This is a genomic window from Nonomuraea sp. NPDC000554 (assembly GCF_040300065.1).
Classification (GTDB): Bacteria; Actinomycetota; Actinomycetes; order Streptosporangiales; family Streptosporangiaceae; genus Nonomuraea.
In genome coordinates this window covers 1-222,279 of the sequence record NZ_JBEPDC010000018.1, presented here as the reverse complement: position 1 = coordinate 222,279, position 222,279 = coordinate 1, and the positions used below count along the sequence as shown (strand labels likewise).

Genomic DNA, 222,279 nt, shown 5'->3' with positions numbered 1-222,279 from the left:
CAGACCGACAACGGGGCGGAGTTCCAATCGGCCTTCCACTGGCACGTCCTGGACAAGGGCATCAACCACGTCTACATCAAGCCCCGCACCCCGCGGCTGAACGGCAAGGTCGAGCGCTCACACCGCATCGACGCCGAGGAGTTCTACCGGATGCTGGACGGGGTGGTGATCGACGACGCCGAGGTGTTCAACGACAAGCTGCGCGAGTGGGAGGACTACTACAACTACCATCGACCCCACGGCGGCCTCGGCGGCCAGACCCCCTACGAACGCCTCAAGCAGAAGACTCAGACCCAGGCGTAAACGATCATCGTCGGCTGCACAAGTCTCGTGAGCATCTCACGACAAGATCGTGATGCGACGAAGCAGCGAGGCTCCGCGGGCCTTCCCCACGGGAAAGCATTGGGAAGGATCAGCCGCAGTCAACCGATCACACTCGGACGCAGCCGGACACTGAGACATGATCGAAGATGCGAAAAAGCCCTGGTTGTCATGCCGATGACCAGGGCTTCCGCGTTGCGCGGCCGGAGGTACTCGAAACCCCAACCTTCTGATCCGTAGTCAGATGCTCTATCCATTGAGCTACGGCCGCTCGCTGCGTAAGCAAGCATAGCGGGTTCTGGGCGATGCCTCGAACCAGTTTGGGCAATCACGATCAACTTGACTCGATCTTGCGGGGCCAGAGGGTGTAGCCGAGTGGCCAGAGGAGGGCGATCAAGGGGACCTTGAGCAGGCCGAACATGAAGGTGATCAAGGGTTCCGTACGTGTTGGGGCGTTTACCAGCCAGACCAGAGCCAAGACGATCAAAAAGGCTATTCCGTACGCAAGGACGATACGGAGCCACATGCCCCATTCGTAGCGAGCCCTGGGCATCCCGCCCGCCGGGGGCTTCCAGGGGGGCGGGCCGTCTGCGAAGCGGTGGTGGAACTTGGCGTCAGCCCATCGAACGGTGCGGTGGCCGAAGACGATCGAGTACGCCAGGTACGCGGCCGCCAGGCCGTGGCGGAAGTCGGCTGTCGCGCCTCCTCTCATGTCGATGACGGCCGCGACCAGCAGGATCACGTCCAGGAGCGGCACGCTGAGGAGGAGGGCGGTGCTGAGTTTGCGGCGGTTCCACAGGTAGCGGCTGGCCAGGCCGAGTCCGAGTAGCAGCCAGAAGCCGACTTCGCAGCCGATCAGGATGGCGACAATCACGCTGTCTATGGTCCGGGTTGGCCAGACCTTTCACATCATCTGCGGATACGAACCTGTGGATACATCGAAGGATGTATCCACAGGCAATCCTTCGAAGGATGGAAGCAGTTGCCGTGGGTGGTGGGATGGGGGCATGAAGCGCGAGGTGGTTGCGGGGGCTCTGGCCTTCTGCGTGGGGTCGATCCTGATCGTGGGTGGTGCCTACAACCATCGCGGGACGTCCCAGTGGCTGCTTGTCGTGCCGCTCGCGCTCACCTGTGCGGGGGTTCTGGTACGGCGGCGTGCTCCCTTGTGGTCTCTCGGGCTGGGCACCGTGGGCATCGCGATCGACATGGCCATGGGGCCCTCGCTCAGCACGATGTTGGTGTACACCGACAATCTCTATAGCGCGGCGCTCTACGGGCCTGCCCGGTTGGGGCGGTGGTTACTGGGTGCCACGACGGTGATGGCGGTGCTGGCCGGCGCGGTGGCGGGCTTCCTGACCCGCGACTGGGTGGCGCTGGCGGTGATCGGGATTCAGGCGGGGCTGATCCTGGTGACGCCCCTGACCACCGCGATGGTGCTGCGGCAGCATCGCGATCAGGCCGCCGCCGATCGGGCCAGGGCCGAGCAGGTGGCGCGACTGGCCGAGCTCGACCGGCAGGCGGCGATCACGGCCGAGCGTACGCAGATGGCCCGTGAGCTGCATGACATGATCGCCAACCACTTCAGCGCGATCGCCATCCAGTCGACTGCAGCGCTGTCCAGGAAGGATCTCGATCAGGCGACCATCCGCAAGATCATGGAGTCTGTCAGGGAGAACAGCGTGAAGGGGCTGGCCGAGATGCGGACCATGATCGGGCTGCTGCGCCAGGAGGGCGACGAGCCCGAGGCGACCAGGCTGCGGTTGGCCGACGCGGAGAGCCTGGTGGACCGGTCTCGGCGGGCGGGGATGGCGATCAACATGCGTGTCGAGGGAGAGCCGCAGGAGTTGCCTGTTCCGATCGATCTGGCCGCCTATCGGATCCTGCAGGAGGCGTTGACGAACGCGCTCAAGCACGGCGAGCAGCCTGCGACGGTCGGGATCGCGTACGAGTCCGAGCGGGTGACCGTGACCGTCGACAATCCGGTGAACGGGCGCAGAGCGCGGTTGCCTGGGGCTGGGGCCGGGCTGGTCGGGATGAAGGAGCGTGCCGGGTTGGTGGGGGGCACGTTCGAGGCGGGCGCGGGCGAGGGGGTCTGGCGGGTGGTGGCGGTCCTTCCGACCTCGGCGGAGATCGCGTGAGGAGTCTCAGAGGCTGGGTTGGCGCTCTGGCCTGGCCGTCAATGGTGGGCTCGGGGACGTGGTGGGTCCGGGGATAGAGCGGCTCGGGGACAGGGCGAGCTCAGGGACAGGACGAGCTCAGGGACAGGGCGGTGGAGGTGCGATGGCGGTCAAGGTGTTGGTTGCGGACGATCACGCGGCGGTTCGGGCGGGGATCGTGCTGATCCTCGATGGCGCCGAGGACATCGAGGTGGTGGGCGAGGCCGGGGATGGGGAGGAAGCTGTTGCTCTGGCGCGGGAGATGCGTCCCGACGTGGTGTTGATGGACGTGCACATGCCGCGGCTTGATGGGATCTCCGCCACTCGCGAGTTGGCGGGGGTGACGGACGTGTTGATTCTGACCACGTTCGACGTGGACGAGTATGTCTTTGGGGCGCTGCGTGCGGGGGCCGCTGGGTTCCTGTTGAAGAACACGGATGCTGAGGCGTTGGTTCAGGCGGTGCGGCTCGTGGCGAGGGGGGACGGGCTGATCTCGCCGTCCGTGACGCGGCGGTTGATCTCCGCCTTCGCCGAGCAGGCACCACGTCGGGAGCAGGGTGGAGATACGGGTGCGTTGACGCCGCGCGAACGGGAGGTCCTGGCCTGCGTGGCTCGTGGGCTGTCCAATGCCGAGATCGCCAAGGAGCTCGACATGGCTGAGGCCACGACCAAGACGCACGTGAGCAGGGTGCTGGGCAAGCTGGGGTTGAAGAGCAGGGTTCAAGCAGCGATCTACTATTCAGAGGGGGTATAGGGCCGTAGTCTGAACGCCGTGTACCCGCCACCGCCGCCGCCCCAGCCTCCGCAGCGTCCGACGGGGCTGATCGTGGGCCTGGCGTTCGCCGGCGCCTTTGCCTACCTGGTTCTGAACCTCTTTGTGGGGCTCGCCGTGGTGAGCGCACAGGGACGGGTCGCCATCGGGGTCGCTGCCGCGTTCCTGGCCGCCGTCGGGCTCGGGTTGGGGCTGGTGCTCGTGCTGGTGCGTAAGCCCTGGTCTCAGGGGCTGGGTATGGGGTTGATGATCGGCTGGGCACTCGCCTCGATCGTCTCGGTGGGCTACTGCACGGGGCTCAATCCCGGGCTGTACGGCTAGATGAGCACGCCCTGTGCCACGAGGCCGCGAGAGGTGGGTGCCGCCCGTGTGGGTGGCCGAATTCAGTGAGCGCCTCCTCCGGAAAGCCGTGCCCAGTGAACCTCTGCGTGGAAGCACCAGGTCGGGCGAACTTCTGCGTGGATTCGGGCAGGGTGGGCCTCTGGGCCGGAGCTCGCGCCAGATGAACGCGCCAGCGTCGCAAGCCGCACCGGGCGAGCGCTCGTGGTCGAAGGTCACCCCCGGACGAGCGTCTGGGCCCCGCAAAGCAGGTCAGACGAGTTGTCGTCCTGGAAGGCCGCGTCGGATGGGTGCGTCTGGGGTCGAAGGCCGTGCACGTCCTGATGGTGGGCTGGTGGCTGGTGTCAGGTTGGCGCCTGCCAACGGGCAGGGGTCTGATGTCGGGCTGGAGGCCGATATCCGGTTGAGGGTTGGGGTTGTGCGGTTGCGATGCCGTTTCATGAGGTTTTCGTAGGGCTGGGGGTGCTGGTCGCCTCCGTGGTGTTCGTGTTGGAGGCCCGGCGCCGTGGTGCGCTCAATGAGCAGTCCTTGGCCGCCGTCACCGGAGCGCTGGTAGGCGGGGCTATCGGCATGAGGCTGGCCGGGTGGTTGGAGACGCTGGATCTGGAGGAACTCTGGCTGTACGGGTCGCGGAGCATTCTCGGCGGCCTGACCGGCGCGTACGTGGGCGTGCTGATCGCCAAGAGGATCATCGGCTTCAAGGAGAGGACGGGAGACCTGTTCGCGCCCGCCGTGGCGCTCGGGATGGCCGTCGGGCGGATCGGCTGCCATCTGACCGAGGCGCCGGGGCGTCCCACTGATCTGCCGTGGGGGGTGCACGCGCCGCCCTCCACGCCCGAGTGCCCGGGGTGTCTGACGGGGCAGGCGATGCATCCGTCCTTCATCTACGAGGTCGTTTTCCAGCTTGTCGCGTACGGCGCGCTGGTGTGGGCGCGCAGGCGGATCACCCAGCCGGGCGAGCTGTTCACGCTCTACCTCGCGGCGTATGCGGCTTTCCGTTTCGTCGTGGAGTTCACGCGGGCGAACGAGACGGTCTGGCTCGATCTCACCAGGCCGCAGTGGTTCCTGATCCCGAGCTTGGCGCTGCTGGCACTCAGGCTGGCGTACGGGTGGCGGCGCGGCCACTACGATCCACTTTTCCGGCGGAAGGTCATGACATGAGCACAGGGATGGGTCTGCGGGGCGACCGCATCCTCCGGTACGTCAACGCGTTCTGCCCGCGTTGCCACGGCCAAGATCTGGACCAGGTGGAACGGCTCAGCGGCTACCTGGCCATTCGCGACGGCCGGGTGTGGTTGGAGCGCGGCTGCCGCGAGCACGGGCTGGTCCGTACGCTGTACGACGAGGACCCGGAGATCCTGGCGTATCTGGAGGAATGGACCGCTCCCACCAAGCAGCACGTGCCGGACCTCGCGGGGAACTTCGCGCCCGTCCCCGCCGCCTACCTGCACGGGCTCCCCGAGATGCAGACCCAGCACACCTGCATCCTCCTGGAGGACATCGCCGAGGCCTGCAACCTGCGCTGCCCCACCTGCTTCGCCGACAGCTCCCCCGACCTGGCGGGCGTGGTCCCGGTGGCGGAGGTGCTGGCCAACGTCGACCAGCGGCTGGCCCGCGAGAACGGCAGGCTGGACGTCCTCATGCTGAGCGGCGGCGAGCCCACCCTGCACCCCGAGCTCGCGACGCTGCTCGCGGAGCTCGAACAACGGCCGATCACCCGAATCCTGATCAACACCAACGGCGTCCTCATCGCCAGGGACGACGCCCTGCTCGACCTGCTGACCGAGCATCGCGAGCGCGTCGAGGTCTACCTGCAGTACGACGGGAGCTCGGGCGCGGCGTCCGTCCATCACCGGGGTGGCGACCTGCGGCGGTTCAAGGCGCGGGCGGTGGAACGGCTCTCCGCGCGGGAGATCTTCACGACCTTGGTGATGACGGCGGCGCTGGGCGTCAACGACGGCGAGATCGGCGACGTGGTACGGCTCGCGCTCGACACGCCGTTCGTGGGCGGGGTGTCGCTGCAGCCGCAGTTCGGCTCGGGGAGGTCCGGGCCGATCGACCCGATGGACCGGCTCACGCACACCGGCGTGCTCAAGCGGCTCGGGCCGCAGACCGGCGGCCTGGTGACGTGGCGCGACCTGACCGCGCTGCCGTGCTCGCACCCGCACTGCTGCTCGGTCGGCTACCTGATCCGCGACGACGCGCGTGAATGGCGCTCGCTGGTCGCGCTGATCGGCCACGACCGGCTCAAGGAGAACCTGGGGCTGGTCTCCAACCGCATCGCCGACACCGAACTCCCCCGCGAGCTGCGGTCGGCCGTCCAGGAGTCGCTGCTGGGGCTGCTGTCGGAGCAGTCGTCGCTGTCGCACCCGCAGATCGGCGACCTGTGGCGCAACATCTGCGAGAACTGCGACCTCGGCGTGTCGACGCTGCTGGCCCTGGCCTCGTCGGCGCTGCCCGGCAGGCGGAAGAAGCTGCGCCGGATGCTGGGTGAGCGGGTGGTGCGGGTGACGGTCAAGCCGTTCATGGACGTCTCGACGATGATCGAGGAGCGGCTCACTCAGTGCTGCGTGCACGTCGGCACGCGGTCCGACCAGGACCAGTGTGCGCCGTTCTGCGCCGTGCAGGCGTGGCCCCAGCTGTCGCGGCAGCGTCTGTCGGCGGTGGCCTCGCAGGCCGTGCTCGAACAGGTGATTATGTGAAGGCCGAGCCGTACGATCCGCTCCGGTTGTGCGTGTACGCGACCGTGGCGCTGCTGGCCTGGCTGCTCGGGCCGTGGGCGGTGCTGGGGTTCGCGGGCCTGGGTTTCGCGGGGTACTGGAAGGCGCGGCGAGCCGGGCTGACGCGGAGCAAGTGCCTGCTCAGGGACACCCGGCTGGTGCTGGCCTATCTCGGGCTGCTGGCGCTGGTCGCGGTGGCGGCGATCGTCCGCCCGCTGTGGTGAGGCGTGCTCCACGATCACGGCGACGTGGAGCACGGGGAAGGCGGCTATTCGGCGGCTGGGACGAACAGGCTGAGAGTCTCGGCGATGCAGGCCGGACGCTTCTCGCCCTCGACCTCGATCGTCACCTTCACGTTGGACAGGTATCCGGCGGGGGTGCCCTTGACGTCGCTCACCTCGGCCGTGGCCCTGACACGCGCGCCGACCGGCACCGGCCTGGGGAAACGGACCTTGTTCAGCCCGTAGTTGATCCCCATCGCGACGCCCTCGACCGTCATCAGCTCGTCCATGAGCGACGGCAGCAGCGACAGGCTCAGGTAGCCGTGGGCGATCGTGCCGCCGAACGGGCCGGCCTTGGCCCGCTCGACGTCCACGTGGATCCACTGGTGGTCGTCGGTGGCGTCGGCGAAGAGGTTGACCTGTTCCTGGGTGACGGTGCGCCACTCGGTCGGGCCGAACTTCTCGCCGACGGCCGCCTTGAGTTCCTGTACGTTCGCGAAGGTCCGCATGGTTGCGAACGCTATTGCTCCGACGGGACGGCTGCCAAGTTCAGCACCCAGTAGTTGGCGGGCTTGTCGCCATTTCGCGCCGTGGTAGATGATCGTGCTCGGCTCCGACGACGTGCCCACCCCCCGCTCCGGTCCCCGCCTCCTGCCGTAGCACCAGAGCGCGCCGCAACGCAGGCCCTGCACCCCTTCCGGCGAGTTGACCTGCCGGACCTCCACCTTGGTCTGGTCACGGCCGACGTCGCTGGCCCACGGCCGATCGGCCCGATCGCTATCTGGGGTTGTCAAGCGAACTTGCTGGTCAGCGGCGTGAAGGCGGTGAAGCCACGTCAGGCAAGTAGACCCCAGCATGCCGAGCATGGCCCGGGTCGAAGGTATTCGAACGCGTGGGAAGCGATTGATCAGTGATGGATCGTTGCGGTGAGGCGTCGCAGTGCCGCGTGGGCGGGTGGACCCCATGTGGCCTTGCCGCCTCGGCGGCCGCGGACGCCGGCTTCGCCGATGAGGATGCCGACGAGGGCGCGTCCCACCGCCCATCCGCGGGCGCGGCGCAAGGTTGCGGCGTCCGGGGCCGGCTGGTAAGCGGCATGGAAGCGGTCGGCGGTGCCGTCCGGCAGCAGAATCCAAGCGGCAGCGAGGTCGCAAGCCGGATCGCCCGCGAAGAGATCGCCGAAATCGATCACGCCGCAGATGGTGCCGTCAGCAGTGAGGACGTTGGCCGGATGCAGGTCGCCGTGGAGCCATAGCGCCGGGCCGGCCCAGTCGGGCGCGGCGGCGGCGTCTTCCCAGACCGCGTGGACGGCGTCCGGGTCGGGGATCAGTCCCATCTCAGTGGCCTCGGCGAGCTGTTTGGCGAAACCCTCGGAGTAGTCGGCCAGCGGCCCTCTGCGGCCCCGGCCGGCGGGCGCCTGTTCGGGGGCGGGTTGGTGCAGAGCGGTCAGGAAGGCGGCCAGGGCGTCGGCCGCCTCCGCGCCGCGCGTGACGGGGGCGCGGTCGGCGGGCTCGCCTGGAACCCAGGTGGTGACGATCCAGGGCCGCGGAAACCGCGGCGAGGGCTCGCCGAGGCGTTGCGGAACCGGAACCGGCAAAGGAAGGCGCGGGGCGAGGGCGGGCAGCCAGGTGTGCTCCTTGAGCAGCAGCGCGTCCGCGGTCTCCCCCATCCAGGGCAACCGGACGGCGAGGTCGTCGCCGAGCCGCCAGAGCTGGTTGGCCCAGCCCCGCGCGCCGAGCCTCACCGGGTAGTCGGCCAGGTCGGGGTGCTGGTCGCGCAGCAGATCCCGCACCAACTCCGCGGTGATCTCGATCTCGGTGTGCGTCATGTGGAGCAACCGTAGCCCGTTGTCGGCGTACAGCTTCCTGTGCAGAGCCGCGTACGGGTAGACATGCGGAGCTTGAGAGGCAGGGAACCCTGACGAAAGTAAGGGCACGGACCTGGCTTTCGGGAATGTCGAGCACGGCGGGGCCCCTCCTACCGTGCTGCTCATGATCAGAACTCGCCGCAACGCCGCTGTGGCCCTCCTCACCGTGACCCTGCCTCTGTCCGTCGCGACGGCGGCCTCGATGTCGTTCCCGGCAGCCGCGACCTCCACTGCGGACGCTTCCGACGTGCGCCCCGCGATCCCGCACCCCACCGGTCCGTACCAGGTCGGGCGCGACATCCTGCATCTCGTCGACGGCAAGCGCCGCGACCCGTGGATGCCTGCAGCGAACGTGCGTGAGCTGATGGTGTCGATGTACTACCCGGCCCGTGTCGGCGGGAGCGCCGCTCCCTACATGACCACCGACGAGGCCCGTCTCCTCCTCAAAGGGAAGAAGCTCGACAGCCTCTTCAAGGCCGAACAACTCGCCGGCGTTCGGACGAACGCACGCGTCGGTGCCCGTCCCGTCGGCGGCAGGCACCCCTTGGTGGTGCTGTCTCCGGGTTTCACCCTCAGCCGCGCCACGCTGACCACGCTCGCCGAGGAGCTCGCTTCCAAGGGCTACGTCGTCGCACTTGTGGACCACGCCTACGAGTCGTTCGGCACCACGTTCCCGGGCGGTCGCACCCTGACCTGCGTCGCATGCGAGACGGTGGAGAAGGCTCCCTCCGATGAGGCGGAGAAGAAGCTGCTGGGCGATGCCGTGGCCGGCCGGGCAGCCGACATCTCCTTCGTCATCGACCAGCTGACCTACACGGCCGGGCATGCCCCCGTCTGGAAGCGCTGGAAGATGATCGACCCACGACGGATCGGCGCCGCCGGTCACTCGCTCGGTGGCAATGCCGCGGCGAGCGTCATGGCCACCGACCGCCGCGTGCGCGCCGGGGTGAACATGGACGGCACGTTCTTCGCACCGGTCCCGGCTTCCGGCCTCGGCGAACGGCCGTTCCTCATGCTCGGCACCAAGGCCCAGCACTCGCCCGACGCCGCCGACACAACCTGGGCGCGCGACTGGAGACGCCTGGACGGCTGGAAGCGCTGGCTGACCGTGGCCGACTCCGGCCACTTCACCTTCATCGACCTGCCCATCCTGGGCGAGCAGGCCGGGATCACCGACCCCTCCGCGCCGCTTTCCGGAAAGCGGTCCGGCGAGATCACCACGGCGTACGTGGGCGCCTTCTTCGACCAGCACCTACGCGGCGAACACCAGCCGCTGCTGGACGGTCCGTCCCCCGCCAACCCCGAAGTCACCTTCCAGAATCCTTGACCGGGTCGCAGACATCGGCCGCCGATCCGCGCGCGCCGGCGCCGGTGGCCTGCACCCGGCCGGACGCCCGACGGCGCCCCTCGCCCGGACGGCATCCTCGAACTCCACATCACCGAGACGCACGGGCCTCTCGCCCTGTTGCAAAGATCTTTACCTGAAACCATCGCGCACCTGTTCGAGTCCGCGCTACAGTTTCATCCACCGAATCGAACATGGGTTCGGCCAGGTGAGAGGGGGTGTGTTCGATGACCGTACTGGCGACCGGGTCCCCGCGGACACGCCGTAGCGCTTTCTGCCCAAATCTAAGACGGCCGCTATATCCCGCAATAAAGTCCGAGAGCGTGGACCCTGTGCGCAATCCCTACGCCCCCGGAGCCGGGCAGCGTCCGCCGGAACTGGCCGGGCGCGACCGCGAGTTGCAGCAGTTCGAGGTCGTGCTTGAGCGGGTGGCCCGCGGCCGTCCCGAGCGCAGCATGGTCGTCACCGGCCTGCGCGGCGTCGGCAAGACCGTGCTCCTCAACACCTTCAAGTCCATGGCGATGCAGCGGCTGTGGGGAACGGGCAAGATCGAGGCCCGTCCCGACCAGTCGATCCGCCGTCCCGTCGCCGCCGCCCTGCACATGGCGATCCGCGAGCTGGCCCCGCGGCACCGCGCGCCCGAGCGCATCGAGGAGTTCCTCGGCGTGCTCAAGGCGTTCGCCATGCGCGATCCGGGCGCGGCGAAGGGCACCTCGCACTGGTCGCCCGGCATCGAGGTGCCCGCCAGCCGGGGCCGCGCCGACTCCGGCGACCTCGAGATCGACCTGACCGAGCTGTTCGTCGACGCGGCGAGCGTGGCCACCGACCTCGGCGTCGGCATCGCGCTCTTCATCGACGAGATGCAGGACGTCCAGCCCGCCGACGTGTCCGCGCTCTGCGCCGCCTGTCACGAGCTGTCGCAGTCGGGCGGGCCGCTGATCGTGGTCGGAGCGGGGCTGCCGCACCTGCCGAGTGTGCTGTCGGCCAGCAAGAGCTACTCCGAGCGGCTCTTCCGGTACGCGCGCATCGACAAGCTCGACCGTGACGCCGCCGATCTCGCGCTGATCCTGCCGGCGCGCGAGGAGGAGGTCGAGTTCACCCAGGACGCCCTCGACGCGCTCTACGAAGCGGCCGACGGCTACCCCTACTTCGTCCAGGCGTACGGCAAGGTGGCCTGGGATCTCGCGCCGCACAGCCCGATCACCCTCGACGACGTCAAGGTGTCGGCGCCCGAGGCCGAGGAGGAGCTGGCGGTGGGCTTCTTCGGCAGCCGCTACGAGCGCGCCACCCCCGCCGAGCGCGACTACATGCACGCCATGGCCCAGATCGGCGACGAGCCGGTCGCCACCGCCGAGGTGGCCGACGCCCTCGGCCGCAAGCCGTCCAGCCTGTCCCCTGCCCGCGACAGCCTCATCAAGAAGGGGCTCATCTACAGCGCTGAACGCGGCCTGATCGCGTTCACGGTGCCGCATTTCGGGAGGTTCCTGCGTGCGCAACCGATCTGACCGGCACTCCTAGACCTCTATTGGGCTGTCTAGTGGGGAAGCTAGATAGCCCAATAGAGCTATACCGTCATGCCTGTCGAGGGAAATCTATGGCTCTCTAGTGTCAGGCCGATACTGGGCTATATTCCGGAAGAGACTCCGGGCTGACGACGGCGACCCTGACGGCGGGGCGGCGTCCGCTGAGGTAGACCGCGAACACGACGTCCGCCTTGTCCTGGTTCTGGAAGACGAAGAACCTCCAGCACAGCTCCCGCCAGCTGTCGTACGGCTCGGCCGAGGCGAGCTGGTCGCGGTGCGCGCGCCAGGTGCTGCTCGTCCGGAGCCTGGAGAGGGTGATCTGCTCGGCGGGCGCCCTGCGCTGCTCGCAGGGTGCGCGGTATCTGACCCTGTCGATCAGCTCCTCGATCTCCGGCGACAGCAGCGCGAGGACGACCACACCCGCCGCCGACAGCCACGAGCTCTGGCTGAAGGCCATCCAGCCGGGCACGTCCGCCCATACCGACACCAGCGCCATCGCGGTGAGCACCACGGTCCTGCCGATCGAGCGGCGCCCCACGGGCACCGAGCTGACCTCGCCGAAGCAGCCGCAGCCCGCGTCGGGCCGCCGACGGCGCAGCTCCAGCAGCACGTACGAGGAGAGCGCGAAGAACGCGACGGTCGCCCACCTGAAGATCGGGGACATGCTGAACGTGACGCCCACGGCCAGGACCAGCTCCCCCGCGGCGCACGCGAGCAGCACCGGAACCTGCATCCGCCCGGACACCAGGACGGCGGGGCCGAACCGGGTGAGCGCTCGCGCCTCCCCGCCGGAGCGCGCCGTGACGACCTTGGCGACCGCGCCCATGACGAGCAGCACGATCAGAACCGGCAGCTGCGATGCCAGCACGTGCGTCACCCCAATCCGATCTGAGCGTTGAAGCACCCCTTGACCAGGTCGCCGCCCAGCTCCACGAAGGTGGGCGCCGACAGCTCGGCGATCCGTCCGCGCGGCGAGGTGCCGCATTCCACGCAACGGTCGCAGAAACGTCCGGCCAGGCAGCCGCAGGCCACGATCTGCACGCTAGCGGACCGCTCCGCGCAGACGTTCCTGACTTGCAGCAGCGAGCCGATCGCGAGGTACGGCAGGCCCACGCAGGACACCTCGGCGTCCGGGCATCCGGTGTCGGAGCGCTCGACCATCGGGTACGCGAGCCCGCGCTCCTCCTCGTCGAAGGCGTCCGACCAGGTGGCGGTGCCGGAGATGCGTGAGTGCGTCCCCCCATAGGCGGGCGGCGGGGCGGGGACGGCCCGCGCGGGGTAGGCGGGCTGCGAGGTGGCAGGCAGCAGCGCGAGGACGGCGCCGTCACGCCTGACGCCGATCGCGTCGAAGAGGTAGCCGGGTTCGAACTGCGGATGGCGGACGCGGAGGCGTCCGGTGGCGCGGTACGGGATGACGACGGTGCGGCGCCCGCGGTGCGAGCCGCAGTCGAGCTCGACCGTCACGTCCCTGCGTCCCTCGACCGACAGGATCGTGCCCGTGACGCGGGTCGTGTCGGCCCAGATCCGCTCGACGACCCTGCCCTCGCGCAGCATGCGCATCATGACCGATGAGCCGACCGGCAGGTCCGCGGGGGCGCTGTCGGCGCCGTGCCAGGCGGTCGCCCACGGCGCGATGACGAGCCGCTCCTCCTCACCACCGGCCGTCTCGACGGTGACGAGGTGCGGACTGATGTCGAGGATCTTCCCGGCGACCGCGCGTAACGGGTCACCGCCCGCCGGATCGGGGCCGGGGACTCCGGATTCGCGGCCCAACGCGGCTGCCGCCAGCACCCGGCGGCGTTCGACGCTCGGATACGCCATCAACACCCCTCCTTCTTCGCCATATCAGACTCACATGACTCCCCGGACGGCTCACGTGGTACGGCTCAGAGGAGAGCAAAATACGCAACCCTCAGGGAAGGTGTTGACACCCGGCGTCGAAGAATCCGCCACCGACCTTGACCTACCTTTATCGTTGGCGGGCCGAATCCTGAATTGCGGTTCAGCCTCAACATGACATCCGGCTGCGATTCTGGCCACGATGCAGACCACGCAATGGGAAGAGGAGTTCCGCGAGTACGTCCAGGCCCGCGGTCCTGCTCTGCTGCGCACGGCCCACCAGCTCACCGGACACCCGCTGGACGCGGAGGATCTGCTCCAGAACGCGCTGACCAAGACCTACCTGGCCTGGGACCGGATTCAGGACCGGGGGGCGCTCGACGGCTACGTCCGGCGGGCGATGGTCAACATCAACATCTCGCAGTGGCGGCGGCGGAAACTGCAGGAGTACCCGTCGGACGAGCTGCCCGAGGCCGCGTCCGACGGGGAGGTCAGCGGTGACGGGCACGAGCTCCTGGAGCAGGCGCTGGACCGGCTGCCCGCGCGGATGCGAGCCGCGATCGTGCTGCGTTACTACGAGGACATGACCGAACCGGAGATCGCCAGGACGCTCGGCATCAGCCTCGGGACGGTCAAGAGCACGGTGTCGCGGGCCATGGCCAAGCTCAGGGCGGATCTGGGCATGCGCCCTCCACAGCCCCAGCCGTAGCGCAGGGACGCACGACGTCCCTGATCGTGCGGAGCGTCTGGAGGAAGCGGTCGAGTTCGTCCGCGCCGAGCAGGCCCGTGAAGGACTGCTCGATGTCCTTCAGGTGCAGCGGCAGCACCGCCTCCAGCCGCTCACCGCCCAGGGGGGTGAGCGTGGCGTAGGAGGCGCGCCTGTCGGTGGCGCAGGCGACCCTGGTGACCAGCCCCTCACGTTCCAGCCGGTCGACCACTCGGGTCACGCCGCTGGTGGACAGGCCGGTCTGCGCCGCCAGGTCGCTCATCCGCAGGCTCTCGCGCGGTGAGCGGGCCAGCCTGATCAGCGTCTCGAAGTCGATATCCGACAACCCGGCGGCCTGCAGCACTGGCTGCATCCGCGCGGCGAGGCCGGCGTAGACCTCGGCGAGCAGGCCCATGGCCGTCAGTCGGGGGTCGTCAGTTGGGATCACACTCATAGCCTAACCGATGATAGTTGACGTGAGGAATATTCCTCCTGTAGACATTTGTTGCCGCAGACATCCGCACCGCAACCTCTCTCTCGTCAAGGAGAACCCCCATGACCACTCGCACCTGGGAAGGCCTGACCATCCCCGCCGTCGGCACGTACAACCTCGACGTCGCCCACACGCGCGTCGGCTTCATCGTCAAGCACATGATGGTCAGCAAGGTCCGCGGCAGTTTCGGCCACTTCAGCGGCTCGGTCACGATCGCCGAGAACCCGCTCGAGTCGTCCGCCGAACTCACCATCAAGACCGAGTCCATCAGCACCGGGGTCGCCGACCGCGACGGCCACCTCCGCAGCGACGACTTCCTGTCGGTCGAGAAGTTCCCGGAGATCACCTTCAAGAGCACCCGGGTGACCGGCCACTCCGGCGACGAGTTCACGGTCGTCGGCGACCTCACGATCCGCGACGTCACCAGGGAGGTCGAGCTCACCGTCGAGTACGGCGGCACCGGCACCAACCCCTGGGGGCAGGCGGTATGGGGCTTCTCCATCAGCACCGAGTTCGACCGCGAGGACTTCGGCCTGACCTGGAACCAGGCGCTGGAGACCGGCGGTGTGCTGGTGGGCAAGAAGATCAAGGTCGAGGTCGAGGGCGAGGCCAACCCCGCCGCCTGAACCACCTGCCGAAAGCCCGCCTCACGCGCCGGGGCGGGCTTCGTCCACAGGCGGTTATTCACAGGCGGTGGATAACCTTGGGACGTCCCGTGGACAACCCCGACCGGCCCTGGCTCCGTCCCCGCGCGGTCCTCGTACGGCCCTCGTTGGACGGCCGCTCAGACGCCTGTCCGATAGGCTAACGGCGGCTGAACGACGGTCGGATGACGGTTGGACGGCGACGCGGCCGGGAACCGCTTTGCCGCCTCGCCAGAAGGCCGGTACGCTGTCCTGAGCCAGGTGGCTACCGGGAGGATTCGCCTAGTCAGGTCTATGGCGCCGCACTGCTAATGCGGTTTGGTGGCAACACCATCCGGGGTTCAAATCCCCGATCCTCCGCACGTGAAAGGCCCTCGCCCCAGATTCGGGGAGAGGGCCTTTCGATCTTTGAGGGCGTCGTAGTTGCAGTGCTAGTTGCAACAGCTCGTGCTGTGGCCGGTCGGCTGAGTCGTGGACTGCAGAAATGCGATGGCCCGAGTTGTCTCCATTGGGTGATGCTGTACCGGTGTCGTCGTTGCTGACCGCGGTGGAGTACGAACGTACGGCTGCCATGTTGCGAGGCAGGCGTATCCGGAGGGTCGTCTACTACCCCTTGATGGGCGGGGACGACGGTTGCGACGTCGAGGAGTGGGACTTCGGGACGTGGCACCAGCCCACCATGGGGGTGGAACTGTTCACCGACGATGGCGCTTGTTTCTCGGCTGTGTGGGGCAGCAGCTTCGACTGTTACGGGCTTGAAGTCTTCCCTGAGCCGATGACCGCTCACCTGCGGATGATTGGGGAGCCAGGCGGGTCGGCGGCGGTGGACGTGACCGACCACCCGCGCTGACCGACCAGGAGGGCCAGCAGTTACAACGGATCGTGCGCCGGGGCAGCACCAACACAGTGCGCTATCGACGGGCGATGATGCTGCTGGCCTCGGCCGGCGGCAACCGAGTTCCAGTGATCGCCCAGTTGGTGCAGGCCGACGAGGACACGGTGCGGGACGTGATCCACCGGTTCAACCAGATCGGCCCGGCCTGCCTGGACCCTCGGTGGGCGGGAGGCCGTCCCCGCCTGCTCAGCCCTGACGGCGAGGACTTCGTCGTCCAGACGGCCACCACCCGCCGGAAGGGCACCGCGAACACCCTCGCCGCACTACGTTCGATCCGCGCCGCCCGCCCCGACGGCACCCCGGTCTACGTGTCGCCGTACTCCTCCGAGTGCTCCACGAAGTACAGAGTTACGTGCACCGGTCTTGTGGGACTGCGGAGGGTTCGGTTGAGGTGGGGCCGGGCTGGCAGGCTGCACTCGTGGTCCTCAACGATGCCTGGCAGCAGGATGGCCGATCGCCACGGGCACCGTGGAAGGCGCCTGCCGCCACCTGATCGGCGACCGCCTGGACATCACCGGAGCCCGATGGTCACTGGCCGGCGCCGAAGCCGTCCTGAGACTCCGCGCCCTGCTCGCCAACGGCGACTTCGACCGTTACTGGACCTTCCACCTCGACCAAGAACACCAGCGCAACCACCGGGCCCGCTACCGACTCGCTGCTTGATCTATGAGGTCAGTCTCAGCAATCTGCACCCGCCGCGCACTGTCCCCAGTCGAGCGCGAGCCGCTCGCAGGTGTGCCTTTCGCCCTTGAACAGCAGGCCCGCAGCCTGCCCGCAGCCGCGCGATGTCCGCAACCCCGGGCCCAGTGGCGCCCGCAGGAGCGCGCGCACAACCGACAGATGCGGCACAAGTGCGCGTTTTACGCGTTCGGGTCCCAGTCTGCGAGCTGCTCCATCGGCTCGGTGTCGCCGGTGGTCTCCAGGCCGTCGAGCGGGACGCGCTCGTAGAAGTAGAGGACCAGTTCGCTCGCTGCGCCTCGCATCGCCATGTCGCCCGGCTCCGCGTCGGCGGCGAGGTCGTCGCAGCGGACGCCGTCGGCGTTGAGGGTCAGGCGCCAGGAGCGGCCCTCGGTCGTGTGCAGGTCGATGGTCGCCGGCTTGAACGGCCAGGGGACGGTCGTCGCCGCGACGGTCGTCAGGAACTCGTCGACGCCCTCGACCGCGACGTCCGTCGGCAGCGGCTGTGCGGCCCCCTGGGTGAGCTGGGCGTCGTAGGTGTGGACGGCGATCTCCTGGATCTGGTGCCGGGCCACGGCTCCGCTGGTCTCCGGGGCCTGCGAGCGGCCCCACCAGGTCCAGCAGCCGCGGTCCGGGCCGGCCTCGCGCATCGCGTCGAGCATGAGCTCGGTCGACTCGGCGAGCCAGGCGTCCAGGGCTTCGCGGTCGCGGGGCGCGGTCGGGGCGCCCTTCGGGTCCGTCCTCGCCGGGGGCTCAGCGCCCGGGCCCGCCGCGACGATGGCGGCCTGGCGGCGGCGGCCGTCGCCGAGGTGCTGCGCCAGTTCGCGCAGCGTCCAGCCCGGGCAGGTCGGGACCTGGACGTCAAGGTCGGGGGCGGACGCGATCGCGGCACGGAACGCGGCCGAGCGGTCTTCGATCAGCCGCAGGACCTCGGGGAACTCCAAAATGTTTTGCACCTCGGTTGTGTATCACGGCGCTCCGGCCGCCGGGTAACGCATTTGTCGGACGAACGCGTCGACGGCCGGGCGGAGCGCCGGCGCCGAAGCCGTCCTGAAACTCCGCGCACTGCTCGCCAACGGCGACTTCGACCGCTACTGGACCTACCATCTGGGCCAAGAGCACCAGCGCAACCACCAGGCCCGCTACCAACTCGCTGCTTGACCTACGAAGTCACTCCCAGCAATCCGCATCCCTGGCCGATGTCAGCGGCCTGAGTAGTGTGCGGCCCGGCGGCGCCAGCGCCAGAGCTAGTGCTCTGACCGGGAATGTTCACCGGATGGGCCCGGGGTAGCCTGCGCCCGTGAAGGTCTATCCCCTCTGGCACATCAGCCACCAGAACGAAGCCGGCCCCAACGACGAGACGATTCACCTCGACGACGAGGGCGTGTTCATCAACGAGCAGGACGGCGACGACGTCAAGCTGCTCGGCATCTACTCCTCCGAGGCCGTGGCCGAAGAGCGGATCCGCCGCGCGCGTCTTCTACCGGGCTTCGCCGACGAGCCAGACTGCTTCCAGATCGGAGAGTACGACCTCGATGAGGACCACTGGACTGAGGGCTTCGTCCGTGTGCCGGTCTAGGCCTTCGGGTGAGCGACCCTGCAGAGGCAGGCCGTTCACGCCGCTTCGGTGAATGTCCTTCTCCCCAGCGAAAGCCCTTTTCGCTGCGGATGCGCGCGCGTTCCTTGCGTTGGGCGGCCAGGACGCCGGGATGGCGGGCGTTCACGTTGCGCCAGCGCACGATCCGTTGTAACTGCTGGCCCTCCTGGTCGGTCAGCACCTCCTGATCTTGACCAGCTCCGCCACCACGCCCCCAAACCCGTCGGATGTCCGTCTCATCCAACCGGTTCCGGCCCCGCCGCCGCCAACCCGGTAAACGTTCCCGGTCAGACTCCGGCGACCGTGGACTGGCAGACCGTGGGAGTCGTCAAGCCACCGTCGGCCGATGCCGACGGTATGTCCCACATTCGGCCGTTGGTGGCTTGGTCAAGCGCCTCTCGGGCTGTTAATCTGCGCGCATGTCGGATCTGGGACCCGTGGCCTGGCCGCCTGAGCCGATCAAGACCGAACGGCTCGTGCTCCGTGAGTCCGAGGCCCGCGACCGTGCGGCGTTCATTGAGCTGCTGGCATCGCCTGAGGTGCATACCTACCTCGGCGGCCCCCGTCCGCGTGACGATCTTGAGCGCGAACTGCCCGAGGTGCCCGAGCGGTGGCCTGGGAGTTTCGTGGTTGATCTCGACGGGGCAATGATCGGCCAGGTCCTGCTCAGGAGAGCAATGCACCGCCGCCCGGCTGCCGCAGGCAAAACCGATCTCGGTTACCTGTTCCTGCCGCAAGCCTGGGGATTCGGGTACGCCGCCGAGGCGTGCGCGGCGGCACTCGACTGGTTAGCCGGCGTCCTTCCCGGCGAGCCGGTGGTCCTCACCACCCAGAGCGCCAACGTCAGCTCGATGCGTCTCGCGGCAAAGCTGGGGTTCACCGAGGTGGAGCGCTTCCATGCCTGGGACGCTGAGCAGTGGCTCGGCCTGCGCTCCCCGGTCACGCCGTCCGCCTGAGCCAAGGTCGCCAGGGCGGGTACCCAAAGATTGTCCAGGTGGTCGGTGCCCAATGGAGTGAGTCAAGGAGTCATCTGATCCAACGGAGGCCTCATAGCGCCCCTCATCCAAGAGGTAGACCACGCCACAATCTTCCACATACACATCCATCCGCCTGGTGTGTACGACAGGAGTCCCATCTCTGCTCATGGGCGGGAAGCATAGAGTCCCACCACGACGACCTACCAGCGCAGGTGATCAAAATTGGACGTGAGTCATCGTGTACCAGGTCGGAGCGAATACCAGCAGGGCCAGTGCGACCAGGACCGCGAACGACTTGAGTACGCGTGAGGTGGTGATGATCGCGGGTGCGATGGGCCTCAGCTTCCATCGTCCGACCGCGATGAAAGCCGCGACGCCTCCCAGCAAGAGATTCGCAGGGATCAATTCGTATTCGCCGCGCATGATATGAAAACCAGCCGCGAGGATCATTGTCAGCGTCAGGCCAACGGCGGCGAGTGGCGCCAGCTTCGGTTTGACTCCCGTCATCGCCGGCAGGATCAGGCCGACGCCGCCAAGTACCTCAAGGACCCCGATGAAGACGATCAGGGACTGCGGCACCGCAGCGTACCAAGCCACGGCCTGGGGTGCTGCCGCATACAGAGCTTCGTCGTACAACAGCACTTTGCCGAAACCGCTCCCAGCAAAGAAGAAGCCCCACAACGCTTGAAGTGACCAAAGTGCGCCGTTGAGCGTGAACCTCGTTCCGCGCCCCTTGGGCTGCTGCTCGATGTCCTTGACGCCGAGGAGGTTCTCGCTGATGTGCTGCTTCATGTCCTGTCACTACCTTTTCTTATCGGGTTGGCCGGGGAACTCGCCGGCTTTGTTTGTTCCTTCGTCAGCACGTGGTGAGCGGTACGTGGTGACAGAACTCATCGGACCACGGCAGCGAGGTCGCGCGCACCGTCCGTGGGACAGGGTGGGACACACGAGGCGCGGTCTAGCTGCGAAAACAGGAGTTTTACCGCAACTGCGGGCTGGGACGGTTCCCGCGGTGGGGGTATCGAGCGTCCAAGATCAGGTGCCCGTGAGACTCATCCGCTCCCCCAGTTGCAATTCAGCTCCGCCCATGCCGTTCCGGATAGACGCCCGTTGGTCCAGGTTGAATTACTCTGACCAGCAAGGTCCGAGCTGATAACGCGGTTTGGTGGCAACACCATCCGGGGTTCACATCCCCGATCCTCCGCACGCCGGAAGGCCCTTCCCTGTTCGAGGGAAGGACCTTTAAGACAGGTGTTTCCCTGGACACCGGCGTGCAAGATCAGATAGGGAGAAACAGCCTTCCTTCTCCCCGATCGGAATCACGCGTGCCCACATCACCTCGATCCTCGCTGTCACGCCCGGAAGCCGCTCCCGCCGCGACCCGGACGTACCGCGCCGTCCGTGCGGTGACAGCGGTCGCGGCCTCGGCGCTCCTCCTCGTCACGACCGCCAAGGACCAGGCACCGGAGAAGGTCACATCGGCCGCGTCGAAGGAGTGCGCGCCGTGGAGGATGTCGGTGTACATGAACAAGCAGCCCGCACCCGGGGAGCGGGAGACCGCGTTCGTCTGCGCGAACAGGCAGCGCTTGACCTTCAACGGCCGCTACGCCCACATACCTGACGTGCATCTGGTCAAGATCGGCCGGCGCCTGTGCGAGGTGTCGTTGCGTAACGACTCGCGGGAGATGCAGACCGTCATGGAGACCCGCGGTTTCGTGGTCAACACGGAGGAGAACACCAAGGCGCTCGGATACCTGTGTCCAGCACTCAACCGGCGCCGGTTCGCCGAGGAGGAGGCGCAGCGGAAGCGGGAACAGAACGTCATCGCGACCGCCGAGCGACGGTGCGCCTCTCTTCTCGACCACCGGCCGCCGACGCGCCCCTTACTGCGGGCCAGGGCCACAGTATGGGTGGCGGCGTCGGGCATGCTCAATGTCTTCGAGGAAGGATCGGACACCGTCTATCCGTCCTCTCTGGACCGGGCGTCCGCCAACAAGGTGGTCGGCGCCACACCCGGTGATCTCACTATTCTCACCGCCGACACCGACACGCACGTCTGCGTCGCCGTCGAGGCGTACGACAAGCGCCCTCCGGTGGAGGTCGAAGGCTGGGAGAAGCTCGTCGAGGTCGGATACCAGAGCACCAGTGGAGAAATGGTGTTCACCGACGATGAGGGTGAGGTGGAGAAGGGACTACCCGATCTCGCGATCCACGACGCCGGTCGATACCGGGTACGGGTGCACATGCGGGGGGCGAAAGCGGCCCTGGCCGACGACGGAGACGCCAGGCAGGCATTCCTCATCATCGTCTATCCCGGGGCGTCCAGGCGCACCCAGGTGCTCAGGTAGCCACACTCCGTCCGGCACGCGGGACGGAATACGGCGGCCCTAGTAGATTTTGCGGTGGCGGGTCGCCTCGCTGGCGGTAATGGCTGATCAGGGCGCGGGTTTGGTGCTCCTGCCGTGACGCCCACGGCCATGAGATGCGGCCCCAGCTGACAGCGTGGATTCGGTCCCAGCCGTCCGTGCGCCTTCTGCTCCTTCCACCTCGTCACGCCTCAGAGCTTGATGCAGGTGTAGGTGCCGAATACGGAGCCGTGAAACGACGACTGTACGATCCGGAAACCAGCCGCAGTGATCATCGGTTCAAGGAGCCAGCGGAAGGTGCTGAACTCTGTGCGTACGTGTTCGGCGTATTCTTCGACGGTGTATCCCTCAGCTGGGTTCGTGGTCGCCCACGCGAACCAGCGGTCGAAGACCGCTTCTGCCTCGGTCGGCTGAAAATCGTAGATCAGATCACGGAGACGCAGGACTCCACCCGGTCGCAGCAGACCGGAAATGCGGTCCAATGCGATCGCTTTGAAGAAGTCGGGCAGCTGGTGAAGAGCGTTGCGGGTGTAGACGGCGTCGACTGGCGGGCCAACGTGCTCATAGGACAGGAACCCTGCCCGGACGAAGTCGATGTTCGACAGGCCCGCATCGGCGGCACGTCCCTGTAGGAAGCCCTGCATGGCGGGAGAGACGTCCACCGCCACCACGCGCCGGAACCGCCTCGCAGCGGCCAGTGTGAACTGCCCCGTCCCCGCGGCCAGGTCCACCACGACGGCACTGTCATCGACACCGTGCTCGCCGAGCACAGTCAGATCCTCACTGGGGTCGGGATACCCCTGCTTGCGGTCGTATCTGGCGACGAAAGACGGATCAAGGTGTTCTGGCCCCGCGTACGCCAGCTCATCGATCATCCACGGCTTGAACACTCTCTGATCATGACGAATGAGAGAGCGCCTGGCAGCTGATTTTCGGGACGTGCGCGCTTGGGGCACCACGCCGGACAGCCTCGCGGACGGGCGTGCCTGCCTGCCGGGGTTTGTCGCAGCTCCATCCAGCCTCCGGCGGGGGCGCTCAGGCTTCGGGATGATCACGAAGGGACCGTTGTCGCTGACGGTCCCTTAGTGGCTGAAGTAGAGGGCCTGATCACCCGCACGTGTGTACAGCGCTGCTCCAGCCTGCGTTCCAGGGGGCCGGTCGGCTGGTGCGGCGCTAGGGTGGGCCCGTTAAGAGGAGGGAAACAATACGTGACAAGACCACCTCGCTCGTCCCCCGGCAGGTGGCACCGCTCCTCCGCGTCGAGGGTTACGTCCGCTCGGGAGACACGATGACCAGCTCTAAGCCCACCATCGACGTGGTGGTCCTCACCATGAACGATCGGCCTGACGCCTTCCCGCAGGCAATGGCGTCCCTCCTTGCCCAGCGCGATGTCGGGCTGCGCGTGGTCATCGTGGGCAACGGAGTCGAGCCCGATCCCGACCAGGTGCCCGCTGGTGTGCGCACCGTGACTCTGCCGGTCAACGAAGGCATTCCCGCCGGTCGTAATGCGGGGGCTGACGCCCTGGCCGGGCCTGGCTGCGGCGAGTTCATCTTCTTCTTCGACAACGACGCCGTCCTCCCGGCCCCCGACGTTCTTGCACGGCTCGTCGCGGAGGCTCGCCGCCATCCCGAAGCCGCCTACATCCAGCCCCGCATCGCCGACCCCGACACCGGCGTGACCATGCGCCGCTGGGTCCCGCGCCTACGCGCGGGCGACGCTCGCCGGGCCGGCACCATCACCATCATGGCGGAAGGCGTGGTCCTCATCCGCCGCGCCGACTACGAGCAGGCCGGCGGCTGGCCTGGACACTTCTTCCTCTTCCACGAGGGCATCGACTTGAGCTGGAGACTGTGGGACCTCGGCCGCACCGGCTGGTACACGCCCAGCGTCGTCATTCACCACCCGGCCACGAACCCCGCCCGGCACGCCAATTTCCACCGGCTCGTGGCGCGCAACCGCGCCTGGCTCGCCTACCGCCGCCTCCCGGCGCCCCTGATCCCGATCTACCTGGCGACCTGGACGCTGCTCAGCATTGTCCGGATCCGATCCCGGGCCAGCCTCAGCACCTGGTTCTCCGGTCTGCGGGAAGGGCTGAAGGGTGGGCATGGGCAACGCCGACCGATGTCCTGGGCGACCGTACTGCGACTCACTCGTGCTGGACGCCCCCCGATTATCTGAGCAGTTCGGACATCCGAGCCACAGCGTCGTCTCCGGCGGCTGTGCCGCCTCGATCCCTCGCGTCTTTCACCGTCGCAAGACGGCGACCAGGCGGCCAATTCCATCGGCCGCCTGGTCGCACGACGGCGCCTGTCCAGGCTGAGGGGTGACAAGGGATCGCCGTGAACGTCGAAAGCCCTTACCCCTCGTCGAGGAGGTCGAGCGTCTCCAGCTTCTTGAAGAGGCGCAGGTTGTCCTCCTCGTCATCGTCGTCGTCCCCAAAGTCGTCGTCGTCGAACACGCTGGCCAGGGCGATCGAGCCCTGGTCGTCCTGGCCGGAAGCGGTGGCGGCCTGTGCGGTAGCGGCTCCGCTCACCCACATCAGACCTGCGGCGGCAACGGCGAGGAGGGAAACGAGCATGGATACGAGCCAACGCATGATGACTCCTTTCAGTGATGGTTCGACTACTCTCTGTAGTCATACCTGCTCATCCCCCGCCAATGGCACCTCAAACTGTAGGAAACGTTCAGCCCGTGCGATAAACACATAGATCATCTCAACCGGTTCAACCGGACGCTCGGCTCACACAGCGGGGTGACACCCGGCGGGCCCGAGTGCCTGGAACACCGCGCGAGCCACCCGGGCGTCGTCCACGCTCCGGTTGACGCGCGCGTACCGACAGCGCCAGCCGCTCGTGCAGCCGGTGTCCGGCGGTGCGGGCCGTGGCCAGGTCCAGGGCCAGGGCCGCCGTCGTCGCGCTCCACCACGGCGAGGTTACGCACGGTGCACCTCCCGGTGCAGGGCGAGCGCGGCCGGCAGGGTGTCGCGGGCCTCCCCAGGGCGTGCAGGAATGATCGCCAGCGGCAACTGCTGGGCGTGGTGGTCCGCCACCCGCCACAGACTCCGCCCCGGCCCCCCGCCGGACGGTGAGGAAAGGAGAACGGAATGGTCCAGCGGAGCTGAGCTTCAGCCGCCAACGTCACAGGCGTCGGCCGATGGTGAGGACGGCCGACCAGTGGCGGGTGAGTCGTCCGTCCGGGCGTGCGGCGAGGCGGCGGCGTATCTCCTGGTAGAGGTGTTCGCGCTTGGCCGGCTCCATGGCGATGTGGCCGGAGAACGTATCGAGCAGAGCGATGTATTCGTCTACCGTGTAGGGCAAGGCCCATACGTAGAGCTTCGTCCCGACCACCGTGAAATGTCCGGAGGCATCGAACTCGGCGGCGGTGGGGTCGGGCTTGTCCTCGGGCGGTGACGGCGGCCACGGGTCGTCATGGTCTTCGCCGATCTCCTCATAGACCTTCTGGATCTCGGTGAAGAACGGGTCGAAGCCGGCCGGAAACGCGTGGCCGGCGTTCCATACGGCCAAGTGGCCGCCCTGGGTGAGGAGGGCGGCCGCCTTCGCGTACTTGACCTCCGGGTCCACCCACTTCCACGCCGTGGCCGCGAAGACGAGATCGAAGCGAACCCCTGTCGGCGGCTCCCAGCCTTCGAATGACGACGTGATCACCGAGACGTCGACGAACTCGGCGAGTCGGTGCCGCGCCTCCGCCGCCAGGGCTTCGCCGAGTTCTATCGCCGTGATCCGGAAGCCCGTCCGCGCCAAGGGCAGCGTGGCTTTCCCCGGGCCGCATCCGACTTCGAGCAGGTGCGCGGGTGGCGTGATCGCCGTGGCCGCGAGCAGGTCGGAATACAGCTCGGCCGGGTAGTCGGGACGCGCGTCTTGATAGAAGGCAGCCGCTCTGTCGAAGGTGGCTCGCAGCCGAAGATCGCGGGACATGCTCCAATCCTGACCGTGCCGCAACACCGCTGTCGCCCGCAGGTGGCCGTCGGCATCCGATGGGCGAGAAACCGAGGTCGAGGCACTGCTGCGCTACTACCGCCTCGCCGTCGGCTCTGCCCTCGACATGCGTGTGGACGGTGCCCTGCTGGGGTCAGCTGATGATCTGCGTGATCTCGTTGCGGTGCCGGGTGTACACCACCTTGCAGCGAGCGCCGTTGACCAGGGGCAGGAACGGCGGCACATGGCCACACTCGACGTCGGCGATGATCGGTACAGCGAGGCTGTGCAGGGCGTCGAGCACCGCCTCATGTTGGGTGAACGAGCCGGTGCCCGGTGCCCGGGTGCGACCGACGAGCACCGCGTTCGCGCTGGTGAAGAACCCGGCGAGCCGCATCCCATGCAGGTTGCGGCAGATCGTCGCCGCGTCGTGTCCGAACGCCTCGACGTAGACCACGAGCCCCTCAGGCGCCATGGCCCGGGCGAAGGACGCGACGTCGCCATAGGGGGTCCCGGTGAGGTTGCACAGGGTTTCGATGCAGCCTCCGATGAGGCGGCCCTCGACCTGCACGTCGCCGTCGGCGTCCAGGCGTGTCCAACGTCCGGGGGTGTCGAGCGTGAACTCGTGCGCTTCCGGAGTGGTCTCGTAGTCGTCCCATCCTTGCGCCCGGTAGCGGTTCGGCGGAGTCTGTGTGAACACCGTCCCCGGCTGCATCGTGGCGATGTCCAGCCAGCTGAGCAGCCCTTCGGGGGTGCGGTACGGCGTGTCCAGAAGGTTGTTGCCATGGATGGTCGCCGTCCCCGTGAGCAGGGTGAGTGGCGTGATGATCGTCGACATGTCGGAGTAGCCCACCATCCAGGTGGGATCGGCTTCACGTAGTGCGTCCCAGTCGAGGAGCGGCAGGAGGTCGATCGCGGTCTCCCCGCCCCACGGCGGCACGACGGCCCTGATCTGCGGGTCGGTGAGCATCCTCATCAGTTCGCCTGCTCGTTCGGCTGCCGGAGCGCTGATGTGCCTGGTGCCGTCCATGCAGTTCCCGACGACTACCTGATATCCGTGGGCCTCCACCGTGCGTATGGCTACCTGGAGGCGATCTCGCATGCTGTCGTCCAGACCGCTGGAGGGGGCGGTGACACCGACACGATCACCGGGACGTAAGGGGGCGGGGAAGCGCATATCCATACCCATGATCTTGGCGAGCCCTCTGCCGGATAGCGAGCTCATTTCACCGGCCGGCTCCCAGGACGTGAAGCACGACGCCGGTGCTGACCTCGTGACCACATCCGCAGGTCCGCGCGCGCGGGTGTGCGGGGCTCCTGATCAGGACCTGACCACCGCCGACGGCCGGGATGTCGCTGCTGGCGGCCCACACGCCGACTGGCTCTTTGCGGTGACGACCGCCGCGCTTGAGGCTAGATCGCTAGCTTGCTAGCATGACGTTGTGGGAGACGAGGAAGTGAAGCAGTTCAACGTGTACCTGCCCATCGGGTTGATCAAGCAGGTCAAGTACCGCGCCATCGAGTCGGAGCTGTCGCTGTCGGCGCTGGTCGCCGAGGCACTGCGCGCCTACCTCGATGATCCCCATCCGAAGCACGAACGACCGTCTGACAAGGAGACCTGACATGACGACCGAAGGCATCGAGGCCGTGTTCATGGAGACCCACAACTGGGGCAAGGCTGCGAAGTTCTTCCAGGCACTGGGTTATGAGCTGGAGTTCGCCACAGACCACAACTCCGGCCAGCTGCGCAACGGCGACGGCCCCTCCCTCTTCATCGCCGAGGTCCCCGAAGACCGGGAACCCCAGCTGCAGCTGGTGCTGAAGGTGCCAGATGCCGATGCGTTCCGCCCCGCCCCCGAGATGGAGATAGTCACCCCGTTCGAGGACACCCACTTCGGGACCAGGCTGATGACCGTCCGCGACCCCGACGGGCGGCTTTGGAGCCTTCAGGCCCCGGCCAAGAGCCGGCCGCAGGGAGACGGGGCGGACCATGAGTAACGAGCAGATCCCGGCTCAGAAAGGCACGGCGCTGCGGGTCGGCGTATCACGGGCCTGGGGAAGGTCGCCTGCGCGGGCTGAGCCCGATCGCCGCGATCGGCAACGCGCGAGAGGCGCCTTCGCCGTATCGCGGGCTTTGATGATCAGGCCACCAGCGACTGCTCGGCCAGTTCGGTCAGCGTCACGGTGCACAGGCCGCCGCGCTCGGTCTTCACGTCGGTCACCTGGAGTTGCGTGCCGGGGGCGAGGATGAACTCCTCCTCGCCGGTGAACGCGGAGAAGCTGCGGATGCCCACGGCCCGCTCGGGGATCACCTCGAAGAGCGTCCGCTTGCCGCGGCGGCCGAGGAACGCCTGGGCCACGCTCAGCTTCGACGTGCACGAGGACACGCCCCACCATGTCACGGTTCGGCCGAGCGGGTACTGCCCCCGCAGGTCCAGCGATACCCCGCGCCACAGCGGCTCCTTGCGGGCCGGCAGACGCGACACGGCCGAGAACAGGAGCCGCAGATACGGGAGGTAGGGGACGATCTGGGTGCGGTCCGGGTTGCGCAGGGTGGCGTTGATCTGCCGGTAGAAGGCCGACTCGCAGGTGTAGAGGTAGAGGGCCGCGACCTCGTCGGACGAGAGGGCGTTGACCGCGCCGTCCGTCTGCTTCTTGCCGAACTGGTGCGACTGCTCCACGTGCCAGTCGAGACCCGACAGCAGCTTGGCCACCGGGGTGACGGCCTCGCGGAAGTCCATGAGCGGGGTGTCGAACACGCCGGTGATCGCGGGGAGGACCAGCCCCTCGTCCTTGACGCTGGCGAGTCGTTCGAGGTAGAGCTGGTGCAGCTCCATCGTGGAGGCGATGAACGCCCCCATACGGTCGGCCGTGTCGTCGGCTTGCGCGGTGTTCCACCCCTTGCTGGGCAGCCAGTCGATCTCGTCGGCCCCGAGCGCCTTGAGCTCCGTGTTCACCGCGGCGAAGTGGTTCCCGTCGCAGAAGATGTCGCCCTGTGCCGCGGGGTTGGGGTGGTCGATGTGCCGGACCTGCACCTCGGGGTACTTCTTCTGCAGCCGGAGCACGACCTCTTTCAGGCTGCGGGCGTGCGCCCCCCACCACGCGAACACGACGCCCCGGTCCTTCTCGTCGGCGTCCTGCTTGGCCTTGAGGATCTCTTCGACGAGCTTCTCGACGGCCGGTCGCCAGAACGCGGTGTGCCGGTCGGTGGCCATCGCCCCGTCGCTGCTGGCGGTGAGTGCCGCGTTCAAGAGCAACACGCCCTGCGTGAGCATCGCCTGGAACCACTCCGGCGGCTGCACGGTGTCGTGCTCCTTCAGGAGTGCCCGGATGTCGGCGATCGGCGTCTTCTTGGGGATGCCGTGCTTCCACATCGCCGCCGCCTTGATGATGCAGCGGATGGTGATGACCTTGCCGAACTGGCTGTCCTTCCAGTCATGGAAGGTGTTGTCGAACATGGCGATGCCGGTGGCGCTCTCGGCCCGCGGGTACGGGTTCTGGCCGAAGACGACGACCTTCCACTTGTGCGGCGGGTTGGGCTTGAGCGCCTGGAAGGTCAGCTCCCGGACGGGCACGACGTTCGGGCCGCGGTCCGGGCCGATGAACGTGGCCGCGGCCGGCTGCGCCTCGATGACCGGCTTCAGGAGTGGCAGCCACGGCTCGCCGCCGTCCTTGAAGAGTTCGGCGAGGGCCAGCGGGTCGTTCGGGTCGGGCGGGGTGGGGGCGCTGGTGTCGCGCATCGGGGGCTCCCGGAGTGGCGAGCCGTGCCGGTGACGGCACGGGTGATCGGGGTGGGGAACGGTGCCGCGCGAAGACCCCGGAGCCGGAGAACCAGAAAGCCCACGGCTCTTCTCAGTTGTGTCAAGGCCATGATCCGCGGAAGGCTCACGGCAGGCTAACCCCGGGTCGGTACGTTGGCAAACGCCAAGATCGCCCCCGATCTCCAACCAAGATCTCGTCCGCCCGCGTGGCGCGGTATCGTCGTGGACGCCGGAAATCCCCTCCCCGCAACCGGAGTGAGCCATGACCGTCGAACGCGTGCAGCCGCCGCTCAAGGTAGTGCTGGCGGACGTCAACGCGAAGGTCGTGGAGTCGTGGCGGGCGGCGTTCGCCGACACCCCCGCGATCGAGATCCACCAGGGGTCGCTCCTCGACCAGCACGTCGACGCCTGGGTCAACCCGACCAACTCCCGCGGGCGGATGGACGGCGGGGTCGACGCGGTCATCAAGAAACACCTCGGGGCGGGGATCCAGCTGCGCGTCCAGCGGGCGATCCGCGATCAGTTCGACGGGTCGCTGCCGGTGGGAAGCGCCGTGTGCGTACCGTCCGGGGCGGTCAACCCGAAGTTCCTGATCTCGACGCCGACGATGGTGCAGTCGGTGCAGAACGTGAGCGAGACGCTGAACGTGGCTCTGGCGTGCGCCGCCGCGTTCCAGGCCATCCACATGCAGAACGAGAAGGAGCCGGGCAGCATCGAGTCGGTGGCGCTGGTCGGCATGGGCGCGGCGACGGGCCGGGTGCCGCCGCAGGTGTGCGCCAACCTGATGTGGACGGGCTACACCCTGTTCAACGACTACTACTTCCGCGACTACGACGACCTGCGGAAGACGATCCGCGAGCAACTCGACGACCTCGAGAGCCGCCCTGAGGAGGAGCGGGTGCGGATCAAGCCGCCGCGGACGTGATGACTGGGCGGGCGAGGAATCGGCCCGACCGGATGAGTCGCAGACGTTCGTGGCGACCCGGTGCGACCAGGAGCGCGACCGCCGGAACTCATCGCCGCATGACTCTAGAATTCAGGGTGTGACCGCCAACAACTCCCCGGTCGTCGGCGCGCAGACCCTCGACAGGGGGATCCGGCTGCTCTGGCATCTGGCCGAGCGCCCAGGCGGAGCGACGATGATGGAGATCGCGCGAGCCCTGGAGCTGAACCGTACGGCCGTGCACCGCATGCTGGAGACTCTGACCACCCACAACCTGGTCCACCGCACCGGCGACAAGCGCTTCCACCTCTCCTACGGCCTGGTCGAGCTGGCCTCCGCGGTCGACAGCGACCTGCGCGGGATCGCCTACCCGGTGATGGCCGAGCTGGCCGACGCGACCGGCGCGACGGCCAACCTGATGGTGCCGATCAGCGACACCGAGGTGCAGGCGGTGCTCGTGGTGGAGCCGCGGCTGGCGGCCGTCCACCTGGCCTTCAGGTCCGGCAACCGGCACCAGATCGACCGCGGCTCGGGCGGCATCGCGATCCTCGCGGGCCGCCCGCCCAAGCCGGACGACCCGGAGGACGTGGTCAGGGCGCGGTCACTCGGCTACGCGATCACCAAGGGCCACGTGCTGCCCGGCATCACCGGCATCTCGGTGCCCGTGCTGACCCCGTCCACGATGCCCGAGACCAGCCTGGGAGTGTCGCTGGTCGATGAGGCCGCGGTTCCGGACGTCGCCCCGCGTGTGGTGAAGGCGGGGGCCGAGCTGAGCGCTCAGCTGTTCACGGTGGGCCCGCGCTGAGAACGCACCCAGCCGGGTGAGAGCTCGTCGGTGACGCGCTGCCGCAGGTACTCGTCGAAGACGACGGTACGGCCGGCGATGCCCCAGCGACCCTCCCGCCGTTCGAACCGGTCGAGGTAGCGGCAGCGGATCACGGCCAGTTCCTGGTCGCTCTCCCCGCCCTTCCTGGCCTGGCGCAGGTAGCACAGGCAGTAGGACTCGACGTCGGCGCTGTCGGGTCCGGTGAGGTCCACCAGCACGTTGGTGATGAAGTGCTGGGACGAGTCGATGGTGCGGTGCCGCCCGCGGATGTCCTCGAGCAGCCCGTCGATCGGACCGTGGTACCCGCCGTGGTCGTCGATCGCGTCGGGCCAGTAGCAGGCCCTGATGCCGTCGAGGTCGAGCCGGTCCACCGCCCGGGCGTAGCGGTAGAGGACGTCGGCGATGTCCAGCCGGTCGTTCATCGGAGCGCCTCCCGTCCCGCGATCCTGCCGAAGACCAGCGCGTGGGCGATGGAGTTGCCGCCGCCCACGTAGCGCTCGCCGAGTACGCCGCCCGCCGCCTCGCCTGCGGCGTACAGGCCGGGCACCGCGCGCCCCTCGGTGGTGTGGACCCGCGCCCGGCCGTCGATCCGCAGGCCCGTGTGGGTGCAGACGAGCTCGGCCGGCAGCATGCGCACCGCGTAGAAGGGCGGGTCGGCGATCGGGGCCAGGCGCGGGTCGACGTTCTTGGCGGCCAGCGACTCGTGCCGCAGGAAGTCCGCGTCGTGGCCGGCGGTCATGAGGCGGTTGAAGCGGCTCACGCTCTCGGCCAGGACGTGCCCGGGAACGTCCATCTCGACGGCCAGCTCCGCCAGCGTGGTGGCCCGCCGTACCGTCTTCTCCTCCAGGACCCGGGCGGGGGTCCAGTCGGCGTAGCCGTCGGGCAGGCCGAGGCGGGCGGCCTCGTCGAAGACGGCCCACACCCAGCCGCCGTGGTCCTTGAGGATGCCGGGGCTGACGGCGTAGGGGGCGTCCTCGTCCATGCAGCGCAGGCCGGCGCGGTTGACGTGGATGCGCGAGGGCGGGGGGAAGCCGCTCTGCCAGTGGTGGAAGCGCTGGAACTCGGCGGTGACCAGCAGCAGCCCCCAGCCCTGGCCGAACAGGTCGAGGCCGTGGCGTTCGGCGAGGGAGACGTGGTCGCCCCGGCTGCCGGGGGCGGCCACCACGAAGTACTCCTCCCCGGCCTCGGGAAAGTACCTGCGGACCAGGGCGGGGTCCCGGGCCAGGCCGCCGCTGGCGATGACGACCGAGCGGGCGGTGACGCCGTCCTCGCCGACCCGCACGCCGGTGACGGCGCCGGTGCGAGCAGGGCCCTCCCGCAGCAGGTCGGTGACCCGGCTGCCGAGGGCCAGCTCGACGCCCAGGCTTCTGCGGGCCCGCTCGAGCGTCTGGATCAGCCCGTATCCCTGGTCCTTGGGGACGTGGCCGCGCCAGACGTCCTCCACCCCGGCCCTGGTCAGGCCAGGCATGTGCGCGTTGCGCGAGACCTGGGCGGGGATCTCCACGTCCAGCTCGACCAACCAGTCGATGAGCGAGGCGGACTCCTGGCAGAACACGCGCGTCGGGCCGGGCAGCACCCGCCACTGGTTGAGGTCCATGTAGTGCTGGAACATCCGCTCGGGGGTGTCGTCCACGCCCAGCGCGCGCTGCACGCTCGTGCCCGCGGCGGTCAGCATCCCGGCCGACAGCTGGGTGGAGCCGCCGATCTCCGCCTCCGACTCGATGATCAGGACGCTTCCGCCCTGCTGGGCGGCCGAAACCGCGGCCGCCAGGCCCGCGCCGCCGGCGCCCACCACGACCACGTCGTAGTCCGTCATACGTGCTGCGACCCCCCATCGACCGGGAGGACCGCGCCCGTGACGTACCTGGCGCTGTCGGACAGCAGGAAGTACAGGGCGCCAAACACCTCGACGGGCGCGCCGATCCTGCGCAACGGGACCGTGGTCAGCGCCCGCTCCAGCGCGACCGGGTCCTCCTGGACCCATCGGGTCATCTCGGTGTCGATGAAGCCGGGCGCGATGGCGTTGACCCGAATGCCGTACGGCCCCAGCTCCACGGCCATGCAGGAGGTCAGGTGGCGCACGGCGGCCTTGGAGGAGTTGTAGGCGGCCCTGGTCACCCTGACCCGGACGCCGGCGACCGAGGCCATGTTGACGATCACACCTCCGCCGTGGTCGCGCATGTGGCGGGCCGCCGTCTGCCCGCCGTACGCGACGCCGTTGACGTTGACCTGATAGGTGGAGGTGAGCTGGTCCGGCGGGATCTCGGTGAACTCGGCCTGGGGGAAGACCCCGGCGTTGTTGATCCAGAAGTCGACCCGGCCGTACGCGTCCAGGGCGCGGGCCAGCAGGGCGTCGTGATCGGCCGGATCGGTGACGTCCATCCGCATCCCGACGCCCTCGACCTTCTCCGCGACCGCGGCCATGCGGTCGCCGTCGAGGTCGCCGCCGACCACGTGGATGTCGCGGCGGGCCAGCTCCTCCATGAAGACCGCGCCCATGCCCTGGGCGGCGCCGGTCACGACGGCGACCCGGCCGGCCAGCTCGGGGTTGAGCGCGGGGATGGGGCTGGTGTCTGTTCTCATCAATGCTGCTCCTTGGTGGGCTGCTCCTTGGCGGCTGCTTCTTGGCGGAGGGTGACGACTCGTTCGGCGATCAGCCGGCGCCCGTCCCGCTCGACGAGCCGATCGCGCAGCTCGGTCACCCGGACGATCCGCGTGCCGTCGAGGACGAGCAGGACCGACCTGGCGTACGGGCCGTCGAGCCAGACGTTGGTGATCACGTGTCGTCCGGCCGGATTGTCGCGGGCGAAGGCCGCGGCGAACTCGGCGAGCGCCCGGCGGCCTCGGACGGGCGCCGGATAGGTCGGCGAGCTGAACACGCCGTCCTCGGTGAAGGTCTCGGCCCACTCCTGCGCGCGGCCGGTGTCGATCGCGTGCGCCTGCCGCGCGAGCAGGTGCAGGATCTCGGTGTACGGCGGGCTCATTCGCTCAGGTCCGTGGTGAGGCGGTGGTAGATGCCGCCGGAGACCAGGCCGCCGTCGACGACCAACTCCGTGCCGCTGACGTAGGACGCCTCGTCGGAGAGCAGGAAGAGCACGGCGGCCGCCACCTCCTGCGGCGCGGCCACCCGCCGGCTGGGGACCGCGCGCAGGCTCTCGGTCACGAACCTGTCCTCTCCCGAGCGCAGCAGCGGCGTGTCGACCAGTCCCGGATGGACCGAGTTCACCCGGATGCCGTCCCCGGCGAACTCCAGCGCGCCGACCTTGGTCAGCCCGCGGACGCCCCACTTGCTGGTGCCGTACGCCGCGGAGAAGTAGCCCAGCATCCCGGCGATGGACGAGACGTTCACGATCGCCGCGTTCCCGGCCCTGGCCAGCGCCGGGGCGAGGAACTTCATGCCGTAGAACACGCTGGACAGGTTGACGTCCATCACCCGGCGCCAGTCCTCGACCCCGGTGGCGGCGATGCCGTGGCGGAAGGAGATCCCGGCGTTGTTGACCAGCCCGTGCAGCACGTCCAACGCCTCGGCGAGCCGCTGCCACTCCTCCGGCTCGGCCACGTTCATCGGGTACGGCGTGGCCGCGCCGCCTCGCCGGACGATCTCGTCGGAAACCGTGCGGGCGGAATCGCCGTTGAGGTCGGCCACCCACACCTCGGCCCCCTCGGCGGCCAGGGCGAGTGCCTCGGCGCGGCCCATGCCGCTGCCCGCGCCGGTCACCACGACGGTCCTGTCGGTGAAGCGGGCGGTCACAGGCTCAGCTCCGTCCCCTTGGTCTCCTTGAGGGCGAAGGAGGCGCCCAGGCTGATCACCGCGCAGAGCACGAAGTATCCGGCGGGAGCCAGCGTGTTGCCGCTCACGCTCACCAGCAGCGTCGCGATGAACGGCGCCGTGCCGCCGAGCACCATGTTGGTCAGGTTGTTGCTCAGCGCGATGCCGCTGTAGCGCACACGGGCGCGCAGCATCTCGGCGTAGGCGGCGAAGGAGACGCCGTTGACCACCGACACGCACATGAACAGCACCGACTGGGCCACCACCGCCCAGCCGGGCGCGCCGTCCGCCATCAGCATGAACATCGGCACCCCGAGCAGCGCGGCCGCGGCGGAGCCCGCCAGGCAAACCGGCTTCCTGCCGTATCTGTCGCCCAGGTAGCCGGAGATCGGCAGGGTGATCACGCCGACGACCATCGCCACGCAGGTGGAGGCGAAGGCGAGCTGCGGGGAGCGGCCTCCGGCGGTCTGCAGGTAGGTGGCGGCGTAGACGGAGGCGATGTAGTAACCGCCGGTGATGACCGCGCCGAGCAGGACGATCGTGACGATCTGCCGCCAGGAGGTCTGGATCAGCGCGAGGAACGGCACCTTGACCACGTCCTGCCGCTCCTCCAGGGCCTCGAACTGCGGGGTGTCCTGCATGGAGTTGCGGATCCACAGCCCGACCAGGCCGATGACCAGGCTGAGCAGGAACGGGATCCGCCAGGCCCACTCCGCGATCTGCTCCTTGCTCATGGTCGAGCTGAGCAGCAACGCCATCAGCGAGGCGAACAGCGAGCCGAGGTAGGTGCCCGAGTTGACCATCGAGGTCTGGAAGGCCCTCCAGCGCGCGGGCGCGTGCTCGGAGACGAAGGAGTTGGCCCCGCCCAGCTCGCCCCCGGCCGCGAAGCCTTGCAGGCAGCGGCAGAGCACCAGCAACGTGGTGGCCCACACGCCGAGGGTGGCGTACGTGGGCAGCAGCCCCATGATCGTGGTGGCGATCGCCATCAGGAGGATCGTCCAGGTCAGCGCCTTCTTACGGCCGTACTTGTCGCCGATGTGGCCGAAGAGGATGCCACCGGGCACGCGGAGGAAGAAGGCGACGGCGAAGGTGGCGAACGTACCCAGGATGGCGGCCGTCGGGTCGTCCTTCACGAAGAAGTGGGCGCTGATCATGGTGGCCATGTAGCCGTAGATGCCGAAGTCGTAGTACTCGACGACGGTGCCCAGGATGGCGGCGCGGATTACTTTGGCGGTGGATTGGACGGGTTTCTGGTGGATGCCAAGCGTGTTCGCCATGGGACGTCCTCTGGGGGATGCGTTCAATTAACGAACGCTATGTTCGTTAATTGGGGAGTCTAAACACGCTCACCGCGCATTGGCAACGGTCTGTGAGGACGGCCGGCGTTCGCCGCCGACGACGTACCGGCAGCATGGGCGGTGCACAACCGCGCCTGGAGAGCGCGCGCAGGCGCTGGGCCGACAGCCGCGCTGGTCGGACTCGTCAGGGGTCTACACACCAGCCGCGCGAACAAGGGAGAATCTCGACGATGAGCATAACTCCCGCCCAGTTACGCGACCTCGCCAGTCGTGCCGACGCGCTCTGCGCCGAGGCCCGCGCCCTGTACGCCGGCCTGCCCGCCGAATCGCCCGAACGCGCCCACCTCCAGGCGGCGCACCATGCGGCGGAATGGCTGAAGAGAGCGGGCGAGGACCTGCTGCGGGCGGCCGGAGACCTGGCTCAGTTCCGATCCCTGTCCGAGCAGGAGTGCGGCTTCCCGTGGGGCGTCTGCCCCGAGCACGGCAACACGCTCTCCTCCATGGCCAACGTGACCACCTGCCGGGTGTGCCGCCGCACCTGGAACTACGACCGGCGCGGCCAGAAGTGCCGCGAGCCGGTGACGTGGAAGGTGACCGACCAGGTTGGAGCGGAGAGCCTGATGTGCGACGGGCACGTCCTCGGCGCTCGCGCGGCCATGCACGGCGCCACCTTCATGCGCCTCGACGTCGTCCAGGAGCCTGACGACCTCAGCGGAGGGCTGTAGGCAGGCTGGCGCCCTGGTTCTTCCTGAGCTCCTCGACCAGCTTGAGGAACTCGGACTGGGAGGCGGCGAACTTCATGGTGGTCTTCTTCGGGTCGGTCGCGACGAAGTAGAGCCAGGAGCCTTCGGCCGGCCTCAGTGCCGCTTTGATGGCGTCTTCACCCGGATTGTCGATGGGGCCGGGCGGCAGGCCGAACCGCTTGTAGGTGTTGTACCGCGAGCGGCTCCTGAGATCGTCGTTCGAGGCCTTGACGCCGTATTTGTTCAGGTCGTACAGGAGCGGGCTGTCCAGTTGCAGCCTCATCTCGGGCTTGTGGTCGAGCCGGTTGTAGATGACCCGCGCGATCTTGGGCATGTCGCGGACGTCGCCCGCCTCGGCCTGGACGATGCTGGCGATGATCACGATCTCCAGTGGCGTCCGGCCGGCACGCCGGGCACCGTCCACGAGGTCGTTGTCGTCAGCGAAGCGATTGAAACGGGCCACCATCGCGGCGAGGAGCTCGTCGGGAGTCGACGTGGACGAGACCTCGTACGTGGCGGGAAAGGCGAAGCCTTCCAGCTCGCCCTTGGCGTAGGCCGGAAGGCCGAGCGCCTCGCCCTTCTCGGCGGCCCTGACGAACTCCGCCAGCGGCCTGCCGGTGGCGGCCGACAGCTGCCGCAGGGTGTCCGAGAGTCGCAGCCCCGCCTTCACCGTCAGGACGTGTGCGGCCCGCGCCGTGGAGCCGGGCCCGGTGGAGGGCGCTCCCGGCCGGGAGGACAGGCCGTCGACCACGAGCGTGGAGCCGAGGGCCAGCACGGCGACCGCTGCCGCCGCCGCGAGGGCGAGGCCGCGTCGGCGCGGTCGGACCTGGAGGAACCGGCCCGGTGGGGGCGGCGGTTCCTCGTCAGCCATCTCGGAGAGGGTCTGGCGGAGCAGGTCCTCGACGTTCATCGAAACTCCCTCACGGTGGTCAGTTCGGGCGCGGCCTTTTTCAGACGCTCCAGGGACCGGTAGATCTGGCTGCGTACCGACCCCACCCCGACGCCGAGCAGCTGCGCGATCTCGGTCTCGGACAGGTCTTCGAAGTAGCGCAGCACGAGCACGGTCCGCTGCCGGGGCGTCAGGCGGGCCAGAGCCGCGCGCATCACCAGGCGAAGATCGGCGGCCTCGGCGTGCCCGTCGCCGATCTGGTCGGGCAGCCATCCGGTGGGCACCTCGGTGACGCGGGAACGGCGCCGCCACCAGCTCACCCGTTCGTGGTACATGGCTCGGCGGACGTACCCCTCGATGGCGGCCGGGTCGCGCAGGCCGCGCCACTTGGCGGCCGTCTTGGCCAGCGCCGACTGCACCAGGTCCTCGGCGGCGTGCCGGTCACCGGTCAGCAGGTACGCGGTACGGAACAGCGCGGCCGACCGATCGACGACGAACTCCCGGAGTGCCGTCTCAAATCCTGGATCCACCCGTCCTCCTCGCGATGTCACCAAGCAAGGACGCGGGCAGAACACCGATCTATGCCGGTGTCACCGAACTTGCCCCTGCCCGCCGTACCGGGTCGCCTAGCATGTCGGGGATGAGGCTGATCGGCACGCTGCTCGTCGCACTCGCCGTGGCCGTGGCGGGGTGCGCGTCCGACGGTGCCGGGGAGGTGGCCACAACGAAGAGCGGCCGGCCCACGGCGTCCACGTCCGAAGGCGAGACGCCCACGCCGGGGCCGGTCGTCACGCCCACAGCCGACGGCTCGGGCTGGCGGTACGTCTACGTCAGCGAGCAGCCCGACTCCGAACTGCTGGACGCCGCCGCCGCCGGGCCGAGGGAGGCGTGGGCTGTCGGAACCGCGTCCGGGAAGGTCCTGCTGCTGCGCTACGACGGCTCCAACTGGCGGCAGGTCGAGCCGCCGGCGGGTCTGGGCGCGGTGCCGGCGGGGTCCCAGGTGCGCGTGGCCGCCTCGGCGCCCGACAACGTCTGGCTGCTCGCGCCGAAGCGCGTGACCGGTGACCAGGTCGACAGCATGGCGGCGTTCCGCTGGGACGGGTCACGCTGGCAGGAGGTCGGGGCCGAGCTCGACACCGGGGACGTCGCCGACTTCGCGGTGCTCGGCCCCGGCGACGCCTGGACCGTCCACGGCGTCGGGCAGCCGTACGCCAGGCACTGGGACGGTCAGGCCTGGCGCAAGGTACGGCTCCCGGCCGACGCGCAGTCGCTCAGCGGCACCGGCCCCGGTGATCTGTGGGCCGTGGGCGCCCGCCACGAGGGGCCGGCGATCACGAACGACGAGATGTCCCAGCCCGCCGCGATGCACTGGGACGGCCAGACCTGGCGGCTGGTGCCGACGCCGACGTACGCGTTCGCCGAGCCGAAACCGCCGGAAGGGAGCGCCGGCCTGGACGCGGTGGCCGCCCTGTCCGGCGACAACGTGTGGGCCGTCGGCGAGCACACCTTCAACCACGGCGAGGCGGACGACGAGCCGGACGACCCGCCGCCGATCCTCCTGCACTGGGACGGCCGCCAGTGGACCAAGCGCTCGGCCCCCGAGTCCCGGTACTGCTGTCCGAAGCTGGCCGGGGACGGCTCCGGCGGCGTCCTGCTCGCGGCGGGAGGCCCCTGGTTCCAGGACACCTGGCGCCTGGACGCCGCCGGTCGGCGGACTCACCTGCCGCGTCTGCCGGCCGTACCGGAGCTGAAGCGCTCGCAGTTCTTCGGCCTGGAGGCGCTGGCCGACGTACCGCGCACCGGCACGGTCTGGGCCGTCGGCCGGCTCGAGGCCGACGGCGGCTTCTGGCGCCGCGCGGTCATCGCCCAGTACCACTAGTGGGCCTGGACGACGAGCGGCCCCTCGCTCGCCTGGACGAGGACGAACCCCTGCCCCTGGAAGGGGAACTGCATGGCCCCTTTCCGGCTGACGTGCTCGACACGGTGGTGACGAACGGCCAACGCTCCAGGTTCCCTACGTGCCGGTGTCGGGCCTGCTCCTGCGGTAGTCGCCGGGAGTGGTGCCGTACCACTGGCGGAAGGCCAGGTGGAAGCCGACGGGCGAGCGGTAGCCGACGCGTTCGGAGATCCGGCCGTGCGGCAGCGCCGTCTCGGCGAGCAGCCGGGCGGCCTCCTGCATCCTGCGCGCGGTCAGGTGCCGCATGGGCGCCTCGCCGACCAGCTCGCGGAAGGTCGCGGCGAACGCCGAGCGTGACAGCCCGGCCTCGGCGGCCAGCGTCTCCACCGTCCACGGCTCGGCGAACCTGGTGTGGACGGCGAGCAGCGCCTGGCTGATCGCCGGATGGCGGAGGGCGCGCAGCACCGGCTCGTCCGCGGCGAGGTTGCCGAGCGCGGCGCGCAGGGCGAGCACGAAGGTCAGCTCGAACGCGCGCAGGGCGACGAGCTGGGCGCCGGGCTCGGCCGTGTCCCATTCGCCGGCGAGCCGGGCGAGGGTGTCGGCGAGCAGCGGCTGACCGCTCATCATGGCGCTGTCGAGGACGAGCACCCGGGGCAGCGCCCGGTACAGCGGGGCGGCGGCCGCGGCGTCATAGTGCAGGCCGCCGCAGAGCATGGTCGTCTCCGGGCCCGGCCCGTCGATCCACACGGTGCGCACGGCTCCGGGGGTCCGCTGCGGCAGCAGGTGGGCCAGCGGCACGGTCGGCCTGCCGGGGGCGTCAGCCAGGTGATGCGCGCTCCCGCGCGGGAAGACGGCCAGGTCGCCGGCGCGCAGCTGGATCGGCCTGGTTTCGGGGAGTTCGACGGTGCACGTGCCTTTCTGCACGTAGTGGAGGATCGCGCAGTCGTCCCGATCGCCTGCCACGCCCCACGGGGCGCGCGCCGACCAGCGGCTGTAGAAGACGCCGTGCAGGCGGAGCGGGGCGAGCAGCTCGCTGAGCAGGTCGCCGTCCATGGACGATCCTTAAAGTTCTGGGGAGCTGGGTTTATGGAGAGTATCGCAGCGGCTGGACAGACTGTCGCCCATGACATTTCTCGTGATCGGCGCGACAGGCGCCCAGGGCGGCGCGGTCGCCCGCGAACTCGTGGCATCGGGGCAGCGCGTACGCGGGCTGGCCCGCTCGGACCGGATGCCCGACGGCGTCCAGCCCTTCGTCGGCGACCTGGGCGACGCGGCTCTGGTCAAGGCGGCGTTCACCGGGGTGAGCCGCGCGTCGGTACTGCTGCCGATGGTGTACGAGCCGGAGCTGGTGGCCGCCTACGTGCGCAACGTGATCGACGCCGCGCTGGCCGCCGGGGTGGAGCGGCTGGTGTTCAACACGGGCAACCGGACTCCCTCGGAGGCCACGGGCGTCGCGGCGTTCGAGACGCGGCGGGCCGCGGTGGCGTCCCTGCTGGAGTCCGGGGTGCCCACGGTGGTGCTACGCCCGCCGGTCTACCTCGACAACCTGCTCGCGCCGTGGGTGGCGGGCCCGCTGGCGCACGAGGGCGTGCTGCGCTATCCGCTGCCGGCGGGGCTGCCCGTGGCCTGGCTCAGCCACGCCGACCTGGCCACCATCACGGTCGCCGCGCTCACCCGTGACGGGCTGGACGGCGCCGTCCTGGACGTGGGCGGCCCCGACACGGTGACCGGCACCGAGCTGGCGGCGGCGTTCGGGCCGGGGGTGCGCTACGCGGAGCAGGACGTGGACGAGTTCGAGCACGCCCTGGCCCGCGCCCTGGGCGAGCCGACCGCCGCCGGGGTCGCCGCCACCTACCGCTGGCTCGCGACCACCGCGGGCGCCGTCGACCCCGTCGATCCGGACCTGGAGGAACGGCTGGGCGTCCGCCTGACACCGCTGCGCGAGTGGATCGCGGCCCAGCCGTGGCCATGGGCGTGACGCGTTCGCTCGTCGAGATCCGGGATGTGCGGGTGGTGGCGGACTCGCCGGAGCTGGTGGTCGCGACCTACACGGAGTGGCAGCACGAGAGGGGACGCCGGGCGACGGTGGTGCTCCGCCGCCAGGGGGACGGGCTGGGCTGGCTGCACCTGCACGAGACCTGGATGGTCAACAGTGACGACAACCTCGAGCAGGCGGGCGGCATCTAACGACGTAGTCCGTCGGAGATGCGGAGTGATGAGATGGCGTCGGCCCTGCTTCCTGGAGACCCTCCCCGGTTAGGGGATTTCTGGCTCGCCGGGCGGCTCGGGGCCGGAGGGCAGGGGGTGGTGTACGAGGCGTACGACCCCCAGGGCGTCCGGGTGGCCGTCAAGGTGCTGCACGGCGACGCGGCCGGCGACCCGGGCCTGCGGTCGCGGTTCGGCAAGGAGGCCGCCGCCGCCCAGCGGGTGGCCGCGTTCTGCACCGCCCGGGTGCTGGCGGCCGAGCTGGACGCGCCCAAGCCGTACATCGTCAGCGAGTACGTCGAGGGGCCGAGCCTGCGCGAGGCGGTCACCGGCGGGCGCCGCTTCACCGGCGACGACCTGCACCGCCTGGCCACGGCGGTGGCCACCGCGCTGGCCGCCATCCACGACGCCGGCGTCGTCCACCGCGACCTCAAACCCGACAACGTGCTGCTGGGCCCCGACGGTCCGCGCGTGATCGACTTCGGGGTGGCGCGGACCCTGGAGATGTCGCTGACCGCCACCGGCCAGGTGGCCGGCACCCCGACCTACATGGCTCCGGAGGTGTTCACCGGTCAGCGGGCCGGCGCGCCCGCCGACGTGTTCTCCTGGGGCGCGATCGTGCTCTACGCCGCCAACGGCGACGACCCCTTCCGGGCCGAGAGTCTGGGCGCGGTCATGCACCGGGTCCTGTCGGCCGACCCGGACCTCGCCCCGCTGCCGGGCTCGCTGCGTCCCCTGGTCTCGGCGGCTCTCGCGAAGGATCCGCTCGCCAGGCCCACCGCGCGCGAGCTGCTGCTCGGCCTGGTCAGCGGCGCGCAGGGCGGCCAGGCCGAGCTGCTCACCATCGGCAGCGCCGAAGCCGGGCTGCTCGGCCGGGGCGCCGCGGCCGACCCCGCGCTCGGCACGCTGGCCGAGGACGCCTACGGGTTCCTCAACCCGTCGGTGCGGGACCTGGTTCCCAACCTGTTCCTGCGCCTGGTGACGCTCACGGACGCGGGCGAGCTGGCCGTCCGTGCCGCGTCCCGCGCGGAGCTGGCCGGGACGCCGCAGGAGCGGGCCGCCTTCGACCGGATCCTGGACGTCTTCTCGTACCTGCTCACCGTCCGGGGCGACGACATCGCCCTGACCCGGCCGGCCCTGGTGCAGGCCTGGCCACGCCTGCGGTCCTGGGTCGGCGACGAGCGCGACGGCCTGCCCACCCACGACACGATCCGCTCGGCCGCGCGCCACTGGGACGCCCACGGACGCCGCGAAGGCGACGTCTTCCAGGGCAGCCGCCTGGAAACGGCGGTGCGCTGGGCCGCCACCGGACGCCGCCATCTCACTCTCAGCCGGCTCGAACGCGACTTCCTGGACGCCTGCGACACCGCCACCCGCCACCGGGTCAGGCGTCGCCGCCTCCTCACCGTCGCCCTGGCCGCCCTGCTCGTCCTCGCCCTGGCCGGCGGCGCGGTCTCGGTGTGGCAGAGCCGCGTGGTCTCCGAGCAGAGCCAGGTCGTCGCCGCGCAGCGGGACGAGGCGCTGGCGGGCAAGGTCGCGGCGCAGGCCGACACGATGCGCGCGTCCGACCCGGTGCGGGCGATGCTGCTCAGCGTCGCCGCCTGGCGGCTGGCCCCCGTCTCCGCGACGCGGGCGACGCTGGCGAACGCGTGGGCGCAGCGCGAGCGCGCGGCGTTCGCCGACCCGGATTCCGGCGGTGAGACCGTTCGGCAGATCACCGGGGACGGGCGCACCTTCGTCAGCGTGTCCCCGCAAGGGGTGCGGATCTACGACGTGCGCACCGGGAAGCGGATCGGCGGGTGGAACGACCTGAAGATCGGCGCGGACCGGTTCCTGGGAGCCGACCTCAGCCCCAGCGGCAGGCTGCTGGCTGTGGCCGCGGGCCATGCCATCACCGTCTGGGACACCAGGACCGGCAGGCAGACCGGAGCCAGATGGAGGATCAGCGAGCCGGGGTTCTTCAACGGTGTCGAGTTCCAGACCGGCGACCGGTACGTCTACGTGCAGGGGAGCCAGGGCGGCGGCCTGTGGGACACGCGAACCGACGCGACCGTCTCCACCAAGGCGGGCATGCTGGAGCCGTCCGTCACGCCGGCCAACGACCTGGTCGCGAACACCGACCTCGAAGGTCATTTCGAGTTGCGGAGGCTGCCGAGCGGGAAGCCGGCGGCGCGCTGGCACGACTCCGACACCTGCGTCAAGGACGCCCGGGCGGCGGCCATCAGCCCCGACGGTCACACGGTCGCGTGCGGCACCGAGTCGGACATCTCCCTCGTCGACCTGCGTACCGGGCGCTCACTCCAGCACCAGCCGTCCACCGGGTGGGACTCCAACGGCGGCCGGATCTGGTTCAGCCCCGACGGCCGCTACCTCGTGGCCGGCGGCGACGACGGTTTCGAGCTCATCCGCGTCTCCGACGGCAACACCCTGCTCGACTACCAGGGCGGGGTGCAGAACGTGGCCTTCGACGGCACGACCCTGCGCTACCTCGCCGACGAGACTGTGGTGAGTCTCGACATCTCCGACCTGGTCAACCCCGTGCGGCTGCCCGGCCGCGTCCCGGAGACCGCCGTATTCAGCCCCGACGGGCGGTTCCTGGCCACGCACCAGAAGGCCGAATCGCGGGAGCTGGTGCTCTGGGACGCCGCGCGGCGCCGCCCGATCGGCTCGCCGCTGCGGGTCAGTGCCGGGGACAGCGACATGAACCTCGCCTTCAGTGGCGACGGGCGACTGCTCGCGTCCGCCAGCAGCGTGGGAGTGTCACTGAGGATGTGGGACACCTCCCAGCCGTCGCGGGTGACCACGGCCCGGCTGCCGGGCATCTGGTCGGTGTCCTCGTTGGCCGTGAACGGGGACGGGACGCTCGTCGCGGTCTGCGCCAGCGACACCTACGACGACATCGAGGGCAAGAGCCGCAGCCGCGTGTTCATCTGGGACGTGCCGCACCACGCCTGGCTGCGTCCCGTCGAGACCGGAGACCTGTCGGAGGCCGTGTTCCGGCCGGGCAGCAGGATGATCCTCCCGGTGACCAAATCGGCGAACCACCTGATCGATCTCGCCACCGGACAGCCGGTGGGCCCCGGTTTCGGCGCGGGAGGCCTCTACGGCGGGCTGCGGACGATCGCCTTCAGCCCTGATGGAGCGACGCTCGCCACCGGCGACTTCCTGGGCAGGCTCGCGTTCTGGGACGTGCGCACCGGCGGCAGGCGCGGCCCGATGTTCCGGGCGCACAACAACGACGGCGTCGGGGTCGTCCAGATCGTCTTCTCCCCCAAGGGCGACGTGGCCGCGTCCGTCGGCGCGGGGGAGGTCCAGCTGTGGGATCCCGCCACGCCGCGCAAGCTCGGGCCGTCGATGTCGTCGGCGCAGGAGGACCTCGTGTCGGTCGCGTTCGGTTCCGGTGGCGCGGTGCTGCGCATTCTCGACGGCAAGGGGGTGCTGCGCGACATGTCCGTGGACCCCGGGCGGTCGGCCGCCACGATCTGCGCCCGCGCCGGGCGGACGCTGACGCGGGCCGAGTGGCAGCAGTACTTGCCCGGCGTCCCGTACCGGCAGATCTGCCCGTAACGCCCTGACCTCCGGCTATCGGCGGGCGAGGAGTCGCCGCGGAGGGTCCAGAAGGCGATCGCCATCAGCCCCGACGCCGGCCGCCTAGATAGGATACAGAGCTGTGTTGTATCGTAAATAGCGCACACCGGAGCGGTACCTGCCAGCGGCGGTACTCGGGGAAGAGGAGATCGGGATGACTGAGACCACGCCCGTCGAGGGGCTACGCCCCATGGAGCGCGCCGAGGGCTGCCCCTTCGACCCACCGGAGAGACTGGCAGCGCTCCGGGACGAGCAACCCCTCGTTCCGATGGCCTACCCCGACGACCACATCGGCTGGCTCGCGACCAGCCACGAGATGGTCCGCGCCGTCCTGGCCGACGATCGGCTCAGCCACCGCGCCGAGCTGAACCACAGCCCGGTGGCCATGACGACCGTGACCGACAAGCCGCAACCGGCACCACCGGGCTCCTTCACCGTCATGGACCCGCCCGAGCACACCCGCTACCGCCAGTTGCTCACCGGTCAGTTCACCGTCCGCCGGATGCGCCAGCTCACCGACAGGGTCCACGAGCTCGTCACCGAGCACCTGGACGCGATGGAGAAGCACGGCCCGCCGGTCGACCTGTGCGAGGCGCTGACGGTGCCCATCCCGGGCCTGATCATCTGCGAGCTGCTCGGGGTGGCGGCCGGCGAGCGGGTCGGGTTCCAGCGTGACCTCACCGTGCTGATGACCCTGAACGCGTCGCGGGAGGACAAGATCGCCGCCTCCGCCAGGCTGGGGCAGTTCCTGCGCGACCTGGTGCTGGCCAAGCGCGCCGAGCCCGCCGACGACCTGCTCAGCGGCCTGGTCGCCAACGACGACCTGACCGAGGAAGAGCTGATCAACATCTCCGGCATCGTGCTGGGCGCCGGATTCGACACCACCGCGAACATGCTCGCCATGAGCGCCTACGCGCTGATGAGCAACCCCGACCAGGTCGACATCCTGCTCTCCGAGCCGGAGAACACCGACAAGGCCGTCGAGGAGTTGCTGCGCTACCTGAGCGTCACCGGCGGCACGATGCGGACCGCGCTGGAGGACATCGAGCTCGGCGGGCAGCCGATCAAGGCCGGCCAGACGATCACCGTGTCGCTCCCGACGGCCAACCGCGACCCGAAGCGCTTCCCCGACAACCCCGACTCGCTCGACCTGCACCGGTCGGCCACCGGGCACCTGGCCTTCGGCCACGGCATCCACCAGTGCCTGGGCCAGCAGCTGGCCCGCGTCGAGATACGGGTCACCATCCCCGAGCTGTTCAGGCGCTTCCCGACGCTGCGTCTGGCCGTCACGCCCGAAGAGGTGCCCATGCGCACCGACATGATGATCTACGGCGCGCACCGCCTGCCGGTGACCTGGGACACGGTGTAGCAACTGCCGCTCCTGCTCACCTCGACCTGAACGACGGCGTAAGGAAGCCGTACCGGGTGAGACATCACCTTTGTACTCTCACGAAGGGAGACATCCCATGGCAGCCAAGATCTGCCTCATCACCGGCGCCTCATCCGGAATCGGCAACGCCACCGCCCTGGAGCTCATGCGCGCCGGCCACACGGTGTACGGCGCCGCACGGCGCATGGCCAAGATGGACGCCCTCCGCGGGGCCGGCGGCCACGTCCTCCCGATGGACGTCACGAACGAGGCCGACCTCGAACGGGTCGTCCACACGGTGCTCGACGAGCAGGGCAGGATCGACGTGCTCGTGAACAACGCCGGGATCGGCGTCTACGGCGCCGCCGAGGACGTGCCGATGGAGCAGGCGCGCAACCAGTTCGAGGTCAACGTCTTCGGGCCCGCCCGGCTGATCCAGCTGGTCCTGCCGCACATGCGCCGGCAGGGGTCGGGCACGATCGTCAACGTCTCGTCCATCGCCGGCGAGATCGCCCTGCCGCTCGGCGCCTGGTACTACGCCTCGAAGCACGCGCTGGAGGCGTACTCGGACACGCTGCGGCAGGAGGTCAAGCGGTTCGGCGTCAACGTCGTGATCATCCAGCCGGGCATCGTCAAGACCGAGTTCGACTCCGGGACAACCCAGGGACTGCGGGAGAACTCCGGCAAGGGGGCGTACCGGGACGTCGCCGAGGCGATGGCGAGGAAGGCCGAGACGGCGATGGGCGGGGGCAGCAAGGCGTCCGACCCCCGCGTGGTCGCCCAGGCCATCAGGAAGGCCGTCGAGTCGGTCTCGCCGAAGCCTCGCTACCCCGTGGGGTACATGGCCGGAACGCTGCTCCGGCTCAACAAGCTCCTGCCCGACCGCGCCTTCGACAGCCTGGTGTCCAGGCCGCCCAAGTAGCGGGGCGCCCGCCCACCGGGTCCGAAACATCCGCGCGCCCACCGCCTGACCCCGGGCGCGCGTCCCTCACCCGCGCGCCGCCGCCCGAGGCTGCGCGTCCCTCACCCGCGCGCCGCCTGTGCCGGCGCACCCGTCCCACTTGCGTGGTGCGCCCGTTCGGCGTGCCGCCCGAAAGGATCGCCATCCCATGAGAGTGACCGTCGACCAGGAGAAGTGCGTCGGTGGAGGCCAGTGCGTCCTCGTCGCGCCCGACGTGTTCGACCAGCGCGACGAGGACGGCATCGTGGTCCTCCTCGACCCGGACCCCGCCGCCGACCTGCACGAGGCCGTCGCGGAGGCCGCCCTGGTCTGCCCCGCCGCGGCCATCCTCCTGGAGCAGGAGCAGTGAAGGGCCCCGCGGACGTGCTCGTCGTCGGCGCCTCGGTCGGCGGCCTGACCGTGGCCGAGGCGCTGCGCGGCAGGGGGTACACCGGCCGGATCCGGCTGGTCGGCGAGGAGCCGCACCCGCCCTACGACCGGCCGCCCCTGTCGAAGGAGGTCCTGGCCGGAATCTGGCCCCCGGAGCGCGCCTTCCTCCCCGACCGGGCCAGACTCGACGCGTTCATCCCCGGCCACCGCGCGGTGCGGCTCGACACGGAGGCCCGCACCGTGCAGCTCGACGACGGGCGGACGCTCTCCTACGACGCGCTCGTCATCGCCACCGGGCTGACCCCGCGACGGCTGGCGTTCCAGGGCGAGCCGGCCGGCGTGCACACCCTGCGCACCCTCGACGACGCCCTCGCCCTGCGCGCGGCGCTGAAGCGGGAGGCGCGGGTCGCGGTCATCGGGGCCGGCGTGCTCGGCTGCGAGATCGCCGCCACCGCCCGCCTCCTCGGCGCGCGCGTCACCCTCGTGGACCCCGTCCCGGTGGCCATGGCCCGGCTGATCGGCGACGAACTCGGTGCCCTGGTGGCCGCGCTGCACCAGAGGCACGGAGTCGACGTCCGCACCGGCGTCGGCGTCGCCGGGCTGAGCGAGGACGCCGGGCACGTCACAGCCGTCGAACTGACCGACGGCGAGCGCGTCGCCGCCGACCTGGTGGTGGTGGCCATCGGATCCGTCCCGGCCACCGGCTGGCTGACCGGCAGCGGCCTGACCCTCAACGACGGCGTCGAGTGCGACTCCCACTGCCGGGCCGCCCCGGGCGTCCACGCCGTCGGCGACGTGGCCCGCTGGTACCACCGGACCCTCGGCAGAACCATCCGGCTGGAGAACCGCACCAACGCCACCCAGCAAGCCGTCGCCGTGGCCGACGACATCCTGGGCCACGGCTCGCCGTACGTCCCGATCCCCTACTTCTGGACCGACCAGTACGACGTCAAGCTGCAGGTCCACGGCGTCATCCCGCCAGGCGCGCGCATCCGCCCGCTCGACGGCGAGCCCGGCGCCGGCCGCTTCACCGCCCTGGCCGAAGTGGACGGCATCCCCACCGCCGCCATCGGCTGGAACCACCCGCGCGGTGTCAGGACGGCCCGCCAGCACGTCTCCGACGCCCTCCGTACGGCGTCCGCAGCGGGCGTCACCGGGGTCTAACCTGCGGATAGTTACAATACGGGCGTGTACTTAATCGCGGTCACCGCGACGAGTCCCTGATGCCGAGCCGACAGAGTGTGGGAGCCACCGCCATGACCAGCACCACACCGCGCGCCCCCGGCCGGCCACGCAGCCAGGAACTCGACGCGGCCATCCTCGGCGCCGCGCTCGAGCTGCTGATCGAGTACGGCGCCGGCCAGACCAGCATCGAGCAGGTCGCGCAGCGCGCGGGCGTCACCCGGGCCACCGTCTACCGGAGGTTCGCCGACAAGACGGCCCTGCTGGTCCACGCGATCGAGTCGGTGCACAGCGACCACGCCCCCGGCGCGCTCTTCTGGCCCGACGTCGACCGGATGCTGGACGACTGGGCCGAGTACCTGAGCCATCCGAGGAGCCGGCGCATGCTCCGCCGCCTCTACGCCACCGTGGACGACTATCCCGAGCTGCTCCAGGCGTACCGGAACGCCAACGGGGGGCGGCGCGCGGCGGCGGTGCGCGACACGCTGACGCGGGCCAGGGCCGACGGCCGGCTCCCGGAGTCGGTCGACGTGGAGGTGCTCCAGCAGATCCTCAACGGCGCGATACTCCACCATCTCGGCACCTACCCCGACAGCGACGGCGTCCGCGAGATCAGGACCTACCTCGCGGGAGTGCTCCAGCACCTCGGCTACCGCCCCTGACCCGAGCCCGACGCCAGCCAGAGGGCCACGAGGACGTACGGCACGACCAGCAGCGCGAAGCTGACGCCGTGCGAGACGAACGACGAGGTCAGCCCGTACACCGCGTAGACGAGCAGGCCCACCACGTTCGTGCCCAGGCCCGCCACCGAGGTCACGGTGGCCCGGCTGGAGCCGGTGATCCGGTCCTGCAGCCTCGCGTCGACCACCACCTCGGCCATGTGGAAGGCCCCGAAGGCCACCGCGACGAGCAGGAACCCGGCCGGATGCCCGGTGAGCGCCCCGCCCGCCATGGCCGTCGCCGCCGCCGCGATCACCGCGGCCAGCCCGCGGACCGGCAGGCGCTGGGCGCGTCCCGCCAGCAGGCCGCCGGCCGTGGCCCCCACCCACACCAGCAGGATCAGCAACGGGACGGTGGACGCGGACACGCCCGCTTCCAACCCCAGAAACGGGACGTACTCCTCCAGAGCCCCCCACACCGCCGTCACCACGGGAACCAGCAGCAGGGCCTTCAGGACGCGCCGATCACCGCGCGCCTCCGCGAGCCCGGCCTTCAGAGTGGCCAGGTAGCCGTCGCCGGCCTCGGGTTCGACGCCGGAGCGGTGCTCGCGGAACGCCAGGGCCATCGCGGCGCAGACGAGGCCGACCACCACGCTGGCGGCGCCCACGACGGGATAGCCGCCGACCGCGAACACCGGCACGGCCAGGCCGATCGCCGCCGCGTCGGCGCACAGCCCGACGGAACGGGCCCTGCCCATGACGGTCGCGTACCGGCCGGACTCCCCGAGGCGCTCCAGTTCCTCGTACACGAGCGCTTCGAGGGACCCGGACACGAGGGCCTCCTTCGCCCCCCAAAGGACAAACCCCAGCGCGAACGCCCAATAGGACGGAAACAGAGTCCAGAGCCCGAACCCCGCCGCGCCGAGCAGCGGCCCCAGGCACAGCAGCAGCCGCCGGGAGAAGGCGTCGGCCCAGGCCCCGGAGGGCACCTCCAGCACCATGCCGGTGACGGACCAGATGACGAACAACGACGACGTTTCTGCGACCGACAGCCCTGCATCGGTGAACAACAACGTGTACACCGGATAGAGCAAGACGAACTCGCTCAGGAACAGGTAGCCGTAGAGCGTGCCCACCAGCTTGCGGGAAGCACGCGGCGGAGAAGAGATCATGAGGCCTTCCAGGGGAAACGATCAGGGACTCCGGGTGCGCTCGCACCCTGGAGGCCCGCGTTGCCCGCGTCGGCCTCTGGCCGTGGATCAATGTCGCCAGGTCATGTGGCAGATTTTAGCGCAGCACGCCCGGCCTGACCCGATTCGAGCAGGACGACATCCAGAGAGGCGGGGCGGTGCGAGGTAGCGCAGATGGACACCCGGGGCTGCTGATGGCCGTGGCCGCGCCGGTCGCGGGGCTGGGGCTGGCGGTCGTGACGAAGATCGTGGCGGCCGACCCTCCGGGCTGGCTCGACAACTGGGCGGGCGGCCTCCTCCAGGTGGTCGCCATGCTGGCCGCGCTGGCGCTCGCCCTGTTCACCGGCCTGTACTTCCACCAAGTGATCATCTTCCTGGGGTCGTCGATCGCGCTCAGCATCGCCCTGTTCGCCGCCACGGACGCCGTCGACGCGTGGGTGCTCACCGAGCGCGGGCAGACGACGCCGTGCACGATCGTCCGCGTCGACATGCGGCAGGAGACCCACACGACCACCAACGCCGACGGCACGACGAGCACGACCACCTCCACCTCCTACGACCACACGCTGACCTGCGCGCAGCGGCAGGTCACCGCCATGACCACCGACTCCCCGGCGGGGAAGGCGGGCGAGCGGATCGCGGTCGCCTTCGACCCGCAAGGGCGGATCAACCCCAAGCCCGCCGACAGCGCCTACGACTTCACCGGCGCGCTCTGGAGATGCTGCGTGGGGGCCGTGGTGGGCATCGGGCTGCGGGTGTTCTACGTCGCCCGGCGGACGCGCCGCCTGCGTGGGGCCAACCGGCCCGGTTGAGGGTCAGTCGCCCGGGTCTTCGGCCAGGCACGCCTCGAACACGGCGGTCAGGCGCCGCACGTCCGCGGGGGTGGCCTCCATCGGGCCGATGAGGCGGCGCATCAGGCCGACGCCCAGGAACACGGCCGTCGCCATCCGGGCGCGGGCCGCCACGTCGGGCCCGTCGAGCTGCTCTGACAGCCTCGCCACCACGGTGCTGTGCAGGCGCTCGCGCACCAGCGCCCGGATCTCCGGGTCGCCCGCCGAACGTTCGACGGAGCGCAGGATCGGACTCTCCGGGTCGGCGTGCATGCGGGCCGCCGCGTACTCGGCGAGCCTGCGCACCAGCCCTTCCGGGTCGCCGTCGATCACCTGGAGGACGGTGGGCTCACCTTCCAGGACGGCGCCGAACAGCCCGGCCTTCGAGCCGAAATAGCGCCCCACCAGGGCGATGTTGGCGTCGGCCGCCGCCGCGATCTGCCGGACCGTCACCTGCTCGTAGCCGTGCTCGGCGAACAGGGCGCGGGCCGCCGACAGCAGGCGCTGCCGGGTGGCTTCACGGTCGCGCGGGCGCGCGTCCTTCACCGGGGCTTCCATGTCTCGCATGGTACTCAGCGAGACCCACTTGCCGCGCGGCTAGTAAACAGGCGTATACTCGTCCGAGATAGACGCGTATGAAAGGGATGTGGTGTCTTGGTAGCCCAGACACAGGCCGCACCCCCCACGAAGCGGACCTACACCCACCGCGAAATCCTCGAGGTCATGTCCGGGCTGATGCTCGCCATGCTGACCTCGATGATCTCGACCTCCGTGGTGGGAACTGCGCTGCCGACGATCGTGGGAGAACTCGGCGGTCAGGACCAGTACTCCTGGGTGGCCTCGGCCACTATGTTGACCATGACGGTGTCGACACCGTTGTGGGGCAAGCTCTCCGACGTCTTCGGCCGGAAGCTGCTCTTCCAGACCGCCCTCGGGCTGTTCGTCGCCGCCTCGCTCGTCGCCGGCCTCTCGCAGGACATGGGGCAGCTCATCGCGGCGCGCGCCGTGCAGGGTCTGGGCGTCGGCGGCCTGTCGGCCCTCGCCCAGGTGATCCTCGGCGACATCGTCTCCCCCAGGGAGCGGGGCCGCTACTCCGGATACATGGGCGCGGTCTTCGGCATCTCCACCGTAGCCGGGCCGCTGCTCGGCGGCTTCATCGTCGACACCGACTGGCTCGGCTGGCGCTGGTGCTTCTACGTGGTCGTGCCGTTCGCGGTGATCTCGTTCGTGGTGATCCAGAAGGTGCTGAAGCTGCCCAAGGTCAAGCGCAGCACCTCGATCGACATCTGGGGCGCGACGACCATCACGGCCAGCGCGAGCGCCCTGATGCTGCTGCTGACGCTGGGCGGCACGGAGTTCGAGTGGAACTCCTTCTGGACGTACGCGCTGGGCGCGCTCACCCTGCTCATGCTGGCCCTGGCCGTGCTCGCGGAGCGCACCGCGCGCAACCCGATCCTGCCGCCCCGGCTGTTCAGGAACCGCACGTTCGTGCTCACCGGCCTCGCCTCGCTCTTCGTCGGCATGGCGATGTTCGGCGCGATGATCTACCTGCCGCAGTACCTGCAGATCGTCAAGGGGCTGAGCCCGACCCTGTCGGGACTCATGACCCTGCCGATGGTGGTCGCGCTGTTCCTGGCGGGCGTGATCTCCGGGAAGATCGTCACGAACACCGGCAAGTGGAAGATCTTCCCCGTCGCGGGCCTGCTGATCGTGGCCGTCGGGCTGTTCCTGCTGTCGCGGCTGCACGTCGACTCCAGCGAGTGGCTCATCGGGTTCGACGTAGCCGTGCTGGGCGTCGGGCTCGGCCTGTGCATGCAGATGCTGATCCTCGCCGCGCAGAACGGGTCCGAACTGCGCGACATGGCGTCCACCACGTCCGGCGTCTCCTTCTTCCGGTCGCTGGGCGGCGCCGTCGGCGTGGCCGCGTTCGGCGCGATCCTCACCAACCGCCTCAAGGACGAGATGGCCTCGATGATGGCGGCCGCGCACATCGCGCTGCCCGGCGGCTCGTCCCCCAAGCTGGGCAGCCCCGACGCGATCCAGCATCTCCCCGCGCCCATCAAGCACATCGTGCTCGAGTCCTTCACCCGGGGACTGGAGACGGTCTTCCTGGTCGGCGTGCCGATCGCGCTGCTCGGATTCGTCGCGACGCTGTTCCTCAAGGAGCTTCCGCTGCGCGGGTCCGCGCCCGCCCCGGCCGACTCGAAGCCGCTCAGCAAGGACGACGTCGTCCTGGCCGGGCTGCTGCTCGAACTCATCGCGCAACGCGTCGAGCGGGCCAACGGCCAGCCGTCCGCGCTGCTCACCGCGGTCGCCAGGATGGCCCCGCCGGACGACCGGTCCGAGCGGGAGCGAGCCAGGTCGGTCGCGAGGACCGTGCTGCGTCCCACCTCGCGGGCCCTGATCGCCCAGGCCACACCAGCACAGAAAGACCTCGTAACAGGAGGAGTCTCCCGATGATTCGCAAGTTCGTGGGCACCGTCGCGGCCGCGCTCGCGCTGATAGCCGGGCTGTGGCTGATGATCGCCCCGTTCGCCCTGGGCACCCAGCCCGAGAACGCCGACTGGACGGACCCCACCCTCTCCGAGTTCTTCACCGGGCTCGGCGTCGCCGTCGTCGGCCTCGTCGGCGTGGCCGCCTTCGTCGCCGCCATCCACGAAGAACTCGTCACGCGGGGCCTCGTCACCGTCCGGGAGCGCCGTCCCGAGCCGGAGCCCGAGCCCGCTCCCGCCGCGCCGCAGGTGTCGTCCGCCGAGCTGGCCGGCCTGCTCGCCCCGCTCGTCGAGGCGCTGCGCGAGGACCTGAACAACAACCCCAGCCGGACAGGCGAGCACCGCCAGAACGGCCTCGTGCGAGTGGAGGAGAACCGTTGAAGGCCAAGCTGGGCGTCTCAGCCCTCGTCCTGCTGTTCCTCGGCGGCCTGTGGCTGGTCGCGGCGCCGTTCGCGGTCGGCTACCAGCCCCGCGGCGCGGCGTACGCCGACGCGACCGTCAACGACCTGTGGGTCGGCGGCGGGCTCGCCGCCGTCTCGTTCGCGGCACTCGTGGCCTACGCGGCCGACGCGCTTCGTGAGCTCGCCGGTCGCGGTAAGCACTCCGACAGCTGACCCGCGAGACATGCCGTGTTCAGCGGTAGCACCGACCCCAGGTGGGAACCACTGGCAGTTCCCAGCGGGCAGTTCGAGATCGGCAAGGACGGCGCCGGCCTCCTAGTGGTCGGCTACGACGGATCGGACCCGAGCCGCAACGCCCTCGCGTACGCGGCCGGGCTCGCCCGCCGCGACAACGCCTCCCTGCTCGTCGCCTTCGTCGAGACGCTCACCAGCGCCACGCTCTGGTTCTACGCCGGGTCGCCGATCATCCCCGACTCGGGCGCCGACCTGTCGGACGACCTGCGAACCGAGCTGAGCGGGGTGGGCGTGCCGTGGCGGTTCGTCAGCGTGCGCGGCGACACCGCGAGAGAGCTCGAAACGCTCGCCGCCGCCACCAGGGCCGACGCCATCGTGGTCGGCAGATCACGCTCCCTGTGGCGGACGTTCGGCGGCTCGGTGGCCGTCGGCCTGGCCAAGCGCGCCCGGCGAACCGTCCTGATAGTGCCCTGACCCGCCCGGCCACGCCCACCCAACCAAACCGAAACCACCCCGACCCGCCCGGCCACGCCCACCCAACCAAACCGAAAGCGACCCGACCTGCCCGGCCACGCCCACCGAACCAAGCCGAAAGCGCCCTGACCTGGCGAGATGTCGCATATGGTGGCGAGATGAAGCTTGCTGCCATCTTCGCCATGATGGCGCTCGCGCCGATCGCGTGCGCCGAGCAGGGACCGGTCGCGCAGTCGGCGCAGAGCCCGACCCCTCCGCCGACCACCGCCCCGGCCACCCCTGCCGCCACCCCCTCACCGACGAGGACGGAGCCGCCCAAGTTCACCGCCAAGGTCACCCGGATCTCCCGTGACCGCCTGCCCTACTCGTGGCGTCCGGGCTGCCCGGTCTCGTACCGGGACCTGCGGCTGGTCACCATGACGTACTGGGGCTTCGACAACAAGGCGCACACCGGCGAGTTGGTCGTCAACAAGGCGGTCACCGACGACATCGTGACGGCCTTCGGCAAGCTGTACGCCCAGCGCTACCCCATCAAGCAGATGCGGCTCGTGGACGTCTACAAGGGCGACGACTACGACTCCATCGACGTCGACAACACCTCGGCCTTCAACTGCCGCCAGGCGACCGGGTCCAGCCACTGGTCGAACCACGCGTACGGGAAGGCGGTGGACATCAACCCGCTGGAGAACCCCTACGTCACCGCGGACGGCGGCACCGCGCACGCGAACGCCAAGAAGTTCACGAAACGGCCCATGAAGGGCAAGGCCGTGATCAACCCCGGCGACAAGGTCGTCCGCACGTTCGCCCAGGTCGGCTGGGAGTGGGGCGGCGCCTGGGCCGGCACCAAAGATTTCCAGCACTTCAGCAAGGGCGGCGGCTGAGACCTGGGCCGATGCCGCGGGACTAGCGGCTTACGGCGTCTAGATGCTTGATTCCAAGGGGTATGGGATCAGACGCCGACAAGGTGCGTCCTGTTCCGTGCTCTACTCGGCCGCGCAGGGCGTTACCAGCACCTGAAAGAAGGTGCTCCGGCAGTCCCTCGGTCAGCGCGGGCGTGCCCAGAACGCTGCGCAACAGCCACACTCCAGCCTGAAGGGAAAGCATCAGTTCCGCTCGTGTGACCCACCTCATTCGACAAGATCTATACGCACCCGTATATGCGAGTTTACCCTCGATGTATACGCCAGCGTATACGGATGGGCCTCAAGGAGGAGATCATGTCGACACGACTCCCACTCGCTGAGCACACCTCACGCCCGTGGCGGATCCACGAACTCACACCAGGCTTCCGGGTGGAGGACGTGTGGCGTTATCGCACTCCCGGCGCGGGCCCGGACGACTTCCCGGTCATGCTCGACGCGCTCGAGGCGTTCGCTGGGCCCGCGAACTCGGGCCTTGCGGTGCGGTTCCTGTTCGCGGCCCGCTGGAAGCTCGGCGCCCTGTTCGGCTGGGACAAGCCTAAGGCGAGCCTGGGTGCGCGGGTCCGCTCGCTGCGGGAGGTCTTGCCGCCGGACATTTCCGCAGCCGCAGACGGCCAGGCCGTCCCCGGCACTCCGTTCACACGGCTGTACGTGCTCGACGACGAGTACGCCATGGAGCTGGCGAACAAGACCGTGCACACGGTGTGCCACCTGGGATGGGTGCCCGCCGGCAACGGCGACTACGAGCTTCACATGGCCGCGCTCGTCAAGCCCAACGGAACGTTCGGGCGCCTGTACATGGCCTTCATCAAGCCGTTCCGGTACCTGATCGTCTACCCCGAGATGACCCGGCAGTGGGAACGTGCGTGGCGCGACCGCTACCGCCTCGTCTCGCGCATCGACGACCACACAGCCCGACGCTGAGGAGAACCGCGATGCCTCACGCACGCATCACACGCGGCAGCATCGATGTGGTCGGGCGCCGTCGCAGTTACACGCTGGTCGCGCCTCCCGACGTCCGCCCCGGCGGCAGACTCATCCTCGTCTTCCCTGGCTCCAAGCAGAGCGGCGGGACGTTCCGCGCCCTCACTGGCGGTTCCTTCGACTCCCTGGCCACTGGAGCAGCGGCGGTGGTCGCCTACCTCGACGGTTACAAGGGCCAGTGGAACGACGCGTGCGCCGACAGCAGTGTCGCCGCACGCGTCGAGGATGTTGACGACGTGGCCTTCGCCACGGCCATGGTCGGCGCGCTGGAAGGCAGTCATCGCATCGACCGCTCGAAGGTCTACGCGGCCGGGTTCTCCAGCGGCGGGGGGATGGTGATCCGGCTCGTCCACCAAGTGCCCGGCCTGCTGGCCGGCGCGACCGTCATCGCCGCCACCCAGCCGGCGCCGGAGAACTTCCTGCTCGGCGCCACGCCCGCCGTCCCGATCCCGATGCTGCTGATCCATGGGACACGCGACCGGCTCGTTCCATACGACGGCGGAATGATCGGTGGAAGGATGCATCGATTGGCCCGGTGGATGTTCCACAGCGGCGGACTGTTCCTGTCGGCACCGCAGACCGCGGCCTACTTCGCGGCCCGCAACTCCATCGACCAGCCGCCCGGATCGCTGAACAGTGTCGAATCCCACGCCGGATCGGGAACCACCTCGGTCACCGCCACGGACTACCGGCAGGCTGACAGGCCGCCGGTCACGCTGTACACGGTGCACGGTGGGGGCCACACGGTCCCCGGCCCACGCCACGCCCCGCGCGTCATGGGCCGAACCTGCGCTGACCTGAACACCGCCGAGGCGATCGGCGAGTTCTTCGGCCTCACGCGCCCATGACGGCCCAGGGGTCGGCGTCACCACAAGCAAAGCAGCGGTGTGGTAGATCACGGTTGCGGTTCGTGATCTACCACACCGCTGCTTTGGGGCCTGGTCACCTTCGAGAGGAGGACGCCGACAACGCAGGTAGAGCTCAGATAGCTGAGGATCGGGGTGGAGACGTTCTCGATCGCCGTGGCCAGGGCCCGCCAGGACTGGGTCCTGATGACACTTCGCGTGCACCAGTCTCCACCACCGGAGCCCCTTGCCGAGGCCGACCATGTGGTGGAGGCCGACCTCGACCTGCCAACCGGACGGCTCAGCCTCTACGGCTGCGCCCAAGAGCCGGGAACCGAAGAAGTGATCGCGCTCCCACCGAGCAGGTACCGGGCACGAATCTCGTACCTGTCGACAGAGGTTGTCCCCCCGCACACCAACGACGACGAGCCGGGAGACCACTTCGAGCACTGGGTCGAGATGTGGGCCACCGCGCAAGCAACCAGCATCCGTGTTCTGAAGCAGGGGCCCACATCTCGACCCGGTGCTCGCGCACAGGTTCTGGGCGCGTTGTACGCCGCAGCCGCACGCGGCCTGCCCACCCTCGCCGACAGCGGCTACGACGGCGCCGGAATCGGCACTATGGCGAACTACGCGATTGGCCCGAGCGCCAATCGCTCTCGTTCGTACGCAGCGGCGCTGTCCGCGGCCGGGCGAGTTACCTGACAGGCCGAGGAACGTTGTCCCTGAAGTGGGCCCCGTCGTTCCCGAGGAGGTTGCCAGGCGGGTTGTACAGGCACACGACGTACGTACTGGACCGGCCAGATGTCTGGCTGGTGGCCCGTGCGCAACCCAGCTGGGTCGAGGACTTCCACACCACCTGCGTGAACCAGCCTGTATCCCAGGAGTACCCAGGGTGGTTGAAGTCGTAGTGGTTGATCCCGTCGTGGCGATCGGATGGTCCCACTAGCCGGTCGGTGACATGCACCTTTCCACGCCGAAGGCGATCGCCGTCCGCGCCCCTGGCCGACGCTCGGCGCTCGCAAGCTTCGGGACCTGTCTGTAGAGGACGTTGCCCGTTGGCTGTCGAGCAAGACCGGGGTTCTGGGTGGCACGGGTGCTGGTCACATAAGAGTGGCCCCGCACCTCGAGTCATGGGTACGGGGCCGAATGGCTTGGATTCACGCCCTTGTGGGCTTCTTGGCGCGTGGTGTGGCTTTTGTAGCCGGCGCCTTGCGCTCCTTCGAGGCAGGCTCAGGCTTGGCCGTCTCGGAAACTTCTCTGAGCTCCTGCGCGGCCTCGTGGCTCACGCTGGTGACCATCTTGCGACCGCGGACGGCGAGATCGTCGTAGAGCCTGCTCGCCTGGGTCGCTGTGGTGTCCGCGTACTTGCGGACCCTCGCGGGCAGGCTCTTGACAACGGTTTCGCGCGCCTTGCCCGGCAGTTCCTTGGCAGTCTCGCGGACCTCGACTCGGCGGGCTCCCAGCTGTTTCCTCAGCCGATGACGCAGCGTGCGCAGGTTGTCGACGGCGACGCCGCCCGCGCCCGCGACTGCGTAAAACGGCTTGGACTCGGCGATCTTCTTGATCTGATCGGTGAGCGTCATAGGTGCTCCCCGGCAATCTCTTCTAGGAGTCGGGCCGTTGAGGCCCGTTTGTGATCGTTTGCTGCGCTGCCAGCCGGTGCGTGCACCACGAGCTGACGCTGCGCACTGCCACTACCCAATCCGCGGCACCCATACGTGCAGGCTGCTGCGTAATGGCAGGCAAAGTGTCACCCGTGACGCGGGCGGGCCTCCAGGGCGGGCGAGGCCAAGATTTTCCCGAGCACCCTGCCCCAAAGGTAAAAATTTCGCCCGTTGCGATGACATGACTCGTTTTGATGTTCATGCGCAGATAAGGTTGCCGGACTTTGGTGTCCCTATGACCGAAGTAGGGAGGGATGGGCGAATGCCCGCCATGATGTGGAACGTTCCTTTGTTGTCCTCAGTGACATCTGCTTTCACTCCCATCACTCATCTTGGGGGCGGTCTGCTCCGGGCAGGGTCGCAGGCCGTCGGAAAGGTCTGCGACTGGGCCGGCGAACTGTCAGCTGCGGCGCTGGCAACACCCACACCGCTGGTCAACAATGACAGGACCATTCCCTCCGTCATGGGGACGTTTGTGAACGTACGCCCGCCGGGTCTGGCCCCGATGACCGTGGCGTACGAGCGGCGCGGAACCGGCGAGCCGGTGGTCCTGCTGCACGGCATCGGGGCGAACCGGCAGGCGTGGGACGCCGTGATGCCGTCGCTGACAGCCGAGCACGAGGTGATCACAGTAGATCTGCCGGGCTTCGGGGAATCCCCTGATCTGCCCGACGGTCTGCCCCACGACCTGCCCACCGTGGTGGCGGGACTGGGCGCGGTGTTCGCCGCGCTCGGGCTGGAGCGGCCGCACGTGGTCGGCCATTCCCTGGGCGGGCTGATCGCGTTGCGGCTGGGTCAGGCCGGTCTCGCCCGCAGCGTGACCGCGGTGGCACCGGCCGGATTCTGGAGCCATGCCGAGCAGTGGTACGCCTTTACCGTCCTGAACGCGGCCCGTCAGATCGCGCGCCTGCCGGAGCCGATCACGGCATGGCTCTCGCAGACGATCCTGGGGCATGCGGCCTTGACCGGCACCCTGTACATGCGCGCTGACCTGTCCACGCCGGAGGCAGTGGTGGCGTCGCTGCGTGCACTGCGCCAGGCGGTCGGGTTCCAGGCCACCATGCGAGCGGGGCGCGCACGGGACCTGTTCGTCGGGGACATCCCCGGCCTCCCGGTGACGTTTGCCTGGGGCACAGGCGACCGTGTCCTGCCGGCGTGGCAGGCGGCACGCGCGGCTGCCATGCTCCCCATGGCGCGGATGGTGTGGCTGCCTGGATGCGGCCATGTGCCGATGAACGACGCACCCCAGCTGGTCGCGCAGGTCATCCTGCAAGCCACCGCCCCAAGCTCCACCACCGAGGGACGTCTACGCCTGGGTGCGTGAGCAGCCATGACGGTCTACGACAGATGACACAAGCCCAGGTCGCACCCTGGAGCCCCCAAGCGCGCGCCTTCGTCTGACCACGGCAAGACGCGACAGGGTGCGGCCTTGGACCTCATGCCGTCGAGCGACGATCGCACCCGCAAGGCCGTCGATCGTGTCTTCGGGGCACGAGCGCAGGAGTCATGTGCCCTCGATGTGCCCGCTGGGGGCACATAACCAATCCAGCCGCAGGTCAGGCACCAGCACTTCTCGGAAGGCGGCGGCTGAGAGCTGGGCCGATGTCGGGCCGCCCAGCCGCGGCCTTGCTCGCGGCGCCTTGGCGAAGCCCGTACGCAGGTCCGTCCCGCCGCCGCCCACCAGCGTGATTCCCTCGGCGCGGCACAGCGGTTGCACGACCCTAGCCACCGCATCGCACGACAGCACGCTGACCAGCAATCATGGAGGGCGGCACGGCGAACTCACGCACGCGCAGCCAGAAGGACGGGAATCCCCGTTCGCAGCCGAGTGACGTATCAGCACTCACCTTGTGCGAACAGGACCCCCAATCTGCTGAATGAGGTATTCATCTTGATCAGCTACAACTGCACGCAGTGGATCTGCCGCGCAGTTTCGTTGTGGCCCCGGGTGCTGACGATCGCGGGACTACCTGGATTCACCGGGTGGTCGAACACGTCCGGCACCGCACGGCGTAGCGCCTTGCAGCCGTCCAGCACGACCAGGATCGGGCGGGTGACGTCCAGGCCGCGCTCACGCAAGGACACGATCAACTCCGTGGCCAGGGTTGCCTTCTCGGTGGAGCGCCGAAGTACGTGATCGTCACGACACCGGTTACGTAGTCGTCATAGATCCCATGACGGGGTTCCCGCCTGCTTACGATCTCGTCACCAAGACGTACGACCGGCCGATCAGCAAGGACCTGCTTGACCGCTGCGAGCGGCTGTCGATCCGCCCATCATGCAAACAGAAAATTACTGTAAATCCTGATATGGCTTGACGCTATCAGGGATAGCGATACAGTGCCGCGAAACCCCTGAGCTAAATTGGAGTGCCAGCATGGCTAAGCAGATTCAAGAGATCTTCATCGACGACATCGACGGTAGCGAGGCGACTGGAACCACGAAGTTCACGCTCGACGGCACCAGCTACGAGATCGACCTGTCGGACGCCCATCGCGACCAGCTTGAGAAGGCGCTTGCCCCCTTCATCACCAAGGCTCGCGCTGTTCGGGCTGAGCGTGGTGGCCGTGGCCGCCGTGGAGCTGGTGGCGCCACTCGCGCCCTGAGCCGTGAGAAGTCTGCCGAGATCCGGCAGTGGGCCAAGGCTCACGGCCTGCCTGTGAGCGAGCGAGGCCGCATCGCCTCCACGGTCGTCGAGAAGTACGAGGCCGCGCACTAGCGCCGCCATACGGCTGATCGGTAGCAATGAGCCCCCAGATTCTCTCTTGGGGGCTCATTGCGGTTTTGAACAGCTGCGCTACTTGTTGTCGATATCGGCATTTCCGGCGTTCAGCGTACCGAGGCAGCTTATTGCCCCACTCGATCGATATTCTGAACTTATCCCGCGTGGCAACGATCAGAAGAACGACTACCGCCGTAATCGCGGCGATGCCTCCGGCACTCGCGCACATGGCGGCCCGGCCGGTCACGGCCGCGCGTCCGTCCTCAGCGTCAGGACGGCGGCCGGCATGGGAGATTCGGTTCGTTGATCGGGTAGCGGCAGCAGGGGCTTAAGGTGTCGCAGCATGACATCCCCGCAGCAAACCCAGGAACCGCAGCGACTGGCCTTACTGCGTCCGAAATTGGCGACCGCGTCGCCCGCGCGAGCGTGGAAGGCCGTCCGAGAGCTCGCCCTCTACCCGCCCCCCGGAGAGAGCGTGCGCCAGGCACTCGAACTGGCCACCCAGTTCGCCGAGATCGCTCTGGCCTCCACCGACAAGCTCCTCAGGCTCTGGCCGCAGGCCGCCGACCTGGACGGCTTCGCCGAAGTCGTCCTCGCCCCCGCCTTCGCTCGCGAGGGCCGTACCGAGCTGGTGCTGTCCAAGGTCACATCGCTCATCGGCCTGCGGCACCTGACCACCCTGCGCAGCCTGCGACTGAACCGCTGTAAGAGCCTTTCGGACATCTCCGAGCTCGCCGGGCTGACCGGCCTAACTGACCTCGACCTCAGTGGCTGCGCCGCAGTCACCGACCTGAAGCCGCTCTCTCAGCTCGCCGCGCTGAGAAGCGTCAACCTGGACGGCTGCCGCCAGGTCTCCGACATATCCCCGCTGATGACGGCGCACGGGCTGCGCCACCTGGACCTCCAGATGACAGCGGTGGCGCACCTCGACGGCATCGCCGAGGCCCTCCCCGAGCTGGAATACCTCAACCTGCAGTACTGCCGGTCACTCCACAGTGTCAGCCCCCTGTCAGGGCTCAGCCGGCTGACCGAGCTGTGGCTCAGCGGCTGCACGAACCTGAAGGACCTCGGCGGTCTCGGCCACCACCCCCACCTCACCAACCTCGGCCTCCCGCCCTGCCCGCTACCCGACCTGCGCCCCCTGTCTCGGCTGCCCGCACTGACCGACGTCATCATCACCAAGTCCAACCGGCTCACCAGGCTGGACGGGCTTGAGGGGCATCCTTCGCTGAAGGAGATCACCCTGTTCTCCACTCATGGCATACAGGACTTCTCCGCCCTGGCCCAGATGCCTGCGCTGCGCGAACTGACCCTCCACGGGCTCGACCAGCTCACCGACCTCACGCTCTTGTCCGGCCTGCCGCACGTCGAGAGGCTGGTCATATGGGGCTGCGTGAATCTGCGGACTCTCGGCGCGCCCGACCTGCCCTCGTTGCGGTCCCTGAGCCTTTACCACTGCCCGTCCCTGATCGATCTCGGCGAGGTCCCCGACCTTCCCGCATGTGCGGAGGTGTTGATGCATGAGTGCCCGGGGCTCCCGGACGCCACCAGCGCCGAACTCCGCGCACGGGGCATCACGGTTAAATAGCGATCAACAAGCGCATGGCCCTGCCTGTCTCAGCGGTGCGTTGACGTGATCGCCTTTCACGGCTTCAGCGGCCTCGGGTGGCCAGCCATCACCCTGGATCGGTATCGAGGAAGGGCATCATGACAGTTGAGGTCGAGCGGCTGATCCAGGAGGCGGGAACGACTGGAGCGGCCGTCCTCAACCTGTCCCGCCGCGGGCTCCGTCGGCTACCGGCGTCGATCCGTGAGCTCACCGGGCTGACCGAACTCGATCTGTCCTTCAACGACCTGGCGGAGCTGCCGAACTGGGTTGGTGACCTGACCGCTCTCACCGAGATCGACCTGTCCGGCAACAGGCTGAGAAGGCTGCCGGAGTCGATGGCCGGCCTCTCCGCTCTCACCCACCTGTATCTGAGCTGTTGCAGGCAGCTGGAGGAACTGCCCGGCTGGATGGCCCAGCTACCGTCGCTGACCTGGCTCAACCTGCTCTACACCGATGGCGACCTCATCGGATCATGGTCGATTGACGGCCTCGGTGCTCTCACCCATCTCAACCTCGACGGCTGCGGGCTGCGCGTCCTGCCGAACTGGGTGGCAGGTTGCACCGCACTCACCGACCTGTCGCTTCGCGACAACGGACTCCGGTCGTTGACCGGACTCGGCAGGCTGAACAACCTGACCTGGCTCGACCTGAGCGGCAACGGCCTGCCCTTCCTGCCGGACGAAGCGCGAGATCTCACCGTCCTCGAACAGCTGAGCCTGTTCGGGAACGCGCTGACGGAGCTGCCGGACTGGCTGGCCGAGCTCACCACCCTGACGTACCTGAATCTGGGGTGTAACAGGCTCGCGACCGTTCCCGACTGGATCGGCGACCTCACGGCTTTGCAGTCACTGCTCCTCTTCGAGAACCAGCTCGTGTCGCTGCCGGATTCGATCGGCGCCCTCACCGCCCTGCAGCAGCTACATCTGCGCAGCAACAGGCTGACCGCGTTGCCGTCCTCGCTCGGCAATCTCACGGCCTTGACCCAGCTCGCCGCTGGCTTCAACCAGTTGACCGCCGTCCCGTCCTCGTTGGGAAACCTCGCCGCCTTGACGCACCTGGAACTGCACGACAACCCCATGACCAGTGCCCACGACCCGCATGATCCAGACACCCGCTGACGACGCCCGTCTCGGCGGTGAGCGGGCCGGTCACGGTCGCGCGTCCGTCCTCAGTGTCAGGACGGCGGCCGGCAACCCCCGCAAACCCTCAGGAATGACGATATTTCCGGAACCGTCGATCTCTGCCGGTCCGTCCCCCCACGAAGCGGTCGCCCGAGCGGGCTCGAGCAGGTCCTCGGCCAGCCGGAGCCGACCTGCCGCCGGGTCCAGCGCGATCACGTGGAGCGTTCCCTCCGGGCCGGTCGTGTAACGGACGGGCTCCCCGGTGGGCTCCGCGTGCCGTATCCACGGCCTGGTCCCGTAGATCGCTCCACCGTGCGCGTCGAGCCAGGCGCCCAGGTAGCGCAGCCGCTCCACCTGCGACTCAGGCAGCGAGCCGTCGGCGCGCGGCCCGATGTTGAGCAACAGGTTGCCGTTCTTGGCGACCGTGTCGACCAGCAGGTGCACCAGCTCGGCCCGGCCGATGAGGTGCCGGTCGTCCTCGGCCCTGTTGTAGCCGAACGACCGGCCGAGCCCGCGCGTCGCCTCCCACACCCACGGTGAGGTCCGCTCCTCCAGCACGTACTCCCTGGTGCGGGCGCCCAGGTGCGGGACGCCCCACCGGTCGTTGACCACCCCGCCGGGCACCCGCCCGTAGTAGCGCTCGAAGAGCGCCTGCAGGCTGTACGGCCCGACGGCCTTGGCCGAGTCGGGCCAGTCGATGTCGTTCCACAGGACGTCGGGCTCGTGCGCGTCGATCAGCTCGGCGAGCTGGTCGAAGCTGTACCTGGCGAACGCCTCGTCGTTGCGGCGCAGCGTGAACAGCTCCGTCATCGACTGGATCGGCGGGAAGTCGGAGACGTGCCAGTCGAGCGCGCCCGAGTAGTACAGCCCGAACCTCAGCCCGCTCTCGCGCGCGGCCCCTGCCAGCTCGGCGATCAGGTCACGGCGCGGCCCGCGGTGGACGCTGCTGAAGGAGGTGGTGGCGGTGTCCCACAGGCAGAACCCGTCGTGGTGCTTGGCTGTCGGCACGACGTAGCGCGCCCCGCACGCGGCGAACAGCCGCATCCAGGCGTGCGGGTCGTACGCCTGGACGGTCCAGGAGTCGGCCAGGTCCTCGTAGGTGGTGCCCACGCCGTACTCGCGCTCGTGGAAGTCCCGCGCGGGCGAGCCGGGGATGCGAACGGTGTTGGCGTACCACTCGGCGTACTGGTGGTGGCTGAACTCCAGCTCCACCGGCACGTGCTCGCCGGGCAGCCGGGAGGTCGCCCAGCCGGGCACCGAGTACAGGCCCCAGTGCACGAACACGCCGAACTTGGCGTCCCGGTACCACTCGGGCACCTCCCGCGACGGGTAGTCCGCACCCAGGTCGGGCCCGACGCGGCGGTCGAAATGCAGCACTGCGATCCTTTCAGCGGCCGGCCAGACCGGCGGTGGCGATGCCCTTGACGAGGTGCTTCTGCAGCGCGATGAGCAGCAACAGCGTCGGCAGGATGGATACGACGGAGGCGGCCATCACCAGATGCCACTGGTTGCCGTTCTGGCCGAAGAACAGTTGCAGGCCGAGCGGCACCGTGCCGCGCGCGCTCACGTCGTTGATCATGATGAGCGGCCACAGGAAGCTGTTCCAGTAGTTGATGAAGGTGAAGACGGCCAGCACCCCGAGCGCGGGCCTGGCCAGCGGCAGCATGATCCGGGCGAAGATCCGCAGCTCGCCCGCTCCGTCGATGCGCGCCGCCTCCTGCATCTCGCGTGGCACCGACCGGAAGAACTGCCGCAGCAGGAACGCGCCGAACGCGGTGAACGCCCACGGGAAGATCAGCGACTGGTACGTGTCCACCCAGCCGAACGCCTGCATGAGGATGAACATGGGCACGACCAGCACCTCCTGCGGCACCATCAGCGTCGCCAGGAACAGCAGGAAGACACCGTCGCGGCCGCGCCAGCGCAGCGAGGCGAAGGCGTAGGCCGACAGCGCGGAGGCGGCCAGCACCACGAGCGTGCCGACGCCGGCCACCAGCACGCCGTTGAGTATGTAGCGCTGGAACGGCACGTACTGGAAGACGTCGGCGAAGTTCCGCCAGCGGATCTCGGAACCGACCAGCGAGCCGGGGTCGGCGAACGTCTCCCCCGCCGGTTTCAGCGCGGTGGCCACCGCGAAGACCAGCGGGTAGAGGAAGACCAGCGTGACCGCGCCCAGCAGCACGTGGGAGACGACGCTTCTAGCTCTCATAGTGCACCCACCGCTTCTGGCCGAGGAACTGCCCCGCCGTCACAAGCAGGATGATCGCGAACAGCACCCACGCGGCGGCGGCCGCCAGGCCCAGGTCGCGCGACTGGAAACCGGCCTGGTAGACGTTCATGACGAGCGTCTCCGTGGCGTTGCCAGGCCCTCCGGCCGTGAGGATGTACGGCTGGGTGAACACCTGCAGCGCGTTGATCACCGTCATCGTGGTGGCGAAGAACAGCGCGGGCGAGATGAGCGGCAGTTGCACGCTGAACAGCCTGCGCGCGCCCGTCGCCCCGTCGAGCGAGGCCGCCTCCAGCACGGACGGCGACATCTCGTTGATCGCCGCGGAGAAGACGATCAGGTTGTAGCCGAAGCCCTGCCAGACGCTCATCGCCACCACCGACAGCAGCGCGGTGCGGCCGTCGGCGAGCAGGTTCGGCTCGGTGCCGACGAGCTGGAACAGCAGCTTCCAGATCACCGCGTTGGCCACCATCGGGGTGATCGCCGGGATGAAGAACAGCACCCGCCACAGGTTCTGCCAGCGCGAGTTGCTGATCCAGAACGCCAGGCCGAGCGCCACGATGATGTTGAGCGGCACGTACAGCCCGGTGAAGACGAACGTGTTGCGCAGCGAGGCCAGGAAGTCGGGGTCCTCCCCGAACAGGTAGCGGAAGTTCTCCAGCCCGACGAACTCGCTGTCGCCCAGCATCGGCCAGTCGAAGAAGCTCATCACCACGGCCATGCCGACCGGGAACAGGGTGAACAGACCGAGGCCGAGCACGCTCGGGGTGGCGAACCCGAGCGCGCTCCACTCTTCCCTTGATCTCACTGCCCGCGCGCGCCCTGCTGCTGGATGGTGGTCAGGGCGTCCTTGGGGCTCTGCGCGCCCGTGTAGACCTGGAGCAGATACTGGGCCATCGTCTTGGTGACGTCGTCCCAGTTCTTGGTGGTGAACAGGGGCACGCCGCCGTCGAGGCCCTGCTTGACGGCGGCCATCGCCGCCTGCACGTCGGCGCTCTTGTCCTGGTTCTGCTTGACCAGGAAGTCCTCGTACGCCGCCTGCTGCTCGGTCCGCGCGGGGAAGCCGCGCCCCGCGCCGGCGAGGTAGGCCTGCGCCTCCTTGCCGCTGAGCACGGACACCGCCTTGATCGCCTCGTCCTTGTAGGCGCAGCCCTTGGCCACCCCGAAACCGGAGTTCGCGACGTAGGTCTTCGATCCGGACGTCCCGGCGGGCAGCGGCGCGAGGCCGACCTTGAACTTGGCGTCCTTGATGGTAGAGCCGACGTTCCACGAGCCGTCGATCGCCATCATGGCGTTGCCGTTGACGAACTGCGTCTCGCCCCAGCCGGCCTCGGCCGAGCCCGCCGGAACGCTGCCCACCTTGCCCTTGGCCAGACCCGCGTACCAGGTGAGCGCGTCCACCATGGGCGGGCTGTCCATCTGCAGTTTCACGTCGTCGGTAACCGGCTTGGCGCCGTTGTAGGACAGCAGCAGCGACAGCGTGTGCAGGTCGGAGAAGGACATGCCGAACCCGGACTTGCCGCCGGTGGTCAGCGTCTTGGCGGCCTTCTCGAAGTCCGCGACGGTCCAGCCCGCCTTCGGCTCGGGAAGCCCCGCCTTCACGAAGGCGTCCTTGTTGTAGTACAGGAGCATCGGAGACAGGTCGTAGGGCAGGGCGAGCTGCTTGCCGTCCATCTTCAACGCCTCCAGCGAGGCCGGCGCGAAACCCTCGGGAGCGGTCAGCGGCTCCAGCAGGTCGGCGTAGGCGCCCAGGCGCAGGCTCTGCATGGAGACGATGCACGCCTGCTTGCCGGCCGCGAACTCGGTCTGCAGCTTGGTGAAGTAGGCGTTGAACGGCGCGGTCCGCAGCTTGATCCGGATCTTCGGGTTCTGCTGGGTGACGAGTTGCGCCAGGTGGTCGAGCTGAGCTTTCTCCTCTTCGCTGCCGGCCCACATCTCCCAGTCGAGGGTGACTGTGCCGTCGTCCTGTCGGGCGCCGCCCGCCGTACCCGATCCGCCGCCACCGCACGCGGTGGCTCCGGCCAGGAGCACAAGTCCCGCCGCCAGCATGGCTTTCATTTGCAGACCTCCGTCACGAATAGTAATTTCGTGGACGAAATTAATGTGTTCCGGGACCCTAAACTTGATCGCCGGGAACGTCAAGGGGGAGGACCATTGCGCGAGGACCTGATCAGGGCGGAGATCCTCGCCACGCTCGCGTCCGAACCGCTCAACCGATCGCAGGTCGCGGCCAGACTCGGGCTCGGCGTGGCGACGGTGAGCGAGCACACGCGGCGGCTCATCGAGCTGGGCTACCTACGCGAGCTGCCGCCGCAGGTGGCGGGCCCGGGCCGGCCGAGAGTGCCGCTGGAGGTGGTGCCGGACGCGGCCTACACGCTCGGCCTGCGCGTGCACCATACGCACCTGGTCGGGGTGCTGATGCGGACCAACGGCAGCGAGGTGAGCCGCTTCACGCTGCCCTTCGACCCGCACGCCGACCCGGCCGGGCAGCTGGCGAAGGCGTGCCTGGAGGTGCTCGCCGACCCGGAAACCGGCGACCGGGTGCGCGGCATCGGCCTGGCCGTGCCCGGCGTGATAGACCCGGCCAAGGGCGTGGTGCGCATGTCGCCGCACCTGGGCTGGTCGGACCTGCCGCTGCGGCCCCTCCTGGCGGACCGCCTGCCGGTTCCCGTGCTGATCGACAACGACACCCGGGCCAGCACCACCGCCGAACTGCTGTTCGGCACCGGCCGCGACCATGACGACTTCCTGGTGCTGGCCGTGGGCGGCGGCGTGGGCATGGGCATCGTGCTCGGCCGGCGGCTGCACAGAGGGCCCGACGGGGTGGCGGGCGAGTTCGGCCACGTGCCGGTCGACCCCTCGGGGCCGCCGTGCGTGTGCGGCCGGCGCGGCTGCCTGGAAACGTACGCGGCCGACTACGCCCTGGCCGAGCGCGCCCACGAGCGCGGGCTGACCCCGGCCGTCGTGCCGGTGGCCGAGCTGCACCGGCTGGCGAGCGCGGACGCGCCCGGCGTCCGCGCCCTGATGGCGGAGGCGGGCGCCACCCTCGGACGCGCGGCGGCCGGCGTGGTCAACGTCCTGGCCGTACGGGCGTTGACGCTGATCGGCGAGAGCCACGTGCTCTGGCCCTATTTCGAGCCCGGCTTCCGCCCCGCGGTCGAGGGAGGCGTGCTGTCCGGGCTGGAGATCACCGTCCGCCAGTGGGACGACAGCGCGCACGCCCGAGGAGCCGCCAGCCTCGTCCTGGCCACCACGCTCGCCTCCCGCTGAACCGGACGGCGGCCTCCGGTCAGGGAATCCTGGACAGGTCGATCACGTACCTGCCGCTCTCGGTCCGGTACGTCATCATCCGTCCGGCCCGGTCGGCGACCGGGACCTCGCCGGTCCGCCCGGCCATGTCCCCGATGCCCAGGTCCGCCAGCGTTCCGGTCTTCAGGTCGTAGAGCCCGAGCCCCGGGGCGTCGCTCCTGAGGGTGCGCACGTAGAAGCGGCTCTGGCTGGGCGGCTCCGGGATCTGGAAGCCGGTCGGCACCTCCTGCTGTTCCGAGCCGTCACGCTGCCGGGTGAACGCCCTGGCGCCGCCGGACGCCGTCGCGATGCAGGACTGGACGCCGCAGGCGAGCAACTGCTCTCCCTGACGGGCCGGAGCCGCGTCGCTGGTCTGCCCGGTCTCCAGGTTGACCAGGTGCGTGAACGGCGCCCCGTCCTTGGGGCTCCACGTGCCCGGCGAGCCCGCCCATGGCCAGGACAACAGGTGCAGCCCGGTTCCGCGGTCGATGGGTGTCACCGGGCCCCCGTTCACGGGAACGCTGAACACCCCACCCTTCTGCATGGAGAACACGATCGCGCCGTTCGCCACGGCGAGGCCGCCGACAAAGTCGCCTCCGGTCTTGTGCTCGGCCACCTGCCGGGCCTCGCCGCCGGTCAGCGGCACGGCCCAGAGGCGGACGGAGGTCTTCGTCCACGTCCACCACGCCACCACGCCCTCACCCATGCTGATGTTCGAGGCTCCCGCCCCGCCCTTCTTCGACGCGGGCACGTCCGCGATCTTCCGCAGGTCCCCTCCGGCCGGGTCGTAGAGGTAGAGCACCTCGGGCCGCAAGCTCTTGCGCCACGCCTGGACCAGCAGCTTCCCGTCGTCGGTCAGCGCGACGGGGTGCAGTTCCCTGCCCTCGGAGTCCTTGACGGGCACCTTCCACACGGCCTGCGGCCACACCTTCTCGACGGGTTGCGCGGTGGCGGCGCTGATCACCACGGACGGCGCCCCCGATGGGCCGTCCGCGGGCAGCGCCTTCCCGTCGCCGCCCGTCCGCAGGCCCACGACCACCCCGCCGGCGACCACCACCACGGCCGCCGCCGCGAGCAGCGCCTGGGACCTGTTCCTGCGCCGCCGGTAGCCGGTCTCCAGCCGTTCCGCCGCCGGTGCGGCCAGCCGTGGCGCCCGTTCGGCCGCGTGTCCCAGGGTCCTGCTCAACCGCTCTTCGATACCGCTCATCGCCGCTCCCCGCGATCCGACCCGACGCCTTCCTCGATGTGCTCGCCCACCGCGAAACGGAGCTTGCCGAGCGCCCGCGACGCCTGGCTCCGCACGGTTCCTCGAGAGATCCCCAGGGCCGCCGCGATCTCCTCGTCGCTCAGCCCCTCGTAGTAGCGCAACACCAGTACCGCCCGCTGCTTGCGTGGCAATCCGGCCAGCACCTCCCACATCGCCTGCTCGTCCTCGCTGGGCAGCGCGTCGTGGTAGCCGTGCTCCGGCGGGTCCCAGGCGAGCAGCTCGCGCCGCCGTAACCGCCAGGCAGCCGTGTGCAGCCTGGCCATGGTGGTACGCACGTAACTTTCCGGATTGTCCTTGGCGCGCAGTCTCGGCCAGGAGGCGCGTAGCTTCAGCAGCGCCTCCTGCACCAGGTCGGCCGCGTCGTGCGGGTTCCCGGCCAGGACGTAGCCGTAACGCAACAGCGCATCGCCGCGCTCGGCTACGAACCCGGCGAACCGGGGATCTGCTTCCAACTGCCTTCGCCTTTCGTCGTCCGTGTCACCTCCCAGATGGACTTGCCTGGCGAACTGTTGCATCTGCCCTGCGGAAAGGTGCGGGGAGTCCTACCACGACCGGAACCGGCGGTGGATGGTGGACCACGAACCGTACTCCTTCAGGTTGGCCGATTTCTTCAGAAGTAAGGATCTGCGCGGTTTACGACCGACTGCATGCGGTTCGCTTTTCCGGAACTACAGGAGCCCGGCAGGAAACACGACGGCACGCAACTTCTACCGGCAGTTGTACAAGGAGTTCCCGTTCCTCCTGCACTTCCTATTTTCAGCGCGGTGAGCAGCTGATGCAGCACCGTACGCCGCAGGTCACGGGGACGACCGGCTCAGCATGATCGACTGCGGACGCTTCTCCGGAAAACCGGAAAATCAGCAAAGCGAAACTCCAGCCGTACGAAGCAATGTCTGCGCAAGGAATGATCAATCCTGTGGCGGCGAACACGTTCGCGAGCGACCCGACCATGATTTGCTTTCGCCGAATCAGTCAGGTGTGCAGTGAACGGCATGGCGGCCTGTACGCCTGTCGACCGCTGCCTGCGAACAATCGACAAGGAAGGTCACTATGTTCAGGAGACCAGTGCGTTCCCTGCCCACAGCTCTGGCGGCGGGTGCGCTGCTGGCCGCCATGGCCCTGTCAGTCCCGGCATCCGCGTCCGCCTCCCCGGCCGACGCTCGCGCGACCGTCGTCACCGCGCTCGACTACAACAGCACGGGCTGGCGATACCGGCAGGTGCCCCCCGGAACCGACGACCCCGCCTTCTACGAGCGGGGCTTCGACGACAGCGACTGGCCGTCCGGGCAGGAGGGCTTCGGCACGACCGGGGGCGTGTGCTCCTGGAACAACCCCGCCCTGGTCAAGACCCGCTGGGACGTCAACACCGACCTCCTGGTGCGTCACTGGCTGCACATTCCGCGCGACGCGCAGGAGGTCCGCATCCAGGGGACGGTGGACAACGACGCGCAGGTCTATATGAACGGCAAGCTCGTGCAGACCGCCGTGAGCGGCAACTGCAACGCCGGCGCGATCGACGTGGTCGTCCCGGCGAGGTACCTGGAGTGCTGCAACGTGCTCGCCATCCGCGGCCATGACCGCGGCGTGGCGAGCTACCTGAACGTCAGGGTCACCTACGTCAAGCCGGCCACCAGCAGCGCCTGAGCCGCCTTCGGCACCCGGCCGGGCCGGGTGCCGAGTGCGCGTTCCAGCGAGGCGGGACTGACCTGCCGGACCGGGGGATGCCTGCCTCGCAGGGGCGTTTCAGGCACGAGGCGGGCCTACTGGGTGGCGCAGTCGGCGTCAGGGTCGCGGAGGGCCTCGGCGTCCAGGGGCAGCTCCGTCACCGTGATCGTGGCCTTGCCCGGTTCGTCGAGAACTCCGCCGGTCACGTGGTAGGAGTCGGGGACCGAGTCCTTCGTCTCGGTGCCCTCGGGGCCCTCGACGTTGAACGCGGTGATGCTCACCCCGCGCTCCTCCAGGATCGGCCGCAGCTCGGCGACCGTCTTGTTGAGGTACGGCACGCAGTGCATGGGCTCGCCCTTGGCGTCGAACGAGGTGGTCCCCTCGTACTGCTCGCCCGGCTCGGCCTTGCGGCCGATGCTGATCTCAGCCGTGCCCTTGAACGTGGTCGGGATCTTCACCCCGATGGCGCAGCCGTCCAGCTTGTCGCACTCGCCCGGCGGGTAGATGCCCTTGATCTCTTCGATGTACTGGTGGTCGGGCGTGGTGGGGAACACCTGGCCTTCGAAGGCCGGGCCGACCGGCCGCACCTCCAGCGAGATGTCGAGGCCGGCGGCCCGCAGCTGGTCCTGGTAGAGCTTGGGGTTGGCGTACAGGTCGTTGATCTTGATGACGTAGTAGCCGTCTTCCTGGTCGATGTCGAGAGCCTGCGCCGCCGTGGGTCCGAAGCCGGTTTCCAGGGGCAGCGCCCAGGTCAGCCCCACCACGGCGGCGGCGACCAGGGCCGTCGCCGGGACGGCCAGCCTCCAGGTCAGCCGCCTGCGGGCCGGTAGCGGCACGGGCGCGGGCTCGCACGCCGTGATCTCGTGCATCAGCTCGCGCGCTCCGTCGCTCACCTCCGTCACGGGCTCGGCGGCGAACTGCGCGACGATGTCGTCGATGTCGGTCTTCATGACTGCCTTTCCGCGAGTGCCACGGCCCTCGGGCCGTATGAGGTGAGGTCGAGCCGGGCGTCGGCCAGTTCCCTGGCGAGCCGCTTGCGGGCGCGGTGCAGGCGGAGCCGTACGGCTCCGCGCGAGCAGCCCAGCACCTTGGCGATCTCAGGGCCGCTGAGCCCTTCCCAGGCGACCAGCGCGAGCAGCTCCCTGTCGTCGTCGGACAGCCGCCTGAACGCCTGGTACGCGGCCCCCGAGTCGCGTACCGGCGTGGGCTCCGCCCTGATCGTGAACTCTTCGCGCAGCCGCTGGGCCAGCGCGGTGCGGCGGTCCTGGGCGCGGAAGTGGTTGGCGAGCACGCGCCTGGCCACCCCGTACAGCCAGAGCCTGGTCTCGCTCCCCTCCGGCACGTCGTGGATGCGCCGCCAGGCGGTGGTGAACGTCTCGGCGATCACGTCCGCGATGTCATCGGGCGAGTCAGTTCTTCGCCTGATATAGGTGGCGACGGCCGGATAATGCGCCGCATAGATCTCCTCGAAGCGCTCTTTGGGCTCTGATGGCCCCATATGGCGTTCCTTCCGGTGGGTGAACACACGTGAGGAGATGTCCGGTCCAGCCGAAGTGTTTCAGCGAGCCCGCCCGAGGCAGCTCGGTGCCACCTACTCGCGTGCGCCGAGCGCGTCGGCCGGGCGGCCGGTGAGGGCGGCACGGGCAGGCAGGACGGTGGCGAGCAGGGCGAGCGCGGACGCGGCGACGACCACCGCGAGGTAGCCGAGCGGCGGGATGTGCGGCACAGGCGAGCCCGTCATGCCCACGCTGAACGCCGACAGGGTGAGCAGCGCGATGCCCGTCCCGATGACCACGGCGATCGCGACCGCCGCCAGGGTCTCCAGCCGCAGCATCCGCAGCACCTGCCGCCGCGTGGTGCCGACCAGGCGCAGCAGGGCGAGCTCCCGCGACCTCGCCGACGTCGACATGGCCAGGGTGTTGACCACGGCGATCGCGGTGAACGCGATGATCAGGCCCATCGCCACGTAGGAGACCTCCGCGTTGGACGTGCCCGCCTCGGCACCCGGGGACGCGTCCCCGATCCCCGGCACCGCCCGTTCCAGGTCCGCCCGCGTCACCGTGGGGGCCGCGACCAGCGCCGTCCCGAGCGGGTCGTCCACGTGCGGAGCCACCAGCGCGTGGGAGAGCGTGAGGTCGCCGAACCCGAGCCCGCGGGCGTAGACGGCGATGACGCGCAGCTCGGCGGGCGTCCCGTCACCGAGGGTCAGCCGGATCTTCTCGCCCACCGTGACGCCGAGCCGCTCGGCGGCCGTCCGGCTGACCGCGACGGAGCCGTCGTCGAGGTCGTCGAGCGAGCCGGAGAGCACGCCCAGGTCCATGGTGCTGCCGAGCCCGTCGGGGGTCACGGCCTGCGCGCCGTACTTGTCGAGGCCGACCCGCACCGAGGTGTGCAGCACCTCGGTGACCGCCTCGACCCCTGGGACCTTCCGCACGGCCGCCGCCACGCCGGACGGGACGTGCGGCCCGAGGACGTGCCCCGCCCTGGTGCCCGCAGCCGCCTGCTCCTGCGCCGCGTGCCCCATGGTGGTCTGCACGAACAGGATCACGCAGGTCATCGCCACCATCAGGGTGAGCGGCGTGATGACGGAGGCCAGCCGCTTGACCCCGGCCCTGAGGTTGGCGGCGGCCAGGTACCCGCCCACCCGGGACGTGCGCAGCGCCACCGCGAGCACGGCCGTCGCCACGTCCGCGATCAGCGGGCCGAGCAGGGCCACGGCGACCGTCCACACCAGCGCGGTGAGCATGGTGACCGGGCTCGCCGCCGCCTCTGCCGACAGGGACGACAGCACCACCGTCAGCACGACGCCGCCCCCGGCGCACAGCAGCCCCGCGACCAGCCTGCCCCGAGGGATCCGCGCGGCGGGAAGGGCCGCCTCCCCGAGCGCCTCGACCGGACGGATCCGCACCGCGCGGCGGGCTGAGAGGCGAGCCGCCGCCCACGCCGCCGCCACGGTGGCCGCCAGCGCGGCGAGCACCGGGAACGGGCCGACCACCAGTTGCAGGTTCTCCGGCATCGCGTCCAGCGCGACGAACCTGGACCGCAACCAGAACCCCAGGCCGACTCCGGCCGCCGAGCCGAGAACACCGGCCACCACGCTGACCAGCAGCGCCTCGCCGCCGAGCATCCGGCGGACCTGGCGCGGGGTGGCCGCGACGGCCCTGAGCAGCGCGATCTCTCGCTGGCGCTGCTGGATGGAGAGCGCGAACGTGCCGACCACGACGAGGATCGCCACCAGCAGCGAGGTGCCGCCGAGGGCGCCGCCCAGGCTGATCAGCTTCACCCGGGCCTTCTCGGCGTCAGGGAACTCGACGGTCCCGCGTTCGTCCCCGGTGTAGGCGAGGGCCGTCGTGCCGTGCAGCGCTCCGGACACGTCCACTGCGGGGAAGACGCCGACCGCGCTGACCTGCCCCTGCCGTCCTGCCAGGCGCCGGGCCTCGGCGGTGGCGAAGAACAGGGAGTCCTGGCCGGGCAGGTCCTGGGACGTGACGCCGGTGACCAGGTAGGTCCCGGTGCCCGCCGACGTCCTCAGGGGCAGGCGCGCGCCCACGGAGATTCCCGTCCCGGCCTCCACGACGACCTCGCCCTCCGTCCTCGGCTCGCGTCCCGTGCGCAGCGTGAACGGGGTGAGCGGCGCAGACTCCCAGCCGTGCCCCTGGAAGGGGCGGCCCGCGAGGTAGGCGGGGAAGGTCACCTCGGTCACCACCCGCGAGACGCCGGGGACCCGGCGCAGCCGTTCGGCCAGGGACGCGGGAACCCAGGCCCGCTCCGACACCGGCTTGGCCTTCGTCTTGGTCTTCTTCGGCTCGCGGATCGTCTGGCGGACGAACCGGTCGCCGGTGACGATCATCGGAGTGCCCGCGTAGCGCTCGGGGGCGACGCCTCCGCGCAGTCCCGTCTCCAGCAGCATGCCGCAGGCGCAGACCAGCGCGGCGGCGCAGAGCAGCGCGACGAACGCGCCGGCGAACGCGGCCACGCGGTGCCGCAGCGTCCTCACAGCCAGGGAGATCAACGGACCCACGCTCCCAGCCTGGTCATCCGCTCGGCGACCTGCTCCGAGGTGGGAGCCGTCACGGAGTCCACGATCCTGCCGTCGGCCAGGAACAGCGCCACGTCGGCGTAGGACGCGGCCACCGGGTCGTGGGTGACCATCACCACCGTCTGCCCCGTCGTGTCCACGATCTCCCGGAGCAGCGTCAGCACGTCGCGGGCGGTCATCGTGTCGAGCGCGCCGGTGGGCTCGTCGCCGAACACCACCTCGGGCCTGGTCACCAGCGCCCTCGCGATGGCCACCCGCTGCTGCTGGCCGCCCGACAGCTGGGCGGGACGGTGGCCGGCCCGCCCCTCCAGGCCCACCCTGGACACCACCTCGTCCAGCCAGGCCCGGTCCGGCCGGACGCCCGCCAGCCGCAGGGGCAGCGTGATGTTCTCGATCACGGTGAGCGCCGCGACCAGGTTGAACGCCTGGAACACGAAGCCGACGCGCTGCCTGCGCAGCTCGGTCAGCGCCGTCTCGTCCATCCCGGCCAGTTCGGTGCCGCCGAGCCGGACCGAGCCCGAGGACGGCACGTCCAGGCCCGCCGCGCAGTGCAGGAACGTACTCTTGCCCGACCCCGACGGGCCCATGACCGCGGTGAAGCTCCCGCGGGGAATGCCCACCGACACCTCGCGCAGAGCCGCGACCGCGCCCTGGCCCTTCCCGTACACCTTGCTCACGGCGTCCAAACGCACCACATCTGTCATGCTTCGACCCTCCTGGACGGGGGCGGCGCGGCCCAGAGAGGCGGTCACGCGTACGCCATGACCTCGTCATGATCCGGACACTGGTAGACATATCCCTGTGATTCGTGTGCTGCTGGCGGAGGACCAGCACGTCATCAGAGGCGCCCTGGTCGCGCTGCTCGGCCTCGAACCGGATCTGGAGATCGTGGCCGCGGTCGAGTCGGGCGACGCCGCCGTCCCCTCGGCCCTGGTGCATCTGCCGGACGTCGCGGTGCTCGACGTCGACATGCCCGGCACGCTCGACGGCCTGGCCGCCGCGGCCGAGCTGCGCGCGAAGCTGCCGTCGTGCCGGACGCTCATGCTGACCGGGCACGGCAAGCCGGGCCACCTGCGCCGCGCGCTCGGCGCGCAGGTGGACGGATTCCTGCTGAAGACCGCGCCGCCCGAGGACCTGGTCGCGGCGATCCGCAAGGTCGCGGCGGGAGGACGGGTGCTCGACCCCTCGCTCGCGGTCACCGCCTGGGACCTGGCCGACAACCCGCTCACGCCCCGGGAGGCCGACGTGCTGCGCCTGGTCGCGGGCGGCGCCGACGCGACGGAGATAGCGGCCCAGCTCTTCCTCGGCGCGGGGACGGTACGCAACTACCTGACGGCCATCGTCGCCAAGCTGAACGCCCGCAACCGCACGGACGCCGTCCGCATCGCCACCGAGGCGGGCTGGATCTAACCCGCCGGCACCGGGGTCGGCGCCTCGGCCGTCAGCTCGAACCAGCCGTCCGCACAGGCCGTGCCGAGCCGCCCGTCCAGCGCCGCCAGGCGGGTGGTCAGGTTGCCGATCCCGGACGAGCCGGGCCGCCCTCCGGCGGAGCGGACACCGTCGTTGCGCACGGCCAGCCGTACCGTGCCCTCCCCCGCCGCCGTCGTGATCGCGCAGTGCCGGGCCGAGCTGTGCCTGAGCACGTTGGTCACCGCCTCGCGCAGCACCGTGGCCAGGACGTTCTCCACCTCGGCGGGCAGCTCGTCGTGCGCCAGGTCCAGCTCCACCCGGATGTCCGCGGCGACCAGCACCGACCGTGCCGACTCGGCCTCGGCCGCCAGCGACAGCGCCTGCTGCCCTCCGGAGACGACCCGCAGGTCGGCCTCCGCCTTCCCGGCCATGGCGAGCACGTCCTCCAGCTCGGCCCTGGCCCGTACCGGGTCGAGGCGTCTGGCCAGCTCGCACTTGAGCAGGATGGCGGCCAGGCTGTGCCCGAGCAGGTCGTGCAGGTCCCGGGCGGCGCGCAGGCGTTCCTCGACCACGGCCGACCGGGCCAGCGCCTCCCTGGCCTCCTGCAACTCCTTCACCAGCTGGGCGAGCTCGAGCAGCCCGTACACGACCAGCCCTGTCACCAGCGTGCTCACGGTGTAGTTGACCGTCACCGGGAGCGGCAGGCCGAGCAGCACCGAGCTCACCGTCACGCTCGTCATCACGGCCGCCACCAGCGGCCAGGCCACCGTCCACCGGAACGCGAGCAGCACCGGGCCGGCGAGAAACCCGGCCACGCCCAGCCACGCCTTCCCGAACACGGGTATCGGCAGGTAGGTGAGCAGCGCCATCAGCGCGAGCGCGCGCATGTACCGCCCGTTGATCACCCGGATCTGCATGGCGACGATCAGCACCTGGCAGGCCGCCGCGGGCACCACCAGGCTCTCCGGGACGATCAGCAGCCCCTTGACCACGAACCCGGCCAGCACGGCGGCCAGCAGCGCGACGGACAGCCGATAGGCGCCCGGGTCGTCGGTGCTCTCCACCGGCCCTTCGGGCAGCGCCGCCTCGACGGTCAGCCAGCCCTCGGCGGACAAACCCGTGACCAGGCCGCCGCCTGCCTGCTCCAACTGCCGGGCCAGGTCGGCCAGGTAACCGTCCTCGGCCGTGGGGGCGCCGTCGTGCGTGACGCGCAGCCGTACCATCCCGCCCGGCTCGACCGCGTCGGCGGTGGTCTCGATCACGCACGTCCTGGCCGTGTTCCGCCGCACGGCCTCGGTCACCGTCTCCCGCAGCACCGCCGCGAGCAGCGCGCCCGCGGGGCCCAGCGGCTCGCGGTGCCCGGCACGGATCTCCGTCGTGACTCCGGCGGCGGTCAGCATCGCCCGAGCGGTCGTCATCTCGGGCGTCAGGGACGAGGCGCGGTAGCCCGCGGCGGCGCCCCTGGCGTCCGCGAGGGACCGGCGAGCCGTGCTGACGACCTCACCGAGCACCTCCGCCGCGCGTTCCGGCTGCCCCAGGACGGCCCGGACGCCGGTCGAGATCGCCGCCAGCCCGCTGCCGAAGCCGTCGCTCAGCTCGGTGGCGATCCGCAGCCGCTCCTCGGCCGCCGCCGCCATCGCCAGGGCCAGCCGGGCGGCGTGCACCTCGTCCACCCGTTCGGTGAGCCGGGTGAGCCCGTAGACCACCAGCGCGACGAGCACCATGCTGATCGCGGGGTCCACCGGGCCGATCACCGCGGCGCTGACGGCCACCAGCGGGGCCAGCGGCCAGGCAGGGGTCAGCAGCAGCGACCCGCCGAGGAAACCGAGCAGCCCGACGGAGGTGTCGAACCCGAGCGTGGCCGCGTACCCGACGATCGCCTGCACGACCAGCAGCCACGGCCGCCTGAACCGGCGCAGGGGCCGCAGCACGTAGACGAGCTGGAGGCCGAACGCCACGATCGCGAGCGCCGAGCCCGCGAGCACGTAGACGGACGTGAACCCGGCGAGCACCACGACCACGATCGCCCGCGCCAGCCGAGGCACCGGAACCTGCGACACCCCGCTCCCCCCGCGTCAGACCGAGGCAAGACTACGGGGGAGGCGGGGAAGGCGGTCCTGCCGGGGTCAGTCGCAGAGCACATCGCGGGGGAGGCGGGGAAGGCCGGCCTGCCGGGGTCAGTCGCAGAGCACGTCGCGGGCCGGGCGCCGGCCGCTGACCAGGAACTCGGTCACGGTCCTGTCGCCGCAGGCGTTGCCGTTGGCGAGGTAGGAGCCGTGGCCGCCCGAGTCCACGCTGACCATGCGCGCCCGCTGGCCGAACGCCTCGCGCATCCGCAGCGCGCCGCTGTGCGGGGTGGAGGGGTCACGCAGGTTCTGGACGAGCAGGACGTTGGACGGGCCGCGCGAGGTGACCCGCACGGGCCGCTCGGCGGGCCGGTAGGGCCAGAAGGCGCACGGCCCCATGTTGACCGGCATGCCCGCGGTGAGCGGGTAGGCGGCCCGGTTGCGGGTGACCAGCCGCTGGTGCGTGCCGACCGAGTCGGGCCACTCCACGTCGTTGCACATGGTCGCGCCGGCGGTGGCGGCGATGGTCTGCATGACCGCGTCCGGCGGGGTGTTGGGTGCGGGCAGCGGCCCCGAGGCCAGCGCCGCCTTCATCAGCCCGGCCAGTGCGGGGAAGTTCGCGTCGGAGTAGAAGGCGTTGAGCATCGTCTCCCGCAGCACGTTGCCGTTCAGCTCGGACGGGTTGCCGCCCTGCCAGGGCAGGGGGTCCCGGTCCAGCCGGGCGGCGAGCCCGATCACGGTGCTGCGGACCGCGGCCGGGTCGGCGCCCAGGCCGTACTCGCCGTCGCGGGCCGCCGCCCACGCGGCGAAGTCGGGAAAGCGGTCCTCGACGCCCACCGCGTAGTTCGACAGCCAGGTGCGGGCCACCCGGTGCGGGTCGGGGTCGTCGTTGCTGTCGAGCACGACCCGGTCGGTACGGTCGGGGAACATCGTGGCGTAGACGGCGCCGGCGTAGGTCCCGTAGGAGACGCCCCAGTACGACAGGCGCTGCTCGCCCAGGGCGGCGCGGATGCGGTCGAGATCCCTCGCCTCGTCGCGGGTGCTGATGTGGCGCAGGAGCGGCCCGGCGTTGCGGGCGCACGCCTCGGCGATCCTGCGCGACCAGTTCACGTTCTCGGTGATGTCGCCGTCCGCCGAGGGCCAGGGCTTGAGCCGGGTCGGGGCGAGGTCGTCGTGGTCGAGGCCGCAGCTGACGGGCGTGCTCTGGCCGACGCCGCGCGGGTCGAAGCCGACGAGGTCGTAACGGTCGAGCACGTCCTGGGGCAGGCGGCCCGCCAGCGTGCTGGGACGGTTCAGGCCGGGGCTGCCCGGCCCGCCGGGGATGATGACCAGGACGCCCCTGCGCAGGCCCGGCTTGGCCGTCCGGATCCTGGAGACGGCCAGCGAGATCGTCTCGCCGGCCGGCGCGCTGTAGTCGAGCGGCACCTGGAGGGTCGTGCACTCCTGCCGTTGGTCGACGGCGGCGGGGCACGCGTCCCAGGTGGGCGAGGCGATCTGGGCGGCCGGAACAGTGGGGGCGACGGCCAGGGCGACCAGCGCGGCGGCGATGGGGTTCATGGCGACAATCCTGCTGGTCACGGGCTCGGAGCCCCAGGGATGCGATCACCGATCGACCATGACGTCATCACAAGCCGGACATATCGCCCTTGCGGGCGCTGTCCCAGGTCGCGCTGTTGAGGAAGTAGGTGTCGTAGAGCTCCTGGACCTCGAGCAGGCTCTCGGGCGGCACCTTTCCGTACGCGACGCGCTCCAGGTGGCGGAAGTACTCGAACCGCTCGACGCCCGGCGTGATGACGATGAGGATGTCGGCGTCCTCGCCCGGCGCGGCGGCGAAGGCGTGCGGGAGACCAGGGGGCACGATCACCAGGTCGCCGCGTTCCGCGGTCACGACCTGCTCCCCGGACAGCAGCTGGGCGGTGCCGTCCAGCATGTAGAACAGCTCGGCGGAGTTGGCGTGGTGGTGCGGCTTGGCTCCGTCGGCGCCGCCGGTCAGGCTGACCCGCTGGGTCGACAGCGCGCCGCCGGTCGAGCTGCTGTCGGCCAGCAGCCGGATGGTGGTGGGGGCCTGTCCGATCACTTCGGCCTCAGCGGATCGGACGACGACGGACTCGTTGAAGTTCGGCACGATCAGCGACATCGGTGTGACTCCTTGCTCGGGTGCGGGTTTTCAGACGGCGAACAGCAGGGCGGCGCTGATGAGGACGGTCACGGCGGTGGCGAAGTGGATGCCGAAGGCGGCCGCCTTGGTGCCGCCGTGGCGCAGGACGATGAGCGTGTCGCCGAGAGGGGCGAGGGCGACGGCGACCATGAACCAGGCCTCGGCGCGGGCGCCCGCGAAGGCGAGCAGGGCGAGACCGACGACGCCGAAGGTGACGTCGCGCACGCCCTTGATGGTCAGGTAGGCGGCGTCTCCGTCCGGCTTGGCGGCGACTCCGTAGCCGGCCGCCGCGGCCTGCGGCACCACGAGGAAGCGGCAGCCGATGAAGAGGATCAGGAGGTCGAGGGCGATGGCCAGTCCGTAGGCGGCGGTGGTGAGCATGACGTTCTCCGTTTGCTAGCAGCGCTAGATGCAAGAGCGAAACTAGCATAACCTCGACAGGAACGCTAGCGGTGCTAGGATGACTGTCATGTCGATTCAGAGTCGCCGGGAGCGCGAGCGAGCAGAGCGGGAACGGTTGATCGTCACGGCCGCGCGGGAACTGGCCGAATCAGAAGGCTGGGACGCGGTGACCACGCGGCGGCTCGCCGAGGAGATCGAGTACAGCCAGCCGGTCCTCTACAGCCACTTCAAGGGCAAGACCGCCATCATGACGGCGGTCGCGCTGGAGGGCTTCGCCGACCTCGCCGCCGAACTGCACGCGGCCCGCACGGCGGCGAGCCCGCAGCAGACGCTCGCCGCCGTCGGCGCTGCGTACGCGGCGTTCGCCGAGCAACGACCCGCGCTCTACGACGCGATGTTCGCGCACGCCGTCGACCTGCCGTTCGCCACCCCCCAGGCGCCTGCCGCCCTACAGGCCAGCTTCGGCGAGCTGCGCGAGAGCCTGCGCCCGCTGGCGAAGGACGACAACCTGGAGGTGCTGACCGAGACCTTCTGGAGCGGGCTGCACGGGCTCATCACGCTCATGCGCAACGGCAGGCTCCGCCGCGAGGACCACGAACGCCGGCTGGCGCTCCTGATCACACGATTCTCACGCTGATCAGCGAGGCCGCTCCGCGCTCCTGATCACGCGCTTCTCCCGCTGATCAGCGAGGCGGCTCGGCAGTCCTGATCACGAGCGCTTCCGGGTCGGCTGGCACGACCGGCCTCACCGGTTGTGCAGGTGCGCGGCCAGGACCTTCGCGTACTTCACTGTTGCCCGCTCGTCGTCCACGGCCTGCAGGCTGACAACGAGCCGGCCCACCACGACCAGGGCCAGGTCCTGGTGACCGTGACCGTTCTCGTGCGCCCGCAGGTACGCTCCCCCGCCGAGCGCTCGCAGGCCGTGCTCGGCGGGATCGTTCTGCTCGTCGTCGAAACGCGCGGCAGCAAGGAGACGGCCGGCGAACCCAGGCGTGTCCGCCATCCACGCGATGGCGACCCGCAGGACGGGATCGTGCTCGTCGGACGGGATCAACGTGCAGACGGCGGGTCTCCCGAACTCCGTCTCCGGCCGGTGGTCGTACCCCTTGCCGCCGGCGGGCAGCGTGTCTGGGGGGAGGAGCGAGCACGGGTCCGGCCAGGCGGCGAAGCGCGTTCCGTGCACCTCGATCGACTCTCCCGCCTGATCCGCCCCTTCCAGGCGGAACACGGTCACCGCGGGCCCGTCCGCCCCGGTCGCCCTGATGACCACGGAGTTCCCCGAGACGCCCAGGATGCTGGCGCCCAGCCCGTGGAGCGGAAGCGGAAAGATCGCTCGTCGCCCGTCCGCTAACGACCGCACGTCGAGGAACACCAGCGCGTCGCCCTCGTCGGCCTTCGGGTTCAGCAGCGAGTAAGCGAACCGGCGATCGGCGCTCACGAGTGGTTCCCTCTCTGGGCCCCACACGTCAGGCAGGCCGGGCCGCTTCCACAGCAGGTGCGCCGCCTCGTCGTAGGCCATCGCCGACCGCCCGCCGTCGGCCGACGCGATGACCATGCCGCTGCCCCGCGGCCCCTGGATCACCTGCTCCACCTCGATGCCGGATCCCGGGACGCGGTGACGCACGGCACCGCCCGCCCCGACATACTCCAGTCCTCCGGGGGACTCCCGCAGGACCAGCTCTCCGAGCGCCGCCCGCAAGGAGGGGTCCTTCCCGTCCGCGACGCGCTCGTCCAGCACCTGCGCACCGCTGCTCGCGTCGAGGACGAGGCTCCGGCTGCCGGGCTCGTTCGTGCACATCTCGGACAGCGTGACGAGCCGTCCCCACGAGTCGGCGGCGTAGTAGCAGTCGCGCCGCAGCGTCTTCTCCCAGGCCACGGCCCCGCTGTCCGGCAGCAGCGCCAGCACCGTCGGACCGACCACAAGGATCGCCTTGCGGTCGGCGACCACCATCCCGTCGGCGTGCTCCGCCAGCTCCCGTGTCCAGAGATGCCGGTCCTTTCCCAGTTCGAACCCGGTCACGACGCCGGGCCCGCCCCGATTTCCCGCCGAGACGAGGATGTCGCCCACCACCACGGAGACGTCGTCGCCGAGCAGGAAGTCCTCGCGCCACAACCGCGTCCGGCCCGTGCTCACGTCGTGCACCTCCAGGTCGCCGGAGAGCGACGGCGTGGGGCCGCTCGGAAGGATCACCTCCGCCCCCACCACCATCGCGGGACGCGCGTCCATGCTCCGGCCGAGCCCCTTCGAGGCGAACGACCACGCCTCGCTGATCCCGGTGGGCAGCGCCGACGCCGGCCGGTGCGCGGGAACCGGCGCCGAGTCCGCCACGAGCGCGAGCGCCGCTACCAGCAACGCGGTCGGCAGGAAGCGCCGGACGCTCAGCATCCCCTGACGCCCCGATTCCGGAAGTAGGCTTCGACCTCCGTCTTGCGCAGCGCGTGATAGCTCTCCGCGGTCGTCGTGGGCTGGTACACCACGCCGTACCTTCCGGGCGCGACGGCGCTCGTCACCCGGAACGGCCTGCCGTCGGCGTCGAAGACCTCCTGGGTCTCCGTTCTGCCGTCGTACTGATAGTCGATCATGATGGTGAAGTCGTAGACGCCTCGTCCCGGCATCACCGTCATGTCGAGTGTCACCTGCTCGTCCCGCTTCAGGGAGATGGTCCTTGACTCGAAGTACGGACGCTTGCTCGGCGGCTTGCCCAGGAACGCCGGTGACACCGGGTCGAGGCGGGCCACCATCTCGACCGTGTTCTCCTCTCCCGCCGTCTCGCAGGCGAGCAGGGCGGCCGTCAGCGGTGCGCCCACCTTCTTCACGACCGGACGAGCGCCGACGACACGCACCGACTTGCGCCCGCCGGTCAGCTCCACCCGCACGACCGCCTTGCCGACCGCTGCGCCCTGACGGCGCCTGACCAGGTCGAGCAACTGCCCCTGCGCCGTCTCTCCGCCGAGGAGGACGCTCTTGTCGGCCCCCTTCGGACGCTCCCTGAGCGCCGTGGCGGTCAACTGCCCGCGCTGCTGGACGACGCTCACGCGAAGCGCCGGCCGCCCCAGGGTGTCCTGGACGACATCCGCAGCCTCACCCGAGTCGGCGACCACGCCGAACAGGCCTGTGAACCAGGCTCCACCCACCGCGATCAATATCGCGGAACACAACCCCGCCAACCACACGATCCGCTTGGCCCGCCCCGAGCCGGATGCCTCGCCGGAACCACCTTCCGGTGAAACGCTCACCTCACCATCATGCAGCCGCGCTGATCAAATAGCACGGGTCCCCGGGACGTGAAACGGGCTAGCTCTTCGCCGCGGTGAGCCGGGCCTGGAGGCCGTCGAGGACCCGGTCGAGCCCGTAGCCGAAGTTGTCGACGCGCACCCTCTCCGGGTTGCTGAAGGGGTCGGTCGTGTACAGCGCGTGCAGCCGCGGGTACGGCCGGGCGGCCTCCTCGGCGCTCGCCGAGATGCTCTCCACCCACTCCTGCTCGGTGCGGCCACTGCCGGCGAGCCTGGTCAGCATCGCGGCCTCGCTGGCCGCCATCCCCAGGACGTACGCGATGAGCGTCTTCATGGCCTGGTCGGCCTCCACCAGGTCGAAGCCCCCGGCGGTGAAGATGCCGAGCATGCGGTCGGAGGCCCGCATGAGGTTCGGCCCGAGGTAACACAGCGCCACCTCGTCGATCACGGAGACGATCCACGGGTGGCGCAGGATCATCGAGCGCAGGCTGCGCGCGGTCGCGGCCGCCGCCTCGCGCCAGGCTGCCGGATCGTCGACCTCCGGCACCTCCACCTCGCCGTAGATCTCGTCGATGACCAGTTCGATCAGCTCGTCCTTGTTGGCCACGTGCCAGTAGACGGCGGTGGCGACGGCGCCGAGCCGGTTGCCGAGGCGTCGCATGCTCAGGGCGTCGATGCCCTCGCTGTCGAGGAGCTGAAGGGCCTCGGACACGATCTGCTCCTGGCTCAGCGCCGGTTGCTCGCGCCGCCGCCGTCGCGGGCGGGCCCACACCGAGGGGAACGACTGCTCTTCGGCTGGCATGCGGCCTCCTTGCTCTCCCGGCCCAGGATACCGGTCAGTTGTACACCGTGCGAGTCACTGTACAGCTTCAAGGAACTCGAACACTGTCCATGACTTGAACACCGTGCAGTTGTGATGCACACTGTGCAGCAGCTGCACATCGTTCAAGGAGGTTGTGATGGATCGCCATCCCCGGCGCTGGCTCATCCTGGTCGTGCTCTGTCTCAGCACGTGGGTTCTCGTGGTCGACAACGGCGTGCTCACCGTGGCGATCCCGCCGCTGACGAACGACCTCGGGGCGAGCACCCAGGACATCCAGTGGATCATCGACGGCTACATCCTGGTCTTCGCCGGCCTGCTCCTCACCGCCGGCAGCCTGTCGGACCGGTACGGCCGGCGCCGCATAATGATCATCGGCCTGCTGGTCTTCGGGGCCGCCTCACTCGTGGCCACCTACGCCGCGAGCCCGGAACAGCTGATCGCCGGCCGCGTCCTGATGGGAGTCGGCGGCGCGCTGGTCATGCCGAGCACGCTGTCGATCCTCATCACCGTGTTCGACGACACCGAGCGGCGCAAGGCGATGTCGATCTGGAGCTCGGTGCTCATGGTCGGCATGGTCGGCGGCCCGGTCGTGGGCGGAGCCCTGATCGCCAGGTTCTGGTGGGGCTCGGTCTTCCTGATCAACGTCCCCGTCGTGGTGCTGGCGATCGTCGCGGCCCTGGCGTGGATGCCGGAGTCCAGAGGGCCGTGGCGCAAGCCCGACCCTCTCGGCGCGGTCCTGTCCGCGACCGGCATGACCGCCCTGGTCTGGGTGATCATCGCACTGCCGCAGCACGGACTCGCCCACCCGGGCACCCTCGCCGCGCTCGCCGTCGCCGTGTTCAGCCTGGTGGGGTTCGTGATCTGGGAGATCCGCACGCCGTACCCGATGGTGCCGCTGGAGCTGTTCCGCGACCGCAACTTCAGCGGCGGCAGCCTCTCCCTCGTGCTGGTGCAGGTCGGCAACGGCGGGCTGCTGCTGGCGCTGACCCAGTACCTGCAGTTCGTGCTCGGCTACTCGCCCACGCAGGCCGGCCTGGCCCTCGCCCCGATGGCGCTGGCCGTGATCGTGGTCAACGGCGTCGGCGCCACCCTGGGCCAGAAGATCGGCAACCGGCCCCTGGCCGTCGCCGGGCTGGTCGTGCTGGCGGCCGGGTTCGGCGTGCTGGCGACCCTCTCGGCCGACGACGGCTTCCCGATGGTGGCCGCGGCCCTGGTCCTGTTCGGCATCGGAGCCGGCCTGGCGCAGCCGGCAGCCATCGCGGCGCTGATGGGAGCCGTGCCGCCCGAGCACGCCGGGGTCGGGTCCGCGCTCAACGACACCGTCCAGCAGGCCGGTGCCGCGCTCGGGGTCGCCGCCCTGGGCAGCGTCCTGGCCGGCACCTTCACCGGCGCCATGCCCGCCTCGGCGCCCGAGGCGGCCCGCCACTCGATCGCCGACGCGCTCGGCGTGGCCGCCCGCACCGGAGACGCCGGGCTGGCGGCGGCCGCCCGCGACGCCTTCACCAGCGCGATGTCCGTCGCCTTCGTGGCCGGCGCCTGCGGCGTGCTCGCCTCCGCCGTCCTGGCCCTCCTCCTGCTGCGCGACCGTAAGGCCGGTCCGGTCGAGGAACCGGACGCGAGCGCGCCACTCGTCCGCAACCACTGACCCCACCGAAACGGAAGGAAGATCATCCATGGAGACGACCCGGCTCGACGTCTCGGCCTACCAGACCGCCGAGCAGCTGATGCGGCACAACCGGTCCAAGCTCGTCCACGGCGGCAAGATCAGGCCGCAGTGGATCGACGGCGGCGCCCGCTTCTGGTACGCGGTGCGCACGTCCGAGGGGAGGAGGTTCGTCCTCGTCGACCCGAAGGCGGGCACCCGCGAACCGGCGTTCGACCACGAGAAGCTGGCGTCCGCGCTGTCAGCGGCGTCGGGGCACGACGTGGACGCGGCGGCGCTGCCGTTCGACGCCATCGAGCTCACCGCCGGCGCGGTCGAGTTCGACGCGTTCGACGCGCACTGGCGGTGCCCGCTGGACGGCTACGCGTGCGAGAAGGTGGCGGGCCACCAGCCGGGCGGCTTCCTCGACGTCACCTCGCCGGACCAGCGGCACGCGGTCTTCCCGCGCGACCACGACCTGTGGGTGCGCTCGCTGCGGGACGGCCAGGAGCGGCCCCTGACCTCCGACGGCGACGTCGACCACGAGTACGGGGCGAGCCCGTTCACGCCGTCCGTCCTGCTGAACAAGATCGGGCTGCCTCGCCTGCCTCCCGCCGTGGCGTGGTCGCCCGACTCGACGCGCGTCCTGACACACCAGACCGATCAGCGCGCGGTCCGCACGACGCACCTGGTGGAGTCCATGCCGGACGACGGCGGCGCGCCCAGGCTGCTGACCCAGCGGTACGCCTTCCCCGGCGACGAAGCGCTGCCCGTGGGCGAGCTCGTCGTGCTCGACCTCGCGACCGGCGCCTCCGTCCGGGCGCGGACCGAACCGCTGCCGATCCCGCTCATGTCGCCGATCAGCACCGGATGGGCCTGGTGGGCGGAGGACGGCTCCGCGGTGTACTACCTGCAGCAGTCCCGAGACGTGCGCACCCTCCAGCTGCGCCGGCTCGACCCCGAAACCGGGGAGGTGACGACCGTGCTGACCGAGACGGGCGACACCCGGGTGGAGCCGGCCCAGCAACTCGGGCAGGCGCCCATGGTCAGGGTCCTGTCGAGCGGGGAGGAGGTGCTGTGGTACTCCCAGCGCGACGGGTGGGGCCACCTCTACCTGTACGACACCCGCTCCGGACGGCTGCGCGCGCAGGTGACGTCCGGGCAGTGGGCGGTGCAGGAGATCCTGCACGTGGACGAGGCCGAGCGGGTGGTCTCCTTCGTCGCCTCCGGCCTGGTCGCCTCCGACCCCTACCGCCGGACGGTGTGCCGGGCCGGCCTGGACGGCTCCGGCTTCGCCCGGGTCACCGAAGACGACCTGGACCACGTCGTCACCGTCCCCGACAGCAAGGACTACTTCCTCGACTCGGCGTCCACCACGGATGCTCCCCCGGTCATCAGCGTCCGCGGATGGGACGGACGGGTGATCGTCGAGCTGGAGCGGGCCGACATCACCCGGCTCACCGCGACCGGCTGGACCCCTCCCGAGCGGTTCCGCGTCAAGGCCGCCGACGGCCGCACCGACATCTACGGCGTGCTGTACAAACCGCACGGCTTCGACCCTGACCGGAGCTACCCGGTCGTCGACCACCCCTATCCCGGCCCGCACATCAACCGGGTGGGCCCGTCCTTCGACCCCGGGATCTTCGGCTGCGACGCCGAGGCGGTGGCCGCGCTCGGGTTCGTCGTGGTGGCCGTGGACGGGCGCGGCACCCCCGGACGCGACAAGGCCTTCCACGACGCCTCCTACGGCCGGTACGAGACCGCGGGCCACCTGGACGACCACGTCGCGGCGCTGCGCCAACTGGCCGAGACCCGGCCCTGGATGGACCTCGACCGGGTGGGGATCTTCGGCCTGTCCGGCGGCGGGTTCGCCACCGTCCGCGCCATGGCCGAGTTTCCGGACGTCTACAAAGTCGGGGTCTCGGAGGCCGGAAACCACGACAACCGGTACTACCACCTGTGGTGGGCCGAGACCTACGACGGCCCCGCGGCCGAGGCGGACTACGCCCGCTCGTCCAACGTCGAGATCGCCGACAGGATCGAGGGGAAGCTGCTGCTGATCCACGGCGGCCTGGACGACAACGTCCACCCCCACCTCACGCTGCGGCTCGTCGACCGCCTCATCGCCGCCGACAAGGACTTCGACCTGCTCATCGTCCCCCGCGCGGAACACGCGTTCTTCGGCTACGAGCACTACGTCAGCCGGCGCAGGTGGGACTTCCTGGTCCGCCACCTCATGGGGATCGAGCCGCCGGAGGGCTACCGCCTCACCCCGGCCGCGATCGACGCGGAACTGATCGCGGACATGCTCGGCTGACAGCCTCACGCAGGCGCGGCCTTCCTGTCGCGGCGTCCGGGTTTCCCGCACAATCGAGGTATGGCGGCTAAGGACGGCGACGGATGGGCGCAGTGCTCGCGAGGTCACCGGCACTGGGGGGTGCACGGCGCGTCCGGGCTGCTCGCCGTGCACCACGACGAGCAGGGCGTCCCGCACGTGCTGATGCAGAAGCGGTCCTGGTGGAGCCACCACGGCGGCACGTGGGGACTGCCGGGCGGAGCCCTCGACAGCCACGAGGACGCCGTCGCCGGGGCGCTGCGGGAGGCGTACGAAGAGGCCGCGCTGAGCGGCGACTTGCTGCGCGTGAAGGGCGTCTACCTCGACGACCACGGCGGGTGGGCGTTCGAGACGGTGATCGCCGAGTCACCGGAGCTGCTGGCCGTGGCGCCCGCGAACAGCGAGAGCACCGAGCTGCGCTGGCTGCCGCTCGCGCAGATCGCCTCCAGGAAGCTGCACCCCGGCTTCGCGGAGACGTGGGCGACCATCCAGCCGACGCTCGCCCCCGACCTGCTCGTGCTGGACGTGGCGAACATCGTCGGCGCGCGGGCCGAGCACGGATGGTGGCGCGACCGGCTCGGCGCCGCCCAGCGGCTGATCGCCGACGTCGCCGCGGCCCAGCTGAGCCACCCGGTGCTCGCGCGGTGGTTCCCGAGCATCCTGGCGGTCGTCGAAGGCGCCGCGCGCGGCGCCGCGCCGGTCGGCGGGGTCCAGGTGGTGGCGGCAACCGGCAGCGGCGACGACGCCGTCGTGGACGTCGTCCGGAAGGCCAGGCCGTGGGAGCGGGTGCTCGTCGTCACCGCCGACCGGGCGTTGAAGGAGCGTGTCAGCGAGCTCGGCGCCGAGATCGTCGGGCCGAAGTGGCTGCTGTCACAGCTGGGCGGGTAGCGCGACGTCGAAGGCGGCTCTCAGGCCCGTCACGTCCAGGACGCGCAGCAGCACCCCGTGCACGCCGGTCAGCCTGAGCCTGCCCTGGCGGGCGTCGACCCTGCGCTGGTGCTCGACCAGCACCCACAGACCGCTCGAATCGCAGAACGACAGCCGCGCCGCGTCGATGACGAACTCGACCTCGCCCTCCCGGACCAGCCCGGACAGGCAGTCGCCGAGCCGTGGCGCGGTGAGCTTGTCAAGATCTCCGCCGAGGCGCACGACCACGACACCGCCAGTACGCTCCACCTCAACGCTGAGATCCGCCACCTCCTGAACGTACACCGCTGCCACGACAGCCGCTATCGTGGTGTGCGCACTGGAGGGTTCGCATAGTGGACGAGTGCAGCCGCCTTGAAAGCGGCCAGGTCAGCGATGGCCTCGTGGGTTCGAATCCCACACCCTCCGCTCTAGTCGTGGGCCCCCGCGAAGCCGTCACCGACGCTCGCCGCCAGCTGGAGGTACGCGTCCCTGGTCGGCTCCTGCAGCCGGTCGAGGTCGATCTCCGCCCCCTCCTCCAGATGCGGGTCGTAGGGGACGCGGATCACCGCCCGGCACCTGGCCGCGAAATGGGCCTCCAGCTTCTGGATGTCGACCGCCGACTTCGACCGCGGCCTGACGCTGCACAGCACCACCGTCGCCTCCCTGACCAGGTCGCCGTAGTGGTGCGCCTCCAGCCAGTCGAGGGTCGCCGACGCCGCCCTGGCGCCGTCCACAGACGGGGAGCTGACCAGCACGATCTGGTCGGCGAGGCCGAGCACGCCGCCCATCGCCGAATGCAGCAGCCCGGTGCCGCAGTCGGTGATGCAGATCGAGTAGAAGTTCTCCAGCACCTGCGAGACCGCCTGGTAGTCGGCGCCGCTGAACGCCTCCGACACCGACGGGTCGCGGTCGGAGGCCAGCACCTCCAGGCGCGAGGGGGCCTGGGAGGTGAACGCCCTGATGTCGACGTACCGCTTGACCTGGTCGCGCTCGTTCAGCAGGTCGCGGACCGTGGCCGAGGTCTCCAGCTCCACCTTGTCGGAGAGGGTCCCGCGGTCGGGGTTCGCGTCGACGGCGATCACGCGGTCGCCGCGCACCTGGGCCAGCGTCGCGCCCAGGCCGACCGTGGTCGTGGTCTTGCCGACGCCGCCCTTCAGGCTCAGCACCGCCACCCGGTGGTGCCCGGTGGCGACCTGGGTGCGGGCCCTGGTCAGCAGCTCGCGGCGGCGGCGGATCTCCGGCGGCTCGCCCGGCTTGATCCAGCCGCCGGACGCCTTGTAGACCAGGCGGCGCCAGCCCTTGGACGGCGCGTTGCGCCTGCCACGCAGCAGGCTCTCGGGGTCGAGGCTGTCGGCGTTCGGCCTGCCGGTGGCCGGGGGGCGCGGCGGGGCGGTGAAGACCGGGATCGGCGCGGGACGGCGCCGGGCCGGACGCGGCTCCTCTGACGGCGGCTCGAACGCGCCCGGCTGCTCGAACGGCCGTGCACGCTCGACAGGACGCGCCTCCTCGAACGCACGCGGCTCCTCGAACGCCCGCGGCCTGTCGAGACCACGCGGCTCCTCGAAGGGGCGAGGCTCGTCGAAGGGGCGAGGCTCGTCGGAGAGGGGCGGTTTGTCCGCCTGGCGCGGTCCGCTGGAGGCGAGGGGCTCGTCCGGAGTGCGTGGCTCGTCCGGGGTGCGTGGTTCGTCCGGGGTGCGCGGTTCGTCGAAGGTGGGCCGGTCGCCCTCGGTGGACGTCTTGTCCGTGGCGCTCGGCTCGCCGGCTGGGGCGGGCTCGTCGAAGGCGAGCGGCGACTCCTTGGCCTCCTGCTTGGCGGTGCTCTCGAACGTCCCGCGCGGCTCCGGCTCATCAGAGGTCTCAGGCGTCGTCGTCCACGACGGCGGTTTGGGCCAGGAGGTCTCTTCCTCGCGCGTCTGGTCGGCGGGCTCCTCGGTCTCCGTGAACGACAGCGCGTACGTGTCGGTGTCGTCAGGACGCGGCAGCGGCTTCAGCGGAGCGAGGAAGGCGTCGTCGTCCTGCCTGCCCAGGCTGACAGGGGGCACGACCGGCTCGTCCTTGGCGTCGTCCGTCTTGGAGGCCGTCTCCAGCCACTCGGCGGCCTCGCTCTCCCCTTGCGGCAGCTCCTCGGCGGCGGCCGGCCCGTATACGGTGTCGACGGCGGCGCGGAACAGCGGCGGGGTGGGCGTGTCGTGCGTCGGCACGAGCTGCCAGGGGTCAGGGGGGTACGGCGACGTAACCGGCTCGTCGACGGGGGCGTTCGCAGCGCTGACCCTGACCGGCGCCTCTTCCGTCTCTTTGATCGCGTCAAGCCAGGCCAGCTGTTCCTCGAGAGATTCCTCTCGATCGTGTCTTGCCACCGTGTTCCCCCTCGGGTGGGTCTAAAGGGGCAGCAAATACCTTGCAGAGTAACGCCACGCGTTCCCATGAACACAGGCAACCCACAACTTCCTTGCCCCGCTACCGTGGTTGACATGCGAGCCGTTGTGATAACCGAGTTCGGCGGGCCCGAGGTACTGCGCTGGCAGGAGGTGCCCGATCCGCGTCCCGACCAGGACGAAGTCGTCATCGAGGTGGCGGCCTCCGCGGTCAACCGGGCCGACGTGCTCCAGCGCCGCGGGTTCTACGAGCCGCCGCCGGGCGCGCCGCCGTACCCGGGCCTGGAGGTGTCGGGCACCGTGGTGGAGGTCGGCACGGACGTCGAGCAGTTCACGCCCGGTGACGAGGTGTGCGCTCTGCTGGCGGGCGGCGGGTACGCGGAGAAGGTGGCCGTGCCGTGGCAGCAGGTCATGCCGATGCCCGAGGGGGTGCCGCTGCTGCCGGCGGCCGGGCTGCCCGAGGTGGCGTGCACGGTGTGGTCCAACGTGTTCATGCTGGCCAGGCTGCGCAAGGGTGAGACGCTGCTGGTCCACGGCGGGGCCAGCGGCATCGGCACGTTCGCCGTCCAGCTCGCCAAGGCGCTCGGCTCGCGGGTGGTCACGACGGTCGGGTCCGCGGAGAAGGCGCGGCGGCTCATGGAGCTGGGAGCCGACGAGGTCATCGACTACCGCGAGGAAGATTTTGCGGAAAAAGTGCAGGCCGATGTGATCCTCGACATCATCGGCGCCAGCTACCTGTCCAGAAATATCCAGACACTGCGCACCGGCGGACGGCTGGTGATCATCGGGCTTCAAGGCGGCGGCAAAGCCGAGATCGACCTCGGCGCCCTGCTCGCCAAACGCGCGTCTGTACACGGCACCGCGCTGCGCTCGCGTCCCGTCGAGGAGAAGGGGGTGATCGTGCGCAGCGTCGTCCAGAACGTGTGGCCGCTGGTCAGCGCGGGCGCGGTCCGTCCGGTCGTGTACGCCGAGGTGCCGATGGAGCAGGCCGCGGAAGCTCATCGAATGCTGGAATCTGGGGAGCACGTCGGGAAGATCCTGCTAGTACGGTGAGTCTTATGAATGCTGAGGACAACAACACCCCCCACATCGTGGTGGTCGGCCCGGATTTCCAAGGCCAGGGCGATAACGGCGAGGACGAACGATCGGTCACGAACCTGGTCGAGCAGCCCGCCAAGGTGATGCGCATCGGCAGCATGATCAGGCAGCTTCTGGAGGAGGTCCGCGCGGCCCCGCTCGACGAGGCCAGCCGCAAGCGTTTGAAGGAGATCCACGAGTCGTCCATCAAGGAGCTCGAGGACGGCCTCGCGCCCGAGCTGGTCGACGAGCTGGAGCGGCTGTCGCTGCCCTTCACCGAGGAGAACGGCGCGCCCCCCAGCGATGCCGAGCTGCGCATCGCGCACGCCCAGCTCGTCGGGTGGCTCGAAGGCTTGTTCCACGGCATCCAGACCACGCTGTTCGCGCAGCAGATGGCCGCCCGCGCCCAGCTTGAGCAGATGCGCAGGGCGCTGCCCGGGGTGCCGGGCGACGAGCAGCAGCGGCCGCACGGCGGGACGGGGCCCTACCTGTAGAGCCCTTCGAGCACCCGGGCCACGCCGTCGTCGTCGTTGGCGGCCGTCACGTCGTCGACCGCCGCCAGCACGTCGGGGTGCGCGTTCGCGACCGCGTACGAACGCCCTGCCCAGGCCAGCATGGGCAGGTCGTTGGGCATGTCGCCGAACGCCACGACCTGCGACGGCGTGATCGCGTGCGTCGCGGCCAGCGCGGCGAGCGCCGTGGCCTTGGTCACGCCGCGCGCGCTCATCTCGATCAGCCCCCTGCCGCTGGAGTGCGTGGGGGTCACCAGATGGCCCACCAGATCGTGGACGGTGGCGTGCAGGCGGTCGGGGTCCATTTCCGGGTGCAGGGCCAGCAGCTTGGCGCACGGGCGGGCCGACAGCGTGGACGTGACCACCACCTCGTGGGGCGCCTTGCTGTCCAAGCCGCCGAGCCGGTATTCCGACTCGTGCACAAAACCACCTTCGTACTCGACCGAAAATGCGAGTTCGGGGACGTTCGCTCGAAGCTGAGCGATGACCTCCTCGAGCACCTCGACCTCGATCAGGTGAGATTCAACTATCTGTTCGGTATGCAGATCGTAGATCAGCGCGCCGTTGGCACAGATGGCCACGCCACGGTGCCGTACGGCACGTACCACGCTGCCCATCCAGCGAGGTGGGCGGCCTGTGACGAAGACGAGCATCGCTCCGGATTCCTCGACTTTCGCGAAGGCGGCAGCGGTGCGTGGAGATACGGTTCCGTCTGTCCGCAGCGCGGTACCGTCGAGGTCGGTGGCCACAAGGCGTGGCGAGGGAAGGCTGTGCATAACAGGTTCCAGTTTGCCCGGTCATGCCGACGCTCAGAAAACTTCGCACCGACGGGAACACCAACGCGCCAGAATGGTGTTAGATGTGATGGCGTTGTATTAGCTGATCCCGTAGTGAAAACCAGCATGACTTTGTCTGAGCCACCCCGGGTGCTTGCTGTACGACACACCGGGACCCACGAGGTGTGGGTCCCATAGATTCACATCCTGAGGGAGAGCTTTTATGGCTCAGGGAACCGTCAAGTGGTTCAACGCTGAGAAGGGCTTCGGCTTCATCGCCCCGGACGGCGGTGCGCCGGACGTGTTCGTGCACTTCTCCGAGATCGTCGGCAACGGCTACCGCAGCCTTGAAGACGGGCAGCGGGTCGAGTTCGAGATCACGCAGGGCCAGAAGGGGCCGCAGGCCTCGCAGGTCCGGGCTATCTGACGTAGCAGCGAGACAGACCGGGGTTCGCTTCCAGCGGACTCCGGTCTTTCGTGTCTCCGGCCGTACAGCGCCCGTGACACACGGTGAACCATTGCGCGAACAACACGTAACCATCTCGCTACCCACTTCTGGAGAAATGTCGGACCGGTCACAGATGTGACTCGACTCACACGTCCTGGCGAACACTCCCTCTTTCTTAAGCATCGCCTCATATATGAGGTACGCATGGTTATGTCACCCGGCGACCGTGGTCGCGGTGATAGTGCTGCTGCTCAACGACCACCTGCTCAAACAGGCCTGGCCCGGGTTCGTCACGGGCAAGCTGAGCGACGTGGCCGGGCTCGTCGTGGCGCCGCCCCTGGTCGCGCTCCTCTTCCGGCGCCGCGCCGACGCGGTGGCCGTCCTGCTGACGGGTGCGCTCTTCGCGCTCGTCAAATCCACGGAGACGGGCGCTGACGCCGCCTCCCAGGTATGGAGCCTGCTGGCGGGTCCCTCGCGCGTCCTGGCCGATTTCACGGACCTGCTCGCGCTGCCCGCGCTCGCGCTGGCGTGGTGGGTCCGGCAGCGGACTCTGGGCGAGGACTCCCCGCGCCGGCGGGTGCTGGTCACGATGCCGCTGGCCGTCCTGGCCGTGACCGCCACGTCCGGTTCCGTGCCACCACCCGGGGCGTACGCGGTGGAGACGGGCGGCGACCGGATCACGGTCTTCCTGGCGCTCAACCCCGGGCCCGAGGCGGTGACGTCCCAGGACGGCGGCCGTACCTGGACCACGTGGGAGGGCGCGCCCGAGCGGGCGCCGCAGAGCGCCGCCTGCGTGCCCCGCCTGCCGCAGCGGTGCTACCGGATCCTGGAAGGCGGGCGGGGCGTGGCCGAGTCCGACGACTACGGCCGCACCTGGCGCGGCTCCTGGGAGCAGCCCGAGTACAGGCGCGAGCTGCTGGCCAGGCGGTACGGCGACGCGCCCGGCGTGCGCCTGCGGGCGCTGGCCGTGCAGGCGAGGGCCGGTGGGCACGTGGTCGTGGTCGCCGGCGGGCTCGACGGGATCGTGGTGCGGGAGACGTCCGGCGAGTGGCGGCGGGTGGGGTGGCCGGGGCCGCTCGCGTCCACCGAGGACGACGACGACGGCGTCCTCGACCCGGAGCGCGACGTCGCGATCGTCCTCGCCGTGGCCATGCTGCTGGCGTCCGTCGCCACCGGGCTACGCCGGTACTACCCCGCTTTCACGGTGTTCGCGGCGCTGGGGTGTTTCGGGCTCTACGTCCTGCTGGAGACCCCGGACGAGCACACCGTCTTGGGGGTCGATCCGGCCAAGCTGGCCGCCGGTCTGGGCCTGACCGTGGTCTCAGCGGTGGTCTGCGGCCTCCTGGCCATCGACGGACGCGCCCGGCCCAGCCGGGTCGCGATCGGGCTCGGCACCGCGCCGCTGGTCTACGCGGGCGTGTACCTGCCCTTCCTGGGCTGGTCGGTGGGAGTGCCGCCGTCGTACGCCGCCGCCGTCGCGGTGGCCGTCGTGCTCGCCTCGGGCGCGATAGCCGGGGGCGTCGCGCTCATCAGGCGCGACGCCCGCCGCACGCCCGACTACTTGGCCGGCTCCAGGACATCGAGCCCCACGTAGGGACGCAGCGCCTCGGGAACCACCACGGACCCGTCGGCCTGCTGGTGGTTCTCCAGGATCGCGACGATCCAGCGGGTGGTGGCCAGCGTGCCGTTGAGCGTGGCCAGGTGCTGCGGCTTGCCGTCCTTGTCGCGGAAGCGCACCGCCAGCCTGCGGGCCTGGAACTCCGTGCAGTTGGACGTCGAGGTCAGCTCGCGGTAGCGGCCCTGGCTCGGGATCCAGCCCTCGCAGTCGAACTTGCGGGCGGCCGACATGCCGAGATCACCCGCCGCCGTGTCGATGATGCGATACGGGACCTCGATCCGCCGCAGCATCTCCTTCTCCCAGCCGAGCAGCCGCTGGTGCTCCTCGCTCGCGTCCTCCGGGCGGACGTAGGAGAACATCTCCACCTTGTCGAACTGGTGGACGCGGATGATGCCGCGCGTGTCCTTGCCGTACGAGCCCGCCTCGCGGCGGAAGCACGACGACCAGCCCGCGTAACGCAACGGCAGCTCGTCGCCGTTGAGGATCTCGTGGGCGTGGTAGCCCGCCATCGGCACCTCGGACGTGCCGACCAGGTACAGGTCGTCTTCGGGCAGCCGGTAGATCTCCTTGTCGTGGGCGACGTGGAAACCGGTTCCCTGCATGGTCTCGGGCTTCACCAGCACCGGAGTGATCATGGGGACGAACCCGTACTCGATCGCCTGCTGCATGGCCATGTTGAGCAGCCCGAGCTGCAGGCGCGCGCCGACGCCCTTGAGGAAGAAGAACCGCGAGCCCGAGACCTTCGCCCCGCGCTCCATGTCGATGGCGTCGAGCCGCTCGCCCAGCTCCAGGTGGTCTTTCGGCTCGAAGTCGAACACGCGCGGCTCGCCGTGGGTCTCGAGCACGACGTAGTCGTCCTCGCCGCCGTGCGGCGCGCCCTCCTCGACGAGGTTCGGCACCGTCTGCAGGACGTCGTCGAGCTCGCCCGCCAGCTTCTCCGCCTCGGCCTCCGCGGACTTGACCTGGGCCGCGAGATCCTTGGCCCGCTGGAGCAGCGCGGCCTTCTCCTCGCCCTGCGCCTTGGAGACCGACTTGCCGAAACTCTTCTGCTCGGCGCGCAGAGACTCGAACGAGGTCAGCGCGGCGCGGCGGCGCTCGTCCAGGTCGAGCAGCGTGTCGACGACGGAGTCGTCCTCGCCGCGGGCACGCTGCGAAGCCCGTAGCCGGTCGGGATCCTCACGAAGGGTACGCAGGTCAATCACAAGGAAAGGCTACCGGCGCGGAACCGTCGAACGCCCCTCGTTTAGATCCGGCCGTCGCGGACGCGCGCCAGCCAGTCGCCCGCCTCGGCGAACTCGGCGTCGGCCGTACCCCGCTTGATCTGGGGAGCGACGCCGTCGGCACGCGGGTAGCTGCCGAGGAAACGCACCTCACCGCAGATGCGGTGCAGCCCCGAGAGGGCCTCTCCGACACGGGCGTCGGCCACGTGGCCCTCGAAGTCGAAATGGAAGAAATAGCGGCCGATGCCGTCGCCCGTGGGCCGCGACTCGATGCGGGTCAGGTTGACGCCGCGCACCGAGAACTCCGTCAGCATCTCCAGCAGCGCGCCCGGGCGGTCGTCGGCCAGGAAGACCACCAGCGTGGTGCGGTCGGACCCGGTCGGCTCGGGCAGCGCGCCCGGCCTGCTCACCCTGATGAACCTGGTGACGGTGTCGGCGCGGTCGCCGATGTTCCTGGCCAGCTCCACCAGCCCGTAGCGCTCGCCCGCGATGCGCGCGGCGATGGCCGCGTCGTACGGCGACCCGGGCAGCGACACCTCCTGCGCCGCGGCGGCCGTCGAGGGCGCGGCCACCACGACCGCGTCGGGCAGCTCGCGCGCGACATAGGCGCGGCACTGGGTGATCGCCGCGGGATGCGTGTAGACCCGCTTGATGTGCCCGATCTCGGTGTCGGGACGGGCCAGCAGCGAGAACTGCACCGGCAGCAGCAGCTCCGCGGTGATCAGCAGCGGCTCGCCCCAGGCGAACTCGTCCAGCGTCGAGGTGATCCCGCCTTCCAGAGAGTTCTCCAGCGGGACGACGGCGCCCTCAGCCTCACCGCTCCGCACGGCGTTCAGCGCCGCGCTGACCGTGGCGCACGGCAGCCGCTCGGCCTCCGGCTCCAAAAGCCGCAGGGCCTCTTCGGTGAAGGTCGCCTCAGGTCCGAGATAGGCGAGTCTGGGCATGCGTACAGAGTATCCGCAGGTTGGCGCGTCGCGCGAAACTTTCAGCGCTTTATCGACTGCGGGGTGAAATGCGGCCCGAGCCCCAGCCTGGCTGCGCGAACCGCCTCCTCCTCTTCGGGCGACAACGGCTGCACCCCCTTGCCGCTCACCACCGACCGCACGTACGTGCGGGTCTCAGAACTCCCGTTGATCGAGGTCAGGACGATGCCGTCGCCCAACGCGTTGATCATCGCCACCGAGAACGAGAGCCTGCCCGTCATCTCCGCCAGCGCGTCGTAGCGGTAGACGGCCACGTCGCGGATGGCCTTCAGGTCGCTCCTGCCCTCGCTCGACTCCGTGGTGAGCAGCTGCCGGCACTCCTCGACCGTGGCCCTCGCCCCTCGCAGCGCCTGGTGGCCGATGACCACGCCGGTGACCCCGGCGACGACCCCCACGACGACCCATACGGTAACCAGCACGTCACAGAGGGTAACGTCTCGGCTAAAGTCTTCCCCGCCGTTTCGGCAACCACGCTCCCAGCAGCCAGACCAGGCCGAGCGCCCCCAGCCCGAACCCGTCCTGGACGATCTTGCCGAGAACCGGGCTCAGCACCGGGATGTCCGCCGCCTTCAGCGAAACCCCCCACCACGGGATCGGCACCACGAAGAACAGCCACACCCCCGCGGCCACCCGCAATCTGACCGGATCGCGGCCGTCGCCCACGATGGCCCCCAGCACCACGACCACCCAGGCCAGATGGTGGATCCACCCCACCGGCGACAGCAGCGCGGCCATCAGCCCGACCAGCGCGACCGCGGTGACCGGATCGTCCGCCCGGTAGGCGTCGCGCGCCGCGCGGAACCCGAACCAGCCCACCACGGCCACCAGCACCACCCACAGACCCACCGTGAGCCCGTCGGGCAGGTACAGCCGGATCAGCATGCCCCGGATCGACTGGTTCGTCGTCGCCGCGTTCGCCCCCAGCCGCTCCGGATCGAACAGCGCGGAGAACCAGAAGTCGGCGGCGTCCTGCGGGACGACGGCGAACGGCAGCAACGTCAGCAGGGCGGCGACGAACGACGCCATGAAGAACGTCCGCCACTGCCGCGTCACCAGCAGGTAGATGAGGAAGACGCCCGGCGTCAGCTTGATCGCCGTGGCCAGACCGATCAGGAACCCGCGCGGCCACCACGGCCGCCTGGCCACGCAGTCGGCCAGGCAGAGCGCGACCAGCAGGATGTCGATCTGGCCGAACCGCACCTGGTCCCTGATCGGCATCAGGTACGCGCACGCGACCATCAGGAAGGCGAACAACCAGGGTGCGTACCTGCCGAGCGCGTCCCTGCCCGGCACCTGCCTGCCCAGGACCTCCCTGAACGAGAATCCGACGACCACGCCCAGCGCCACGAAGACGCCCGCCGTCCAGACCCACTGGGCCGTCACCCACGGCATCTCCGCCAGCAGCACGGCCAGCAGCGCCGCGATCGGCGGGTATGTGAAGGGCAGCAGCTGCGGGGCCGGGGTGAAGAACTCGTAGACGGGGCGGCCTTCGAGGATCATCTGGCCGCCGGTCCGGTACACGTCGAGGTCGACGAGCCGCTGGTCGTCCGGGTTCGTCAGCCACTCCCGCACCAGCGGGACGACCGCGACCACGATGACCAGGACCGCGACCGCCCACGCCCACCACTGCCGCCGGATCGTCCGCACCTCGACACTTGTCACGGTGTGGCAGGCTACCGTGGCTGTTGTTTGTCGAGGACGCACATGCGGGGGTTCGGACATGCCAGGGGTCACCGTCGGCGAGCCCGCAAACCCGCCCGCTCGCCCCTCACGTCCCGCCTTCCGCTCTCTTCCCCGACGTCTCACCGCGCGCTACGCGCCCTCGCCTCTCACCCCGCACTCTCTGCCCTCGCCTCTCGCCTCGCACGAAGGCCACGCACAGCCAGCACCCGCGCGAGAGCGGCTGGCCACGCGGGGGCGGCTGGCCGGGCGGGGGCGGCTGGCCGGGCGGGGGCGGCTGGCCGGGCGGGCGATGGCCGCGCTGGCGCTGGGCCTCGGCCTGGTGACGCTCACCGGCACGCTCCCAGCCAGCGCGGCGACGGCTGGGCACGCCCACACGGCCACCGAGACCGGCAGGCACACCGGCCCGACCGGAACCACCACGTCGGGCGACCACACCACACCGATCACCCTCCTCAGCACGGCGACGGGCGGCCGCGTCACTCCGGTCGCCTCCCTCGGGCAGGGTGCCCGGGTCGGGGCGACCGCGCGGGGACGTGTCGCGCTGATCGGTGTCCCGGGGCTGGAGTGGAGCGACCTGGACCGGTCGCGCACCCCGAACCTGTGGAAGCTCGTCACCGGGGGCGCGTCCGCCTCCCTCTCGACCAGGGCCGTGCCGCCCCCCGACCGGAGCGTCACCTGCCCCGTGGCCGGTTGGCTCACAGTGTCGGCGGGCCAGCGAGCCGGCACGGCGGGCAGAGGCTGCCCCTCTGCCCCCACTCCCCAGCCGAACGGCGAGGGCGCGGCCGTTCCCGGCTGGGCCCAGCTGGCCGCGTACCAGGGCGGCACCGGCTACGACGCCCAGCTCGGCACCCTCGGCCAGCTCGTGACGGACGCGGGCGGCAAGGTGGCCGCGATCGGCCCCGGTGCCGCGCTCGCCGCCGCCGACAAGGCCGGAAATATCGCCAAATACGCCGACAGCCCAGACTCCCTGACCGACCTCACCCCCTACAACCTGATCGTCCTGGACGCGGGCGACCTCGCCACCGCCTGGTCCCGCCAGCCGCTCGACGAGTACGGTGTCCCGACCTCTCTCTCGCCATCCACCAGGCAGGCAGCCGCCGCCCAAGCGGACCGCCGCGTCGGCGCCCTCCTCGGCAAACTGCCGTCAGACACCACGATCCTGGTGGCCGGAGTCTCGGACATCACCCCGGCCGCGCACCTGCACGTCGCGATCGCCACCGGCCCCTCCCCAGCGGGCGGACCGTATTGGCACGGCTACCTCACCGCCACCTCCACCCGCCAGGACGCGCTCGTCACGATCACCGACCTGACCGCCACCACGATCCAGCTCCTGGGCCTGGACGCTCCCCGTGCCGTGGTCGGCCGCGCCTGGCTCAACGACGGCTCGGCCCCGGCCACCCCCGCCGACACGGTGACGGAACTGTCGGACATGGACCTCGCCAGCCAGGTCCTCCGCGACGTCCGCGGCCCGTTCTTCGCCGTCTTCGTGACGGTCCAGCTCCTCTTCTACGCCTTCGCCGCCCTGGCCCTCCGCCGCCGCCGCTCCACGTCAGCCAACACCCCCGCCGAAGGCTCCACCACATCCACACCCCAAGCCCCCACGCCTGACGGGGAAGCAGCCCCGTCGCCCTCCTCGGCGACGGAAGCTCCCGCCAGTAGCCCAGCCGCCTCCACGGAGAGGACCGCCGGGACCTCGCTCCTGGGCTCCTCGGCAGGCTCCGGCGCCGATACGGACGGGGGCAAGCTGGCGAGCGCGTCCGGGCTGCTGGTCGCCGTGCAGGTCGTGGCCGTGCTCAGCGGCGCCATCGCGATCTCCACGTTCCTCGCGCAGTTGGTGCCCTGGTGGAGCCTGCCCGCGCCGATGCTCGCCGTGATCGTGACGATTCTCGGCACCGCCGGACTGATCACCGCCCTGGCGTTCGCGGGCCCGTGGCGGGCGCACGTGCTCGGACCGCTCACCGTGGTAGCGCTCATCACCTCGTTCGCCCTGCTCGTCGACGTGATGACCGGCTCGACGCTCCAGGTGAACGCCGTCACCGGGTACGAGCCCGTCACCGGTGGACGGTTCTACGGCTTCAGCAACATCGCCTTCGCCATCTACGCGACCGGCACCGTCCTCGGCCTGGCGGGAGTGGCCCAGTGGCTGCTCGGTAAGGGCACGTCGCGGCTCCTCGTGCTGCTGGTGTGCACCTTGTACGGCGGCCTGGCGGTGTTCGCCGACGGATGGCCGTCGTGGGGCGCGGACTTCGGCGGCGTTCCGGCCTTCGTGGTCGGCTTGGCGGTGTTCCTCATCCTGCTCTCCGGTCGTCGGGTCTCGGTGGTGAAGCTGCTGCTGGTGGCGGTGGCGGGCGCCGTGCTGATCGGCGCGATCGCGGTGTTCGACTGGCTGCGTCCGGACACGCAACGCACCCACCTCGGCACCTTCGTGCAGCAGATCATCGACGGCCAGGCCTGGACCGTCGTCGGCCGCAAGTTCAGCGCCATGGTCGGCGTCACCATCGGGAACTGGTCGCTGACCCTCCTCTCTCTGGTGGCGCTGGCCTTCCTCTTCCTGGTGCTGGACCGCCCTTCGCGCTGGGGGGCGTCGGCGCTCGGGCAGGCCTACAAGCTCGCCCCAGCGCTGCGCGCGGGCCTGTTCGGCGCCCTCACCAGCGCCTTCATCGGATTCCTCATCAACGACTCGGGCATCGCCATCCCCGCCATGGCGCTCACCGTGGCGGTGCCGCTCACGCTCGCTGCCTGTGTACGCGCCCTCCAGCTCTCCAGGCCCACCACACCAGAGCCACGGTCAGCGCCAGCAGCGTCCACGGAACGACCTGAGACCTGACGACGGTCGTGAGCCACCCGAGGTCCTCCGGCAGCACGCGGACTCGCGCCGGGAGGTAGCCGAGCGACAGCACGAGCAGGTGCAGCACGACAAACCGGTCGAGCATGGACAGCGTGGACCGGTTGAGCCCGGAGGCCGCCACGAGCGGCAGCACCCCGAACGCCAGCCCGTCGTACCAGGGCAGTGCGTACGGCGTCGCGAAGAGATACGCGACGACCAGCACAGCCGCGACGAGCGGCGCATCGAGCTCGGCGCGAGCCGTGGCGGCAGCAGTCGCACGTGAGGCGAGGCGGAACAGGACCCAGGCCACCAGGACCAGGACGAGCAGGGAGCCGATCTGGATCTCCGCCCGGTAGGCACTGCCCTTGCCGACGATCGACTGCAGCCAGCCCTGGACCAGCCTCCAGAACGAGGCGAGCGAGATCGACTTGCTGGTGCGGCTCACGGGGCCGATCGCCTCCGGACCGGCGATCGCGTAGCCGACGACCACCACCGCCAGGGCGGTGCCTGCCATCAGGGCCAGGCGGCCTGGTCGCCGCCGCAGCTCCCAGGCCGGCCCCAGCGCGACGATTCCGGCGTTGATCTTTATCGCGACGCCCAGGCCGAGCAGGGCGCCGGATCGGATCGGACGCGCCCTGGCCACGAGGGCCGCCACCATACAGGCGATGGTCAGGGTGTCGACGTGCATTCCCGCGACCAGCTGGTAGAGCAGGAGCGGGTTGGCGGTCCACAGCAGCGCGGCCCTCAGGCGGTTCGCGGGATCGTCTCTGGTGAAACGGTCGATCAGCAGACCCGTGGCGATGAAGGCGGCGGCGTTGACCAGGGCGAGCACGAAGATGGTCAGCCGGAGCGAGTCGCCGCCGACCCAGCTGGCCAGGGCTTGCACGGCCGTCGCCACGGGGCCGTAGACGGTCGGCTCTTCACGCCATGGGGCTTCCACCGCGTCGGCGATGGGATCGCCCGGCATGTCGGCCGCGCCGGTGGTGTACGGGTTGAGGCCGAGCGTCACCATGCGACCGTAGGCGGCGTAGTTGAGGTGATCGCCGGAGCCCGAGGGGGGCAGGAAGGCGAGCACACCTGCTGCAACGCATCCGATGAGCACGAGGACCCGGGCGCTCGGCCGCCAAGGGCCGCTCCGGGCCCGCTCGCGCCGCTGTGACACCACTGGTGTGCGGCCGGCGCCGGACGGACCATGCGCCGTCGCCTTCGACGTGAGGTCGATCTGGGCGCCATCGGAGGCGGGCACCGACGCACTGGTCGCCGCCAGGGCGGCGAGCAGGCCGAAGGCGCCGATGATGATCGCGGCCGCGGCGAGCGCGACGACCAGGTGCGGGGCCGCGTGTGCGGTCAGGGAGTACGGCGGTTGCCAGGCTGGGCCGCTCAGCGCGGGGACCGCGGCCGACGGGCCGAGGAGGCCGATCGTGATGGTCAGCAGGATCGAGACGCCGATCGCTGCCACTGCCGCCCTGGCGAGCCAGTCGGGCGCCCCTCCGTGCCGCTTCTCCGAAGTCACCCGCAAATTCCAGCACACTCAGCTGCTCGTCAAACCTCAGCAGGGGGGCCTGTGGATAACGAGCGCCCCTCGGCCAAGGGGGTCGCTCCCGGGGCCAGGGGCGGTCGCGAGGAGGCGCCGCGACGTGGTGGGTGGGGGTTGTTCGGGAGGTGGGCAGGCTTCGAGAGAGTGCCGTGGCCAAGCTGGTTTGTGGGGCGATCGTTGGTGGGGGGTGTTGGTGGGGTTTGGGTTGAAGAAGGAGGGGTGTTACTTGGGCCGCGACTGGCTACCGATTGGGGCGGAGTTTGTTGAGGTTTTGGGTGATTAGGGGCTCGCGGGTCGCCAGAGCGAGGGCCACGTCCCGCAACTGTCTGGCGCGGTGCAGTTGGGCGCGCCAGTCGGTTCCGGTGGCCCTGTGGGCCATCTCCACCTCGACCTCCACCACTCGGAACCCCTTGCGCAGCAGGTCGATCGTCAGACCGGTCTCCACGCCGAAGCCGTGCGCGAGCGGGCGGGCCGCCTCGAAGGCGTCGCGTGTCAGGCAGCGCTGGCCGTTCAGGGGCTGGGACGCGGTGAAGCCCGTAGCCCGGCGGATGCCGTCCCTGGAGAGGCGGACGACCATGCCGTGGCCCCCCAGCTTCACCCGGGTCGCGAACAGCGCGATGGACATGTCGGCCGCACCGGAGCGGATCGGCTCGATGAGGGCGGCTGCCGCCTTGGCCGTCTCGCCCAGGTCGGCGTCGAGGAAGAGCAGGTGGCGGGGGGTGTCGGGATCGAGGAGTCGGACGGCTTCCGCGCCGCTCTCCATGGCGGCCGCCTTGCCTCTGTTGCGGCTGTGGCGTACCACCCTGGCGCCCGCGGCCCTCGCGACCCTGCCCGTCTGGTCCGTCGAGCCGTCATCGACGACCACGACGAGGTCCACGCCGGGCAGGGCGAGGGCGCTGGTCACGGTGGGGCCGATGCGATCGGCCTCGTCCTTGGCGGGGATGATGACCGCTACATCGCTCACCGTTGCTCGCCTGTTCCGCGAACGGCCTTGGCTGTCGGCCGTTCGCTGCTTCGGATAGGTGGTGTCATGACTTGTCGGAGATAAGGAACTCCTGCGGCACCTCGTCGTGCACGGTGAACACCGAGTCCAGCCCGGTGACCTGCAGGATCTTGCGTACGGCGGGGCGGGGCGCGGCCATGTCGAGGACGCCGCCCTGCTCCTTGATCCGTTTGAGTGCTGAGAGCAGCACGTTCATCCCCGTGGAGTCACAGAAATCCACGGCGGACATGTCGATGACCACGCGGCTGGGCCCGTCCTGCAACAGCCGAGTGAACTCCGCCTGCAGATGGGGTGCCGTATAGAGGTCGATTTCACCGGCGATCGCAACGAGTGCATGGCCGGCATGTGATCGAGTCGAGACCTTGAGCTCCACATGGGCAGGCTAGCGGCGCGACGGCCTCCGGTCACGTTCTCTCGCCGATAGGCGAAGGTCAGGTTTTTGTCCCCCGTTTAGGCTCCACGGAAACGGAGAGTACGCGAAGCTTGACAGCGTGACACCGGCCAGGCCGGCAAGGGGGAGGCCCGGAAACCTCCGCACCCGGTCGCCACTTCATCCAGAGGGAGGGGCGGGGCGAGAGCACGGGCCCGCGCATCGATGAACAGAGAACACCCTGAAGATCCCCAGCGTCAGCAGCTCCGCGAGAGGCTGGAGGCCATTCTCATCCGCACGGGGAAGGCCGCCTCGTGGCACGACGAGGCCGGGCGGCTTCGCGAGCTGGTGAACCACGAGGGCTACGTTCCCGTCCACACCCGGCTGGCCAGGGAGGACCTCGACTTCCTCGCCGGCGCCCGCGACGACCTGCTGACGTTCGCCGAGCTCGGGTTGCGGCTGCTCGACCTCCACCAGCCCCGCGACGCCGGCGGCATCACCAGCGACTCCGCGCATCCGATCCTGCGGTGCCGGAGCTGCATGTGGCGGTGGCCGTGCCCGACATTTCGTGCGATGTCGGAGTCGTTCAGCACCGCCCGCGACACCTCCCTCTCGGAGTCGCTCTGACTGGACGGCTGAGCGCCCTCGCGCGGCCAGGTGAGGGGGCCACGCGCGGCTGCGCCGGAAGCCGCGTCAAACTGGGCACGCGTCCTCACGTGGCCGAGTGGGACGGCGTCGAGCCGGGCGGGCGTCCTCGCGCAGCCGGGCGGGACGGCGTCGAGCCGGGCGGGCCTCCTTGCGCGGCCGGGTGAGGAGCGGCGGCGTGGTCGGGCTGGGGCCACGTGGCACGGCGGGACGTCAGGTCACCAAGGGGAGGCGGATTTCGAAGCGGCAACCGGGGCCGTCATTGACCACGCCGATGACGCCGTCATGCGCCTCGACGATGCCCTGGGCGATGGCCAGGCCGAGGCCGGCGCCGCCGTCCGGGGTGGGGGTGCGGGCCGTTTCACCCCTGAAGGCGACGTCGAACACCCGGGGAAGGTCCTCTTCGGGGATCCCTCCACAGCAGTCGGTGACCGACAGGCAGGCCATGCCCGCGTCCACCGCCGCCCGGAGGACGACGGTCCGGTCCGAGGGCGTGTGCCTGATGGCGTTGACGACGAGATTCCCGAGGGCACGGCTCAGGGCGCCCGCGTCGGCCGTGACGGGAACCGCCTCGGCCGCCTCCGCCGAGAGGCGCACGCCCTTGGCGCGGGCCAGCGGCTCGGCCCCCGCGAGGGTGTCGGCGACCAGGTCCGCCAGGCCGATCTTGGCCGGGGAGAGACGGAGGGCGCCCGCGTGGATCCTGGAGAGCTCGAACAGGTCGTCCACCATGGCCGACAGGCGTTCCACCTCCAGCTTGATCTGGGCGTGGTAGCGGGCGACGGTGTGCGGGTCGGCGACGACGCCGTCTTCGAGCGCCTCGGCCATGGCCCGCATCCCGGCGAGCGGGGTGCGCAGGTCGTGGCTGACCCAGGCGACGAGCTCACGGCGGGCGCCTTCCAGGGCGCGTTCCCTGGCGTACGCCTCCTCCAAGGTGTTGGCGATCGTCTGGAGCTCGGCGGGCAGGCCGCGTGGCGCGGTGAAGGGCAGGTCGCGCACCGCGGCGACGAGCCGCCTGCTCTCCCCCACCACCCGTCTGGCCAGGACGTACGCGACCCCGAGCCCGACCAGGCCGCCGACGGCGACCACGCTGAGCACGATGTCCCGCACGGGGCCGTCGATGATCATCTTCAGCGTGATCGCCACCACCCCCGCGAGCGTCGCGGCGATCGCCACCACCATGACGATCGCGAGCATGACCCCGATGGACCGGGTGCGGAGCCACCACATCACCGCCACGCCCAGGATCGCCACGACCAGCCCCAGGCCCGCGGTGACCGCGATGATCATCCCGAGGTCGTCCATCGCGGCGCGCGCGGCCACACCTCCGTCTCCGGCGGACGCGAACCCACCCAAAGCGAACCCACCCCAAGCGGCCCCGTCCCCAGCGGGAGCGAACCCAGCGATCGCGAACCCAGCGGTCCCGAACCCAGCGGTCCCGAACCCAGCAGACATGAATCCAGCAGCCGCGAGTCCGGCCACGGCGGTCATGGCTCTGTATCCAGCGGCTCGTACCGGTACCCGACCCCCCAGACCGTGACGATCCGCCGCGGTTCGGTCGGGTCCGGTTCGATCTTCTCCCGCAGCCGCCTGACGTGCACGGTCACGGTGGACGAGTCGCCGAACGACCACCCCCACACCTGGTTCAGCAGCGCCGACCGGCTGAAGGCCTGCCTGGGGTTGCGCATCAGGTAGGCGAGCAGGTCGAACTCGCGGGCGGTCAGCATCACCTCGCCGTCGCGCAGCCGTACCTCGTGCGCGCCCACGTCCACCACCAGGTCGCCGTCGCGCAGCACGCCCGTGCCGCCCGTCACCGACGCGCCCCTGGCGCGGCGCAGCACGGACTGGACCCGCAGCGCCAGCTCGCGCGGGCTGAACGGCTTGGTCACGTAGTCGTCGGCGCCGGTCTCCAGGCCGACCACGCGGTCGATCTCCTCGCCGAGCGCCGTCAGCATGATCACCGGCACCGGCCAGCGTTCCCTGAGCTTCTTGCACACCTGGAGGCCGTCGATCTTCGGCAGCATCAGGTCGAGCACCATCAGGTCGGGCGGCCGGGCCAGCGCGCGGCGCAGCGCCTCGGCGCCGTCGCCCACGCACTCGACCTCGTGTCCGTCGCGTTCCAGGTACCGCGCGACGACCTCCGCCACGGTCGGATCGTCGTCGACCACCAGGATGCGGGTGTTCACCTTCTCACCGTACGGCGGGCCCTGACGGGGGAAGCGAAACCGACACCGACGTCATTGGTTCGTAAGCCTCGCGGATCATGTCCGCAGGACGTACGGTGGGCACATGGGTCGAGTAGTCATGCTCGTTATCGGCGCCCTTCTGGCGCTGTTCGTGTTGTTCAACTTCATCCTCCCCATGGTCGTGGGGCTGTTGAAGATCGCACTGGTCATCGGAGTGGTCGCGCTGCTCGTGTTCATCGCGGTCACCGTGGTCGGTAAGTCGTCCTCGTCGCAGTGACGACGCTGTTCCTGTTCGACCCGTGGCTGGTGGGCGTCACCATGGTGGCGATCCTGCTGCTGGCCACGTGGGCCGCGACCTTGCTGCCTGTGAGCGGCTCGGCGCGGCCCGGTTTTCCGCTGGTCTACGCCAGGCGTACGGCGTTCCAGCGTCAGCGTGACCCCGACGCGGCCGGGAGGCCGCGTCCGAGAGCCCCGTCACCGCGCCCCGCTTCCGGCTGAAGCGGGGCTCCGCGCACGAGCCCCGATCCCATCTCCTGATCGAAGGGCTCATGATCGATTCTCTCGTCACGTTCGTCATCGGCATGTCGGGCGGCAACGCCGCCCTCGGCATCGTGCTGTTCACCCTGACCGTCCGGGTCCTGCTGCTGCCGCTCGGCGTCAGGCAGGCGCGTGCCGCCCGCGTCAAGGAGCGGCTGGCTCCCAAGTTGCGAGAGCTGCAGAAGCGGTACGGACGCAATCCGGAGCGGCTGTCCAAGGAGATGTCGGCGCTCTACGCGAAGGAGGGCAGTTCGCCCTTCGCCGGGATCCTTCCCGGGCTGGCGCAGGCGCCGTTCATGTGGCTGATCTTCCGGGTGGCCACGCATCCCACGGCGCTGGCCGGGCACCAGCTCTTCGGCGCTCCGCTCGGCCAGCAGGTCGCGGGCGTCGTCGCTAATTTCGGTCTGGTCAGCTGGCCGGTTTTGGTCTTCGCGGTGGTCATCGCGCTGATCGCGGTCGTGGCCTGGCTCGCGTCCCGCAGGATCAAGGTTTCCGAGGAGCAGCCGGAGCTCGTGCGGAGGCTGCTGCCGCTGGCTCCGTTCGGTGCCGTGCTGGCCGCGACGGTGCTCCCGCTGGCGGCCGCGCTCTACCTGCTGGTCTCCACGGCGTGGACGGCCGGGGAGCGGGCCGTACTCGCCGCCCGGCCACTCTGAGACCGTCGGCTACCCGGCCTCTCTCAGGGCGTGGACCTGCCCGTTCATCTTTCCGTTGGGGGCGGGCAGGATCGCCCACACCGTGGTGGTGTCGCCTTCGTGGCGGACTCCCCAGCTCTCCGCGACGTACTCGACGATGCCCAGCCCTCGTCCGCCGAGGGAGGACAGAGTGGGGCGGGACGCGCGCGGCTCGGTCGCCGCACCGCCATCGCTCACCGCCACCTCTACATGATCTTCGCTTCGCAGCCAGGCCACCCTGACCATCCCCGAGGGCAGCGGATGCGCGTGCCTCAGGGCGTTGCTCAGCAGCTCGCTCACCACGAGGACGGCATCGTCGATCGCTGAGGCGAAAACCCCGCAATCCTGCAGGTCAGTACTTAGACGCTGGCGGGCGACGGCGACACTGGACGGCGCGTACGGCAGCAGCACCACGCTTGACACACCCACCTCCCCGCTCCCAGTGCCCCCCGTGGGAACACACCCCGGTACGACCGAAATGCCCCGTTACTCAATCCCAGAAACCGCATCTCGATCACAGCTTGTACACATTGGACGATAGATCAGCGCATCCGTGACCACCTCGTTACCGCATCGGTGTGTCGGATCCGATAGTGGGAGCACGGCCCATGACGAGCCTCATCCTGGTGCCCCCTCCGGGGCGCGGATGCGCGCTCACGTCCCCGCCCTGGGCCCTGGCGAGGCTGCGCACGATGTAGAGGCCGAGCCCGACGCCGCCGAACCTCCTGCGGTCGCCGCTGTCGGCCTGGACGAACCGATCGAAGATCCGCTCACGGTCGCGCGCGGCGATGCCGACGCCCTCGTCGTCGACCACCACGATCACCGTGCCGTCCTCCGCCCACGCCTGGACGCCGATCAGCCCGCCCTCAGGCGAGTACTTGAACGCGTTCTCCAGGAGCTGCCCGAGGACGATGTCGGTCGCCAGCGCGTCGCCCCGCACGAGCGGCAGGCCGTCGGGGACCCGCACCTCCACCCGGTGCCTGTCGGACAGCACGGGCAGGCCGAGCGTGGCCGCGCTGATCCGCTCCGCCAGGTCGAACGTCTCCACCCGCACGGCCGGCTCCTCCGCACCCGCGCGGGCGCCGAGCAGCAGGTGGTCCATGAGCTGCGCGAGCGACCTGGACCGCTCGGCGATCGTGTGGACGGCCGAGCGCCGCTCGTCGTCGCTCAGCTTGTCCCAGCGCGAGGCGAGCGTGCTCGCGAACCCGCGCACGATCGTGATCGGGGTCCGCAGCTCGTGGCTGGTGGTGGCCAGGAACAGGTCCTTGGCCTCCTCCAGCGCCTTGGCCGTGGACACGTCCCGGAAGTCGACGACGAGCTCGCCCGTCTCCTCGATGCGCGCGCTGACGACGTCCAGCCAGCGGCCGGTGTCGAGCTGGAAGGTCAGCTTCTCGCCCGGGTCCGGCACGGGGAAGGGCGGGCGCCCGCCGATCACGGAGTCGGCGGACATGGCGGTGATCTCGGCCGCGGCGGGGTTCCAGCGCAGCACCCGCCCGGCTCCGTCGAGCACGGCGATGCCGTCGGCGCTGGCGTCGAAGATCGCCCGCTCGTGTGCGCGCTGCCGGACCGCGTCCTGGTAGGCCATCGCGTTGCCGACGGCGATGCCCGCATGCCCGGCGAGCAGCTCCAGCAGTTCCAGCTCCACGTGGCCCGGTTTGCGCCTGGCGAACAGCGCGTACAGCGCCCCGTAGGGTCGGCCGCCGACGGCGGCCAGGCCGAGCGCGATCGTGTGCAGGCCGCTCAGCTCGGCCCACACCAGCTCGTCGAGCCCCTGCGACTCCAGCATGACGGTCTTGCCCGTGCGTAAGAGCTTGCCGACCAGGCTCGTGTGCAGGTCCGTGACGGTGCCTCTGAGAGAGTCGGGCAGCTGGTACGTGCTGACCAGCCGGAGCAGGTCGCCCTCGATGAGCACGAAGCCGCCCGCGTCGGCGCCGGTCAGCTCGGTCAGGCTGGCGGAGATGCGGTCGAGAACCGCCGGCAGCTCCAGCTCGGCGTTGATGTCGCCCACCACGTCCGTGAGCCTGCGCACCAGCCGGGCGCGGCGAGCCATGCGCTGCCCGGCGGCCTCGTCGGCCTCGGCCAGGTGGTGGACGCACACGTACCCCGCCACCGAGCTGCCCTGCCGCAGCGCGCTGATGTCGACCCGCAGGTCGAGCACGGTGCCGTCGCTCCGGACCCGCTTGGTGCGCAGCGACACCTGCCCGCCCGTCCGCACGCGTTCGAGCACCGCGTTGTGCTCCGCCGTCAGCTCGCCCGGGACGATCGGCACCCTGCGGCCGAGCACCTCCTCGGCGGTCCAGCCGAAGAGCCGCTCCGCGGCGAGGTTCCAGACGAGGACGGTCTGGTCCCTGTCGAGCGCGACCACCGCGTTGGGCGAACTGGCGAGTACCGCACTTGCCGTTTCCTGGTCACTACTGGCCCTGTAGTCCCCCACACCTCCATAGTGCCTGTGGCGTCGTGCCGCCGACGGGCGATCCGTCCGATACGCTGCGGTCACGGCTTTCCGAGGAGGGTGAGGGTATGTCGAGCAATGACCTCGATGCCCTGTTGCGGGTTACCTCCTCCACCTATCGCGGAGAGGCGCCACCCGACATCGCGCTCGGCACCTACGACGGCGCCGTCGGCAGGCTGGTGCTGGCCGTGACGGGCAAGGGCCTCGCGGCGTGCAGCTTCGAGCCGGAGGACCGGGTGTTCGAGCAGATCATCCGGCATGTCGGTACGTTCGTCGGCCCCGATCCCGGCAGGCTCGACCCGGTGCGCAGGGAGCTCGACGCGTACTTCTCGGGTCGGCTGCGCACCTTCGCCACGCCGGTCGATCTGGCGCTGGCCACGCCCTTCGCGCGTACGGTCCTGCAGAAGACGATGGCGGTGCCGTACGGCACGACCACGACCCTGGAGGAGATCGGCGAGCGCATCGGCAGGCCGCGCGCGCTGCGCGCGGTCGGCAACGCGCTCGGCGCCAACCCCGTCTGCGTGATCGTGCCGTGCCACCGGGTCGTGCACGCCGACGGCGGGCTCGGCGACTACGCGGGGGGCGTGGCCGCCAAGCAGCACCTGCTCAACGTCGAGCGGCGCGCCTCAGCAGCCCGATGAGCAGCGTCACGAGCGCGGCCACCACCGCCGCGCCGAGCGCCCCGTTCATCCAGGGCTGCCTGGTGAAGCCGATGGCCTCGCGCGCCGACACCCAGAACGCGTCCCACCCCTTCACGGTGGGGGTCGAGGTGGTCAGCCAGTAGGCGACGAAGCCGAGCGCCCAGGGCGCCACCATGGACCACCGCGCAGGGGCGTCCTCGGCGGTGTTCCACCAGGTCGAGCCGCCGAGCAGGAAGTAGTCGACGGCGAGCACCGCGAACATCGGCACGAAGACGGCGCCGATCACGCCCAGGAACGCCCCGTACGAGGTCACGTCCACGACCAGGGCGATGGCGACCGTGATCACGCCGATGGCGGTGGAGAAGATCCGCCGGTCCACCCTGGGCATGAGGTTCTGCAGGGAGATGGTGGTCGAGTAGACGTTGGCGAAGGACTGGTCGGTCTCGCGTAGCACCAGGATGCCGAAGAAGAGCGCGCCGAGCGGCGCCGCGATGAACGGCTCGAAGACGGCGGTGCTGTCCTGGAAGACCGCGCCGGCCCCGGCGATGGCCACCGCGTAGACACCGAGGCCGAGGCAGGCCACCTGGGCCAGGGTGTAGCCGCCGACCACGCCGGTGAACGCGGCGCGGCTGGAGCGGGAGTGCCTGGCGAAGTCGGCCGCCATCGGCACCCACGAGACCGACAGCGCGATCACGTAGTCGACGGCAGGGGCGAAGGCCGTCCAGGACCCGCCGGTCTGCGGCTGCGCCTTGCTCAGGAAGACCACGGCGAACCAGACCAGCGCCACGATCACGCCGGCCGTGACGTACCTACGCAGCAGCCTGATCGCGCCGAGCGGCCAGATCGTCAGCGCGGTGGTCAGCACGCCCGCGGCGATCACCCACACCTGGTAGGGCACGGCGGTCCCGAAGATCGCCGTGGCGGCCTTGGCGATCACCCACAGCTCGAACGCCCCCCAGCCGAGCATCTGGACGATGTTCAGCACGGTCGGGACGTAGGAGATCCGCGTCCCGAACAGGCCGCGGAGCAGCACCATCGCGGGCCGGCCCGTCTGCGTGCCCGGCACCGCCGCCAGGCCCACCATGGCCGTGCCGATCAGGCTGCCGACGACCGTCGCCACGAGCGCCGCGGTGAGGCTGAGCGGCGTGCCCTGGAGCGGGTCGAGCAGGAACAGCGCGCCGGAGAAGCCGAGGAGGCTGACCCCGAGGTTGGCCCAGAGCGCGCCCTGGTCGAGCACGCCGAGAGTCTTCGGGGGAGCCTCGTCGAGGGTCAGCGGAACTTCGTTGACGCCATGCGTCATCGCACACTCCCTACGCCGGCATTACCCGGACAGGTTCATGCGGTCGGCAGCAGCGGTAGCTGCCCTCTCAGCCTGGTTGCCCCAAGCTCCCGCGGGGGTTGGTCGCAAAGCCGGGATCATCCCAGCTCGCGCCCCCATGATGCACTATTCGCCCGCATTCAACTACCCCGCCCCGGCTACTCCCCGGTTGCTCGGTTGGACGTTCGCCGAAGGACACGGTGCTGGGCACGTCGTCGGCCAGTGGGACCAGATGTCGGCATTTTCCGCGATCTCCGAAATGTGACGCCTGATCCGGTTAGGCTCCGATGATCTTCAACAGCCCCAGCCAAGGAGTCGCCCGCGTGACGATCCGAATCCTCGCCACCGCATTGCTCGCCGCCTCGACCACGCTCCTCGCGAGCACCCCCGCCGGCGCGACCGCGGTCGACTACACCGGCAAGGACCCGTACAAGACGGGCTGCGCCCGCTCCTCCCGCGTGATCAAGACAGCGGACCTGCTCACCTACGTCAACAACGAGGACGTCGGCGACGTCACGCTCATGTGGTCGCGCACCTGTAAGGCGGCCTGGGGCGTGATCAAGGTTTCCCCGGAGGCGACCGGCGCCATCCTGCTCGCCACCGATCTCAAGGAGAAGGGGAAGACGTCCTACCGCAGGTATACGGCGGGCAAGGGCGGACGGCACTGGGGGCCGATGTTGGCGGTGGCCTCCGGGAGATGCGTGTACGCCTGGGCCGAGGCGTCAACCGGCCGCACCGTGAAGGACTCCGGGCACGGGAAGACCGCGATGGCGTGCCCCGGGACTGCCCGGTAAGCCCTACCCGGCCTTTCACGCCCGCGGCGGTTCGGGTGGGACCGGCCGCACCGCGGCTACCGTACGGGGACGGCGAGCTCGCGGCCGCGGTAGAAGCCTTCCCGCTCCGCGACGACGTAGGGGGCCATGGCCTCACGTCGACGCGTCTCGGCCTCGGAGGTCCGCCAGGAGTCGCACTCTTCCTTGGTGTCCCACAACGACACCCCGGTGATCTCCTGCTCGTCCTCGGACCAGTACGCGTAGGCGTGGCGCAGACCCTGCGGGTACGGGCTCGGGCGCCACGCCCTTTCGAACTCCTCCAACGTGCCCGGCTTGATGCGGCGCGTCGTCACCCAGACGAAGTGCTCCCTCATCGCAGCCTCCCCCGGAACTCCGATTCGGCTTGATGCGCTCTCTCCATCCACCATAGTTCGCTGCCGGGCCCTCCCCCGGTCCTCGATCGCTCCCGGCCCTGTGGGCACTATTGCCCCGCCGCCCAGAAAGCTGAGGCTCTGCCACAATCCGTCGGCATGAAGATCACGCGTAGCCGAACGGTAGTGATCGCTTGCGTGCTCGGGCTGGCGGCGTGCACGGCCGAACCATCACCGGTGGTCGGCCCGCCGGCTTCAGCAGGCCAACCGAAGACGTCCGCGTCGAGCGCGGCACCGCAGTCGTCCCCGACGGCCTCTCTGGTTTCGACGCCTGAATGGCAGTCGGTGGAGCCGGACGGTGAGCAGTACGCCACCGCTCTGAACGATGTGGCGGCGACGGGTCCAGACACCGCCTGGGCGGTCGGTCATCACGCCGGCGCGGAGGACGAGTCTCCCCGGGGAGTTCTGGTGCGCATGGACGGCCTGCGATGGCGGGCCGAGCAGAACATCTGGGGTCGCATCTCCGGCGCGCTCAGCTCGGAGTTGAGAGCAGTGGACGCCGACGACTCCGGCAACGCCTGGGTCGTCGGCAGCGTCGATGCCATGGGTGAAGACGGCCCGGATCTCAAACGGTTCCCCATGGCCTTGCGCTGGGACGGCCGAAACTGGGAGATACACACGCCCTTCAAAGACGCCTGGGACCTGCACACGTCCTTCAAAGACCGCAAGGATCATTGGCTGACCGACCGACTGACCGACGTCGCCGTGGACGGCCGGCGAGCGGCTCTGATCGGGCTGCGCGGCCTGGAGTCCGCGGGTGCGATCAGCTCGCCCATCCTGTTGACCTGGAACGGCAGGCGTTTCAGCAGACGGGAGTATCGGCGTGGAGGCAGGTTCAACGCCGTGGACGCCGGAGCGGGGCACATCTGGATCGCGGGCATGTCGTCCAGCGGCCGATGCACGGACTCGCACCCGGCGATCTGGCACAGCGCGTCCCCCGGTGGCGCGCCGACGCAGATGAGGCTGCCCTGGCTGGGACGCGGCTCGTTGCGGCATATCTGGCAGAACGGCCCGTCCGACGTGTGGGCGGTGGGCGAGACCGGCACCCGGTGGGCCTGCGACCAGGACGGTCCGGGCGGACCGCTGGTCCTGCACTGGAATGGAACCTCCTGGAAGAAGATCAAGCTGCCCCGGTGGAAGGTGACGCTGCAGAGCGTCACCGCCTTCGCCGCTGACGACGTGTGGGTGGCCGGTGTCGAGTACGGCGGCGACGATGAACCCACGCGGGTCACGTTGCTGCACTACAACGGACGACGATGGACCCGCGACTACCGCGGCGTCGCCGGCGGGGTCTGCGGTGACGGCTTCACGATCACTCGTGTCCCCGCCCCCTCCCGTCTCCTGCTGGCCGGGAGGGCGGGCTGCGGGGACGACGAGAAACCCTCCCTCCACGTCCGCCGTTGATCCCGCCCCGGAGGGTCGAAGCGGAAGGCCGGCCCAGGCCGCTCCTTGATCTGAAGGGGCGACCAAGATCTTCAGGACACCAGAGGCCGGTACATGTACGGGGTGGTGGTGGTCAGCTGCGCGAACCCGAGCCGCAGCAGGATCGGACGGCTCTCGCTGGACGCGTCGACCTGGAGGTAGCGGTAGCCGCGCTCGGCCGCGATGCGGGCACGGTACGCGATCAGCGCCCGGTAGACGCCCCGCCCGCGCCAGGCCGCCACGGTGCCGCCACCCCAGAGCCCGGCGAAGTCGACGCTGGGTTCCAGCTCGACCCTGGCCCCGCTCACCGGCACGTCACCGGCCATCGCGACGACCGCCGCGAGGGACTCCGGCCGCTCGGCGAGCCGGGCGAGCAGCTCCTCCCTGAGCCCCGGGGCCGACTCGCCGAACGCCCGGTCGTGGGCGTCCATCAGCAGATCCACGCCGGCCTCGTCCTCGACGGGACGCAGGTGCACGCCCTCGGGCGGCCGGGCGTCCGTGGGCACGTCGCCGACCCGGGCGACCATCAGGGACTCCTCCGGCTCCGCCGTGAAGCCGGCCGCCAGCAGGCGTTTCGCCAGGTCGTCCGGGCGGTCGTGGGCGTACAGCTTCCACTCGAACGCGCGGTTCAGGGAGGTGAAATGCCGCACCTGTTCCGCTATCGCCGCGTCGGCGGTGGACTCGTCCAGATCAGACCAGAGCACGCCGTTCCAGCCGCCCTCGGCTGCCGCGCGCACCACGCGACCTGCCCGCTCGCCCTGCCCTGCCCGCACCTGGCGGTCGAAGGCCGCCAGCACCTCATCTCGGTTCACCGGCCCACCCCAGCACCGCGTACCGGCGCCGGGCAACCGGTTTTCAGACCGAGGCCGCTACCAGTGGCCACACCCAGCCTCATCATCACGTCGAGCGCTCAAAGGAGTTCCCGAAGCCGCTCAGCCGTGATCCCGGCCTGCCGAACGATGGAGGCTAGCGTGCCCACGGCCATACTGTCGTGAAGCGGCACGATGGCCGTGCGCGTCTCTTACTCGCCGACCTGTCGAAGCTTGCCATGGCTTCCCTTGACGCTGACCACCTCGAAGCCGCATTTCTCCAATGCTCGGACCACCTGAGCCCCCGAGCAGACCGGAAACTGACGAGGGCTCACGCCGACAGCCGGATCTCGATCGGAGCCACGATGGGTTGCTGCTCCGCTTCCGGAATGGGCTCATCCTCGTAGAACAGCTCAAGAGCTTCCCGGAGATTGGCCAGTGCCTCGTCAACGGTTCGGCCCTGGCTGGTGACCTCGACCTGGAGGCACCGAGCGACATACCAGCCCTCGTCATCCGGGGTCACGGTCGCGGTCAACCGCACGGTCTGGCTCATGCGACCAGCCTACGCCAGCGAACCCGAGAGCCCCCCGGAATCCACCAGCGCGCTCCAGCCACGCGGCCCCTGGCTTTCAGGCCACGAACGGGGGCTGGCCGGTCTCGCTGACCATGGGACGCTGCGCGCCCTCCCACGACTGCATGCCGCCCCCGACGTTGACCGCGTCGCGGCCGAGGTGGTTGAGCCACGCGGCCACCTGCTGCGACCTGCCGCCGACCCGGCAGACCACGTAGACGGTCTGGTCGGCGGGGACCTCCTCGACCCGCCCCTGGATCTCCGTCATCGGGATGTGCACCGCCTCGGGAGCGTGCCCTGCCACCCACTCCCCCTGTTCGCGCACGTCCAGCAGGAAGCCGTCGGCGGGGACGTCGCACGCTGCGATCTCGGGAACCGTCATGCCTCCATCATCGCCTGTCGCGCGTGGTGGACGGGACGGGCTGCGGCAATCGGACGGCGCTCCAACCTGCGCTACTTGAGCAGCCGCGACAGCCGGCGGTCCGCGAGGGGCTTGCCGCCCGTCTGGCAGGTGGGGCAGTACTGCAGCGACGAGTCGGCGAAGGAGACCTCGCGGATCGTGTCGCCGCAGACGTCGCACGGCTGGCCGGTGCGGTTGTGGACGCGCAGGCCGGACTTCTTCTCGGCCTTGAGGTCCTTGGCCGCCAGGCCGTGCGCCCGCTCGACCGCCTCGCGCAGCGTGGTGATGATGGCCTCGTGCAGGTCGGCGATCTGCGCGTCGGTCAGCGTGGATGCGATCTTGAACGGCGACATCCTAGCGGCGTGCAGCACCTCGTCGGAGTAGGCGTTGCCGATGCCCGCGATGACCTTCTGGTCGCGCAGCAAGCCCTTGATCTGGGCGCGGTTGCCGCTGACGATGCTCTTGAGCGCCGCCGGGGTGAAGGACTCGTCGAGCGGGTCGGGGCCGAGGGCGGCGATGCCGGGCACCTCATCCGGATTTTTCGTGACGTAGACGGCTAGGCGCTTCTGCGTCCCCGCCTCGGTCAGCTCGAAGCCCGGCGCGCGGCCCTCGTCGTCCGGAGCCAGCCGCACCCTGACCGCGAGCGGCCCCTTGCCCGGACGGACCGGCTTCGCCCCCGACAGGTCCTCGCGCCAGCGCAGCCACCCCGCGCGGGCCAGGTGGATGACCAGGTGCACCCCGTCGCAGTCGAGGTCGAGGAACTTGCCGTGCCTCGACACGCCCGTGACGGTCAGCCCGCCGAGCGCGGTGACCGGCGGGTCGAACGTCTTGAGCGCCTGGATCGCGACCACGTCCACGCCCAGGATGGTGCGGCCCACCGCCTGCTCGCGCAGGAACCCGGTGAGCGATTCCACTTCGGGAAGCTCCGGCATGCCACCAGGGTACGTGGCGCCGTCCACAGCCTGTGGACTGTCAGGGCACGTCCCAGAACGCCAGCTCGTGCGCCATGCCCTCGGTGAACAGCGCCTCCGCCCGCGCCGGGTCGGGGCCGGCCTCGTCGATCATCTCGGCGATCCGGGCGGCGAGGGCGGCGAACCCGGGATCGGCGTAGGTGTCGACCCAGGCCCGGTAGCGCGGCTCGGTGGGCGGGTTCTCCGCCAGCTTCCTGCCGAGCATCGAATACCCCCACATGCAGGGATAGAGGGCCGCCAGCCCCTCCCCGTACGAGGCCGCCGCCTCCAGCAGGAAGGACGTGTACGCCGCGCACGCGGGCCCCTTGGCGGCGCCGTCCAGATCGGCCCCGAACCGGGCCGACAGCGACCTGTGCAGGTCCAGCTCGTCGTGGAAGGTGGTGTGCGCCAGATCGACCAGGTCGCCCAGGTGCGCGTTGGGCGCCTGCCAGGCCAGCCGGGCGAACACCCGCACGTAGTCGTGCAGGAACAGGTAGTCCTGCTCCAGCCACGACCGGAACACCGGCTCCGGCAGATCCCCCCGCCCGATCCCCACCACTGTGGGATGCGCGAGCTGCGCCTCCAGCAGCGGGCGTCCGATCGCGTGCAACCTCTCGGAGATATCCATGGACGGCAGGCTAGTGTCGAAGAATGAGTGTGACGATCGCGGAGGAACTGCTCCTGCTGGCCTACAGCGAGGACGACGGCAAGCAGCTCATCGGCTCCACCCAGCTCGATCCCGCGCTCGGCGGGGCGATCCTGGCGGAACTGGCCGTCAACGACCGGATCCAGCTGACCGACAAGAAGCTCTCCGTCACGGACCCCACCCCGCTCGGCGACGACGAGCTCGACACCGCGCTGGCCCGCATGGCCGCCGACGGCAAGGAGCGCAGGCCCGCGTGGTGGGTGCAGAAACTGCACTCCACCAAGCTCCGCAGACGGCTGCTGACCAGGCTCGCCGACGCGGGCGTGCTGGCGGAGCAGCGCGGCAAGGTGCTCGGCGTCTTCCCCACCTCCCGCTGGCCGGAGGCAGACGGGAGGGTCGAGGCCGAGGTCAGGGAGCGGGTGTCGAGCGTGCTGGCGGGCGCGGACCCCGACGCGCGCACCGCCGTGCTCATCGCGATCGCGTACGCGGCCAAGCTCGACCGCAAGGCGTTCCCGGGAGCGAGCAAGGAGCGCGTCAAGGAGATCGCCGAGGGCGCCTGGGCGGCCGACGCGGTGGCCAAGACCATCGCGGCCATCAACTCGGCCGCCATGATCGCCGTCACCTCGGCCGCGATCGGCGTCGCCGCCTCCTCCAGCGGCTGACCGCCCAAGCCACCACCTCCAGCGGCTGACCGACCAGGCCACCGTCTCCAGCAGCTGACCCGCTCCAAGCCGCCGCGTCAGTTGCCGTCGATGATGTCCTGCGGCACCGGACGGTCCTCCTTGAGGGCGTTGAACAGGGCGAGCGCCTTCTCCCTGTCCCACTTGACCGCGCTGCCGCCGCCCGCGATCTCGTTGCCGCCGAACGGCACCACCGTGGTCACCGGGCTGTCGCCCATGGCCAGGCCCAGCGAGAGCATGTCGAACGCGTTCGTGTCGTCGTCGACGGTGACCGCCTCGGTGGCGCTCATCGCCAGCGGGATCGAGGTGAAGGGGTTGATCAGGACACCCGGGCTGGCCGCCTTCTTCACGACCGCGCCGAGGAACTGCCGCTGCCGCTTGGTCCGCTCGAAGTCGGGCAGCGCCCCGCCCTTGCGGGTACGGACGTAGCCGAGGGCCTGGGCGCCGTTCAGTACCTGCTTGCCCTTCTTGAGCTTGAGCCCGGCCTTGGGGTCGTCGACGGCGGCCCGGACGTCGATCTCCACGCCGCCGACCGCGTCGACGATGCCGACGAACCCGGCGAAGCCGATCTCCATGTAGTCGTCGATCCGGACGCCCGTGACGGTCTCGACGGTCTGCACCAGCAGCTTGGGCCCGCCGATGGCGTAGGCGGCGTTGAGCTTGTTGCGCCCCTTGCCAGGGATGGTGACCGCCGAGTCGCGCGGCAGGCTGACCAGGGTCGGCTTGTCGCTGCCCGCCGGGATGTGGAGCAGCATCATCGAGTCGGTGCGCTGGCCGGCGGCCTTGCCGGTGGCGAGCTTCCTGCGGTCGGCCGCCGACAGGCCCTTGCGGCTGTCAGAGCCGACGAGCAGCCAGTTGGTGCCGGGGGTGTCGGCGATGCGGCCGGGGTAGTCCTCGAGGACGCCCTCGATCCCGGTCAGCTTGGAATTGATCCAGAAGACCAGGCCGACGCTCGCGACCAGCAGCACCGCCACCACACCCGCGATGATCATCAGGATGGTGCGGCCCTTCACCCGCCTGCGCGGCGGTCTGGGCCCCTGGGAGGACGGCTCATCCTCGTCCCGGTGTCTGAGCGGCCTGACCGGGCTGTTGCCCGCGCGCTCTCTGCCGTACACGCGCGAACTGCTCCTCGGCATGTCGGTATCGGCGGCCGGAGCCGCGGCGGGCATCTTCTGCGTCGCTCCCGGGATCTGGTGTGCGGGCGCGCCGGACCCGCCGCGCAACCGCGGCCCGTTGTCGGGCAGCGGGCGGCCGTCGCCTGGCGAGCGCATGGCTCGCGTCCGGTCCTCGTCAGACACTTGGCTCTTCTTTCCCATCGATTGCCATAGACGCTACGTCCAACCCCCTACAAGTGCAGAACTGTCACCAAGGTTTTCCTACGGAAACGTACACAGAACACGCGGAGAGTCACACCGGAAACATTGACGCCATGCTCGGTCGTTAGCGTTGTGGATACATCTAGCGAAAGGACGATCGTGTCCGCTCCGGACCCATGGAGTAGTCGCCCGTGCACGAGCACGGGTTCCTCTGAGAGTTCACCCCGGTGAGCGCTTATCTCGGGCTGCTTGCCCTCTTCCTCCTCACCGCGGCGACCGGCTACTTCGTCGCGCAGGAGTTCGCCTTCGTGGCCGCCGACCGAGGGGTCCTGCGCGAGCAGGCCGCTGCCGGCGACACCTCCGCCGCTAACGCCCTCAAGGTGACAGCTCGCCTCTCCTTCATGCTTTCCGGTGCCCAACTCGGCATCACGGTGACCGCGCTGATGGTGGGCTTCCTGGCCGAACCGGCGATCGCGGCGATCGTACAGCCCTGGCTGGCCGACCTGGGCCTGCCGGACGCGATGATCACCGGGCTGTCGGTGGCCATCGGCATCTTCGTCGCGACGGCCGTGCAGATGGTCCTCGGCGAGCTCGCGCCCAAGAACCTCGGCATCGCCAGGCCAGAGCCGGTGGCCAAGTTCCTGGCCCGCTCGACGCTGGTCTACCTGGCCGTCGTGGGGCCGGTGATCCGCCTGTTCGACTCGGCCGCCACCGGCGTGCTCAGGCTCGTCGGCGTCGAGCCCGTCGAGGAGGTGGAGCACGGCGCGACCCCCGAGGAGCTCTCGCGGATCATCGCCGAGTCCACCCAGGCGGGCGAGCTGCCGCCACGCCTGTCCGAGCTGCTGGAACGGGCGCTGGAGTTCGGCGACCGCACCGCCGAGGAGATCATGGTCCCGCGCCCGCGCGTGGTCGTCCTGCGCGAGTCTCAGTCGATCTCCGACCTGGTCGAGGCCATGCGCGAGTGCGGGCACTCGCGCTACCCGGTGCTGGGCGCCGACGGCGACGTCGTGGGCGTGACGGGCGTGCGTGAGCTGATCTCGTCCGGACGCGACAGCGGCCTGGTCCGCGACATCACCAGGCCCGCGGTGCTGGTGCCCGACTCGGTGCCGCTGCCCGGCGTCCTCGACCGGATGCGCACCGCCGGCGACGACATCGCCTGCGTCATGGACGAGTACGGCGGCCTGGCGGGCGTCGTCACCGTCGAGGACCTGGCGGAGGAGCTGGTCGGCGAGCTGGTCGACGAGAACGACCCCGAGCCGGCGGGCGCCGTGGAGCAGCCCGGCGGCGTATGGGAGGTTCCCGGCTCGCTCAGGCTGGACGAGGTCGAGCGCGCCACCGGCGTCGCGCTGCCGGAGAGCGACGACTACGACACGCTGGCCGGCCTGGTGCTGGCCAAGCTCGGACGGATGCCGGAACCGGGCGACACGATCACCGTGCCCACCCAGCCGGAGACCGACCCGTTCACCGAGGACGACGACGAGCACCTGGCCGAGCTGACCGTGCTGTCGCTCAACCGGCGCGTCCCCGAATGGGTGCGGGTGGCGCCGGCCCAGCACGCGGAGGTGGCCCGATGACGTTGATCCTGCTCAGCCTCGCGCTGCTGGCCTTCAACGCCCTGTTCGTGGCCGCGGAGTTCGCCTTCGTGTCCTCCAAACGGCACCGTCTGGAGGAGATGGCGTCGGGGGGCAACCGTCTCGTCAGGATCGCCGCCAAGTCGGCTGTGGGCGGCGGCAGGCAGCTGTCGCTGATGCTCGCAGGCGCCCAGCTCGGCATCACGCTCTGCACGCTGGGGCTGGGCCTGGTCACCGAGCCCGCGATCGAGGAGTACCTGGAGCCCGTCTTCGCCCTCATCGGCGTGCCGGAGTCGCTGCGGATGCCGATCGCGCTGACCATCGCGCTGGCGCTGGTGACGTTCCTGCACATGGTGGTCGGCGAGATGGCGCCCAAGTCGTGGGCGCTGACCCATCCGGAGCGGGCCGCGATGCTGCTGACGCTGCCCTTCCGCGGCTTCACCTGGCTGATGCGCCCGCTGCTGTCGGCGCTGAACGGGCTGACCAACCTCATCCTGCGCCTGTTCGGCGTGCGTCCGCGCGACGAGCTGGCCACCACCAGGACCCCACGCCAGCTCGCCATGCTGGTGGGCGAGTCCGGACGGATGGGCCTGCTCGACAGGGACGAGCACGACCTGCTGACCAGGGCGCTGCGGCTGGAGGCCGAGGGCATCGAGCGGCTGATGGTGCCGATCGCCCAGGTCGTCTCCGTGCCGCCGTCGGCTGACTCCACCGCGATCAGGGCCGCCGCGGCTCGCAGCGGCCATCTGAGGCTGCTCGTCGGCGCCTCGGGCGACATCAAGGGGGTCCTGCACGCCCGCGACGCGCTGCTCCAGCCAGGGGCCACGGCGGGCCAGCTGGCCAGGCCGGTGCCGAGGCTGGCCTGCGTCACGCAGGTCCCCGAGGCCGTGACGGCCCTCCAGGAGGCCCGCGCCCACCTCGCGCTGGTGACGGGGCAGGGAGGCGCGGTCATCGGCATGGTGAGCCTCACAGACCTCCTCGGGGAGCTTCTCGACACCCGGGCGAAGGCCGCGTAACCCGCTCGTGAGCGGTGCCCGCCCGGTAGCGATCCGCTACCGGGCGGCTTCGCGACGGCCCGCCGCCACGGGTTCTGAGAAGGTGATGCGGTGCGAATTGCGTTGCTCGGACCGGTACGGGCGTACGCCTCGGACGGGGCGCCGATGGAGATCGGGGGTGCGCGGCTGCGCATGCTGCTGGCCCGGCTCGCCCTCGACGCGGGAAGCGCGGTGCCCGCCGGTTCGCTGATCGACGGCCTGTGGGGCGAGCGGCCGCCGGCGGACGCCCCGAACGCGCTGCAGGCGGTGGTGTCCCGGCTGCGCAAGGCGCTGCGCGGTGCCGGGGCACTGGAGTCCGTCGCCGGGGGCTACCGGCTCGCGGTGCGCCCCGAGGACGTCGACGCCCACCGGTTCGAGGACCTGGCCGCGCGAGGCAGGCGGGAGCTGGCGGCCGGGCGGCCGGAGGAGGCGTCCTCGGTGCTCGGCGCGGCGCTCGGGCTGTGGCGGGGCGCGGCGCTGGCCGATCTCCCGGACGTCCCGTTCGCCGTCGCCGCCGCCGCGCGGCTGGACGAGCTGCGCGTGGCCGCCACCGAGGACCGCTTCGAGGCGGAGCTGCGGCTGGGCCGGCACGCCGAGGTCCTGGCCGACCTGGAGGCGGATGGCACGCGGCACCCGCTGCGCGAGCGGCTGGCCGTCCTGCGGATGCGCGCGCTGTACGCGGCGGGACGCCAGTCAGACGCGCTGGCCGTCTACGAGCGCACCCGTGCCGCGTTGGACGAGGAGCTCGGCGTCGACCCCTCGGCCGAGTTGCGGGAGGCCCATCTCGCCGTCCTGCGCGGCGAGCTCGGCAGCCCCCAGACGCGATCGGAGCCCGCGCCCGGCCGCCTCCCCGCGCGGCTGACCAGCTTCGTCGGCCGGGACGACGAGCTGAAGCTGCTCGCCGAGCTGATGGACAGGTCCCGGCTGGTCACCGTCGTCGGCCCCGGCGGCGCGGGCAAGACCAGGCTGGCCGTGGAGGCGGTCACCCGGCACCGGGCCGACCGGCGGGGCCGGGTGTGGTTCGTCCCCCTGGCGGGGGTGAGCACGCCGGATCGGCTGGCCGACGCGGTGCTCGGCGCGCTCAGTTCCTCGAACCTGCGGCCTTCCGACGGGCGATCACCCGGGCCGGAGCCGATCGACTGGGTGGCCGAGCTGCTCAACCTCGGCCAGGCGGTGCTGGTGCTCGACAACTGCGAACACCTGGTGGCGGCCGTCGCGGAGTTCGGCCATGACCTGCTCGACCGGCTGCCGGACCTGCGTATCCTCGCCACCAGCAGGGAACCGCTGGCGATCACCGGGGAGGCGCTGTGCCAGCTCGGCCCGCTCGACCTGCCCGCCGAGATTCCGGAAGCCGCCGTCTCGGCCGCGGTGCGGCTCTTCGTCGACAGGGCCACCGCGGTACGGCCCGGCTTCGCGCTCGACGCCTCCACCACGGGCCCGGTGGTGGACATCTGCCGCCGGCTGGACGGCATGCCGCTCGCCCTGGAGCTGGCCGCCGCCAGGCTGCGCTCGATGAGCGTCGAGCAGATCGCCCGCCGGCTGGACGACCGGTTCCGGTTGCTCACCTCGGGCGACAGGTCCGCGATGCCGCGCCAGCGCACGCTGCTCGCGGTGGTCGAGTGGAGCTGGGACCTGCTGACGGAGCAGGAGCGGGTGCTGGCGCGGCGGTTGTCGGTGTTCCCCGCGGGGGCCGGAGCCGCCGCCGTGGAGGCGGTGTGCTCCGATGAGGCGCTGCCGGCCGAGGACACGATCTACGTGCTCGGCTCGCTGGTCGAGAAGTCCCTCGTGGAGAGGGTGGGCGAGGACGATCCGCGATACCGGATGCTGGAGACCGTGCGCGCGTACGCGGCCGACAGGCTCCTGCGAGCCGGTGAGCGGGAGACCGTCTCGGCCGGGTTCGTCCGCTACTTCGCCGAGCTGGCCGAGGAGCACGAGCCGCGGCTGCTCACGGACAGGCAGCTGGAATCCGTGGCGCTGTTCGACGCCGAGTACGACAACCTGGTGTTCGCGCTGCGCACCGCCATCGACGGCGGCGACGCCGATCCGGCCTGGCGGCTCCTGGGCCCGTTGTACCTGTACTGGCACACCCGGTTCGACGCCCGCTCCGACACCTTCGTGGCCGACGTGCTCCGCTTCGGCGACGCGCTGCCCGACCACGTCCGCGCCGCCTTCACCGCGCTGCACCTGTTCGCCAACAACAGCGGATCGATGATCTCGGACGGCGAGCTGGCCCGCTCGGTGCTCGACGAGTGCGTCCGCACCGGGGCGATGGAGCGCTATCCGCTCCTGGTGGCGGTGATGCTGCTCACGGCCCACTTCTTCGGCTTCGAGGACGTGGTCGAAGGCGAGCTGCGCCGGGCGCGGAGCCGTCCCGACGGGTGGGCGCGGGCCATGGCGTACCTGATGGAGGCGTTCATCCGCGCCGATCGCGGCGACTGGGAGGGCGGCGCGGACACCCTGCGGAAGGCGCTGCGCGGGTTCGAGGAGGCGGGCGAGCGCTACGGGGTGGCGATGACGCTGACGAACGTGGCGCGCAGCCACTCCGTCCGCGGCGAGCACCGGGAGGCGATCGCCGCGTCCGAGCGGGGCGTCGCGCTCGCGTCCGAGCTGGGCCTGGAGGAGGAGATCTACCACCGGACCTGGCTCGCCGCCGAGCGGATGCGCAGCGGCGATCTGGAGGGCGCCTGGCGGGACGTCGACGCGGCCCGGCGACGCGCGCGGGACCGGGGCCGGCACGCGGAGATCGAGCTGCTGGTCTGCGTCGCCGCCCTGCACCGTCGCTCGGGTGAACCGGCGCGGGCCGACCAGGCGCTCGACCGGCTGGAGGCGCTGGCGCGCGAGCTGCTCCCGGAAGGGGTGTCCGTGGGCCAGGTCGCACCGGCCAGGATGGCGAACCTGCTCGCGGCCGGAGCGGCGGCGCGGGCGCGCGAGCTGCTGCCCGCGGCGGTCGGCGCGACGTTCGCCAAGCGCGACAGCGCGCGGGCCGCGGAGCTGCTGGCCGGGCTGCTCCTGCTGGAAGGCGATCCGGCCGGAGCGGCGACCGCGCTCGGGATGAGCCAGGTCATCCGCGGCGTGTTCGACGAGGGCAACCCGGAGCTGCGCGACCTGGTCGCCGAGCTCAGGGCGCGGCTCGGCGACGCGGAGTACGGGGAGGCGTACCGCCGGGGGGCCGAGCTGCCGAGGGACGCCGCGCTGAACCGGCTGACGGAAGCCACCGGCTCGTCGTGACGGCCTCGCGCGGGACCGCCAAGCCCGCGTGAGGACCGGCAGGCCCGCGTGGGAGCGTCAGGCTCCTGACGGCCTCGCGTGGCGGGTGTCAGGTCGTTGTCGGGTGCCTGTCAGCGCGGCCGGACATCGTTGGCGCCATGACCAGCCCCCTCCCCACCGTGGCGCCCACGAGCGCCACCGCTCGATCGCTGGCGCCGGACCTGGCACGCGGCTTCATGCTGCTGCTGATCGCCCTGGCGCACGCGCCCGCGTTCGTCAGCCACTGGGATCTCGGCCCGTCCGCGCTCAACACCGCCGCCGAGTTCGTCAGGTCCCTGCTCGCCGAGAACCAGGCCCGCCCCATGTTCGTCTTCCTCTTCGGCTACGGGCTGGGACAGCTGTACCAGCGCCAGCGCGCGCGGGGCGGCGACTGGACGTCCACCAGGAAGCTGTTGCGCCGCAGGAGTCTCTGGCTGATCGTCATCGGCTTCGCGAACACGGTGGTGCTGGTGCCGTTCGACGTCGTCGCGGTCTACGGGCTGACGCTGCTCGTGCTCGCGCCGCTCGTCCGGGCCCGCGACTCGGTGCTGTGGTGGACGAGCGCCCTGACTCTCGTCCCCGCGACCGCCCTGCTCGCGTGGCAGAGCGTGACGGCCCTGGCCGCCGCCGCCGGCGGCACCTCCATCACGATGGCGCAGTACATGGAGCCCGACCTCGTCGCCCATCTCGTCGCCAGCATCCCGTCCTGGCCGGTGGAGACGGCTGTGTCGACCGTCATGGTGGTGCCGGGCATGCTGCTGGGCGTCTGGGCCTCCAGGCGCCGGATCCTGGACGACCCCGAGCGCCACGCGGCGCTGCTGCGCCGCGTCACTCTGATCTTCGTCGGGGTGTCCGTCATCGGCAGGCTCCCCATGGCCCTGCTGCTGACCGGCGCGTGGACGACCTCCTCCACGCCCGTGGCCTGGGCGGTCGCCGTCGCGCACGATCTGACCGGCTACCTCGGCGGCGTCGGCATGGCCGCCGCCGTCGGCCTCGTCGCGATCAGGCTCGGACGCGGCCACGGCCCCCTCACCACGGCCCTCACGGCGCTGGGCCAGCGGTCGCTGACGTTCTACCTGCTCCAGTCGGTGGTGTGGCTGGCCCTGTTCTACCCGTTCACCCTGGACCTGCGGGACGACATGGGCTCCGCCGCCACCTTCGGGATCGCCGTCGCCCTCTGGGCGGCCTCGGTCCTGCTGGCCGAGTGGATGCGTCGGGCGGGCCACCGCGGCCCGGCCGAGGTGCTGCTGCGACGGCTGTCCTACCGATGACGCGCTGCTGCGAAGATCGGGGGTGCGCGGCTGCGCATGCTGCTCGATCCCGTTGATCTTCATGGTGCTTCCTTCTCGATCACGTACCAGCTCCTGTGGTGAAAGCCGGTCACCCGCGCGCCGTCGTTCAGCAGCCCGCCGACGACCTCGCGCACGGCCAGCCGCCACCGCCGGGCGGTGGCGGGATCGCGTCGTCGCAATCCCTCGATGTCCGCCGGCACCGCGACGAGAACCATCGCGGCGTCGGTCCGACCGGGTACGGGCCAGCCGTCCTGCTCGCCCAGTCCGATGACGACGTCCGCGGGAACCTCCGGCGGCGGCGCCGCCGGCCCGGTCAGCCGCCACACCGTCAGCAGACGGTCGGATTCGTCGCCTTCGTTGACGGCGTCGGCCATGACTCCGTAGAAGGAGGGCAGATACGCCTCCGGCCGCGCTCCGAGCTTGGCGAGATTGAATTGGGCGTTGCGCCGGACCAGCGGATCATAGGTCCACGTGATCCGCGACAGACCGCGCTCCAGCGCCCACTCGCGCTGATGCAGCTTGAGCGCGAGGCCGATACCGCGTCCCCGCTCAGCGCCGGTGACGTGGGAGTGGAGCGCGTCGCCGATCGGAGCCGACAAGAAGCCGACCGAGGCGCCAACCAGGCGTCCGCCTTCGTAGGCGCCGGCGACGTAGTTGCCCGTATGCGTGAGCACGCGCAGCATCTCCAGCGTGATCGGCTCGCCGCCGGGCCGAGGCCGCCAGATGCGGTCGAAGAGCGCGATGACCTGTTCCAGATCTGCCATCTCGTGGAGTTCGCGTAGCGTGACCCGCTGCAGGACCGTCATCGCGTCACCACCGCGATCAGTTGCTCGATCACATGGGCCGTCCCGGCCTGCTGGGGAACAACCAGCGCACGTGCCCTCCAAGGATCTCGGTGATGTCCTCGTGCGAGACGTTAGGTCAGCCCGTCGGCGCGGGGATTCGTACCGGGCTCCGAACCTTCCGGTGTCCTCTTCGTCGATCGGCACGAAGGGTTCCAGCTGGCTATACCACCGTCATCCCGCTGGCTGGATCGCGACGGCGAACAGGTCTGGATAGCCTCCGCGCATTGGAGGCAGCCATGGGGATGAAGATCTCGCTCGATCGGGTGCTCGACGAACTCGGCGTCACGCTCGTGGACCTGATCGCGGGCGATCCCCGCGCGGCCCCCGAGGTGACCGGCGTCGCCATCCTCGACCCGCACGACGATCTGGTGCTGTCCGACGGCACCATGGTCCTGGGCGTCGGCGTCAGGGAGCCGGGGGAGGTCCTCGCCCTGTTTCGCCGTCTCGCGCAGAGCCACGTCTGTGCGTTGGTCCTCCGCGCGCCCGTCCCCCTCACGGCGGACGTTCAGACGGCAGCCGAGGAGTCAGGGGTGCCCTTGCTGAGCCTTACCCGTGGGGCGTCGTGGGTGCAGCTCACCGGTTCGGTGCGCGCTTTGCTGGCACAGGCGGGAGAGGACGAGCTGGTCGGCGTCCGAGCGGGAGACCTGTTCGCCGTCGCCAACGCGGTGAGCGCCCTGCTCGACGCGCCGGTGACGATAGAGGACCGCGGTTCCCGAGTGCTCGCCTTCTCCAACCGGCAGGACGAGGCCGACCAGAGCCGCGTGGAAACCATACTCGGCAGGCGAATGCCCGAGCGCTATCTGCGCCTCCTGGAGGAGCACGGGGTCTTCAGTGAGCTGTACCGCAGTGATCGGCCCCTCCATTTCGACCTCCGGATTCCCGGGCTGTTGCCGCGGGTCGCGCTCGCAGTGCGGGCAGGAGACGAGATCCTCGGCTCGATCTGGGCCACCGTCAGTACTCCGCTGAGCTCGGCCAGGGAGCGGGCCTTCGCCGAGGTCGGGAAGCTGGTGGCGGTGCACCTGCTGCGCCACCGGGCGAGCCTCGACGCCGAGCGGCGGCAGAGATCCGATCTGGTGACCGCGGCCCTGGAGGGCGGGCCGGGCGCGATGGCGGCCATCGAGCAGCTGAGGCTCCATGACCGGCCGACCGTCGTCATGGCGTACGCACTGACGTCGCGATGGGACGCCGGTCAGCCCGCGGACGGGGAGGCGGCCAGGCGCCGTGCCGCCGACGCGTTCGCCGTCCACCTGTCGGCCGCGCATCCCGACGCGGTTCACGCGCTGGTCGGTGATGTCGCGTACGGCGTCGTGCCCGCGCCCTCGCGCGGTGAGGACGGCACTGTCCGCGCGAAACGGATCGCGACCGAGTTCCTGGAACGGATCGGCGAGCGAGGTCGAGGGGTGGTGGGCATCGGGTCCCTGGCGCCCGGCGGGCCGAGCCTCACGGCCTCCCGGGCGGATGCCGACCGGGTGCTGCGTCTACTCCAGGCCGATCCCCGGCTGGGGCCGGTGGCGAGAATCGGCGACGTCTACGTCGAGGTGCTGCTGTCGGAGTTGTGGCAGGTGATGTCGTCGTGGGGGCATCGCCCGGATGGGCCGGTCGACCGGTTGCTCGGCTACGACGCCGCGCATGGCGGCCGGTTGGTCCCCACCCTTCGGGCATGGCTGGACTGCTTCGGCGACGTGCCTTCCGCTTCTGCGGTCGTCCACGTCCACCCCAACACCTTCAGGTACCGGCTCCGCAGGCTGGCCGAGGTCGGCGGGATCGACTTGGACGACCCGGACCAGCGGTTCGCGGCGATGCTGTTCCTGCGTCTCTATGAACGGCGTTCGTGATCCTGGGACCAGTGCCCGCTCCATTCTTCGTCGGCGGGCACGAGGTCACCCGGCAGGCGGCTTCCTACGCTCGCGGATGCGATGCGCCGACCCGCCAGGAAAGGGGAGCCCCTGTGGAGCCGTTCAAGATCAAAGTAGTGGAGCCGCTGGCAATGCTCACGCGTGCGGAGCGGTCCGCCGCACTGCAGGCTGCTCATTACAACCTCTTCCGGCTGCGAGCCGACCAGGTGACGATCGATCTCTTCACCGACTCCGGCACCGGAGCGATGTCCGCCCAGCAGTGGGCGGCCGTGATGCTGGGCGACGAGTCCTACGCCGGCGCACGCTCGTTCTTCCGTTTCGAGCAGGTCGTCCGTGACCTGACCGGTCATCCGCACGTGCTGCCGACCCACCAGGGACGCGCGGCCGAGCGCATCCTGTTCTCCAGCCTGCTGCGCCAAGGGCAGGTCAGCGTGAGCAACACGCACTTCGACACCACCCGCGCCAACGTCGAGCTGGCTGGCGGGCAGGCGCTGGACCTGCCCAGCCCGGCGGCCGCCGAACTCGACAGCAAGGAGCCCTTCAAGGGAGACCTCGACGTGGCGGCGCTCGAATCGCTGCTGGCGCGCGGTGTGGAGGTGGGCTGCGTCATCATGACCGTCACCAACAACGCCGGCGGCGGGCAGCCTGTCTCGATGGCGAACCTCAGATCCGTCCGCGAAATCTGCGAGCGCCACGCCGTGCCGTTCTTCCTGGACGCGGCGCGCTTCGCGGAGAACGCCTACCTGATCACCCAGCGCGAGCCGGGCTACGGCGGGCACACTCCCCGCCAAGTCGCGGAAGAGATGTTCGCCCTGGCCGACGGCAGCGTCGCCAGCTTGAAGAAGGACGGCATCGCCAACATCGGCGGGTTCATCACGCTGCGCGCTGAAGAGCTGGCGGCCCGGTGCCGTGAGCTGCTGATCGCGACCGAGGGCTTCCCCACGTACGGCGGACTGGCCGGGCGCGATCTAGAGGCGCTGGCCCAAGGTCTGATCGAGGTCACCGACCCCGCCTATCTCCGCCACCGTGCCGACACCGCCGCCTGGTTCGCCGACGGGCTGGAAGCAGCCGGCCTCCCCTCCGTGCGGCCGGCGGGCTGCCACGCGGTGTACCTGGATGCGCGGCGCGTCCTCCCGCACATCCCGCCCGCGCTGTTCCCCGCGCACGCTCTCGCATGCCAGCTGTACGTGGAGGGCGGAGTCCGCAGCTTCGAGGTGGGCACGCTGAGCTTCGGCAGGACGGGCGAGGACGGCGAGGAGGAGGCGGCGCCACACGAGCTGCTCCGGCTGGCCCTCCCCCGCCGGGTCTACACCCGCAGCCACCTGGAGCACGTGATCCATTGCGCCGGGGCCGTCGCGGCCCGTGCGGCATCCGTCCGCGGATACCGGATCGCAGAAGCGCCACGCTCGCTGCGCCACTTCACCGCGAAGCTCGTACCGGCATGAACGAGTGGGCAAGGATCCGCACGCCCGCATTGGTGGTGGACCAGGCCACGGTCGAGCACAACATCGACCACGCCATCGCACGCATGGGCTCGCCCGGCAAGTGGCGGGCACACGTGAAGACGGCCCGCGCAGCATGGGCGATCAGCCGCCTGCTGGAGCGCGGCCTGACCAGGCTCAAGGCCTCGACCACGGCCGAGCTGGCCGCCGCCTTGGCCACGGGCGCGCCCGACGTGCTCCTGGCCTTCCCCGCGCTCGGCCCAGCCCGGTCGCGGGCCGCCGAGCTGGCCGCCGCGCACCCGCGAGCGCGAGTATCGGTCCTCGTCGACTCGATCGAGGCGCTGGACGGGTGGACCGGCGGCCCGCTCGGCGCGTTCCTCGACGTGGACCCGGGGATGGGCCGCACCGGGGTGCCCGTGCGCGACCACGCCCGGGCCCTCGACGTGGTGGCGGCGCTCACCTCGCGCGGCATCGAACTCCGGGGCTTGCACACCTACGACGGCCACCTCGCCGACCTGCCCGTCGACGCGCTCGGCGACCAGGTGGCCGAGGGCATGCGCGAGCTCATCGCCCTCGCGCGGGCCCTCGAGTCCGCCGGCCACCCGGTGCGGGAACTGGTGACGGGCAGCACCTCGACCTTCCAGGCCGTGCTGACGCACCCCCTGCCTTGCGGCTGGGCCGAGCGTCTGACCCTGGGGCCGGGCACGCTGGTCTACAGCGACCTGAGGACGGTCGAACGGCTGGGGGATGCCTTCCCGCCCGCGGCCAGAGTGCTCGCCCGGGTGGTGAGCCGGCCGCGTACGGATCTGATCACGCTCGACGCGGGCCTGACGGCCATCGGAGTCGACGCGGGGCACCCCCACGCGGCGATCCTCGGCCATCCAGAGCTCCGCGTCGGACAGCCGTCGCAGGAGCATCTCATCGTCGAGGCACGCGAGGGTGCGGCTCCTGCGGTGGGAGCCCTGCTCTGGCTTGTGCCGCGGCATGTGGACACCACGGTCGCCCAGTTCGACCACATGCACGTGATCGGCAGGACGGGCGATGTGCGGGTCGAGCAGGTCACCGCGCGGCACCACGAATCACCGTGAATCAGCGTAGTGGCACGCCACGTGATGCGGGCGTGCCTGCGCGCCGGCATGGGGATCGGCCACTTCGCAGAGCATCCGCCCTGGCGCGATGAGCGGCCCCGAAGGGCATCGTGTGTGGAATCGGCACCCCGCGGGCGGGTGCCGAGGGTCCGGCATGTCCGCATCGAGGGCGGCCTCATCGTCGGCGTCCAGCCTGTGGGCCGAGTCGAGCAACATCCTGGTGTAGGGGTGTCTGGGCCTTTCGAGCACGTCGTCCGTGGGCGCGCACTCGACGATCCGCCCCAGGTGCATCACCGCGACGAGGTCGCTGACGTACCGCACGACGGCGAGGTCGTGCGAGATGAACACCATGGTCAGCGCCGTGTCGCGCTGCACGGCTCGTACGGTGTTGAGCACAGAGCCCTGGACGGACACGTCCAGGGCCGAGGTGATCTCGTCGGCGATGAGCACGCGCGGCCGGGACGCCAGCGCCCGTGCCAGCGCCACCCGCTGGCGCTGGCCGCCGGACAGCTGAGCCGGCGGGAGATCGGCGATCCGCGGATCCAGGTCCACGAGTTCCAGCACCCGACTGATCTCCGCCGCTCGCCCGGCTCTGCCGGGCACGGCTTCGGCGATCGAGGCCCCGACCGTCATCCGGGGATCGAGGGAGGAGTAGGGATCCTGGAAGACGAGCTGGATTCCGAGCGAGCCGGGCCTGGCGGCGTCCACCCGGATGTCGCCGGAGTGGACCGGGATGAGGCCGGCTGCCGCGCGCGCCAGGGTGGACTTCCCCGAGCCGGACTCTCCGACCAACCCGACCACCTTTCCCGACGGCACCACGAGGTCGACCTCGCTCACCGCGGTGAAGGCACGTCGGCCTTCGCCGACGCGTACGGACACACCGCGAAATTCAAGCGTGCTCATGTTCTTCCTCCGGGGGCTCCGGGTGCCAGCACGCCACCCTGTGGTCGTCCGCCTGCTGGATCAAGGGCGGGCGTTCTGTCGTGCAACGCTCATCGGCGCGGGCGCAGCGTGCGGCGAAGGCACATCCGGCCGGCCGTTCCCCGGGAGATGGCTGCCGGCCGGGGATGGCGGCCAGGGGAAGCTCGCGGTCGGTCGTCATCTTCGGCACCACGGCCAGGAGCGCTCGGGTGTAGGGGTGCCTGGGGGCGGTCGCGAGCCGCTTGGCGGACAGGTCCTCGACGAGGGTGCCGCAGTACATGACCAGAACCCGGTCGCAGGTCTTCTCGACGACGGCCAAGTCGTGGGAGATGAGCAGGAGCGCGGCGCCGGATCGGCCGCTCAGATCGCGGAGCAGCCGCAGGATGCGGCGCTGAACGCTCACGTCGAGGGCGGTCGTGGGTTCGTCGGCGATGATGAGCCGTGGTTCGCCCATCAGTCCCATGGCGATCATGACGCGTTGCCGCATGCCGCCGGAGAGTTCGTGGGCATACTGGCGGACGCGGTGCTCGGCGGCCGGGATGCGGACGTCTCGAAGACGATCCACGGCACGGCCGAGGGCGGTGGCGCGGGAGAGCCCGTGATGGACCCGCGATACCTCGGCGAGTTGCCGTCCGACGCGCAGCGCCGGGTTCAGCGAGGTCATGGGGTCCTGAAAGACCATGGAGATGGAGGCCCCGAGCCGCAGCCGCCGTTCACGGCCCGAGGTCGTCAGCAGGTCGGTGCCGGCGACCACCAGGCGGCTCGCCCGTACCCTGACCGCGGTTCCGGCCAGGCCGGCGATCGCGAGCGCGGTGAGGCTCTTGCCCGAGCCCGACTCTCCGACGAGGCCGACGCGGTCCCCGGCGCCGATGGCGAAACTGACGCCGTCCACCACGGTGGTCACCTGACCGTGCTCGCCGGGCACGTCGAGGGTCAGGTCCGCCACACTGACGACGGAGTCCTGCGCGCCCTCAGCCGAGGCGGGAGGTGGCGCCTCCGCCGACGGCGGCAGGCGCCTGACGCCGCGCCGTACGCCGAACGCCTGCGCCAGCGCCTCGCCCGCCAACGTGAAGGCGACGCCCGCGAAGACGATCGCCCCTGCCGGGGCCAGCGCGGCGGCGGGGTTGATGTAGATGTTGTTCAGGCCCTCGTCGAGGAGTCTCCCCCAGTCGTAGGCCGGTGGCTGCACCCCGATTCCCAGGAACGACAGGCCGGCGAAGGCGAGCAGCGCCTGCCCAGCCCCGATGGTGGCGTTGAGGATGAGCGGTTCGGAGATGTTCGGCAGCACATGACGGACGAGCAGGCGGGTCCGTCCGACGCCGAACAAGCGGGCGGCCGAGACGTAGTCCTTCGCCGCGACCATCGAGGCCAGGTTCGTGGTGAGCCGCGCGAACGAGGGGGCGCCCGCCAGCCCGATCGCCAGGACGGCGCCCGTGGTGCTGGCGCCGAAGACGACGGCCAGCGCGAGCACGAGCAGCAGCCCGGGGAATGTCAGGGCCAGGTCGATCCCGGCGGTCACCACCCGCCCCGCACGCGCCCCGAGCACCGACGGCAGACCGCCGGCCAGCAGCCCCACGACGATGCTGATGAGCGTCGCCGACAGCGCCAGCCCGACCGACAGCCGGGTGGCGACCATGACCCGGGCCAGCACATCCCTGCCCAGGTCGTCGGTCCCGAACATGTGCGCACCGTGCGCCCGCTGGAGGGCGGTGTCCATGTCGACGCGTGCCGCGGCGTCTCCCCACACGAGCGGGCCCAAGATGACCGCGGCGAAGAGCAGGGCGAGGATGATCGTCGCCGTCACGCTGAGCGTCGTGGCGCGCAGCCTTGTCATGTCAGCTCTCCTTGACGGTCGAACTCGGGGAGAGCAGGCCGAGCGCGGTGTCGACGAGGAGGTTGGCCACCAGCACCGCGCTCCCGTAGATCAGCACGACGCCCTGCACGAGCGGGTAGTCCTTCTGCTGGATGGACTGGACGATGGTGGCGCCCAGGCCCGGCCAGGCGAACACCGTCTCCACCAGCACGGTTCCGGCGATCAGGCCGGCGACCAGCATGCCCGCGATGGTCAGCGCGGAGGTGAGCACATTCGGCAGCGCGTGGCGGAGATAGAGCAGGCGGGCGGGCAGTCGTTTGGCGCGTGCCGTACGCATGTAGTCCTGGTCCAGCACTGAGAGGGCCTCCACGCGGACGACGCGGGACAGGCCGGCCAGGGGACCGAGCGCGAGGGCGAGCACCGGCAGCACGTACGAGTCGGGGCCGTCACGGCCGGCGACGGGGAGCCAGCCGAGCGTGACCGCGAAGACGTAGACGAGTCCGACGGCGAGCAGGAACTCGGGGATCACGGCGAATACTCCGGTGGTGCCGGTGAAGGCGATCTCGGCGGCGCGGCGGCGTCCGCCGTGCGTGAGGACCGCCATCGACAGCCCGAGGGGGATCGCGACGGCGAGGGCCAGCGCCGCGGCCGGCAGGGCCAGCGTGAGCGTCCCCGGCAGCCGTTCGGCGATGATCGTGGAAACGGGAAGATCGGAGCCGATGGATCTGCCGAGGTCACCGGTGAACAAGCCCTTCAGGTGGGTGAGAGTCTGCTCCCACAGAGGGCGGTCCAGGCCCAGGGCGCTCCGCCGCGCCTCGACGAGTTCCGCGGGTGCGGTCGTGCCGAGCGCTGCCCGTACGGGGTCGCCTGGCACGAGGTGGATCATCGCGGACGACGCGGACACGAGGATCGCCATGGAGATCATGAAGCGCATGACCCTCCGGAGGAGGAATCTGGCCCAAGGGTTCGGTGCCGATGCCACGTGCCACTACCTGCTCGTCATACGGATGGAATGCGGCGACACCTCGCCGCGGATCAGGTCGAACCGCGCCCCCTTGGCGAAGATCGGGATGGTGTCATCGGCGAACGGCACGACATCGAGCCGCTTGACCAGCGTGCTCTCCGCGGCCAGCCACGTATCGCACGCGCCGGCGCCGGCGCTGGCGGCCTTCTTCACGAGCCTGTCGTAGTCGGCGTTGTCGATGTGCGCGAAGTTGGAGCCGTTGGGCGGCGTCGGGCCGGACATGTACGGCACCAGGTCACTGGGCAGCGACACTCCCAGCGGGAGCAGGGTGACGTCCCATTGGCCAGTGCCGAAAACGATCTGTGCGAACTCTCCGCGAACAGCCTGCTTCACCACGAGCTCGATCCCGAACGGCCGCAGCCGTTGCGCCATCAGCTCTGCCATGGAGGCGGCCCTGGGACCGAGTTCGGAGGTGTAGGCGAGGGTGAGCTTGAGCGGACGGCCGTTCTTGCCCCAGCCCGCCGCCTCCAGGAGCGCTTCAGCCTCCCGGGGGTCATGAGCGGGCAGATTCCCGGTGACGCTGTCGCCCGAGCAGGCCTTGGGATCCACCGCGATCAGGCTGCGGGAGGGCAGACCGGCGCCGCCGGTCAGCGCCTTGGCCAGCTCCGGCAGATCCAGAGCCATGACCAGGGCGCGCCTCACTCTCTCGTCCGCGACTGGACGCCCGTCCGCCTGATTGAAGAACATCTCGCCGAGCACGGTGCGTGTCTGGCGGGTGAACAGCCCTCCCGCCTCCAGCCGCCGCCGGTCGGCGCCTCTGACCGTGGCGGCGTTGATCTGCCCGCTCAGCAGCAGGCTCGCCGCCGTCGTCTCGTTCTTCACGACCTTGAGCACGACCTTGTCCGGCAGGCCGGGCTCTGCGGCGGTCGTTCCTCCGGGACCCCAGCGATAGTCCGTCCGCTTCACCATGGTGTAGTGGTCGTCCGCGACGGCCTCGGTGAGCCGGTACAGCCCCGTCCCGTCGGCCTGGCGTTTGAGCGCGCCGGGGTTCCGGAGGCCGCCGGGGCACACCACCAGGACGTCGGCGATCTTTCGCAGCAGGAACGGGTCCGGCTTGGCGACCGTGAGAGTGAGGGCGCCGGCTTGGTCGTCGGCCCTGGCCCGCAGGTCGGCTGGAACGTCTCCGTCCAGCAGCGGGGACCCGTTGCGCGGGTCGGTGACGAAGGCGAAGTTCGCCGCGATGTCGGAGGCCTTGAGGGGCGACCCGCCGGCGCAGCTGATCCCCGGGGCGAGTGTGAACGTCACGCTGTTCCGGCCCTGTTTCCACGCGGTGGCCAGGCCGGACGCGATCGACCCGTCTGGCTTGAGGCGGACGAGCGAGTCGTAGAGGAAACGGCCGACCGCGGATGTGTAGGCCGACGAGCTGGTCAGCGGGTGAAGGTTGTCGGGATCGGCTGCGATGGCCATGGTGAACGTGCCGCCGCCGGTTGTCTGTTCTCCTGCCTGGCCACCGCCGGTCGCCGAACACGCCGCGACCAACAGCATGACTCCACAGAACGCCGCATGGTGTCTCATAGCGCCTCCTACCAGCGGAACTTCGATGGGGCAGTCTGCGCCATCGATCAGTGCTCCCGCCTCGTGTGGGGGCACGACAAAGGGTGTGGCCGCCTAGTCGGCGGTCACCAATCGATCGGCCGGGTCAGCGCTGTCCTGGTAGACGGCCGCCGCGGCGGCCGCGTCCTGGAATCCGGTGCCTGTCGAGTCGAAGAGCACGACCTCGCCGGGTGAGCGCCGGCCGCGCTCCGGGGACAGGAGGATGGCGCCGAGTTCACCGCGTACGTGCGCCTCCGTCATCAGCCCGGCGGCGACGGCGTGGTGCAGTTCTCCCGCGGTGAGGCACTGTGCGGTGACGTCGGTGATCACGGCGGCCGAGGCCACCAGCGCGGTGTCGAGTTCCCGCTTGACCGGGCCGTCCGCCCCCACGGCGGCGATGAAGGCGCCTGCTGTGACGTCGCCGGGTCCGAGAAGGGGTTCGCCCGCAGCCGTGCACGTGGCCACGACGTCGCTGTCCCTGGCCTCGGCCGGGGTGTCGATGGCGGTGGTGTGAACACCCAGCTCGGCCTGCACGCGAGCCGCCAGACGCCGCGCCTTGTCCTGGTCACGGCCGTAGATCTGGATCCGGGTCAGGGGCAGGACCTCACGCATGGCCCTCGCATGCATCCACGCCTGCACACCAGTGCCGATGATGGTCAGCCTGTCACTGTCCGGCCGCGCGAGCGCCTGTGCGGCCAGGGCGCTGGTGGCCGCAGTGCGCAGAGCGGTCACGGTGGGCGAGTGGACGACGGCGAGCAACTGGCCATCCAGTTGGTCGAAGAGGAGGATTCCGCCCTGGATCGCGGGAAGGGCGGGCGGGTTGGCGAAGAAGCCGCTGTTGGCCTTGACGGCGAAGTAGCGGCGAAAGGCACCCGTCTTGATATGGAATTCGCCATCGTCGGCGTAGTGGTCCAGACGCATCGGCGGGGGCGCCAGGCCGCGGGCGTGGTCCTGGAACGCCTCCCGCATCACGGCGATGGCGCGCGACATGGACAGTGAGCGCTGGACATCGGCGGCGGAGAGCACTCGAACCATCACCGGCTCCTAGGGAAGATACGGCCCAAGGCCGAGGCGTAGGCCGGGCGTCCGTGTTCGTCCGGTTCGAGAAAGTGCACGTACTGGGAGCCGCCCTCCACGGCGAAAGTCCGCGCGCTGAGCGGCGCCAGGCGCAGGTTCTGCGGTGGCGGTGGCGGATCGTCGGCCAGATCGGTGCGTAGCGTGGCCACGAGCCCGTCGCCGTCCGCCGTCACGCCCAGCGTGGCCAGGACGCCGTCGTAGTGACCCGCGTAGGCCGCCAGGTCGAGCCTCGGAGGCTGCCGCGGCCGGTCCACGGGATCGGCCACAACGGCGCCGGTCAGTTCCCAGAGCACGTGATCGACCACCCGCTGCCCGAGCGCGCCGCCGCCGGGGGCGTTGGTCAGGACGACCACGGCCACGCCGGCGTCGGGCACCGCGTCCAGAGCCGACACCTGGCCGACCGTCGCGCCGCCGTGGCCGATGACCTGACGGCCGTCGGTGAGCGCACGCAGCGCCCAGCCCAGACCCCAGCCGTAGGTTCCCTGCATCGGCGGGATGGCGACCTGCCGCTCACGCATCCGCTCAGACCGTTCGGCGTTGCCGAGATGATGCCGGACGAATCGCAGGAGGTCCTCGGCGGTCGATACCGTGATTGATCCGGCGGGAGCGCACCACGGCTGTTCGAGGTAGACGGGAGCGACGCGGAGACGTCCCGTAACCGGATCAGGCAGATGTCCGACGGCCACCCGCCTCTTGATGATCTCTTCAGGGCGGAAGAGCATGCCGGCGGCCCCGGCGGGCTCGGCGATCCGCTCGCGGACGGCCCGGTCGTACGGCTGCCCGGTGAGGCGCTCGATGACCCGGCCGAGCACGACCATGCCGCTGTTGGAATAGGACCACAGCTCGCCCACGGGATGGAGCTGGACGACCTCGACGAGCTGGGCCACATACCGTGCGATGTTGTCCTCTCCCCAGCCGAGGTCGCCGAGCCCCGGGAAGTCGCCGAGGAATCCGCCCTGATGGCACAGCAGGTGTCGGATGGTGACCGCCGAGGCGTCGGCGTGGCGCAACCGGAACTCGGGCACGTACCGGGTCACCGGCGCGTCGAGCTCGACGCGGCCCTCGCCCACGAGTTGCATGATCAGCTCGGCGGTGAGGAGCTTGGTGTTGGAGCCGATCTGGAAGACGGTGTCCGCGGTCACCTCGACCCCGGTGTCCAGATTCGCCACTCCGGCGACGTACGTGGCGATCTCGTCGCCGTCGAGCACGCCGACGCTCACTCCCGGCACTCCGTACTGCACCGCCAGATGCTCCAGATACGTGGCCAGCCCCGGTAGCGGCCGGCGACGACGTGAGACGCCGGTGAAGCGCTGGGACCAGTCCACCACGCGACGGGAGTAGTCAGCGCGATGCGAAGGGCGGCCCTCGTGGAGAAGGAGATGCGAGCCGCCCGGATAGCGGACGAACTCGACGACCTGTTCCCGCTCCCGCAGGGCTGCGAACCACTGCTCGGCCTGGCCGACCGGGCAGACCGTGTCGTCCTCGCCGTGCAGGAGGAGCGTCGGCGTGCTGACATGCTCCACCGCCGACAGGGGCGAGATCACGGCGTAGTGCTCACGCAAGGCGTGGAACGGCCCGCCGAACTCGACGCGGTCCAGCAGCGCCTCGCTGGACGTGCCGCTCTGGCTGGTCAGATCGACCAGCGTGCCGCCGGCTATGGCGGCGGCGAAGCGGTCCGATCGGGCCGTGAGCCAGCATGCCAGGTAACCGCCGTAGCTGTAGCCGTGCACGACGAGCCGTTCGGGATCGGCGACGCCTTCCTCGACGAGCACGTCGAGGGCGCAGTGGAAGTCCTGCTCGTCGGCGATCCCCCAGCACCCGTCCAGCGCGCGGTAGAAGCGTTCGCCGTAGCCGTCGGAGCCGCGGGAGTTGAGCAGGAGCACCGTCCAGCCGGCCGCTGCCAGCGCCTGCTGGTAGGGACGTGTGACATCCGCAGCAGGCCCCCACGCGTTGTGCGGGCCACCGTGAATGTCCAGGAGCAGCGGCCCGGGCCCGCTCTGCCCTTCCTTACGGATGATCCAGCCGTGGATCTCGGTGCCGTCGGGGGCGGTGAATGTCCGCTCGACCGGCTCGTACGGCTCCGCCTCCGGGGACACCGCGACGAGCGTCCGCTCGCCGTCCTCGTCGCTCACACACAACCCGGACGCGGTCACGAAGGCCAGGCGCCCGCGGGCGTGCGACAGGCCCGTCACCACCCTCGCACCGCCGATGACCTTGCCCGGCTCGCCGTCGAGATCGCTGGCATAGGCATGCGTGGCGCCCCGGTCGCGGGCGCAGAAGACGACCCGCCCTGCCCCGATGAAGCGGGGGATCGCCCCCGGGTAGGCGGTTTTGCCGCGCATGACGTTACGGTCGATGGCCGCAACCCGGTATGGCTCGCCGCCGCCACAGTACGGCTCGCCCGGCGTGACCGGGACGGCGTACAGGTGGGTGTGCCCGACGCCGGCGCCGTCCTGGCCCGTGGCCAGCAGCGTCGTGCCGTCCGCGCTCCAGTCGGCGACTTCCAAGGCCAGATCCGGCGGCGTGACGGCGGTCGCACGGCCGCCCTCCGCGGGCACGACGAAGATCTGCGAGGCGATCTCCAGATCACGGCGGGGCCCGACTGAGGCCGAGTAGGCCAGCACGGCCCCGTCGGGCGACCACACCCAGGCACATACGCAGAAGTCGCCCGCGGTGAGCTGGCGAGCCGAGCCTCCCGCGCTGGGGATCAGGAACAGGTGCCGCCGCCGCGTCCCGTCCCGGTGGTCGAGTCTGTCGACCACGACCGGCGCCCATGGGTCGGCCGGTTCGTCGTCCGCCTCGACCACGACGGCCAGCCAGCGGCCGTCAGGTGACCAGACCGGCGCGCTGACGTCGTGGGTGAAGGCGGTGAGCCGCTCGCTGGGGCCCCCCTCGGCAGGCATGACGTGGAGCTGCCCCGCGCGGAGGTACGCCAGCCGGGCTCCGTCGGACGACCAGCGGGGGGCGGTGTCGTCAGGGCCACTCGTGAGCTGCCGCCGCGCGCCGGTGTCGACGTCGCACAGCCAGACGGTCTTGCGGTATCCGTCGGTTTCCCGGTCGGCGACGGTGACGACATAGGCAACCGTGCTTCCGTCAGGAGCGAGTTCTGGCTCGCTGAAGGTCGGCAGCGGGTGGAAAGCGGTCACGAGGTCACCTCGACGTTCTGGGCGGATCGCGCTTTGTCCACACGCTCCTGGGCAGTCAGTCTGGCTGCGGCCAGCGGGGTGAGGCCGTGCGCGTCGGCCACGGCATAGACCGAGCGCAGCGTCTGCCCAATGCCGGCGACCCGCTCCAGCACCTCCTCGCTCGAACGGCCCATCAGGTCCGCCATCGCCGCGTGGATGACACCACCCGCGCCGACCAGGAAGTCCGGGGCCCACACGATGCCACGCGCGGCGAGCCGGTCGGCCACGTCCTCGTTCGCGAGCTGGTTGTTGGCGGGGCCGGCAATGGCCGCGCACCCGAGCGTCGCGACATTGTCCTCGGTGACACAGGCGCCCACAGCGCACGGCACCAGGAGGTCGGCCTCGGTGGCCAGCACGGCCTCACCCGGCTCGGCCCAGTGCGCGCCGAGTTCGGCCGCCACCTCACGCTTGGCGGGGTCGACGTCGGTGACGACGAGGCGGGCCCCTTCGGCGGCGAGCCGCTGAGCGAGCCTGCCGCCCACCTGACCGAGGCCCAGGATCACGATGCGGCGGCCCGCGGGATCGGGCGTGCCGTGCAGCCGTTCCAGCGTCACTCGGATCGCGGCGTGCGCCCCTGCGGCCGTGGGCTCCGACGGCTCCCCGCTCCCTCCGTGAGAGGCGGGGAGACAGAAGACGTGGGGCGTGCGTTCCCTGACCACGAGCATGTCCTCGGCTGAGGTCCCGACGTCCTCGCCCGTGCGATACAGACCTCCGAGGGACTCCACGACGTCGCCGAGATCCAGGAAGACCGCTCGCCGGGCGGCGGGCGTGAGCTCCTCGCCCTCCCGCAGGGCGATCACGGACTTCCCGCCTCCGAGATCGAGCCCGGCCAGAGCGGCCTTCCACGTCATCGCCTGCGAGAGCCGCAGAGCGTCGTCCAGGGCATCGCGCCAGTCCGGGTAGCGCCAGAGTCTGCATCCCCCGGCGGCCGATCCGAGTGCGGTCGAATGCACCGCCACGACGATCGTCCTACCCGACCGTGCTCCCGTACGGACCACGACCTGCTCGTGCTCCAGTACTGTCACCGGCCTCACCTCCACGGCCAGCCTGTACGGCACGAGGCAGGCGGTTCCTGTCTCACCGGCACGAAGCTCACGCGACCCGTTCGTGGGCGCGCACGATGCGCGGCCTCCGGCCGCCCGCGAAGACTCACCGTCATGACCAAGCGTGACCTGGCCCTCGCCTACTACGAGGCCGTGGACGCGGGCGACAACGACCGCCTGCTGTCGATGTTCCATCCCCGGGTGATCTACCGGCGTGGCGGCTACGCGCCGATCGAAGGCGCGGCCGAGCTGCGGCACTTCTACGAGAACGTACGGATCATCGAGCACGGGAGGCACATGGTCGACGCCCTCGTGTGCGAAGGCGATGAGGTGGCGGTGCGCGGCAGATTCGCGGGAGTGTCCCGCGACGGCCGTACGCTCTCGGCCGAGTGGGCGGACTTCCTGAGTTTCGACCGCGACCTGATCCGCCGTCGCGTCACCTACTTCCTCGCGCCGGGGGTGTGAACGTGTTCGACCTCATCGGCGACGGCGGGCACGAGCTGGTCATGTTCTGCAACCACCGCGACAGCGGGCTGCGCGCCGTCATCGCCGTTCACGACACCACGCTCGGGCCGGCGCTCGGGGGAGTGCGCATGCTGCCCTACGCCTCGGACGAGGAGGCCGTGCGGGACGCTTTGCGGCTGGCCAAGGCCATGACCTACAAGGCGTCGCTTGCCGGGCTCAATCTCGGAGGAGGCAAGAGTGTGATCATCGCGGACCCGTCGTGCGACAAGACCGAGGCGCTGTTCCGCACGATGGGCCGGTACGTCCAGACGCTCGGCGGCCGCTACATCCCCGGCGTCGACAGCGGCACGACCCAGGACGACCTGCGCGTGATCGCCCTTGAGGCCGACCATGTGTCGTGCGTCGGCGCCGACCCCTCCCCCTTCACCGCCCACGGCGTCCACGCCGCCATCGGCGCAGCGATGCTCCGCTTGCACGGCAGCTCCGATATGGCCGGTCGCAAGGTCGCCGTGCAGGGAGTCGGTCATGTCGGCGCCGCCCTGGCCGGCCTGCTGGCCCGTGACGGAGTCGAGCTCGTCCTCAGCGACGTGCGCATGGACGCCGCCGAGGCGCTCGCCGGGGAACTGGGCGCCAGCGTGGCCGAGCCCGACCGGATCGCGGCCGTTCCCTGCGACGTCTTCGCACCGTGCGCGCTGGGAGGGGTGATCGACGATCGCAGCCTGGAGACCTTGGACGCCGCGGTGGTGGCCGGTGCCGCCAACAACGTCCTGGCCGAGCCGCGCCACGGCGTGGAGCTGCACCGCCGTGGCGTGCTCTACGCGCCCGACTACTGCGCCAACGCCGGCGGGATCATCTTCCTGGCCGAGGAGATGCTCGGTCACGACGCGCCGGCGGCGGAGCGGCGGGTCCGCGGCATCGCCAGGACACTGGCAACGATCTGGCAGCGCTCATCTGGAGATGATCTGCCGCCGGAGGCGGTCGCCGAACACATGGCCGAGGAGCGGATCGCCGCGATACGGCGGCTGGGACCGCCGCCGCTGCCCTCGCGGCGGACCTACTAGCGCCCTGAGATGAGCCACTCCGTGGCCCTCCGGGCTGCCACGCCCATCGCGCGGTCGATGTCGGGCCTGTTCTCCCGGTGGTCGCGGGCCCTGGTGAAGATCGCCACGGCCGCGTCGCCGCCGTCCGGCAGGGTGACGACTCCGGCTTCGTTGCGTACGGCGGGCAGGGTGCCCGTCTTGCCTGCCCACTCGTATCCGTCGGGAAACCCCGAGGCGATGCGGTGCGGCCAGACCTGAAGGCCCATCACGCGCCGCACCTCGGCGCAAGCGTCGGGTGCGGCCGCGTGATCGGCCCAGATCCCGGCCAGCAACGTGACGACCTCCAATGCGGTGCTGCTGCAGGTCCTGGCCGGATCCAGCGCCGTCAGCCCGTCGACCACCTCGGCGGGCACAGCGGCCAGATCGCCGCCCGCGGCCTCCAGCGCCGGGCCGAGCTCGCTCATCAGTGACTCCACGATCCCGCGGGCCCCGCACGGGATGATCGTCTCCCGCAGTCCGATGGTCTCGATCGCCTCCTGCACGCGTGCGACCCCACCGATCCGCGCCAGCAGGACGTCGGTCGAGGTGTTGTCGCTGACCGTCATCATCTGCAGGGCGAGATCGCGCAGCGAAAGCTCCACCGGATCGGTGAACACCGACAGCCCGGTGGGGCCGGGAACGCGTGCTTCCTCGGTGACCACGACACGTTCGGCCGGGTCCAGTCGCCCGCGCGCGACCTCCTCGGCGTACACGAGCATGATCGGAACCTTGAACACGGAGGCGGTGACCACCCGGCGGTCGGCGTTCGCGCCGAATCCTTCCCCCGTGGCCAGGTCCAGCGCGTACATCGCGACGTCGGCACCGACCCGGTCGAACAGCTCGACGAGTTCGGCGACCGGTTCGGCCCGCATATCAGCTCTCGATCCTGCGCAGCGCGCGGCCGTTGCAGTGCAGGTAGCGGCTCCCGTCGGCGAGCTCCAGGAAGACCACTGCCTGCCAGTCGCCCGCCCCCAGGTGCCTGGCGACGTAGACGTCCCCCGCGGAGTGCGACAGCGGCCCGGTGAACGTCGTTCCGCCCAGGTGCTCGGCTGCCAGGCTGCCCAGGGTCAGGGTAAGGGCCAGCTCGTGCTCATCACCGGGCTCGACCGTCATGCTGACGTTGACGCTGTCGTACCTGCCGATCCACTGCTGGGCGCCGGCGGGCAGCGCTCCGCCCGACGGAGCCGGCCCGGCCGGGACCGTGATCCCGGCCAGGGCGGAGAAGAGCTCGGCGAACAGGGCGTCGCCGACCCTGCCGAAGTCGCCTCCGTTGGCCACGAGGGCGACGGCGAGGTCGGCGTCCGGCGCGAACCGCATCATGGCCCCCTGTCCGACGGTGCTGCCGTCGTGCCCGGCAACGGCCAGGCCGTCCCAGCCGGCGAGCATCAGCCCCAGGCCCCAGTGCTCGGCCAGCGAGGTGTCGGGCACGGCCACCTGCGGGGTGCGCATGAGTCGGGCGCCCTCGGCGGTCAGGATCCGCTCGCCGGACAGCGGCGACACGCCGTCGGCCGCCAGCATCCGGGCGAAGGCCACGACATCCGGCGCGCTGGCCGCGAGCCCGCCCGCGGGCGCCATCGAGCGCCGGTGTTCCCAGCGCGGCGCCAAGGTCGCGGCACCGTCGGGGCCGGGGACGTGCCCGTACGCGGCCCGGTGGCGCAGTACCTCCTCCGGCAGGCTCACGGTGCGCTCCACGCCCAACGGATCAAGCAGGTGCCGCCGCACGGCGACGTCGAACGCGTCACCTGTGACCCTTTCCACGACCCGGCCGGCGATCGCGTACCCGCTGTTGCAGTACGACATGACCGCGCCCAGGGGATGCGCCTGCCGCAGTGCTGCGCATGATTCCACGTACCGTTCCAGGGCGTCGTCCGCTCTGCCGGTGTCCAGGAAGTGATCGCCGTCGATGCCCGAGGTGTGGCTCAGTAGATGGCGCAACGTCACGGTCTTCGTCACCTCGGCGTCGGCCACCCGGAAGCCCGGCAGGTAGGACAGCACGGGCGCGTCGAGGTCGAGCAGCCCCTGCTCAAACAGCCGGACGACGAGCGCCGCCGTGTACGCCTTGCCCACCGAGCCGAGTTGGAAGACCGAGTCGCCGGTCGCGTTCACCTCCGTGTCCAGGTTGAGGACACCCGCCGCGACAGAAACCTGTCCGCCGCGGTGATGAACCGCCAGCGCGGCCCCGGGCACGCCGTGCTCGGCTGTCAGGTGGGCGAGCCGATCCCGCCAATGTCCTTCGTCCAGCGACATGAAGACTCCTCCGTCATGAGCGATGAACGCAGCTTGCTCGGACGGACCCTGCCTTCCCTCGTCGCCTCGCGAGAGAATCGTCGCCAAGTGTCGTGCCCGGCGACCAACCACATCACCTCAGCCACCGCCTGTGTATGCGCGCCCGGCCGGGAGGACGGCGGCGGGGACGGTGACTCAGCTTCCGTAAAACACCGCAATGTGAGCTAAATCACACAAGGCAGCCGCAAGTGATCTGCAAGCGGAGGCGTCTATCGTCCTCCCCGCGGAGAGGGCAGCCGCACCACTTAGGCTGTAAGAAAGAAAGGAGCCCCGGCTCTTGCGAACCGAGGCCTTCGTTCGTCAGTGTGGGTCTGCCGATTTCATCGGTGACCCGAAGTGGGCGAGGAGGGATTTGAACCCTCACGTCCTTTCGGACACACGGACCTGAACCGTGCGCGTCTGCCGTTCCGCCACCCGCCCTTGTGGGTGCTGAGAAACAGTAGCACGGAACAGCCGGTGCTACTGAACCCGGATACGATCGCATAAGACACGGGAGCGGAGGAGCTGGGCGCGACGCCGACGAGCGCCGGAATCGCCGCCGCGTGGTAGAGCGGAAACCAGGCGTCCAGCCTGCCTGGGGCCGCGATCATATGCACGGAGGAAGGGAGGTACCCGGTGGGAGTCCTTCAGCGCTTCGAGCGAAGGCTCGAAGGCTTGGTTGAGGGGGCCTTTGCGCGGGCGTTCAAATCTGACCTTCAACCGGTCGAGGTCGCCAGCGCGGTTCAGCGGGAGATGGACGAGCGTGCGGCGATCGTCGCCCAGGGTCGAACGCTCGTGCCCAACGACTTCGTGGTTGAACTGTCCACGACCGACAGCGAACGGCTTGAGGTCTACACCGACAGCATCAGCCATGAGCTGGCCAACCTCGCCAGGGAGTACGCCAAGGAACAGGGCTACTCCTTCGTGGGACCGGTCCGGGTCCGCTTCGAGACCGCCGCAGACCTGGCTGTGGGCTTGTTCCGCATCCGGTCGGGCGTCATCCGCGGCGCGACGGTCGAGCAGGACGAGATCCGCCAGCCGGCGAGCGACCTGCCCCCGTCACGTCCCAACGCGTTCAACGGGCGGCCCAGGCTGCTCGTATCCACTCAGGACGACCCGCAGGGCGACCGCTCCTACGAGCTCACCACTCCGGTGACGTTGCTCGGCAGGGGCACCGACTGCGATCTTCGTCTCGTCGACCCCGGCGTCTCGCGGCACCACGCGGAGCTGCGCGTCGAGGGTCACCAGGTGGCTCTCGTCGATCTAGGGTCGACGAACGGCACCTTCGTCAACGGCCAGCCGGTACGCAGGATCGAGCTCCAGAACGGCACGCGAGTGACTCTGGGGCGTACGACTCTGGTGTTCCGGCGCGATTAGGGGTAGACAAGCGGTCCATGTCCGAGCTCACGCTGCTGCTGATCCGGCTCGCCTTCCTGGCGGTGCTGTGGTTCTTCGTCATTGCCGCAGTCGGCGTGATCCGGACAGACTTGTTCGGATCACGTACGGCTCCGGCGGGTCCGCGAAAGAGCGCGAAACCCGCCAAACCGGTGGCCAAGCCCAAGAGCAAGAAGGGCGAGCCACGCCAGCTCGTTGTGACAGGTGGCCCGCTGCAGGGCACCACCATTAACCTCACGGAGACGCCCATCACCATTGGCCGGGCGAACAACGCCACGCTGGTAGTCAGCGATGACTACGCTTCCAGCCAGCATGCCCGGCTCTTCCCTCAGGACGGTCAGTGGATCGTGGAAGATCTCGGCTCGACCAACGGCACGTATCTTGACCGCTCGAAAGTCACCCGCCCGACCCCGGTGCCGCTCGGTGTTCCGATCCGCGTCGGCAAGACAGTCATTGAATTGCGCAAATGACCATCGCACTCCACTACGCCGCCCGCTCGGACGTCGGCCTCCTCCGCGAAGGGAACGAGGACTCGGCGTACGCTAGCGGCCGCCTGCTTGCCGTCGCCGACGGCATGGGCGGGCACGCACACGGCGAGGTGGCGAGCTCCGTCGCCATCGCCGCAATGGCCTCTCTGGAAGAGGCCCAGCCGGGGGGTGACCTGCTCAACGCCATCGAGGCAGCGGTACGCGACGCCAACCGCAAGCTGCACGAGATGGTGGGGCGGGATCCCAGCCTCAAAGGCATGGGCACGACACTCACCGCCATGCTCTGGCACGGCACCCAGGTCGCTCTGGTGCACGTCGGCGACTCGCGCGCCTACCTGCTCAGACGCGGGGAGCTGTACCAGATCACCCACGACCACACGCTGGTTCAGCAGCTGGTCGACGACGGGCGCATCACCCCCGAGGAGGCGGCCACCCACCCGCAGCGGTCGATCCTGCTGCGGGCGCTCGACGGCAGCGGTGAGGTCGATCCCGATCTCAGCCTGCGCGAGGCGCAGGTGGGCGACCGCTACCTGCTGTGCTCCGACGGCCTGTCGGGCGTGGTGAGCGCGGAGACGCTGCACGCCACGCTCACCAACATCGACGACCCGGAGGAGGTCGTCCGCCAGCTCATCGACCTGGCCAACAGGGGCGGCGGGCCCGACAACATCACCTGCGTGCTCGCCGACGTGGTGGAGTTGACGGAGGGGCAGCAGTTGCCCACCGAGGCCGCCGTCGTCGGCGCGGCGGGGATGAACCGCCTGCGGGTCGACTCGCCCGACACCTCGCCGGGACGGGCGAGCGCGGTGACCGCGCCCCAGCCGGTGATGGCCGTCGACGACGACTACGACGAGCCGGAGCCGGAGGCGCCCCGGCGGCCGGCCAAGCGTCGCCGGGCCTGGCCCGTGCTGGTCTCCGTCTTCGGCGTGGCCGTCGTCGCGATCGGCGCCGGCTGCTACTTCGGCTGGCAGTGGACCCAGGAGCAGTTCTACGTCGGGGCGAGGGGCGACGAGGTCGTCGTCTTCCAGGGGATCCAGCAGGAGGTCGGGCCCATCCGGTTCTTCTCGGTCGTGCAGAGCACCGGCAAGGCGCTGTCCAAACTCTCGCCCCCCGACCAGGCGCTGATCAAGGACGGCATTCCGGTCACCAACGTCGCCGAAGGCATGACGAGGATCAACAGCTTGAAGTTCTCGACGGAACAGAAGGACACTCCCACGACGACCGCGTCGCCGGATCCCACCGCGACGAAGGCGAAGCCGCAGTAGATGAGTGACCTGGCAGCCCCCTCCGTCGCCATGCCCGCCAAACGGCGCATGGCCCAGTTGGTCATGCTCGGGTTCGCGATCCTGATCGTCATGATCGCCTACGCCAACGTCGGGCTCGCCGTCGACGGCAAGATCCCCTCGGGCATGCTGACCTACGGCCTGGGCCTGGGCGGGTTCATGCTGGCCGCGTACCTGGTGCTGGCCAAGTTCGCGCCGTGGGCCGACCCTCTCCTGCTTCCCCTGGTCACGCTGGTCAACGGCATCGGCCTGGTGATGATCTACCGGCTCGAGGTCGCGGGCGCCGGCGGCGCCTCCGCCACCAACCAGCTCATCATGACCGGCGCGGGCGTGGTTCTGTTCGCCATCACGCTGATCGTGCTGCGCGACCACCGCGTGCTCCAGCGGCTGACGTACACCGCGGGCTTCGCCGGGCTGTTCCTGCTGATCTCGCCGCTGATCCCCGGGCTGGGCAAGAGCGTCAACGGCGCCAGGATCTGGATCGGCTTCGGCGCCGCCAGCATCCAGCCCGCGGAGCTGGCCAAAGTCGCGCTCGTCGTCTTCTTCGCCGGCTACCTCGTGGCCAAGCGCGACGTGCTGGCTCTGGCCGGGCGCCGGCTGCTCTTCATCGACCTGCCCCGCGCCCGCGACCTCGGCCCGGTGCTCATCACCTGGGCGGTCAGCCTGGGCGTGCTCGTGCTGCAGAAGGACCTCGGCTCCTCGCTGCTGCTGTTCGGCACGTTCATCGTGATGCTTTATGTCGCCACCCAGCGCACGTCCTGGGTGCTGATCGGCATCCTGCTGTTCGTCGGCGGCGCGTTCGTCGCCAGCCAGATCTTCGACCACGTGCACGCCCGCATCGAGGTCTGGCTCGACCCCGGCAACCAGAAGTTCTTCGACCGCGAGCTCGGCGGCAGCGCCCAGCTCATGCAGGGCATGTTCGCCATGGGCGCGGGCGGCATCCTCGGCACGGGGCTGGGCCAGGGCCACCCCGTTCTCATCCCGCTGTCGTTCTCCGACTTCATCTTCGCCGCCACCGGCGAGGAGCTCGGCCTGACCGGCCTGATGGCGCTGCTCATGGTGTACGCGCTGATCGTGGAGCGGGGGCTGCGCACCGCGATCGCGGCGCGCGAGCCGTACACCAAACTGCTGGCGGGCGGCCTGTCGTTCATCCTGGCCTGGCAGGTGTTCATCATCGTCGGCGGCGTGACGAACCTCATCCCGCTGACCGGCCTGGTCACCCCGTTCATGTCCCAGGGCGGCTCGGCGTTGCTGGCTAACTGGGTACTTATCGCCCTTTTGGTACGCATGTCCGATGCGGCCAGGCGGCCTCCGCCCCAGGCGATCCAGAACGAGGGAATGACGCAGGTGTTCCAGCGATGAACGGCACTCTGAAGCGCGCGGCCGTGGCCTGCCTGGCCATGTTCGCGCTCCTCATGATCAACGTGAACTACGTTCAGGCCTACAAAGCGGACGAGCTGAGTTCCGACGCGCGCAACAGGCGTAACTTCTACGAGCGCTATGCCGTGGAGCGCGGCCGGATCACCGCGAGCGGCAAGGCGATCCTCGCGCAGTCGGTGGAGACCAAGGACAAGCAGTTCAGGTTCATCAGGGAGTACTCCGACGGCAAGCTGTACGCGCACGTCACCGGCTTCTTCTCGCCGGAGAGCGAGTCCGCCATCGAGCGGTCGGAGAACGCGCTGCTCGACGGGTCCAGCCCCGACCTGCTGCTGAGGCGGAGCATCGACCTGTTCACCGGCGAGCCCACCAAGGGCGCCAACGTCGACCTGACCATCAACCCCAAGGCGCAGAAGGCGGCCTACGACGCGCTGCGCCAGAGCGGCAAGCGCGGCGCGCTCGTCGCACTGAACCCCAAGACGGGCGGCATCCTGGCGATGGTGTCGCTGCCGACGTACGACCCGGCCGAGCTGTCAGGCACCGACAAGGGCAAGGTGTTCCCCCGGTACGACGAGCTGGCCAAGGCCGACGGGCAGCCGCTGCTGAACCGGACTATCGCCCAGACCTACCCGCCCGGCTCCACGTTCAAGGTCGTGACAGCCGCCGCGTACCTGGAGGACGACTCCAGCCGTGGCCCGCAGACGGTCGTCCCCGCGCCACAGCGCCTCCCGCTGCCCGGCACCACCATCAGCCTGCCCAACTACGGCGGCGCGGCCTGCGGCGCCGGGCAGGTGCCGCTGGTGTTCGCGCTGGAGAAGTCCTGCAACACGCCGTTCGGCAAGATCGGCATGGACCTCGGCTACGACAAGATGCGGGAGCAGACCGAGAAGTTCGGCATGGGCCAGCCGATCTCCGTCCCGATGTCGGTGACCAACAGCGACTTCGGGCCCGAGGAGGACAAGGCGGCGCTCGCCATGGCCTCCATCGGCCAGCGCAGCAACCGGATGACGCCGCTGCAGATGGCCATGATCGCCGCGGGCATCGCCAACGACGGCAAGGTGATGAAGCCGTTCCTGGTCAACAAGATCAGCGACGCCAAGGGTGACTCGGTCGACGAGGCCAAGCCCGAGGAGCTGTCGGAGGCGGTCAGCTCCGAGACGGCGGGCAAGCTGCGCGAGATGATGGTCAGCGTCGTCAACAACGGCACCGCCAACCTGGCGCAGGTCCCAGGTGTCCAGGTGGCGGGCAAGACAGGCACCGCGGAGACCAGCGACGGCAAGCCCCCGCACGCCTGGTTCATCTCCTTCGCGCCGGCCAACGACCCGCAGATCGCGCTCGCGGTCATCGTCGAGTCCGGCGCGGCCAACGTCGGCGCGGAGGCGACAGGCGGCCACACGGCCGCTCCGATCGCGAAGGCCGTGATGGAGGCGGTGCTGTCCCGGTGATTGACGATAACGTGCTGGGTCATGCGGCTGAGTAACCGCTACCTCCTGCTCTCCCGCATCGCCTCGGGCGGTATGGGGGACGTCTGGCGTGCCCGTGACGAGCTGCTCGGCCGCGAGGTCGCCGTCAAGGTGCTGCGCAGCCACATGCACGCCGACCACACCTTCCGCGACCGCTTCCGCAACGAGGCCCGCATCACCGCCGCCCTGGCCGACCCGGGCATCGCCCAGATCTTCGACTACGGCGAGCAGAGCGACCTGGCCTACCTGGTGATGGAGCTGGTGCACGGCGAGCCGCTGTCGGCCATCCTGGCGCGCAACGGCTCCCTCGGCCCCGAGGTGACGCTGGACGTCGTCCACCAGACCGCCAAGGCGCTGCACGCCGCGCACGCCGCCGCGGTGATCCACCGCGACATCAAGCCGGGCAACCTGCTCGTCACGCCCGAAGGCGCGATCAAGGTGACCGACTTCGGCATCGCCCGCGCGCTGGAGGCGGCGCCGGTGACGCAGACGGGCACCGTGCTCGGCACCGCCCAGTACGTCAGCCCCGAGCAGGCGCAGGGCCTGCCGCTCACGCCGTCCACCGACCTGTACTCGCTCGGCGTGGTGGCCTACGAGTGCCTGGCCGGGCGCACCCCGTTCAAGGGCGACACCCAGGTGGCGATCGCGCTCCAGCACCTGAACGAGCCGCCGCCACCGCTCGGCGTCGACGTGCCCGCCGCGGTGCGCGAGCTGGTCATGGCGCTGCTGGCGAAGGAGCCGGGGCAGCGTCCGGGCTCCGCCCTGGAGGTCGTCGACCGGGCGTACGTGCTGCGCGATTCGCTGGCCACCGCCGAGCAGGGCGCCGACCTGAGCATGCTCACCGACCCGGGCGGCTTCCGCGTCCGCGAGCGGCACTCCGAGCCGACCACCGACGACCTCGGCGGAGCCGACACCGAGCTGCATGAGCCGCCCACCATGCCGCCCGCCTCATCCCCGCCCCGGCGGTCGAGGGGCAGGCGGACCCTGGCGCTGGTGGCGACGGCGGGCTGCGTGGCGGCGGTGGGGCTCAGCGCCATCACGCTGGCGCAGAGCCGGCTGACGACACCGATGTCGCCGGATGTCGCCGACCCCACCGAGTCTGTACTGTTCACACCGGTGCAGAAGCCGTCACGCACCAAGACACCGCACACGCGCAGACCCCCTGCGGTTCCGGCGAAGTCGAAGCGGCCGGTAACCTCACGGTCGGCTACCGTAAACACGCCGGCTTCTCCAACCAAGAAGCCGACACCCAAACCGACCCCGACCATTCGTACCCCGACCCCAACACCAACCCCAACGCCCACCACCACGCCGACAACACCGACACCGAGCTCCTCACCAGACCCGGGTCACACAGACCCGGTGAACGGCGGGACTTCATGAAACGCGGGGTCGATGATGGATACCGGCGGCCCCCGATCAGGGCCGGATGCCGGAGGCGTACACCGGAGGCGAAAGCCGGAGGCCGGTACTCAAGATGAACGGTAAGGGACAGTGCAGGAAATGACTCAGCCTCGGCGACTCGGAGGCCGGTACGAGCTCGACGGTGTCGTCGGGCGCGGCGGCATGGCCGAGGTGTATCGCGCCCGAGACATCCGACTGGACCGTATAGTCGCGATCAAGACGCTCCGATCGGACCTGGCGCGAGACCACACCTTCCAGGCCCGTTTCCGGCGTGAGGCGCAGTCGGCGGCTTCGCTGAATCACCCGGCCGTCGTCGCGGTGTACGACACCGGCGAGGACGTCACCGACGGCACCCCTGTGCCCTACATCGTGATGGAGTACGTCGACGGGCGCACGCTGCGCGACCTGTTGCGCCAGGACCGGCGGCTGCTGCCCGAGCGCGCCTCCGAGCTGGTCGACGGCATCCTGCGGGCGCTCGACTACAGCCACCGCGGCGGCATCGTGCACCGCGACATCAAGCCCGCGAACGTCATGATCACCCGCAACGGCGACGTCAAGGTGATGGACTTCGGCATCGCCAGGGCGATGGCCGACTCGGCCGCGACGATGACGCAGACGGCGCAGGTGATAGGGACCGCCCAGTACCTGTCGCCCGAGCAGGCCCGCGGCGAGCGCGTCGACGCCCGCAGCGACATCTACTCCACCGGCTGTGTGCTGTACGAGCTGCTCACCGGGCAGCCCCCCTTCACCGGCGACTCCCCCGTGGCGATCGCCTACCAGCACGTCCGCGAAGAGCCGATCCCGCCGTCCCAGATCGACCCGCAGATCCCGCAGTGGGCCGACGCCATCGTGCTCAAGGCCATGGCCAAGGACCCTGCGCACCGCTACCAGAGCGCGGGCGAGATGCGGGCCGACATCCAGCGGGCGATGTCCGGCATGCCGGTCGACGCGCAGACGACGGCGATGACGACCAACTACAACGCCGGCACCCGCATGATGACGGCCACCCAGTCGGCCGCCGGCCCGGCCACCCAGCGCACCGGCGCCGTCCCGCCATACGAGTACGACGACGAGGGCGGCGGCGGCAGACACGGCGGGCGCAGGCGGGCCAGCGGCGGAGGCGGCAACAAGGCGATCAAGACGGCCGCCTGGATCCTCGTCCCGCTGCTGGTCATCGGCGCGTTCATCGGCGTCGGCTACGCGTTCCTCAGCTCCGACGACAACACGGGCGGGCAGCAGATCGCGATCCCTGAGCTGGCCACGCAGGACGCCAAGGCCGCGGCCGCCCAGCTCACCAGCATGAAGCTGAAGCCCGAGATGGTCGAGCAGAACAGCGACGAGGACCCCAAGGGCACGGTGATCAAGACCGATCCCCCTGCGGGCACCAAGGTCGACGAAGGTGCCACGGTCAAGCTGATCGTGTCCAAGGGGCCGGAGAAGAAGAAGGTTCCCGACGGCCTGGTGGGCGTGACCGTCGAAGAGGCCAAGAGCATCCTCGACAAGGAGGGGCTGGTCGGCTCGGTCAAGTTCATGACGTCGAGCAAGCCGCAGGGCAAGGTCATCAAGACCGACCCGCCGGCGGGCGAGTCGCTCGAGAAGGGCGGCACCGTCTCGCTCTACGTGCCCAAGGAGATGACCGAGGTCCCCGACGTGAAGGGACAGACCGAGCAGGACGCCGTCAAGGCCATCAGAGGCGCGGGCTTCCGGCCGCAGGTCCGCAAGATGGCCAGCGACACCGACCCTGAGGGCACGGTGATCCAGCAGAACCCGCCTGGAGGCACCAAGCTCAACCCGGGCACGACCATCACGATCGTGGTCTCCACCGGCCCTGACCAGCAGCAGCCGACGGAGCAGCCCACCGACCAGCCGACGGACCTGCCGACCGAGCAGCCGACCGACACGAACACGGATGAGCCCACCCAGGACACACCGCCTGGCGATGACATCCTGAACGGCGGCTGACAAGCGCGAGAAGGGCCGCCCTCCCCGTGCAGGGCGGCCCTTTCGCATGAAGAAGCGTCCCCGCCGCTCGGGGGCGACGGCGGGGACGCTCATCTGTGTGTCGTTCGCGGGCCCGCCGGCGTTACACGATCCGGCGCAACCAGTTCGCCAAAAGCGTGTGGCCGTGCTCCGACAGCACCGACTCGGGGTGGAACTGCACGCCCTCGACGGGGGCCGTGCGGTGGCGCAGGCCCATGATGACGCCGTCGTCGGTGCGGGCGGTCACGTCCAGCACCTCGGGGACGGTGTCGGGACGCACGGCGAGCGAGTGGTAGCGGGTCATCCGCACCGGGGAGGGCAGCGTGTCGAACACGCCCAGGCCGTCGTGGACGATCGCGCTCGTGCTGCCGTGGACGAGCTCGGGAGCGCGGGACACGGTCGCCCCGAAGGCCACGGCGATCGCCTGGTGGCCCAGGCAGACGCCGAGCAGCGGCCGGCCACTCTCGGCAGCGCGCCGGACGAGCGGGACGCTCACGCCCGCCGCCTCCGGCGTGCCGGGGCCCGGGCTGACGAGGACGCCGTCGAAGCCGTCGGCGTCGCTCACGCGGACCTCGTCGCGGGGGCGCACGTCGCAGGTGGCACCCAGCTCGCGCAGGTACTGCACGATGGTGTGGACGAAGCTGTCGTGGTTGTCCACGACGAGCACGCGGGTCATGTCCTTACGGTCACCTCGTCGAGTGTCACCGCGGGTTCCAGGATCGGGAACACCGCATACCAGAGTACGACGCCGACGACGATGACCAGCACCGCGGCCGTGAGCAGCCGGGTGCCCGTGTTGCCGGGCAGCCTGCGCCAGATCCAGCCGTACATGTCAGTCCTTTCTCGGCTCGGTCTTCTCGAGCACGCCGTAGACGATGAGCCGCTCGGCCGCCGAGTACTCGGGATGGCAGGTGGACAGCGTGATGTAGGCCCTGATCGGCTTGGCGTCCGGCGAGCCGGGGACGGGGGCGATGGCGTCGATCTCGCTGGGATCCACGATGTTCTGCGCGGTGACGCGGTAGGTGTAGCGGGCCTCGCGGGCGTCCACGATGATCTCGTCGTCGCGTTGCAGCTTGTCGATCTCGTTGAAGGGGGCCGCGTAGGTGGTCCGGTGCCCCGAGATGACGAAGTTTCCGATCTGGCCCGGCAGGGCGCTGCCCGGATAGTGGCCGGGGCCTTTCTTGAGGTGCTCGGCGTCGACGCCCTCGACCACGGCGTACTTGTAGTCGCGGCCGAGCCTGGGGATGCGCAGCATGGCCACGGCCTGGCCCAGCTCGATCTTGCGGAGCTTCTGCGCGCCCTGCTCGTCGGCCAGTTCCTTCTGAAGGACGACCTGCTGGCCCTCGGTGTAGACGCCGGTGCCCCACAGCAGGTAGGCGCAGAAGAGCATCAGGATCAGCCCTGCGGTGATGGTCAGCTCGCCTACGGAGCGTAGCAATGTCCTCACTCGATCAGCGTATGTGTGACCTGCTGTGGTGCCTGGGATCGCCATCTCGTGCGCGTGGCGGCTATCCTTGGGCACGCTTCAACTACGCTTAACGCAGAGCCTGCGGACGATCCGGATGCCCAGGCCCTCAGCAGGAGTTATCCAGTGCCCAAGTCGAAGGCTCGCAAGAAAGCGGTCTACACGCCGCCGCAGAGGTCCCAGCAGGTCAAGATCAGCCCTCGTTGGCTGGCGCCGACCATGGTGGTGTCGTGGATCATCGGCATCCTCTGGATCGCCGTGTACTACGTGGCGCCCCAGGCGAAGTTCATCGGGGACCTGCACAACTGGAACCTGCTGATCGGGTTCGTTTTCATCATCTTCGGTGTGGTTCTTTCCACCCGCTGGCGTTAGTTCTTTCCACAGTCTTTTCCACACCCTGTGGAAGCGGCGCGCTCAGCCTGTCAGCCGTAGGCCCATCGGCTGCACGAGGAGCACGATCAGCACCAGTACGGCCAGGATCGCGACCCAGGCCACCAGCTGCGTGACGTTGCGCTGCTTGGCCGGCGCGTACGCGAAGGCGGCGGCCACCGCGGTGCCCGTCACCAGGCCGCCCAGGTGGCCCTGCCAGCTGATGCCGGAGACGACGAAGGTCAGCATGACGTTGATGCCGATCAGCCAGAGCACCCCGCGGGCGTCGAAGCCGAGCCGCCTGCTGACCACGAACAGCGCGCCGAACAGGCCGTAGATCGCGCCTGACGCGCCCACCGCGGTCGCGCCGAAGATGTAGACGGCCACCGAGCCGCCGAGCGCCGAGAGCAGATACAGCGCCAGGAAGCGGAGGTGGCCGAGACGGCTCTCCAGCGCCGGGCCGATCGCGTACAGCGCCCACATGTTGAACAGGATGTGGGTGAGCGCGAAACCGCCCGCCGTGAGCGGCAGGTGGAGGAACGCGCCGGTGATCAACCGCCACCACTGGCCGAAGTAGACGCCGTCGGCCCACATCGCGAAGTGCGACAGCACGTACTCGGGCGCGAGCAGCTCCACGCCGTAGGCCAGCACGTTGACCGCGAGCAGCACCCAGGTGACGATCGGGGTCGCGACGGCCAGGCCGCCGAACGGCGCCTGCGCCTGCCGCACTCCCTTGTTGCCCTCGGCCACGCACTCGGGGCACTGGAAGCCCACGGCTGCATCGCGCATGCAGTCGGGGCAGATGGGCCGTTCGCAGCGCTGGCAGCGGACCCAGGTCTCCCTTCCGGGATGCCGGTAGCACGTCGGCACGGCCTCTGCAGGCTGCTCAGGCTGCGGGGGCGGGCTGGGCGGCAGGCTCGTCATGACCGAAGCCTATGGCCTGCGCGTGCATGCCGCGCCTGCCCGCGCGCCAGTGCGCGCAGGCGCTTGCGCCAGCCCGCGCGCCGGTGTGCGAACGTGCTTGCGCCTGCCCGCACGCCGGTGTGCTCCGGTCTGCGCCTTGGGACGCACACGCATGCGTGTGCGCCTACCTGGCGTGGTTGACCAGCCCGCCCCTGCGGTGCTTCTGACTAGGCGGGCACGCGCTCGATCGTGACCGACTCGATGATGACGTCCTCGACCGGCCGGTCGCGCCTGTCGGTCTGGGTCTTGGCGATGGCGTCGATGACGTCCTGGCCCTCGACGACCTCGCCGAAGATGGAGTGCTTGCCGTTGAGGTGCGGCTGCGGCGAGACCGTGATGAAGAACTGCGAGCCGTTCGTGCCCTTGCCGAAGCGGATGCCGGCGTTGGCCATGGCGAGCAGGTACGGCCGGTTGAAGTACAGATCGGGATGGATCTCGTCGTCGAACTCGTAGCCGGGGCCGCCGATGCCCTGGCCGAGCGGGTCGCCGCCCTGGATCATGAACCCGGAGATCACCCGGTGGAAGATCGTGCCGTCGTAGTACCGGTCGGTGCTCTTCTCACCGGTGCCCGGGTGTGTCCACTCGCGCGTGCCCTCAGCCAGTTCGACGAAGTTCCGAACGGTCTTCGGAGCCTGGTTAGGGAAGAGTTCTACCTTGACGTTTCCGCGATTTGTTTGCAGATTCGCGATCAGCTTCTCAGCCACGAGACAGCTGCCCCCCTCTATGTACAGGGTCGATTCCATGATGTGGTGATGCCTGCGGTCATCAGGCCGTCAAGCTCATCCTCCCACGACCGGCCATGATTGAGCGGCCTCGTACCGGGAAGGTCAGGCTCGGGGCCCCAACGACAGGGGAGGTTGTCGTGTCCCTGACACTGAGAAAACGCCGCGTGACCATTGTGGTGCCGACCACCACGATGCTGGGCCGGATGAAGGCCCAGGCCACGAGAGCCGGCGTACGCATGATGCCGATGGCGGACCAGGCCAAGGTGGTCGCCGCCCAGCGCATCGAGGACGCCCGTTACTGGGCGGCGCCGAAGCTGGAGGAGGCCGCCCTCCGGGTGGAGGACACTCTCGCCCCCAGAGTCAGCTCGATGCTGACAGCGGCTGCCGAGAAGATCGACCCCACACCGACCAGATCGCGTCGGTGGCCGGTGATCATCCTGCTGACCGGGATCGCCATGGGCGCGGCCGGATACATGTACCGCCGCAACGCCCAGCAGTGGACCGAGCACATGAAGGACTCCGCGTCCGACGCGTCCCGCTGGGCCGGCGAGAAGGCCGAGCGGGCTGGTGAGACCGCTCAGGAGGCCACCTCGAAGGTGTCCGACAAGGCGGACGAGGCATCGAGAAAGATGCCATGATCCGAGCACGAAAGTGCGCCCTCGCAGGAACGGGGGCGCACTTTCGTCTTCCCGGGGCCGGTTGACGTCTGACCAAGCGCTTGCTACAACCGGCGACATGACGCTGTCACCGCTCGACGACTACCCCGTCCACCAGGCAGCCCAGGTCATGCGGCACGCGACCACGTCCGACCGCAACTTCTACGACCGCTACTACTTCAACTGCCACGCGGGCACCGACGAGCTGATGCTGATCGTCGGGCTCGGCCAGTACCCCAACCTCGGCGTCACCGACGCCTTCGCCTGCGTGCGCCACCGGGAGCTGCACCGGGTCGTGCGCGCCTCGCGCGAGCTGGGCGCCGACCGGATGGACACCGGGATCGGCCCGTTCCGGGTGGAGGTCCTCGAAGGGCTCAAACGGCTCAGGGTGGTGCTGGAGCCGAACGAGCACGGCCTGTCCTTCGACCTCACCTGGGAGGGCACGATCCCGGCGACCGTCGAGCCCCGGCACTTCGTGCGCTGGCAGGAGCGGGTCGTCTTCGATTCGCTGCGGATGGCCCAGACCGGCGTCTGGTCCGGAAATATCAGGATCGGTTCCGAGGACGTGCAGGTCACCCCGGACCGCTGGCAGGGCACCCGCGACCGGTCATGGGGCATCCGGCCTGTCGGCGAACCCGAGCCGCCCGGCATCCAGGTGAAGAACCCCGGCACGTTCTACTGGCTGTACGCGCCCATGCGCTTCGACGACCACGCGATCCTGTGCATCGTCCAGGAGGACGAGCAGGGCCGCCGCGTCCTGGAGGAGGCCACCAGGGTCTGGTCCGACGGGCGCGGCGAGGAGTACCTGGGCAGACCCGAGTACCACCCCGTCTACGCCCCCGGCACCCGCGACGTCGTCGAGGCCACGATCACCTTCGCCCCGCCGCGCGGCAAACCGTTCGACGTGCGATGCACGCCGATACTGCCCGTCCACCTGATGGTCGGCACCGGCTACGGGCTCGAACCGGACTGGAAACACGGCATGTACCAGGGCGAGGGGCCCGTCGTGCAAGGCGTCACGTACACGCTGCCCGACGACGCCGCGCGGATGTGGGGGATGGTCGACGCGGTGGGACGCTTCGAGTACGACGGGCTGGTCGGGCACGGACTCTTCGAGTACTGGGCCCTCGGCCCCCACCCGTCGTTCCCGTCCTGACCACACCCTGAACGCTGGTTCGTACCGGTCGGCGACTCCCACACGGTCGGGAAGCGCGGGTGGCATCCTGGAAGGACGGCGATCACGAGGAGATCAGCAATGGCCCACCCTCTCAGCACGCAGCCCGCGCCCCGACGCACCCCCCTCAGCATGGAGGAGAAGGTCCGGGCCGAAGCGGGCTTCGTTCCCCTCGTCGCCGAACACCTCGCCGCCAGCGGTCGGTTCAGGGTGACCGCCGACACTCCGGAGATGGTGGAGCTGTTCCAGAGGGTCGCCCGCAGGGTGGGTGACATACTCCAGCGGCCGGTGGTCAGCTACGCCAACGGCAGAGACATCGTGATCACCTTCAGCCAGGAGGGGGCGCCCCCCAGCCTCACCGACCAGGAGTGACTGCCAGGCGTCACCCATCAATGCGCGCACGGACCTCGGCCCGCGCGCCGTCGGACGCCTCGCCCAGGATCACGGCGGGCACGGGGTGATCACGTGATGGCCTTCAAGGGAGCTGCGTGACTGTGCAGGTCACAGCGGTTCCCTCGCACGTTGACGATCACCCCATGCACGTCGGGCTCCAACGTTGCGTGGACGCGCCCACGCGATCCCCGGCATCGTCAGGAGGACGAGCAGGGTCTCTGGCATGCCCGCCGCGTTCCCCGGTGGCGCGGCGGGCACGTGGGGCCTACTTGATCTTGCAGCTGATGGTTTCGGCGCCCGCCGGAGGCTCGGTCAGCTCCGGCGCGTCCGTACCGTCGGCCTTCGTGGCAGGGACGGTCTTCGTCGCGGGGACGGCCTCGAGACGCTGGCCCCCCTCCATCTGGCCCACCTCAAGACGCTCGATCTTCACCCCCTCGTCATCCGCGGACTGCGCGCCCGCCTCCCCCTTCTCAGCCGGCCTGACACGCTGGGCCTCCGTCGGCGCCGCGATCGTTTCCGGGGCGACGCTGGTCACCGTCCCGTCAGCGTTCCGCTTGATCGCCACGGCCGAACTGCCGTCGTCCGCGGGCACCGCGGTGAACTCGACGGTCTTGCCGTCGCCCGTCGTGCACGTCACCTTCTGACCGGCGGTGGGCGGCACGTTGTCGGCCGCCATCGCCGAGCCGGCCAGGCCCGTCAGCACGAGCACACCGACCGCGGCGAGGGTCGCGACACGTCGCTTGAACATGGAAACTCCTTGCTGGAAGACGATCTGACGGTTCCCAGGCTGGCGTGCCGCACCTGAAGCGACGCTGAAGGCGGCCAAAGCGCTCTTCAGACTCCGCGCATCTCCCCAACGGGACGGATTTGGACTTTAGAGGACATGATCGTTAATCTCTGCCGATCGGGCCCGATACCTCCGAGGAGAGTGGATGACCGAAACGCTGCGCGTGGACCAGGCGTCTCTGTCGGGTTCGCGAGCCGTGATGGAGGAGGCGGCCGACCAGCTCGACCAGGCCCTGGAGCGGGCGCTGCGCAACGCGATCGGGCCGGTCCCCGACGACGCGGAACACCCCGGGGCCGAGTTCGACGTGGAGTACGCGGGCTTCCTCGAACACGCTTCCGCGGCGCTCCGCTCGACCGTTGACATGGCGAAAGACCACACTGACAGGTTGTACCGGGCCGCGCGCACGCACACGCTGGCCGCGCAGGCGAACGAGGAGACCGTTCGCCACCTGAAGGACAGGTGAGCGGCGATGGGATGGGAGCTGCCTCCCGGCCTGTCCAAAGTTCACGGTCTCGTCAAGGATGACGCGCCGTGGCCCACCCCGGACGAGTTCGACCGTCTCAGGTCCACCGACGCGTGGCTGGACCTGGCAGGCGACTTACAGAAGGCCGCGGCCGACTTCGACCTCGCCTCCCAGGCCGTCGTCCAGCGGAACGACGGGAAGGACGTCGACGCATCTCAAATTTCCGGGGAGGAGCTGCGGCAGCGGCTGCGGAAAGAGGCCGCAGCCAGCAAGCTGGCCGCGCTGGGGACGATGTTCGTCGTCATCCTCAGGCTCGTATGGAAGGGCCTCGTCGTCTACCTGCTGTCCGTGCTGCTGATCTCGCTGATGGCCGCGATAGCGGCCGCACCCGCCGGAGGGCTCTTCCTGGCGGTCCGGACCTACGCCACGCGCCGGGCCTTCCGCATGATCCTCCCCAAGGTCAGGGAGCACATCGGCGCGGTCATCGCCAACACGATCCGACGGGCCTTGAGCCTGCTCGGCGTGACCGCTCTCGTTCCGCTCTCCTACGTGGCACTCCCCGTGATCGTCGCGGCCAAGCAGATCGGCCCGTTCGAGTCGGACACCCTGTGGCAGCACGAGGTCGAGAAGGTGCTCGCCGAGACGCCGGCGGGGCGGGAGGCGCTGGCCTGGGCCCGCGAGCATGGCGTGGCCGTAGTGTACCGGCCCAGCAACGAGGCCCCATCAGGCGAACGGGGTTCCTACCGCGATGAGTTCAACCTCATCCACGTGTACTACCAGTACGGCCTCTCGGCCGAAGACCTCGCCGCCGCCTTCGTCCACGAGGTCAACCACGCCCGCCACCGAGGGACGCCCGACGCGACCGAGATGGGACGTGAGGAGTACGTCAGCGCGGCGGTCGACGAGGAGGCGGCGGGGATGGTAGTGGGGAACCGATTCACCCAGGAACTGGAGCAGGCGCGCGGCCAGAAGGTCGACTCCAGAGACGCATGGACCGACGACGGTGCGTACCAGGACGCGGTGAGGCGGGCACAGCGGGCCCGAGAGGAGGCCGGAGGCCTCCCTCTGACGGAGGCCGAGAAGCGCCACATCGGCGAGCGCGCCTCCCAGCAGGCGATCAAGGACAAGCTGCTCGAATCCCCTTACCCCGCGCTGTACTCGGGAGACTGGGACTACAAGCAGTCCCCCGAGGTGAAGTTATGGAACCTCTACGGCGATTGACCCTTCCGGACTGAACGACGGCAGAACGAGCGGTGGGCTATCAGGTCAGGGCCGCTTGTCGAGCGAGTCGGTCCAACCCATCTGCTTGTAGGTCACCGACAGCTGCGGCCTGTGCCCGTCGGCGACGGCCTGGTAGGCAAGGAGCCGGCTGGTGTCCTGGTCGATGATCAGCTGCCCCTGCAACGCGCGATCGTCCGGGGAGCCGGCCTGGCCGCCCTGGTCGAAGCGCATCGCGATCGCAGAGCCGGAGCGCCCGAGCTCGTCCGTCACCTGTCCGATCAGGGTGATTCCAGGCTGGTCGGCGAGGACACGGTACAGGGCTGCCCGGGTGTCGGACGTGATCGGGCCGGCGAGCAGGTCCTGGGCGGTGGACCAGACGTATTGGGGGTAGCTGTCCTCAAGTGGGTACTTCGGGTCGTTCACGTCAGCCTGGTACCTACGCCGCAGTTCCTTGTCCAGCTCGTCCTTGCCGGCAGGCAGCTTGGCGAGGTCGGCCATGCTCACCTGCTGCTGCCCGATCGTGAACCGGATCGGCATGTCGTAGTCGTTGACCTGCTTGGTCTGTCCATCTCCGAGGCGAGGCGAGCCCATCGCCTTCCACCGGGCCTCGTCGGCTGGAGAGTCGAAGGCGAGCTTGTAGTCGATACCGGTGATCGTCCGGCTGCGGTCCCGCCGACCACGCGCCGTCCAGCTCTCTTGAGAGGTGGAGACGGAGGCAGTGAACGGCGACGACGTCGCCTTGCCGACGTTGGGCCGCGCGGCATCGGCCGTGTCGGCGCCTGGCGGTTCCTTGGCGGCCTGCTTGTTCACGATGTGATCGACACGGGTGGTGGTCTGCACCAGCGTGTACCAATAACGTCCGGCGGCGGCCGGCTCTCGTGCCGCGCTCTCGGCGGCCGCCAGCAGCACCGTGTGGACGTCCAGGCGAGCCGTCGACGCGGAAGGCGACGCCGAGGCGATGGCCGTCGTGGTCGCTCCTGGTGCTCGCGACGCCACGCCCGGAATGACGATGGCGGCGGCAAGACCCGCAGTCGCGACGCCGACGGTCAACCAAAGCATGCGACGCTTGGACAAGATGGTCCTCCGGACGGGGTGACGGGTTCGAGGAGTCTGCAAGGCGCGAACCAGGTCAGCAGAGCGGCGCGACCGGTAGATCTCATCGGCGAGTTCGTCCAGCTGCATCGGTTCGAGTTGGGTGAGCATGCGGTCGGCCATGTGGTGCTCCTCGTGGTGGCCATGGGGCGGATTGGGCATCAGGACTCCTTGAACGACGGACTGGTGGTGGCCTGGCGCCGTGGTGACTCCGGCATCTGGGCCTGCATCGCCTTGGTCAGGCGCGTGCGAGCGCGGTGGAGGCGCACGCGGTAGGCGCGGGACGAGCAGCCCATCACGAGGGCCGCCTCGTCCGGCGCCAGCCCCTGCCAGGAGGCCAAGATGATCGCTTCCAGGTCGTTGTTACGCAGCGAGGCGAGTGCGGCCAGCGCGCCTTCCCGGTCCAGGACGTGCTCGGCAACGTCCCAGCTCGCCCAGTCGGCGGCGGTGGTGAGCATCGCGATCCGGTCGATCAAGGCGTCGCCGCGGAATCGCAGGTGGCGCTGTTTGGCGAGGAAGTTGCGCGCCACCCCCAGCAGCCAAGGCAGTGGCGGATCGGGAATATCGTCCAGACGCCGCCAGGCGACCAGAAAGGTCTCGCTGGAGACGTCCTCCGCCGTCTCACGTTCGGCCCGCAGAAGTGCGTATTTGAGCACGTTTCGGTAGTACCGGTCGTAGAGGGTTGTGAAGCGTTCATTGGGGTCGTTCACATCTCGTAATCCCTCCCGGCGCCCCGTGGTTACCCCAGGAGCAAAATATTTCGGCCCGATCGATGCTTCCGCCGGAAGAGCAGGCCCTCACGAGCAAGAGCGCCAACACGGTCGTCGAGATCGGTCTTGCCATCGCTCGTCGCGCACGCCACCTGGCCAAAATGATCTTCAGGTTGGCTTTAGGTGCGGTGCGGCACGCTGGTCAGCGTGCGAGTGTTACTGGTGGAGGACGAGCAGCGGCTGGCCGACCTCGTCAAGGGCGGCCTGGCGGGCGAGGGGTTCGCGGTCGACGTGGCCTACGACGGGCGCGACGGCCTCTGGATGGCCACGGAGAACGACTACGACGTGATCGTCCTGGACGTGATGCTGCCCCGGATGAACGGCTACACGGTCTGCTCGCGGCTGCGCGAGGCGGGCAACTGGACGCCGATCATGATGCTCACCGCCAAGGACGGCGTCCACGACGAGGCCGAGGCGCTCGACAACGGCGCCGACGACTACCTCGCCAAGCCGTTCTCCTACGTGGTGCTGCTCGCCAGGCTGCGCGCGCTGGTACGGCGCGGCGGCCGGGAACGGCCCGTGTCGATCACGGTCGGCGACCTGGTCATCGACCCCGCCGGGCTGCGCTGCCACAGGGGCGGGGTGGAGATCGGGCTGACGCCGAAGGAGTTCGCGGTGCTGCACGGGCTGGCACGGCGGGCCGGTGAGGTCGTCTCCAAGCGCGAGCTGCTCGCCCAGGCCTGGGACTTCTCCTACGACGGCGACCCGAACATCGTCGAGGTGTACATCAGCGCCCTCCGCCGCAAGATCGACCAGCCGTTCGGCCGGTCGTCGCTGGTGACGGTCCGCGGCGCCGGCTACCGACTGGAGGCGGCATGACCTGGCGACGTCCTCGCGACCCGGCGTCCCCCCGGCGCTGGCGGCGTTCACGCGGACCGGCGTCCCGGCTCTGGCGCAACTCTCGCTGGCCGGCGTCCTCCCGGGTCTGGCAGCGTGCTCGCGGGCTGGCTTCCTCCCCGCTTCCGGCGGGGGCGGTGTCCGTGCGGTTGCGCGCCACTGTGGCGGCGACGCTGGTCGTGGCCGTCGCGCTGGGGGTGGCGGCGGCCATCCTGGCGACGGTCCTCAGGGGCAGCCTGCAGAGCAGCGCCGACGAGGAGGCCGCTCGGCGGGCGGTCGCGGCGGCGCCCCTGGCCCAGACCGTCAGCCTGGCGGCGCCCTTGGTCAGGACCGAGCCCGCGCACACCACCAGCCCGGCCGCGCGCGCCGACACACCGGGGACGGCCGCGCGCGCCGACACGACCGCGAGCCCCGTCACGCCCGCCACCCCCGGCATGATCGCGAGCGACGTCAGGTCCGGGGTCGCCGTGGAAGCGATCAAGCCCGGCCTGTCCCCCAGCGACGATTCCGGGACGGTCCAGCGCGTGTCCGACCCCGACGTGTGGCTGACCACGGACGTCATGTCCACCAAGGCAGCGCAGACGGAGAACTTCGCGGTCGCGGCCATGCAGGTGACCACCCGCAGCGGGCCCGCGATGCTGTGGGCCAGGACCTCGCTGGCGGGCGCCGACCAGGCGCTGGACACCCTCAACAGGGCGCTCCTCCCGGGCGTGCCCGCGCTGCTGCTGGTGGTGGCGGGGATGACCTGGTTCTCGGTCGGACGCGCGCTGGCCCCGGTCGCCGCGATCAGGGCCAAGGTCGCCGACATCACCGCCCGCGACCTGCACCAGCGTGTTCCCGTCCCGCGCTCGGGGGACGAGATCGCCGCGTTGGCCACGACCGTGAACGGCACCCTCGACCGGCTGGAGACGGCGGTCGAGACGCACAAGCGGTTCGTCGCCGACGCCGCGCACGAGCTGCGCAGCCCGATGGCGACCCTCCGCGCCCGCCTGGAGCTGGCCGAGCCGAGCGAGCTCACCCGCGAGGCTCTGGCGGACGTCGAACGCCTGCAGTCCCTGGCCGGCGACCTGCTCCTGCTGGCCAAGCTGGACGCCGGGGAGCCTCTGCGCGCCAAGGACCTCGACCTCGGCCAGGTGGCGGCGGAGGAGTCGCTGCGTCGCGTCCACACCGAGGTCCACAGTGAGATCCACGGCGCGACGGAGGCGAGGCGGGCAGGTCATGACGGGGTGGCGGTCCGGGGCAGGCCGGAGGTCGGGGTGAGGCTGGAGGTCGAGCCGGACGTCGTGATCCAGGGAGCTCAGGGGCATGTGGGGCGGCTCGTCACGAATCTGGTGGACAACGCCGTGCGGCACGCGGCCTCGATGGTGCGCGTCCGGGTGCGGCGGGACGGGGCCGAGGCGGTGCTGGAGGTGCTCGACGACGGGCCGGGGATTCCCGTCGAGCAGCGAGAGGCGGTGTTCGACCGCTTCACCAGGCTCGACGAGGCGCGGGCGCGGGACGCGGGCGGGGCGGGGCTCGGGCTGGCGATCGCGAGGGACATCGCGGTGCTCCACGGCGGGACGCTGGAAGCGGTCGATGGCGGATTTGTCGCGAAATTTCCGTTGAACCGAGAGATCACCGCTGAACGTGTGAATGGTTGAAGGAGGCAACCATGCTCACACGCCGCGCACTGATCACCCGAGGCGGCGCCGCCGGCACAGGAGTTCTGTTCCTGTGGACGGCGCGCCCGGCGGAGGCCGAAGCGTCCGAGGAGGCCGCCGCTCCGGTCCTCGCCAGCACGAAGAGCATCCCGCTCGGCGGCGGGAAGATCGTCCAGGGCAAGTACGTGATCACCCAACCGAAGAAGGGCGTCTTCAAGTGCTTCAGCGCCAAGTGCACCCACCTGGGGTGCACGGTGGCGAGCGTCAGCAACTTCAGGATCAACTGCCCCTGCCACGGCAGCCAGTACAACGCCTTGACGGGCGCCGTGGTGCGGGGCCCGGCGAAGCGTGCGCTGTCCCGTAAGCGGATCAAGGTCGTGAAGGGCAAGATCAGCCTGGCGTGACCCCGGAACCCGGCCGGTGTGGCCGCCGGGCGCTCCCATCGGAACGCCCGCGTCCACACCAGGCCGGGCGCCCCTCATGGGAATGCCCGCCTCCACATCAGGCCGGGCGCCCCTCATGGGAATGCTCGCGTCCGACCTGCCCAGTGGCTAGGTGAGATGCGCCGGGCAGCCCAGCTCGTCCCCGAGCTGGTCGATGCCCTTGGAGAAGCCGTCGCGGGCGGCCTCGTCGTAGCCGATGAAGAACCGGTTGGCGAGCGGGACTCCCCAGCGCATCCACTCCGCCACGTTGTAGACGCGGTAGGTGACCAGCGTGCCTTGGGGGTGCTCGGACATCGTCCACTCGCCCCGGTACCACCAGCCGCCCTGGTAGGCGATCATGCGCTCGGTGACCTCGACGGTCGCGGGGTGGTCGGGAAGCTCGTCGGGCGTGAACCTCCTGGCCAGCGCCGCGTGGACGCGGGCGAGCGGCGCTTCGACCACTCCCGACACCTCGGTGATCAGCGTCTTCTTCACGGACGGCTCACCCGCGTGTTCTGGAAGGAGGCGAAGCGCCAGCCGTCGGGGGTCCGCACGGCGGTGAGGGAGACGATCGAGTCGCGTCCGGGGTCCGGACGGCCGTCGACGGTCGAGCCGCCTCCGCTGATCACCAGCGCGACGCCGTCGCCCAGGACCCTGACATCCGGCTCGCCGTCGCCGCCCGTGAGCTTGATCGGGGTCTTGAACAGCTCGCGGTGCGCGTCCTCGATGGCCTGCCTGCCGCGCAGGCGCAGGCCGAAGAAGGTGATGTAGTCGGCGCCCGGCGTGAACAGGGACGCGTACGCGCCCGCGTCGCCACGGTTCCAGGCTTCGCCGAGACCGGAGAGCAACTCCTTGATCTCTGTGGACATGGCACAGCTCCTCATGTCGCGGCGCCTATCCTGAGACGTGCGAGTCCTGGCAGGGCAGGCGCCTTGTTCGGATTTCCGGCCGCCGGGGTGTTGGCGCACCCCGGCGGTCGCTTTTTGGGAGTTCAGCCGTCGATGACCTGCTCCATCAGCGACTGCTTGACCGTGCCCGGCCAGTCGAGCTCGCCGCTCTCCAGCCGGTCGAGTACGGAACGCACCCAGGCCAGCTCGGCCGCGTACAGGGCGCGCTCGTACTCCAGCTCGAGCATGAGGACGTCGGGCAGGCCGTTGGCGGTCATGACCCGCATGTGCGCCTCGATGCCGCTGATCGTGCCCTCAATCGAGGCCGTGCGGGTGCTCAGGGCCGCGCGCGCGTCGCGTACCGGGAGCGCGCCGATCAACGAGACCGCCGCCGTCAGCGTGCGGCGGTCGGGGTGCGGCTCCTCCAACAGTCTGCGCAGCTTGGTCGCCAGCTCCCGCCTGCCGTCGTCGGTGATCTCGTAGACGGTCCGTTCCGGCCTGCGGCCCTCCCGGTCGGTCTTCGCCGGGACGATCAGCTCGGCCTTCGCCAGCCGTTCTACCGCGTGGTAGAGGCTTCTCGGCAGGCCGGTCACGTAGTCCTTGTGGGTGTCGACGATGAATCGGTGCAGCTCGTAGGGGTGGCTGGCGCGTACCGAGAGCATGGCCAGCACGGTGAGACCGACCAGGTCGTGGCGTCGCGCCATGATGCCTCCTTCTATATTGCAGTTTGCACTATAGCAAACGGCCTATCAAGAAGGGAGGGATGCGGCGGGCGCGGGGTGGAGGGAAGGGTTCCACACGTAGGCGGTCTGCACGGCGTGGCCGGAAGGGGGCTGTGCCGAGGTGGGCCCGCGCGGCGGGGAGCAGGGCGCGGGCGGGGGCTTGGGTGAGTGTGGGAGGGGTGGTCAGAGGGGGAGGGCGTCGAGTTGCAGGAAGGCGCGTTCGATGGCCTGCCTGGTGACGTCCTCGGGGTACGGGAACTGCCTGATGAGGTCGCGCAGGCCCTCGACGTGCGCCCGCCTGGCCAGGTCGGCGACGGCGGACAGCTCGGCGTGCTGGTTGATGACGAACTCCCGGCCCACCACGGCGCCGTGGCCGGGCACGATCACCGGTTCGGGCAGCTCGGCCAGCATCGCGGCGGTCGTGGCGGGCCAGTCGAGCGGGTAGGAGTCGCCGAACGCCGGCGGCGCGCCCTCCTCCACGAGGTCACCGGCGAACACCACGCCCGCGTCGGGCACGTGCGCGACGATGTCGTTGCTGCTGTGGCCGAGCCCGAAGTGGCGCAGGTCCACGCTGCGTCCGCCGATGTCGAGCGTGGCCGAGGTGGTGAACGTGTGGTCGGGCGGGACGATCTCCACCTCCTCCACCTCCGCGCGCCGGTCCTCCGGCTCGCGGCCGGCGACCTTGGCGCGCTGCTCGACGCCGTCGCGCTCGATCTCCTCGGCGCACCTCACATGGGCCCAGATCTCGGCGGGCAGGAACATCGCGTTGCCGAAGTAGTGGTCGAAGTGGGAGTGGGTGTTGACCACCGTCCACGGGCTGCTCGTGATCTGCCTGATCGCGTCGATCAGGTCGGACGCCTCGCGGTGCGACATCCGCGTGTCGAGCACCAGACAGTGCCCGTCACCGACCACCAGCCCGATGTTCAGGTCGTACGAAACATGCCGACGGACGTATACGCGGTCGCCGACTTCCTGCCACTTCTCACCCATAGCAGAACCCTACTTAGGATCCCTTCGTGGCATATGACTTCCAGGGCGTGATCGATTCCAGGCCGCACGATCGCCGACCCCGAGGGCGACTCCTGATCAGGACCTGAGGTAGGCCAGGACGGCGAGCACCCGCCGGTGGCCGTCAGCCTGCGGAGGCAGGTCCAGCTTGGTGAAGATGCCGGCGATGTGCTTGGCCACCGCCGCCTCGGTGACGAACAGCTCGCGGGCGATCGAGGCGTTCGAGCGCCCCTCGGCGATCAGGGCCAGCACCTCCTGCTCCCTGGGTGTGAGCCGTCGCAGGGGGTCGCGGTGACGGCTGAGCAGCTGCCTGACCACCTCCGGATCGACGACCGTGCCGCCCCCGCTCACCCTGTCGAGCGCGTCGACGAACTCGCGGACGTCCCCGATGCGGTCCTTGAGCAGGTAGCCGATGCGCGTGCCGCCTCCGGAGTCGAGGAGTTCCGTCGCGTACGTCTGCTCCACGTACTGGCTGAGCACCAGGACGGCCAGCTCCGGGTTCCTCCTGCGCAGTTCGAGGGCGGCGCGCAGACCCTCGTCGGTGAAGCCGGGAGGCATCCGCACGTCGGTCACCACGGCGTCCGGATCGTGCTCGGCCACCGCTTCGACCAGCGCCGGCGCGTCGCCCACGGAGGCGACGACGGTGTGGCCGAAGCGTTCGAGCAGCCCGGCCAGGCCCTCGCGCAGCAGGACGGCGTCCTCGGCGATCACCACCCGCACGACGTCTCCCCCGCTTCCAGCGCGATCCTGTGCACCACACCTGCGACGGTATCCGCTGGTGGAGCTGGTGGGCAGTAGTGCTGGGTCCACCTTGCCCGGCCATCCGGGTGTGATCGTGCGCCTGTCTGCCACACTGAGACGGTGATCAAGAAAGACGGATGGGACGCTCGTCCCCTGCTGCGCCGTCCCGAGGACGGCGAACTGATCGACGTCGCGGGAGTGGCGCACTTCTTCCGGCTGACCGGCGAGCACACCGGGGGGCGCTTCGCGTTCGAGGAGTTCACCCTGGCGCCGGGTATCGTCGGGGCCCGGCCACATGTCCATGAGGGCCACGACGAGTACTTCTACGTCCTCGACGGCGAGCTGACCCTGCACGACGGCGACGGGGAGGTGACGGTCGGCCCCGGGAACCTGCTGTCGGCGGTGCGCGGCACACCGCACGGATTCCGCAACGCGGGCACGGAGACGGCGCGCGCCCTGTGTCTCTACACGCCTGCGGGATACGAGGGATACTTCCGCGAGGTGCACGCCGCCGTGGCCGCCGGCGCCGAGGTCACCGACGAGCTCCTGGCCGAGTTCCGGTCCCGCTACCGCACCGCCTCGTACTGAGGGCTACGCGGCGAAGCCGTCCAGGATCGCGGTCAGCCGGGCGGTGAACCCCTCCGGATCCGTCTGGTACGCGACGTGCCCGCCGGGGAACTCCTCGCACGGCACCCCGAGCCGCTCGCTCAGCACGTGCGCGGGCCGGTGGTAGGGACGGCCCACGCTGTCGCGGCCGGTGGCGAAGCACCACGGCGCCGTGACCGCCTCCAGCGCGGCGAGGTCCGGGTCGTACTCGTACAAGAACGCGGGCAGCTCGCGCCGCAGCAGGATCTCGGTGTTGCCCACGAGCCGCGTCATCCCGCCGGGCTGCCTGCCCGTGATCCCCCGCGCCAGCGCGGCGCCCCCTGTGAACACCCGCATCGCGCCGGCGGTCACGGCCCGGCCCGCGCGACTGCTGAACAGCTTCGGCGGGTCGGGCAGGATCATGGCCGAGAACCCGGCGAACGCCTGCATCACCCCTTCCTGCTCGACCATCCTGAGGAGCTCCGCCATGGCGCGCTCCTCGGGGCTGTCGGGGCTCTCGGGCAGGACCCGGACGAGCGGCGGTTCGTGGACGACGGCGCCGAGCAGCCGACCGGCGTGACGCGCCAGGACGTCCAGCGCGATGATCGCGCCGCTGCTGTTGCCGAAGACGAAGGCGCGCTCGACGCCGTAGTGGTCGAGGATCGCGACGACGTCGGCGGCCTGTCGTGAGACCGCGATGGACGCGTCCGGGCTCGCCAGCGGGCTTCGGGAGTTGCCGCGCCTGTCGTATGTGATCACGGTGAACCGGTCCGCCAGCCGGGGCACGACGTCCTCGTACATCGCGGCGTCTCCCCCGCCGCCGGGGATCAGCACCAGGGCGGGGCCGGTACCGGCCCGCTCGGTGTGCAGCCGCGCCCCGGGCACCTCGACCATCTCCTGCCGCGTGTCCATCTCGCCTCCCGTTTCTACGTTGTAGAGACACCCTACAGCGTAGAAACGCCCAGCCGGCGCGGGCCCTCGGACAGTTCCGCGAGCTGGTTGGCGGCCACCGCGATCGAGGACCTCTTCACGGGCTGATCACAGGGCGGGCTTCAGGGGTGTTTCAGGGACCTCCCTGAGGCTGTTTCGTCCGGGCCACGGAAGACTTGGCTGCCATGGACGTGAAGAGGACGATCGTGATCGCGGGTCTGCTGGGGCTCGGGGCCCTGTTGACGGGGTGTGGGCTCGGCGGGACCCTCAAACATGACAAGGCGTCCTACGATGTCGCCGACAAGGTGGCCGGGCTCCAGGTCGAGGCCGACGCGGGCACCGTCGAGGTGGTCGGGTCCGACCGGCAGGGCATCCACGTGACCGAGAGCCTCAGCTGGTACGGGGAGCGGCCTGCCGCCAGCCACGACGTGCAAAGCGACACGCTGACCCTGAAGTTCACCTGCCCTCCCAGCCTGGCCGGCTCGAACTGCGAGGTGAGCTACCGGGTGGAGGTGCCCAGGGGGCTGCGCGTCAAGGCCACCGCCGACTCGGGGAAGGTGACGCTGAAGACGCTGTCGGGGGACGTCGAGGCGAAGACCGACTCCGGGGCGATCGACGCGAGCGGGTTGACCGGCAAGCAGGCCGTCGCGGCGACCGACTCGGGCGACATCACGCTCGTCTTCACCGGCACGCCCGACAAGGTGACAACGTCGACGGATTCGGGCGCGAGCGTCGTGCACGTCCCCCAGGGCCCGTACAACATCGTCACCAGGACGGACTCGGGCGGCAAGAAGGTCACCGCGACCCATGACCCCTCGGCGCCGCGTTCGATCAGCCTGACCAGCGACTCGGGCGACCTGAAGGTCGTGACCCCCTGAGCCGCCAGGAAACCCTGTTGAGGCCCCGGCACCGCTTTGCGAGACTTGGCGGCAAAAGCGACGCCCAGCCGTGAGAGAAGCAGGCAGTGACATTCGCATCCAGCGGCATTGAAATAGCCTGCGACGAGTCCGGGTCCGAGGGCGAGAAACTCATCGGTGGAAATACCGCCGTGTTCGCGCACGCCAGCGTGGGGCTGGAGATCGGATCGGCGGCCGACTGCATCCAGGAGACACGGAACAGGGCGCCTTCTCCGACCACCGAATACAAATCCAGCGTCATCCTCCGTAACAAGCATCGGGAAGCCCTCAAATGGCTGCTCGGGCCGTCGAGCCCGCTCCACGGAAACGCGCACGTCTATCTGATCGACAAAGCCTTCCTCGTCGTCAGGGAGGTCGTCGAGCTGATCGCGGCGGAGGCCGGCGAGGCCGTCGCCCTGTATCGCGAGGGCCCGAGCGCGTTCGGACGCGACCGGTGGCACGACTTCCTGGAGTCGTTCAACGACGTGCTGCGCGCCAAGAACGGCCGGGGCGCGGTCGCGTCCGTCGACTCGGCCTTCGAGCTGGTCGACTCCCTGCGCCTCGCGCCGGGCCGGGCGGGCGAGATCATGGAGCTGCTCTGGCGGGCCAGGCCGCGCGTGGACGCCTTCCGGGCGCGGCTGCTCGACGACCCGGCCGTGATGCCACCGCTGGACCCGTTGCTCCCGGCCATCGTCCAGGCGGTCGTCCACTGGGGTGCGGGCGGAGAGCCGGTCTCGATCGTGCACGATCGGCAGACCATGTTGACGGAAGAGCGTGTCACCCAGCTCAAGGGGATCTTCGCCGCTTCGCCGACCGGCGGGCTGGCCGGTCTGCGGCTGGTCGTCTCACGCACCGATCCACGGGTCCAGGTCGCCGACCTGCTCGCCGGGGCGGCCCGGAGGATAGCGGAGGACGAGCTCAACGGCCACGGCGACGCGGAGCTGACCGCGTTGCTGCGGCCGTACGTGGACGCGTTCTCGATCTGGGGTGACGAGCGCAGCTGGGCTCTGCTGGCGCCCACGTCCTGAGGTCGGCTACTGGCCGACCCTCCCGTCGATCCGCTCGCGCAGGAAGTCGGCGTGGCCGTTGTGCCGGGCGTACTCCTCCACCATGTGCACGAGCACCTCGCGCAGCTGGATGTCCTGGTCGCCGTACTTCCCGACGACGCCGAGATCGGGCGCCTCGGCCACGAACCGCTCCGCGAACGCGACCTCGGCCCGCCAGGCGTCGAACGCGTGCGCGACGACTTCGGGGTCGGGGACGGCGCCGTCGAAGTCCCCGTCGGGGTCGGCGGAGAAGTGCGGCGTCGTGTCCTGCCCGGCCATCCTCATCCTGAACCAGCGGCGCTCCACCTCGGCCATGTGCCGCACCAGCCCGAGCAGAGACAGCTTGGACGGCTCGACGGAGCGGCGGGCCAGGTCGTCGGCGTCGAGGCCGGAACACTTCAGCTCCAGCGTCAGACGCTGATCGCGCAGGTACCCGACGAGCATGCTGCGCTCGTCCTGGAACCCGCCCTCGGACCGGGGGTCCTCGTCGGGACGGACGAACATGTTGGACCACGCGAAGAGCTGGCCAGGGGGCGAGGGCACCGACTCATTAGACATATGCGCCATCCTCCCCCGTTCTGCGGAGACACCGCCACCCTGGCTCGACAGCCTGAACACCCGCAACGGGCAGAGCCTGCGGGAGCTGTGCGCCGGCCTGGACATGGCACGGCAGTCCGTCAGCAAGCACCTGGCCTGGAGGCGGCCAACCTGGTGACCACGGTGCGGCGCGGACGGGAGAAGCTGCACTACCTCAACCCCGCGCCGATCAACGCCATCGCCGAGCGGTGGATCGACAGATACGACCGCGAGCGCGTCCGCGCGCTCGCGGACCTGAAAACGGCACTGGAGGCAACACCGATGAGCGGCAGCGACGAAGCGTTCGTCTACACGACCTACATCAGGACCACCCCGGAACGCCTCTGGCAGGCGCTGACCGACCCGGCGTTCACCAGCCGCTACTGGGGCGTGACCTTCGACACGGGCTGGACGGCCGGATCGCCCATGACCTGGGAGCAGGGCGGCCAGCAGACCGTCGACGCCGCCCAGGTCGTCCTCGAGTCCGAGCCGGGCCGACGGCTCTCCTACACCTGGCACACCTTCACGCCGGAGTGGGCCAAGGCCGTCGGAGTGAGCGAGGACGTGCTCGCCAAGCTCGTCGACGAGCGCCGGTCGAAGGTGACGTTCGACATCGAACCGCTCGGCGAGCTGGTCAAGCTGACCGTCATCCACGACGGCATGGAGACCGGCGGCACCCTGCGGGAGATGATCAGCCAGGGCTGGCCGGCGCTCCTGTCAAGCCTCAAAACCCTGCTGGAGACCGGCGAGACACTCCCCGACCGCGCCGGCTGACCTCCCACGCGCCCGTTCAGGAGTTGTCGACCTTCAGCCCGAAGGCCGACAGCCCCTGCTCGTGGTGTTCGATCAGGCCGAGCCTCCGGTAGAAGGCGTGGTTCCGCTCACCTTCCGGGGTGGACTCGTGGTCCGTGGTCAGCATGAAGTACCGGCAGTGGGAGTAGCGGTCCATGAGGTGTTCGAGGAGCCGGCGGCCGATGCCCTGGCCGTGGACGCTCGCGTCGACCAGCAACTCCTGGACGTAACAGATCATTTCATCGTCCGACACCGTCCTCGCCAGGCCGAGCAGCCTGCCGGACTCGTCGCGGGCGGTGATGACGAGATGGGAGTTCACCAGACTGCGGCAGACCCTGGCGATGTCGCGAGTCCAGCGGCCCCAGCCGACCGAGTCGTAGAGCTGGAAGATCTCGTCCTCGTCGAACGACGTCTCCCGAGAGATGATCACCTGATTGCCCCCTGAAGTCCGGCATGAGCGACTATCACGCCGAACGTACCGCTCGACGGGGCTCAGCGCTGCTGACCGTGGCGCGGGGCGGGCCCGTACTCGATCTCCAGGCGGGTGAGCAACCTGGCCAGGAGGTGGTTGAGCTGGTCGAGTTCGTGGGGATTCAGGGCGTCGGCGAGGAGGTCGTGCTCGCGGGTGGTGCGGTCGCGGGTGGCCCGGCTCCAGCGTTGCCTGCCGAGATCGGTGAGGCGGACCGGGCGGCTGCGGCCGTCGGCGGCGGGTACGGGTTCGACCAGGCCGGCCTGGGTGAGGCGGTCGATGCGCACGCTCATCGTTCCGGCGGTCACGCCCAGTTCCTCGGCGAGTTGCTTGGGGGTGCGCTGGTAGGGCGGCCCGGAGCGCTGGAGCGCCGACAGAGCGGTCCAGTCTCCCACGGTCAGCTGGTGGCCGGCGGCGACTTCGGCGAGCAGGCGTTCGAACTGGCGGGAGACCCGGCCGATGCGTTGCCGGGCGGCCTCGGTGGTCGGGTCGGCGCCGCTCATCTGTCCGATCCAGCTGTCCAGTTCGGCGGCGACCGAGTCGCGCGGGCCGGAGGCGGCGCTCGGTGTCGGGTCGGGTGTCACGTTTGACGTCCTTTTGAGGGTCACGCTAATTTGCTTTGAGTCTCAAACTTTGAGTCTCAAAGCAACTGTACCGCCCGTCCAGAACAGACAGGACCCGACATGACTTCTGCTCCACCCGTCCGGCCGGACGCCTCCAGCCCCGGCGGCTCTCCTCCGAACACCTCCGCCAAGGTGTGGTTCATCACCGGGACCAGCAGCGGGCTGGGGCGCGCGCTGGCCGAGGCGGTACTGGAGCACGGAGACCGCCTGGTGGCCACCGCCCGCGATCGGTCCGTCATCGCCGACCTGGCAGAGCAGGCACCCGATCGGACGTGCGTCCTGGAGTTGGACGTCACCGACCCGGCCGCGGTGCGCCACGCGGTGCGGGCCGCGGTGGAGGCGTTCGGCCGCATCGACGTGCTGGTCAACAACGCCGGATACGCCATGCGCGGCGCACTGGAGGAGATCAGCGACCAGCAGCTGCGCCGGCAGTTCGACACCAACGTCTTCGGCGCCATCGACGTGACCCGCGCGGTGCTGCCCACCATGCGCGCCCAGCGCTCGGGCCACATCGTGCAGATGTCGTCGGTCGGCGGAGTGACCACCACGCTCGGCGGCACCGCCTACGCCGGCACCAAGTTCGCCCTGGAAGGGCTGTCCGAGGGGCTGGCGGCCGAGGTGGCGCACCTGGGCATCGGCGTCACCATCGTCGAACCCGGGCCGTTCCGTACCGACTTCGCCGGACGGTCGGTCCACTGGGCCACCCCCATCGAGGACTACCGGCCCGCCCTGGCCCCGGCCAAGGACGCCTTCCTGGCCCAGAACGGCGCCCAGCCCGGCGACCCGGTTCGGGCCGCGCACGCCATCCTCGCCGCCGTGAACCTCGACACCCCGCCGCTGCGGCTCCCGCTCGGCGGCCCCAGCTTCGACCGCATCCGCGCCCGGCTCCGCGCCCGCCTGGACGAACTGGACCACGTGGAGAAGCTCGGCCGCGACACCGACTTCCCCACCTGATCGACCAGCCCTCCTCCGCCCGACCCGCCGCAGCCATCACGGCCGGGTGACGTCCTTCGGCGGGGAGGCCGGGACCGGTCATCAGCGCCGGTCGGGGAGTCCAGAACGTGGCTGGTCAGAGCCCGGTGGTCATCGGGGACGAGCGGATCTCCGCCAGCGCCCGGGTGAGGTCCCGGGAGGACAGCCAGAGCTTGAACATGATCGCGAGCTCGAAGACCAGCAGGAGCACCGCCGTGCCGATCGTCACCGGCGCGATCGCCCCGGTGAGCGGGCCCACGATGAACACCGCCATCTGGAACTCGATGCCGCTGATCAGGTGCGCCCGGACGCGGTGGTCGCGCAGCCAGTCGCGGATGCGGATGTACCAGGCGAAGTGCGCGCGGAAGTGCTGCTGGAGGTCCACCGAGTCCGCCGAGGGAATCTCGTCGGGCTCCGAGTCCTGGGGACGGTCGCGGGCCGGGACTCCGGTCGCCTCCTCGATCGCTTCGTCCAGTTTGCGGCGCATCTGGCGGCGTACCTTCGCCACCTGGAGCGCGTCCACGTACCGGAGCATGTCGAGGAAGACGACGAGGACGCCGAGCACCAGGTAGAACTCCGCGCCTGTCACCTTGAACTGGCCCCACATGAGCGCCAGGGCGCAGGTGAGCACGCGGATCCGGTCGAAGACGTAGTCGAGCCAGCCGCCCAGCACGGTGCCGGTGCCCTTGAGACGGGCGATCTTGCCGTCCACGCAGTCCAGGACGAAGCTCAGGTGGTACAGGACGGCCCCGGCGACCAGCCACGACCAGTCGGCCATCAGGAAGCACGCGGCCGAGCCGAGCCCGAGTAAGAAGGCGCCCCAGGTGATCTGGTTCGGCGTGACAGAGGTGCGATTCGCCACGCCGACCACCAGGCGTCCGGCGAGCGGATCGACCAGGAACACCGTCCACCAGGCGTCCCGCGGTTTGTACGTCTGCGTGCGCACGTCGTCCAGGGTGAATCTGGGCATGCCGAATACCGCCATGGTCGAACTCCGTATCAGTGAGTGGGTGTTTGGTCGGTCCAGCCGATTTCCTGGTATGCGGTGAAGGTGCCGGTCTCGACGTCCCGTCCGTCGGCGACCTTGGTGGTGCTCTTCGTCTCCACGGCCAGCGGCAGCCCGCTCGCCGGGTCGATCACGAACCGCTCGTCGCTGAGCCGCCCGTCGGTGACGACCTGGTAGCTCAGGGCCTGACCGGTGCGTCCGAGCGGGTCGGTGACCTCGCCCTCCGCCTTCATGCTGGGCATGGAGGCCAGGATCTGGTACGCCGAGGACCGCGCCTCGGGCGAGACGGGCAACCCGGAGATGATCTCCAGACAGCTCTCGCGCAGTTCGGCCTCCATCTCGCGGCCGACGTACGCGCCGTACTCCTGCGCGATGCGGGCCACGAGGAACGCGCGCAGCCGCGTGGGGTCGCTCGGGATCGAGCGCAGCGCCTTCCAGCTGACGAGTTGCTTGGTCAGGATGCCGTCCGCGTTCCGCCAGCCGACACGGTGCGGCCCGGTCCGCGGCTCGCCGGGCGCCGACTCCACCAGCGCCTTGGAGGGGACGCGGCCCAGCCCGCTCACGTCGGCCGGGTACTGCCAGCTGCTCGGCGAGCCCGCGGCCCGCCACGCCGTCTCGTCCTGGGGTGTCGCCGGTTCGGCGCCGAGGTAGCGGCCCGTCCACCGGTCCCGCCCGCCGTCCTGCTTGGAGAGCCAGATCTCGCGGGTGGACTCGCGCCTGATGACGTAGCCGCGGTCCGGGGAGAGGATCAGCTGCCCGGAGACGACCCTGGTACGCCAGTACGCGCCATCGGACGGCGCCCTGGCCATGGCGCTCGCCGCGGCGAGCAGGATCTGCCTGGCGGACGGCCCGGCCGGGCCGGACACGACGGGATCGGGCGAGATCCGTACCAGCGAGCCGGACGGCAGAGCCACGGCGAGCGCCAGCGCGGCCGCCGCCGCCGCGCCGATCAGCCCGTTGCGGACCGGCGCCCACCACCGCGACCTGCGGGCCGGTTCTTCCCGCGGTACGCCGACCGCCAGCGCCCCCAGGAGTCTGGCCCGGCCGGAGTCGACGACGTCGGGCGAGGGGCCGGGCATGGACAGGAGGTCGCGCACGGCGGTCAGCTCGTTCGCGTCGGCCTGGTTGCCGTTCAGCTCATCCATCGAACCCTCCGATCATGGGGTTGACGCCGCCCAGGGCTCTGCGGAGTTTCTTGCGCACCCGGTTGAGCCGGGAGCCGACCGTCCCGAACGGAATGTCGAGCGTCTGCGCGACCTCCTCGTAGCTGAGGTCGGCGAGCGCGACGAGGAGCAGCACGTCGCGGTCGCCAGAAGAAAGGCGTCCCAGTGCCGCCGCGAGCCGCCCCTGTGCGTTCGCGGCGGCCACCCTGGCCGTCACCCTGTCCTCGTGCCCGTCGTCTGCCACTTCGCCGGCAGGTGCCCGCTGGAACGCCTCCAGCCTGCGCGTCTCGCTCCTCCTGTGCTGGGCGAGCAGGTTGGTGGCGATCCCGTAGAGCCAGGGCCGCACGGCGCCCCTGGCGGGGTCGAACGTCTGCCGTTTCCTGAACGCCACCAGGAACGTCTCGGCGGCCAGATCGTCCGCGATCTGCGTGCCGAGCCGTCCGGCGACGTACCGGTGTATCTCGTCGAAGTAGCGGTCGTAGAGCACGGCGAACGATTCCGGGTGGTGCCCGGACTGCTCGATGAGCGCGGCGTCATCGGCTGCCACGGGCACGTCCGGGGGAGCGGCCATGCGCATGGTGTCCCTTCTGTGGGTTACACCTCTATTCCGCCGGAACCCCGATCCCTCTTCACACTTTCTTCTGATCTTTCGGTGAATGTCGCCTTACGAGCGCCTCAGCCGACTGTGGAAACTGTCGGGGTCGGGTGCCAGACTGCCCCGCATGAGCAACGATGTGCAGCTGAGAGACGTTGAGGAGGCCGACCTGGAGGTCTTCTTCCAGCAGGAACAGGATCCCGAGGCGGCCAGGCGGTCGAAGTTCCCTCCCCGTGAGCGGGAGCGCTTCATGACCCACTGGACCACGAAGATCCTCGACGATCCCACCGTCTTCGTGCAGGCCGTCACCGTCGACGGCGAACTGGCCGGCAACATCATCGCCTGGTGGGAGGAGGACGAACGCTTCATCGGCTACTGGTTCGGCCGCGAGTTCTGGGGCCGCGGCGTCGGCACCAAGGCGCTCACGCTCTTCCTACAGCAGGAGAAGGCCCGCCCCCTCTACGCCGACCCGTACGTCGGGAACACCGGCTCGGTGCGGCTGCTGGAAAGATGCGGCTTCCGCCGCACCGCGACCGTCATGCACGGCGAGAACGAGCACGTCATGCTCGTCCTGGACGAGAAGTAGCGGTACAGGCGGTCCCCGTCGCGACCGTAGACCTGGGCGTTGGCCTCGACCACGAGGATCCCCGAGGGCTGGTTCAGCATCAGCAGAAGGCAGTTGCCAGACAAGGCCGCCTGAACGAATGATGTCGCCATGATCAGGGTTGAGTCGTTGACGAAGGTCTTTCGCCGCCCCCGTACCTTTCCGGGCGTTCTCGGGTCGCTGCGCACGCTCGTGACCCGGCAGTACGAGGAGCGGGTCGCGGTCGACGACGTCAGCTTCGAGATCCCGCGCGGCGAGGTCGTCGGGTACCTCGGCGCGAACGGCGCCGGCAAGTCCACCACGGTGAAGATGCTGACCGGAATCCTCACCCCCACCAGCGGCCTGGTCGAGGTCGACGGCCGGGTACCGTGGCGGGACCGGACGGCCAACGCGCGCGCCGTCGGCGTGGTCTTCGGGCAGCGCAGCCAGCTGTGGTGGGATCTGCCGCTGATCGAGTCGTTACGCCTGGTCGGCGACCTGTACGACGTGCCCGCCGACCGTTTCACCGCCTCGCTGCGCCGCATGCGCGACCTGCTCGGCCTCGACGACTTCCTCGACACCCCGGTACGCCAGCTCAGCCTCGGCCAGCGGATGCGCGGCGACCTGGCCGCGGCCATGCTGTACGAGCCGCCCATCCTCTACCTCGACGAACCCACCGTCGGCCTCGACGTGCTCGCCAAACAGGCCGTGCGCGAGTTCATCGCCGACACCAACAGAGACGGCCGCACCACCGTCGTGCTGACCACCCACGACCTGGCCGACGTCGAGGCCCTCTGTAAGCGCATCATCCTCATCGACAAGGGCCGCCTGCTGTACGACGGCGGCATCGACGCGCTCGTCACCGCGTACGCGCCGCCCCGGCGGCTGGTCGTCCACCTCGCGGGAGCCGCCGAGGACACCCGCACCTTCGACCTCTCCGGCGACACGCCGGTGCCGGCGCTGATCGGCCAGATCGCCGCCGAGCACGCGATCCGCGACCTGTCGATCGAGGAACCGGGTCTGGAAGACGTGCTCAAACGCATCTACGCCGAGAGCGCCGGATGATCCGCTCGCTGGCCGGGACGGCCCGCATCGGTCTGCGCTACCAGTTCGCCTACCGCAGCAACGTGCTGATGGCGGTGCTTGCGCTGGTCGCGCAGGTGTTCCTGTTACGCATGGTGTGGACGGCCGTGTACGGCGAGCGCCAGCAGGCTCAGGGCCTCACGCTGGAGGCGCTGCTCGCCTACCTGACACTGGCCAACCTCCAGGCGTTCGCCATCACCCCGATCATCACGCGCATCGCCCACTTCCGGATCCGTACCGGCACGGTGTTCTTCGACCTGTCCCGGCCGACCGGCTACCTGCCGCAGCTGGCCGCCTTCCAGGCGGGCCACACGCTGGGCGGGCTGCTCCTGATGGCGCCGGCCGTCCCGGTGGTGCTGCTGGTCGGCTCGATCACGCCGACCGCGCAGCCGCTCGGCTACGCTCGGCGCGTTCGCCCGGGCGCTGCCGTTCCAGTACATGGGGTACGTCCCGGCCGCCGTCTACGTCGGCAGGCTGACCGGCCCGGACGTGCTGCGGGCCGTGCTGGTCGAACTGGCGTGGATCACCGCGCTGACCGCGTTGCTGTGGCTGGTCTGGCAGCGCGCGCACCGCAGGGTGGTGATCAACGGTGGCTGAGGTCATGCGTACTCTGCGCCTGTACTGGCGGCTGCAGCGGGCGGCCATGCGCGGCGCGGTGCAGTACCGGCTGAACACGCTGATCGGCGTCGTCACCGGCGTGGTCTACCAGGGCAGCGGCTTCGCCTTCGTCTGGGTCGTCATGCACACCTTCCCCACGATGGCGGGCTGGAGCCTGCGCGAGATCGCCTTCCTGTACGGCCTGCGGCTGACGGCGCACGCACTCTGCATGCTGCCGCTGAGCAGCCTCATCGGCATCGAGTGGCTGGTACGCGAGGGCGAACTGGACCGCGTGCTGCTGCGTCCGCTCAACCCGCTCGTCCAGGTGATGACCAAGCGCATGGGCGTGGGCCAGGTCGGCGACCTGCTGACCGGGCTCGTCCTGCTGCTCATCGCGGCGCCGCCCTGGACGCCCGGCATGATCGCCTTCTCGCTGCTGGCCGTGGTGGGCGGCGCGCTGGTGGAGGCGTCGGTCCACCTGTCGCTGGCGTCCCTGTCGCTGCGCATGCTGGAGACCTTCGCGCTGCGCGGCTTCCTGGACGACGTGTTCAGCAAGTTCGGCTCGTACCCGATGAGCGTGTTCGGCGGGGTCACGCAGTGGCTGCTGACCTTCGTGCTGCCGGTGGCCTTCGTCGCGTACGTGCCGGCGAGCGTCCTGCTGGGCAGGGCGGAGGCGTTGAACGTGCCAGTCCTCGTGGCGTACGGGAGCCCGCTTCTGGGGCTCGCCCTCTTCACCCTCGCCTACCGCTTCTGGGAGCGCCAACTCCGGCACTACCACAGCGTCGGCAGCTAGCCGTGACCTGCTCGGTGACAGCCCTGCGCAGCACTGAGGCTAGGGTGAAGTCCGGTTCACACGAGGAAGCGGCATCGCATTGGCTCATCGCGCACTGGTCATCGCCCTGGTGCCCGCGATCGGGCTGCGACTGCTCGCGGTGCTCGGGTTCCCGCCGGCGTTGCTCTTCTACGGCGACTCGTTCGCCTTCCTGCGCGCCGAACTCGCGCCCGGAACGACCAGGCCGTCCGGATACTCCCTGCTCCTGGCGCTGCTCCGGCCCGCGCACAGCCTGACGCTGGTGACGGTCCTGCAGCACCTGCTGGTCCTGGCGCTGGCGGTGGCGGTCTACGCGCTGCTGCGGCGGCGCGGCCTGCCGGGCTGGGGGGCCACCCTCCTGGTCACCCCGCTGCTGTTCGACGAGTTCCTCGTACTGCTCGAACACATGATCATGGCGGACGCGATCTTCATCGTGCTGGTGACCGGCGCGATCGTGCTCATCGTGTGGCGCGTCACCCCGGCGACGGCCGCCGCCGGTGGGATGCTGCTCGGCCTGGCCGGGATCACCAGGACGGTCGGCCTGCCGCTGCTGCTCCTGACCGCCGCGTACCTGCTGCTCAGAAGGTACGGCTGGCGTCCGCTGCTGGCGCTGGTCGTGGCGGGCGCGATCCCCCTGGGCGCGTACGCCACCTGGACGAAGGTGGAGAAGGGGAAGTTCGGGCTGACCGAGGCCGACGGCAACTTCCTGTGGTCCAGGACCATGAGCTTCGCCGACTGCGCCGTGATCAAGCCTCCCGAGCGGCTTGCCGTGCTCTGCCCCGACATGCCGGTGGAGCAGCGCCCCTACCCGCCCTACTGGTTGTGGGAGAGCTTCTCCCCGCTGCTCAAGGTGCCCGGCTCCGCGAACCGCAACCAGCTCGCAGGAGAGTTCGCCAGAGCGGCCATCCTCGCCCAGCCGGGTGGCTACCTGGGCTCGGTCGCGACCGACCTGAAGCAGCTGCTGCGCTGGGAGCGCACGGCCGCCGACGAGAAGACGCCCTACAAGTTCCCGCAGGCCGAGCGGCCGCTGAACGGCTCGGTGCGCGACATCGCGGAGTCGTACGAGGCGGGCCCGGCCGCCACCCGGGTCGTCGAGCCGTTCGCCGGATGGCTGCGCGCCTACCAGCGGTTCGGCTACGTCCCCTTCCCCCTGCTGATGTCGGCCCTGGTCGGGGCGCTGGTGGCCGCCCTGGTGAGACGGCGCCTCGACGCGCTGCTGCCCGGGCTCGCGGCGCTCGCGCTGATCGTCTCCCCGCCCTTCCTGGCGGCCTACGACGTGCGTTACGTGATCCCGGCGATTCCGCTGGTCTGCCTGACGCTGGGCCTGTCGCTCAGCACCCGCTCGCCTTCCCGGCAGGACGCGCCCGTCCGTTCGATTGATCAATCTTCATTTGCACCGTCTTGACCTAATCAACTACGGTCCTTGACCACTGTCAGTATTTTGGTGCAAGTGCGGAGTGATCAAGTGAAGAAGTGTAAGACGGGAACCAGCATCGCCCTCACCGTGGCCGCGACCGTGGGCGCCCTGCAGTTCACCGCTCTGACACCGGCCTACGCGTCTCCCACCACCCCGGCGACTCCTACTCCGAGCGCGACTCCTACTCCGAGCGCGAGCCCCACGCCGTCCCCGACCACCAGCGCGACGCCCAAGGGGCTCTTCACGCCCGCCAGGTACACGCTCCCGCTCAGGGGGCAGAGGCAGGCGACGAACTACTACTGCGTGCCCGCGTCGTCGTCGATGAGCCTGTCGAGCTTCGGCGTCAACGTCAGCCAGTCGACCCTCGCCAGGAAGATGAAGACCACCAGGACCGGCACGAGTGGCGTCAACGCCGTTCCCGTAATCAACTCCTACGTCAAGCCGCGCGGCTACCAGTACACGATCCCCACCGACGCCGACGGCAACCCCGCAATGCTCATGAAGCGGGTGTCGCAGAACATCGGCGACCTGAAGAAGGCGCCGGTGCTCGCCGTGTGGATGGAGCAGCTGCCCTGGAACAAGGGCAAGGTCAGGGGCACCAAGGTCGGCCACGCGATCATCGCCTACGGCTACGACAAGCTCAAGAACACGATCACCGTGTACGACCCGTGGAAGCCGACCGGAGGCACCCACACCCTCAGCGCCTCGACCCTGGCCGGCATCCTCCAGCCGGGCGGCAACATGTACTACATCTCCAAGCTCTGAGACGTCGCCCCTGCGGGATCAGAAGAGGGTCAGCGGCTCGGCCGGCATGGGCTCGGGCAGCGGCTCGATCCCGGGCAGCCGGGCTCGCACCTCGTCGTGGAACCGGCGGGCGAGCATCAGCGCGTCGGCGTTGTCGGGGGTGTGGACGAACACGGTCGGCGAGCGGCCGTCGCGCAGCCATTCCGTGACCGTGCCGACCCAGTGCTGCCAGCCCTCGATCGTGCGCTCCGTGGCGTCCCGGCCGATGTAGCGCACGATCGGACGGTCGGTCAGAGCGGACGATCGACGCGGGACCCGCGGCTTCTTCGTCCACGCGTCTCGTTCGGCGTCGCTGGTCGGCGGGGTCTGGAAGAGCGCGGTCGTGTCGAACGGCACCCACTCGGCGCCGGCGCCGGCGAGAACCCTTTCGAGCAGCCCCTCGGACCGCGCGTCGTCGAAGAACGCGCGGTGGCGGACTTCGACGGCGTACCGGTACGAGCGGGGCAGCCCGCGCAGGAAGCCCGCCAGGACGCCGAGGTCGGCCGGGGTGAAAGAGCCCGGCAACTGGACCCAGAGAGCGTGCGCCCGCGTCCCGAGCGGCTCGATCGTGTCCAGGAACGACCGGAGTTCCTCGTCGACGCCGGAAAGGCGGCGCTCATGCGTGATCGACTTGGGCAGCTTGACCACGAAACGAAAGTCGGGGCCGGTCTGCCGCGCCCACGACTCGACCGTGCTCCTCGCCGGCGTCGCGTAGAACGTCGTGTTGCCCTCCACCGCGTTGCACCAGGTCGCGTAGGCCCGCAGGCGCTCCCCGGGAGGGAGCGGATGGGGGAGGAAGCGTCCCTGCCATGGCGCGTGAGTCCACATCGCGCATCCCACATGAAGCCGCATGACCCTCGACGCTATCCAAAGCCGTCAGCGGTGGACACACCACGGCGGGGAAGCCGAGCTCGACGAACTGGGCGATCAGGACACCTGCGCCCCAGAACGCTGACCGCCGTCCGTCGTGTAGACCCAGTCGAGGCCGTCCTCTCCGGCTTCGTCGAGATGTTCCGCCCGGGACAGACCGGCACGGACCGCCACGCGTTGGGAGGCGAGGTTGGCCGGCCGGACCCGCGCGATCAGTGGAATGTCGGGAACGTGCTGGGATGCCCAGGTGGTGACGGCCGTCGCGGCCTCCCCGGCGAAGCCCTGACCCCAGGCCGACGCGGCGAAGCGGTAGAAGAGGTTGAGAACCTTCATGCCGTTCAGTTCCATCGGCTTGATCCCGCAGAACCCCAGTTGCGGGTCGGCACCGTGGAGCCGGACGACCCAGTACCCCTATCCGTCACGCTCCCACTGGGCGTTCCAGCGCTGGTAGAGCGCCACCGCCTCGTCCCGCTGGGCGAGGGCGTCGGAAGGATTGTGGAGGCAGGTTCTGGCGTCGCTGTGGATCTCGAAGATCGCATCGATGTCGGCTTCGGTCGGACGCCGCAGCGACAGTCGGGCAGTCCGCAGCTCTTCGGCCGCCAGGCTCCGGTTGCTCATGCGTAGATCGTAGAGCCCCGTCAGGCATCCCTGACGGGGGTGCCCTCAAGGGGCGGTCGTCACCGTCCCTACGCTCGTGCTACGCAGTAGCACTCGATAGCACACGTTGTACGCTTGAGGAGTGAGCACTCCCGAACCGGACCCCTCGCACCAGATCTCCCAGCGGGACCTGCGCAACCGCTCGGCCGAGATCATGGACGGCTTGGAACGAGGGGAGCGATACGCCGTAACCCGCAACGGTCACCACATCGGCGACCTCGTTCCCATCCGCCGCCGACGCCGGGCCGTCTCGCGAGCGGAGTTCGCCGCTGTTTCCCGAGGGATGCCTGTCCTGGACGACAGGAAGTATCGCGACGACATGGACCACCACGTCAACGACGACCTCTACGACCCTTACGATCGCGCCTATGCCCGAGGTGAGTTCGCGCAGGACGAGGAATGACCCACGCCCAAGGCCTGCTCGATACCAATATCCTCATTCTGCGGGCGGGCATAGACCCTGACGAACTGCCCGACGAGATGATGATCAGCGCCATCACCACGGCAGAACTCTCCGTCGGTGTGCTGGTGGCCACCGGGCCGCAGGAACTCGCTCAACGGATGAAGATCCTGCAGACCGTTGAGGCCGAGTTCGATCCGCTGCCCTTCGATGACACCGCAGCCCGCGAGTACGGCCAGTTGTGGACTGCCGTCATCGCCTCAGGCCGCAAGCCTCGCCCCCGAACAGCGGACTTGATGATCGCTTGCGTGGCCATCGCCAACCGGCTGCCCCTCTATACCTGCAATCCGAAGGACTTCAAGGGCCTCGACCACCTCCTCACCGTGGTCCCGGTCACCCGCCCACATTGACCGGCCTCCTCAATGTCACGCTCAGCAGCGGCGATCCGCTTGTCCGAGGGAATCCGGGCAGCGTCAGAGCAGTTCGCCGGTCCGCCGTCGTCGTGACCGCCTGTCCGGTGAGGCGCGGCCGAGCGGAGCCGGGCCGGATATCAGGCGACAAAATCGATGATTTTGGGCGTGCATAAAGGCATGCCCCTCAGTGGCCGGTTCGGGTCCAACGCCGAGCCCTAAGAGCCGCAAAATTTCATGTCACAGAGATTGATGAAGAGAACTTTCAGGGATATGTTCACGATCAACCCGTCCTCCCCCATAGGCGGTGAGATGTCGAAATGTCCCCCGACGACGGCATTCCCCTTCCGGCGAGGTTGATCACCATGCCGCCAACGTAGTTCCGTCGCCACAGGGCTCATCGACATCAAGGAGCTGGGCGCTCAACCGCACCCCCCACACCTTCAGAGAGGTGAGCATGCCCACAACCAGCAGGCCGACCTGGCCGAAGACCCTCAGATCCACGATCACTGCCCTGTTAGTCACCCTCGCGGCCGCGCTGATTCCCCAGGCCGCCTCAGCGCAGGGCACCAGCGCCCTGGCCGTGTCGCACAAGAGCCCGTTCAACTGCGGAAAGACCTTCTATGCCAACAACTGGTCCCCCGGCCACAGCCCGTCGGGTGCCATCGACTGGCAGGACTACGGGGGCGACGACATCAACGGTGAAACCGTGCGTGCCACCGCTGCGGGCACCGCGTACTTCTCCGACGCGGGAAGCACGAGCTACGGCAAGTGGGTAGAGGTCCGTCACAGTGACGGCACCAAAACTCGCTATGCCCACCTCGCGACCATGGTCAGGTCGGCCGGCAGCTCGATGACGGTCAGCCAGGGCACCACGATCGGGACTGTCGGCTCGACGGGCGGCTCCACCGCTCCGCACCTGCACTACGAACAGCGGACCTCCACCGGTGCGGTGGACACCAGCCCGACCGTAGACGGCGTGACGGTGTCCTTGGGCGAGAAGAAGGCCATCACCAGCACCAACACCTGCAGCGGCAACCCCTACACCCCTGAGGAGGTCTGCGGCAGCGGTTTCGCCGTCATCGACTCCGCCGGCCTCACTGGTGGTCGCACCTACCTGCTCTACAACTCGGGCAACGGCGACAACTGCGTCGTGACGCTGAAGACGACGAACCTCGGCTCGCCGTCGTCGACGTCGGCCTTCCTGGAGCCGCAAGGGGAAAGCAGGACGACCGACTCGGGCAGCTACGACTACTACGCGGGGCCGGTCAAGCGCAACGCGGCCAGTCAATGCGTCAGGTGGGGCGGCTCGGTCGGCAGCAGCTCGTACACCAGCCCCTTCGAACACTGCGGTTAAGAGCGTGACGGTCGGTCGCTGAAGGAGCCGTGGAAGCGTTCTTCCAGCGACTGGTCTTCTCAGCCACACAAGACGTCGAAGGCCACTACCCGATCACGGGTAGTGGCCTTCGGCCTGGGTGGACCCTGCGACCCCTCTTCCTCAGGGGCGGCCGCCCATGGCGCGCAGGAGAGTCTTGCCGTCGATGTCGGTACGGATCGCGCCGGGGCAGACCCTCAACGCATCCTCAACAACCCCGGTCCTATCTTTCTCTCACCTCGGCGCACCTGCAGTTCGGGTACGGTCCGCCCGGCTTGGGCGAGATGCCGCAGCGCCGAGTGCTTTCCGGAAGATCCCGTGCTTCTGGTGGGCCACTGCGGCCCCCTGGAGGTGGCGGGAACGGGGGTTGGACCCGGAGAGAGGCCGAACGCGACGCCGCCGGACGGCTGCCGCACTCGGGCTCAGCTGGGCCCTCAGCGTGCTCCCCCTGCCCGGTGGGCATGGCATGTCCGTATCAAGGGAGAGGATCTCCATGCGAAAGACGCTCAAGCGCGGCCTGGTGATGGCCGCCGCAGTCGGCGCGGTTGTGCTCGGCGGGGTCAGCGCCGCCGTGGCCGACGGGGGAACCGACACGCCCACCGAGGGATCGGTGATGATGAACCCGGGCGACGTGAGTATCCAGTCCATCAAGAACGTCGGCGGCGGCACGTGGAACTTCGGCACCCACGCCTCCAACGGCTGGTCGGACTACCTCCACAACAAGAAGTGCCACGGCTCGTCCACATCGTCGGGCCACCACTACAACGTCGACCACGACATCCGCGCGGGGAACTGGTCGCAGTCGAAGGTCTGGAGGGACGGCAGCGCCGGGATCAAGGCGTACTGGACGAACACCGGCAGTTGCTGAGTCTCGGTGAGCACGTTGCTCAGCCTGTCTGAGTGAGCACACCGTAGGGGTGACGTGGAAACGTCACCCCTACGCATCAGTGAACGACGTCTAGGTTCGAGGAGATGCACCTCCCATGCGTCACCACGGCGTGAAGCTCGTCTCTGTCGTCATGCTCGCCGTCTCGGTGCTGCTGGCGTTCCTGGTGCTGCAGGATCTCGACAAGGAGCCGACGCTGGGTGAGACGGCCACGATCTGGATCCAGGACACCCGTGGCGCGGCGAGCGGCGCCCAGACCGCACGGATGGTCACCTCCTTCGCACGTGACCATCGTGTGTCGATCGTGCGGGAGGTCGACGACTTCCGGGATCCGGATCGACTTCTGCATCTCTACGTCGCCGCGGGCGATCCCGGATCCGCTCCCGCGTCCTGGCTCCGGCGTGGGTTCTTCTCGTTCGGTCGCTTCACCCGCATCGAAACCCATCCGTTCGAACAGCTCGGCCTTCCCGATCCGAGGGGCATGTACCAGGTGTACGGTCCCAGCGGCTCGGTTGAGGCGCTGCGCGCCGAGTTCGCCGAACTCGGCCTCACCGGCGACGTCGTTCAGCCCATCGGACTCGGCGTTCGCATCAGCCGTTACGCGCTGCCTCCGCTGGGACCGGCCTTTCTCGTCGCGGCGCTCAGCGTGGTGCTGACCGTGGGCGCGAGGCATTCGCTCGCCTGGAGCTGTTCGCCGTGGTCGCGGGCGGCCTGGCGGGTGTACTGAGCCTGCTGGCCCTCATCGCCCACCTCGGCGCGCTCGCCTTGGTGACCCGCAGCGACATTCTCCGCGGGCTGAAGGGGGAGGTGGCACCCGGCCCTGCGATGGCGAGCGCCTACCTGGTCCGGATCGCCGCCGCGCTGCTCGTCTTCGTCGTCGGCGGCACCACTGTGGTGTTCGGGCAGGACATCACGTGCAGGCAGGAGAGCAGCAAGCACTTCGCCGCACTGGGTGAGGCGACCTACATCGCTCTTCCCGGGAGCCGCACGCAAGAGGCAGGCGAGAAGATGCTTGAGCAGGTCGGCCGGTGGTTGCGCGGGGCCGACAAGCGCGGGCAGGTCATCGCGGTCTTCCGGTGGCCGCTGGAGCAGTTCGGGTCTCCGGGGGCGAGGGTTCCGCACGGCGATCTGCTGTTCGTCAACGACACCTTCCTCGCCGAGCAGCCGATCCTGGACCCGTCGGGAAGGCGGTACGGCCCGGATCCCCGGGGCCGGGTGCGTGTGATCGTGCCGGAGAAGCTGCGCGATCATGCCGGTGTCATCACCCGGAACGTCCCGTCGGCGATCAACCCCGCGGACGAGGGGAGAAGGGTGCTGCAGGCCGGGGTGGACCAGGTATGGGCCAGGGACGGCCAGACGGTCTTCACCTTCGGCGTCTGGCCCCGGGGGTTCGAGGGCGAAGGGCCGGACGGACTCCCGCTGGACAGATCCTTGCTGCGCGATCCGGTACTCGTCGTCATTCCCAACGGGTCGCCTCTCGTCTCTGATCGCAACTACTCGGCGCGGGCGACGCAGGACGGGATCGTCTTCAAGAATCCCCGGGACGTGCTGGCCGCCGTCGGGCGAGAGGTGCCGGAAGAACAGATCGCCGGCATGATCCCGGTCGCCCAGCGCGCCGTCGCGGACCGCACGCAATCCGTCCACAAGCTGTGGATCAGCGTGCTCAATCTGACGGCGGCCCTGGCGGTGCTGTTCATCACCGGGGTCGGGGTGTGCGTGATCTACGCGCGGAAGAACGCCCAGGCGATCTTCGCCAAGCACATCAGCGGCTGGTCGTTCTGCGCGATCCACCGGAAGCTGTTCGTTGTGGATGCGCTCGTCGCCATCGCGATCCTGGCCTGGGTCGGGTGGGACAACTGGACCAGGCTCACGGCCGCCAGAGAGTTCACCGACCAGGGGGTTCCCCCACCGCCGGACCTGCTGCCGGCCAACTGGTGGGAGCTGGCTCCCGCCGCTGGGGTGGCCGTGCTGGCGACGGCCCTGCTGGTGGCCGCCCTCGGTCTCGCCCACCGCCGCATCGTCACCGAACACGCCGCCGATGTCTGAGCAAGCCGGGAGCCGAACCGTGATCACCGTCAAGAGCCTGTCCAAGTCCTTCGGTCGCCGCACGTTGTGGTCAGACCTCAACCTCACCGTCCCCGGCGGCCAGATGCTGGCCGTAACCGGACCCAGCGGGGCGGGCAAGTCCACCCTCCTCAACTGCGTGGGCCTGCTCGAATCACCGACGAGCGGGCAGATCCTGTACGAGGACGTGGACATCACCCGATTCGGCAGGAGGGCAGGACGTCGTTTCCGTCGCGACGTCCTCGGCTACCTGTTCCAGAGTTACGCACTCGTCGAGAACGCCACGGTGGCCGACAACCTTGAGATCGCGGTCACGGCCCGGCGGGATCGGCGTTCCCGCTACCATGACGCGCTCGAACGCGTGGGCCTGACCGGGCGTGGGAAGGAGAAGGTTCATCACCTCAGCGGCGGTGAACAGCAACGCGTCGCGCTCGCCCGCCTGCTCGTCAAGCGGCCGTCCCTGGTCCTGGCCGATGAGCCGACAGCCGCTCTTGACAGCGACAACGCCGCCATGGTCCTCGACACCTTGCGGGGGATGAGCGACGCGGGATGCACCGTGATCATCGCCACCCACAGCTACTACATCCACGGCAGGTGCGATGCCACCTTCGAGATCGGCGCCCCGCGCCATGGGACTTAGGCGACCGGCGCCCACCTCCCAGCGACCGCTGGCAGCAGGTCCGGCGACTGCCATGCCCTTCGCGAGGCATGGAGCGGGCCACCGGCCTCGTTGGCAGCCTGGGACGGCCCGGTCAGGCCACGGGGTGCGGTGCGGTGCGAGACTGAGCGGCCATCAGGTGGTCGACGAGCGCCAGCAGCACATCGCGGCCCGCCGTCCGGTCGCGGGCGTCACAGAGCACCAGCGGCACCTGCGGATCGAGATCGAGTGCCTTGCGGATCTCCTCCTGTGTCCGGTCCCTGACGCCGTGGAAGCAGTTGACGCCGACGACGAAGGGGATCCCGCGGCTCTCGAAGAAGTCGATCGACGCGAAGCTCACGTCCAGCCGTCGGGTGTCGACGAGGACGACCGCGCCCATCGCTCCGTTGACGAGGTCGTTCCACATGAACCAGAAGCGTTCCTGCCCAGGGGTGCCGAACAGGTAGAGCACGAGTTCGCTGTTGATGGTGATGCGCCCGAAGTCCAGCGCGACGGTAGTGGTGGACTTGCCGCTCAGCCCTTCGAGATCGTCCACGCCGACGCTGGCATGGGTCAGGTACTCCTCGGTGCGTAGCGGGGCGACTTCGCTCACCGCGCCGACCATGGTCGTCTTCCCGACGCCGAAACCACCGGCGATAAGGACCTTCACTGCCAGGGGAGCAGCATCCCCGGAGTCAGAGGTTGCGTAGTCCATCCCTCACCGCCTCAAGGATTTTCATACCGGGAAGGCCGCCTGCCTGTGCGAAGGCCAGCGGTGGCCGGGCGCGCAGCTGACCGGCCCCGAGCAGGTCGCCGATGAGGATCTTGGTCACTGACACCGGGAGGTTCAACGCGGAGGCGACTTCGGCCACCGCCAGGGGACGCTTGCACAGAGCGAGGATGGTGCGGTGCTCCGGCTGCATCCTTCGCAGGCCGTGCTCCGAAGAGACCTCGGAGATCGCCGTCACCAGGGTGATCAGCGTCAGGTCGTCCCGCTCGGGGACGGTTCGTCCGCCCGTGATCGTATAGGGACGAACGAGGGACTCGTCGGCGTCATCGTCGTCGAAGCCCTCCGTCCAGTGCTTCATCCGCGTCTGCCCGCGTCATCGGCCTGCGGGGCACGCGTGTCGGTTCCCAGCTTCTGGCCGACCTGCTGGATCAGGGTGTGCATCGCGACGGCCATCAGTTCGGCGTCGACCTCCTGGGACGCGACCACGGCCAGATGGGTGCCGCGGCCCGCCGCCGTGACGAACAGCCACAGGTCGGCCATCTCGATGATGACCTGCTGCACCGGTCCGCCGCTGAAGAGCTGCCCGACACCGCGAGCCAGGCTCTGCTGGCCGGTGGCGATCGCGGCGAGGCGTTCGGCGTCCGAGCGTTCGATGGTCTGGGACCGGCTGATCACCAGGCCGTCGTCGGACAGCACGATGGCGTGCCGGGTGCCCGCGACCTGATCGACCAGGCCGTCCAGGAGCCAGTCCAGGTCTGTGTCGGTGGCGGTGGTTCGCTGCGTCATCATCGATCTTCCGTCGTAGGAGAGCCGAGCTCGGGGGATCCGTTCGGCTGGAGGGCGTCGTCACCGGTCCGACGCCTGCGGGACTGCCTCTGGAACGCGCCGATCGTGGCACTGGATCGGCTGGGCTGGTCGCGTGCGGCCCAGGTCTCCTGGTCGGTCTGTTCAGCCCTGTCCGCCGGGACTCTGAGCTCCGTAACCAGGTTGGCCTGGCGCACCCGCTGGGGCAGCGGCCGGCGGTCGGACGACAGGGGTGTGTCGTCCCGATCCGATGATCCGGCGGCGGGTGCTGTTACGTATGCCATCGCGCGTCCCCTGGAGCGAGTCGGCAACTGCCCGTCCTCGTAGGCCGGTTCCTGCGGGCGGGGCTGCGGACCGGTGGGGTTCTGGGGAACTTCCTCGGGAAGCGTGGCCGGCCCGGGCACCGCGCGGGGGCGGTCCACCACCAGCGGATCCGGAAGCAGCACGATGACACGGGTGCCGCCGAAGGCCGACGGCCGCAGTTCCACCTGGAGGCCCAGGCCCGCGGAGAGCCGGGCGACCACGTACAGGCCGAGACGCACGTCGTCGGCGTGGGTCATCACGTCGAGCTCCGCCGGCGACTGCATCAGGTCGTTGGCGGCGGCGTACTGCTCGGGTTCCATGCCCAGACCGCGGTCCTCGATCTCCACGGCGAGGCCGCGGCTGACCCGTGCGGCCCGCACCTCGACGGGGGTCGGCGGTTTGGAGAAGGCGGTGGCGTTCTCCATGAGTTCCGCCAGGACGTGGACCAGCGATCCCACCGCGCGCTCGGCTACCCAGGGCTCGCCCTCGACCTCGATCGAGATCCGTCGGTAGTCCTGGACCTCGCCTTGCGCGGCGCGCAGTACATCGAGCAGGCGTACCGGCTTGCGCCAGCGACGCTGCGGCTGGCCGCCGCCGAGGATCACCAGGTTCTCCTCGTAGCGGCGCAGCCGAGCGGTGAGGTGGTCCAGGTCGAACAGGCCCTCCAGCACCTCGGGATCTTCGTGCCTGCGTTCCAGTTCGTCCAGCTTCTTCAGCTGAAGGCCGATGAGGATCTGGGTACGGCGGGCGATGCGCTGGAGCATGCGCTGGAAGCCACGGTGTTGTTCGGCCTGCCGTACGGCGGTGTAGACAGCGCTGCGACTGGCCAGGTTGAGGGCCTGGCCCAGCTCGCCGAGCTCGTCGGGGGTGGGCTCGAGCATGCGTACTTCCGCGTCCACGTCGACGTCCTCGCCGCGTCCCAGCCGGGCGACCACGTCGGGCAGCCGCTCCTGGAGTTCCTGGGCATCCTCGCGCAGGTGGCGGATGCGCCGGCGAAGAATGGCGGTGAGGCGCCAGCTGGTGACGATGACCAGGCCCAAGGCGAGCACGCCCACGCCGGCGACACTGATGAAGACCACGAAGAGCTGATTGGCGTGGCTGTGACCGATCCTGTTGACGCTCTCGAGCCGGAGGCTGAGCAGTTCCAGCAGTTGCGGGTTGATCACGTCCACCGAAGAGCGCCACGCGGGGCCGTCCGCGCGGACTTTCACCTGGTTGGTCTCGGCGCTGACCCCGGAGGCGACCAGCCGCCCCTCCAGCGCGGTCATGGTATGCCACGCCTTGCTGGTCGTCAGCGTTCTGTACTGGGTCTCGTTGCCCACGAGACTCGGGATCACCCGGGACTGGAGGAGGTGCTTCCTGGTGCCGATGGCGTCGGCGACCAGGCCGTACTCCTCCCTCGTCAGGTGCCCCTTCTCCCAGCCACGGGCCAGAATGGCGTCCTCGCGGCCGATCATGTCGACGACCCAGAAGATGTCGACCAGCGTCTGCGCCTTACTGCTCACCTCGCTGTGATCGGTCTCGCTGAGGACGGTGAACACGCTGAGGTCTGACTCAAGGACGCCGCTGTAGTAGTCGAACGCCTCCTGCTCGCTGGCCCAACCGGCGTCCACCGCCCGGCGCTGCTGGTCGAGGAGGCCGAGGCCGCGCTCGGTCCGGGCGATGGCGTCGCTGAGCCCCTCCTGTCCGTTGCTGGTGTCCAGGGTTACCAGGGGACGGAAGGCGTTCACGGCCTGATCGGTCACCGCGCGTTGCTTGACAAGCCTTTCGCGAGAGGTGCTTCGCGCGCCGGCCTGCGCCTCCGCAGTGAGCTTTCGCTCCTCGTCAAGGCTGAAGAACAGGTCGGCCGCAGGGCTGCCGACGGTGTTGGTGGCCAGCTCCATCTGGGCCTTCTCCGCCTGCCACTGAGTGGCCAGCTGGTACATGCCCGAACCCAGCAGCGGGGTGAACGTCATGCTCGGGACGAACACGATGATGATCAGCACGGTACGCAAGGGCAGTCGGCGGGCACCGGCCACTCGCGGCGGCCCGCCGCCGGCTGACCCTGATAACCCGTTCCCGTCGCCCGCGGTCCTCGTTCGTCGTCGCCCGACCCGGCCCCATCCAGCCACGTGCAGGACACTCTCCTCACAGATCGGTGCGCCCATGACGAAGAGCGCCAAACTAGGCGATTAGTGGCCCGATAGTAGCCATAGAGCAGTTGGCCCGAAACCCCCCGCTTCGCCGGCCCTGCTGCGGGGCACTCTCGCACGTCGCGGTCCAGCAAGCGGCCCCAGCGGAGTGCTTCGACCGATCTATCACCTCATGGGGCATATGCACCCATTCCGCCGAATCTGCGCGCCGTCGTCCTACCTGTTCAGGCTGTCCTGGACGGCGACGGGTCGCGTCGCCGGACTCGGCCAGCGAGCTCGCCACTCGGCCGTCGGGGCGCGACACGAAGATCACTTAGTGCATCGCATCGAATACTCAGAGTAACGTGCGCTGTGAAGTCGATCTACGAGTGGAGTTCAGTGTTGATGCCACAACGACCCGGGTCCGCACTCACCGCGCTGGCCTGCGCCCTGTTGGCGATGCTGGCCGCATCGGGGACGCAGATGGCGACCGGTAGCGCGGCGCACGCCGCCAGTAGTGTGCGGCAGCCTGTCACGCGAGCCGCCGGCACGCCGTGCGTCCGGCAGGGGCAGACGACCTACCCCGTCAGCTACTACTGGAAGAACGCACTCGGCATGAGGCTGGGCAGCGGGTCGGTCTCAGTCGACACCTCCCCGTCCCTGTGGGGCGGACAGATCGCACCGGGCAGTACCTTCACCCTCACGCTGACGCACCGCACGGCCCAGTGGCCGCTGCTGGTCACCAGATACACCACCATGTGGGACCTGTCGTCCCTGCTGGCCAACGCCGATGTCATCAGCCAGTCCGGGACGGGCGCCATCAGCGGCAACACGCTGTCGATCACCTCGACGGGTACCAAGTCCGATCCCCCTGCGAAGGTCATCACCTTCCGGGTCAGGCAAGGGACCGTCGGGGGCAGCATGACCATCCGGCCGACCGGGATCAGCAGTGTCATCGCCGCCCCGGGCCAGCTCGGAAACAACACACCCGCGCCCCCGATCCAGATCGTCAACGGACAGTCCATCTCGCCCACCAGGGCCACCGACGACGCCGCCACCACCAAGCAGGACACAGCCGTCAGCGTGCCCGTCCTGGCCAACGACACCGCGACCGCGCCGACGATCACCAGCGTCACCCAGCCCGCCAACGGCACCGCGACGATCTCCGGCAGCAACGTGATCTACACGCCCCCCGCAGGCCTCAGCGGCACCGACACCTTCACCTACACCATCACCACCGCCTGTGGCACCAGCACCGCCACGGTCACCATCACCGTCACCTGTCCCTGGAAACCGGTCAACCTGGTCAACGGCAGCTTCGAGACACCACCTGTGGCCATAGCCGACTGGTCCATCCCCGACGCCTCCACCAACCCGAGCGTCGGCTGGCACACCACCGCCACCGACAACAAGCTGGAGTTCTGGCGGGGCGGCGCCAGCGGGGTCCCGGCAGCTGACGGCCAGCAGTTCGCCGAACTCAACGCCAACCAGGTCTCCACCCTCTACCAGGACCTGCCCACCGTTCCCGGAACACCGATGACCTGGTCGCTGTATCACCGAGGCCGCCTCGGCACCGACGTGATGCGGGTGCTCATCGGCGCACCAGGCGCGACCGTGGCTCAAATCCCTACCGGGGCCTCCTCCCCGGACATCTCCGACGACAACACCGCCTGGCGCCTCTACACCGGGGTGTATGTCGTACCTCCGGGACAGACCACCACACGATTCGCTTTCGAGTCGGTGTCGGCTGCGGGGGGCACCCCGACGGCCGGAAATTTCCTGGACGGCGTGGTCTTCCAAACGCCGCCCTGCCTGCCCATGACCAAGAGCACGGGACCCCAGGGGGCGCGTCGAGCCAAGTGACGTCCCGGGACACCCCTTCACCGCACGCCGGCCAAGCCCCCCGTTGCCCGATCCCAGGCGGACCCGGAGCGCAGGCCCGCCAGGTCCGAGCGCCGGAAGCCGCGCGGCGGTCGATCACCCGGCCACGCACGGTGAAACCCGAATGGAGCGGATCAGCGCGACGTGCTGCGCCTCTTGCGACACCCAACCAGACCACCGAAACAGCACGATGAGGACACCGGCAAAGGTCGTGACCACACCGTCGCCCAAGCCTGCGTCGCGACGATCGCGCGGCTCTGGATCGCCCTGGTCTGCGACCCAAACCGCAACCCCGTTGCAGACCGGTGATCAAGCGCCGACCACGTCCGATGTTCCCTTTGAGACCGCTGGTTCACGCGGACGGGGGCGTCAACAATCCCGGCGATACTCTCGTCCAGTACGCCCAGACTGCGGCCTACGAGGTCCAGGAACCACTTTGGGCTACTCCGTCAAGCTCATCACCGGCTGACAGTGCAGCCGGGCGCGCCCGCGACGGCAGATCCCGCGGCCTGTATTGGGTGGCTGTGCTGTCGGCGAGGACCGCGTCGACGAGTTCGAACAGAACCTGCCGGGAGGTGGCCGACGCCTTCGGCGGTCGTGATGGCATGGGTAACGATGATCGTGGCAGAAGGCTCAACGGGGCCTCTGGTAAGAGGACGATCTTGACGGATTGCCCTGACCTACCAGAGGTCGCGTTGCCACTGCGAGAGTGTGAGCTCCGCACGAGATAACGCGGGCGGGAGGCGAATGGTGTATCCCAGCCCTGCGGTGATTGGTGACGTTGCCGTACGGCCCTCAATCCCCACAGCACCACGAAGCCCAGGTAGAGAGCGACTCTCTGACCTGGGCTCATCAGCGTGGAGCCCAAGAGGTTCGAATTCCTGACGTCCTGCTTGCAAAACGGCCCGATCTTCAGGGCGAAAGGCGGCCCCGCGAGTGACCGTGACTGACCGCCCTTGACTAGTTGACGCAGCCCGGAATGGCGTTCAGCGGACTGCAGTTATCGGGGATGTTGTCACGGATATCCGAGTTCCGGATGCTGACATTGTTGTTGCCGGTGGCGATTCCACCGCCGGCGGATCCCTTGTTCCGCGTGACCAGGACGCGATCGAGCGTGGTAGTTCCCAGGTTGGAGATTCCTCCTCCCAGGCTGCCGGATATGTTGTTGTCCACGGCGCTCTGGATGAGGTGCGACACGCCGGTCGCCTGGGTGTTCAGCCCACCGCCGTTGATCGGCGCACTGTTCCCGGCCAGGACGCTCTTGGATATCGTCAGCGTCCCCGAGTTGAGGATCGCGCCGCCTCCGACGCCCGTTGCCGAGTTCGCGTTGAGCCGGCTGAGGAAGATCGTCGCGTTGGCGCCCGAATTATTGGCGAACGCACCACCGTTTCCTGCGCGGTTGCCGCCAAGGGTGGTCTGGTCCAGAACCACGGTGCCCGCGTTGAGGATTCCACCACCCAGGCCCGCCGTGCTTCCGCCCAGGATGGAGATCTTTTGGGCATGGAGTGTCGCCCCGGATGCGACCTCCAGGACACGGAAGGCGTCAGGTGCGGTCGGATCGCGCCTGATCTCCGTGCTCGACCCGCCCACCAGAGCGATGTCGCCCGTGATGATCGGCAGTGCGTCGCCGGGGGCGGTCGCGGTGGTGTAGTTGTAGACGCAGTGGGACGAGAGAAGGAGCCTGGCGACTCCGATCCCGTTGGCTGTTCGGATCGCCGTGACGAGCGCGTCCGGATCGCACGGGACATTCACCACCTTCGCCAGGCTGGACATCGCCTGTGCTGACGGCGACACCGCACCCAGCGCGGTTCCCGCGAGCACAGCGGCCCCTATGCCGCCGATGATTCTAGAAAAAGAGCCCATCGGGCCGCCCCTATATAGAAATGGACATTTGTCCCGTCGGTAACGAATGACCTGCCGGCATCGCCGAACAATAGGGAAACACGCCTGGGCTCAGTGAATGCTCGGGGAGCAGCTCTGTTCGGAACAGTTGACCAAGATTTGCAGGCGCCTTTCATGGCGTCGGCCGCCGGCTGCGTGCCCGACGTCGATGGTCCTGTTCTTGGCGGGACGGCATCTCCCTCAGCGAGGCGACGGACCCGGAAAGGCTTTCCTGGCTGATCCTTGACGGACCACATAGCGACGCCTCGGGCAGCCGTCGATCTATCTGTCGGCACCGGAAACGGCGAGATGGCTGACCGGCCGAATTGTCGAGGAACCGGCCCCTCGGCGAGTCGCTATCTGGCAATCGATGCGAGTTCCGGACTTAGGTCGCGAGCGACGCGCAGCACATACTCATGGCCTTCGGCTCCGAAATCTCGTCCTCACCGAACTCCGCCAAGCTGAGGCCGCCCGCTACGCGGCCGCCCCAGACGCGTCCGGGTCTGCGTCCCAAGACGGTGGAGCTGTATACCTGGCTCCTTGAGGCGGGATCGCGGTCGGGAAGCTCACCACGCCGTTGATCCGCTCCTGGCGCACAAGGGCGTCTCCGTCCCAACAGCCGCGAAGGCGTCCTGGCTGCTGCTGGCCGTATCCTTCATCGGGCGATCTTGCGATCCCATCCCGACGGAGCAGCAGCCATGAACGACACATACTCTCCCGTGCCGGAACTGAATCAGCTCAACGAGCTTCAAGAACGACTAGAGGGCGAGTTCATCTCGGACGGGTTCGAGCTGATCGAGTTCGGAGAGCCTCGACATGATGGCTGGTCGGACGCTCCGGAGTTCCTCGATGGCTTTCTCCCTTTCGCTTACGCCAACAGCTCCGGTTCGTTCTACGCCCTCTGGCGTGTGGACGACCGCACGGACCTGTCGACTTTGCCCGTTGCGGTGTTCGGGGATGAGGGAGGGATTCATCTCATCGCCTGCACCCCCCGGGATCTGTTTCGGCAGCTCGCGTGCGACAGACCACTGTGGGTCGACTGGGGAGGGGTTGACTTCGGCGCGTACGAGGGGTACCACCGCGACGGCGACAGACGTCGTCGAGCCCACGAGACATATCTTGCGTGGCTGGATCAAACCTTCGACCTCGCTCCGCCAGACGATCCCAACGAGTTGGTCCGTGCAGCTGAAAGGGAGCTGGGAGCCCGGTTCACGAGCTGGGTAGGGCGATTCGTGGAAGGGGTCTGATCACATCGCCGGCGACGGAGGTCCATGTACGTTCACGCGAAGGCCGGTTCCATGGGCCGCAAGGAGAACGTGGCTTCCCTCGGAGGACTTCCGCCAAATCCCGCGCCGGCAGAGAGCTCCGCCGGAGGCGTCTATGGCGCGAGGAGATCAGATGTGACGCCCGTGTGCGCCAAGGCTCGGACGGCGTCCGGGTTCCAGGTGTACTCGACTACGGGTAGTTCAAAGCCTGCCGGGAAGCGTTCCACGAACTCTCGTGTGGCCTGGCCGCCGCTTCGCTCGTAGAAGCCGATGGCCGGCGCGTTATCACGGAGCACCTCGAGGTAGATGTCCTTATCGGGATGATGGGTGACTGCCCAGGTGAAGGCGTGACGCATGAGCTGACGACCGATGCCCGAGCGTTTGCGTGTGGGGTGCACGTGGAGGTTTTCCAGCAGGACCCGGCCGTCAGGCTGCAGGAACAGATAGACGAACCCCTGAAGCTCGATGCCCTCAACCGCTACGACCAGCAAGACGGAGTTCTCGCCTACAGACTCAAGCGTGGAACACGCGAGTCGCGTGGTCCAGATGGCCCTGCGCACTTCCTGCAACGGTCCGTTGAGGTAGGTGGCAGGCATGATTCCGGCGTAGGCAGTCTGCCAGCTCTCGGTGTGCAGCGCTGCGACTAGTTCGGCGTCATCCGTTGTGCCTGTCCTGAAGTGCATGGACTTAGAGGGTGCCATAGCCACTTGTGGGCCTGACGGCGAGGTCGATGTTGGCACGGACGCCCCGCACCGTGATGGCGCATTCCAGGGGGTCGTCGCAACACAGTGATCAATTGTTGGCTGCGAGGAGCATAGCGAGACGCTCGGCTGGGGTATCCCAGCCGAGCGTCTTTCGTGGTCTGGCTGATCGGCGCTTGGTCAGTCCTCAAGCCCACCCGCCGGCAGACTCATGAGGACCGTGTCATGCCATCGGCCCCCACACGGTCAGGGAGCCGCGCTGAGCCGCCTCGTCTGCTTCGGGGACTGCGCCGGTGACGCTGCGAATGCCGCGTTGCCCCTGAGCTCGTTGGCCCATCTGCGGCTGGGGCGGTGTTGCACTATAGTAAGATCATCGATATATATCGACCCATGACGAACAGGTCGATGCAGGAACCGACGTTCCTGATCCTCACGGCCCTGGCGGCCGGGCCGCAGCACGGCTACGGCATCATCACCGACGTCCTGAAGATCTCCGGTGAGCGGGTGCGGCTGCGCGCCGGCACCTTGTACGCCGCGCTCGACCGGCTCCAGAGCGAAAAGCTGATCGAGACCGATCGCGAGGAAGTCGTGGACGGCCGGGCCCGGCGCTACTACCGGCTCACCAGCGAGGGCGCGGCCCGGCTGTCGGCCGAGGCCGAACGGCTGCGCCGGAACGCCGACACCGCCACCGCGCGGCTGCGCCGCAGTCCGGCCGCTGCACAACTGTCCCTCGGCGGCGCCTCGTGACCGCGCTGGAACGGCGCTACCGCCGGCTGCTGACCTGGTACCCGAAGGACCACCGGGCGCGGCACGAGGAGGAGATGCTCGCCGTGCTGCTGGCGGCCTCGGCTCCGGGCCAGAGTCGCCCGGCCGGACGGGAGGCATTCGACCTGGTGCGCGGCGGCCTGGCGATCCGGCTGCGCCGGGTCGGGCCGCCCGGGTCGCGGCGGCACTGGCGGGCCGCCGTCGACCTGGCGGCCCTCCTCGCCCCTCTCACGCTGTTCGGCGCCGGCCTGTTCCGCGCCGCAGGATACGCCGGACGGTTCGCCTTCGACCTGGCCATCCCGACGCTCGTCTATGCCCTGCCGTACGGGCTGGTCGTGCTGCTGGCGTGGCTGGGACGACGATGGGCGGCAATCGCCTGCGCGTGGGCCATGGCGGCGTTGCACGCGGCCGAGACGCTGGCCTGGCTGCTGTCCCTGCCTGAAGGGACCATAGTGGTGGGCGACGTGCTTCTCGTCTCGGGGCGCCCGCTGATCGCTGCCAGCATGCTGCTGTCGGCCTTCCCGGCGTGCGTCTGCGCGGCGATGCTGACCCTCGCGCCGTCGCCCGGTCCCGGCCTTGTGGGGTCCCGGCGGCTGCTGGCCTGGGTGGGCGGGGTCCTGGCCGCGTGCGTCGTGGGCGTCCTGCTGCCCAAGGCCTTCGGGGCCGTCCTGATGCTGGCCGCCCTCGGTACGGTGGCCGTGATGGCACTGTGCTCCCCTGCGGGCCGCCGGACGGCTGCCATCCTGATGCCGTTCCTCCTCGTCGCTGTCATGCGGTCGTGGTTCGCCGACCTGGTCGCCCTGACGGCGGTCACCGTCGCGACGGCGGCGCTGCTGGGTGTCACGGCGTGGCTGGCCCGCACCGGGGAACCCACCTGATGCGCTACGCGCCCACAGCGCCGTCGATGCCCTCGAACGTCGTCGTCCTGGCTGACGGCCACGCAACGATGGTCCATGATCGCTGACTGGTCGCGGTTGCGGTGATGGCCGCGAATTCTCCCTGGTCGTAGGCGGTGATGGTGTCTGCTTCCAGGAGAAACCAGAGAGACACATCGGTGTGGACGTTTTCGCCGCGTGTTCGTGTGGCGGTGGCGAAGAAGGGCGGGTCCCGGCTATTGGGACTGTACTAGCAGCTCAGGAAGGACCGTCCCATGTTGTCCATGGGGGGCCTGCCAGCTCCGGCTACGCACCGCCGCCCGGGAAGACGACCACCCCGGGTTTCTTGAAGACGCCTCCCGGTGCCAGCAACTACTATGCGCGGCATGTCGTCACTGTCCCGCCATGAGGTTCCGGTTGTTCGTCCTGCTGCCTGGCGTGTGCAGCAGACTTGGACCAGTCTGCTGCCGAAGGGCGTGACGTCATGCCCGCCGTTAGGCACCACCGACGGTCACACCAATTGGGTGGCGGCGGTGACGACCGCGGTCTTCGACGGCCGTGCCGTAGCGGTCACCGGAGGCGGCGACGACACCGTACGGGTCTGGGATCTGTCAACCGGCGAGCGGGTCGGCGCCCCATGGGTTGGTCACACGAACGCGGTGCGGGCGCTGGCGATGTCAGTTCTGGACGGTCGCCCTGTTGTGGTCAGCGGTGGTGACGACGACACCGTACGGGTGTGGGAACTCGCGTCCGGTAGGCCAGTGGGTGAGCCGCTCCACCTTCAGGCTGACAATGTGGAGGCCCTCGCGATCGCGGAACGCCATGGCCGCCGGGTGGTGGTCACCGGTTGCTACGACACGACGGTACGGGTATGGGATCTGGAAACGCGGCAGGAGGTGATGGCACCGATCCGCGGCCACACCGGCCCGGTGTACGCGGTGGCGACCGCGGTGCTGGACGGTCGCTGGGTAGCTGTCACGGGCGGCGACCGAACGGTCCGGGTATGGGACCTGGATACCGGTGATCCGGTGGGCAGCCCGTTCACCGGCCACGGTGGATACGTGAGCGCGGTTGCGGTCGCGGAGCTGACTGCCGGCCATCTGGTGGTCGTCTCTGGTGGCTACCAGTCGACCACACGCGTGTCGGACCTAGCCACCGGGCTTCCGTTCGGTGACCTCCCCCGATCTGCGGACCTAAAGGCCGTGACGACCACGGTCGTACACGGCCGACTGGTGGCGATCACCTGCAACTCCAACGAGCCGACCATCCAGGTGTGGGACCTGAAAACGGCCGAGTTGGTCGGTGAGCTGTTCCCTCAGCATCCCCGCACGGTGCATGCGGTGGCGACAGCAGTGGTGGACGGTCGGCAGGTGGTGGTGTCGAGTTGCGACGGCGGGTCGGTCCGGGTGTCCGATCTAATCGTCGGCGAACCGGCCGACAAACCAGTTCGCCACGCCGCCGCGATCACGGCGGTGGCCACCACTTCAGTGGCTGGCCGACCGGTGGCGGTCACCGCCAGCGATGACGAAACCGTACGCGTATGGGATCTGGACACCGGCGATCAGGTGTGCCAGCCACTCACGGACAACACCGGCGCCGTCACTGCTGTGGCCGCGACCCAAGTGGACGGTCGCGCGGTGGCGATCACCGGAGGCAAGGACGGCAATGTCCGACTCTGGGACCTCACACTGGGGAAGGCGGCTGGAGCACCGTTGACCACCCACCGCCGCCCGATAACCGCCGTCGCGGCCGACGACACGGGCGACCCACCCCGGGCCATCACCGCCGGCGACGACAAGACCATCCGGGTATGGGATCTCCGCACCGGCGAAGAGACCGGCAACCCCCGCAAGAGCGACCATCGATGGGTACACGGCCTCGCCACCACCACGCTCGACAACCGGCCCGTCGCCCTACTCGGACGGTGGGGCGGCGGCTTCCGGGTCCGTGACCTCACCATCAACCGCGACACCGGACTCCAGACCACCGGAAGCAACGGCAAACCGGTACGCCTCGTGGCCGCCACCATCGTGGACGGACGCCCCATCGCCATCACCACGAACGATGACTGGCGCGACCCACCGATGAAGGTATGGGACGTCGCCACCGCTCAGCAGATCGGCCAACTTTCCGCGGGAACCGTGGGCGCACTCGCCGCCACCACGGTCGACGGCCACCCCATCGCAGTTGCCGCCAGCCACAGAACGGTAGCGGCATGGAGCCTCACCACCTTCGACAAGATCAGCCCTGACATCGAATTCCCCGACTTGGTCAATGCCGTCGCTGCCACCCCACAAGGCCACGTCATCGTCTGCTTCGGCCGTGACATCGCCGTACTCACCGCAATCCGATCGAGCTGACCATGGCATGGTTCGACAGGGAGAACCGGCAGCCACCATCCTGAGAAGGTAAAGATCAACCACAGGTCCCATCTGGGATGGGATCATGTCTGCCACACGGGGAACCGCGGCCTTGGCCGTCACGCGCGGATCGCTCGATCTCCTCGCGATCCACGGATGAGCGTCAGCGGGAGATGGCCGAGAAGCTCGACCAGCGGGCGCGCTCGGCCCTGAAGAAGCGATCGGGCACGTAACGAGCACGGCCCTGAAAACAAGCCCTAGAAAGATCAAGAGCCCAGGCGTCTGGCCTGGGCTTTTGTGTGGGTGGAGCCTAGGAGATTCGAACTCCTGACATCCTGCTTACAAAACGGCCTGATCTTCAAGCACAACGGCCTCGACCTGTGCGGAGGACGATCCGCGAGTGACCGTGATCGACCGCTGTTGACCGCCCTTAATGGCACGCTAATGGCACGACGATCAGGCCCGCCTCCGTCGAACTCCTGGCGTCGGTTGTGCTAAGCAACGCCGCAGGCGCTCCTTGGCAGTGGTCTGGCGTCGGGCCCTGGGCTTGTAATCAACTTGTCCAGAGAGTGATCTTCCCGATAAGGATCGCGCCGAACCAGAAGGCGAACATCATGGCTACTGCCGTGCGAGCCGCCTTACGCTCCTGATCAGTCCGACCTGGCCGCCGTGCTCTTGCGATCAGCGTGATGGCCACGGCGACAAGACCAAAGGTCATCGAGAGCTCGACAGAGGTCATGACGTGAAGGTACTACGGCCAGAATCCCCTCTCTAATGCGATTTTCCCATCCGCCTCGTCCGCTGTACCGGCATGAGGAGGATTGAGACGTGCAGGTCACCTTCGCCACCGAAGCGGCACCCGGTCGGCTGAACGAGGACTTCGTCGCTGCAACTCCCGATGCCGCCGTCCTCCTCGACGGCGCGGGCACTCCGCCCGGCGCCGACTCCGGTTGCTCACACGGTGTGGCCTGGTACTCCCGCACCCTCGGCTCCACCCTCTTGGCCGCAATGACTCCGGACGCCAACACCCTGGCCGAACTGCTGGCAGAAGGGATCAAGACGATCTCATCACTCCATGACGGAACATGCGACCTGGCTCACCCCGGCTCGCCCTCAGCTACGGTGATCATGCTTCGGCGTACGAACGAGGCTCTGGAATGCCTGAGTGACGGCGCCTCTCGCCTCGTTGACCGCTTTCACCTGAGCACCTGGCGTCAGGTGCTCGACACGCTCGACGAGTCCGGCCCTGACGATGTCATCCGTCAAGTCCGCACAGCTGAGCACTCGGACCCGCAGGGCACGCGGTGGCCACGCGGCAAGGCCTTCGACGACGCCACTGCGCTCTACTTTCGGCTCTGACTCTTACTCCACCCACCACCAGCCGTCCCCCAGGTCGCGGATCGGCCGGCCAATGTCCCCCTCGGCAGTCTGGATCAAGTAGTCGTTGCTGGGCCGGCTTGGAAAGTAGGCGAGCCCCGACCCGTTCTCTGATCTCCATTCATCCCGGTAGATCGGCAAGTACAGCCCGTGCTCCTGGGCCTGGACTTCTCCGTTGATCGAAAGGTACTTCATCCACCAGGGAGGTTCGAGAGGCTTCCCCTCCCGGTAAGCAGTGGCAAGTTCGGCGAAGCTTGCCTGGTGAAGTCGCAGTGTGCTGTCGATGAATGTGGTTCGCCAATCGACTCTCCAGATGACCGCCCCCAGCGTGACGGCGATGACCAATGCGATGGCTGCTCGCGCGTACGCCTGGACCGAGAGGTACGAGATGACCGCGGTGAAGGTCCAGAGACACGCCCACAGCCAGCCGAACGCGATGGCCAGCAGGACGAACCACCAAATCTGCCTGTAGAGCGGGATCTGCAGATAGCTCATGGTGCCCAGAAAGATCCAGCCACCAACGGTCATCGCAATGGTCCACTTTGACCAGCGGGCGGACTTCAGATGAGACACCGACACAGGGTGAGTGTCCCGGCTAACACGCTCAGGCCGCTATAGATCAACCAGGGGTTTTACACCATTTGCACTACTCCTCCACATTCCAGTTGAAGGCTCTGCACATAAACTGGCGACCAGTGTTTTTACCTCCTAGACAGTTGGGGCAGACTCCAGCTATCGCCCTTTGCATAACCCCCTATACAGCTCGTCAGAGCGAAGCGGTCGGACTGTCTAGGGGATAGACAAGGAAGTGACGGACGGTGGCACTTCAGGGCCCGATCCCTGTGACATTCGAGATGGCTTTCCCGCACGGCTACTACATCGTCGGGGAGGTAGAGCCGGTCAAGGACTTCGACGCCGGGTGACGTGCCGATGCCGCCTGCGATTCATAACCAGTCCACCGAAAAAGAAGGATGAGCACGCCGACAAAGGTCGTGACCACACCAGAGAAAAAGGCAAGAAGCGCCATGACCAACTCGCCGTCTGGATCACCAACCCCGGAAGGTCGTCCTTCGACCCAGTCCATCGTGGCCCAGCCCTGCGTCGCGACGATCACGCCGAACACGGTCGTGATCGCACCCAGGACGTAGCCAGGTGTGCGCGTCCACGATCGCGTGGCGAGCAGCACGATGCCGACCAGCGTCCCGAGTGGAACGGTTACGATCTGTCCAACGTCCAGCGCCATTAGGGCTGCGAGCCGTACGTGCTCGAAGTTGTCGCCACGCTGAATCCAGAGGAAGGGCAGCGCAACGACGGCGCTGAGAAGGCTGACCGCCAGCAACCTGAGTAATGCCATGTACATCATGATCGTCGGCTTGCTTGGCTTCTGCTACCCCGGCTGAACGTGTAGCTGTACTTCTCAGCCGTACAAGATCGAAAAGGCCACTTCCCGATCACGGGATGCGGCTGGGTGGGGTCTAGGAGATTCGAACTCCTGACATCCTGCTTGCAAACGGGAGCCAGTCACGACGTGGAGGGTCTCTTTCCCCAGTCGGGCGTGTGGGGACGGTCGTCGGCGACAGGGGTTGTGTGTCTCCGTTGCTGTACCTCGCTGCTGTAGGGCCAGGTCGTTCTCATCCACGCGAGCGCACCGAAGGGACCATCCATTTCTTTGATGATTTCTCGACGGCGTTGCCGGTATTGGGCGCTTCGTCAGCGGCTGAGCACCAGAGGTGGGCCGTCCGCTCGCGGCTGACGGGTCCCGGTGGGCGGAAGTCACCACGCGACAGAAGAAATTTCGGCTGCACTGTCGAGAGCGCCCGTACGTCTCCGACAGAGAGGGTGAAGCACAGCACACCAGGGAGACCACTGTGACCACCACGACTACGCCCTCGACCAGGACCACTGCCCGGACCCGCAGCCGCATCCGAACCGCGCTGTCCTGGGTCGTGCAGCTCGGCCTCGCCCTGCAGTTCGCCTCCGGCGGGCTGCTGAAGCTCTTCGGCGACGCGCAGATGACGGCCATGTTCGACGAGATCGGGGTCGGCCAGTGGCTGCGGATCGTCGTTGGTTGCCTCGAGCTCGCGGGTGCCGCCGGTCTACTCGTCCCGCAGCTGGCCCGCGCGGCCGCCGTCGGACTCGTCGCGCTGATGATCGGCGCCACCGTCACCAACGTCGCGGCGCTCGGCACCAGCCCGGCGCTGCCGCTGGTGTTCTTGCTGCTCGCGGCCGCCGTTGCGGTACTGCGGCGCGGCCATCGCTGACCCTTCACCCTTAACATCAGAGGAGAACATCGTGACCGCGACAACGAACACCCTGCGCAGCCTGGAACCGCTCGTCGGCACCTGGGTCATCGATGGACCCGGCCTGTCGGGTACGGTCCGCTACGAGTGGATGGACGGCGGCGGCTTCCTCGTGCAGCACGTCGAGCTCGTCCAAGACGGTGAGGTCAACCGCGGCGTCGAGTACATCGGCTTCCACGCCGAAAGCGGCCAGCTGCGCTCGCACTTCTTCAGCCAGAACGGCGAGATCCTCGAGTACGTCTACGAACTGGCCGACGATACCCTCACAATCTGGTACGGCGGCGTCGACTCCCCGGCCAAGTTCGTCGGCACCTTCGACGCCGATGGCGTGCGCAACACCGGCGCCTGGCAGTGGCCGGGCGGCGGCTACGAGTCGAACATGACGCGGGTGGAGGAGCTGGCCCGATGAAGTACATGATCATGACATTTGGCGACGCGTCGGCGTGGGACACCCTGGGCCTCGGCGCTACGGAGGCGACCTGGTCTCCAGAGGAGGTCGCCGAGCACTTCCGCTCCATGTCGGCGTTCTACGCCGACCTCGCGGCCTCCGGCGAGATGGTCACCGGCTTCGGGCTGGCCGACCCCTCGCACACGATGACCGTGGAGATCCGTGACGGGCGGCCCGTCGCCTCCGATGGACCGTATGCCGAGGCCAAGGAGGTGCTCGCCGGGTTCGGGGTGATCGACGTCGCCTCGCACGACCGAGCGGTCGAGCTGGCCGCGCGCTTTGCCGCGATCGTGCACAGCCGGGTGGAGCTGCGGCCGGTCATGGACGACGCCGGCCGGGAGATGTGACCGTACCCCCGCGGATGGAGGACCTGCTGCGCGAGCTCGCGCCGCAGGTCCTCGCCGCGCTCACGCGCCGCTACGGCCACTTCGACCTCGCCGAGGAGGCCGTTCAGGAGGCGCTGCTCGCGGCCGCGACCCAGTGGCCAGAGCAGGGCATGCCGGACAATCCGCCGGGCTGGATGACCACAGTCGCCACCCGCCGTATGACCGACCTGCTGCGCAGCGAGCAGGCCCGCCGCCGACGAGAGCAGCAAGAAGCATCACGCGTGTTGCCCGCCGACCTGCTGTCACCGGCGGCCGACGTCTCGCCTGCCGGGGACGCGGACGACACCCTGCTGCTGTTGTTCCTGTGCTGCCATCCCGCGCTGAATCCGCCCGCGCAGGTCGCGCTCACCCTGCGGGCGGTCGGCGGCCTGACCACCGCTGAGATCGCCCGCGCGCTCCTGCTACCCGAGGCGACGCTCGCCCAGCGGATCAGCCGCGCGAAGAAACGCATCCTGGAGGTGGGCGGCCGGTTCCGGATGCCCGATGACCGGGATCGCGCACGTCGCCTCGACGTCGTCCTGCACGTGCTATATCTCATCTTCAACGAGGGCTACACCGCCACGGCAGGGGAGTCGCTGCATCGCGGCGAGTTGTGCGCGGAGGCGATCCGCCTGACCCGGATGGTGCACCGGCTGCTGCCAGATGTCCCTGAGGTGAGCGGGTTGCTCGCCGAGATGCTGCTCACCGATGCCCGCCGTCCGGCCCGCATCGGCCCGGACGGCGAACTGGTCCCGCTCGCGGAACAGGACCGCGGTCGGTGGAACCGGGTGGTGATCGATGAAGGCATCGCGTTGCTGACCGACGCATTGCCGCGCAAGCGGCCAGGCCCCTACCAGTTGCAGGCCGCGATCGCCGCCGTGCACGCCGAGGCGAGACGCTTCGAAGACACCGACTGGGCGCAGATTGCCGCCCTCTACCAGGTGCTCGACCAGCTCGCTGACAACCCCGTGGTCACGTTGAACCGCGCTGTGGCGGTGGCGATGCTGAGCGGCCCCGCAGCTGGGCTGGCCGTCCTCGAGACAGTAGCCGGGGACCAGCGGATGGCCGGCCATCACCGACTGCACGCGGTGCGCGGGCACCTGCTTGAGGAAGCCGGCGAGAGGGCGGCCGCGGCCGCGGAGTACCGTGCCGCTGCCCGGCTCACGACCAGCCTTCCCGAGCGCCGCTACCTGCTGACCCGCGCCGCCCGGCTGGATGTCCGCTGACACCCTCGAACCATCGGCTCTCCAGGCCGCAGCGCGGCGCTGCACGTGGATATCGAGACGAGGACGGCGGTCAGAACCACGCCAGTAAGGGACGTCAAGGATCAGCGCGTAGCACAATCGCCGTCTACGCGTCCGTGATCTGCCGTTCTGTCCTGCCCTGGCTCGCACGCCCTTGAGAACTAATCGCCAACTCACCCAGGTAGGCGACCAACTCCTGCACCGAGACAAGACCAAGACCGACGACTCGGGCTGTGGGTGACAAGGCCCGCGAGCAGCTCGGCACTCGTCTGGACTTGTAGCTGTATTTTTGCAGCTGCACAAGATCGCAAAGGCCACTTCCCGATCACGGAAAGTGGCCTTTGACGTGGGGTGGAGCCTAGGAGATTCGAACTCCTGACATCCTGCTTGCAAAACGGTCTGATCTTCAGGCGCAACGGCCTCGACCTGCGCTGGGGACAGTCCGCGAGTGACCGTGATTGACCGCTGCTGACCGCCCTCAATGGCACGCCAATGGCACGACGATCAAGGTCTTGAGCAGTAGAAGCGACTGCCCCTGCCCAGTCGTGCAAGCGCTCGCCGACACTTGAACCGCTACCGTGTCCATGTGATCGTCGAGCAGCAGGTCTACTTTATGATCCAGTCCGATGAACTGGATCCCGGTCAGATCACCCAGTACGTGGGCGTCGAGCCGACTCGATCTGAGGCGAAGGCGTCACGACGCGGCAGGAAGAGTGGGCGCCTTGTACCGCCACGACACGAATGGATGCTCGACTCCGGCTTTGCGGACACCACCTCACTCAATGAGCAGGTGGAAGCCGTGATGAATCAGTTGGCCGGCGCCTGGGGTCGAATCGGAGAGTTGACCGCTGGTGGTGCAGCAGCCACGTTGGTCATGCTTCGGTCGTTCGAACCAGGAGAGGGCTTCAGTCCGCGAGGGCTCGTTCTTAACGAAGAAGCCATCAGTTTTCTTCACAGAGCTGGAGCCGATCTATGGATCGACGAATACGACTGATCGCAGGGCTGGTGTGGGCAAACATGAAGTTCTCATAGTGGGCGGCCACGAGCATCCCAATACACGGCCAGGAATCCTCCTGGTGTGCGGCCAAAACTTCTGAAGGCCCACGGCCACCGTGCTTGAGCGGAACGACCCGAGGAGGAGCCTGGCAAGGCCGTGACGATCGCAGACGACAGCGTGCCATCGCCGATGTGGGCCAGATCCAGGCTTTGACGCCACAGCGATACCTGGCGGCGATTGTGGCCGGGTTAGGGTCCACCTCGTGATCGAAAAACGTCGTAATCGGTCGCTACCCTGTCGTCTCGCTTATCGAGAAGGAGACGCATGAGTCCGGTCACGCCCGAGATGATCAACTACTACATACAGCTCCTAAAGGATCTGGAACGGATGGAGGATGGCAGCACCAACGCACTGTTCTGGATGGTCGTGCGAGGCCGTGAGGAGCCCCTCACGGTCGCCGATGTCGCTCGCCGGCTGGGCGCTGTCCCCAACACGGCGAGCCCCCGAACGGTGCTGGAGCCGGCGGAACATGCCGTGTTGGAACAGAGCGACCACGGCGTGATCGTGCTGGCGGCCAACGTCTATATCGACGGTCCCGACATCTGGGCTCGTCTGACCGAGAACGCGCAGGCGTGGGGCTTCTGGTATCTGATCAACAATGCGAACAGGTTGTTCTATGCGGCCGATGGGCAGCTCGTCACCGAGTTGGACACCCTTTATCCCGAGCCTTCAGGGTGCTGGGGCCCAAATCCCCGTGCTCTGGATTCTTACCTCGGGGCCCTGCGCGCTCTTGCCGACCAGCAGCGTACGGACGACCAGGCCGGTGTGAAACCCTCCGCTCCCTACCCTGAGTGGGAGACCGCGCTAGCGACCGTGGAAGCGATGACCAGCGTGCGCTTGGACGTCGACCGATTTGCTCGGGGACAACAGTGGGTCCGCCCTCTCGGAGGCCGGTTGGATGCGATCTCCACAGAGTAGTGTTCGGGGAGCACTCAGCCCGGGGCGAGGTCGGGCAGGATGATGCTAGCCGTCGGATTTCTCCTGGCCGTTCACCAGGAACCAGGTGGCCACCTACCTGGACCGACATGGCCGCCAGCCAGGTTTCTCTCATGACCGCTTACAGCTGGTGATGGGAACGCTCGCGCGGTAACGGGCGGGGCCTCTAGGTGCATGAACTGAGCGCCGAACCTCATCGCCCTCCACCGTCTATAAGGTGATCAGCCACGTTGTTCGTTGGGCCGGGGCTGAGGAACGAAGCCCTGGACCGTCGATCGCCCCCAAGCACATGCGGAGGCCAGCCCTGCAGCGGCGATCGTAAGGACTGCATCTGTGCGGCGGCGCGGCAACCCCGGCCGGAGCGTTCGATGGGCACGGTGCGACTAGCGTGCGGTGGCCGGCCCGGTGTCCCGCCGCCGTCCGGGACCGGCCCCCAGGCCGCACGCCCGGACGGCGGGCGGGCGGAGGGC

General features: G+C 69.5%; 225 protein-coding genes, 4 tRNA genes, 4 pseudogenes and 1 riboswitch. Of the genes and pseudogenes, 122 read left to right on the top strand and 111 right to left on the bottom strand.

Annotated features, from left to right (window positions below; genetic code table 11):
* Positions 1-303 (top strand): integrase core domain-containing protein (locus ABT294_RS31280; RefSeq protein ID WP_350809886.1); only part of this gene is annotated, 303 nt, incomplete at its 5' end.
* A gap of 216 nt (positions 304-519) precedes the next feature.
* Here the strand turns inward: ABT294_RS31280 and ABT294_RS31275 are convergent.
* Together ABT294_RS31275 and ABT294_RS31270 are read right to left on the bottom strand one after the other, a co-directional pair.
* Positions 520-592: transfer RNA gene (locus ABT294_RS31275), tRNA-Arg, on the bottom strand.
* Between the two features lie 63 nt (positions 593-655).
* Positions 656-1,195 (bottom strand): hypothetical protein, encoded by a 540-nt coding sequence (locus tag ABT294_RS31270; protein WP_350809885.1) that lies wholly within the window; start codon positions 1,193-1,195, stop codon positions 656-658.
* Between ABT294_RS31270 and ABT294_RS31265 the strand changes: the two genes are divergently transcribed.
* From ABT294_RS31265 to ABT294_RS31240, 6 genes are all read left to right on the top strand, one after another.
* Positions 1,182-2,459: a sensor histidine kinase gene (locus tag ABT294_RS31265; protein WP_350809884.1), complete on the top strand. Its 1,278-nt coding sequence runs from the start codon at positions 1,182-1,184 to the stop codon at positions 2,457-2,459. The genes ABT294_RS31270 and ABT294_RS31265 overlap by 14 nt on opposite strands.
* A 142-nt stretch (positions 2,460-2,601) precedes the next feature.
* Positions 2,602-3,231, top strand: a complete 630-nt coding sequence (locus tag ABT294_RS31260) for a response regulator (RefSeq protein ID WP_350809883.1) — start codon at positions 2,602-2,604, stop codon at positions 3,229-3,231.
* 72 nt (positions 3,232-3,303) lie between these two features.
* Entirely contained in the window at positions 3,304-3,570 is a 267-nt protein-coding gene (locus ABT294_RS31255; RefSeq protein WP_350809882.1) for a hypothetical protein, read from the top strand.
* 447 nt (positions 3,571-4,017) lie between these two features.
* Complete coding sequence (locus tag ABT294_RS31250; RefSeq protein ID WP_350809881.1) at positions 4,018-4,749, top strand: prolipoprotein diacylglyceryl transferase; 732 nt, start codon at positions 4,018-4,020, stop codon at positions 4,747-4,749.
* Positions 4,746-6,290 (top strand): radical SAM protein, encoded by a 1,545-nt coding sequence (locus ABT294_RS31245; protein WP_350809880.1) that lies wholly within the window; start codon positions 4,746-4,748, stop codon positions 6,288-6,290. Before ABT294_RS31250 ends, ABT294_RS31245 begins: the two co-directional genes overlap by 4 nt.
* Entirely contained in the window at positions 6,287-6,532 is a 246-nt protein-coding gene (locus ABT294_RS31240; protein WP_350809879.1) for a hypothetical protein, read from the top strand. The genes ABT294_RS31245 and ABT294_RS31240 overlap by 4 nt, the downstream gene beginning before the upstream one ends.
* A 44-nt stretch (positions 6,533-6,576) precedes the next feature.
* On the opposite strand, the gene ABT294_RS31235 is transcribed toward ABT294_RS31240, so the two are convergent.
* Both ABT294_RS31235 and ABT294_RS31230 read right to left on the bottom strand, forming a co-directional pair.
* Positions 6,577-7,038, bottom strand: coding sequence for a MaoC family dehydratase (locus ABT294_RS31235; protein ID WP_350809878.1), 462 nt, complete (start codon positions 7,036-7,038; stop codon positions 6,577-6,579).
* Positions 7,039-7,436: 398 nt separating this feature from the next.
* On the bottom strand, positions 7,437-8,354 hold the full coding sequence (locus ABT294_RS31230; RefSeq protein ID WP_350809877.1) for an aminoglycoside phosphotransferase family protein: 918 nt from the start codon (positions 8,352-8,354) through the stop codon (positions 7,437-7,439).
* A 163-nt stretch (positions 8,355-8,517) separates the two neighbouring features.
* Here ABT294_RS31230 and ABT294_RS31225 point away from each other — a divergent pair, with 163 nt between their 5' ends.
* Together ABT294_RS31225 and ABT294_RS31220 are read left to right on the top strand one after the other, a co-directional pair.
* Positions 8,518-9,720 (top strand): alpha/beta hydrolase family protein, encoded by a 1,203-nt coding sequence (locus ABT294_RS31225; protein ID WP_350809876.1) that lies wholly within the window; start codon positions 8,518-8,520, stop codon positions 9,718-9,720.
* Between the two features lie 341 nt (positions 9,721-10,061).
* Entirely contained in the window at positions 10,062-11,243 is a 1,182-nt protein-coding gene (locus ABT294_RS31220; RefSeq protein ID WP_350809875.1) for a DUF8462 domain-containing protein, read from the top strand.
* Positions 11,244-11,346: 103 nt separating this feature from the next.
* On the opposite strand, the gene ABT294_RS31215 is transcribed toward ABT294_RS31220, so the two are convergent.
* Both ABT294_RS31215 and ABT294_RS31210 read right to left on the bottom strand, forming a co-directional pair.
* On the bottom strand, positions 11,347-12,129 hold the full coding sequence (locus tag ABT294_RS31215) for a MauE/DoxX family redox-associated membrane protein (RefSeq protein WP_350809874.1): 783 nt from the start codon (positions 12,127-12,129) through the stop codon (positions 11,347-11,349).
* Positions 12,130-12,134: 5 nt separating this feature from the next.
* Entirely contained in the window at positions 12,135-13,082 is a 948-nt protein-coding gene (locus ABT294_RS31210) for a hypothetical protein (protein WP_350809873.1), read from the bottom strand.
* A 220-nt stretch (positions 13,083-13,302) separates the two neighbouring features.
* On the opposite strand from ABT294_RS31210, the gene ABT294_RS31205 reads away from it, so the two are divergent.
* A complete protein-coding gene (locus ABT294_RS31205; RefSeq protein ID WP_350809872.1) occupies positions 13,303-13,809 on the top strand; it encodes a SigE family RNA polymerase sigma factor in 507 nt (168 codons plus the stop codon).
* Here ABT294_RS31205 and ABT294_RS31200 read toward each other — a convergent pair.
* Entirely contained in the window at positions 13,766-14,260 is a 495-nt protein-coding gene (locus tag ABT294_RS31200; RefSeq protein WP_350809871.1) for a MarR family winged helix-turn-helix transcriptional regulator, read from the bottom strand. The genes ABT294_RS31205 and ABT294_RS31200 overlap by 44 nt on opposite strands.
* Before the next feature lie 101 nt (positions 14,261-14,361).
* Between ABT294_RS31200 and ABT294_RS31195 the strand changes: the two genes are divergently transcribed.
* The 5 genes and pseudogenes from ABT294_RS31195 to ABT294_RS31175 form a co-directional block, all read left to right on the top strand.
* The gene (locus tag ABT294_RS31195; protein ID WP_350809870.1) at positions 14,362-14,925 is read left to right on the top strand and encodes a YceI family protein; all 564 of its coding nucleotides are present in this window, start codon (positions 14,362-14,364) and stop codon (positions 14,923-14,925) included.
* A 289-nt stretch (positions 14,926-15,214) separates the two neighbouring features.
* Positions 15,215-15,303: transfer RNA gene (locus ABT294_RS31190), tRNA-Ser, on the top strand.
* Between the two features lie 166 nt (positions 15,304-15,469).
* Positions 15,470-15,793: a hypothetical protein gene (locus ABT294_RS31185; RefSeq protein ID WP_350809869.1), complete on the top strand. Its 324-nt coding sequence runs from the start codon at positions 15,470-15,472 to the stop codon at positions 15,791-15,793.
* Positions 15,790-16,119: pseudogene (locus tag ABT294_RS31180) on the top strand (helix-turn-helix domain-containing protein); the annotation flags it as partial. The gene ABT294_RS31185 and the pseudogene ABT294_RS31180, both read left to right, overlap by 4 nt.
* Before the next feature lie 154 nt (positions 16,120-16,273).
* Positions 16,274-16,501, top strand: a pseudogene (locus tag ABT294_RS31175) (ISKra4 family transposase); the annotation flags it as partial.
* A gap of 197 nt (positions 16,502-16,698) precedes the next feature.
* Here the strand turns inward: ABT294_RS31175 and ABT294_RS31170 are convergent.
* Positions 16,699-17,472 (bottom strand): maleylpyruvate isomerase family mycothiol-dependent enzyme, encoded by a 774-nt coding sequence (locus ABT294_RS31170; protein ID WP_350809868.1) that lies wholly within the window; start codon positions 17,470-17,472, stop codon positions 16,699-16,701.
* Between the two features lie 344 nt (positions 17,473-17,816).
* Here ABT294_RS31170 and ABT294_RS31165 point away from each other — a divergent pair, with 344 nt between their 5' ends.
* Positions 17,817-18,095 (top strand): DUF7336 domain-containing protein, encoded by a 279-nt coding sequence (locus tag ABT294_RS31165; protein ID WP_350809890.1) that lies wholly within the window; start codon positions 17,817-17,819, stop codon positions 18,093-18,095.
* A gap of 437 nt (positions 18,096-18,532) precedes the next feature.
* Complete coding sequence (locus ABT294_RS31160; protein WP_350809867.1) at positions 18,533-19,069, top strand: GNAT family N-acetyltransferase; 537 nt, start codon at positions 18,533-18,535, stop codon at positions 19,067-19,069.
* A gap of 237 nt (positions 19,070-19,306) precedes the next feature.
* Here the strand turns inward: ABT294_RS31160 and ABT294_RS31155 are convergent, their stop codons facing one another.
* Positions 19,307-19,882, bottom strand: coding sequence for a DoxX family protein (locus ABT294_RS31155; RefSeq protein WP_350809866.1), 576 nt, complete (start codon positions 19,880-19,882; stop codon positions 19,307-19,309).
* 614 nt (positions 19,883-20,496) lie between these two features.
* On the opposite strand from ABT294_RS31155, the gene ABT294_RS31150 reads away from it, so the two are divergent.
* Positions 20,497-21,438: a hypothetical protein gene (locus ABT294_RS31150; protein WP_350809865.1), complete on the top strand. Its 942-nt coding sequence runs from the start codon at positions 20,497-20,499 to the stop codon at positions 21,436-21,438.
* Positions 21,439-21,647: 209 nt separating this feature from the next.
* Here ABT294_RS31150 and ABT294_RS31145 read toward each other — a convergent pair whose 3' ends face one another.
* The gene (locus ABT294_RS31145; protein ID WP_350809864.1) at positions 21,648-22,346 is read right to left on the bottom strand and encodes a class I SAM-dependent methyltransferase; all 699 of its coding nucleotides are present in this window, start codon (positions 22,344-22,346) and stop codon (positions 21,648-21,650) included.
* Positions 22,347-22,774: 428 nt separating this feature from the next.
* On the opposite strand from ABT294_RS31145, the gene ABT294_RS31140 reads away from it, so the two are divergent.
* Positions 22,775-23,635 carry a glycosyltransferase family 2 protein gene (locus tag ABT294_RS31140; RefSeq protein ID WP_350809863.1) on the top strand — a complete coding sequence of 287 codons (861 nt, stop codon included), beginning with the start codon at positions 22,775-22,777 and terminating at the stop codon, positions 23,633-23,635.
* A gap of 178 nt (positions 23,636-23,813) precedes the next feature.
* Here the strand turns inward: ABT294_RS31140 and ABT294_RS31135 are convergent, their stop codons facing one another.
* The 3 genes from ABT294_RS31135 to ABT294_RS31125 form a co-directional block, all read right to left on the bottom strand.
* Positions 23,814-24,053 (bottom strand): hypothetical protein, encoded by a 240-nt coding sequence (locus tag ABT294_RS31135; RefSeq protein WP_350809862.1) that lies wholly within the window; start codon positions 24,051-24,053, stop codon positions 23,814-23,816.
* A 541-nt stretch (positions 24,054-24,594) separates the two neighbouring features.
* Positions 24,595-25,392 carry a class I SAM-dependent methyltransferase gene (locus tag ABT294_RS31130; protein WP_350809861.1) on the bottom strand — a complete coding sequence of 266 codons (798 nt, stop codon included), beginning with the start codon at positions 25,390-25,392 and terminating at the stop codon, positions 24,595-24,597.
* Positions 25,393-25,546: 154 nt separating this feature from the next.
* Positions 25,547-26,569 (bottom strand): S66 family peptidase, encoded by a 1,023-nt coding sequence (locus tag ABT294_RS31125; protein ID WP_350809889.1) that lies wholly within the window; start codon positions 26,567-26,569, stop codon positions 25,547-25,549.
* A 265-nt stretch (positions 26,570-26,834) separates the two neighbouring features.
* Between ABT294_RS31125 and ABT294_RS31120 the strand changes: the two genes are divergently transcribed.
* Both ABT294_RS31120 and ABT294_RS31115 read left to right on the top strand, forming a co-directional pair.
* The gene (locus ABT294_RS31120) at positions 26,835-27,014 is read left to right on the top strand and encodes a ribbon-helix-helix domain-containing protein (RefSeq protein ID WP_350809860.1); all 180 of its coding nucleotides are present in this window, start codon (positions 26,835-26,837) and stop codon (positions 27,012-27,014) included.
* A 1-nt stretch (position 27,015) separates the two neighbouring features.
* Complete coding sequence (locus ABT294_RS31115) at positions 27,016-27,390, top strand: VOC family protein (RefSeq protein ID WP_350809859.1); 375 nt, start codon at positions 27,016-27,018, stop codon at positions 27,388-27,390.
* 143 nt (positions 27,391-27,533) lie between these two features.
* Here ABT294_RS31115 and ABT294_RS31110 read toward each other — a convergent pair whose 3' ends face one another.
* Positions 27,534-29,132 (bottom strand): ADP-ribosyltransferase domain-containing protein, encoded by a 1,599-nt coding sequence (locus ABT294_RS31110; RefSeq protein WP_350809858.1) that lies wholly within the window; start codon positions 29,130-29,132, stop codon positions 27,534-27,536.
* 283 nt (positions 29,133-29,415) lie between these two features.
* On the opposite strand from ABT294_RS31110, the gene ABT294_RS31105 reads away from it, so the two are divergent.
* On the top strand, positions 29,416-30,078 hold the full coding sequence (locus tag ABT294_RS31105; RefSeq protein ID WP_350809857.1) for a macro domain-containing protein: 663 nt from the start codon (positions 29,416-29,418) through the stop codon (positions 30,076-30,078).
* Positions 30,079-30,196: 118 nt separating this feature from the next.
* Positions 30,197-30,901 (top strand): IclR family transcriptional regulator, encoded by a 705-nt coding sequence (locus ABT294_RS31100; protein ID WP_350809856.1) that lies wholly within the window; start codon positions 30,197-30,199, stop codon positions 30,899-30,901.
* On the opposite strand, the gene ABT294_RS31095 is transcribed toward ABT294_RS31100, so the two are convergent.
* Genes ABT294_RS31095 through ABT294_RS31070 form a run of 6 tightly spaced genes read right to left on the bottom strand, consistent with a single transcriptional unit; the run spans position 30,874 to position 35,968 of the window.
* The gene (locus ABT294_RS31095) at positions 30,874-31,344 is read right to left on the bottom strand and encodes a nuclear transport factor 2 family protein (RefSeq protein ID WP_350809855.1); all 471 of its coding nucleotides are present in this window, start codon (positions 31,342-31,344) and stop codon (positions 30,874-30,876) included. The genes ABT294_RS31100 and ABT294_RS31095 overlap by 28 nt on opposite strands.
* Positions 31,341-32,738 carry an FAD-dependent oxidoreductase gene (locus ABT294_RS31090; protein WP_350809854.1) on the bottom strand — a complete coding sequence of 466 codons (1,398 nt, stop codon included), beginning with the start codon at positions 32,736-32,738 and terminating at the stop codon, positions 31,341-31,343. Before ABT294_RS31090 ends, ABT294_RS31095 begins: the two co-directional genes overlap by 4 nt.
* Positions 32,735-33,505 (bottom strand): SDR family NAD(P)-dependent oxidoreductase, encoded by a 771-nt coding sequence (locus ABT294_RS31085; RefSeq protein WP_350809853.1) that lies wholly within the window; start codon positions 33,503-33,505, stop codon positions 32,735-32,737. The genes ABT294_RS31090 and ABT294_RS31085 overlap by 4 nt, the downstream gene beginning before the upstream one ends.
* Positions 33,505-33,906, bottom strand: coding sequence for a nuclear transport factor 2 family protein (locus ABT294_RS31080; protein ID WP_350809852.1), 402 nt, complete (start codon positions 33,904-33,906; stop codon positions 33,505-33,507). The genes ABT294_RS31085 and ABT294_RS31080 overlap by 1 nt, the downstream gene beginning before the upstream one ends.
* Entirely contained in the window at positions 33,903-34,673 is a 771-nt protein-coding gene (locus ABT294_RS31075; RefSeq protein ID WP_350809851.1) for an SDR family NAD(P)-dependent oxidoreductase, read from the bottom strand. Before ABT294_RS31075 ends, ABT294_RS31080 begins: the two co-directional genes overlap by 4 nt.
* On the bottom strand, positions 34,670-35,968 hold the full coding sequence (locus ABT294_RS31070; protein WP_350809850.1) for an MFS transporter: 1,299 nt from the start codon (positions 35,966-35,968) through the stop codon (positions 34,670-34,672). The genes ABT294_RS31075 and ABT294_RS31070 overlap by 4 nt, the downstream gene beginning before the upstream one ends.
* A 251-nt stretch (positions 35,969-36,219) precedes the next feature.
* Here ABT294_RS31070 and ABT294_RS31065 point away from each other — a divergent pair, with 251 nt between their 5' ends.
* Positions 36,220-36,714, top strand: a complete 495-nt coding sequence (locus ABT294_RS31065; RefSeq protein ID WP_350809849.1) for a hypothetical protein — start codon at positions 36,220-36,222, stop codon at positions 36,712-36,714.
* Here the strand turns inward: ABT294_RS31065 and mltG are convergent.
* A complete protein-coding gene (gene mltG / locus ABT294_RS31060; protein ID WP_350809848.1) occupies positions 36,698-37,642 on the bottom strand; it encodes an endolytic transglycosylase MltG in 945 nt (314 codons plus the stop codon). The genes ABT294_RS31065 and mltG overlap by 17 nt on opposite strands.
* The gene (locus ABT294_RS31055) at positions 37,639-38,151 is read right to left on the bottom strand and encodes a SigE family RNA polymerase sigma factor (protein ID WP_350809847.1); all 513 of its coding nucleotides are present in this window, start codon (positions 38,149-38,151) and stop codon (positions 37,639-37,641) included. The genes mltG and ABT294_RS31055 overlap by 4 nt, the downstream gene beginning before the upstream one ends.
* A 110-nt stretch (positions 38,152-38,261) precedes the next feature.
* Between ABT294_RS31055 and ABT294_RS31050 the strand changes: the two genes are divergently transcribed.
* Positions 38,262-39,500, top strand: a complete 1,239-nt coding sequence (locus ABT294_RS31050; protein ID WP_350809846.1) for a beta propeller repeat protein — start codon at positions 38,262-38,264, stop codon at positions 39,498-39,500.
* Here ABT294_RS31050 and ABT294_RS31045 read toward each other — a convergent pair.
* Together ABT294_RS31045 and ABT294_RS31040 are read right to left on the bottom strand one after the other, a co-directional pair.
* Positions 39,497-39,622, bottom strand: a complete 126-nt coding sequence (locus tag ABT294_RS31045) for a hypothetical protein (RefSeq protein ID WP_350809845.1) — start codon at positions 39,620-39,622, stop codon at positions 39,497-39,499. The genes ABT294_RS31050 and ABT294_RS31045 overlap by 4 nt on opposite strands.
* Before the next feature lie 13 nt (positions 39,623-39,635).
* Positions 39,636-40,571, bottom strand: a complete 936-nt coding sequence (locus tag ABT294_RS31040) for an AraC family transcriptional regulator (protein ID WP_350809844.1) — start codon at positions 40,569-40,571, stop codon at positions 39,636-39,638.
* A gap of 70 nt (positions 40,572-40,641) precedes the next feature.
* Here ABT294_RS31040 and ABT294_RS31035 point away from each other — a divergent pair, with 70 nt between their 5' ends.
* The 8 genes from ABT294_RS31035 to ABT294_RS31000 all read left to right on the top strand — a co-directional run bounded on the left by ABT294_RS31035 (position 40,642) and on the right by ABT294_RS31000 (position 49,854).
* A complete protein-coding gene (locus ABT294_RS31035) occupies positions 40,642-41,496 on the top strand; it encodes an SDR family oxidoreductase (protein WP_350809843.1) in 855 nt (284 codons plus the stop codon).
* Positions 41,493-41,705, top strand: a complete 213-nt coding sequence (locus ABT294_RS31030) for a hypothetical protein (protein ID WP_350809842.1) — start codon at positions 41,493-41,495, stop codon at positions 41,703-41,705. The genes ABT294_RS31035 and ABT294_RS31030 overlap by 4 nt, the downstream gene beginning before the upstream one ends.
* 18 nt (positions 41,706-41,723) lie before the next feature.
* Complete coding sequence (locus tag ABT294_RS31025) at positions 41,724-45,290, top strand: protein kinase domain-containing protein (protein WP_350809841.1); 3,567 nt, start codon at positions 41,724-41,726, stop codon at positions 45,288-45,290.
* Between the two features lie 175 nt (positions 45,291-45,465).
* A complete protein-coding gene (locus tag ABT294_RS31020; protein WP_350809840.1) occupies positions 45,466-46,680 on the top strand; it encodes a cytochrome P450 in 1,215 nt (404 codons plus the stop codon).
* 97 nt (positions 46,681-46,777) lie between these two features.
* Positions 46,778-47,602: an oxidoreductase gene (locus ABT294_RS31015; RefSeq protein WP_350809839.1), complete on the top strand. Its 825-nt coding sequence runs from the start codon at positions 46,778-46,780 to the stop codon at positions 47,600-47,602.
* 187 nt (positions 47,603-47,789) lie between these two features.
* Positions 47,790-47,990 carry a ferredoxin gene (locus ABT294_RS31010; RefSeq protein WP_350809838.1) on the top strand — a complete coding sequence of 67 codons (201 nt, stop codon included), beginning with the start codon at positions 47,790-47,792 and terminating at the stop codon, positions 47,988-47,990.
* Positions 47,987-49,174: an NAD(P)/FAD-dependent oxidoreductase gene (locus ABT294_RS31005; RefSeq protein WP_350809837.1), complete on the top strand. Its 1,188-nt coding sequence runs from the start codon at positions 47,987-47,989 to the stop codon at positions 49,172-49,174. The genes ABT294_RS31010 and ABT294_RS31005 overlap by 4 nt, the downstream gene beginning before the upstream one ends.
* A gap of 92 nt (positions 49,175-49,266) precedes the next feature.
* On the top strand, positions 49,267-49,854 hold the full coding sequence (locus ABT294_RS31000) for a TetR/AcrR family transcriptional regulator (protein WP_350809836.1): 588 nt from the start codon (positions 49,267-49,269) through the stop codon (positions 49,852-49,854).
* Here the strand turns inward: ABT294_RS31000 and ABT294_RS30995 are convergent.
* The gene (locus tag ABT294_RS30995; protein WP_350809835.1) at positions 49,842-51,023 is read right to left on the bottom strand and encodes an MFS transporter; all 1,182 of its coding nucleotides are present in this window, start codon (positions 51,021-51,023) and stop codon (positions 49,842-49,844) included. The genes ABT294_RS31000 and ABT294_RS30995 overlap by 13 nt on opposite strands.
* A gap of 176 nt (positions 51,024-51,199) precedes the next feature.
* Between ABT294_RS30995 and ABT294_RS30990 the strand changes: the two genes are divergently transcribed.
* Positions 51,200-51,853, top strand: coding sequence for a hypothetical protein (locus ABT294_RS30990; protein WP_350809834.1), 654 nt, complete (start codon positions 51,200-51,202; stop codon positions 51,851-51,853).
* A gap of 3 nt (positions 51,854-51,856) precedes the next feature.
* On the opposite strand, the gene ABT294_RS30985 is transcribed toward ABT294_RS30990, so the two are convergent.
* The gene (locus ABT294_RS30985; RefSeq protein ID WP_350809833.1) at positions 51,857-52,429 is read right to left on the bottom strand and encodes a TetR/AcrR family transcriptional regulator; all 573 of its coding nucleotides are present in this window, start codon (positions 52,427-52,429) and stop codon (positions 51,857-51,859) included.
* Positions 52,430-52,525: 96 nt separating this feature from the next.
* On the opposite strand from ABT294_RS30985, the gene ABT294_RS30980 reads away from it, so the two are divergent.
* From ABT294_RS30980 to ABT294_RS50890, 8 genes are all read left to right on the top strand, one after another.
* The gene (locus tag ABT294_RS30980; protein ID WP_350809832.1) at positions 52,526-54,331 is read left to right on the top strand and encodes an MDR family MFS transporter; all 1,806 of its coding nucleotides are present in this window, start codon (positions 52,526-52,528) and stop codon (positions 54,329-54,331) included.
* Positions 54,328-54,744 (top strand): hypothetical protein, encoded by a 417-nt coding sequence (locus ABT294_RS30975; RefSeq protein ID WP_350809831.1) that lies wholly within the window; start codon positions 54,328-54,330, stop codon positions 54,742-54,744. Before ABT294_RS30980 ends, ABT294_RS30975 begins: the two co-directional genes overlap by 4 nt.
* Positions 54,741-54,977, top strand: a complete 237-nt coding sequence (locus ABT294_RS30970) for a hypothetical protein (protein WP_350809830.1) — start codon at positions 54,741-54,743, stop codon at positions 54,975-54,977. Before ABT294_RS30975 ends, ABT294_RS30970 begins: the two co-directional genes overlap by 4 nt.
* Positions 54,978-54,992: 15 nt before the next feature.
* Entirely contained in the window at positions 54,993-55,472 is a 480-nt protein-coding gene (locus ABT294_RS30965; protein ID WP_350809829.1) for a universal stress protein, read from the top strand.
* Positions 55,473-55,630: 158 nt separating this feature from the next.
* On the top strand, positions 55,631-56,353 hold the full coding sequence (locus tag ABT294_RS30960) for a M15 family metallopeptidase (protein WP_350809828.1): 723 nt from the start codon (positions 55,631-55,633) through the stop codon (positions 56,351-56,353).
* A gap of 336 nt (positions 56,354-56,689) precedes the next feature.
* Positions 56,690-57,316, top strand: a complete 627-nt coding sequence (locus tag ABT294_RS30955; protein ID WP_350809827.1) for a DUF2867 domain-containing protein — start codon at positions 56,690-56,692, stop codon at positions 57,314-57,316.
* An 11-nt stretch (positions 57,317-57,327) separates the two neighbouring features.
* On the top strand, positions 57,328-58,224 hold the full coding sequence (locus ABT294_RS30950) for a CE1 family esterase (RefSeq protein ID WP_350809826.1): 897 nt from the start codon (positions 57,328-57,330) through the stop codon (positions 58,222-58,224).
* Positions 58,225-58,377: 153 nt separating this feature from the next.
* Complete coding sequence (locus ABT294_RS50890) at positions 58,378-58,926, top strand: hypothetical protein (protein ID WP_502912167.1); 549 nt, start codon at positions 58,378-58,380, stop codon at positions 58,924-58,926.
* Here ABT294_RS50890 and ABT294_RS30940 read toward each other — a convergent pair.
* Both ABT294_RS30940 and ABT294_RS30935 read right to left on the bottom strand, forming a co-directional pair.
* The gene (locus ABT294_RS30940; RefSeq protein ID WP_350809825.1) at positions 58,919-59,356 is read right to left on the bottom strand and encodes a CAP domain-containing protein; all 438 of its coding nucleotides are present in this window, start codon (positions 59,354-59,356) and stop codon (positions 58,919-58,921) included. The genes ABT294_RS50890 and ABT294_RS30940 overlap by 8 nt on opposite strands.
* A gap of 25 nt (positions 59,357-59,381) precedes the next feature.
* On the bottom strand, positions 59,382-59,807 hold the full coding sequence (locus tag ABT294_RS30935; protein WP_350809824.1) for a hypothetical protein: 426 nt from the start codon (positions 59,805-59,807) through the stop codon (positions 59,382-59,384).
* 343 nt (positions 59,808-60,150) lie between these two features.
* Here ABT294_RS30935 and ABT294_RS30930 point away from each other — a divergent pair, with 343 nt between their 5' ends.
* Positions 60,151-61,212, top strand: a complete 1,062-nt coding sequence (locus tag ABT294_RS30930; protein ID WP_350809823.1) for an alpha/beta fold hydrolase — start codon at positions 60,151-60,153, stop codon at positions 61,210-61,212.
* 653 nt (positions 61,213-61,865) lie between these two features.
* On the opposite strand, the pseudogene ABT294_RS30925 reads toward ABT294_RS30930, so the two are convergent.
* A pseudogene (locus tag ABT294_RS30925) lies at positions 61,866-62,009 on the bottom strand (IS256 family transposase); the annotation flags it as partial.
* Positions 62,010-62,265: 256 nt separating this feature from the next.
* Between ABT294_RS30925 and ABT294_RS30920 the strand changes: the two are divergent.
* From ABT294_RS30920 to ABT294_RS30910, 3 genes are all read left to right on the top strand, one after another.
* Positions 62,266-62,607, top strand: coding sequence for a histone-like nucleoid-structuring protein Lsr2 (locus tag ABT294_RS30920; RefSeq protein WP_350809822.1), 342 nt, complete (start codon positions 62,266-62,268; stop codon positions 62,605-62,607).
* A gap of 346 nt (positions 62,608-62,953) precedes the next feature.
* Positions 62,954-64,198: a leucine-rich repeat domain-containing protein gene (locus ABT294_RS30915; protein ID WP_350809821.1), complete on the top strand. Its 1,245-nt coding sequence runs from the start codon at positions 62,954-62,956 to the stop codon at positions 64,196-64,198.
* Between the two features lie 119 nt (positions 64,199-64,317).
* Positions 64,318-65,337: a leucine-rich repeat domain-containing protein gene (locus tag ABT294_RS30910; RefSeq protein ID WP_350809820.1), complete on the top strand. Its 1,020-nt coding sequence runs from the start codon at positions 64,318-64,320 to the stop codon at positions 65,335-65,337.
* 30 nt (positions 65,338-65,367) lie between these two features.
* Here ABT294_RS30910 and ABT294_RS30905 read toward each other — a convergent pair whose 3' ends face one another.
* Genes ABT294_RS30905 through ABT294_RS30890 form a run of 4 tightly spaced genes read right to left on the bottom strand, consistent with a single transcriptional unit; the run spans position 65,368 to position 69,625 of the window.
* Positions 65,368-66,717 carry an alpha-L-fucosidase gene (locus tag ABT294_RS30905; RefSeq protein WP_350809819.1) on the bottom strand — a complete coding sequence of 450 codons (1,350 nt, stop codon included), beginning with the start codon at positions 66,715-66,717 and terminating at the stop codon, positions 65,368-65,370.
* 10 nt (positions 66,718-66,727) lie between these two features.
* Positions 66,728-67,549, bottom strand: coding sequence for a carbohydrate ABC transporter permease (locus ABT294_RS30900; RefSeq protein ID WP_350809818.1), 822 nt, complete (start codon positions 67,547-67,549; stop codon positions 66,728-66,730).
* Positions 67,539-68,375 carry a carbohydrate ABC transporter permease gene (locus ABT294_RS30895; protein WP_350809817.1) on the bottom strand — a complete coding sequence of 279 codons (837 nt, stop codon included), beginning with the start codon at positions 68,373-68,375 and terminating at the stop codon, positions 67,539-67,541. The genes ABT294_RS30900 and ABT294_RS30895 overlap by 11 nt, the downstream gene beginning before the upstream one ends.
* Complete coding sequence (locus ABT294_RS30890; protein WP_350809816.1) at positions 68,372-69,625, bottom strand: ABC transporter substrate-binding protein; 1,254 nt, start codon at positions 69,623-69,625, stop codon at positions 68,372-68,374. Before ABT294_RS30890 ends, ABT294_RS30895 begins: the two co-directional genes overlap by 4 nt.
* Positions 69,626-69,721: 96 nt before the next feature.
* Here ABT294_RS30890 and ABT294_RS30885 point away from each other — a divergent pair, with 96 nt between their 5' ends.
* Positions 69,722-70,837 (top strand): ROK family protein, encoded by a 1,116-nt coding sequence (locus tag ABT294_RS30885; RefSeq protein WP_350809815.1) that lies wholly within the window; start codon positions 69,722-69,724, stop codon positions 70,835-70,837.
* 19 nt (positions 70,838-70,856) lie between these two features.
* On the opposite strand, the gene ABT294_RS30880 is transcribed toward ABT294_RS30885, so the two are convergent.
* Both ABT294_RS30880 and ABT294_RS30875 read right to left on the bottom strand, forming a co-directional pair.
* Complete coding sequence (locus ABT294_RS30880) at positions 70,857-72,062, bottom strand: TolB-like translocation protein (RefSeq protein ID WP_350809814.1); 1,206 nt, start codon at positions 72,060-72,062, stop codon at positions 70,857-70,859.
* Entirely contained in the window at positions 72,059-72,574 is a 516-nt protein-coding gene (locus tag ABT294_RS30875; protein ID WP_350809813.1) for a SigE family RNA polymerase sigma factor, read from the bottom strand. Before ABT294_RS30875 ends, ABT294_RS30880 begins: the two co-directional genes overlap by 4 nt.
* Positions 72,575-73,172: 598 nt before the next feature.
* Here ABT294_RS30875 and ABT294_RS30870 point away from each other — a divergent pair.
* Positions 73,173-73,766 (top strand): hypothetical protein, encoded by a 594-nt coding sequence (locus ABT294_RS30870; RefSeq protein WP_350809812.1) that lies wholly within the window; start codon positions 73,173-73,175, stop codon positions 73,764-73,766.
* A 116-nt stretch (positions 73,767-73,882) separates the two neighbouring features.
* Here ABT294_RS30870 and ABT294_RS30865 read toward each other — a convergent pair whose 3' ends face one another.
* From ABT294_RS30865 to ABT294_RS30850, 4 genes are all read right to left on the bottom strand, one after another.
* Complete coding sequence (locus ABT294_RS30865; RefSeq protein ID WP_350809811.1) at positions 73,883-74,737, bottom strand: hypothetical protein; 855 nt, start codon at positions 74,735-74,737, stop codon at positions 73,883-73,885.
* Positions 74,734-75,285, bottom strand: coding sequence for an RNA polymerase sigma factor (locus tag ABT294_RS30860; RefSeq protein WP_350809810.1), 552 nt, complete (start codon positions 75,283-75,285; stop codon positions 74,734-74,736). The genes ABT294_RS30865 and ABT294_RS30860 overlap by 4 nt, the downstream gene beginning before the upstream one ends.
* 93 nt (positions 75,286-75,378) lie before the next feature.
* Entirely contained in the window at positions 75,379-77,808 is a 2,430-nt protein-coding gene (locus ABT294_RS30855) for an ABC transporter permease (RefSeq protein ID WP_350809809.1), read from the bottom strand.
* Positions 77,796-78,530 carry an ABC transporter ATP-binding protein gene (locus ABT294_RS30850; protein WP_350809808.1) on the bottom strand — a complete coding sequence of 245 codons (735 nt, stop codon included), beginning with the start codon at positions 78,528-78,530 and terminating at the stop codon, positions 77,796-77,798. The genes ABT294_RS30855 and ABT294_RS30850 overlap by 13 nt, the downstream gene beginning before the upstream one ends.
* 97 nt (positions 78,531-78,627) lie before the next feature.
* Here ABT294_RS30850 and ABT294_RS30845 point away from each other — a divergent pair, with 97 nt between their 5' ends.
* Positions 78,628-79,236, top strand: coding sequence for a response regulator transcription factor (locus tag ABT294_RS30845; RefSeq protein ID WP_350809807.1), 609 nt, complete (start codon positions 78,628-78,630; stop codon positions 79,234-79,236).
* Here the strand turns inward: ABT294_RS30845 and ABT294_RS30840 are convergent.
* The 4 genes from ABT294_RS30840 to ABT294_RS30825 all read right to left on the bottom strand — a co-directional run bounded on the left by ABT294_RS30840 (position 79,233) and on the right by ABT294_RS30825 (position 83,841).
* The gene (locus tag ABT294_RS30840; RefSeq protein ID WP_350809806.1) at positions 79,233-81,296 is read right to left on the bottom strand and encodes a sensor histidine kinase; all 2,064 of its coding nucleotides are present in this window, start codon (positions 81,294-81,296) and stop codon (positions 79,233-79,235) included. The two genes, ABT294_RS30845 and ABT294_RS30840, sit on opposite strands and share 4 nt — an antisense overlap.
* A 117-nt stretch (positions 81,297-81,413) precedes the next feature.
* The gene (locus ABT294_RS30835; RefSeq protein ID WP_350809805.1) at positions 81,414-82,859 is read right to left on the bottom strand and encodes an alpha/beta hydrolase; all 1,446 of its coding nucleotides are present in this window, start codon (positions 82,857-82,859) and stop codon (positions 81,414-81,416) included.
* A 67-nt stretch (positions 82,860-82,926) separates the two neighbouring features.
* A complete protein-coding gene (locus ABT294_RS30830) occupies positions 82,927-83,439 on the bottom strand; it encodes a cupin domain-containing protein (RefSeq protein WP_350809804.1) in 513 nt (170 codons plus the stop codon).
* 30 nt (positions 83,440-83,469) lie between these two features.
* Positions 83,470-83,841: a DUF4267 domain-containing protein gene (locus ABT294_RS30825; RefSeq protein ID WP_350809803.1), complete on the bottom strand. Its 372-nt coding sequence runs from the start codon at positions 83,839-83,841 to the stop codon at positions 83,470-83,472.
* 88 nt (positions 83,842-83,929) lie between these two features.
* Between ABT294_RS30825 and ABT294_RS30820 the strand changes: the two genes are divergently transcribed.
* Complete coding sequence (locus ABT294_RS30820) at positions 83,930-84,499, top strand: TetR/AcrR family transcriptional regulator (protein WP_350809802.1); 570 nt, start codon at positions 83,930-83,932, stop codon at positions 84,497-84,499.
* A gap of 108 nt (positions 84,500-84,607) precedes the next feature.
* Here ABT294_RS30820 and ABT294_RS30815 read toward each other — a convergent pair whose 3' ends face one another.
* The 3 genes from ABT294_RS30815 to ABT294_RS30805 are packed head-to-tail and all read right to left on the bottom strand — an operon-like array spanning position 84,608 to position 87,898.
* Positions 84,608-86,248, bottom strand: a complete 1,641-nt coding sequence (locus tag ABT294_RS30815) for a hypothetical protein (protein ID WP_350809801.1) — start codon at positions 86,246-86,248, stop codon at positions 84,608-84,610.
* Complete coding sequence (locus ABT294_RS30810) at positions 86,242-87,099, bottom strand: hypothetical protein (RefSeq protein WP_350809800.1); 858 nt, start codon at positions 87,097-87,099, stop codon at positions 86,242-86,244. The genes ABT294_RS30815 and ABT294_RS30810 overlap by 7 nt, the downstream gene beginning before the upstream one ends.
* Positions 87,100-87,157: 58 nt before the next feature.
* Entirely contained in the window at positions 87,158-87,898 is a 741-nt protein-coding gene (locus ABT294_RS30805; RefSeq protein ID WP_350809799.1) for a TetR/AcrR family transcriptional regulator, read from the bottom strand.
* Between the two features lie 157 nt (positions 87,899-88,055).
* On the opposite strand from ABT294_RS30805, the gene ABT294_RS30800 reads away from it, so the two are divergent.
* From ABT294_RS30800 to ABT294_RS30790, 3 genes are read left to right on the top strand one after another with little or no spacing between them, the layout of a single operon-like run.
* Complete coding sequence (locus tag ABT294_RS30800; protein WP_350809798.1) at positions 88,056-89,564, top strand: MFS transporter; 1,509 nt, start codon at positions 88,056-88,058, stop codon at positions 89,562-89,564.
* A 28-nt stretch (positions 89,565-89,592) separates the two neighbouring features.
* A complete protein-coding gene (locus ABT294_RS30795; protein WP_350809797.1) occupies positions 89,593-91,878 on the top strand; it encodes a S9 family peptidase in 2,286 nt (761 codons plus the stop codon).
* Positions 91,879-91,938: 60 nt separating this feature from the next.
* Positions 91,939-92,784, top strand: coding sequence for an NUDIX domain-containing protein (locus tag ABT294_RS30790; protein ID WP_350809796.1), 846 nt, complete (start codon positions 91,939-91,941; stop codon positions 92,782-92,784).
* Here the strand turns inward: ABT294_RS30790 and ABT294_RS30785 are convergent.
* On the bottom strand, positions 92,767-93,093 hold the full coding sequence (locus ABT294_RS30785) for an STAS domain-containing protein (RefSeq protein ID WP_350809795.1): 327 nt from the start codon (positions 93,091-93,093) through the stop codon (positions 92,767-92,769). The two genes, ABT294_RS30790 and ABT294_RS30785, sit on opposite strands and share 18 nt — an antisense overlap.
* A gap of 51 nt (positions 93,094-93,144) precedes the next feature.
* Between ABT294_RS30785 and ABT294_RS30780 the strand changes: the two genes are divergently transcribed.
* A tRNA-Ser gene (locus ABT294_RS30780) sits at positions 93,145-93,231 on the top strand.
* A 2-nt stretch (positions 93,232-93,233) separates the two neighbouring features.
* On the opposite strand, the gene ABT294_RS30775 is transcribed toward ABT294_RS30780, so the two are convergent.
* Positions 93,234-95,162 (bottom strand): MinD/ParA family ATP-binding protein, encoded by a 1,929-nt coding sequence (locus ABT294_RS30775; RefSeq protein WP_350809794.1) that lies wholly within the window; start codon positions 95,160-95,162, stop codon positions 93,234-93,236.
* 114 nt (positions 95,163-95,276) lie between these two features.
* On the opposite strand from ABT294_RS30775, the gene ABT294_RS30770 reads away from it, so the two are divergent.
* Positions 95,277-96,233 (top strand): NAD(P)H-quinone oxidoreductase, encoded by a 957-nt coding sequence (locus tag ABT294_RS30770; RefSeq protein WP_350809793.1) that lies wholly within the window; start codon positions 95,277-95,279, stop codon positions 96,231-96,233.
* A 5-nt stretch (positions 96,234-96,238) separates the two neighbouring features.
* Entirely contained in the window at positions 96,239-96,751 is a 513-nt protein-coding gene (locus ABT294_RS30765; protein WP_350809792.1) for a bacterial proteasome activator family protein, read from the top strand.
* Here the strand turns inward: ABT294_RS30765 and ABT294_RS30760 are convergent.
* Positions 96,742-97,518, bottom strand: coding sequence for an HAD family hydrolase (locus ABT294_RS30760; RefSeq protein WP_350809791.1), 777 nt, complete (start codon positions 97,516-97,518; stop codon positions 96,742-96,744). The two genes, ABT294_RS30765 and ABT294_RS30760, sit on opposite strands and share 10 nt — an antisense overlap.
* A gap of 250 nt (positions 97,519-97,768) precedes the next feature.
* On the opposite strand from ABT294_RS30760, the gene ABT294_RS30755 reads away from it, so the two are divergent.
* Both ABT294_RS30755 and ABT294_RS30750 read left to right on the top strand, forming a co-directional pair.
* Positions 97,769-97,972, top strand: a complete 204-nt coding sequence (locus ABT294_RS30755; RefSeq protein WP_043619750.1) for a cold-shock protein — start codon at positions 97,769-97,771, stop codon at positions 97,970-97,972.
* A gap of 247 nt (positions 97,973-98,219) precedes the next feature.
* Entirely contained in the window at positions 98,220-99,587 is a 1,368-nt protein-coding gene (locus ABT294_RS30750) for a hypothetical protein (protein WP_350809790.1), read from the top strand.
* Here ABT294_RS30750 and serS read toward each other — a convergent pair.
* Genes serS through ABT294_RS30730 form a run of 4 tightly spaced genes read right to left on the bottom strand, consistent with a single transcriptional unit; the run spans position 99,551 to position 103,476 of the window.
* Complete coding sequence (gene serS, locus ABT294_RS30745) at positions 99,551-100,813, bottom strand: serine--tRNA ligase (protein WP_350809789.1); 1,263 nt, start codon at positions 100,811-100,813, stop codon at positions 99,551-99,553. The genes ABT294_RS30750 and serS overlap by 37 nt on opposite strands.
* A 41-nt stretch (positions 100,814-100,854) precedes the next feature.
* The gene (pheA, locus tag ABT294_RS30740; RefSeq protein ID WP_350809788.1) at positions 100,855-101,775 is read right to left on the bottom strand and encodes a prephenate dehydratase; all 921 of its coding nucleotides are present in this window, start codon (positions 101,773-101,775) and stop codon (positions 100,855-100,857) included.
* A gap of 41 nt (positions 101,776-101,816) precedes the next feature.
* The gene (locus ABT294_RS30735; RefSeq protein WP_350809787.1) at positions 101,817-102,233 is read right to left on the bottom strand and encodes a DUF4446 family protein; all 417 of its coding nucleotides are present in this window, start codon (positions 102,231-102,233) and stop codon (positions 101,817-101,819) included.
* A 22-nt stretch (positions 102,234-102,255) separates the two neighbouring features.
* Positions 102,256-103,476: a glycosyltransferase 87 family protein gene (locus tag ABT294_RS30730; protein ID WP_350809786.1), complete on the bottom strand. Its 1,221-nt coding sequence runs from the start codon at positions 103,474-103,476 to the stop codon at positions 102,256-102,258.
* 58 nt (positions 103,477-103,534) lie between these two features.
* On the opposite strand from ABT294_RS30730, the gene ABT294_RS30725 reads away from it, so the two are divergent.
* Positions 103,535-106,324 carry a hypothetical protein gene (locus tag ABT294_RS30725; protein ID WP_350809785.1) on the top strand — a complete coding sequence of 930 codons (2,790 nt, stop codon included), beginning with the start codon at positions 103,535-103,537 and terminating at the stop codon, positions 106,322-106,324.
* Here ABT294_RS30725 and mptB read toward each other — a convergent pair.
* From mptB to ABT294_RS30710, 3 genes are all read right to left on the bottom strand, one after another.
* On the bottom strand, positions 106,224-107,837 hold the full coding sequence (mptB, locus tag ABT294_RS30720; protein WP_350809784.1) for a polyprenol phosphomannose-dependent alpha 1,6 mannosyltransferase MptB: 1,614 nt from the start codon (positions 107,835-107,837) through the stop codon (positions 106,224-106,226). The two genes, ABT294_RS30725 and mptB, sit on opposite strands and share 101 nt — an antisense overlap.
* A 265-nt stretch (positions 107,838-108,102) precedes the next feature.
* A complete protein-coding gene (locus ABT294_RS30715; protein ID WP_350809783.1) occupies positions 108,103-108,825 on the bottom strand; it encodes a glycosyltransferase family 2 protein in 723 nt (240 codons plus the stop codon).
* Between the two features lie 64 nt (positions 108,826-108,889).
* Positions 108,890-109,237 (bottom strand): STAS domain-containing protein, encoded by a 348-nt coding sequence (locus tag ABT294_RS30710; protein ID WP_350809782.1) that lies wholly within the window; start codon positions 109,235-109,237, stop codon positions 108,890-108,892.
* Positions 109,238-109,459: 222 nt separating this feature from the next.
* Between ABT294_RS30710 and ABT294_RS30705 the strand changes: the two genes are divergently transcribed.
* Positions 109,460-109,861, top strand: coding sequence for a hypothetical protein (locus tag ABT294_RS30705; RefSeq protein ID WP_350809781.1), 402 nt, complete (start codon positions 109,460-109,462; stop codon positions 109,859-109,861).
* A 231-nt stretch (positions 109,862-110,092) separates the two neighbouring features.
* Here ABT294_RS30705 and ABT294_RS30700 read toward each other — a convergent pair whose 3' ends face one another.
* Together ABT294_RS30700 and ABT294_RS30695 are read right to left on the bottom strand one after the other, a co-directional pair.
* The gene (locus tag ABT294_RS30700; protein WP_350809780.1) at positions 110,093-111,199 is read right to left on the bottom strand and encodes a sensor histidine kinase; all 1,107 of its coding nucleotides are present in this window, start codon (positions 111,197-111,199) and stop codon (positions 110,093-110,095) included.
* Between the two features lie 164 nt (positions 111,200-111,363).
* Entirely contained in the window at positions 111,364-112,062 is a 699-nt protein-coding gene (locus ABT294_RS30695) for a response regulator transcription factor (protein ID WP_350809779.1), read from the bottom strand.
* A 103-nt stretch (positions 112,063-112,165) separates the two neighbouring features.
* Between ABT294_RS30695 and ABT294_RS30690 the strand changes: the two genes are divergently transcribed.
* Genes ABT294_RS30690 through ABT294_RS30680 form a run of 3 tightly spaced genes read left to right on the top strand, consistent with a single transcriptional unit; the run spans position 112,166 to position 113,252 of the window.
* Entirely contained in the window at positions 112,166-112,339 is a 174-nt protein-coding gene (locus tag ABT294_RS30690; RefSeq protein ID WP_350809778.1) for a hypothetical protein, read from the top strand.
* The gene (locus tag ABT294_RS30685) at positions 112,336-112,560 is read left to right on the top strand and encodes a DUF6412 domain-containing protein (RefSeq protein ID WP_350809777.1); all 225 of its coding nucleotides are present in this window, start codon (positions 112,336-112,338) and stop codon (positions 112,558-112,560) included. Before ABT294_RS30690 ends, ABT294_RS30685 begins: the two co-directional genes overlap by 4 nt.
* Positions 112,561-112,610: 50 nt before the next feature.
* A complete protein-coding gene (locus tag ABT294_RS30680; protein WP_350809776.1) occupies positions 112,611-113,252 on the top strand; it encodes a YidC/Oxa1 family membrane protein insertase in 642 nt (213 codons plus the stop codon).
* Between the two features lie 9 nt (positions 113,253-113,261).
* Here ABT294_RS30680 and ABT294_RS30675 read toward each other — a convergent pair whose 3' ends face one another.
* Both ABT294_RS30675 and ABT294_RS30670 read right to left on the bottom strand, forming a co-directional pair.
* Entirely contained in the window at positions 113,262-113,693 is a 432-nt protein-coding gene (locus tag ABT294_RS30675; protein WP_350809775.1) for an ATP-binding protein, read from the bottom strand.
* A 142-nt stretch (positions 113,694-113,835) separates the two neighbouring features.
* Complete coding sequence (locus tag ABT294_RS30670; RefSeq protein ID WP_350809774.1) at positions 113,836-115,704, bottom strand: sensor histidine kinase; 1,869 nt, start codon at positions 115,702-115,704, stop codon at positions 113,836-113,838.
* Positions 115,705-115,790: 86 nt separating this feature from the next.
* On the opposite strand from ABT294_RS30670, the gene ABT294_RS30665 reads away from it, so the two are divergent.
* Positions 115,791-116,363, top strand: coding sequence for a methylated-DNA--[protein]-cysteine S-methyltransferase (locus ABT294_RS30665; RefSeq protein ID WP_350809773.1), 573 nt, complete (start codon positions 115,791-115,793; stop codon positions 116,361-116,363).
* Here ABT294_RS30665 and ABT294_RS30660 read toward each other — a convergent pair.
* Positions 116,329-117,663, bottom strand: coding sequence for a purine-cytosine permease family protein (locus ABT294_RS30660; RefSeq protein ID WP_350809772.1), 1,335 nt, complete (start codon positions 117,661-117,663; stop codon positions 116,329-116,331). The two genes, ABT294_RS30665 and ABT294_RS30660, sit on opposite strands and share 35 nt — an antisense overlap.
* Positions 117,654-117,766, bottom strand: a riboswitch (TPP riboswitch). Its footprint overlaps the gene before it by 10 nt.
* A 238-nt stretch (positions 117,767-118,004) precedes the next feature.
* Here ABT294_RS30660 and ABT294_RS30655 point away from each other — a divergent pair.
* The gene (locus ABT294_RS30655; RefSeq protein ID WP_350809771.1) at positions 118,005-118,475 is read left to right on the top strand and encodes a DUF2690 domain-containing protein; all 471 of its coding nucleotides are present in this window, start codon (positions 118,005-118,007) and stop codon (positions 118,473-118,475) included.
* A gap of 56 nt (positions 118,476-118,531) precedes the next feature.
* Here ABT294_RS30655 and ABT294_RS30650 read toward each other — a convergent pair whose 3' ends face one another.
* The gene (locus ABT294_RS30650) at positions 118,532-118,828 is read right to left on the bottom strand and encodes a hypothetical protein (RefSeq protein WP_350809770.1); all 297 of its coding nucleotides are present in this window, start codon (positions 118,826-118,828) and stop codon (positions 118,532-118,534) included.
* A gap of 471 nt (positions 118,829-119,299) precedes the next feature.
* Between ABT294_RS30650 and ABT294_RS30645 the strand changes: the two genes are divergently transcribed.
* Positions 119,300-120,289, top strand: a complete 990-nt coding sequence (locus ABT294_RS30645) for a hypothetical protein (RefSeq protein ID WP_350809769.1) — start codon at positions 119,300-119,302, stop codon at positions 120,287-120,289.
* Between the two features lie 71 nt (positions 120,290-120,360).
* On the opposite strand, the gene ABT294_RS30640 is transcribed toward ABT294_RS30645, so the two are convergent.
* The 5 genes from ABT294_RS30640 to ABT294_RS30620 form a co-directional block, all read right to left on the bottom strand.
* The gene (locus ABT294_RS30640) at positions 120,361-121,119 is read right to left on the bottom strand and encodes a GNAT family N-acetyltransferase (protein WP_350809768.1); all 759 of its coding nucleotides are present in this window, start codon (positions 121,117-121,119) and stop codon (positions 120,361-120,363) included.
* Between the two features lie 328 nt (positions 121,120-121,447).
* The gene (locus tag ABT294_RS30635) at positions 121,448-121,669 is read right to left on the bottom strand and encodes a type II toxin-antitoxin system HicB family antitoxin (RefSeq protein ID WP_350809767.1); all 222 of its coding nucleotides are present in this window, start codon (positions 121,667-121,669) and stop codon (positions 121,448-121,450) included.
* Positions 121,670-121,745: 76 nt separating this feature from the next.
* Positions 121,746-122,069, bottom strand: coding sequence for a rhodanese-like domain-containing protein (locus tag ABT294_RS30630; protein WP_350809766.1), 324 nt, complete (start codon positions 122,067-122,069; stop codon positions 121,746-121,748).
* 71 nt (positions 122,070-122,140) lie between these two features.
* Entirely contained in the window at positions 122,141-123,019 is an 879-nt protein-coding gene (locus ABT294_RS30625) for an Fpg/Nei family DNA glycosylase (RefSeq protein ID WP_350809765.1), read from the bottom strand.
* A 40-nt stretch (positions 123,020-123,059) separates the two neighbouring features.
* Positions 123,060-123,665, bottom strand: a complete 606-nt coding sequence (locus ABT294_RS30620; protein ID WP_350809764.1) for a TenA family protein — start codon at positions 123,663-123,665, stop codon at positions 123,060-123,062.
* Between the two features lie 23 nt (positions 123,666-123,688).
* Here ABT294_RS30620 and ABT294_RS30615 point away from each other — a divergent pair, with 23 nt between their 5' ends.
* The gene (locus ABT294_RS30615) at positions 123,689-124,345 is read left to right on the top strand and encodes a GOLPH3/VPS74 family protein (protein ID WP_350809763.1); all 657 of its coding nucleotides are present in this window, start codon (positions 123,689-123,691) and stop codon (positions 124,343-124,345) included.
* A 77-nt stretch (positions 124,346-124,422) separates the two neighbouring features.
* Here ABT294_RS30615 and ABT294_RS30610 read toward each other — a convergent pair whose 3' ends face one another.
* Positions 124,423-125,661, bottom strand: coding sequence for an LCP family protein (locus ABT294_RS30610; protein WP_350809762.1), 1,239 nt, complete (start codon positions 125,659-125,661; stop codon positions 124,423-124,425).
* A 245-nt stretch (positions 125,662-125,906) separates the two neighbouring features.
* Between ABT294_RS30610 and ABT294_RS30605 the strand changes: the two genes are divergently transcribed.
* The 4 genes from ABT294_RS30605 to ABT294_RS30590 all read left to right on the top strand — a co-directional run bounded on the left by ABT294_RS30605 (position 125,907) and on the right by ABT294_RS30590 (position 132,801).
* The gene (locus ABT294_RS30605; protein WP_350809761.1) at positions 125,907-127,253 is read left to right on the top strand and encodes a hemolysin family protein; all 1,347 of its coding nucleotides are present in this window, start codon (positions 125,907-125,909) and stop codon (positions 127,251-127,253) included.
* Positions 127,250-128,266, top strand: a complete 1,017-nt coding sequence (locus ABT294_RS30600; protein WP_350809760.1) for a hemolysin family protein — start codon at positions 127,250-127,252, stop codon at positions 128,264-128,266. Before ABT294_RS30605 ends, ABT294_RS30600 begins: the two co-directional genes overlap by 4 nt.
* 90 nt (positions 128,267-128,356) lie before the next feature.
* Positions 128,357-131,512 carry an AfsR/SARP family transcriptional regulator gene (locus tag ABT294_RS30595; RefSeq protein ID WP_350809759.1) on the top strand — a complete coding sequence of 1,052 codons (3,156 nt, stop codon included), beginning with the start codon at positions 128,357-128,359 and terminating at the stop codon, positions 131,510-131,512.
* 137 nt (positions 131,513-131,649) lie between these two features.
* Positions 131,650-132,801: a DUF418 domain-containing protein gene (locus ABT294_RS30590; RefSeq protein ID WP_350809758.1), complete on the top strand. Its 1,152-nt coding sequence runs from the start codon at positions 131,650-131,652 to the stop codon at positions 132,799-132,801.
* 59 nt (positions 132,802-132,860) lie between these two features.
* On the opposite strand, the gene ABT294_RS30585 is transcribed toward ABT294_RS30590, so the two are convergent.
* Positions 132,861-133,628 carry a GNAT family N-acetyltransferase gene (locus ABT294_RS30585; RefSeq protein ID WP_350809757.1) on the bottom strand — a complete coding sequence of 256 codons (768 nt, stop codon included), beginning with the start codon at positions 133,626-133,628 and terminating at the stop codon, positions 132,861-132,863.
* A gap of 275 nt (positions 133,629-133,903) precedes the next feature.
* On the opposite strand from ABT294_RS30585, the gene ABT294_RS30580 reads away from it, so the two are divergent.
* The 3 genes from ABT294_RS30580 to ABT294_RS30570 all read left to right on the top strand — a co-directional run bounded on the left by ABT294_RS30580 (position 133,904) and on the right by ABT294_RS30570 (position 138,053).
* Positions 133,904-135,502: a helix-turn-helix domain-containing protein gene (locus tag ABT294_RS30580; RefSeq protein ID WP_350809756.1), complete on the top strand. Its 1,599-nt coding sequence runs from the start codon at positions 133,904-133,906 to the stop codon at positions 135,500-135,502.
* Between the two features lie 113 nt (positions 135,503-135,615).
* Positions 135,616-136,968 carry a tryptophanase gene (locus ABT294_RS30575; RefSeq protein ID WP_350809755.1) on the top strand — a complete coding sequence of 451 codons (1,353 nt, stop codon included), beginning with the start codon at positions 135,616-135,618 and terminating at the stop codon, positions 136,966-136,968.
* Positions 136,965-138,053, top strand: a complete 1,089-nt coding sequence (locus tag ABT294_RS30570; protein ID WP_350809754.1) for an alanine racemase — start codon at positions 136,965-136,967, stop codon at positions 138,051-138,053. The genes ABT294_RS30575 and ABT294_RS30570 overlap by 4 nt, the downstream gene beginning before the upstream one ends.
* Here the strand turns inward: ABT294_RS30570 and ABT294_RS30565 are convergent.
* From ABT294_RS30565 to ABT294_RS30535, 7 genes are all read right to left on the bottom strand, one after another.
* Entirely contained in the window at positions 138,045-138,956 is a 912-nt protein-coding gene (locus ABT294_RS30565) for an ABC transporter ATP-binding protein (RefSeq protein ID WP_350809753.1), read from the bottom strand. The two genes, ABT294_RS30570 and ABT294_RS30565, sit on opposite strands and share 9 nt — an antisense overlap.
* Positions 138,943-140,808: a dipeptide/oligopeptide/nickel ABC transporter permease/ATP-binding protein gene (locus tag ABT294_RS30560; RefSeq protein ID WP_350809752.1), complete on the bottom strand. Its 1,866-nt coding sequence runs from the start codon at positions 140,806-140,808 to the stop codon at positions 138,943-138,945. The genes ABT294_RS30565 and ABT294_RS30560 overlap by 14 nt, the downstream gene beginning before the upstream one ends.
* 1 nt (position 140,809) lies before the next feature.
* Positions 140,810-141,769, bottom strand: coding sequence for an ABC transporter permease (locus ABT294_RS30555; protein WP_350809751.1), 960 nt, complete (start codon positions 141,767-141,769; stop codon positions 140,810-140,812).
* A 6-nt stretch (positions 141,770-141,775) separates the two neighbouring features.
* Entirely contained in the window at positions 141,776-143,326 is a 1,551-nt protein-coding gene (locus tag ABT294_RS30550; RefSeq protein ID WP_350809750.1) for an ABC transporter substrate-binding protein, read from the bottom strand.
* A gap of 93 nt (positions 143,327-143,419) precedes the next feature.
* Positions 143,420-144,379, bottom strand: a complete 960-nt coding sequence (locus ABT294_RS30545; protein ID WP_350809749.1) for an ornithine cyclodeaminase family protein — start codon at positions 144,377-144,379, stop codon at positions 143,420-143,422.
* Complete coding sequence (locus ABT294_RS30540) at positions 144,379-147,567, bottom strand: serine hydrolase (protein ID WP_350809748.1); 3,189 nt, start codon at positions 147,565-147,567, stop codon at positions 144,379-144,381. The genes ABT294_RS30545 and ABT294_RS30540 overlap by 1 nt, the downstream gene beginning before the upstream one ends.
* A complete protein-coding gene (locus tag ABT294_RS30535) occupies positions 147,564-148,631 on the bottom strand; it encodes a Glu/Leu/Phe/Val dehydrogenase family protein (protein ID WP_350809747.1) in 1,068 nt (355 codons plus the stop codon). The genes ABT294_RS30540 and ABT294_RS30535 overlap by 4 nt, the downstream gene beginning before the upstream one ends.
* A 132-nt stretch (positions 148,632-148,763) precedes the next feature.
* Here ABT294_RS30535 and ABT294_RS30530 point away from each other — a divergent pair, with 132 nt between their 5' ends.
* Together ABT294_RS30530 and ABT294_RS30525 are read left to right on the top strand one after the other, a co-directional pair.
* Entirely contained in the window at positions 148,764-149,114 is a 351-nt protein-coding gene (locus ABT294_RS30530) for a nuclear transport factor 2 family protein (RefSeq protein WP_350809746.1), read from the top strand.
* A 2-nt stretch (positions 149,115-149,116) separates the two neighbouring features.
* Entirely contained in the window at positions 149,117-150,175 is a 1,059-nt protein-coding gene (locus ABT294_RS30525) for a Leu/Phe/Val dehydrogenase (RefSeq protein WP_350809745.1), read from the top strand.
* Here ABT294_RS30525 and ABT294_RS30520 read toward each other — a convergent pair.
* The 3 genes from ABT294_RS30520 to ABT294_RS30510 form a co-directional block, all read right to left on the bottom strand.
* Positions 150,172-151,065: a serine hydrolase gene (locus ABT294_RS30520; protein ID WP_350809744.1), complete on the bottom strand. Its 894-nt coding sequence runs from the start codon at positions 151,063-151,065 to the stop codon at positions 150,172-150,174. The genes ABT294_RS30525 and ABT294_RS30520 overlap by 4 nt on opposite strands.
* A gap of 1 nt (position 151,066) precedes the next feature.
* On the bottom strand, positions 151,067-152,440 hold the full coding sequence (locus ABT294_RS30515) for a serine hydrolase domain-containing protein (protein ID WP_350809743.1): 1,374 nt from the start codon (positions 152,438-152,440) through the stop codon (positions 151,067-151,069).
* A 376-nt stretch (positions 152,441-152,816) separates the two neighbouring features.
* Positions 152,817-152,899, bottom strand: a tRNA-Leu gene (locus tag ABT294_RS30510).
* A 195-nt stretch (positions 152,900-153,094) separates the two neighbouring features.
* Between ABT294_RS30510 and ABT294_RS30505 the strand changes: the two genes are divergently transcribed.
* From ABT294_RS30505 to pknB, 7 genes are all read left to right on the top strand, one after another.
* Positions 153,095-153,835 carry an FHA domain-containing protein gene (locus ABT294_RS30505; protein WP_350809742.1) on the top strand — a complete coding sequence of 247 codons (741 nt, stop codon included), beginning with the start codon at positions 153,095-153,097 and terminating at the stop codon, positions 153,833-153,835.
* A gap of 17 nt (positions 153,836-153,852) precedes the next feature.
* Positions 153,853-154,323 (top strand): FHA domain-containing protein FhaB/FipA, encoded by a 471-nt coding sequence (locus ABT294_RS30500; RefSeq protein WP_350809741.1) that lies wholly within the window; start codon positions 153,853-153,855, stop codon positions 154,321-154,323.
* Positions 154,320-155,603: a Stp1/IreP family PP2C-type Ser/Thr phosphatase gene (locus tag ABT294_RS30495; RefSeq protein ID WP_350809740.1), complete on the top strand. Its 1,284-nt coding sequence runs from the start codon at positions 154,320-154,322 to the stop codon at positions 155,601-155,603. Before ABT294_RS30500 ends, ABT294_RS30495 begins: the two co-directional genes overlap by 4 nt.
* Entirely contained in the window at positions 155,604-156,983 is a 1,380-nt protein-coding gene (locus ABT294_RS30490; protein WP_350809739.1) for an FtsW/RodA/SpoVE family cell cycle protein, read from the top strand.
* Positions 156,980-158,443, top strand: a complete 1,464-nt coding sequence (locus ABT294_RS30485; protein WP_350809738.1) for a peptidoglycan D,D-transpeptidase FtsI family protein — start codon at positions 156,980-156,982, stop codon at positions 158,441-158,443. The genes ABT294_RS30490 and ABT294_RS30485 overlap by 4 nt, the downstream gene beginning before the upstream one ends.
* Positions 158,444-158,464: 21 nt before the next feature.
* Entirely contained in the window at positions 158,465-159,844 is a 1,380-nt protein-coding gene (locus tag ABT294_RS30480; protein ID WP_350809737.1) for a serine/threonine-protein kinase, read from the top strand.
* Between the two features lie 120 nt (positions 159,845-159,964).
* On the top strand, positions 159,965-161,827 hold the full coding sequence (gene pknB / locus ABT294_RS30475) for a Stk1 family PASTA domain-containing Ser/Thr kinase (RefSeq protein ID WP_350809736.1): 1,863 nt from the start codon (positions 159,965-159,967) through the stop codon (positions 161,825-161,827).
* 121 nt (positions 161,828-161,948) lie between these two features.
* Here pknB and ABT294_RS30470 read toward each other — a convergent pair whose 3' ends face one another.
* Genes ABT294_RS30470 through ABT294_RS30460 form a run of 3 tightly spaced genes read right to left on the bottom strand, consistent with a single transcriptional unit; the run spans position 161,949 to position 163,292 of the window.
* A complete protein-coding gene (locus ABT294_RS30470; protein ID WP_350809735.1) occupies positions 161,949-162,521 on the bottom strand; it encodes an anthranilate synthase component II in 573 nt (190 codons plus the stop codon).
* Positions 162,518-162,676 (bottom strand): hypothetical protein, encoded by a 159-nt coding sequence (locus tag ABT294_RS30465; RefSeq protein ID WP_350809734.1) that lies wholly within the window; start codon positions 162,674-162,676, stop codon positions 162,518-162,520. Before ABT294_RS30465 ends, ABT294_RS30470 begins: the two co-directional genes overlap by 4 nt.
* Position 162,677: 1 nt before the next feature.
* Complete coding sequence (locus ABT294_RS30460) at positions 162,678-163,292, bottom strand: class E sortase (protein ID WP_350809733.1); 615 nt, start codon at positions 163,290-163,292, stop codon at positions 162,678-162,680.
* 144 nt (positions 163,293-163,436) lie between these two features.
* On the opposite strand from ABT294_RS30460, the gene ABT294_RS30455 reads away from it, so the two are divergent.
* Entirely contained in the window at positions 163,437-163,682 is a 246-nt protein-coding gene (locus ABT294_RS30455; protein ID WP_350809732.1) for a cell division protein CrgA, read from the top strand.
* A 42-nt stretch (positions 163,683-163,724) separates the two neighbouring features.
* Here ABT294_RS30455 and ABT294_RS30450 read toward each other — a convergent pair whose 3' ends face one another.
* Together ABT294_RS30450 and ABT294_RS30445 are read right to left on the bottom strand one after the other, a co-directional pair.
* On the bottom strand, positions 163,725-164,603 hold the full coding sequence (locus tag ABT294_RS30450; RefSeq protein WP_350809731.1) for a rhomboid family intramembrane serine protease: 879 nt from the start codon (positions 164,601-164,603) through the stop codon (positions 163,725-163,727).
* 206 nt (positions 164,604-164,809) lie between these two features.
* Positions 164,810-165,385, bottom strand: a complete 576-nt coding sequence (locus ABT294_RS30445; protein ID WP_350809730.1) for a peptidylprolyl isomerase — start codon at positions 165,383-165,385, stop codon at positions 164,810-164,812.
* Positions 165,386-165,531: 146 nt separating this feature from the next.
* Here ABT294_RS30445 and ABT294_RS30440 point away from each other — a divergent pair, with 146 nt between their 5' ends.
* The 3 genes from ABT294_RS30440 to ABT294_RS30430 all read left to right on the top strand — a co-directional run bounded on the left by ABT294_RS30440 (position 165,532) and on the right by ABT294_RS30430 (position 167,569).
* Positions 165,532-166,005: a hypothetical protein gene (locus ABT294_RS30440; RefSeq protein ID WP_350809729.1), complete on the top strand. Its 474-nt coding sequence runs from the start codon at positions 165,532-165,534 to the stop codon at positions 166,003-166,005.
* 97 nt (positions 166,006-166,102) lie between these two features.
* Entirely contained in the window at positions 166,103-167,179 is a 1,077-nt protein-coding gene (locus ABT294_RS30435; protein WP_350809728.1) for an Rv3169 family protein, read from the top strand.
* A 99-nt stretch (positions 167,180-167,278) separates the two neighbouring features.
* A complete protein-coding gene (locus tag ABT294_RS30430) occupies positions 167,279-167,569 on the top strand; it encodes a hypothetical protein (protein ID WP_350809727.1) in 291 nt (96 codons plus the stop codon).
* A gap of 286 nt (positions 167,570-167,855) precedes the next feature.
* Here the strand turns inward: ABT294_RS30430 and ABT294_RS30425 are convergent, their stop codons facing one another.
* Entirely contained in the window at positions 167,856-168,338 is a 483-nt protein-coding gene (locus ABT294_RS30425; protein WP_350809726.1) for a hypothetical protein, read from the bottom strand.
* Positions 168,339-168,522: 184 nt separating this feature from the next.
* On the opposite strand from ABT294_RS30425, the gene ABT294_RS30420 reads away from it, so the two are divergent.
* Together ABT294_RS30420 and ABT294_RS30415 are read left to right on the top strand one after the other, a co-directional pair.
* Positions 168,523-168,840: a hypothetical protein gene (locus ABT294_RS30420; RefSeq protein ID WP_350809725.1), complete on the top strand. Its 318-nt coding sequence runs from the start codon at positions 168,523-168,525 to the stop codon at positions 168,838-168,840.
* Positions 168,841-168,846: 6 nt separating this feature from the next.
* A complete protein-coding gene (locus tag ABT294_RS30415) occupies positions 168,847-170,061 on the top strand; it encodes a hypothetical protein (protein ID WP_350809724.1) in 1,215 nt (404 codons plus the stop codon).
* Between the two features lie 45 nt (positions 170,062-170,106).
* On the opposite strand, the gene ABT294_RS30410 is transcribed toward ABT294_RS30415, so the two are convergent.
* Together ABT294_RS30410 and ABT294_RS30405 are read right to left on the bottom strand one after the other, a co-directional pair.
* The gene (locus tag ABT294_RS30410) at positions 170,107-171,315 is read right to left on the bottom strand and encodes a hypothetical protein (protein WP_350809723.1); all 1,209 of its coding nucleotides are present in this window, start codon (positions 171,313-171,315) and stop codon (positions 170,107-170,109) included.
* Positions 171,315-171,863, bottom strand: coding sequence for an RNA polymerase sigma factor (locus ABT294_RS30405; RefSeq protein WP_350809722.1), 549 nt, complete (start codon positions 171,861-171,863; stop codon positions 171,315-171,317). The genes ABT294_RS30410 and ABT294_RS30405 overlap by 1 nt, the downstream gene beginning before the upstream one ends.
* 207 nt (positions 171,864-172,070) lie before the next feature.
* On the opposite strand from ABT294_RS30405, the gene ABT294_RS30400 reads away from it, so the two are divergent.
* From ABT294_RS30400 to ABT294_RS30390, 3 genes are all read left to right on the top strand, one after another.
* Positions 172,071-172,742 (top strand): response regulator transcription factor, encoded by a 672-nt coding sequence (locus ABT294_RS30400; RefSeq protein ID WP_350809721.1) that lies wholly within the window; start codon positions 172,071-172,073, stop codon positions 172,740-172,742.
* Between the two features lie 161 nt (positions 172,743-172,903).
* Positions 172,904-174,400, top strand: a complete 1,497-nt coding sequence (locus ABT294_RS30395; protein ID WP_502912168.1) for an ATP-binding protein — start codon at positions 172,904-172,906, stop codon at positions 174,398-174,400.
* An 11-nt stretch (positions 174,401-174,411) separates the two neighbouring features.
* Positions 174,412-174,804 carry a Rieske (2Fe-2S) protein gene (locus tag ABT294_RS30390; protein WP_350809719.1) on the top strand — a complete coding sequence of 131 codons (393 nt, stop codon included), beginning with the start codon at positions 174,412-174,414 and terminating at the stop codon, positions 174,802-174,804.
* Positions 174,805-174,951: 147 nt separating this feature from the next.
* Here ABT294_RS30390 and ABT294_RS30385 read toward each other — a convergent pair whose 3' ends face one another.
* The 5 genes from ABT294_RS30385 to ABT294_RS30365 all read right to left on the bottom strand — a co-directional run bounded on the left by ABT294_RS30385 (position 174,952) and on the right by ABT294_RS30365 (position 178,159).
* On the bottom strand, positions 174,952-175,317 hold the full coding sequence (locus ABT294_RS30385) for a hypothetical protein (protein ID WP_350809718.1): 366 nt from the start codon (positions 175,315-175,317) through the stop codon (positions 174,952-174,954).
* The gene (locus ABT294_RS30380) at positions 175,314-175,691 is read right to left on the bottom strand and encodes an SgcJ/EcaC family oxidoreductase (protein ID WP_350809717.1); all 378 of its coding nucleotides are present in this window, start codon (positions 175,689-175,691) and stop codon (positions 175,314-175,316) included. Before ABT294_RS30380 ends, ABT294_RS30385 begins: the two co-directional genes overlap by 4 nt.
* Before the next feature lie 122 nt (positions 175,692-175,813).
* Positions 175,814-176,413, bottom strand: coding sequence for a PadR family transcriptional regulator (locus ABT294_RS30375; RefSeq protein WP_350809716.1), 600 nt, complete (start codon positions 176,411-176,413; stop codon positions 175,814-175,816).
* A gap of 201 nt (positions 176,414-176,614) precedes the next feature.
* Positions 176,615-177,421 carry an MBL fold metallo-hydrolase gene (locus ABT294_RS30370; RefSeq protein ID WP_350809715.1) on the bottom strand — a complete coding sequence of 269 codons (807 nt, stop codon included), beginning with the start codon at positions 177,419-177,421 and terminating at the stop codon, positions 176,615-176,617.
* A 96-nt stretch (positions 177,422-177,517) separates the two neighbouring features.
* On the bottom strand, positions 177,518-178,159 hold the full coding sequence (locus ABT294_RS30365; RefSeq protein ID WP_350809714.1) for a response regulator: 642 nt from the start codon (positions 178,157-178,159) through the stop codon (positions 177,518-177,520).
* 141 nt (positions 178,160-178,300) lie between these two features.
* On the opposite strand from ABT294_RS30365, the gene ABT294_RS30360 reads away from it, so the two are divergent.
* The gene (locus ABT294_RS30360; RefSeq protein WP_350809713.1) at positions 178,301-178,768 is read left to right on the top strand and encodes a cupin domain-containing protein; all 468 of its coding nucleotides are present in this window, start codon (positions 178,301-178,303) and stop codon (positions 178,766-178,768) included.
* A gap of 3 nt (positions 178,769-178,771) precedes the next feature.
* On the opposite strand, the gene ABT294_RS30355 is transcribed toward ABT294_RS30360, so the two are convergent.
* Positions 178,772-179,677 carry an alpha/beta fold hydrolase gene (locus ABT294_RS30355; RefSeq protein WP_350809712.1) on the bottom strand — a complete coding sequence of 302 codons (906 nt, stop codon included), beginning with the start codon at positions 179,675-179,677 and terminating at the stop codon, positions 178,772-178,774.
* A 203-nt stretch (positions 179,678-179,880) separates the two neighbouring features.
* Between ABT294_RS30355 and ABT294_RS30350 the strand changes: the two genes are divergently transcribed.
* Positions 179,881-180,573, top strand: coding sequence for a DUF4097 family beta strand repeat-containing protein (locus tag ABT294_RS30350; protein WP_350809711.1), 693 nt, complete (start codon positions 179,881-179,883; stop codon positions 180,571-180,573).
* 86 nt (positions 180,574-180,659) lie between these two features.
* Positions 180,660-181,619, top strand: a complete 960-nt coding sequence (locus ABT294_RS30345) for a hypothetical protein (RefSeq protein WP_350809710.1) — start codon at positions 180,660-180,662, stop codon at positions 181,617-181,619.
* A gap of 6 nt (positions 181,620-181,625) precedes the next feature.
* Here ABT294_RS30345 and ABT294_RS30340 read toward each other — a convergent pair whose 3' ends face one another.
* Complete coding sequence (locus ABT294_RS30340) at positions 181,626-182,195, bottom strand: DinB family protein (protein ID WP_350809709.1); 570 nt, start codon at positions 182,193-182,195, stop codon at positions 181,626-181,628.
* A 153-nt stretch (positions 182,196-182,348) separates the two neighbouring features.
* Between ABT294_RS30340 and ABT294_RS30335 the strand changes: the two genes are divergently transcribed.
* Positions 182,349-182,987: an SRPBCC family protein gene (locus ABT294_RS30335; RefSeq protein WP_350809708.1), complete on the top strand. Its 639-nt coding sequence runs from the start codon at positions 182,349-182,351 to the stop codon at positions 182,985-182,987.
* A 16-nt stretch (positions 182,988-183,003) separates the two neighbouring features.
* Here ABT294_RS30335 and ABT294_RS30330 read toward each other — a convergent pair whose 3' ends face one another.
* Positions 183,004-183,435: a GNAT family N-acetyltransferase gene (locus ABT294_RS30330; protein WP_350809707.1), complete on the bottom strand. Its 432-nt coding sequence runs from the start codon at positions 183,433-183,435 to the stop codon at positions 183,004-183,006.
* Positions 183,436-183,497: 62 nt separating this feature from the next.
* The gene (locus ABT294_RS30325) at positions 183,498-184,058 is read right to left on the bottom strand and encodes a MarR family winged helix-turn-helix transcriptional regulator (protein WP_350809706.1); all 561 of its coding nucleotides are present in this window, start codon (positions 184,056-184,058) and stop codon (positions 183,498-183,500) included.
* A gap of 99 nt (positions 184,059-184,157) precedes the next feature.
* Here ABT294_RS30325 and ABT294_RS30320 point away from each other — a divergent pair, with 99 nt between their 5' ends.
* On the top strand, positions 184,158-185,051 hold the full coding sequence (locus tag ABT294_RS30320; protein ID WP_350809705.1) for an oxidoreductase: 894 nt from the start codon (positions 184,158-184,160) through the stop codon (positions 185,049-185,051).
* A 115-nt stretch (positions 185,052-185,166) separates the two neighbouring features.
* Here the strand turns inward: ABT294_RS30320 and ABT294_RS30315 are convergent, their stop codons facing one another.
* Genes ABT294_RS30315 through ABT294_RS30305 form a run of 3 tightly spaced genes read right to left on the bottom strand, consistent with a single transcriptional unit; the run spans position 185,167 to position 187,809 of the window.
* A complete protein-coding gene (locus tag ABT294_RS30315; protein WP_350809704.1) occupies positions 185,167-186,054 on the bottom strand; it encodes a CDP-alcohol phosphatidyltransferase family protein in 888 nt (295 codons plus the stop codon).
* 14 nt (positions 186,055-186,068) lie between these two features.
* Positions 186,069-187,220 (bottom strand): CU044_5270 family protein, encoded by a 1,152-nt coding sequence (locus ABT294_RS30310; RefSeq protein WP_350809703.1) that lies wholly within the window; start codon positions 187,218-187,220, stop codon positions 186,069-186,071.
* Positions 187,213-187,809 carry an RNA polymerase sigma factor gene (locus ABT294_RS30305; RefSeq protein WP_350809702.1) on the bottom strand — a complete coding sequence of 199 codons (597 nt, stop codon included), beginning with the start codon at positions 187,807-187,809 and terminating at the stop codon, positions 187,213-187,215. The genes ABT294_RS30310 and ABT294_RS30305 overlap by 8 nt, the downstream gene beginning before the upstream one ends.
* 151 nt (positions 187,810-187,960) lie before the next feature.
* Between ABT294_RS30305 and ABT294_RS30300 the strand changes: the two genes are divergently transcribed.
* From ABT294_RS30300 to ABT294_RS30270, 6 genes are all read left to right on the top strand, one after another.
* Positions 187,961-188,419 (top strand): GNAT family N-acetyltransferase, encoded by a 459-nt coding sequence (locus ABT294_RS30300; protein WP_350809701.1) that lies wholly within the window; start codon positions 187,961-187,963, stop codon positions 188,417-188,419.
* A 129-nt stretch (positions 188,420-188,548) separates the two neighbouring features.
* Positions 188,549-189,481 (top strand): ABC transporter ATP-binding protein, encoded by a 933-nt coding sequence (locus tag ABT294_RS30295; protein ID WP_350809700.1) that lies wholly within the window; start codon positions 188,549-188,551, stop codon positions 189,479-189,481.
* Positions 189,478-190,170 carry a hypothetical protein gene (locus ABT294_RS50885; protein ID WP_502912163.1) on the top strand — a complete coding sequence of 231 codons (693 nt, stop codon included), beginning with the start codon at positions 189,478-189,480 and terminating at the stop codon, positions 190,168-190,170. Before ABT294_RS30295 ends, ABT294_RS50885 begins: the two co-directional genes overlap by 4 nt.
* Positions 190,101-190,889, top strand: coding sequence for an ABC transporter permease (locus ABT294_RS30280; RefSeq protein ID WP_350809697.1), 789 nt, complete (start codon positions 190,101-190,103; stop codon positions 190,887-190,889). Before ABT294_RS50885 ends, ABT294_RS30280 begins: the two co-directional genes overlap by 70 nt.
* A 79-nt stretch (positions 190,890-190,968) precedes the next feature.
* Entirely contained in the window at positions 190,969-192,312 is a 1,344-nt protein-coding gene (locus tag ABT294_RS30275) for a hypothetical protein (RefSeq protein WP_350809696.1), read from the top strand.
* A 60-nt stretch (positions 192,313-192,372) separates the two neighbouring features.
* Positions 192,373-193,089, top strand: coding sequence for a C39 family peptidase (locus ABT294_RS30270; RefSeq protein WP_350809695.1), 717 nt, complete (start codon positions 192,373-192,375; stop codon positions 193,087-193,089).
* An 18-nt stretch (positions 193,090-193,107) separates the two neighbouring features.
* Here the strand turns inward: ABT294_RS30270 and ABT294_RS30265 are convergent, their stop codons facing one another.
* The 3 genes and pseudogenes from ABT294_RS30265 to ABT294_RS30255 all read right to left on the bottom strand — a co-directional run bounded on the left by ABT294_RS30265 (position 193,108) and on the right by ABT294_RS30255 (position 194,595).
* On the bottom strand, positions 193,108-193,959 hold the full coding sequence (locus tag ABT294_RS30265; protein WP_350809694.1) for a DUF72 domain-containing protein: 852 nt from the start codon (positions 193,957-193,959) through the stop codon (positions 193,108-193,110).
* Between the two features lie 75 nt (positions 193,960-194,034).
* Positions 194,035-194,370 (bottom strand): annotated as a pseudogene (locus ABT294_RS30260) (GNAT family N-acetyltransferase); the annotation flags it as partial.
* A gap of 18 nt (positions 194,371-194,388) precedes the next feature.
* Positions 194,389-194,595 carry a GNAT family N-acetyltransferase gene (locus ABT294_RS30255; protein WP_350809693.1) on the bottom strand — a complete coding sequence of 69 codons (207 nt, stop codon included), beginning with the start codon at positions 194,593-194,595 and terminating at the stop codon, positions 194,389-194,391.
* Positions 194,596-194,716: 121 nt separating this feature from the next.
* On the opposite strand from ABT294_RS30255, the gene ABT294_RS30250 reads away from it, so the two are divergent.
* From ABT294_RS30250 to ABT294_RS30220, 7 genes are all read left to right on the top strand, one after another.
* Positions 194,717-195,037, top strand: a complete 321-nt coding sequence (locus ABT294_RS30250; protein ID WP_350809692.1) for a type II toxin-antitoxin system Phd/YefM family antitoxin — start codon at positions 194,717-194,719, stop codon at positions 195,035-195,037.
* Positions 195,034-195,444: a type II toxin-antitoxin system VapC family toxin gene (locus ABT294_RS30245; RefSeq protein WP_350809691.1), complete on the top strand. Its 411-nt coding sequence runs from the start codon at positions 195,034-195,036 to the stop codon at positions 195,442-195,444. The genes ABT294_RS30250 and ABT294_RS30245 overlap by 4 nt, the downstream gene beginning before the upstream one ends.
* Before the next feature lie 457 nt (positions 195,445-195,901).
* Positions 195,902-196,801, top strand: coding sequence for a M23 family metallopeptidase (locus ABT294_RS30240; RefSeq protein ID WP_350809888.1), 900 nt, complete (start codon positions 195,902-195,904; stop codon positions 196,799-196,801).
* A 511-nt stretch (positions 196,802-197,312) separates the two neighbouring features.
* Positions 197,313-197,687 (top strand): lactococcin 972 family bacteriocin, encoded by a 375-nt coding sequence (locus ABT294_RS30235; protein WP_350809690.1) that lies wholly within the window; start codon positions 197,313-197,315, stop codon positions 197,685-197,687.
* Positions 197,688-197,838: 151 nt separating this feature from the next.
* Complete coding sequence (locus ABT294_RS30230) at positions 197,839-198,432, top strand: hypothetical protein (RefSeq protein ID WP_350809689.1); 594 nt, start codon at positions 197,839-197,841, stop codon at positions 198,430-198,432.
* Entirely contained in the window at positions 198,402-199,751 is a 1,350-nt protein-coding gene (locus tag ABT294_RS30225; RefSeq protein ID WP_350809688.1) for a bacteriocin-associated integral membrane family protein, read from the top strand. Before ABT294_RS30230 ends, ABT294_RS30225 begins: the two co-directional genes overlap by 31 nt.
* A gap of 19 nt (positions 199,752-199,770) precedes the next feature.
* A complete protein-coding gene (locus ABT294_RS30220) occupies positions 199,771-200,409 on the top strand; it encodes an ATP-binding cassette domain-containing protein (protein ID WP_350809687.1) in 639 nt (212 codons plus the stop codon).
* Positions 200,410-200,521: 112 nt separating this feature from the next.
* Here ABT294_RS30220 and ABT294_RS30215 read toward each other — a convergent pair whose 3' ends face one another.
* Genes ABT294_RS30215 through ABT294_RS30200 form a run of 4 tightly spaced genes read right to left on the bottom strand, consistent with a single transcriptional unit; the run spans position 200,522 to position 204,228 of the window.
* The gene (locus ABT294_RS30215; protein ID WP_350809686.1) at positions 200,522-201,121 is read right to left on the bottom strand and encodes a GTP-binding protein; all 600 of its coding nucleotides are present in this window, start codon (positions 201,119-201,121) and stop codon (positions 200,522-200,524) included.
* Positions 201,102-201,494 (bottom strand): DUF742 domain-containing protein, encoded by a 393-nt coding sequence (locus ABT294_RS30210; protein ID WP_350809685.1) that lies wholly within the window; start codon positions 201,492-201,494, stop codon positions 201,102-201,104. Before ABT294_RS30210 ends, ABT294_RS30215 begins: the two co-directional genes overlap by 20 nt.
* Entirely contained in the window at positions 201,491-201,922 is a 432-nt protein-coding gene (locus ABT294_RS30205; protein WP_350809887.1) for a roadblock/LC7 domain-containing protein, read from the bottom strand. Before ABT294_RS30205 ends, ABT294_RS30210 begins: the two co-directional genes overlap by 4 nt.
* Entirely contained in the window at positions 201,922-204,228 is a 2,307-nt protein-coding gene (locus ABT294_RS30200; protein WP_350809684.1) for a sensor histidine kinase, read from the bottom strand. Before ABT294_RS30200 ends, ABT294_RS30205 begins: the two co-directional genes overlap by 1 nt.
* 531 nt (positions 204,229-204,759) lie before the next feature.
* On the opposite strand from ABT294_RS30200, the gene ABT294_RS30195 reads away from it, so the two are divergent.
* Positions 204,760-206,217: an Ig-like domain-containing protein gene (locus ABT294_RS30195; protein ID WP_350809683.1), complete on the top strand. Its 1,458-nt coding sequence runs from the start codon at positions 204,760-204,762 to the stop codon at positions 206,215-206,217.
* 978 nt (positions 206,218-207,195) lie between these two features.
* Here the strand turns inward: ABT294_RS30195 and ABT294_RS30190 are convergent.
* Positions 207,196-208,056 carry a hypothetical protein gene (locus tag ABT294_RS30190; protein ID WP_350809682.1) on the bottom strand — a complete coding sequence of 287 codons (861 nt, stop codon included), beginning with the start codon at positions 208,054-208,056 and terminating at the stop codon, positions 207,196-207,198.
* A gap of 758 nt (positions 208,057-208,814) precedes the next feature.
* Between ABT294_RS30190 and ABT294_RS30185 the strand changes: the two genes are divergently transcribed.
* Positions 208,815-209,363, top strand: a complete 549-nt coding sequence (locus ABT294_RS30185) for a hypothetical protein (protein ID WP_350809681.1) — start codon at positions 208,815-208,817, stop codon at positions 209,361-209,363.
* A 131-nt stretch (positions 209,364-209,494) separates the two neighbouring features.
* Here the strand turns inward: ABT294_RS30185 and ABT294_RS30180 are convergent, their stop codons facing one another.
* Entirely contained in the window at positions 209,495-210,064 is a 570-nt protein-coding gene (locus ABT294_RS30180; RefSeq protein ID WP_350809680.1) for a GNAT family N-acetyltransferase, read from the bottom strand.
* Between the two features lie 408 nt (positions 210,065-210,472).
* Between ABT294_RS30180 and ABT294_RS30175 the strand changes: the two genes are divergently transcribed.
* The 3 genes from ABT294_RS30175 to ABT294_RS30165 all read left to right on the top strand — a co-directional run bounded on the left by ABT294_RS30175 (position 210,473) and on the right by ABT294_RS30165 (position 214,082).
* On the top strand, positions 210,473-210,829 hold the full coding sequence (locus ABT294_RS30175; protein ID WP_350809679.1) for a PadR family transcriptional regulator: 357 nt from the start codon (positions 210,473-210,475) through the stop codon (positions 210,827-210,829).
* A complete protein-coding gene (locus ABT294_RS30170; RefSeq protein WP_350809678.1) occupies positions 210,826-211,725 on the top strand; it encodes a hypothetical protein in 900 nt (299 codons plus the stop codon). Before ABT294_RS30175 ends, ABT294_RS30170 begins: the two co-directional genes overlap by 4 nt.
* A gap of 383 nt (positions 211,726-212,108) precedes the next feature.
* Positions 212,109-214,082: a WD40 repeat domain-containing protein gene (locus ABT294_RS30165; protein ID WP_350809677.1), complete on the top strand. Its 1,974-nt coding sequence runs from the start codon at positions 212,109-212,111 to the stop codon at positions 214,080-214,082.
* Positions 214,083-214,635: 553 nt separating this feature from the next.
* Here the strand turns inward: ABT294_RS30165 and ABT294_RS30160 are convergent.
* Entirely contained in the window at positions 214,636-214,821 is a 186-nt protein-coding gene (locus tag ABT294_RS30160; RefSeq protein ID WP_350809676.1) for a hypothetical protein, read from the bottom strand.
* An 89-nt stretch (positions 214,822-214,910) separates the two neighbouring features.
* Between ABT294_RS30160 and ABT294_RS30155 the strand changes: the two genes are divergently transcribed.
* Entirely contained in the window at positions 214,911-215,441 is a 531-nt protein-coding gene (locus ABT294_RS30155; protein WP_350809675.1) for a hypothetical protein, read from the top strand.
* Between the two features lie 3 nt (positions 215,442-215,444).
* Here ABT294_RS30155 and ABT294_RS30150 read toward each other — a convergent pair whose 3' ends face one another.
* Both ABT294_RS30150 and ABT294_RS30145 read right to left on the bottom strand, forming a co-directional pair.
* A complete protein-coding gene (locus tag ABT294_RS30150) occupies positions 215,445-216,032 on the bottom strand; it encodes a hypothetical protein (protein WP_350809674.1) in 588 nt (195 codons plus the stop codon).
* 301 nt (positions 216,033-216,333) lie between these two features.
* A complete protein-coding gene (locus ABT294_RS30145; protein WP_350809673.1) occupies positions 216,334-216,813 on the bottom strand; it encodes a hypothetical protein in 480 nt (159 codons plus the stop codon).
* A 514-nt stretch (positions 216,814-217,327) separates the two neighbouring features.
* On the opposite strand from ABT294_RS30145, the gene ABT294_RS30140 reads away from it, so the two are divergent.
* The 6 genes from ABT294_RS30140 (at position 217,328) to ABT294_RS30115 (ending at position 221,791) form a co-directional block, all read left to right on the top strand.
* Entirely contained in the window at positions 217,328-217,720 is a 393-nt protein-coding gene (locus tag ABT294_RS30140; protein ID WP_350809672.1) for a DoxX family protein, read from the top strand.
* A 31-nt stretch (positions 217,721-217,751) separates the two neighbouring features.
* Positions 217,752-218,168 (top strand): hypothetical protein, encoded by a 417-nt coding sequence (locus ABT294_RS30135; protein WP_350809671.1) that lies wholly within the window; start codon positions 217,752-217,754, stop codon positions 218,166-218,168.
* On the top strand, positions 218,165-218,554 hold the full coding sequence (locus ABT294_RS30130) for a YciI family protein (RefSeq protein ID WP_350809670.1): 390 nt from the start codon (positions 218,165-218,167) through the stop codon (positions 218,552-218,554). Before ABT294_RS30135 ends, ABT294_RS30130 begins: the two co-directional genes overlap by 4 nt.
* 14 nt (positions 218,555-218,568) lie before the next feature.
* Positions 218,569-219,798, top strand: coding sequence for an RNA polymerase sigma factor (locus ABT294_RS30125; protein WP_350809669.1), 1,230 nt, complete (start codon positions 218,569-218,571; stop codon positions 219,796-219,798).
* Between the two features lie 604 nt (positions 219,799-220,402).
* On the top strand, positions 220,403-220,810 hold the full coding sequence (locus ABT294_RS30120) for a DUF4279 domain-containing protein (RefSeq protein ID WP_350809668.1): 408 nt from the start codon (positions 220,403-220,405) through the stop codon (positions 220,808-220,810).
* Between the two features lie 327 nt (positions 220,811-221,137).
* On the top strand, positions 221,138-221,791 hold the full coding sequence (locus ABT294_RS30115; RefSeq protein ID WP_350809667.1) for a hypothetical protein: 654 nt from the start codon (positions 221,138-221,140) through the stop codon (positions 221,789-221,791).
* Positions 221,792-222,279: the final 488 nt, after the last annotated feature.

Coding starts and splice junctions, on each gene's coding strand:
- ABT294_RS31115 (WP_350809859.1), top strand. CDS start 27,016: ATGACGACCGAAGGCATCGAGGCCGTGTTCATGGAGACCCACAACTGG.
- ABT294_RS30480 (WP_350809737.1), top strand. CDS start 158,465: ATGCGGCTGAGTAACCGCTACCTCCTGCTCTCCCGCATCGCCTCGGGC.
- ABT294_RS30305 (WP_350809702.1), bottom strand. CDS start 187,809: ATGGCCGCTCCCCCGGACGTGCCCGTGGCAGCCGATGACGCCGCGCTC.
- ABT294_RS31265 (WP_350809884.1), top strand. CDS start 1,182: ATGGCGACAATCACGCTGTCTATGGTCCGGGTTGGCCAGACCTTTCAC.
- ABT294_RS31195 (WP_350809870.1), top strand. CDS start 14,362: ATGACCACTCGCACCTGGGAAGGCCTGACCATCCCCGCCGTCGGCACG.
- ABT294_RS30125 (WP_350809669.1), top strand. CDS start 218,569: ATGGAGGACCTGCTGCGCGAGCTCGCGCCGCAGGTCCTCGCCGCGCTC.
- ABT294_RS30380 (WP_350809717.1), bottom strand. CDS start 175,691: ATGTCCACAGAGATCAAGGAGTTGCTCTCCGGTCTCGGCGAAGCCTGG.
- ABT294_RS30340 (WP_350809709.1), bottom strand. CDS start 182,195: ATGTCTAATGAGTCGGTGCCCTCGCCCCCTGGCCAGCTCTTCGCGTGG.
- ABT294_RS31245 (WP_350809880.1), top strand. CDS start 4,746: ATGAGCACAGGGATGGGTCTGCGGGGCGACCGCATCCTCCGGTACGTC.
- ABT294_RS31035 (WP_350809843.1), top strand. CDS start 40,642: ATGACATTTCTCGTGATCGGCGCGACAGGCGCCCAGGGCGGCGCGGTC.
- ABT294_RS31260 (WP_350809883.1), top strand. CDS start 2,602: ATGGCGGTCAAGGTGTTGGTTGCGGACGATCACGCGGCGGTTCGGGCG.
- pknB (WP_350809736.1), top strand. CDS start 159,965: ATGACTCAGCCTCGGCGACTCGGAGGCCGGTACGAGCTCGACGGTGTC.
- ABT294_RS30995 (WP_350809835.1), bottom strand. CDS start 51,023: ATGATCTCTTCTCCGCCGCGTGCTTCCCGCAAGCTGGTGGGCACGCTC.
- ABT294_RS30900 (WP_350809818.1), bottom strand. CDS start 67,549: ATGAGAGCTAGAAGCGTCGTCTCCCACGTGCTGCTGGGCGCGGTCACG.
- ABT294_RS30320 (WP_350809705.1), top strand. CDS start 184,158: ATGACTTCTGCTCCACCCGTCCGGCCGGACGCCTCCAGCCCCGGCGGC.
- ABT294_RS31110 (WP_350809858.1), bottom strand. CDS start 29,132: ATGCGCGACACCAGCGCCCCCACCCCGCCCGACCCGAACGACCCGCTG.
- ABT294_RS31095 (WP_350809855.1), bottom strand. CDS start 31,344: ATGAACGACCGGCTGGACATCGCCGACGTCCTCTACCGCTACGCCCGG.
- ABT294_RS30625 (WP_350809765.1), bottom strand. CDS start 123,019: ATGCCGGAGCTTCCCGAAGTGGAATCGCTCACCGGGTTCCTGCGCGAG.
- ABT294_RS30495 (WP_350809740.1), top strand. CDS start 154,320: ATGACCATCGCACTCCACTACGCCGCCCGCTCGGACGTCGGCCTCCTC.
- ABT294_RS30550 (WP_350809750.1), bottom strand. CDS start 143,326: ATGAGACACCATGCGGCGTTCTGTGGAGTCATGCTGTTGGTCGCGGCG.
- ABT294_RS30350 (WP_350809711.1), top strand. CDS start 179,881: ATGGACGTGAAGAGGACGATCGTGATCGCGGGTCTGCTGGGGCTCGGG.
- ABT294_RS31225 (WP_350809876.1), top strand. CDS start 8,518: ATGATCAGAACTCGCCGCAACGCCGCTGTGGCCCTCCTCACCGTGACC.
- ABT294_RS30985 (WP_350809833.1), bottom strand. CDS start 52,429: ATGGAAGCCCCGGTGAAGGACGCGCGCCCGCGCGACCGTGAAGCCACC.
- ABT294_RS30790 (WP_350809796.1), top strand. CDS start 91,939: ATGGCGGCTAAGGACGGCGACGGATGGGCGCAGTGCTCGCGAGGTCAC.
- ABT294_RS30805 (WP_350809799.1), bottom strand. CDS start 87,898: ATGCCAGCCGAAGAGCAGTCGTTCCCCTCGGTGTGGGCCCGCCCGCGA.
- ABT294_RS31025 (WP_350809841.1), top strand. CDS start 41,724: ATGCGGAGTGATGAGATGGCGTCGGCCCTGCTTCCTGGAGACCCTCCC.
- ABT294_RS31080 (WP_350809852.1), bottom strand. CDS start 33,906: ATGAGCCCGCCGTACACCGAGATCCTGCACCTGCTCGCGCGGCAGGCG.
- ABT294_RS30420 (WP_350809725.1), top strand. CDS start 168,523: ATGACCGAAACGCTGCGCGTGGACCAGGCGTCTCTGTCGGGTTCGCGA.
- mltG (WP_350809848.1), bottom strand. CDS start 37,642: ATGAACGTCGAGGACCTGCTCCGCCAGACCCTCTCCGAGATGGCTGAC.
- ABT294_RS30315 (WP_350809704.1), bottom strand. CDS start 186,054: ATGGCGGTATTCGGCATGCCCAGATTCACCCTGGACGACGTGCGCACG.
- ABT294_RS31155 (WP_350809866.1), bottom strand. CDS start 19,882: ATGAAGCAGCACATCAGCGAGAACCTCCTCGGCGTCAAGGACATCGAG.
- ABT294_RS30210 (WP_350809685.1), bottom strand. CDS start 201,494: ATGAAGCACTGGACGGAGGGCTTCGACGACGATGACGCCGACGAGTCC.
- ABT294_RS30940 (WP_350809825.1), bottom strand. CDS start 59,356: ATGACTCGAGGTGCGGGGCCACTCTTATGTGACCAGCACCCGTGCCAC.
- ABT294_RS30470 (WP_350809735.1), bottom strand. CDS start 162,521: ATGACCCGCGTGCTCGTCGTGGACAACCACGACAGCTTCGTCCACACC.
- ABT294_RS30660 (WP_350809772.1), bottom strand. CDS start 117,663: ATGACGCATGGCGTCAACGAAGTTCCGCTGACCCTCGACGAGGCTCCC.
- ABT294_RS30130 (WP_350809670.1), top strand. CDS start 218,165: ATGAAGTACATGATCATGACATTTGGCGACGCGTCGGCGTGGGACACC.
- ABT294_RS30215 (WP_350809686.1), bottom strand. CDS start 201,121: ATGGACTACGCAACCTCTGACTCCGGGGATGCTGCTCCCCTGGCAGTG.
- ABT294_RS31200 (WP_350809871.1), bottom strand. CDS start 14,260: ATGAGTGTGATCCCAACTGACGACCCCCGACTGACGGCCATGGGCCTG.
- ABT294_RS31230 (WP_350809877.1), bottom strand. CDS start 8,354: ATGACGCACACCGAGATCGAGATCACCGCGGAGTTGGTGCGGGATCTG.
- ABT294_RS30530 (WP_350809746.1), top strand. CDS start 148,764: ATGACCAAGCGTGACCTGGCCCTCGCCTACTACGAGGCCGTGGACGCG.
- ABT294_RS30650 (WP_350809770.1), bottom strand. CDS start 118,828: ATGAGGGAGCACTTCGTCTGGGTGACGACGCGCCGCATCAAGCCGGGC.
- ABT294_RS31040 (WP_350809844.1), bottom strand. CDS start 40,571: ATGGACGGCGACCTGCTCAGCGAGCTGCTCGCCCCGCTCCGCCTGCAC.
- ABT294_RS30825 (WP_350809803.1), bottom strand. CDS start 83,841: ATGCTCACCACCGCCGCCTACGGACTGGCCATCGCCCTCGACCTCCTG.
- ABT294_RS30690 (WP_350809778.1), top strand. CDS start 112,166: ATGGGTCGAGTAGTCATGCTCGTTATCGGCGCCCTTCTGGCGCTGTTC.
- ABT294_RS30280 (WP_350809697.1), top strand. CDS start 190,101: ATGCGTACTCTGCGCCTGTACTGGCGGCTGCAGCGGGCGGCCATGCGC.
- ABT294_RS31085 (WP_350809853.1), bottom strand. CDS start 33,505: ATGAGAACAGACACCAGCCCCATCCCCGCGCTCAACCCCGAGCTGGCC.
- ABT294_RS30930 (WP_350809823.1), top strand. CDS start 60,151: ATGCCCGCCATGATGTGGAACGTTCCTTTGTTGTCCTCAGTGACATCT.
- ABT294_RS30355 (WP_350809712.1), bottom strand. CDS start 179,677: ATGGACACGCGGCAGGAGATGGTCGAGGTGCCCGGGGCGCGGCTGCAC.
- ABT294_RS30255 (WP_350809693.1), bottom strand. CDS start 194,595: ATGAGCAACCGGAGCCTGGCGGCCGAAGAGCTGCGGACTGCCCGACTG.
- ABT294_RS30310 (WP_350809703.1), bottom strand. CDS start 187,220: ATGGATGAGCTGAACGGCAACCAGGCCGACGCGAACGAGCTGACCGCC.
- ABT294_RS30295 (WP_350809700.1), top strand. CDS start 188,549: ATGATCAGGGTTGAGTCGTTGACGAAGGTCTTTCGCCGCCCCCGTACC.
- ABT294_RS30680 (WP_350809776.1), top strand. CDS start 112,611: ATGATCGATTCTCTCGTCACGTTCGTCATCGGCATGTCGGGCGGCAAC.
- ABT294_RS30145 (WP_350809673.1), bottom strand. CDS start 216,813: ATGGCATTACTCAGGTTGCTGGCGGTCAGCCTTCTCAGCGCCGTCGTT.
- ABT294_RS31090 (WP_350809854.1), bottom strand. CDS start 32,738: ATGACGGACTACGACGTGGTCGTGGTGGGCGCCGGCGGCGCGGGCCTG.
- ABT294_RS31210 (WP_350809873.1), bottom strand. CDS start 13,082: ATGGCGTATCCGAGCGTCGAACGCCGCCGGGTGCTGGCGGCAGCCGCG.
- ABT294_RS30185 (WP_350809681.1), top strand. CDS start 208,815: ATGAACGACACATACTCTCCCGTGCCGGAACTGAATCAGCTCAACGAG.
- ABT294_RS30560 (WP_350809752.1), bottom strand. CDS start 140,808: ATGACAAGGCTGCGCGCCACGACGCTCAGCGTGACGGCGACGATCATC.
- ABT294_RS30795 (WP_350809797.1), top strand. CDS start 89,593: ATGGAGACGACCCGGCTCGACGTCTCGGCCTACCAGACCGCCGAGCAG.
- ABT294_RS30975 (WP_350809831.1), top strand. CDS start 54,328: ATGATTCGCAAGTTCGTGGGCACCGTCGCGGCCGCGCTCGCGCTGATA.
- ABT294_RS30425 (WP_350809726.1), bottom strand. CDS start 168,338: ATGTTCAAGCGACGTGTCGCGACCCTCGCCGCGGTCGGTGTGCTCGTG.
- ABT294_RS30370 (WP_350809715.1), bottom strand. CDS start 177,421: ATGGGTGAGAAGTGGCAGGAAGTCGGCGACCGCGTATACGTCCGTCGG.
- ABT294_RS31135 (WP_350809862.1), bottom strand. CDS start 24,053: ATGCGTTGGCTCGTATCCATGCTCGTTTCCCTCCTCGCCGTTGCCGCC.
- ABT294_RS30240 (WP_350809888.1), top strand. CDS start 195,902: ATGCCCACAACCAGCAGGCCGACCTGGCCGAAGACCCTCAGATCCACG.
- ABT294_RS30935 (WP_350809824.1), bottom strand. CDS start 59,807: ATGACGCTCACCGATCAGATCAAGAAGATCGCCGAGTCCAAGCCGTTT.
- ABT294_RS30835 (WP_350809805.1), bottom strand. CDS start 82,859: ATGAACCCCATCGCCGCCGCGCTGGTCGCCCTGGCCGTCGCCCCCACT.
- ABT294_RS30820 (WP_350809802.1), top strand. CDS start 83,930: ATGTCGATTCAGAGTCGCCGGGAGCGCGAGCGAGCAGAGCGGGAACGG.
- ABT294_RS30725 (WP_350809785.1), top strand. CDS start 103,535: ATGCCAGGGGTCACCGTCGGCGAGCCCGCAAACCCGCCCGCTCGCCCC.
- ABT294_RS30910 (WP_350809820.1), top strand. CDS start 64,318: ATGACAGTTGAGGTCGAGCGGCTGATCCAGGAGGCGGGAACGACTGGA.
- ABT294_RS30160 (WP_350809676.1), bottom strand. CDS start 214,821: ATGACCTCTGTCGAGCTCTCGATGACCTTTGGTCTTGTCGCCGTGGCC.
- ABT294_RS30300 (WP_350809701.1), top strand. CDS start 187,961: ATGAGCAACGATGTGCAGCTGAGAGACGTTGAGGAGGCCGACCTGGAG.
- ABT294_RS30915 (WP_350809821.1), top strand. CDS start 62,954: ATGACATCCCCGCAGCAAACCCAGGAACCGCAGCGACTGGCCTTACTG.
- ABT294_RS30410 (WP_350809723.1), bottom strand. CDS start 171,315: ATGCCCAATCCGCCCCATGGCCACCACGAGGAGCACCACATGGCCGAC.
- ABT294_RS30620 (WP_350809764.1), bottom strand. CDS start 123,665: ATGGATATCTCCGAGAGGTTGCACGCGATCGGACGCCCGCTGCTGGAG.
- ABT294_RS30615 (WP_350809763.1), top strand. CDS start 123,689: ATGAGTGTGACGATCGCGGAGGAACTGCTCCTGCTGGCCTACAGCGAG.
- ABT294_RS30955 (WP_350809827.1), top strand. CDS start 56,690: ATGTCGACACGACTCCCACTCGCTGAGCACACCTCACGCCCGTGGCGG.
- ABT294_RS30865 (WP_350809811.1), bottom strand. CDS start 74,737: ATGAAGACCGACATCGACGACATCGTCGCGCAGTTCGCCGCCGAGCCC.
- ABT294_RS30465 (WP_350809734.1), bottom strand. CDS start 162,676: ATGTACGGCTGGATCTGGCGCAGGCTGCCCGGCAACACGGGCACCCGG.
- ABT294_RS30770 (WP_350809793.1), top strand. CDS start 95,277: ATGCGAGCCGTTGTGATAACCGAGTTCGGCGGGCCCGAGGTACTGCGC.
- ABT294_RS30870 (WP_350809812.1), top strand. CDS start 73,173: ATGTTCAGGAGACCAGTGCGTTCCCTGCCCACAGCTCTGGCGGCGGGT.
- ABT294_RS31160 (WP_350809867.1), top strand. CDS start 18,533: ATGTCGGATCTGGGACCCGTGGCCTGGCCGCCTGAGCCGATCAAGACC.
- ABT294_RS30800 (WP_350809798.1), top strand. CDS start 88,056: ATGGATCGCCATCCCCGGCGCTGGCTCATCCTGGTCGTGCTCTGTCTC.
- ABT294_RS30175 (WP_350809679.1), top strand. CDS start 210,473: ATGACGAACAGGTCGATGCAGGAACCGACGTTCCTGATCCTCACGGCC.
- ABT294_RS31105 (WP_350809857.1), top strand. CDS start 29,416: ATGACCGTCGAACGCGTGCAGCCGCCGCTCAAGGTAGTGCTGGCGGAC.
- ABT294_RS30950 (WP_350809826.1), top strand. CDS start 57,328: ATGCCTCACGCACGCATCACACGCGGCAGCATCGATGTGGTCGGGCGC.
- ABT294_RS30545 (WP_350809749.1), bottom strand. CDS start 144,379: ATGGTTCGAGTGCTCTCCGCCGCCGATGTCCAGCGCTCACTGTCCATG.
- ABT294_RS30850 (WP_350809808.1), bottom strand. CDS start 78,530: ATGACAGATGTGGTGCGTTTGGACGCCGTGAGCAAGGTGTACGGGAAG.
- ABT294_RS30815 (WP_350809801.1), bottom strand. CDS start 86,248: ATGCTGAGCGTCCGGCGCTTCCTGCCGACCGCGTTGCTGGTAGCGGCG.
- ABT294_RS30890 (WP_350809816.1), bottom strand. CDS start 69,625: ATGAAAGCCATGCTGGCGGCGGGACTTGTGCTCCTGGCCGGAGCCACC.
- ABT294_RS30665 (WP_350809773.1), top strand. CDS start 115,791: ATGTCGAGCAATGACCTCGATGCCCTGTTGCGGGTTACCTCCTCCACC.
- ABT294_RS30705 (WP_350809781.1), top strand. CDS start 109,460: ATGAACAGAGAACACCCTGAAGATCCCCAGCGTCAGCAGCTCCGCGAG.
- ABT294_RS31065 (WP_350809849.1), top strand. CDS start 36,220: ATGAGCATAACTCCCGCCCAGTTACGCGACCTCGCCAGTCGTGCCGAC.
- ABT294_RS31070 (WP_350809850.1), bottom strand. CDS start 35,968: ATGGCGAACACGCTTGGCATCCACCAGAAACCCGTCCAATCCACCGCC.
- ABT294_RS30520 (WP_350809744.1), bottom strand. CDS start 151,065: ATGCGGGCCGAACCGGTCGCCGAACTCGTCGAGCTGTTCGACCGGGTC.
- ABT294_RS30205 (WP_350809887.1), bottom strand. CDS start 201,922: ATGACGCAGCGAACCACCGCCACCGACACAGACCTGGACTGGCTCCTG.
- ABT294_RS30445 (WP_350809730.1), bottom strand. CDS start 165,385: ATGGAATCGACCCTGTACATAGAGGGGGGCAGCTGTCTCGTGGCTGAG.
- ABT294_RS30590 (WP_350809758.1), top strand. CDS start 131,650: ATGACCAGCCCCCTCCCCACCGTGGCGCCCACGAGCGCCACCGCTCGA.
- ABT294_RS30450 (WP_350809731.1), bottom strand. CDS start 164,603: ATGACGAGCCTGCCGCCCAGCCCGCCCCCGCAGCCTGAGCAGCCTGCA.
- ABT294_RS30920 (WP_350809822.1), top strand. CDS start 62,266: ATGGCTAAGCAGATTCAAGAGATCTTCATCGACGACATCGACGGTAGC.
- ABT294_RS30415 (WP_350809724.1), top strand. CDS start 168,847: ATGGGATGGGAGCTGCCTCCCGGCCTGTCCAAAGTTCACGGTCTCGTC.
- ABT294_RS30435 (WP_350809728.1), top strand. CDS start 166,103: ATGACGCTGTCACCGCTCGACGACTACCCCGTCCACCAGGCAGCCCAG.
- ABT294_RS31015 (WP_350809839.1), top strand. CDS start 46,778: ATGGCAGCCAAGATCTGCCTCATCACCGGCGCCTCATCCGGAATCGGC.
- ABT294_RS30485 (WP_350809738.1), top strand. CDS start 156,980: ATGAACGGCACTCTGAAGCGCGCGGCCGTGGCCTGCCTGGCCATGTTC.
- ABT294_RS30565 (WP_350809753.1), bottom strand. CDS start 138,956: ATGAGCACGCTTGAATTTCGCGGTGTGTCCGTACGCGTCGGCGAAGGC.
- ABT294_RS30500 (WP_350809741.1), top strand. CDS start 153,853: ATGTCCGAGCTCACGCTGCTGCTGATCCGGCTCGCCTTCCTGGCGGTG.
- ABT294_RS50885 (WP_502912163.1), top strand. CDS start 189,478: ATGATCCGCTCGCTGGCCGGGACGGCCCGCATCGGTCTGCGCTACCAG.
- ABT294_RS30515 (WP_350809743.1), bottom strand. CDS start 152,440: ATGTCGCTGGACGAAGGACATTGGCGGGATCGGCTCGCCCACCTGACA.
- ABT294_RS31020 (WP_350809840.1), top strand. CDS start 45,466: ATGACTGAGACCACGCCCGTCGAGGGGCTACGCCCCATGGAGCGCGCC.
- ABT294_RS30235 (WP_350809690.1), top strand. CDS start 197,313: ATGCGAAAGACGCTCAAGCGCGGCCTGGTGATGGCCGCCGCAGTCGGC.
- ABT294_RS30860 (WP_350809810.1), bottom strand. CDS start 75,285: ATGGGGCCATCAGAGCCCAAAGAGCGCTTCGAGGAGATCTATGCGGCG.
- ABT294_RS31205 (WP_350809872.1), top strand. CDS start 13,303: ATGCAGACCACGCAATGGGAAGAGGAGTTCCGCGAGTACGTCCAGGCC.
- ABT294_RS30635 (WP_350809767.1), bottom strand. CDS start 121,669: ATGAGCCAGACCGTGCGGTTGACCGCGACCGTGACCCCGGATGACGAG.
- ABT294_RS30230 (WP_350809689.1), top strand. CDS start 197,839: ATGCTCGCCGTCTCGGTGCTGCTGGCGTTCCTGGTGCTGCAGGATCTC.
- ABT294_RS31125 (WP_350809889.1), bottom strand. CDS start 26,569: ATGCGCTTCCCCGCCCCCTTACGTCCCGGTGATCGTGTCGGTGTCACC.
- ABT294_RS31250 (WP_350809881.1), top strand. CDS start 4,018: ATGCCGTTTCATGAGGTTTTCGTAGGGCTGGGGGTGCTGGTCGCCTCC.
- ABT294_RS31000 (WP_350809836.1), top strand. CDS start 49,267: ATGACCAGCACCACACCGCGCGCCCCCGGCCGGCCACGCAGCCAGGAA.
- ABT294_RS30390 (WP_350809719.1), top strand. CDS start 174,412: ATGCTCACACGCCGCGCACTGATCACCCGAGGCGGCGCCGCCGGCACA.
- ABT294_RS30165 (WP_350809677.1), top strand. CDS start 212,109: ATGTCGTCACTGTCCCGCCATGAGGTTCCGGTTGTTCGTCCTGCTGCC.
- ABT294_RS30585 (WP_350809757.1), bottom strand. CDS start 133,628: ATGACGGTCCTGCAGCGGGTCACGCTACGCGAACTCCACGAGATGGCA.
- ABT294_RS30765 (WP_350809792.1), top strand. CDS start 96,239: ATGAATGCTGAGGACAACAACACCCCCCACATCGTGGTGGTCGGCCCG.
- ABT294_RS30580 (WP_350809756.1), top strand. CDS start 133,904: ATGGGGATGAAGATCTCGCTCGATCGGGTGCTCGACGAACTCGGCGTC.
- ABT294_RS31130 (WP_350809861.1), bottom strand. CDS start 25,392: ATGTCCCGCGATCTTCGGCTGCGAGCCACCTTCGACAGAGCGGCTGCC.
- ABT294_RS30600 (WP_350809760.1), top strand. CDS start 127,250: ATGACGTTGATCCTGCTCAGCCTCGCGCTGCTGGCCTTCAACGCCCTG.
- ABT294_RS31010 (WP_350809838.1), top strand. CDS start 47,790: ATGAGAGTGACCGTCGACCAGGAGAAGTGCGTCGGTGGAGGCCAGTGC.
- ABT294_RS30645 (WP_350809769.1), top strand. CDS start 119,300: ATGGACGGCCTGCGATGGCGGGCCGAGCAGAACATCTGGGGTCGCATC.
- ABT294_RS30570 (WP_350809754.1), top strand. CDS start 136,965: ATGAACGAGTGGGCAAGGATCCGCACGCCCGCATTGGTGGTGGACCAG.
- ABT294_RS31050 (WP_350809846.1), top strand. CDS start 38,262: ATGAGGCTGATCGGCACGCTGCTCGTCGCACTCGCCGTGGCCGTGGCG.
- ABT294_RS30195 (WP_350809683.1), top strand. CDS start 204,760: ATGCCACAACGACCCGGGTCCGCACTCACCGCGCTGGCCTGCGCCCTG.
- ABT294_RS30375 (WP_350809716.1), bottom strand. CDS start 176,413: ATGGCGCGACGCCACGACCTGGTCGGTCTCACCGTGCTGGCCATGCTC.
- pheA (WP_350809788.1), bottom strand. CDS start 101,775: ATGCCCAGACTCGCCTATCTCGGACCTGAGGCGACCTTCACCGAAGAG.
- ABT294_RS30630 (WP_350809766.1), bottom strand. CDS start 122,069: ATGACGGTTCCCGAGATCGCAGCGTGCGACGTCCCCGCCGACGGCTTC.
- ABT294_RS30830 (WP_350809804.1), bottom strand. CDS start 83,439: ATGTCGCTGATCGTGCCGAACTTCAACGAGTCCGTCGTCGTCCGATCC.
- ABT294_RS30755 (WP_043619750.1), top strand. CDS start 97,769: ATGGCTCAGGGAACCGTCAAGTGGTTCAACGCTGAGAAGGGCTTCGGC.
- ABT294_RS30245 (WP_350809691.1), top strand. CDS start 195,034: ATGACCCACGCCCAAGGCCTGCTCGATACCAATATCCTCATTCTGCGG.
- ABT294_RS30880 (WP_350809814.1), bottom strand. CDS start 72,062: ATGAGCGGTATCGAAGAGCGGTTGAGCAGGACCCTGGGACACGCGGCC.
- ABT294_RS30115 (WP_350809667.1), top strand. CDS start 221,138: ATGAGTCCGGTCACGCCCGAGATGATCAACTACTACATACAGCTCCTA.
- ABT294_RS30265 (WP_350809694.1), bottom strand. CDS start 193,959: ATGCGGCTTCATGTGGGATGCGCGATGTGGACTCACGCGCCATGGCAG.
- ABT294_RS30430 (WP_350809727.1), top strand. CDS start 167,279: ATGGCCCACCCTCTCAGCACGCAGCCCGCGCCCCGACGCACCCCCCTC.
- ABT294_RS30960 (WP_350809828.1), top strand. CDS start 55,631: ATGAAGCTTGCTGCCATCTTCGCCATGATGGCGCTCGCGCCGATCGCG.
- ABT294_RS30180 (WP_350809680.1), bottom strand. CDS start 210,064: ATGCACTTCAGGACAGGCACAACGGATGACGCCGAACTAGTCGCAGCG.
- ABT294_RS31235 (WP_350809878.1), bottom strand. CDS start 7,038: ATGCGGACCTTCGCGAACGTACAGGAACTCAAGGCGGCCGTCGGCGAG.
- ABT294_RS30490 (WP_350809739.1), top strand. CDS start 155,604: ATGAGTGACCTGGCAGCCCCCTCCGTCGCCATGCCCGCCAAACGGCGC.